Genomic DNA, 230686 nt, shown 5'->3' with positions numbered 1-230686 from the left:
CAAAGTCGCCGTGTTCGAGCAGGTCGGACATGGTGGTATCGCCTTCGTACACGCCGCTTAGCAGGGCACTCATCATCGACGATTGGTAAATGACGCGTTCAGGATGATCATGTTGAAGCTGCATGGCGCTGCGGGTGATATCGGCAACGCAGGAGCAGTCTCCGTGCGCGTCATGGCGGTGGAGGTTGTGATAAGTCATGTTGTCGCTCCGGAAGAAAATGATTAGCATTGTTAACTAAAGGTTGACTCCTTTCAGCAGAGAGTTCCAATATGATGGGGTGTTCACTTTGAGACGTTTTTGATATGGAACTTCGTCATCTGCGTTATTTCGTGGCGGTGGCCGATGCCGGGAATTTCACCCGCGCGGCCGAACAACTGGGCATTTCGCAACCTCCACTAAGCCAGCAAATACAACGACTGGAGCATGAGATCGGTGCGCCTTTGCTACGCCGATTAACGCGCAGTGTTGAACTGACCGACGCGGGAAAAACGCTGTACGGCGATGCGGTGAATATCCTGAAACTGACAGATTCTGCGCTGGAACGTGCGCGCAGCGTGGCACGTGGCGTAAGCGGAACGTTGCGTATCGGCTTTGCCAGTTCGACTGCTTTTAATCCGCAGGTGTTTTCGCTGCTGCACCGCTTTCGCGAGAGTTATCCGGGCATGGAATTATTGCCGCAGGAAAGGGAAATGTCGGGGCTGATGACCGCGCTGGCAGATGGCGCTATCGACGTGGCGTTCATCCGCCTGCCGTGTGAACGCAGTAAGGATTTTGCCTGCCGGGTGATTGATTTTGAGCAGATGGTGGTGGCACTACCGTGTGCGCATCCGCTTGCACAAAAGGAAGAAGTTGCATTGGGCGCACTGAAAGATGAAACGCTGATCACCTTTCCGAGGGACGTCGCGCCAAGCTTGTATGATGCAGTGATCACCGCCTGTAATGATGCGGGGTTTATTCCTAAGCTCGGCCAGCAATCGCCGCAGGTGACCTCAGCCATCAGCATGGTGGCGACCGGTTTTGGTTACGCGGTAGTCCCTGCATCACTGGGGAAAATCGATGATGAAAATGTCACCTGCCTGCCGCTCACCGGTCCGCCGCTCATCACCCAGGTTGCGCTGGCGTGGCGGCGTAATGACAACGGTAAAGCGGCGATGCATCTGCTGAAGTTATTGTAGGGTTGAGAACAGCTAAAATATATACTATTTAATAGATCTAAATGGTTATTCGCTACAGATTCCTATTTACGAACCCAAGGGAAATTAAGCAGGCTAACTTTCGGATAACTATTTATAGGTGAAGAAGGGGAGTGGCGGGGATTATAAATATTTATTCTTTTTGGATGGGTATTGAACTTAAAAATAGCTCATCAATACGATAGCCGAGCTCACTAATAAAGCGGTGTTGTTGAGTAAATCAATTTTTTGACTATTATAGCAGATTGAAGTTAAGTGATAACGCCGCCAGTCCCCCCGCGACTGCGACAAATGAAGGCAGCAGCATGTAGTGACGCAGCGGTTTATGTAACAGCATTACCAGCGTTACAAGCATCGCAACGACTACCAGCGTACGCAGTTGTGCCAGAGACAAATCCGCCCATGCTAAAAAAGGCAACAGTGCACAAGGCAGTAACACCCCCCATACGCTGGTCAGACGCTTGCCAAGAAACCAGCTTACGCCCCACATTCCGCACACTGTTACCATTGCCGCGATCATGATTTTACGCCATTAATGATAATGAGAACTAGTATCATATAGCAATGTTTCTCATGACGCACCTTTTTACCTGTCAACTTTCCCGCAGAGTGACACCCGCTGCGAAAAGTGGTAATTTTAGCCCCGGATTTTTCGCTTTTTAATCTCATACAGATAATAACATAGAGTGACTGTTTGCATTTTTTGCACCCTACCACTTATTTTCTTCTCGGAATAAATAAGACAGGACTGAACTCAGGTTCATAATGCTTACTTATCCGGAAGATTCAGAAGATCAAAGGCTACCAGAGTGAATTTTTAATGATATTTCATTCCTATGATGAGTTGCTTAAAAGCAAACACCAACTTTCAACATTATTATTTTTTTTCTTAAACAGTGCTTCCGCACTCTTTATCATGTTGAATCCGGCGTTAAAAACATTAAAATCCACATTACCTCTGACGATGATCGGCGTGTTCTGCGTGTCAGGATTGATCTTTACTTATTTCAACAAAAAAAATAACCCATCACATTTGAATACCTGTTCAGTCACTGTGGGGATCTTATGGGCATGGCATATTTCCCTGCGCTTTGAACAAATTGGGCAGATGGATAATAATTTCCTGCTGGTCAGCTTACTCAGCGTATTTTTTATCAGTGCCATCGCTTTATCGGATAATTTTCTGAGTTTTTGCCTTCATGCAGCACCATCTTCTGTTACGGTCATTTTTTTAGACGATTTTAATCATACTGGTAGGATCTTTTTCACTATTGCGCTGCCACTGGTTGGGCTTTCTTTGCAACATTTTATGCGCAAGCGCAGCGATGCTTTTACGCGCCGGTTGGTGGGCAATTTATACAGTGAAAGAGAAAAATTTAGCGATCTGAGCATGCTTGACCCACTCACTGGCCTTTACAACCGGCGCGGGTTACAGAACAAACTGGATACGTTGTTAAGCCAGCAGGGTGCCAATCATTACGTAATGTTGCTGGATATCGACCACTTCAAGGCCTATAACGACAATTATGGTCACAGCATGGGCGATCAGGCTCTTGTCCAGGTCTCTGCCGCCATACGCGATGCAGTCCGCTCACGTGATGTCGTGGTGCGTTATGGCGGCGAGGAGTTTCTGGTGCTGATCTCTGACGTCACTCAGGAGTGCGCCATCCGCATGGCCGGGCGTATTCAAAGTCAGGTTCTTGACCTGAATATTCCCCATCATTTCAATGCACAGGTTTCGACAAAGGTAACGGTTAGCGCAGGGTTATCTGCATTAGTGAATGAGGACTTCGCCACAGCGCTATGTGCTGCTGACCAATCCCTTTATCTGGCAAAAAACAGCGGACGTAATAAAATTTCCTATGCATGGGATCAGCCTGCGGTAAAGCCTGATCACTAAATTTCGCTGTAAATGAAAAGAGAGATTACAATCATTAATGCTGGTTCATGTATAAGCCACAGGGTTATCACATACGTCCAAAGATTATATTATTTCATTTGAGGTATTACACACTCCCACTGCATAATCATGCAGGGAAACTCTTATTCCTCCGCTACAATGTTATGAATTCGACACAGCATTGAGCCTGAAATGTTACCAATAGCGCTGTTTTATTCCTGACTTCAATCCATTCGAAATATATTCCCGGCTTTGATACTGATCCTTTCCTATTTCCTATTTCCTATTTCATATTCTGTGAAGTGTCTCACCGTCATCTTCTGATCCATGCCAGATGCCTATTTGCGATGGCAGTCAGTGGAAGGTTACGTCCCATCCCTCTTCCTACACTACGCTCCATGACCGTTCTGCGTGCTGTTCCCTACACGACTCACCCTCAACGGACCATCTATAACCTAATTAAAAACAATCACTTATATATTAAGTGCTCCACTCAGATAAAGGTTAATTGCATGAGCAGCTCTATCATTCTTGGCATTATTTGGCATTTAGTGGGGGCAGCCAGTGCAGCCTGCTTCTACGCTCCACTGAAGAAAGTCAGAAAATGATCGTGGGAAACCATGTGGTCAATCGCGGGTTTATTCTCGTGGATCATCCTGCCCTGGACCGTGAGTTACATCCTGCTGCCTGACTTTTGGGCTTACTACGGCTCTTTTAGTCTCGCAACGTTGTTGCCCATCTTCTTTTTTGGTGCCATGTGGGGCATCGGAAATATCAACTACGGCCTGACCATGCGTTATCTGGGCATGTCCCTCGGGATTGGCATTGCCATTGGTATCACACTGATTATCGGTACGCTGATGACCCCCGTTCTGCAAGGAAAAGCGGCTTTATTGATAGGCACTCCGGGGGGAAGAATGACACTCCTGGGAGTTCTGGTAGCTGTTATCGGCGTTGCCGTGGTCAGCTATGCGGGTTATCTGAAAGAGAAATCCCTCGGGATCAAGGCCGAAGAGTTTAATCTGAAAAAAGGGCTGTTTCTCGCCGTCATGTGCGGGATTTTCTCCGCAGGCATGTCCTTTGCCATGAGTGCCGCAACCCCGATGCATGCCGCCGCCGCCGCCTTAGGGATTGACCCGCTGTATGTCGCCTTACCAAGCTATGTCGTGATCATGGGCGGGGGCGCCATCGTTAACCTAGGCTTCTGCTTTATTCGCCTCGCCTCTCGTCGCGATATCTCCGTCAAGGCAGACTTCAGCGTGGCGAAACCTTTGTTGATCACCAATGCCCTGTTCGCCATTTTGGGTGGGATAATGTGGTATCTGCAATTCTTCTTCTACGCCTGGGGCCACGCCAGTATTCCGCCAGAATATGACTATATGAGCTGGATGTTGCACATGAGTTTCTACGTGCTCTGCGGCGGTATCGTTGGTCTGCTGCTCAAAGAGTGGTTGGGCGTGGGCAAAAAACCGGTGGCCATTCTAGTACTGGGCGGTCTCATCATCATTCTGGCGGCCAATATCGTCGGCATGGGTATGGCAGCATAACCTCGATTCTCATGCCCTGAGGGGCAACGAAGGGGCAATAATATGGCACCGCTGAAGATTGCCCTGTTGGGCATTGGGCTCGACACTTACTGGCCACAATTTGATGGTTTATAAGCGCGTTTAAAAGGCTACCAGCATGACATCGCCGAACGCCTGCAAAATGACGGACATAACGTAACTGACGGAGGCCTGGTTGATAACTTGCAAAAAGCCGATGCCTTGGTCAGCCGTTTTCATCAGGCAGAATGCGACGTTATCTGCCTCTATATTAGTACTTACGCGCTCAGCGCCACGATTCTATCGCGGGTGAAAAAACTCGGATTACCCGTGATCATTCTGGCACTGCAACCGGAAACCGGGTTGCCCTATCAGAAAATCCGCGACATGCAGGATCGCGGTACCCGCACCGGCGAATGGCTGGCGCACTGTCAGCTATGCAGTGCGCCAGAATTAGTCAACGTCTTCAACCGCGCCGGTATCCGCTATCAGTTGCTGGTCGGTGCGCTTAACGGCGATCCTCTGGTTTGTTCACAGTTGAACGAGTGGTTGCTCGCCGCCAGGCTCAAAAAAGCACTGGCCTGCTGCCAGATTGGCGTGCTCGGGCACTATTACGACGGCATGGTAGATGTTTACTCCAACATGACCAACCTGTCGGCCCGGCTTGGTGTGCGCTTTAAACCGCTGGAGATGTGCCAGTTAGTGGCATTACGCCAGCAGGTCACTTCTGCTCAACGGCAAGAAAATGGCAGGAAGTACAAAACACGCTTGATGTCGATGATAGCTGTGAAGTCGAAGAACTTGAGCGCGCCACCCTGACCGACTGCGCGCTGGATGCCTTAGCACATGTTCACCAGTTGGGTGCTTTGGCCTATTTATTAGATATTGGCAATACCAACAGCCGCTACCGTTTCCCGCTTAATGTGCGGGAGTTCTCCGTAAAATGGTCCTGTGGCGGCCCGGCGCATCATTGCGCTATTGGGCTTGGGCATCAGGGAAAAATCATTGAAAATCTGGCCTGGCTGCTGGGCGTTGAAGCCCGCCGTATCGCCTGACCAAACAGGCGTTCAGTACAGCGTTGGAACGGGCAGGTTTCTGTGCAGATCACCGGCGAACCGCTGCCGGTAATCTCGCGGCGAGACACCACAGGCACGGTTGAATACCACCGAGAAATAGTTACTGTCATCAAACCCGCATTTAGCCGCCACCTCGCCAATGGTTTGATGACCATAGCGCAGCAAACTCATGGCGCGACACAGCCGTAGTTGCCGCAGATAGTGCGACACGCTCATTCCGGTGTGTTGCTTAAACAGCGTGCGTAAACCCCGGGAACTGACGCCATGCTGCGCGCAAAAACTGTCGAGATTAAAAGAGTCGCTGATGTTGCCCCGCAATGCCATCAGCAGTAAATCCAGCTGATGGGCATCCGGCAGCACTCCGCTGTTTGGCGGATGGCGATAACGCAGCAGTAACAACGCTAACTGCATCAACAGGGTTTCGCTCAACTGCACCGACAGAGATTCAGATTTCATACACTCTGTCGCCAGTTCATCTACTTTTTCCCTCAGTACTGTCATCCCGAGAGAACTCAACCGCCAGTAACGCTGCTCCTGACTTACAAATTCTTCAGGTAACAACTGTGCCCACTCAGCCGATAAACCAAACCGATCGCGGCAATAGAGGATGTTATCCAGCGCCAGTTCATTGACTGACTCATAGCTGTGGCGATCGGTGGCATTGATATAAAAAAGATCCCCGCAGGTAATGGGGTAGGGGACACCATTCCAGATGTGCAGACCGTTTCCGCGCCACACTATGACCAGTTCGTCAAAATCGTGGTCGTGGCTGGGGAAGTTCGCCTGCGGGTGACGTTCAGCCACCATGACAGAATTTTTATTGGTCAGGAAAAAATCATTCTTCATTAACTTCAGCGACATAGTGGCTATCCCAAACCCGGTCAGACCAAAGAATATAAAAGGTGTCGCAGCTAACGCAGTTGGTTGCGCATTAACTTCGGCGACACCGAGAATTCACGACGAAACTGCGTCGAGAAGTGATTGCTGTCGCTGAAACCGCAGGCGTAGGCGATGTCAGTGATGCTTTGATCGCTGTGATGCAAACGGCGGCGGGCTTCAAGTAGCCGCAACCTGTTTAGATAGCGCTGCGGTGTCATTCCGGTATGCTGCTTGACTTGACGATGCAAGGTGCGCAGCGCCAGAGAAAAACGATCGGCCGCCTCCAGCCAGTTCACCTCTTCACTGTAATGCTCCTGCAACCATTGCAGAAGTTGATTAACTTTATTTTCCGATCCATCCCGCATTTGTGGCTGAAAACAGTCCTGATAAAGCAAAATAAGCAGATGTAGAAACTGGCTTTCGGTGGCAGCAATCTGCTCAGCACCGACCCCCGCTGACTGGCGTTCCAGCACGGTGATACATTGCAGCACCTGCTGTAGAATACTTGGGCTAAGTTGCCAATGGGCCTGCTGCTGATAATGATGCTCTTGTGGCAAAAAACGGCCCACATCATGCAGAAAACGAAAAGCCTGCGGCGAACGGAACAGCACATTGGTCAGGCGCAGGTTATCTACATTTTCAAACAGATGGTTGTCGTTGGCGCGAACAAAACAGACCGTGCCGGTAGTCAGTGTGTAAGGGGCATCGTTAAAGATGTGCACACCGCATCCACTTTCCACCAGCATGATTTCATGGAAGTCATGGTAGTGCTCAGGGAATGCCGATTGTGGAGTGCGCCGTTCAACCGTCACGGTCAACTCAGGCGCTGCAAAATAATCATCACCGATCAGTAACGTCATTCACCACCTCCAGTTCAGAAACAGGATAAGTATACTCAGTGAAATGACCTTATCCTGCTCGGCAGCCAATAACCTTAAAACGGCGGCGCTGAAAGCACGATCAGTTGTCATTTTTCAAAGATTTTATGCCTGTTGAACGGAACTGCGGTAAAGATCACATCTCCCTTCTTATGTCTCTCATCCTGTTGCATTCAAAGCCTGAATATCCCGCTTTTGGCTTGTTTTGTGATCCGCCTCGCATCTACCTTTTTAATGCTGCCAGCCCGCCAAACTCCGTGGCATTCATCGGAAGGTGGCAGTAAAAAATCTCCCTTACACTGCGGTCATATCTGATAAGGAATGGCCACGATGACACTCCACCACATTGCCGCAATTGACCTTGGCGCCTCGAGTGGCCGCGTGATGCTCGCGACATTCAATACCGAACATGTAGGGACACTCCCAACCTTCGAGCTTAAAGAGGTTCACCGTTTTCCTAACTGTTTGAAAACTGTGAATGGGCACGACACCTGGGATCTGGACGCACTGGAACACCATATTCTGACCGGACTGAAACGGCTGGATGCATCGGGGATCCATATCGACAGCATCGGTGTAGACACCTGGGGCGTGGATTTTGTCCTGCTCGATAAACAGGGGAAGCGCGTCGGCCTGCCCGTCGCCTATCGTGATAAACGCACCGACGGCGTGATGGCCAGCACCGTCAACACGCTTGGCCGCGAGGCGATTTACCGTACCACCGGCATTCAGTTCCTCTCTTTCAATACGCTCTACCAGTTAAAAGCCTTTACCAGCCAGCAGCCGGAACTCACCGATCAGGTCGAGCATCTCCTGCTGATGCCAGACTATATTCATTACCGCTTAACGGGCGCACTGAACTGGGAACACACCAACGCCAGCACCACGCAGATGGTCAATTTGAGTACCGGCGACTGGGATGACACCCTGCTCAGGCACATTGGCGTACCGCGCCGCTGGTTGGGGAAACCGTCGCAGCCGGGCAAAAGACTGGGCAACTGGACCACGCCGCGCGGCCATCAGGTGCCGGTGCTCAGCGTCGCCACCCACGATACCGCCAGCGCCGTCGTCGCCGCGCCGATGACCGGCCAATACTCTGCCTATCTCAGCTCAGGTACCTGGTCGCTGATGGGCATCGAAAGTCCGAAAGCCTTCACGCACGCCAGCGCTTTGCAGGCCAATTTCACTAATGAAGGCGGGATCAACGGCAGCGTGCGGGTGTTGAAAAACATCATGGGACTGTGGCTGCTGCAACGCATGTGCGGCGAACTGAACGTCAAAGATTTACCCGCGCTGATCGCTGCCGCCGCCGGCCTGCCGCCGTTTATCAGCCTGATTAATCCCAACGAAGCGCGCTTTATCAATCCACCATCGATGGTGGATGCAATACGTGACGCTTGCCGTGAACACGCTGAACCGGTACCGCAAAGTCCGGCCGAGCTGGCGCGCTGTATCTTCGACAGTCTGGCGATGCTTTACCGCCAGACTGCGTTGCAGCTGGCTGAACTTCAGGGTGCCCCGCTGGATGAAATTCATATCGTCGGCGGCGGCAGTCAGAACGCCTTTCTTAACCAACTCTGCGCTGACACCTGCCAAACATCGGTCACCGCTGGGCCGGTCGAAGCTTCAACCCTCGGCAATATCGGCTGCCAGCTAATGGCCCTGAATCTGGTCGAGAACGTCACGCTTTACCGGCAGATCCTTGCCACCAATTTCAAGCAGCGGCGCTATTTGCCGCAACCCCAACCCGAACTTGCTATCCACTGGCGCCGTTTTCAGGCGCTGAGCCACGCCAATGAGGAGCTCACAGTATGACGTCATCTACTTCTATCGAAAGCGCATGGACACTCGCCAAAGAACGCTTTTCCCAGCTCGGTATTGATGCCGAAGCCGCCATGAAAAAACTCGACACGCTGCCGGTCTCCATTCACTGCTGGCAGGGCGATGACGTTGCGGGATTTGAGAACCCTGAGGGCGCGCTGACCGGTGGGATCCAGGCCACCGGCAACTACCCCGGAAAAGCCAAAAATGCCCGGCAGCTGCGTGCCGACCTGGAACAGGCTATTTCGCTGATCCCTGGCCCTAACCGACTGAACTTGCACGCACTTTATCTCGAATCCGACACACCGGTGGCACGCAACGAAATTGAACCCAAGCACTTCAGCCAGTGGGTCGAATGGGCGAAGAAAAATAAACTGGGGCTGGACTTCAACCCGTCCTGCTTCTCGCATCCGATGAGTGCAGGCGGTTTTACGCTGTCGAGCGCCAATCCGGCGGTCCGCCAGTTTTGGATTGAACACTGTCAGGCCAGCCGCCGCGTTTCCGCGTCCTTCGGTAAAGCACTGAATACGCCTTCGGTAATGAATATCTGGATCCCCGACGGCATGAAAGATCTCACCGTTGACCGGTTAGCGCCGCGTCAGCGCCTGATGAGCGCCCTGGATGAGGTAATTTCAGAGAAGCTTGACGCCCGCCATCATATCGATGCGGTAGAAAGTAAGCTTTTCGGTATTGGATCTGAAAGCTACACCGTCGGATCCAATGAGTTTTATCTCGGTTACGCGGCCAGCCGCCAGACCGCGTTGTGTCTGGATGCGGGGCATTTCCATCCGACAGAGGTTATCTCCGACAAAATCTCCAGCGCTATGCTGTTTGTCCCACGCCTGCTGCTGCACGTCAGTCGCCCGGTGCGCTGGGACAGTGACCACGTGGTGCTGCTGGATGACGAAACTCAGGCGATCGCCAATGAAATTGTGCGTCACGATCTGTTCGACCGCGTACATATCGGCCTGGATTTCTTCGATGCCTCCATCAATCGCATTGCAGCGTGGGTGATTGGTACCCGCAACATGAAAAAAGCCCTGCTGCGCGCCCTGCTGGAACCGACGGACATGCTGAAAAAACTCGAAACCGGCGGTGACTACACCGCGCGTCTGGCACTGCTGGAAGAACAGAAATGCCTGCCGTGGCAGGCCGTGTGGGACATGTACTGCCTGCGCCAGGACGTACCGGTCGGCGGCCAGTGGCTGGACAACGTCCGCCATTACGAAAAAACCGAACTCGCGAAACGCTAAGCCCGTTAACGCTCTTTATTAACAGAACTGTTTTTTAACCCGTTTCTTTTATAGGTAATTCACCATGAAAACTTTACTCAACGCTTGGTTTGTACAGGGCATGATCAAAGCCACGACTGACATGTGGCTGAAGGGCTGGGACGAGCGTAATGGCGGCAACGTCAGCTTGCGCCTGCTGCCAGAGGACATCGCTCCTTATAAAGCAGATTTTTACACTGAACCACGCAACATAGCCCTGACTCAACCGGCACCGGAACTGGCGAATCAATACTTTATCGTTACCGGCTCCGGCAAGTTCTTCCGCAATGTGCAGTTGGCGCCCACCGAATCGCTGGCAATATTGCAACTCAACAACCAAGGCACGGGTTATAGCATTCTATGGGGCCTGACCGCTGGCGGACTGCCGACCTCTGAACTGGCCACGCATCTGCAGTCGCACGCCGTGCGCATCAATGTTACCCAAGGTCAGGATCGGGTGATCATGCATTGCCACGCCACCAACCTGATTGCGCTGACCTACGTGATGGAGCTGGATAACGCGAAATTCACCCGTGAAATCTGGGAGTGCAGTACTGAGTGTTTGGTGGTATTCCCTGACGGTATCGGCATTGTGCCCTGGATGGTACCGGGTACCGATGGCATCGGTGCGGCGACTTCCGATCAGATGCAGCATCACAGCCTGGTGCTATGGGCCTTCCACGGTATCTTCGGCAGCGGTCCGTCACTTGACGATGCCTTTGGCCTGATCGACACCGCCGAGAAATCGGCAGAAATACTGGTGAAAGTGATTTCGATGGGTGGCAAGAAACAGACTATCTCCACCGAAGAACTGATCGCGCTGGCCAAGCGGTTTGAGGTCACGCCTTTTGCGGCAGCACTGAAAGCCTGATTAAAAGGAATTTCACCATGAGCTTTATGTTAGCACTACCCAGAATTAGCCTGCACGGACAGGGCGCAATTGAAGATATGGTTGCCATGTTAGCGCTTAAAATCCCAGGAAAAGCGCTGATCGTGACCGACGGCCAACTGGTTGAACTCGGCCTGCTTGACGGACTGTTTTCGGCCTTGAAGAAGGCAGGTTTACCCTACGCTATGTATAGCGACGTACTGCCTAACCCGACTTCAGAAGTGGTCGACGAGGGTTTTCGCCGGTATCAGCAAAATCAGTGCAATTACCTTATTGCCTTCGGCGGCGGCAGCCCGATTGATACCGCTAAAGGCATCAAAATTCTGACTGCCAATCCGGGGCCGGTGACCGCTTATTCCGGTGTCGGCAAAGTGAAGAAAGCGGGCGCTTTTCTGGTCGCTATCAATACCACAGCCGGAACCGCTGCTGAACTGACGAGTAATGCGGTGATTATCGACAGCCAGCGTGCGGTGAAAGAAGTGATCATCGACACCAACTTGATCCCGGATATCGCCGTGGACGACCCGTCGATCATGGTCGCAATTCCGGCCAGCGTCACGGCTGCAACCGGTATGGATGCCCTGACGCATGCCATCGAGGCTTATGTTTCGGTTGGCGCTCACCCACTGACCGATCCGACTGCACTCGCTGCTATCACGACGATTACCGAATGGTTGCCGAAAGCGGTGGAAAACGGAAAAAACCTTGATGCCCGTGAAAGAATGGCTCAGGGCCAGTATCTGGCTGGTATGGCATTTAACAGCGCCGGTCTTGGGCTGGTACATGCACTGGCGCATCAGCCGGGAGCAACCCACAACCTGCCGCATGGTGTCTGCAATGCCATTCTGTTACCGGTGGTCGAGGCCTTTAATCGCTCTTCCTGCCCGCAACGTTTCGCTGATATTGCCCGCGCGATGGGCGTTAAAATTGAGGATATGAGTGAGGAACAGGCTAGTCATGCCGCCATTGATGCGATCCGAAAATTGTCAGAACGGGTCGGTATTCCGGCGGGTTTCAGGCAATTAAGCATCACAGAAAAGGATATCGAAGGTTGGCTGGATAAAGCCCTTGCTGACCCTTGCGCGCCCTGTAACCCGCGCCGCGCCAGCCGCGAGCAGGTCCGCGAGTTGTATATCAACGCCCTGTAAGCTTTTGCTCCTCCCTCTGACAAAGGGAGGAGCAATTATCGTCCCTTTTCCGGAGAACATGATGATCCGCAAAGCCTTTGTTATGCAGGTAAATCCAGACGCTCACGCTGAATACCAGCGGCGGCACTCGCCTGTCTGGCCGGAGCTGGCCGCGACCCTGAAAAGCCACGGAGCACATAACTACAGCATTTTTCTCGATGAAAAACGCCATCTGCTGTTTGGTGTGGTGGAGATTGAATCAGAAGAGCGCTGGAACGCGGTAGCGCAGACGGAGATCTGCCAGAAGTGGTGGAAGTATATGGCTGACCTCATGCCAGCCAATGTCGATAACAGCCCGCTCAGTGACTCACTTATACCGGTTTTTTACCTCGACTGACCGGCTTTCTTTTCGCTGCGGGTTGAATGACGCCGGGAGCACCGGTAAAGCGTGTAGCCGCAGGGTTGCTGGTGAATTTCGGTCTGTGAGAGGCATAACCTCGTGCCCGGTCGTCGGCGCTTTCAGCCGGGATCAGACAGTCGGCACGGCTGCCAATCAGATGCTTTAGACCCAGCGCATTCAGCCCTTCACGGATCACCGGCCAGTTGAGAGGATCATGATAGCGCAGCAGCGCTTTATGCAGGCGGCGCTGGTGCTCGCCTTTTGGCACCACCACATCCTCACTTTTATAATCAACCTTATTAAGCGGATTCTTGCCACTGTGATACATCGTGGTCGCGCTGGCGAGCGGAGACGGGTAGAAGTTCTGCACTTGGTCCAACCGGAAGCTGTTTTCCTTCAACCACAGCGCCAGATTGACCATATCCTCATCGCGTGTGCCTGGATGTGCTGAAATAAAGTAGGGGATAAGATACTGCTTTTTGCCCGCCAGCTGGGAATAGTGATCAAACAATTTCTTGAAACGATGGTAGCTGCCCATGCCCGGCTTCATCATTTTTGACAGCGGTCCGGCCTCGGTATGTTCCGGCGCGATCTTCAGATAACCTCCCACATGATACTCAGCCAGCTCCTTAATATACAAAGGATCCCGCACCGCGAGGTCATAACGCACACCGGAGGCAATCAGGATTTTCTTGATACCTTTTAGTGCTCGTGTACGGCGATACAGTTTGATGGTGGGTTCATGATTAGTATCCATATGGTTACAGATATCGGGGTAGACACAGGAGGCCCTGCGGCAGGTTTGTTCGGCACGTGGTGACTGGCAGCGCAACATATACATATTAGCGGTCGGACCACCAAGATCGGAGATAACGCCGGTAAAGCCCGGAACCCGGTCGCGGATCTCTTCAATCTCTTTGACTATCGACTCTTCCGAGCGACTCTGAATAATGCGTCCTTCGTGTTCAGTGATGGAACAGAACGAGCAACCCCCGTAACACCCACGCATGATATTGACCGAGAAGCGGATCATCTCATAAGCCGGAATGCGTGCTTTGCCGTAGGATGGATGCGGTACGCGCTGGAAGGGCAGGGCAAAGACCAAATCCATTTCGTCGGTCGCCAGCGGGATCGCTGGCGGGTTGATCCACACATAGCGGTCGCCATGTTTTTGCATTAGCGCCCTTGCACAGCCTGGGTTAGTTTCATGATGTAAAATGCGCGAGGCATGGGCGTACATCACTTTGTCATTTTTTACTTTCTCAAAGGACGGCAGGAGCACGTAGGTTTTCTCCCACGGCTTTGGTTGTGGCGCGCGAACGTTGATTGGCTGAGGGCCGTCGGGTTTAGGCAGTACCCCTTCGGCACACGGCAGATCTTCACCATACGGATTCATTATAGGTTCGATACGGCCAGGATTGTCGAGACGAGTGGAATCAACACCGCTCCAGCCGCTCAGCGCCATTTTGCGCATGATAGCGGTATTACGTACGTCAACGATGTCAGTGATCTTCTCTCCCGCAGCCAGCCGATGTGCGACTTCTATTAACGGTCGTTCGCCATTGCCATAAATCAACATGTCGGCTTTGGAATCCACCAGTACTGAACGGCGAACCGTGTCCGACCAGTAGTCATAATGGGCAATGCGCCGCAAGCTGGCTTCGATGCCGCCAAGCAGCACCGGCACATCGCTGAATGCTTCTTTGCAGCGCTGCGAGTAAGCCACGGTAGCGCGATCCGGACGCATCCCTCCCTTATTATCTGGCGTGTAGGCATCATCATGGCGCAATTTTCGATCCGCCGTATAACGGTTGATCATCGAGTCCATATTGCCTGCCGTTACGCCAAAGAACAGATTGGGCTTGCCGAGTTTCATGAAGTCTTCTTTGCTGGTCCAGTCAGGTTGAGCGATGATCCCGACGCGATAGCCCTGTTTTTCCAGCATCCTTCCCACGATCGCCATACCGAAGCTCGGATGATCGACATAGGCGTCGCCGGTTACTACGATCACATCGCAGCTGTCCCAGCCAAGTTGATCCATCTCCTTTCGCGACATCGGCAGAAAAGGCGCCGTGCCAAAACATTCAGCCCAGTAGAGTGGGTAGGAAAAGAGGTGACGATCGGGTTGGATCAGGCTGATGGACATGAGATCTCTTCGTGCATAAACACAGTTTATTAATAAGCTTTTCTTATGTAAAAGCGCTTGGTAGTCAAAATTTTTGAGGCGGGGGATTATACGGTGAAGCCGCGCGAGACGTGGGCAAGAAGCATGTTAACCTGCGCGATATCAAAGTTTTTTACACCCAAAGGCAGGATAGCGTGAGCAAAATCCCATCACTCTAAGATTATCCTTATGCTGAATTGCCGACTAACATGTTAGAAAGTGTATAAATAAGCTTCAAACCGTAATTAAAGATATCTTATCTTTAGACGTTTATGGCCCCGGCCAAACGGGCTAAAACCTGTTTGTCCCTCAGACCGAGAGAAGCACACCGTGACAATATTGAAACCTCTTCTGGCACGCAACCGCAGCTGGGCGCAGAAACAGCGTCAGAGCGATCCTGACTACTTTCAATTTACTTCCCAACCGCAGCAACCCCATACGCTGTGGATCGGCTGTTCCGATAGCCGTGTTCCGGCCGAAGTCCTGACTGGTGCGCATCCCGGCGAACTGTTTGTGCACCGCAATATCGCCAATATGGTAATTGCTGAAGACGATAATCTGATCAGCGTGCTGCAATATGCGCTGGAGTATCTGAAGGTTTCCGGCATTGTTTTGTGCGGTCACTATGGCTGCGGCGGGGTGCAGGCGGCGGTGCAACTACCTGAGATGCCGCTGGCATCAGAAGACAGCGCATTATCACGCCGCATTCGTCATTTACGTCACACCCTGCAAGCCCCGCTGGAGGATTTCCACCGTACCAAGAGTGATGACAGCGAGCGGCTTAACCAACTGGTTGAAGCCAACGTTTTGACTCAATTCTCCACTCTCATCTCCACTGCTCCGGTTCAGGCTGCCTGGCGACAAAGCACTCCTCTTCACGTTTTTGGCTGCGTCTACGACCTGCACAGCGGTCACCTCAAACCCTTGGTGCAGCAAAGTGCTGCCGGGAGTGCGGACTATGAATAAGTCTTTCGATTTTTCCACCCTGCGTTATGACATTCCCGCCGGTGTTGTGGTGTTTCTGGTGGCCTTACCGCTCAGCCTTGGTATTGCTCAGGCCAGTGGAATGCCGCCTTTTGTTGGCTTGCTAACCGGCGTTATTGGCGGCGTGCTGGTCACGCTGCTCAGTCCGTCGCGCTTTGCCGTCAGCGGTCCGGCAGCAGGTTTGGTCACCATCGTGGTTGGCGCGATGCAAACCCTCGGTTCCTTCTCTACTTTGCTGCTGGCATTAATGCTGGCGGGCGTGCTGCAAATTATCTTCGGTATTATCAAGGCCGGCCGCTTCGTCTCGCTGGTCCCTGGCTCAGTCATTCAGGGCATGTTGGCGGCGATCGGTGTGTTGCTTATCCTGCAACAAATTCCGGTCGCGCTGGGTTATGAAGGGGATGGTGGCCTGAAAGCGTTAATCGCCGATCCGTCCGTCAGCATTTCTCCGGCTTCGCTGCTGGTCGCTGCGGTGGCCTTACTGATTTTATGGGGGTGGACTACGGCTCCGTTCAAACGCATCAAATTGATGACCTATATTCCGGGCCCACTGATTGCCGTGCTGTGGGGGAGTCTGGCGGTGATCTTTGGTGACCGCATTCTGCCGGATGTCATGCAATCGCTACCGCGCATTACTTTGCCTAAATTCGACAGCGTCGATGAAGTCACCGCGCAGTTGGAGACGCCGAACTGGAGTGCATGGAACAACCCGCAGGTTTATATCATCGCCGCCACGCTGGCATTGGTTGCCAGTCTGGAAACGTTGCTCAGCCAGGAAGCGCTGAAAAAGCTTAAAGAGCAAACTCCCGCACCCTCGCCAAACAAGGAGATGCGCGCACAGGGCATTGGTAATCTGGTCAGCGGCTTTCTCGGCGGTCTGCCGATCACCGCCGTGATTGTACGCAGTTCGGTTAACGTCAATACCGGCGCACGCAGCAAGATTTCCATTCTGCTGCACGGCATTCTTTTACTGTTATGTGGCATGTTCTTCAGCGATCTGTTGAATACCATCCCGCTGGCCTGTCTGGCGGCGGTTCTGCTGTATACCGGGTATAAGCTGGCATCGCCCGAGCTGTTCATCGCTCAGTGGCGTCTTGGCCTGCCGCAGTTTTTACCGTTTCTCGCGACGCTTGCGGGGATTTTAGTGTTCGGGATGCTGGCGGGTATCGGTATCGGTTTACTGGCTCAACTGCTGTCGAGTACCTACAAAAGTCATCGCAATGCGTTACAGCTGACGCGTTACGAAAATCATTACGTGGTACGTTTTCAACAGAACCTGACTTTCTTGCACAACCCTCGTTTGCAGAGCTTACTGGCCGAAATACCGGACAATAGCGTGGTTCGTGTCGAACAAGACAACGCCGACTACATTGATCCGGATGTCAAAGCCGTATTGTCCGAATTTGGCGCGAAAGCTTCGGGGCGTGGCATTGTTCTGGACCGCTGGCCGAGTTAGCTCCCTCAGCTTGACCATAAAAAACGGCCTGCCGGGAAACCGGGCAGGCCGTTGGACTTTTTCGCTATCTGCGTTATTTGGCGAGTGCCTCGAAGACTTTTTCTACTGCCACCGCGCCGGGATCTTTTACCCCTTTCAGGCTGCTGCTGTTGAGGTAAGAAGAGCGGCCCGCGTTGGCTTTTTTCATGCTGGCGGTTTCTTTCGCGCCTTTTACTGCCGCTTTGGCGGCGGCTTTCAAGTCATTGTTCTTACCGAGCGCTTCCAGTGCCGGTTGCAGCGCATCAATCAGGGTGCGATCGCCCAGATCTGCACCGCCATAATGTTTCATGCGCTCAAGACCAAACAGCAGCGCATCGGCCACTTTTTTGCCCTCCTGCGCCTTCTGCCCGGCAGCGGTAAAGAAGATCGACATTAGCACGCCGCTGGAGCCTCCCATCACCGTTGCCAGTCGATCACCCACCAATGTCAGTAATGCCGACAGATCGTTGAGTGGCAATTTTTTGCCTTGGTTCTGCTCCTGAATATCACGAGCACCTGACGCAAAGGTGGATCCAGTGTCACCATCGCCCACTTTGGCATCCAGCTTGTTCAGCTCATCCTCCAGTCCTGATAGGGTTTGGGTGATGGTCTCGATAATTTTGCCGACCTCAGCATTGGCCGAGGCCTTCACTTTCACCTTCTGGCTGATTTTTTTGGCTTTCTGCGTCGGTAGTTTTTCCAGTTTAACCATCGGCTGCCAGCCGGAGGCTTCCACTTCTGCCAGCAGGGCTTTCTCAATATCATCCGTCAGGACAATGGCCGACAGTGAAAAACCTTTCATATCCAGCGCACTGACCAGTGCCGCAGGCCCCATCAGATAACGAATGGATTTACCCAGTGCAGAGTGCACAAGCTCTTTGGTCAGTTGGTTCATCTCCAGCGGAGAAACGCCGCCAAGGTTGTTGATAAGAACAGCCAGTTTGTCGCTCTTCTTCAGCTGTTCCTGTAGCTTATCCACCAGCGTAGTGATAACTTTTTCGCTGTTCTGGGTCTTGAGTTTTGATATGCCTGGTTCGCCGTGAATGCCCAGACCGAGCTCGACATGACCGGCTGGAATACGACTCTCTTCATCTTCTTCACCGCTGTCGCCCGGCAGGCTGCAACCTGCCATCGCCACGCCGATGCTTGAAATAGCATCAATAGCTTTTTGCGCCGCCGTCGCCACGGCTTTAAGCGATTTACCGTGTTCGGCCACGTAACCGGCAATTTTATGTACCAGCACCGTTCCGGCAATGCCGCGCGGCTGTTTATTGTCTGGCAACGAAATGTCATCAGACACCATCACCAGATCGACGTTATAACCGAGGTTTTTGGCTTTTTCCGCCGCCAGGCCGAAGTTAAGGCGGTCACCGGTATAGTTTTTAACGATCAGCAAGCAACCTGCTTCGCCAGTGACCGCCACGATGGCGTGGAGTACCGCATCCACGCTTGGTGAGGCAAATACGTCGCCGCACACGGCGGCAGTCAACATGCCTTTGCCGACGAAACCGACGTGTGCCGGTTCATGACCTGAACCCCCTCCGGAAATCAGCGCGACTTTTTTCTTATCCCAGTCGCTGCGTACCACCACGCGGATGGCCGGATCGACATCCAGTTTGGCGAGATTTTTGTAGGGGGAGGTCAGGATTGCGCCTTCAATCACGTCGTTAATCAGATTCTTGCGGTCATTCATGAAAAATTTAGACATGCCGATTCGTCCCTTTAACTGTTTTTAGGTGTTGTGGGTTTCACATAACATCAGATTCAACATAGCACAGAGACGACGGGTAATCAGTTGCAGGCTAAGACCTTAATAGCCAACCCACCGCGTGAAGTCTCGCGGTACTTGGCATTCATGTCTTTGCCTGTTTCGTACATGGTTTCGATCACTTTATCCAGACAGACACGCGGTTCGCTGGTGCGGCGCAGCGCCATACGCGAGGCATTCACGGCTTTTACCGCCGAGATAGCATTACGCTCAATGCAAGGTACCTGCACCTGTCCTGCCAGCGGATCACAAGTCAAACCAAGGTGATGTTCCATGGCGATTTCTGCTGCCATAAACACCTGTGCGGTACTGCCGCCCAGTAGTTCAGTCAGACCGGCAGCCGCCATCGAACAAGCTACGCCGACTTCACCCTGACAACCGACTTCTGCGCCGGAGATAGAGGCGTTCATTTTAAACAGCACGCCTACGGCACCTGCCGCCAGGAAAAAGCGGCTGTAAGAGTCGGGGCTGACCGGGCGAATAAACTGATCATAGTAAGTCAGTACCGCCGGGATAATGCCGCAGGCGCCATTGGTTGGCGCAGTGACTACGCGCCCACCCGCCGCGTTTTCTTCATTGACCGCCATGGCATACATGTTGATCCAGTCAACCACACCCATAGGGTCGACATTGTTCTTGTCCTGAGTGACCAGAATTCGGCGCAGTGCTGCGGCACGGCGGTTGATTTTCATCGGGCCCGGGAGTAAGCCTTCGGTATGGATACCTCGCGTAATGCCTTCGCTCATCACATTCCAGATTGCCGCAAAATGCTCAGCAATTTCAATACGTGAATGCCCGGCTAACTCGTTTTGTAGCATAACGCCCGACAGTGACAGGCCGGAGTCGTTGCAGTGCCGCTGTAAATCTTTCGCACAATGGAATGGAAATGGCATGGTGACGATGCTCTCTTCCTCTATACCAAAACGGCTGGATTCCACAATAAAACCGCCGCCAATAGAGTAATAGGTCTGACTATAGAGCAGGGTCTCATCGTTAAATGCGCTCACCGTCATGCCGTTTTCATGCAGCGGCAGGTTGCCGGAATGGAATATCATCGACAGTTCCAGAGGGAAATCGACTTCTTTGGTGCCATTCGCCAGCATCAGTCTGCCACTGGTTTCCACCGCATGGATAAAAGCCGGAATAGCATCTATGTCAACGGAATCCGGCAGATTCCCGGCCAGCCCCATGATAATGGCCAGATCGGTATGGTGCCCTTTACCGGTTAATGATAGAGAGCCGTAAATATCTACCACGACGCGGGTAGTCTTATTAATAAGGCCGAGAGAGATAAGTTCATCGCTGAATATTTTCCCGGCTTTCATTGGGCCGACAGTATGAGAACTGGAAGGGCCAATACCTATTTTGAAAATATCGAAGATGCTGATCACGTCTGACTCCATAGCTGTAAGTGTCAATATATTCGTCATACTTCAAGTTGTATGTGCGTTGGCTGTGCGCGCTCCACCCTAAAGGGGCCGCGGCAAGCAGCGTTCAAATCTGCTTCCTGCAGATAAGTCCTGCAACTCGAGTTATTTAGAGTATAAAGGGTGGGGCGAAGAATTCGCCGGAGAAACCAAAGATAAGAATTGAAATGGAACGTTAAAATATAAGCAGGTTTTACCCTGCTTATTATTAATTATTTAATTAAAGTTTAGCTCATCAGCGTATAAACAATTGCTGACATGGCAATCAGACCCATTATAACCACGAACACATTGCTAACATGGCCACTGTATTTTTTCATCGCAGGTACTTTATGGATAGCATACATTGGCATCAGAAATAATAGCATTGCTATTATTGGGCCGCCGATATTTTCAATCATCCCTAAAATGCTAGGGTTTAATGTGGCTACTAACCAGGTAGTTAATAACATGAAAATAGCGGTGTAGCGGTTCAGCGTCGGAAGTGCAATATTTTTCCCTTTGCTGCGCAGTGACTTAATTACTATGCCATTAAAACCTTCGCGGGCACCAAGATAATGACCGAGGAAAGATTTAGTGATAGCAATGAAAGCAATAAACGGCGCGACATAGGCAATCATTGGATTAGAAAAGTGGTTTGCCAGGTAAGAGAGGATCGTAATGTTCTGGGTTTTCGCTTCCATCAGGTTTTCCGGAGACAGGCTGAGTACGCAGCTGAATACGAAGAACATGACGGTTAACACCATCATGATGTGGCTATAAGCCAGAATGCGCGAACATTTTTTCTCAGCGCCTTCGCCGTACTCTTTACGCTTGGCAACCGCGAATGAAGAGATGATTGGCGAGTGGTTAAAGGAGAACACCATTACCGGGATCACCAGCCACAGGGTCATCATCAAGCCATTACCCACACCGTTACCGGAAACAGAGATGTTTTGGAATACAGACATATTCCAGTTAGGGATGAGATATAAGGCCAGCGCCATCAGCACGGCAACAAACGGAAACACCAGAATGCTCATCGCTTTAACGATCAGGTCCTGACCGAAATGCACGATACCCATCAGACCCAGAATCAGTACCAGAGAGAGTAATGCACGCGGTGGGGCGGTTAAGTGCATCTGGTGAGTAATAAAGCTTTCAACCGTATTGGTGATGGCGACGCTATATACCAGCAGGATAGGGTAAATAGCAAAGAAATAAAGCAGGGTAATAAGTTTCCCGGCGGAAATACCAAAGTGCTCTTCTACTACTTCGGTAATATCTTCACCAGCATTTTTTCCGGACAATACAAATCGCGTCAGACCGCGGTGCGCAAAGAACGTCATCGGAAAAGCAAGGACGGTCATAATAAGTAAAGGAATTAAACCGCCGATACCGGCATTAATAGGCAGGAAGAGTACGCCTGCACCAATTGCCGTACCATATAGACCCAGCATCCACATGGTGTCCGTTTTACGCCAGCTAGAGGTTGAGCCCCGAACCTGCGTATCAATATGTGTGTTGTCCATAATCCCTCGGTATAGAAAAATAAAATGCTATTTTAAAATCGGTTTTTATTACGTCATTTTCAGCGAGGTTTTATGCGACTCACGCGTTTTAAAAAAACCGTTCAAACGAATAAAACATATCACTAATGCCGGGATGATACCTACCGGTAGCATAAAAATCTGTCATTTCGTGTGGGATTGAGATCAAAGTCACGATTAATGATAGCTTCTCGATAATTCGGCTTGAGAATGGTGTTTTATTAACATAATCCACCTAGTAGAGCGCCCATTATTAATCATTCAGTAACAATTTATATTTGTAGTGATCGACATGTCCTCGGATATTATATGTACGAATTGTTCATAAAATGAACTTGGTGATTTTTATTCGTACAGATCTACTGCGTGGGCTATTTTATCTGGCCTGGTTAATATCTTTCTTAGTGCATATCTAAATATTATTTGTTATCAGGGAATATGCCACTGTGTTTCTGCATCAGCAGAGGGTTAAGTCTGTCAAGATCGAATCAGGTTGACTGATAAAAGCGGGAAAACTGGCGGGCACTGAATTTTAGACATAAAAAAGACGTCCGCAGACGTCTATTACATACTAATGGTGCGGGAGGAGAGGCTGCTCTTTAACATCCAAAGGACTCTGACACTTGAGCTCGCGCGTCTATTTATTATTCCCGCCACCTTCGCACAGGTATATCTTTAACTGCCTGATTTATATCACCGGATTGGTGCGAAGGGAGGGACTCGAACCCTCACATCCAAAGGACACTAACACCTGAAGCTAGCGCGTCTACCAATTCCGCCACCATCGCATACCGTGCCGTGCAATATAAATCTGGTCTTTCTAATTTTACTCTTAGTTGTATTGGTGCGAAGGGAGGGACTCGAACCCTCACATCCAAAGGACACTAACACCTGAAGCTAGCGCGTCTACCAATTCCGCCACCATCGCATTCTCAGCAAAGTATTCATACGAATTTTCTCTGCGAGCCATACAACTACGGGCCGAATTCTAGTGATTTCCTCACGGGCGTCAATACTTATTTCCTGCATTACGGACGTTTGGCGTAAAAAACAGCATATTCGCCATGAATAGAGCAATCCCTCTCAATTGCGCGGTTGAATTGCTCTCTTCATGGCCGCAGTGGGTGAAGGCTACGGCACAGAGATAATGCGCATTGTGATTAACGCTTCTTCTTTTTACCGTCACGTGGTGCACGGCCTAAAGTCGCCTGGTATACCTTGAAGCGGGCATTTTGCGCCAGCACTTCGTGACTGCCAAAGGTGTCGTCCAGCAGTGCGGCATAAGGCAGGAATGAGTTAGCAACAATGCGCAGATGGCCGCCCACATTCAGATGCTTCGCAGCACCGCGGATCAGTTGTTCTGCGGCGTGCAGGCTGGTCTGTAAACCTTCGTGGAACGGAGGGTTGGAGATGATCATGTCAAATCGACCCGCAATGTCAGAATAGACGTTGCTGGCGATCACCTCACCCTGCAGGTCATTCGCGGCAAGCGTGGCGCGGCTGGCTTCAATGGCTGCAGCGCTGACGTCACTGAGGGTGATTTTCATTTTTGGTGAATAGGTGGCCAATACCGCGGCGAGCACGCCTGATCCGCAGGCGATATCGAGCACTTTGCCTTTCACGGGTTGATCGAAACTGTTAATCAGCAGCAGGCTGCCGCTGTCGAGGCCTTCGCGGCTGAATACGCCTGGCAGTGTTTTGATGGTCACTTCTTCAACCATGTAAGTATCCCACCACGCTTCGGCGTTAAACTCAGGTTGTTTCTCCAGACGGCCATGATACAAACCGCAGCGGCGTGCACTGTCGATTTTGCTCACTTCGCAAATCTCTTCAAGCACGGTGTCAGCGCTGCGAACGCCGCAGCGGTTTTCACCGACGACGAATACATCAATGCCGATCGGCAGTTGTGACAACAGGTTGAACAGCTGGAATTTTGCTTCTTGCTTACTCTTCGGCCAGTAGTAGATCAGCAGGTCGCTTGACGCGATAAATTCAGCATCAGGCAGCAGGCTGAATTGCACGTTGTCCTGCAGCGCGCCGCCGAGCATTTGTGCATGGTGGTATTGGTTGGTGTGAACGCGAACCTCTTCGGCGCCGGTTTCTTCAACAAAATTGGTTGGTAGATCATCTTGTAAGTCACCGGCAAACAGCACGCGGCGCCCTGTAAATTCGTCACTGTGGCGCAGTATTACTTCACTTGCCGGGGTTAATGCAGACATCAGGTTGTGGCTCCTCAGGAATATAGCCCGGCATTATAGAGGTTTATTGGCGCACGTTCGATGGGTTTGCTAGCATAGCGCGGCATTATCGTAAATAAGCGGTGTGAATTAACCGGCGCGAATCTTCATAGCAACGGGTCGCCAACAGACAGGAATGGGCATGGCATCAAGACGAGACTGGCTGTTACAACAGATGGGTATTACGCAGTGGACGCTGCGAAAGCCGGCTGTTTTACAAGGTGAAGTGGCGGTCAGCCTGCCTGATAATACGCGGCTGTTGATTGTCGCCGACGTCCCACCTGCTGGCGATGACCCCTTGATCACCGATGTGTTGCGCTCGCTGGCACTGGCGGCTCAGCAGGTTTACCACCTGACGCCGGAACAGGTCACGATGCTGCCAGAAGGCACTCAATGCAATATTTGGCGACTGGGTATCAACGAACCGTTAGCGGTCGAAGGTACGCAGCTATCCAGCCCGGCGTTGTCCGAGCTTTACCAAAACGCCGGCGCCAAACGGGCGCTCTGGCAGCAGATTTGTGAAAATGAACAGCATTTCTATCCTGACACCCGCTGATTTACCCCGTGCTTTCCAAATTGAAAACGCCAGCCATGCTTTCCCATGGACTGAAAAGACCTTTGCCAGCAATCAGGGCGAACGTTATCTCAACCTGAAAATGATGCAGGGCGATGAGATGGCCGGTTTCGCCATCACTCAAGTTGTTCTCGACGAAGCGACGCTATTTAATATCGCCATCGATCCCGCCTTTCAGCGTCATGGGTTGGGCCGCGCTCTGCTTGAAGAGGTGATCCAGCAACTTGAGCTGCGGGACGTTGTCACACTCTGGCTGGAAGTCCGCGCCTCGAATAGCAAAGCCATCACGCTCTATGAAAGTCTCGGTTTCAATGAAGTCTCTGTCCGCCGCAATTACTACCCTTCCGCACAAGGCCGCGAAGACGCCATTATGATGGCGCTGATACTGGGCTGAATATGGCGAAAGAAAAACGTTGGGCAGCTATCGGCTTCTCCACTTTTGATAAATGGGCAAGTCGCATTGGCATCTCCTGGCCCGCGATAGAAGTGCATCTGGATGATGTGCTTACCCTCGCCCGGAGTGAATGGTCAAACCGGCTTGATTCACTTCCTATGGCAAATACCCATAAAGTCATTTTACGACGTCATTGGGCCTCATTGCCTGCCGACTTCAAGCTCTGAGAGTTTGCCGCCTGGAGCACAAAAAAACCATTGATTGCCCATCCAGGCCAAATCAGTGAAAATAGCCAGCTATAACTTATATTACCGCTTTGCCTGACGTCCTACTGACGTGATGAAACTCTGGTGTAATACACAGCAGTGCAGGGCGGCCAACCGAAGAAACGTGAAAACATGTCTCCAAGTGAACTCGCCCTCGAAGTGGCTAAGCGTCGTACCTTCGCCATTATTTCTCACCCCGATGCGGGTAAGACTACCATTACTGAAAAAGTGTTGTTATTCGGCAACGCCATTCAGACCGCCGGTACGGTTAAAGGTCGTGGCTCAAGCCATCACGCCAAATCTGACTGGATGGAAATGGAAAAGCAACGTGGTATTTCTATTACGACCTCGGTGATGCAATTCCCGTATAAAAAGTGTCTGGTCAATCTGCTCGATACCCCGGGACACGAAGACTTCTCCGAAGATACTTACCGTACCCTGACCGCCGTTGACTGCTGTCTGATGGTGATTGATGCCGCGAAAGGCGTCGAGGATCGCACCCGTAAGCTGATGGAAGTGACCCGTCTGCGTGATACGCCGATCCTGACGTTCATGAACAAGCTCGACCGCGACATCCGTGACCCAATGGAAGTGATGGACGAAGTAGAACGCGAGCTGAAAATAGCTTGTTCACCTATCACCTGGCCTGTCGGCTGCGGCAAGTTGTTTAAAGGCGTTTATCACCTTTATAAAGATGAAACCTATCTGTATCAGACCGGTAAAGGCAGCACCATTCAAGAAGTCCGCATCGTTAAGGGGTTAAATAACCCCGATCTCGATATTGCCGTCGGCGAAGACCTCGCCAAACAGCTGCGTGAAGAGCTGGAACTGGTGCAGGGCGCGTCGCACGAATTCGATCACGAAGCTTTCATCAGTGGTGATTTAACCCCGGTCTTCTTCGGAACGGCGTTGGGTAATTTCGGCGTGGATCATATGCTTGACGGTTTGATGGAATGGGCTCCCGCGCCGATGCCGCGTAAAACCGACCTGCGTGAAGTGAAAGCCGATGACGAGAAGTTCACCGGCTTCGTTTTCAAAATTCAAGCCAATATGGATCCAAAGCATCGCGACCGCGTGGCATTCATGCGTGTGGTGTCCGGTAAATATGAAAAAGGCATGAAACTGCGACAGGTCCGTACCGGTAAAGACGTGGTGATCTCTGATGCCTTGACCTTTATGGCTGGCGACCGTTCGCACGTGGAAGAGGCTTTCCCTGGGGACATCATCGGCCTGCATAACCACGGTACTATTCAGATCGGCGATACCTTTACTCAGGGTGAGAACATGAAGTTCACCGGTATTCCGAACTTCGCCCCAGAGATGTTTCGCCGGATCCGCCTGCGCGATCCTCTCAAACAGAAACAGCTGCTCAAAGGGTTGGTGCAGCTCTCCGAAGAGGGTGCGGTTCAGGTTTTCCGCCCCATCTCCAACAACGATTTGATTGTGGGAGCCGTCGGCGTACTGCAGTTTGAAGTGGTGGTGGCGCGTCTGAAAAGTGAATACAACGTTGAAGCCATTTACGAGTCGGTCAACGTCAGCACAGCACGTTGGGTTGAGTGCAGCGACGTGAAGAAATTTGAAGAGTTTAAGCGCAAAAATGAAGTGAACCTGGCACTGGACGGTGGTGACAACCTGACTTACATCGCACCAACCATGGTGAACCTGAACCTGGCTTCTGAGCGATATCCTGAAGTGAAATTCCGTAAAACCCGCGAGCATTAATTCTTTTTCATCGGTTTTTACCTCTAAAGACGGCCTTTGCGCCGTCTTTTTTTATCCTTATTCTTCCTGTTTTTTGATCACTCGTCACATTTACCCTGTTCGCTTTTTCCGCACCTTGACGGAAAAACAGGCAAAATGGCCGACTAATCTTAGGACTTGTCTGTATTCGGGGCTGTTATTAACGATCTTCCTACTGTTTTGCTCATTCTTGACTATATTAAATGTGTGTTTAGGGAAAAGTGGCTTAAAGCACTGCTTTTAGGTCACGATGCAGAGAGTTATATCGAAAGGCGATGAAAAGCCCGAATAAAACGAAGTACTCTGCTACATAGGATGTAAAAACTCAGCAAAACATTTTGTTAGAAGGCGTCACCAAAAATGTGGCGTACCGGGTCCGCGATTAGGGCTTATAAACTGAAAGGAAGAAATCGATGAAAAACTCTAAATTTGCCTATTCCATGATGGCTGTTGTTCTGGGTACCGCACTGATGAGCGGTGGCGCATTCGCTGCAACCACAAGTGATAGCGCAGGTGCAAAAATCGATAGTTCCATGAAGAAAGTTGATAACTACATGGGCGATAGTGCCACCACAGCAAAAGTGAAAAGTGCTCTGGTCGATGAGAAAGCGATCAAAAGCAGCGATATCTCAGTAAAAACAGATAACGGTGTGGTTACGCTGAGCGGTTTTGTGGGTTCGCAGGCAGAAGCTGAACAGGCGGTTGCCGTGGCGACTAAAGTTGAAGGCGTTAAATCCGTCAGCGACAAACTGCATACTAAAGACAGCAAAGACCAGACGGTGAAGGGCTATGCGGGTGACACCGCCACCACCACGTCGGTGAAAGCTAAGCTGCTGGCTGATGACATCATCCCTTCACGCATGGTGAAAGTTGAAACCACCGACGGCGTTGTGCAGCTGTCCGGTTCTGTAAAAGATCGTGCGCAGTCGGCCCGTGCAGAAAGCGTTGCTAAGACCGTTGACGGTGTGAAAAGCGTCAAGAATGACCTGAAAATTGTACCGTAAGCGTTGATGGTTAGTGGTAACAAGTCATTAATGTAATAAAGATTGCCTGTCACGTTGCAGGCAATCTGCTCTTATAAAGTCAGTATCAAAACACTATAAAACAGAACACATGGGGCCATTCGGCCTAAAAAAATTGCCAGTTTTTCTAACACTTTCATTTTTGCAGCTATCTTTAAAAGTAAGCATTTTTATTATCCGGCCAAAACCGGTTTTAAGAAGCCAAGCAGTAAGAAGCCAAATAGAAAGGTTTAACGTTGGGTTTAGGTCCGAAATATTGGACACCATGTGAATTGGGCAAAATTTAAAAATAGGGTAAGGAGAAGCTTATGTTTCGTTGGGGCATTATATTTCTAATCATCGCGTTAATCGCGGCGGCTCTTGGCTTTGGTGGTCTGGCAGGTACAGCAGCCTGGGCTGCAAAAGTCGTGTTCGTAGTGGGTATCATTCTGTTCCTGGTCAGCCTGTTTACCGGTCGTAAACGACTCTGACACCCTCACTGATAGAATAAGCACTGAATAATTCCTGCCGGAGATTGGCTCGTACACTGTTGAACCGAACGGGTTAACAGAAAGTAACGATTTAATCTCCGGTATTTTATTAGATAATTACCGAACTGATAAAGACAAGGTATGCTCTGAGGTGAGGCCCATAGAATTTGCGGCTTGTTCACTGAGGGGAATGCGTTGGGATACAGAATACCTGTTACGCTCGGCAGTATTGAACCGCTGGCGTACCAACCTTACAAACCCGGCAAGATTGCGCTGGTATGTGAAGGCGGCGGGCAACGCGGGATTTTCACCGCAGGCGTGCTGGACGAATTTCAGCGTGCGGGATTTAATCCGTTCGATCTATTTATTGGCACCTCTGCCGGTGCTCAAAATCTCTCGGCCTTTGTTTGCGGCCAGCCGGGATACGCTCGACGCGTCATTACCCGCTACACCACCAGTTCTCACTTTTTTAACCCACTGCGGTTTGTCCGTGGCGGGCATCTCATCGATCTCGATTGGCTGGTGGACGAGACGTCCAAAAATATGCCACTTGCGATGGACTCCGCTGAAAAACTGTTGATCGACGGCCGCGAGTTTCTTATGTGCGCCTGCCGAAGCGATGACTACACTGCCAACTATTTTGCGCCAACGCGCGAAAACTGGCTGCCAGTGATCAAAGCCTCAAGTGCTATTCCGGGTTTTTACCGCATGGGCGTAGATCTCGACGGTATTAGCTACCAGGACGGTGGAATCAGCGATGCCATTCCGGTCGAAGAAGCCTACCGGCGCGGTGCGGATACTATTGTGGTGATCCGCACCGTACCCTCTGCGATGTTCTACACGCCGCAGTGGATGAAGCGTATGGAACAGTGGCTGAGTGAAAGCAGTCTGCAACAACTGGTGCGCATGATGCAGCACCATGAAAGCAGCTATCACCGTATTCAGCAGTTCATCGAAAATCCACCGGGCGATCTGCGAATATTTGAGATTTTCCCACCCAAGCCGCTTGCCAGCCATGCATTAGGCAGCCGCTTACCTGCGCTGAATCAGGATTACCACCTTGGTCGTCGCTGCGCTCGTTACTTCCTTTCGGCCGCATCACACTGGTTTATTCCCCGTGAAAATGAACGCTCGATGCCGTTTATCACGCCGCGTAAAATCCGGCCGAGACCCATGGTGGTGCCGCAGGATAATCCAGATCATGTTATTCCGATTGCCGCTGCCAGCGCCGTCGAACAGATTCTTTTCGATCCCGCCGTGCTTACTGATATGGTGGCCGATGGTGGGATGGTGCGTCCGGCGGTGAGTGCATTTCATGATGAGACTCAACCCGCTGATCGTAACGAAATGCTGCACAGCGAAGAGAGCCGTTATAACGAAGGTGGAAAGTTGTGAGTTTCCACCTGATCGACACGCACTGCCACTTTGACTTCCCGCCGTTTACCGGTGCTGAAACTGAAAGCCTGCAAAAGGCGGAAATCGCCGGTGTGCATCAGTTGATCGTTCCGACCGTTACCGCCGACCGTTTTCAGGGCGTACTCGATCTGGCAAAAAACCATCCGCAAATTTTCGCTGCGCTCGGGCTGCACCCACTTTATATCTCCCGCCACAAGGATGCCGATCTCGAATTACTTGAGGGCTGGTTATCTCACCGTGATGCCAGGCTGGTGGCGATCGGCGAGATAGGTCTGGATCTGTATATGGAGCAGCCGCTGTTTGACCGGCAGCAACAGTTGCTTAAAGCCCAGCTTGTACTTGCGAAACGGGAAAATCTGCCGGTGATCCTGCATTCACGCCGCAGTCACGATCAACTGGCGGTGATGCTGCGTCAGGCCCGGCTTCCGGCCACCGGTGTGGTTCACGGTTTTGCTGGTAGCCTGTCACAGGCGCAGGTATTTGTGAAACTGGGATTTGCTATCGGCGTGGGCGGTACCATCAGTTATTCCCGGGCTCAGAAGACCCGCAATGTGATGGCGCAACTTCCTCTTTCATCGTTGGTACTGGAAACCGATGCACCCGATATGCCACTGCAGGGGTTTCAGGGGCAGCCTAACCGGCCTGAGCGTGCTGCCTCCGTGTTTGATGTCTTGTGTGAACTACGCAGTGAAACGCCGGAGCAGATTGCCACTGCGCTGCTTGATAATACCCGCCGCGTTTTTGCCCTGCCTGCTTGGCCGATCGTGAAGACCACCTCAATAGATCCTTAAAATCATTGTGTTATTTAAATAACATTTCTACGCATCATTCATCAATGTATGACATCTTTAAGGCCTTTTATCGCGTAATTACTTCCTTTTTGAATGTTATTATTATAACATTCACTGCGTAATCACCGGTCGGTAGTTACAGAGTGAGTGCCCCGGCTTCTCTTGTAGTAAAAGGGGTATACACTCTTTATTCAGGCCAAATTCTGAGCATAGAGCTGGCATTGTGTGACCTTGATCTCATTTCGCCAAGTAACGTTGCAGTGGGTTTTCATTTTGTGTGAAATACTGCACATAGCAACCTGATGTGATGTGTTCAAATAGTCACAACGAATTGGCAGATGCCAATCCAAGCGCGGTGAGAAGGATCTCAGTTGCCAGCGGAAATGATTCACCCTATTTCCCGCACGCTATCTTCAAGGAACCAAGTCCGCTCGCCAACCGTGCAGAATTCTGCTGATGCCACACGGCTTACCATGAATTCATGACTGTATGCTCAGTTCTGGCTGGTCGCTGGAATTGATAATTGTTGGAGAGTTTTATGACCGATTTAAACGCCGCAGCACAACGTGCACTGAACCTGATGGATCTCACTACCCTGAACGACGATGACACTGACGAAAAAGTGATCGCTTTGTGTCGTCAGGCAAAAAGTCCTGCCGGCAATACCGCTGCAATCTGCATTTATCCACGCTTCATCCCTGTTGCCCGTAAAGCACTGCGCGAGCAGGGTACGCCGGACATCCGTATCGCCACCGTCACCAACTTCCCACACGGCAACGATGACATTGACATCGCCGTGGCAGAAACCCGTGCTGCTATCGCCTATGGCGCAGACGAAGTGGATGTCGTATTTCCTTACCGTGCGCTGATCGCCGGTAACGAGCAGGTCGGCTTCGAGCTGGTCAAACAGTGTAAAGAAGCCTGCGCTGCCGCGAATGTGCTGCTGAAAGTGATCATCGAAACCGGTGAACTTAAGCAGGATTCGCTGATCCGTAAAGCATCCGAAATTGCTATCAAAGCCGGCGCTGACTTCATCAAAACCTCAACCGGCAAAGTGCCTGAAAACGCCACCTTGCACAGCGCAGAGCTGATGATGGGCGTGATTGCTGAGATGGGTGTTGGCAAAGCTGTTGGTTTTAAACCCGCCGGTGGCGTGAAAACGGCTGAAGATGCCGCGCAATATCTGGCTCTGGCTGACAGTCTGCTGGGCCGCGAATGGGCTGATGCACGCCATTTCCGTTTCGGCGCTTCAAGCCTGTTGGCCAGTCTGCTGACTACGCTTGGCCACGCTGACCAAAAATCGACCAGCAGCTACTGATTGTTATCGTCATTGCGCAGTCTTGAGCTGCGCTTTTGGCGACAGAAAGAACATCGGCTACCCCTACACCTCTATTCATCAAGGAGCACTCCGTGTTTCTCGCACAAGAAATCATTCGTAAAAAACGTGACGGACAGCCTTTAAGCGAAGAAGAAATTCGTTTTTTCATCAATGGTATTCGTGACAGCCAGGTTTCCGAAGGTCAGATTGCTGCATTGGCAATGACCATTTATTTCAATGATATGAACATGAAAGAACGTGTGGCGCTGACCATGGCGATGCGCGATTCCGGTTCGGTGCTTAACTGGAAAAACCTCAACCTCAACGGCCCTATTGTGGATAAACATTCCACCGGCGGCGTCGGGGATGTGACCTCTCTTATGCTTGGCCCCATGGTGGCCGCCTGTGGCGGTTATGTGCCGATGATCTCCGGGCGCGGCCTCGGTCATACCGGCGGTACGTTGGACAAACTGGAAGCTATCCCGGGCTTTGATATCTTCCCGGATGACAACCGTTTTCGCCGTATTATTCAGGATGTGGGCGTAGCCATCATCGGCCAGACCAGCTCGCTGGCACCGGCGGATAAACGCTTTTATGCCACCCGCGACATTACCGCCACCGTTGATTCTATTCCGCTGATCACCGCCTCCATTCTCGCCAAAAAACTGGCTGAAGGTCTGGATGCGCTGGTCATGGACGTTAAAGTCGGCTCCGGTGCATTTATGCCGACCTATCAGTTGTCGCAGGATCTGGCCCAGGCCATCGTTGATGTTGCCAACGGCGCAGGCTGCAAAACGACCGCGCTGCTGACAGACATGAATCAGGTATTGGCTTCCAGCGCCGGTAACGCGGTCGAAGTGCGTGAAGCAGTGCGCTTTCTGACGGGTGAATACCGTAACCCACGACTGCTGGAAGTGACGATGGCGCTGTGCGTTGAAATGTTGCTTTCTGGTGGTCTGGCAAAAGACGCCGCCGATGCCCGCAGCCAATTACAGGCTGTGCTGGATAACGGCAAAGCGGCAGAAATCTTCGGCCGCATGATTGCTGCGCAGAAAGGGCCGATCGACTTTATGGAACGCTACGACAGCTATCTGCCGCAGGCGACGCTAAGCAAACCTATTTACTCCGAGGAAGCCGGTATCGTCAGCGCAATGGATACCCGCGCGCTCGGTATGGCAGTGGTGTCACTGGGGGGCGGTCGACGCCGTGCCACAGATGCTATCGACTACAGCGTAGGACTGACGCATATGGCGCAACTGGGCCAGAAGGTGGATACCCAGCAGCCGCTGGCGATGATCCACGCTAACAGCGAAGAAGCCTGGCAACAGGCCGCCGAGGAAGTGCGCACCGCGATTATCCTTAGTGATAAAGCGCCTGAAAGCACGCCAGTGGTTTATCGCCGTATCAATTAACGCTGCCTCAATAAACAAATGCAAAAGGGATTGAAAAATATTCATGATGCCCCCAAATCAATATGATCAGTGTGTCGACCTTAACCGATGCACGCAACGAATAATCCAGCGCAGGAGTACAAGATGAAACGTACGTTTATCATGGTATTGGACTCATTTGGTATTGGTGCCAGTGAAGATGCTGAAAAATTCGGGGATACAGGTTCTGACACGCTGGGACATATTGCTGCCGCCTGCGCTCGTGGCGAAGCCAACGTGGGCCGTCAGGGCCCGCTGAATCTGCCGAACCTGACTCGTCTCGGACTGGCGAAAGCCGCCGAAGAGTCCACCGGTAAAATCCCTGAAGGGTTGGACGGTAATGCAGAAATTGCCGGCGCCTATGCTTATGCCAGCGAACTCTCCTCCGGTAAAGATACACCGTCCGGCCACTGGGAGATTGCCGGTGTTCCTGTGTTGTTTGACTGGGGTTATTTTAGCGACCTCACCAATAGCTTCCCGCAAGAGCTGCTAGACAAACTGGTAAAACGCGGCAATCTGCCCGGTTATCTCGGCAACTGCCACTCTTCGGGGACGGTGGTACTGGACGAGCTTGGTGAAGAACATATGAAAACCGGCAAGCCGATTTTTTACACCTCAGCTGACTCTGTATTTCAGATCGCCTGTCACGAAGAAACTTTCGGATTGGATCGCCTGTATGCGTTGTGCGAAATCGCCCGTGAAGAACTGACCGAAGGTGGCTACAATATTGGTCGTGTTATTGCCCGCCCGTTTATTGGTGACAAAGTGGGCCACTTCGAACGTACCGGGAACCGTCACGACTTAGCTGTAGAGCCACCAGCACCGACCGTTCTGAAAAAATTGGTCGATGAGAAGCAGGGCCACGTTGTCTCTGTCGGTAAGATCGCGGACATTTATGCGCACGTTGGTATCACCAAAAAAGTGAAAGCTACCGGTCTGGATGCGCTTTTTGACGCGACAATCAAAGAGATGAAAGAAGCCGGTGACAAAACTATCGTCTTCACTAACTTTGTTGACTTCGATTCTTCCTACGGCCACCGCCGCGATGTGCCGGGTTATGCCGCCGCGCTGGAACTGTTCGATCGTCGACTGCCTGAGCTATTGGAATGGGTGAAAGAAGACGACATTATCATCTTCACTGCGGACCACGGTTGCGACCCAACCTGGCGTGGCACAGAACATACCCGTGAGCATATTCCGGTGTTAATCTACGGCCCGAAAGTGAAACCGGGCTCGCTGGGCCACCGTGAAACCTTCGCGGATATCGGTCAGACGGTCGCGAAATACTTCGATCTGACACCGATGGACTACGGCAAATCCATGCTGTAAACCCTGCGTCTTTCGAGTTGTAGCGTTGTTGGCTTCACGCCTAGCTGCACCTCGAAATCCATTGGGTTTAATTTCAGTGATTTTCATACTCGTTTAAGGAAAGAAAATAATGGCAACTCCACACATTAATGCTGAAATGGGCGACTTTGCTGACGTAGTGCTGATGCCAGGAGATCCGCTGCGTGCTAAGCACATCGCGGAAACTTTCCTGCAAGACGTTAAGCAGGTGAACGACGTGCGTGGCATGTTGGGCTTCACCGGCACCTACAAAGGCCGAAAAATTTCCGTTATGGGCCACGGCATGGGTATTCCTTCCTGCTCAATCTATGCCAAAGAACTGATCACTGAGTTCGGCGTGAAAAAAATCATTCGTGTAGGTTCTTGCGGCGCTGTCCGTGCGGACATCAAACTGCGCGACATCGTGATTGGTATGGGCGCCTGTACGGATTCCAAAGTGAACCGTATGCGTTTCAAAGACCACGACTATGCAGCTATTGCAGACTACGACATGGTACGTAACGCCTCTGATGCGGCCAAAGCTAAAGGCATTAATGCCCGCGTAGGTAACATCTTCTCCGCTGATCTGTTCTACACGCCGGACCCACAGATGTTCGACGTAATGGAAAAATACGGCATTCTGGGCGTGGAAATGGAAGCCGCCGGTATCTACGGTGTAGCCGCAGAGTTCGGTGCGAAAGCGCTGACCATTTGCACCGTTTCCGACCACATTCGTACCCACGAACAAACCACTGCTGAAGAACGCCAGACCACCTTCAACGACATGGTTGAAATAGCGCTGGAATCCGTTCTGCTGGGCGATAAAGAGTAAGTTTTTTTCTTTCCGGACGAATGTAAAAATGGGGACTTTAACGTCCCCATTTTATTTAAATTTTTTAAGGTTTCTATTCATAAACTGAAATCTATAGCGCTTTTAAAGTCTCGCCGGGCAGGCAGTCGGGTCATCGGCTGGGGGGAACAGCCCAAGTTCAGTGCTTTTGTTGAACACCCACTGCATCCTGCATCTCATGTATTAATGAAGTTCTCACCACAAAACGTCAACGAAAATACCCAACGTTGGGCCGATCTGCTGCGCTGTGAGGCTTACGCTCTTGAGACGCTGATACAGACCAATATTCCTGCGGCAAGTGCGGAAATTTATACCGGATGGGCAGTCTATTTTTGGAGAAAGGTGCAGGAGGATACGCTGATCAGCCCCGAATTCCGCCAGTTCGCCAGTCAGATGCGGGATCAGGTTGAAGGACTTATCCCTGATATCCAGCGGTTAGCTTAATCCTTTTTCTCCCGGCTACGTTTTAGGCTGCGGTATGCTGCCTGAGCAGCTTGTTTAGTTTGCGCTTCAGTGGCCGGTTTTGCGGGAGCGACCGCGTCGTCAGGCTCGGTCATATTTAGCGTTGGCGGCGGGCCGAACTCATCGATTTCTTCTTCTTCTTCTTCCGGCTCGTCATCTTCTTTTAAAGGCTTGCTGGCGGTCAGCAGGAATGGCGACTGTTGCCAGCGACTACGGCGACCCTGCAACAGTGTGCGTGCCAGAATGATGCCTACGCCAAGGGCAGCCAGCATCATCAGGCGTAGCAGGTTGGTGGTGTTATCCACCTGTTTGGATTCTGTGGCCAGCACGTGGGTATCCAGTGTCAGGCGCAGGAAACCGCTCGGGCCGTCTTTATCTTCAATCGGTTGTACAATCTGGTGATTGAAATAACTGCCCGCGCGCTTGCCGTCGAGCGCCAGCCGGTCACGCACGGGGACCTTCTCACCGGCGTGGGCCACCAGTGAGCCATCCATCTCATAAACGCTGGCGTCAAGAATGCGACTGTTATCGGTAAGTTGATTCAAAATAGTGGAAATTTGTGCGATATCAGCGCCATCATTGTCGCTGTTCATCAACGGAGCCAGCGTAAAGGCCACCTGTTTCGCCAGTGTCTGCGCGAGTTGTTCCACCTGCTGGGATCGTGCAAGCTGATGTCCGAGGCTAAAATAGGATGCGCCTTGCATAAGCACTACCAATAAAGCGAGACAAATCAGTACGATAACCGTTCGGTGCAGGCGAAATTTCAGTTTGGCCTTTGCCATTCCATTTCCTTAAGATTTTCGACGACTTTAATGTTGCCAGAAGCGATACCGATAGGGTAGCTTGATGCGTCATTTATACCCTTCATCCTTCAAGCTGTCTCTGCGTTGGCTGCCTTCCTTCACCCCAGTTATTTACTGGAGTAAGCTCCTGGGGATTAATTCAGTTGCCGCTTTGATGCACCAAAAGCAGGCGCCTTTAGGCGACTCGAATGATTTTGGGTACGACCGTAAAACCCGTGCTTTCCTACTGACTTAACTGCCCGACAGGAGTAATCATGCCAAACAGTCTGACCTATTGCGATCTTCCCGCGGAGATCCATCAATGGCCGGGACTTCCCCTTTCTCTGAGCGGCGATGAAGTTATGCCGCTGGACTACCGCGCCGGGCACACTGGTTGGTTGCTGTATGGCAGGAAACTCGACAAAACAAGTATTACGCACTTTCAGCGTCGCTTAGGTCGCGCATTGGTGATTGTCAGCGCCTGGACCGTTGAAGATTATCAGGTTATCCGCCTGGCGGGGTCATTGACTGACGATGTAGAAGCGCTGGCTGAATCCTTCGAGCTGGATGTGACTCAGCTCGGCAAAGTCCCGTATATGCGCACGCCGGGCCTGCTGGTGATGGACATGGACTCCACTGCGATTGAGATTGAATGCATCGATGAGATCGCCAAATTGGCGGGCGTGGGTGAGCAGGTGGCTGAAGTCACCGAACGGGCGATGCGCGGCGAGCTGGATTTTGCCGCCAGCCTGCGCCAGCGCGTGGCGACGCTGAAAGATGCCGATGCCAGCATTTTGCAGCAGGTGCGTGAAACCTTGCCACTGATGTCGGGGCTAACCCGCATGGTGCAGCGTCTGCAAGAATTGGGTTGGCATGTCGCTATCGCATCCGGCGGCTTCACTTATTACGCGGAATATCTGCGCGATCAGTTGAACCTGATTGACGTGGTGGCCAATGAACTGGAGATTCGCGACGGTAAACTCACTGGTCGGGTGATCGGGCCGATTGTCGATGCGCAATACAAAGCCGATACTTTGCTGAAGCTGGCGGACAAACTGGGCATTGCGAAAGAGCAGACCGTAGCAATTGGCGACGGTGCCAATGATTTGAAAATGATGGCCGTGGCAGGAATGGGCATTGCTTTCCATGCTAAACCGAAAGTCTACGAGCAGGCTGAAGTGTGTATTCGCCACGCTGATTTAATTGGCGTGCTGTGCATTCTCAGTGGAAGTGTGGCATAAGTTTTTAAAATTAAACCAAGAGGTACGTTGTGGCAAAAGCAGCAAAACGGGCATTTGTGTGTAATGAATGCGGTGCAGATTATCCGCGCTGGCAGGGGCAATGCAGTGCCTGTCAGGCCTGGAATTCCATTACCGAAATCCGTTTGTCGGCGTCGCCGACCGTGGCCCGCAACGAACGTCTGACGGGCTATGCAGGTGATACTGGCCTCAGCCGGGTACAGAAGCTGTCGGATATCAGTCTCGATGAGATGCCACGCTTTAGCACCGGTTTTAAAGAGTTTGACCGCGTACTTGGCGGTGGCGTTGTGCCAGGCAGCGCCATTTTGATCGGCGGTAACCCCGGCGCAGGTAAAAGTACGCTGTTGTTGCAGATTTTGTGCAGCCTCGGCGAAAGTATGAAAACCCTGTACGTGACCGGCGAAGAGTCTCTGCAGCAGGTGGCGATGCGTGCTCACCGGCTTGGGCTGCCGACTGCCAATATGAACATGTTGTCTGAAACCAGCATCGAACAAATTTGCCTGATTGCCGATCAGGAAAAGCCGAAGCTGATGGTGATTGACTCCATTCAGGTGATGCACATGTCGGATATCCAGTCCTCGCCTGGCACGGTGGCGCAGGTACGAGAAACCGCAGCCTACCTGACACGCTTCGCAAAAACCCGTGGCGTGGCGATTGTCATGGTCGGTCATGTGACTAAAGATGGTTCTCTCGCTGGACCCAAAGTGCTGGAGCACTGCATCGATTGTTCGGTGATGCTCGACGGTGATGCCGATTCTCGCTTCCGCACGTTGCGCAGCCATAAAAATCGCTTTGGAGCGGTGAACGAATTAGGCGTTTTCGCCATGACCGAACAGGGCCTGCGCGAAGTCAGTAACCCTTCTGCTATTTTCCTCAGTCGTGGTGATGAAATCACTTCAGGCAGTTCAGTGATGGTGCTGTGGGAAGGAACGCGCCCGTTGCTGGTAGAGATTCAGGCGCTGGTGGATCACTCAATGATGGGTAATCCGCGACGCGTGGCCGTTGGCCTGGAACAAAACCGTCTGGCGATCCTCCTGGCCGTGTTGCACCGCCACGGCGGTTTGCAAATGGCCGATCAGGATGTTTTCGTTAACGTGGTCGGTGGCGTGAAGGTCACTGAGACCAGTGCCGACTTAGCCCTGCTGCTGTCGCTGGTCTCCAGCCTGCGCGATCGTCCGTTGCCGCAGGATCTGGTGGTGTTTGGTGAAGTGGGTCTGGCCGGTGAGATACGTCCGGTGCCGAGCGGGCAGGAGCGCATTGCCGAAGCCGCCAAACACGGTTTTAAGCGCGCGATTGTCCCTTATGCCAACGTGCCTAAGAAATTACCTGCCGGAATGCAGGTCTTTGGGGTGAAGAAACTGGCCGATGCGCTGGCGCTCCTTGATGATTTGTAACAACGTCAATATGTTGCTCTTGCCATGAGCTATGCTATTTTTGTTTAGCAAACTAAACATGAGGTGAGGACAAGGTATGTCGCAGTTCGATTATCTAAAAGCGGCCATTAAACAACAGGGACGCACCTTACAGCAGGTAGCCGATGCCAGCGGAATGACCAAGGGGTATCTGAGCCAACTGCTAAACGCCAAAATCAAAAGCCCGAGTGCCCAGAAACTGGAAGCCCTGCACCGCTTTCTGGACCTTGAATTCCCGCGTCGGGAGAAAAAAATCGGCGTTGTGTTTGGTAAGTTTTATCCATTGCACACCGGACACATCTATTTGATCCAGCGTGCCTGCAGTCAGGTAGACGAGTTACACCTTATCATGGGCTATGACGAGCCCCGCGATCTTGCCCTGTTTGAAAACAGTTCGATGTCACAACAGCCGACGGTCAGCGACCGGCTGCGTTGGTTACTGCAAACGTTCAAGTATCAAAAAAATATTCATATCCATTCCTTTAACGAAGAGGGAATGGAGCCGTATCCCCATGGCTGGGATGTGTGGAGCCGCGGCATCACGGAGTTTATGGAGAAAAAAGGCATCAGCCCCAATACCATCTATTCCAGCGAAGAAAATGATGCGCCGCAGTACCGTAAACATCTGGGGATCGACACCGTACTTATCGATCCTAAACGCTCATTTATGAAGATCAGTGGTTCCCAAATTCGTCAGGATCCGTTCCGTTATTGGGATTATATTCCGACTGAAGTGAAGCCTTTTTTTGTTCGCACTGTGGCGGTTCTGGGCGGCGAGTCCAGCGGAAAATCCACACTGGTCAATAAGTTAGCCAATATTTTTAATACGACCAGCGCCTGGGAATATGGCCGCGATTATGTCTTTTCGCATCTGGGCGGCGATGAAATGGCGCTGCAATACTCTGACTATGACAAGATCGCGTTGGGTCAGGCACAGTACATTGATTTTGCAGTAAAATATGCCAACAAGGTTGCTTTTATTGATACGGATTTTCTGACTACGCAGGCATTTTGTAAGAAGTACGAAGGCCGTGAGCATCCGTTTGTTCAGGCACTGATGGATGAATACCGCTTTGATCTGGTGATCCTGCTGGAAAACAATACGCCATGGGTGTCCGACGGTCTGCGCAGTCTCGGCAGCACCACGGACCGCATGACATTCCAGAATTTGTTGATCGACATGCTCAAAAAGAATGCGGTCAATTATGTCCACGTCGAATCTGCGGACTACGATCAGCGCTTCCTTGAATGTGTCGAACTGGTGCAGACCATGCTGGCCGCTGACACCTCCCGGGTACGCCATCCGGCTAAATAAAGCGGTGCACAGTGCATTGTCGTGAGTGCGAAGATGACGAGTCTCTTCGCCACTCTTCGTCAAAATCCTCCGTAATCACCGTTACGTTTTTTTTAGAAAGCGACCACAATCTTGCCCTGCATATGGCCGTCGAGCACTTTGGCATGTGCGGCTTTGATGCTTTCAACGCTCAGACCCTGAAGCGTTTCACTCAGTGTGGTTTGCACTTTGCCTTCATCCACCAGGGCAGCAACTTGTTTTAGGATCTCACCCTGCTCGGCGATATCCGGTGTGTTGAACATGCTGCGGGTGTACATCAGTTCCCAGTGCAGCGCGGCGCTTTTCAGCTTCAGCGTATTCATATCCAGCGGTTTTTCATTTTCGACGATGGTACAGATGTGGCCCATTGGCGCAATCAGATCACTGATGGCGGCCCAGTGACCATCCGTGTCGTTGAGGCAAAGAATGTAATCGACCTGTTTGATGCCATGTTTCGCCAGCTCACCTTTCAGATCCTTGTAGTTCACCGTCAGGTTAGCACCGCGATCCAGACACCACTGGGCTGATTCAGGGCGTGACGCCGTGGCAATAACTTTGACCTTGCTGCGTAGCGAAGCAAAGGGGATCGCCAGCGAACCCACACCGCCTGCGCCGCCGATCACCAGTAGCGTCTTATCTGCTGAAGCATGCTGAATATTCAGATGTTCAAACAGGGCTTCCCAGGCGGTCAGCGCGGTGAGCGGCATGGCGGCAGATTGTGCCCAGTTCAGGGTTTTCGGCTTGACCGAGACAATGCGTGAATCGATAAGCTGCTCGGTGGCGTTGCTACCGGAACGGGTGATGTCTCCGGCGTACCAGACTTCATCACCAGCCTTGAAATTTTTCACCGCGCTGCCGACGGATTTGACGATGCCGCTCGCATCCCAGCCCAGCACTTTTGGCGAATCCAGACCGTTTTTCTGAACGCTTTTATGCACTTTGGTGTCAACCGGATTGACTGATACGGCTTTCACTTCCACCAGTAGATCAAACTCTTTAGCGACCGGCTGAGGGAGTTCAACGGCAATAAAATGGGCCGGATCTTTCGGATTCACTGCAATGGCTTTAAGTGTCATGTTCTTTTCTCCAGTAAGGGTTATAGAGAGTCTAGGCCTCATAGGTTGGCTTGTTCTATTGATTTTATGCTGTGACTCAGGATTGCCGCGAAGTGATGGCGTGCGAAAAAGGGATCGGGAAAGTTTGCTGACCGTGCGAGGTGGGGTGCGGCATCACCGCGCAGAGTTGCCCCGGCTTCATGATTGAGCCGTCGAATGACTCCATTGTCTTGAACGTATGCCCGCAATTGATGTTCTGACACTGGTTATATCGCTCTTTGGTGTTCTCACTCAGGTAACGGCTTGAACGGGTATGCGCGGCATATTTGCAAATCGGACAATGGAACATGGGTATCACCTCAATCACTCGCCTTTGATGTAGAGATCTTATCCACTTTAATCATATAAAACAAATTGTTAAGTGTATCTTTGGTGGTTTATTCATCGGTGTCATACGATACGTCCGTAAGCCTGACCTCAAGCTCCAGGCCCGTCGTGTAACCGTTATTGCTGAGTGAGTGGGTCACTTAGTGATCACCCACGGCTGTTCGTCTATGACGCGCTTAAACCCTCTCACCGCCACCGGCGTCTCAGGGTATAAATCGGCGCGCCCCATGGCCAGAGTGAGGGAGAACTCCGCCACGCCGCGTTGCAGCTTGTCCCATTTGGCCGCCGCTGCGCGGATGGCCTGCGCCTTGCTGGCATAGGTGGTCGTGATGGCAAAAACGTTATCCGCCTCTCCGGCCATATATTCACCTTCTTTTGCCTCGGGCGTTTTCACTGGCGCTTTGGCTTTCGGCGCGGCTTTGGCTTTCGGGTGCTGCAGCGCGCGCAGGTGCTGCACCTTGGGCTTACGCTGGATTTTGACTTTCTGCTTTTTGGGGTTGGGGTCTTTGGTGTGCAACCATTTCGCCGTCACGCCGGTGTAAGCGCCCCGGTCAGCAATGGCGAACTGATGGCGATCCCCGTCCCGGCGTTCGATGGTCATCGCCGGTATCGGTTTGCCGCTGGCTGTGGTGCCGTTTCCGGCTTTCAAAAACAGCAGCTTGCCCGCTTTAATCGACACCTCCGCCCCGTTGCGGGTGGCCAGCCGGGTCAGAAACTTGGCGTCAGACTCCTGCGACTGGTCAATGTGAGCAAGGTTGATCGCGGCCAGTTCACGGGTCACGCTGGCGGTCAGCGTGTTGCGCGTGGCTATCTGCTCGACCACTGTCCCCAGCGTGGTATCGTGGTAAGACACCTCGCGCCGTGCATTGAGGGTGCCGCGAAAATCCGCACTGCGCGCCCGAATGGTCAGGAGGTGATCCGCTTTACGGACTACGCATTATAAACCCAGAATAACGATGACACAGCCGCCTGACAGGGCGGTTTTTTTACGCCTGCGCCATGAGGCCACCAGACGCACGACACGTCGCGAATGTCCCCACGCACATCAATATTGCGCGAAGATTGGAAAACCTCTCCACGGCCCGCTCAGGCGCAGGAATAAAACCCTGCAAAACACGTTTGCGCGCAATGCTATCCCCGCCACGCCTGCCCGCTTTATAGGGCGGTTTTAATGCAGTTGCGTGTTCCATTGAGAACCGCGCCGGTACTGGTGCGGGATGGCAATTAATAATTTTTTGAAAAAACGCGAATTCATGCACCATGAATGCAGTAGTCTTTATTTATTAGCCACTTGAGAGATGGTGATAAGGTGCTAGTAAATGACATTTAGATAATGTTCATGACGTACGTGGTAGATAAATGATGAACTAACACAGAAATAATCTGATTTTTGGTTCCGACATTGGGGTATACATAATTGTCACAGACCGATATTCCATTTTCATTACCCCGCATACCTTGCCAATAGCACTACGGCTTTTTATATCTGCCATCACAAAAAAATCATTATTATTATCATTTGACCCATGAGCTTTTCGCTTTTAAATTACTGGTTGGATATCCAGTTAAATTTTTTTGATTTACAAACAGTATTAATTCTCTCAACAAGTTAAAAAGGGAAAAACTATGCCTGGCTTTAATTATGGTGGTGGGGATGGCGACGGGACGAGCTGGAGTTCCGAGAGTGGAAATGAGCCTGAACCCGGCGGAGGAAATCAGGGGAATGCGGGCAATCAAGATAGTGGTGGTAACTCCAACGCGGCGAACTCAGCGGTTCAGAAGCAAGTTTCGTCTATTCAAAACGACCCCGTCATCAGACAGAAGTTATCCAGCCTGATACAGGCAGCTATCAGTATTAACTATGCGGCAAAATTACGGATTGAGACCATTGACGCCAATGGAAAGATGGGGATTTCTGTCGAAGGTTTAAATGCAGAGCAAGCGGCAAAGATTGGCTTAGGTGGCATTATCATGGGATTTGTTGATGGAACAAACAATCCGGTTGCTATTGGTAATATTGATACTGGGCACCCGTTGGCTTCCGGAAATACGCCCATTTCGGAGAACGGGGATAGCCGTCTGGTGACCTTTAACAACGAGCTGGCTGTGGAGACAGGTTATCAGGCCAACTATCGCTCAATGCTGGAGCGCGCGCATCAGTTGGCGCAGTCGCAGTCGGTGGGGGCGGCAAACACCGAGCAGCTCAGGGCGGACTTTATCCGGGACCGTGCGACCTTCCGACCGGCTGATTTGGCGGCCATCAATGCGGAGCTTGACCGGGCTACGGTAGCTGAAACCGGCTATCAGGCCAACTATCGCTCGATGCTGGAGCGCGCGCGGCAACTGGCAGAGTCGCAGTCGGTGGGGGCGGTGAACACGGAGCAGCTCAGGGCGGACTTTATCCGCGACCGTGCGGGCTTCCGTCCGTCCGACCTCGCTGCCATCAACGCGGAACTCGACCGGGCCACGATAGCGGAGATGGATTATCAGGCCAACTATCGCTCGATGCTGGAGCGCGCGCGTCAGCTAGCAGAATCCCAGTCGGTGGGGGCAGCAAACACGGAGCAACTCAGGGCAGACTTTATTCGTGACCGTGCAAGCTTCCGATCAGTTGACCTTGCTGCCATCAACGCGGAGCTCGACCGGGCCACGATAGCGGAGATAGGTTATCAGGCTAATTATCGCTCGATGTTGGAGCGTGCGCGGCAGTTGGCCCAGTCACAATCGGTTAGGGCGGCGAACACGGAGCAGTTGCGAGCAGACTTTATCCGCGACCGTGCGGGCTTTCGTCCGGCTGACCTCGCGGCCATCAACGCGGAGCTTGACCGTGCCACTCAGCTCGCACAAGCCATGCAGGCACGTCAGATAGCAACTGATACACTGAAATTGATGAGTGTACAGTCCGTACGCGGAATATCCGTTAGTTCCTCAGCGGTGGGGTCACCGCTGAGCTGGGCGGTAGCTGGCGGCGGTGGAATTACGCTGGGTGATGATATCGCTGGCATGGTCTGGGGCAGGATCAGCGCCGCTCTCGCTGAATTACGCGGTATTGCTACCGCCAGTCTGGCCGGGCCGGTGGCTGTGACGATTATGGGGCTGTTGTATTCGAAAGAAGTGGGTGCTGGTAGTGACCTGGTGCCGGGACGGGATATCAGTACGTTGATCTCCGGAGATGTATTATCTCTACCCGATTCTGCAACATTAAATCATGCAGCTGATACACATACATCGGTCACGATACCTGTTCGTGCCCGTATGGTATTGCGGACAGACGATATACTGGAAACCCAGTTGGTGCGAACGCCGGTGGCGGGTAGCGTACCGGTGGTGCGTGCGATACTGGATAAGGACACTGGTTACTGGGGCTATGCGTTGCCAATGATGCCGGGCGTGCCGGCTCAGACCATTCTGGTGAGTCCGGCGGATGCGCCGGGTGTGAACGGCCCGCTGGGGCTGACGGGTCCGGTCCCATTGCCTGAACGTATTGTGCACACAGGTGATCAGGGTGTAGTTTCGCAGGGTGTGACAGTGACAACGACGCCAGTGCTGGGTGACCTGGATTTTCGGGACTTCATTCTTATTTTCCCCACTGAATCAGGGCTAAAACCACTGTACGTGATGCAAAACAGCCCTTACGGTGAGGTGACAGACAAAGGTAAGTATAGTGGTCGACCTTATAATCCTGATAAGGCCGGTGGTGCAGTTCAGGATCTGGACTGGCGTGGTGTGGTGATTGACCAGGTCGGTATTGATCAGGTGAAACTGCATACCGGACGTTTTGGTAAGTCAGATGCCAACAGCGTGATGATTGACCGTCTGGATAAAATTTTGAAGGGCGAATTACAGGCCACGAACATTGACAAACGTTACTACACGCATGAAATTAGGGAACTTGAACGATATCGAGTGCTTGGTGTTCCTGATGGTGTGGAGGACAAAAGTGTCTGGAATGATGCTCATACCGCAAGTCTAGAGGATTATAAAGTTAATGAAAGAATGGAACCTTTATATACACCTGATGCAGAAAAAGCCTACGAAGAACAAGAAATGAGGGGAAATCATGACTGATTTTAAATTAATGATCGAAAACGAAAGTGTGGAAGATGTTTTATTATATTTAGCACCATTTAGAGCATTCCCTGATGTTGATCGAATGTTTGTTCGTTACAAATTTGACGTTATAGAAAATGCTATACTTCCTACGGTATATAGAAAATTATTGGATGAAGGAAAACTAGTCAACGATGCCCAAGGACATACAAAAAAAGGACCTCATTGGAAGGAACCTGCATTTGTGACGCAAAAAAAATATGGCATTTCATAATGATTTACTAAATTCAGCCTCAGACTTGGGGCTGAATTTAAAAACCTAAAATAATAAATATACAGGTTATGTAAGTATCCCAGATTTTTGTTCCACGTACTTATTGAGATTTTCGGTTTCTCAGCCAGCGTTCCGTGTTCTCCCGTGCTTCGTTCAGCGTTCTGAATAGGCAAAAATCCAGCATTTCTGTCCGTTACATTCGGGTAAAATGTTCGATAAACGCGTTCTGGGTTGGCCTGAAAAACCCGGCCATTCATCACCGCCTAGAGGGGCGTGATATCAGCGCTTTGATACCGGGAGATACGTTATCCCTGCCGGATGCTGCTGCCCTAGTTCATGCCGCTGATACGAATACACCTATTAGTTTACCGGTGCGCGGGCGAATGGTGTTGCGGGATGACGGTTCTCTGGAGACCCAGCTTGTACGCAATAGTGTCGCTGGCAGTGTTCCAGTGGTGCGTGCATCACTGGACCCGGTGACGGGGTATTGGGGTTATACGCTACCGGCAATCGCGGGTGTACCATCCCAGACGATTTTAGTGAGCCCGGCAGATGCGCCCGGGGTAAACAGTCCCCTGACGCTGAACGGTCCGGTTCCTTTGCCTGAAACAGTGGTGAACACTGGGGGCCAGTGTCTGTTCCGCAGGGCGTGACGTTGACAGTAACGCCGGTAGCGGAAGATCTGGATTTTTCAGATGTTATTCTGATTTTCCCTGCGGACTCCGGGCTTAAACCCTTGTATGTAATGTTACGCAGCCCTCGAAACATGCCCGGCACCGCGAGCGGTAGCGGTCAACCCGTTGGGGATAACTGGCTTGGTGATGCTGGAGTAGGTGATGGTGCGCCGATCCCTAGTCAGATTGCAGATAAGCTGCGTGGAAAGACGTTCGGGAGTTTTGATTCGTTCCGTCGGGCTGTATGGAGTGAAGTTGGAAAAGAACCAACGTTGTCCAGCCAGTTCAAAGGTAATAACAAGAAGGCCCTTGAGAAAGGATACTCTCCTTTCCCCCCCTGAAGCCGAGCAAGTAGGTGGGCGTACTCGTTATGAACTCCATCACATCACCCGAATTAAAGATGGCGGAGCTGTTTATGATGTTGACAATATTGAAATCTTAACGCCAAAAAGGCACATCGAGCTTCATAAAAATGGTGAATAACATGGACAAAACAAATATTACTGAATATACCGAAGCTGAATTTTTGGCTCTTGTTAAGAAAATCTGCGATGCAGATTATGACTCCGAAAATAAACATACAGAGGCTGTACTGCTGTTTAAGAAATTAACAGAACATCCAGATGGTTCTGATCTTATCTACTACCCAAAACAAGAACACGGTGACAGTCCTAAAGAAATTGTTAAAACCGTCAAAGAATGGCGAGCTGCTAGCGGCAAACCGGGATTTAAGCCTTAATCATTAAGTAAATGCGGCTCTCGTAATAGGAGCCGCATTAAACCCAGCAGTCAGATCAGGTCTGAGCTACTACACGTAAGGCTTACGGTGTCATCACTACCAGTAAGACTGACTTAAATGTCAAGTTTCAGAGAGCCTGTATGTTCGGTTGGTAGCATCAGCTAAATGGTATTCCGGCCAAATTCTAAGGTTGGCCTGAAAAACCCGGCCATTCATCAAGGGTCGGATATGAATATTTATTACCGTCAAACGTCACCGATGCACCGCGCGCCAGCGCTTCCAACTCCCAGCGCTCCGGCGTGATGCCTTGGCTCACTAAATCTCTATAAATCTGCGGTATCTTGACCCGTTCCTGCTTTGTTAAGCGCGCCGATGGGGCAAGCTCGCGAGGTTTTAAAGAATCAAAGCTATGTTGCTGGTTATTTATTGATGGTGATTGCCGCCTTGCTGCGTCTCCCAGCACCTTAGCGACGTCTGGCTCACTCCACCCAACATCCCCGCGCTCTACTAATTTCATCACCGCTGCGGCGTACTCAGAAGGTGTTGCAGGCAATAACTGACCGGCTCCGGCCTCGACCTCCCCACAGTTATTGACAGGACTCCGAGGCGCGCCGAAGGCGCTTTTTAACGTCAAAGGATGAGGGGCAACGGCCACAGACTTAGCGACAATTTGCCATTGAGTCGTGCGTGTCTCATGGACGTGATCAGCGCCGAGGTGTGGCGCAAAAATACCGATGACTTTCTGCACCTCTTCGTCGTACTCGTTGAGTTCATCAATAACGTGACGGGCCGTGCGCACGGTCTGCGTATCGCGGGGAACATTCGCGCCACCTTGTGCCACTATATATGCCGCAAAATCACCGGCATCCGCTGCGGCTCTCACAGCCTCCACAAGCTCGTCAAACTCTGTGGTTAGGCTTACGCCACGGATGCGGCGACATTCGCGGTAAGCGCATCCGGCGTAAGTTCGATCGCAAGCATGAGGCGGTAGCATTCGAGAAGTATGTCGCGGTGAATTATCACGAAAAAGAATGGCTATCAAAACCAGCAGATAAACGGCCGCTATCAGAATTGATAGAATTATGGTGGCTGTATAACGGGCAGAATGCCAAATACGGTCATCAGGATAAGGTTAAGTTGGAGCTCATTAATCAGCATCTTAATGACCCCCTGTACCTTTCAGTTGGATAGAAATGCGATAACTATGTTTAGAGCCAGGCGCTTGGGGCAGGTCACAGCCATGTCGTTTATGTCTAACGATGAGATCACCAGATTGCTGACGCAGTTGAATGGTGATAATCGTCTCGTTGCTCTCATATGTTTAAGTACAGGTGGGCGCTGGGGAGAAGTAGTGAACCTGAAGTCAGAGCATATTGTTAATAACAGAGTGACGTTCGTTGAGACTAAGAGCGGTAAGAAGCGTAGCGTGCCGATCTCGCAAAGTGTTGCGGATGAAACGATGAAACGTGATTCCGGCCCTTTGTTTCCGAAAGCCGATTACTCAGAATTCAGGCTGCTATTAAAGGAAGTAAAACCGGATTTACCCAAAGGTCAGGCCGTGCATGTTCTGCGCCATACGTTCGCAACGCATTTTATGATGAACGGCGGGAACATCATTACTCTGCAAAGGATCCTAGGCCATGCTTCTATACAGCAAACCATGACGTATGCGCATTTTTCGCCGGACTTCCTGCAAGATGCCATAACCTTTAATCCGTTGAAGGGTAATGTAAACCTGTAGCGTCCACATGCTGTCCACACTATAGGCTCTTGAGGTTGTTATTGATTGCTTGTAGTGCGGGTTAGGTTGTTGAAAGTAATCACCGGCCCCGGTATCGAGGCATAAAAAAGGCCCGTCTCCAGGCCTTTGATATTTCTGGAAGATGACTATTTGATCAACTTCTTGTACTTGATACGCTTAGGCTCTAACGCTTCGGCACCTAAAGTACGTTTCTTGTACTCTTCGTATTCAGTGAAGTTACCTTCGAAGAATTCGACTTTACCTTCATCCTGATAATCGAGGATATGGGTTGCGATACGGTCAAGGAACCAACGGTCATGGGAAATGACCATCGCGCAGCCCGGGAACTCCAGCAAGGCGTTTTCCAGTGCGCGCAGCGTTTCGATGTCCAGATCGTTGGTGGGTTCATCGAGCAGCAACATGTTACCGCCAACCTGCAGCAGTTTTGCCAGATGCAGACGACCACGCTCACCACCGGAGAGTTCGCCAACGCGTTTGCCCTGATCGACCCCTTTGAAGTTGAAGCGGCCAACGTAGGCACGGCTTGGCATTTCTGTCGTGCCGACGCGCATAATATCCTGACCGCCGGACACTTCTTCCCATACGGTTTTGCTATTGTCCATGGAGTCACGGAACTGATCGACAGACGCCAGCTTGACGGTATCGCCCAGTTCGATGGTGCCGCCATTGGGATCTTCCTGGCCAGACATCATACGGAACAGCGTTGATTTACCCGCGCCATTCGGCCCGATAATGCCGACAATCGCCCCTTTAGGTACGGTGAAGGAGAGGTCGTCGATCAGAACGCGGTCACCGTAAGACTTGCTCAGGTTCTTCACTTCAACGACTTTATCGCCCAGGCGTGGACCCGGTGGAATAAACAGTTCGTTGGTTTCGTTACGTTTCTGGTATTCGGTATTATTCAGTTCTTCGAAGCGAGCTAAACGTGCCTTGCCTTTAGACTGTTGGCCTTTTGCTCCTTTGCGTACCCACTCAAGCTCTTTCTCGATCGATTTGCGACGAGCAGCTTCGGAAGAGGCTTCCTGCGCCAGACGCTGGTCTTTCTGCTCCAGCCATGAGGAGTAGTTACCTTCCCACGGAATACCTTCACCACGGTCAAGCTCGAGGATCCAACCTGCGACGTTATCGAGAAAATAACGGTCATGGGTGATAGCCACAACGGTACCTTCGAAGTCGTGCAGGAAGCGTTCCAGCCATGCCACGGATTCTGCATCCAGGTGGTTGGTCGGTTCGTCGAGCAGCAGCATGTCAGGTTTTTCCAGCAGCAGGCGGCACAGCGCAACACGGCGACGTTCACCACCGGACAGGGTGGCGATTTTCGCATCCCAATCAGCCAGGCGCAGCGCATCGGCGGCACGTTCCAGTTGGCTGTTCAGGTTATGACCGTCATGTGCCTGAATGATCTCTTCCAGCCTGCCTTGTTTCGCTGCCAGTTTGTCGAAATCAGCATCAGGCTCAGCATACTGCGCATAAACTTCATCAAGGCCTTTTAACGCGTTAACGACTTCGGAAACGGCCTCTTCCACGGACTCACGCACGGTGTGTTCCATGTTCAGTTGTGGTTCCTGCGGCAGATAACCAATCTTCAAGTCTGGCTGCGCGCGTGCTTCACCTTCGATATCGGTATCCACGCCGGCCATGATGCGCAACAGCGTTGATTTACCTGAGCCGTTCAAACCCAGAACGCCAATTTTGGCACCCGGGAAGAAACTGAGAGAAATGTTTTTCAGAATATGACGCTTCGGCGGAACCACTTTGCCGAGGCGATGCATTGAATATACGTATTGAGCCACGTTGTCTTGAGCCTCTGTCTATGCGAGCCGCGCGCTTTCCACGAAGAACAGGCGCTGCGGCGGATGAAAATCAGTCCCGCCTGAAAACGGCATAACTGAGAAGTGTTCTGACTGCGAAGTTTAGCTTGTTTCGCCACGCTTCCCAACCTTCAACCTCACAGGATGTCAATAATATGGCGATCGTTGAGTTTAATCGCGCTCACAAGGAGGTGTTACGCCACCGCCAGGGCGTGAATACTTGACGTTATCGTTTTGCTAAAGGATCGCACACGGCCGACAAACATGCCGGAGGTTAGCGCATCCGTCAGCTTCACCACATGATAGATCGTCTGCTTGTTCTGTGTTTTCACTTTGCGCTTGATGTTGCCTTTGTGCGATGAGACGGTCTTTTCTTTGATATTGAGGTGCTGGGAAATATGCAGGGTGTTGTGGCCTGACATCCACATTTTCAGAATATCGGCTTCGGTACGGCTGAGGCTAATTGGTGTGAGATCCAAAACCTCGGCGTTCGCGCTCGTTTCACCCACTCGCAGGGTATGTTCAATCAGGCGATAAACCAGCCGTGTTTGGATGGATTTTGACAAAATAATAATGTTGTTGCGGATTGGAATATAGTTTTGATAGTTAAGGTTTTCTTTGGAAATGAAAATGAAAAATAGCGTGTCAGGATGATTGTTGATCACTTTCCGTAATACTTCACCCATGGCAGGATCATAGGTGAAACAGTCTTCATTGATGAAGATGATATCCGGAGACGAGTTATGGCATGCTGTTTGCAGTTCGTTAATGTGACTAAGTGAGACAATATCTTTATTTTTTAGCCCGTTAATTTGCAAAAGACTCTGTAATGCCAGCTGCGTGTAGTGACAGTTATCCACAATGAGCGATGACATTTTAATTTACCTATTTTTATGGGCTTTATTTTCTCCCGACTTATTCAGGTCATCCGTGAAGTGAAAGAGAGTGGAGCAAAAGCCTCGTTTGTGAGTAAACCTGGTGCGATGAGGCGGGTTCCGCTAAAAAAATACAGGCCACGTCGGTGCAGATGCTGTGTAAACGTCGTGGTTGCAGGAAATACCTTGGGCAAAGATATAGAGCGCAGAGGTTGGGATGTAAACGGGGAATGAACCTGTTGGGACAGAATGGATGTGATCAGAGACGAAATGCAAGAAGCCTGACGCATAACGGGTCTGCGGATGACAGTTTTAAAACGTTCGTCATCTGGTATCTGCATTAACATTGCACCACACTGTGTAAAGTTTGTGATGCCTTGATTGCATGGCTTCAATTTTAAAAATGAATCGATTAGCGTAGAAGGTGTCTACGCATAGCAGGCTGTCTGTGTATCCCATCGGGGACCGCATCTGTGGTGCAGTATCTGGTAGTGAGCTCTACAATCAACGAGGATAAAGGTAAGTATGGTCAAGGTGGACAAATGGCATTTTCTGGCAGCAGGCATGTTGTTGATAACCGCATCCACTGCGGTAAAAGCTGATTCTTTAGACGGGCAGCGTCAGCGCTATATGCAAATCAAGCAGGCCTGGGACAGTAACCAGATGGATGTGGTTAACCAATTGATGCCAACCCTTGAGGACTATCCGCTTTATCCTTATCTAGAATACCGTCAACTGACACAGAATCTGAGTGTTGCGACATCTGGACAGGTGAATGATTTCGTCAAAACGCATCCCACTCTGCCACCGGCGCGTTCTCTGCCTTCGCGTTTCGTCAATGAGCTGGCAACTCGTCAGGATTGGACCGGTTTGCTCTCCTTCAGTCCGCAGGCACCGAAGCCGGTTGCGGCGCGCTGTAATTATTATTACGCCAAATGGGCGACCGGCCAGCAGAAAGTGGCCATGGATGCTGCAAAAGACATCTGGCTGACGGGTAAATCATTGCCGGGAACCTGTGACAAATTGTTCAATGTGTGGCAGCAGGCGGGTAACCAAACCGCGCTGACGACGCTGCAACGCATCGGTCTGGCGATGAAAGAGGGCAACACCAATTTGGTGAACTTCCTCGCTAAGCAACTGCCGCCAGATTACCAGACGATGCGTGACGCACTGCTGACGTTGCAAAATGATCCCAACAGTATAGAAAGCTTCGCCCGCACCGTAGGGCCGACCGACTTCACCCGTAATGCAGTGAGTATTGCTTTTACCCGCATTGCTCGTGATGACCTTGATAACGCCCGTTCTATGCTGCCGGTGCTTGCCCGGTTACAGAAGATGAGTGACAGCGACCGGCTGGAACTGGAAGAGACCGTGGCATGGCGCCTGATGGGCAGTGATGCTACACCGGAACAGGCGAATTGGCGTGATAACGTGATCCTACGCAGCCACTCCACCGCGCTGGTTGAACGCCGCATCCGTATGGCGCTGGCCGCAGGCGACAGCCATGGGCTGAGCCAGTGGATGGACCGTTTAACGGCTGATGCGCAACAGGAAGATGAATGGCGTTACTGGGAGGCCTCGGTGCTTCTCGATCAGGGCAAGCGTACTCAGGGCGAAGCGATTTTGCGTAAGTTGATGCAGGGACGTGGGTTCTACCCGATGGCAGCGGCGCAAAAACTCGGCGTGGCATATCCGATTCAGGTTTCCGTCGCGACTAAACCGGATGCTGACATGGCGAAACTGCCAGAAATTGCCCGTGTTCGCGAGCTGATGTACTGGCATATGGATAATCTGGCACGCACTGAATGGACTTATCTGGTACTGAGCCGCAGCAAAGAGCAGCAGACGGCGCTGGCTCGTTACGCCTTTAATCAAAAGTGGGCCGATCTCAGCGTGCAGGCCACCATTGCCGGTAAGCTGTGGGATTATCTGGAAGAACGTTTCCCGTTGGCATGGTCGCCGGAATTTCGCCAGGCTACTAACGATAAAGGCATCACCCAGAGCTATGCGATGGCCATTGCTCGTCAGGAAAGTGCCTGGAACCCAGAGGCGCGTTCACCCGTTGGCGCTGCGGGTCTGATGCAGGTAATGCCAGCTACGGCACAACATACTGTGCAGATGTTCGGCATTCCCGGTTACAGTGGCCCGGGGCAGTTGTTGGACCCACAGATGAATATCAACATTGGCACCCACTATCTGGAATACGTTTACCAACAGTTTGGCCGCAACCGTATTCTTTCCAGTGCCGCCTATAACGCCGGCCCTTCCCGGGTAAATACCTGGTTGGGTAACAGCGGTGGGCGTATCGATGCCGTCGCTTTTATCGAAAGTATCCCTTTCTCTGAAACACGCAGATATGTTAAAAATGTGTTGGCGTATGATGCATTTTACCGCTACTTTTTACATCAGCCCGCTAAAGTACTGACCGATGCCGAATGGCAGAGGCGTTACTGATTTTTAGTAGTTATGTTATGCTGCTGTACTAGTTTAATAGTATGGCAGCCATCACATGACTCAAACGTTGTTAACCGACCCTGCTCTTTCCCAACAAGGCAATGAGGACTGGCAGTGCTTTATGGCGCTGTTACAGCAAGCTTTTGCTGAAAATCTGCATCAGGATCTGCTGCAACTGCTGCTGACACCTGATGAGCGTGCAGCATTAGGAACGAGGGTAAGGATCATTGAGGAGTTAATGCGGGGTGAGCTGAGTCAACGCGAGTTGAAAAATCAGCTGGGAGCAGGAATTGCGACCATTACCCGTGGCTCGAATGGATTGAAAACGGCATCTCCCGGACTGAAAGCTTGGCTCGGTACGCAACTTCTTAAGGGTTCAGAGAAACAGGAATGATCCCAGCTTCAATGCGTTTGAGCCCGCGCCTGGTAGATGGCGTTATGGAAGGGTGCCAGGGCTAAAACCAAAGCCTGATGGTAGACGCTGGTACGGCTGAGTTTACCGGCTGTAAATATCCCGATGGCTCCACCTTTCCGCTTCACGTCATTAATTCCGGTCAATTTATCCATTTCATCACCCAATTCGCTGCCTTGATTGATCTCTTGTAATATAGTTTCAGGCAGCATCAGGCTAGCCGAACGTGATTCGCCGCGTTGGTGCATGTTTTCAATTACCATCCAGGCGAAGGTCATATTGTCTTCGATACCGGCCTCTACACCGACCCAAAAGTCTGCTTCAGGGCGAACCTGGCGCGCACCGATAACCCGGTGTCTTGCACCCGTTCTGGTCTCGCTGCTGCCGATAGGCTGGTTGGGAACGCCACTGTCGACGTCAACGCCTTCGATACGGAATGCATCAGCGCCAAAAATGTCCTCAAAAGCCATAGCAATAGCTTTGATTTTTGCCGGGTTAGTGGTTGCAGCAATAACGTGGTACATAGAGTTTTAGCATCTTTTAGCAAATTTCACGCAGTATAACGGAAAACACTCATGTTACAGGTATATCTCGTCCGTCATGGCGAAACCGAATGGAATGCAGCACGTAAGATCCAGGGCCAGTCTGATAGCCCGCTGACGCCAAAAGGCGTTTTTCAGGCACAGCAGGTGGCGGAACGCGTGCGTCATGAAGGTATCACGCATGTGATTGCCAGCGACCTGGGTCGTACACGCGCCACGGCCCAAATCATCGCTGATGTCTGTGGTTGTGAGATGACAGTTGAACCCCGGTTACGTGAGTTGCATATGGGCGTGCTGGAGGAGCACAATCTGGACACGCTGAGCGCTGAAGAAGAAGTCTGGCGCAAGCAGATGGTTGACGGCACCCCTGATGGACGCATTCCTCAGGGTGAAAGCATGACCGAACTGGCTGTGCGCATGCGTTTAGCACTGGACAGTTGCCTTGATTTACCAGCAGGCAGTAAGCCTTTGCTGGTCAGCCACGGCATTGCGTTGGGATGTCTTATCAGCACCATCCTGGGACTGGCTCCTTATGCAGAACGTCGTTTGCGTTTGCGTAACTGCTCTATTTCGCGGGTCGATCATCAGGAAAGCGCGTGGCTGGCATCGGGTTGGATAGTCGAAACAGCGGGCGATATTTCACATCTTGAACAGCCCGCATTAGATGAGCTGCAGCGTTAAACACGGCAGCGTTATGTCGTTTGGTTAATGCCGAATAGGGATAAGGTAATCACATTCTATTTCAGTCGGTGGTGTCGCACTTGGCACCTTGTCTCTGGTATAGAAGCGTTCTATATCTTGTCCCTTTCTGCGCGTCATTTTTAACATTGGCAGGCAGGTTCCGTACAGCGTCAGAATGAATTCTTGTAGCTGTTCCGGCGAACCTTTGTAATGGAACATGGCATATTCCCCTTCCTGCACCACAATGGGCTGACCTTCCACATTTTCTGGCAAGTGGTTGGGCTCAATAGCCGTGGTGTAGAGCACTTCCTGCTCGTCGTCTTTTTCCTGACTTGGGCGGGAGTGATGTAACCCGTACAGCAACGGTGGCAGCGTTTTGGCCTCACCAATATATTGACGCCAAAAGTGCAGGCGCATTTCATTACGGTAGGTGGAAATTTGTTCCAGTGTGCAGGAGTAGCTTTGCGTTATGCCGATCAGATTCTGTTCAGGCAGCGATATAAATTCAGGCTGCGGCAGAATGAAGGCACCAATGCGTATTGGTGGGCAAATCCCGAAGGAGTGCCAGTCTTCAGAGCGACGGTACAAGGCTGGAGTCTGTGCAAACTGTTTTTTGAAGGCTCGTGTGAATGTCTGCTGAGAGTCAAAACGATATTGCAGAGCAATATCTAAAATAGGGCGACTGGTCAGTCTTAAGGCGACGGCGGCCTTCGATAGCCGGCGAGCACGGATATAAGCGCCAATTGCGTTACTCGTGACATCCTTAAACATCCGTTGCAGGTGCCATTTAGAGTAACCGGCTTTGGCTGCGACGTTGTCGAGTGATAACGGCTGGTCCAAATGTGTTTCTAACCAGCTGAGAAGATCACGAATGATTCCTGCTTGATCCATAGATCGTCCTCGTTGAACTAAGATAAATGCACAGAATTATGACGCTGCATAATAGCAACTTTTTAAGCTTAAGACTTCTTAAGAATTTTTGGGTTATCTGTGCTATTTGTGAGTATTACTCAGCATTACATTCTTAATTTGTGAGCGCTGGCGTTCTTTATATCCGATTTTAAATACTATCACCGTCGGTCAGCTGACGCGGAGTAACTTGATGAAAAAATGTTGTATTTTTGTACTTGGCCTGTTTTTTGTTTGGAGTAATGGTGCCCTTGCGGAACAGGTAGGCTCGGTCGATACGGTGTTTAAACTGTTCGGGCCAGACCATAAAATTGTGGTGGAAGCCTTTGATGATCCAGATATTAAAAATGTAACCTGTTATATCAGCCGCGCTAAAACCGGCGGAATAAAAGGTGGGCTAGGTTTGGCGGAGGATACGTCTGATGCAGCCATTTCCTGCCAGCAGGTGGGGCCAATCGAACTGAGTGATAAAATAAAGCAAGGAAAGGATAAAGGAACGGTCGTTTTCCAGAAACGAACCTCTCTGGTATTCAAGAAACTGCAGGTCGTGCGTTTCTATGATGATAAGCGCAATGCACTTATCTATCTCAGTTATTCGGACAAAGTCGTTGATGGCTCGCCAAAAAACGCCCTGAGTGCGGTGCCAATTATTCCGTGGGGTGCGCGTTAATTACCCGACGTTCTGTGAACCACAAATCCCTATTGATTGACAAAGCAAAGGCCAGCAAATGCTGACCTTTCATGTTGATACATCATTGCAGAAGGGTTGGCAACCTGCTGCTTATTCTTCTAAATCACCGCAGAAACGATAACCTTCGCCGTGAATGGTGGCGATAATTTCAGGGGTATCTGGCGTGGATTCAAAGTGTTTACGAATTCGGCGGATAGTTACGTCTACAGTACGGTCATGCGGCTTGAGTTCACGGCCAGTCATCTTCTTGAGCAAATCACCACGGGTTTGAATCTTGCCCGGGTTTTCACAGAAGTGCAGCATGGCGCGGAATTCACTGCGTGGCAATTTGTATTGCTCGCCCGCCGGGCCCACCAGTGAACGGCTGTTAATATCCAGTTCCCAACCGTTGAATTTGTAGCTTTCAACCAAGCGGCGTTCTTCACCGGGGCTGCCCAGATTCATGGTGCGGGACAACAGGTTACGTGCACGGATGGTCAATTCACGCGGGTTAAATGGTTTTGTGATGTAATCATCAGCACCAATTTCCAGACCCAGAATTTTGTCGACTTCATTATCACGGCCGGTCAGGAACATCAGGGCTACACTGGCTTGTTCGCGCAATTCACGTGCCAGCAGCAGGCCATTTTTGCCTGGCAGATTGATGTCCATAATAACCAAGTTGATGTCATTTTCGGACAGAATGTGGTGCATCTCTGCGCCATCATTAGCTTCATGCACCATGTAGCCTTCTGCTTCGAAAATGCTTTTTAACGTATTACGTGTCACTAACTCGTCTTCGACGATCAGAATGTGAGGAGTCTGCATGATTGCTACCTAAGATTGCCAACAAATTGAAAGTAGGAGTACAGAAGTCCTTGTTATTCCGATGAATGTTGATAGCCAACAGGCTATCTCACTCGTTACATGACTAAAGTACGTAAATGCGTTACCGATGCGATTTATCCCAACGCCAACGTCGTCGTTAGCTTGGTAAGGAAGTTCGCTATTTGTCTTCCTGCAAGGGCATCTAATCGGCGTTTATATTAACCCTATTAACAGCAATATAACAGCTAGTGCCGATGTTACTACCCAACAAAACTACGCTTTATTGACATATATCAAATTCAATTGTAGCACGGTAACAGTTTGGTGAAAAACACTTACAAGAATGCACTTTTAAGTCACATTTCATCGTTTTTTGAACACGATTCAGCAGGTCAAAACAGACTACTTCTCGGCAATGAGAATAAGGTTAAATTATTTTTAGTATCAGCATGATTAATAAGATTTATTTTTTTTATAAAGTGTTTGGGGAAGTTTCGCTGTGTTTATGGCAGCTACGGCCCCTTTTTCTATAAATTACTCTAATCAATTACAGTTACTGTTAAGTTAATGTGAATTATTTATCTTTTTGATCCTACGCTTTGGCAAATGAGAAACGTCATTTAAAATCAGCGAAAGGTAAGGGTCAGGTGTATTTCCAGAGGAACGCATGCAACTTCATATTATTTTGGTTTCACCGGCACGCCCCGAGAATGTGGGGGCAGCTGCACGAGCAATGAAAACCATGGGATTTACGTCGCTGCGCATTGTGGATAGTCAGGCACATTTGCAGCCTGAAGCCGGGTGGGTGGCGCATGGCTCCAATGATATCCTGCATACCGCGCTGCACTTCGGGACACTGGAAGAGGCGTTGGCCGATATTGATTTCACCGTCGCCACTACCGCCCGTAGCCGCGCCCGCTTTCATTACTACTGTACGCCGGTGGAACTGCTGGGGCAGTTGGAAGAAAAACGCCAGTGGATCGGCAACGCCGCGCTGGTGTTCGGGCGCGAAGATTCCGGGCTGACCAATGAAGAGCTGTCGCTGGCGGATATTCTCACGGGTGTACCCATGATGGCCGACTATCCTTCGCTTAATCTTGGTCAGGCTGTGATGGTGTTTTGTTACCAGCTCGCCTCACTTAATCAGGTATCCGCTGAATCGCCGATCAATGCGCAAGCAGGGCAACTGGCCGCATTGCGCTCACGAATTGACCGGTTGCTGGTTAACGTAGAGGCGGCCGACGATCAAAAACTGGGCGACTGGTTACATCAAAGGCTGGGACTTTTGCAGCAGCGCGATGCTGCGATGTTGCATACATTGCTGCATGACATCGAAAAAAAACTGGCGAAGTGATGTGAGGTGTTCGATGGATCGAGTGGTTATAAAATTTGCCATGGCCGGTATATTCTGATTTTTTCACTAGATTTAATGGTTTGTGGAGAGAATAATATGCTTGGGTTGATGGGTGCATATCGGCTCAAAAACAGAAAAAAATTGACTTGTCCTGCCTGATGCTTTAGCTAATAGTGTCAGACAGCGTAAAAAACACCACAAAAGACAGAAGAAAAAATGCGAATCATCAGCCTGAACACAACGATTATTACCACCACCGAAACCACAGGTAACGGGGCGGGCTGACGCGTACAGGATAAACAGGAAAAAGCCCGCACCTAACCAGTGCGGGCTTTTTTTTTACCGACATTTTTTACCGAATTGTCATTTACGAAATGAGCTTCAGGAGAGTATCAGAAATGCGAGTGTTGAAATTTGGCGGCACCTCAGTAGCAAACGCGGAGCGCTTCTTGCGCGTCGCGGATATCATGGAAAGTAATGCAGGTCAGGGACAGGTTGCCACGGTGTTATCCGCGCCTGCCAAAATTACCAACCATCTGGTCGCGATGATCGAACGCACGGTTGCCGGTCAGATCATCCAGCCGATCATGAGTGACGCGGAGCGCATTTTCTCCGAACTGCTAATCGGTCTGGCTGAGGCGCAGGCGGGTTTTGATTTGCCTAAGATGAAAACTTTCGTTGAGCAAGAGTTCGCTCAGCTCAAACAATTACTGCACGGCATCAACCTGTTAGGCCAGTGCCCCGACAGCGTGAATGCGTCGATCATCTGCCGTGGCGAAAAACTCTCCATTGCCATTATGGAGGCGGTGTTTGTCGCCAAAGGTTTTGGTGTCAGCGTAATCAATCCGGTTGAGAAGCTGCTGGCGCAGGGCAGTTACCTTGAATCTACCGTTGATATCAACGAATCTACGCTGCGGATTTCCGCCAGCGCCATTCCGGGCGATCATATTATTTTGATGGCTGGTTTCACTGCAGGCAATGATAAAGGTGAACTGGTCGTGTTGGGCCGCAACGGCTCAGACTATTCTGCAGCCGTGCTGGCTGCATGCTTGCGTGCGGATTGCTGTGAAATCTGGACCGATGTCGATGGTGTCTATACTTGTGATCCGCGCACCGTACCGGATGCTCGCCTGCTGAAATCCATGTCTTATCAGGAAGCGATGGAGCTGTCGTATTTCGGTGCCAAAGTGCTACATCCCCGCACCATCCTGCCAATTGCCCAGTTCCAGATCCCATGCCTGATCAAAAACACCACTAATCCGCAGGCTCCCGGCACGCTGATTGGCAGTGAAAGCCTTGATAGCGATACGCCGGTTAAAGGCATCACTAATCTTAACAACATGGCGATGATTAACGTTTCAGGCCCTGGGATGAAGGGGATGATCGGCATGGCTGCCCGCGTGTTTGCGGTGATGTCCCGTTCCGGTATTTCGGTGGTGTTAATCACCCAGTCCTCTTCGGAATACAGCATCAGTTTCTGTGTCCCTCAGGGGGAGCTGGCGCGCGCGCGTAAGGCGCTGGAAGAAGAGTTCTATCTGGAGTTGAAAGACGGTCTGCTTGAGCCGCTGGACGTGATGGAGAAACTGGCCGTCATTTCCGTGGTTGGCGACGGTATGCGCACGCTGCGTGGCATTTCAGCCAAGTTCTTCTCTGCGCTGGCCCGCGCCAATATCAATATTGTGGCCATTGCCCAAGGTTCTTCTGAACGTTCTATCTCTGTCGTCGTGAACAACGATGACGCCACCACCGGCGTTCGCGTCAGCCATCAGATGCTATTCAATACCGATCAGGTTATCGAAGTGTTCCTGATTGGTGTGGGTGGCGTGGGTGGCGCGTTGATTGAACAGATTCGCCGCCAGCAGCAATGGTTGAAAACCAAACATATCGATCTGCGAGTGTGCGGTATTGCCAATTCCCGTGCGATGTTAACCAATACGCATGGCATTCCGCTGGAGAACTGGCGAGATGAGTTGGGCGCAGCGAAAGAGCCGTTCAACCTTGGCCGCCTGATCCGTCTGGTGAAAGAGTATCACTTGCTCAATCCGGTGATTGTTGACTGTACGTCGAGTCAGGAAGTGGCGGACCAATACGCTGATTTTCTGACAGACGGTTTCCACGTCGTGACGCCGAACAAGAAAGCCAATACTTCTTCCATGAATTATTACTATCAGCTGCGTAAAGCCGCCGAAGGCTCGCGTCGTAAATTCCTGTATGACACCAATGTAGGTGCCGGTCTTCCGGTAATAGAAAATCTACAGAACCTGCTGAATGCCGGTGATGAGTTGGTGCGTTTCTCCGGGATCCTCTCTGGTTCACTGTCGTTTATCTTTGGCAAGCTGGACGAAGGATCGTCGCTGTCAGAGGCAACCCTTCAGGCACGTGACATGGGCTACACCGAGCCGGATCCGCGTGATGATCTCTCGGGCATGGACGTAGCGCGCAAGCTGTTGATCCTCGCCCGCGAAGCAGGATATAAACTTGAACTGTCTGATATTGACGTTGAGTCTGTTCTGCCGCCATCCTTCAATTCAGAAGGCAGCGTGGCTGATTTTGTCGCCCGTTTGCCGCAACTGGATAGTGCTTTCAGCCAGCGCGTGGCTGATGCCACGGCGCAGGGTAAAGTATTACGTTATGTTGGTGCCATTCATGAGGGGCGCTGTCAGGTGAAAATCGACGCGGTTGATGGTAATGATCCGTTGTATAAAGTGAAGAACGGTGAGAATGCGCTGGCATTTTATAGCCGCTATTATCAGCCTCTGCCTATGGTCTTGCGCGGCTACGGCGCGGGTAACGATGTCACCGCCGCCGGCGTGTTTGCTGATCTTTTGCGGACGCTGTCATGGAAGTTAGGAGTTTAATATGGTTAAGGTGTATGCCCCGGCTTCAATTGGGAACGTCAGCGTCGGTTTCGACGTTCTGGGCGCAGCGGTTTCTCCGGTAGACGGAACGCTGCTCGGCGACTGTGTGTCGATCGAGGCAGCGACAGAATTCAGCCTGAAATGCGAAGGCCGGTTTGTCTCCAAACTGCCGGATCGCATGGAAGACAATATTGTTTATCAGTGCTGGCAGCGTTTCTGTCAGGAGATCGGCAAAGAAGTACCGGTTGCCATGACACTGGAAAAGAACATGCCGATTGGCTCCGGGCTGGGTTCCAGTGCCTGCTCAGTCGTGGCCGGTCTGATGGCGATGAATGAGTTTTGTGGTAAGCCGCTGGATGAAAATACCCTGCTTGCACTGATGGGAGAGTTGGAAGGGCGTATTTCCGGCAGCGTACATTTTGATAACGTCGCGCCGTGCTATCTCGGTGGCATTCAACTGATGCTGCAAGAACTGGACATTATCAGCCAGAATGTACCGAGCTTCGATGACTGGCTATGGGTGATGGCCTATCCGGGCATTAAAGTGTCGACTGCGGAAGCGCGCGCTATTTTGCCCGCGCAGTATCGTCGTCAGGATTGCATCAGCCACGGGCGTTACCTGGCCGGTTTCATCCATGCCTGCCATACGCAGCAGCCTGCGCTTGCGGCTAAACTGATGAAAGATGTCATCGCCGAGCCTTACCGCACACGTCTGTTACCTGGCTTTGCAGAAGCCCGTAGCGCCGCTGAAGAGATTGGTGCATTGGCCTGTGGCATTTCCGGCTCCGGTCCGACATTGTTTGCTGTATGCAGCGACAGTGCGACCGCTAAACGTATGGCTAATTGGTTGCAGGATCACTATCTGCAAAATGATGAAGGCTTTGTTCATATTTGTCGCCTGGATACAGCAGGCGCGAGACTACTGGGATAAATGATGAAACTGTACAACCTGAAGGATCACAACGAGCAGGTCAGCTTTGCTCAGGCCGTTAAGCAAGGTTTAGGCAAGCAGCAAGGTCTGTTCTTTCCGCTCGAGTTGCCTGAGTTTGCACTGAGTGACATCGATAGCTTGCTGGAGCTGGATTTTGTCACCCGCAGCAGCCGCATTCTCTCCGCGTTTATTGGCGACGAAATTCCTGAAGACCAGCTGTATCAGCGGCTGAAAAGCGCGTTTGCGTTCCCGGCACCGGTCGTGAAAGTTGAAGAAGACATTGCCTGCCTTGAACTGTTCCATGGCCCGACGCTGGCTTTCAAAGACTTCGGTGGCCGCTTTATGGCGCAGATCCTGACTCAGGTTTCAGGCGACCAGCCGGTGACTATTTTGACCGCAACGTCTGGTGATACGGGTGCGGCCGTGGCACACGCCTTCCACGGCATGAAAAATGTGCGTGTGGTGATCCTTTATCCGCGTGGGAAAATCAGTCCACTGCAGGAAAAACTGTTTTGTACGCTGGGCGACAACATCCATACGATTGCTATCGACGGTGACTTCGACCAGTGCCAGGCGCTGGTGAAGCAGGCGTTTGACGATGAGGAACTCAAGCACGAGCTGAAGCTGAACTCGGCAAACTCCATTAACATCAGCCGTCTGCTGGCGCAGATTTGCTACTATTTTGAAGCCGTGGCGCAACTGCCGCAGGAAGCGCGCAATCAGTTGGTGATCTCCGTACCAAGCGGTAACTTTGGTGACCTGACTGCGGGTTTGCTGGCGAAGTCTCTCGGCTTGCCGGTGAAGCGTTTTATCGCTGCGACCAACGCCAACGACACGGTGCCACGTTATTTGCACGACGGTGAGTGGGATCCAAAGAAAACTGTCGCTACACTCTCAAACGCCATGGACGTCAGCCAGCCGAATAACTGGCCGCGCGTAGAAGAGTTGTATCGTCGTAAAACCTGGCAGTTGAAAGATCTGGGCTTTGGCGCAATCAGCGATGACACCACTGAAGATGCCATGCGCGAGCTGGCCGATCTGGGTTACATCTCCGAACCTCATGCTGCGATCGCCTACCGTGTGCTGCGTGACCAGTTGAAACCGGGTGAATTTGGTTTGTTCATCGGTACGGCACATCCGGCTAAGTTCAAAGAAAGCGTCGAAGCGATTCTGGGTCAGGAACTTGACCTGCCGAAAGAATTGGCTGAACGTGCCGATTTGCCTTTGTTGTCGCATAATTTGCCACCCGATTTCAGCGCTATGCGCGCTTTCCTGATGGCGTTGCCAAAATAAGTCTGCCCCTACTTTTACGCAGAAATGAAAAAGCCCTCGCATCCGCCGAGGGCTTTTTTTTGTTCAAACCCCGGGCTACTGTTCGGCGCGGGTAAACACTAGTTCATTGCCCTGCGAACGGGAGGCGTCATACGCATAGCCGTCGACGGAGAAATCCTGCAACTGGCGGGTCTGAGTCAGACGTTCTTTGATAATGAAACGGCTCATAAGGCCGCGCGCTTTTTTGGCATAAAAACTGATGACTTTATAATTGCCGTTCTTCTGATCGAGAAACACAGGTTTGATGATTTCACCGTTGAGTTTCGCCGTTTTCACTGCTTTGAAATACTCATCCGATGCCAGGTTGATCAGCACATTATTGTCTTGCTGGCTCAGCAGGCTATTGAGTTTCTCGGTGAGTAAATCCCCCCAGAAGGCATACAGATTGACGCCTTCGGCGTTTGGCAGGCGGATACCCATCTCCAGCCGGTAAGGCATCATTAAGTCAAGCGGACGCAATAAACCGTACAGTCCGGACAACATGCGCAGATGATTTTGCGCGAAATCAAAATCCTCCGCGCTGAAATCCTCTGCCTGCAAACCGGTATATACATCGCCCTTGAAGGCCAGAATTGCCTGGCGGGCATTGTCCGGCGAAAAATCCGGCTGCCAGTCATTGAAACGTTCAGCATTGAGCAGTGCGAGCTTGTCGCTGATGCCCATCAGGCTTGAGATTTGCGCAGGCGTCAGTTTACGCGCGATATCAATTAACTGGCTGGATTTGTCCAGTAATTCGGGCTGGGTGAAACGCTGGGTCGCCAGCGGGCTTTCGTAATCCAGAGTCTTTGCAGGAGAAATAATGGTCAGCATAGTCGCATCCGTTTGGTCGGCTGTCGGTTTACATTAAGCGGTGAGTATGAGGTTACTGTATCAAATAAATGGCCTAAAACCGGCTAAAAAAGTCACAATGGAGTGTCTGGAAGGGAAATTTCAGCGATAGGTAAAACGTAATGTTCTGACGAATGAGGTTTTTGGCACCCGATAGCTATCCGGCCGATCCGCCGTCCTCTGACCATGGGGCCGGGCCACGGCGAGATCGTTCGTCTGTGGTGTTAGCCGCACGGCCATTTTGGCTAAGATGCATGATTTTTGCTAAGCGTGAACTCTTTTTTAGTCGGGGTTATCTCGCCGCTATATCTGCCTTGCGCCTGGCTTTTTGCATGTTATCATCAGGCAAAGGCAAGGCATGAAAATGCCTCAACGATAATATATAAACGATGAGATATGCCAAATGACCGATAAACTGACCTCCCTACGCCAATTAACCCAAGTTGTTGCAGACACCGGGGATATTGCGGCAATGAAATTGTATCAGCCGCAAGATGCTACGACCAACCCATCTCTGATCCTTAAAGCAGCGCAAATACCTGAATACCGCAAATTGATCGACGAAGCGATTGCCTGGGCGAAAGATCAAAGTAGCGATCGCGATCAGCAGATCATTGATACCGCTGATAAACTGGCAGTAAACATCGGTCTTGAAATCCTCAAACTGGTGCCGGGTCGTATTTCTACCGAAGTTGATGCCCGCCTGTCTTATGACACCAAAGCCAGCGTGGAAAAAGCCCACCGCCTGATCAAATTGTATAACGATGCTGGTATCAGCAATGACCGTATCTTGATCAAACTGGCCTCTACCTGGCAGGGTATCTGCGCGGCAGAGATCCTGGAAAAAGAAGGCATCAACTGTAACCTGACGCTGCTATTCTCCTTCGCGCAGGCCCGTGCTTGTGCTGAAGCCGGTGCTTATCTGATCTCTCCATTTGTTGGCCGTATTCTCGATTGGTACAAAGCCCACGGCGACAAAAAAGAGTTCGCGCCGCATGAAGATCCAGGCGTAGTTTCTGTGACTGAAATCTACGAATACTACAAACAGCATGGTTACGAGACCGTGGTGATGGGCGCAAGCTTCCGTAATATCGAAGAGATCATTGAGCTGGCCGGTTGTGACCGTCTGACTATTGGTCCCGATTTGCTGAAACAGCTGGCTGAAAGTGAGGGTGCGCTGGAGCGTAAACTGTCTTACGCCGGTGAAACTAAAGCGCGTCCAGAGCGTTTGACTGAAGCTCAGTTCTATTGGGATCACAACCAGGATCCAATGGGTATCGACAAATTAGCGGAAGGTATCCGTAATTTTGCGATCGACCAGAATAAACTGGAAAAAATGATTTCTGATCTGCTGTAATTAGCGTCACTCAGCAATCATTCGTGATGTTAAAGGGCAGCCTGGCTGCCTTTTTTTGTGCGCGCGAGTTGGGAAATTTAATCTGCAGATGAAACTCGTGCTGCACTTACCGATATACTGAGTTTTTACTGCACAGCATGATGACTGTGCTGGCTGTTAAAAATGTCGAGGAGAACGGGCATGGATAAATTACGAATTGGTTTGGTATCGGTATCCGATCGCGCCTCAAACGGTATCTATCAGGATAAAGGGATCCCCGCGCTTGAGGCCTGGCTGACGAGTGCGCTTATCACGCCATTTACGCTGGATAAAAAACTCATCCCGGACGAGCAATCGTTAATCGAACAAGCCATCTGTGAGTTGGTAGACGAGAGTGGTTGTCATCTGGTGTTGACGACGGGGGGAACGGGTCCGGCCCGACGCGATGTGACACCCGATGCCACGCTGGCGATAGCCGATCGCGAGATGCCAGGTTTTGGTGAACAGATGCGTCAGATCAGCTTGCATTTTGTGCCTACCGCCATCTTGTCCCGTCAGGTGGGGGTTATCCGTAAGCAGTCGCTGATTTTAAATCTGCCAGGTCAGCCAAAATCGATTCAGGAAACGCTGGAAGGTCTGAAAGACGCCGACGGCAGCGTGATTGTGTCTGGTATTTTTGCCAGCGTGCCTTACTGTATCCAATTGCTCGATGGTCCTTATATTGAAACCCATGAGGCAGTAGTAGCAGCTTTTCGTCCTAAAAATGCTCGTCGCGATATAAAAAACTAAAGTTGAGCTATTTCTGACATAAGATTCAGTCGTTGTGGTGTGAAAATTGTTTGCCGCTATAGTAATGATTACTTTACAAAAAAGCGGCTAAAGCCTTTTTACCTCTACTCTGGTGCTACACGGTATCTTATGCAACACGCGAACAATCGCCGGCTGAACCGGCAGGATTTTAAAACCTTATCCCTCGCTGCTTTAGGCGGCGCCCTCGAATTCTACGATTTCATCATCTTTGTCTTCTTTGCTGCAGTCATTGGCGATCTGTTCTTTCCGGCAGATATTCCTGACTGGTTACGACAGGTGCAAACCTTCGGTATTTTCGCCGCCGGTTATCTGGCTCGCCCGCTAGGTGGTATCATCATGGCGCACTTTGGTGACCTGGTGGGCCGTAAGCGAATGTTCAGTCTGAGTATTTTGCTGATGGCTTTACCCACGCTGGCGATGGGTTTGTTGCCGACTTACGCTTCGATAGGCATTGCCGCGCCGTTATTGCTGCTGTTGATGCGCGTTTTGCAAGGCGCAGCGATTGGAGGGGAAGTGCCGGGTGCCTGGGTGTTCGTGGCTGAGCATGTGCCGCGTAAACGCATCGGTTTTGCCTGCGGCACGCTAACAGCAGGGCTGACGGCCGGTATTCTGCTCGGATCCCTTGTCGCCACACTGCTTAACAGCACGCTCTCTCCCGCAACCATGAGTAATTATGGCTGGCGTATCCCGTTCTTCATCGGCGGAGTATTTGGTTTGTTCGCCATGTATTTACGCCGTTGGTTGCAGGAAACGCCGATTTTCCTGGAGATGAAAGCTCACAAGGCGCTGGCTGCAGAGATGCCGCTGAAGTCAGTGGTGGCGAATCATAAAAAGGAGATCGTTGTTTCTATGATCATGACCTGGCTGCTGTCGGCGGGTATCGTGGTGGTTATTCTGATGACGCCCACCTATCTGCAAAAACAGTTAGGGATCCCGGCAGCTCAGGCATTACAGGCCAACTGTCTGGCGACCATCGCGCTGACCTTTGGGTGCATAGCCGCTGGATGGATTGTTGACCGCCTGGGTGCCAGCAAGACGTTTATCTTTGGTAGCCTGTTTCTTGGCATTTGTACGTGGTCGTTCTACCACGTGGTTGCCGCTGACCCTTCAAAGCTGATGCTGATGTATACCCTGGCCGGTTTTAGCGTGGGCATCGTAGGTGCGGTGCCTTACGTACTGGTCCGGGCTTTCCCTGCGGAAGTGCGCTTCACCGGAATATCTTTCTCTTATAATGTGGCCTATGCCATTTTCGGCGGCCTTACGCCGGTTTTCGTTACCCTGATTATGCGGATTACGCCGATGGCACCGGCTTATTATGTGCTTGTGCTGTCAGTGATTGGTTTACTGACCGGTATTTATCTCAACAGTGATTTAAACAGTGAAACGAAATCTAAACCTGAATTTACCGAACGAGTGACTTCCGGGCAGTAATTGTCTGCGATAAAAAAGCCCCGGCGTAGAAACGCCGGGGCTTTTTCTAAATGACGTAAAGGGTAGCGTTATGCGCTTTTTATCACGCCAATCGGTAATACGGTGCGACCATACTGTTCGTTCAGCACTTCGGCCATTGCCAGATAAATAGCGCTGGCGCCGCAAAAGATGCCTTCAAAACCGGCAACTCGCAGCAGTGCGACATTGCCAGTCATGTTACCCACGGCCAGCAGGGCAAATAAAATGGTCAGGCTGCCGAAAACAACCTGTAATCCGCGATTTGCTTTGAGCGTGCCAAAAAACATAAACAGTGTGAAAACGCCCCACAGCCCAAGATACGCGCCAAGGAAGCTTTCACTGCTGGCATCGGCAAGCCCCATGCGTGGCAGCAGCAGAATACCGACCAGACTCAGCCAGAATGCGCCATAAGAAATAAAGGCTGTGGTACCAAATGTATTGCCCTTTTTGAATTCCATCACGCCCGCCAGGATTTGAGCCAGGCCGCCGTAGAAAATACCCATGCTCACGATCGCCGCGGTCAGCGGGAAGAAGCCGGCATTGTGTAAATTCAATAAGATAGTTGTCATGCCAAAACCCATCAGACCCAAAGGGCCGGGATTAGCCATCATTTTGCTGTGCATATGTCCTCTGAACTATAAGTATTGCGAATAAATAACAGGGCTATAATCGCTTGCGAACGGGCTAAAAAATCCACATATCGTCAGAGGCGCGCGGCATCATAATGAGGTGCGAGAGTATAAACAATGATCTGGCGTAGTCGCAGTTGAAGATTTTTTTTCATTGAACCCCTTGATGCTGGCTCGCATGACCCCATCTTATTCTCAACCGCAGTTGTTACCGCCGGTAAAACAGCGATATCGGACAGTTGAAATCAAATAAAATGTCCGCATATAGAGTAGCAACCTGACCGATTATGAATTTTTAGTGGAGGCGTTTGAAATGGGTAGAATTATTGGGATCGACCTGGGTACCACCAACTCTTGTGTGGCTATTATGGATGGTACTACTGCACGTGTGCTGGAAAACGCCGAAGGCGACCGCACCACTCCTTCCATCATTGCTTATGCAGCAGATGGCGAAATCTTGGTAGGTTCACCGGCTAAACGTCAGGCTGTAACCAACCCGCAGAACACTCTGTTTGCGATCAAGCGCCTGATTGGCCGTCGCTTCCAGGACGAAGAAGTGCAGCGTGATAAAGGCATTATGCCTTACCAGATCGTTGGTGCTGACAATGGCGATGCTTGGATTGACGTCAAGGGCCAGAAAATTGCACCTCCGCAGATCTCTGCTGAAGTGCTGAAGAAAATGAAGAAAACAGCTGAAGATTATCTGGGCGAACCAGTAACTGAAGCCGTTATCACCGTACCTGCATACTTCAACGATGCACAGCGTCAGGCAACTAAAGACGCTGGCCGCATCGCAGGTCTGGAAGTAAAACGTATCATCAACGAACCTACCGCAGCGGCTCTGGCCTACGGTCTGGATCGTGAAATCGGTAACCGTACCATTGCGGTATATGACCTAGGTGGTGGTACTTTCGATATCTCTATTATCGAAATTGATGAAGTTGATGGTGAAAAAACCTTCGAAGTTCTGGCAACCAATGGGGATACCCATCTGGGTGGTGAAGACTTCGATAGCCGCCTGATTAACTACCTGGTTGAAGAGTTCAAGAAAGACCAAGGTATGGATCTGCGTAACGATCCGCTGGCGATGCAACGTCTGAAAGAAGCAGCAGAGAAAGCGAAAATCGAACTCTCTTCTGCGCAACAGACTGACGTCAACCTGCCGTACATCACCGCTGATGCGACAGGTCCAAAGCACATGAACATCAAAGTGACTCGTGCCAAACTTGAGTCATTGGTTGAAGATTTGGTTAACCGTTGTATTGATCCGCTGAAAGTGGCTCTGAAAGATGCTGGCCTGTCTGTTTCCGATATTCAGGACGTGATCCTGGTCGGCGGTCAGACCCGTATGCCAATGGTTCAGAAGAAAGTCGCTGAATTCTTTGGTAAAGAACCACGTAAAGACGTGAACCCGGATGAAGCCGTTGCTATCGGTGCTGCTGTTCAGGGTGGCGTGCTGTCTGGTGATGTTAAAGACGTTCTGTTGTTGGATGTCACTCCACTGTCCCTGGGTATCGAAACCATGGGCGGCGTGATGACGCCACTGATCACCAAGAACACCACCATCCCAACGAAGCACAGCCAGGTGTTCTCTACCGCTGAAGACAATCAGTCTGCGGTAACCATCCACGTTGTGCAGGGTGAGCGTAAACGTTGTGTTGATAACAAGTCGCTGGGTCAGTTCAACCTGGACGGTATTCAGGCAGCACCACGCGGTATGGCGCAGATAGAAGTGACCTTCGATCTGGATGCCGATGGTATCTTGCACGTATCTGCCAAGGACAAGAACACCGGTCGCGAGCAGAAAATTACCATTAAGGCTTCTTCAGGTCTGACCGAAGAAGAAATCCAAAAAATGGTAAGCGATGCAGAAGCCAATGCCGAGTCGGATCGTAAGTTCGAAGAGCTGGTTCAGACTCGCAACCAAGCGGATCATCTGGTGCACAGTACGCGTAAACAACTGGAAGAGGCCGGCGATAAACTGCCTGCTGAAGACAAAACTGCTATCGATGAAGCCCTTAAAGCACTTGAAGCTGTTATTAAAGGTGAAGATAAAGCAGATATCGAAGCTAAACTTCAGGCCCTGGTTCAGGTGTCCGGTAAGTTAGCGGAAATGGCTCAGCAGCAAGGCCAGCCAGAAGGCGGCGACAACAATGCGAAGAAAGATGACGACGTTGTTGACGCTGAGTTCGAAGAAGTCAAAGACAAGAAATAATCGCCCTTAAGCGGGCACAGTAAGTTCTTTTTACTGAAAACTAGCACGGGCGTCGAGGAAACTCTACGCCCGTGCACGCATGTTGAGGGCAGGAAAAAGTATGGCGAAGCAAGATTATTATGAGCTCTTGGGCGTATCTAAAACGGCCGATGAGCGCGAAATCAAAAAGGCGTATAAACGCCTGGCGATGAAGCATCACCCAGACCGCAATCAGGGTGATAAAGACTCCGAAAGTAAATTTAAAGAGATCAAAGAAGCGTACGAAATTCTGACCGATGCACAGAAACGTGCGGCTTACGACCAGTACGGCCATGCTGCTTTTGAACAAGGTGGAATGGGAGGAGGCGGAGGTTACGGCGGTGGCGGCGGTGCAGAGTTCAGCGACATCTTTGGTGACGTCTTTGGCGATATCTTCGGTGGTGGCCGCCGTCAGCGCGCCAGCCGGGGTTCTGATCTGCGCTATAATATGGATCTGACTCTCGAAGAGGCCGTTCGTGGTGTCACCAAAGAGATCCGCATTCCAACGCTTGCTGAATGTGATGTTTGCCACGGCAGCGGTGCGAAAGCAGGAAGCTCTCCGGTTACCTGTTCAACCTGTCACGGCGCAGGTCAGGTACAAATGCGTCAGGGCTTCTTTACTGTGCAGCAGGCTTGTCCAACCTGCCAGGGTCGCGGAAAAGTTATCAAAGATCCGTGTAACAAGTGTCACGGCCATGGTCGCGTAGAACGCTCTAAAACGCTGTCAGTGAAAATTCCTGCCGGTGTAGACACGGGTGACCGTATTCGTCTCGAAGGCGAAGGTGAAGCTGGTGAACATGGTGCCCCGGCCGGTGATCTGTACGTACAGGTTCAGGTCAAGGCGCACAAAATTTTTGAGCGCGAAGGTAATAATCTGTACTGCGAAGTACCTATCAACTTTGCGATGGCAGCGCTCGGGGGGGAAATCGAAGTGCCGACGCTTGATGGCCGCGTAAAACTGAAGGTGCCTGCGGAAACGCAGACCGGCAAACTATTCCGTATGCGTGCGCGCGGTGTTAAATCCGTTCGCGGCGGTGCACAGGGCGACCTGCTTTGCCGCGTTGTGGTAGAGACTCCGGTCAGTCTCAATGACAAGCAGAAGCAGCTGTTGCGTGACCTGGAAGAGAGTTTCGGCGGGGCATCAGGTGAGAAAAACAGCCCGCGATCGAAAAGCTTTTTAGATGGCGTAAAAAAGTTTTTCGATGATTTGACCCGCTAATCTGCATCCTGCCTCAGGCAGAAGCTGAAACCTCTTCAATCCCCGTCTGCTGCTCAGCGACGGGGATTTTTTTTTTTGCCCGGCGTGAAATGATTTCCGCTATGAAAAATAGAGTGCTAAAGATCGGTAATTCCGAGTGGTAATAGAGTAATAATCGATTTTTTCCGAATCGTACTAAGCTGTATTATGTTCTCATCTGTGCAGACTACAGACTGCTCAACATGCATAACAGGAGATTCAGGGTGTCGAATATTATCCGTCAATTTTTACGTATGGAGGCTGCAGGTGGCATTGTATTGATTGTTGCAGCCTTGGTCGCGCTGGTCATGGCAAATACACCATCAGAGACGCTATACCACGCATTTCTAAACGTACCGGTCACGCTGCGTATTTCAGATCTGCTGATTGATAAGCCATTACTGCTGTGGATTAACGATGGCTTGATGGCAATTTTCTTCCTGATGATTGGTCTGGAAGTGAAACGTGAGCTGCGTGAAGGGGCATTATCAAGCCGTGAGCAGGCGCTTTTCCCGGCGATCGCCGCCATCGGTGGTATGGTTGCTCCGGCGTTGATTTATCTTTTATTTAACGGAGCTGATGACGTTGCACGTCAGGGTTGGGCAATCCCGGCGGCTACCGATATCGCGTTTGCGTTGGGTGTCATGGCGCTGCTGGGATCACGTGTTCCGACCAGTCTTAAAGTTTTTTTACTGGCGCTGGCCATCATCGACGATTTGGGCGCAATTGCTATTATCGCGCTGTTCTACAGCCATGATGTTTCAATCACTGCGTTAGGTCTGGCGGCATTGTCTATCGCCGTTCTTGCCTGGCTTAACTGGCGCGGTGTCGCCAAATTAACGCCGTATCTGCTGGTAGGCATTGTGTTGTGGGTTTGTGTGCTGAAGTCGGGTATTCACGCTACGTTGGCTGGCGTTATCCTGGGTTTCTTTATCCCATTAGATACGAAGAAAAAAGTGTCTCCGGCACGTCGGCTCGAGCACGGCATTCACCCGTACGTAGCATGGTTTATCCTGCCGTTGTTTGCCTTTGCTAATGCGGGTGTTTCGTTTCAGGGCGTCTCCGGAGAGCAGATTTTCTCATTATTGCCAGTAGGGATTGCTGCCGGTCTGCTCTTGGGGAAACCTATAGGTATCATGCTTTTCAGCGGTATTGCCGTGAAAATAGGGATTGCCCGTCTGCCTCCTGGCACTAATTTTAAGCAGATCGCTGCAGTGTCAGTGCTGTGTGGTATCGGATTTACGATGTCAATTTTCATCGGTTCGCTGGCCTTTGCTAAGGCAGATCCTGCGCTGATGACCTATGCCAAAATCGGTATTTTGCTGGGTTCGACTCTGTCAGCGGTGATGGGCTATCTTATGCTGCATAAGTTGCTACCGAAAAAGGTACGTCCTCAGGCCGAATAAAAATGGATTGTGCGATCGTGTGTCGGTAGACCCAGCAGGGAAAGGCGGATATGTCACATATTAATTTTAATCATCTGTACTATTTCTGGCAGGTGTGTAAAACCGGTTCGGTGGTGGGTGCGGCGGAAGCATTGTTTCTGACGCCGCAAACCATCACCGGGCAGATTAAATCGCTGGAAAACCGGTTGGGTGGAAAGCTTTTTAAACGACAGGGGCGCGGGCTGGTCCCTTCAGAGCTGGGGCAATTGGTATTCCGCTATGCCGACAAGATGTTTACGCTGAGCCAGGAGATGCTGGACATTGTGAACTATCGTAAGGAGTCCAACCTGCTGTTTGACGTTGGGGTTGCGGATGCGCTCTCCAAAAGGCTGGTCAGTCGTGTGCTCGACGCAGCCGTGGCAGAGAATAAAAGTATTCACCTGCGCTGTTTTGAATCCACGCACGAAATGCTGCTGGAGCAACTCAGTCAGCATAAGCTGGATATGATTTTGTCCGACTGTCCGGTGGACTCAACGCAGCAGGAGGGACTTTTTTCTGTGAAATTGGGGGAAAGCCCCATTAGTTTTTATTGTCGCGAACCTGCTGACGATGGTCCTTTTCCTGCCTGTCTTGAAAAGCGGCCTTTACTTATCCCCGGCAGACGCTCGATGTTAGGGCGTAAACTGCTTAATTGGTTTAACAGTCAGGGGTTGAAAGTACAGATTCTGGGTGAATTTGATGATGCGGCACTGATGAAAGCTTTTGCGAAAAACCACAATGCAATTTTTGTGGCGCCTTCAGCTTACTCGGCTGATGTGTTTGTCGATGAAGGAATTGTCGAAGTGGGGCGTGTCGATGGGCTTTTGGAGGAGTACTACGTGATTTTTGCGGAGAGAATGATCCAACATCCTTCGGTGCAGCGCGTTTGTCACACGGACTTCACTGCGTTATTTGATGTCTGAGGCAAGGCGCGGTACTCAAATTTTAGAGATAAAAAAACCGGCAGAAGCCGGTTTTTTTATCAAGCAGACAACGAAATGCGATTATTGCATTGCGTTGATTGCCGCCGTAAGGTTTGACTTATGACGTGCTGCTTTGTTCTTGTGGATCAGACCCTTACAAGACTGACGGTCCACAATTGGTTGCATTTCGTTAAATGCATTTTGTGCAGCATCTTTATCGCCTGCTGCAATAGCCGTGTGTACCTTTTTGATAAAGGTACGCATCATAGAACGACGGCTCGCGTTATGCTTACGACGTTTTTCTGACTGTACGGCGCGTTTCTTAGCTGATTTGATATTAGCCAAGGCCAACTCCCAAATATTTTTTCTATTGATGAACAATTCAAAGGCCGAGGAATATGCCTTTTCGGTCTTCTTTTGTCAACGGATTTGTGCAAATAAGCGGCGTTTCTCTGTTCAAACGGAGTTCAAACTTCAATCGACGCTTGTTACGTTGTGATGGCGCAGGATTTTAACAGCTTCCCACCTTGGAATACAGTCTTTCGCAAGAAAATTCGACAGGAGAGTGGTAATTCAGCCAACGGGAAGCATTAAGGCTTTGTTTCAGCTAAAAGTCACGTTTTCCCTGCGAAGAATGAAATATTTTCCTCGGTACGCTTCCATTTGTGCCGACGTAACTGTTGTATGACGAAGAGAATGCGGTGATCGGGTGAATCGCTGGTTAACCTCGGAGGCTGTACAAGGTATAATCCGCCGATTTCCACCGTTATGCGTCAGCTATGGATTTGAGCCAGCTATGGAGCTAATTCGCGGGATACACAATATTCGGGCACGCCACCATGGCTGTGTTCTTACGATAGGTAATTTTGACGGCGTTCATCGCGGTCATCAGGCATTGATAGAACAGTTGAAGCTGGAAGGGCAGAGACTGGGTGTACCGGTTATGGTGATGATTTTCGAACCACAACCTCTCGAATTGTTTGCCGGTGATAAAGCACCAGCCCGGCTCACCAGTTTACGGGATAAAGCCAAATACCTGGCGGAATGCGGCGTTGATTATCTGCTCTGCGTGCGTTTCGAACCCCGATTTGCAGCTAATATTGCCCAGGCTTTCGTCTCGCAATTGTTGGTTGAAAAGCTGGGCGTGAAGTTTCTGGCGGTCGGCGATGATTTTCGTTTTGGCGCCGGGCGGTTGGGTGATTTTCCGCTTTTGCAAAAAGCCGGAGCCGAATATGGGTTTGATGTCATCAGCACCCAGACTTTCCGGGAAGGTGAGCATCGCATCAGCAGTACGGGGATTCGTGATGCATTACGCGATGACGATCTGCAACTGGCGGCTCATCTTTTGGGCCATCCGTTCAGTATTTCAGGACGTGTGGTTCACGGCGATAAGCTGGGCCGTACTATCGGCTTCCCAACAGCCAACGTGCCGTTAAAACGGCTCGTGTCGCCTGTTAAAGGGGTCTATGCCGTGGACGTGTTAGGTCTGAGCCCAGAGCCTTTGCCAGGGATTGCCAACATCGGCATACGTCCGACCGTCGGCGGCGTGCGCAAACAGTTAGAAGTACATCTGCTCGACACGACGATGGATTTATATGGGCGCCACATTGACGTGGTGCTGCGCGCGAAATTGCGCAATGAACAGCGTTTTGCCTCGCTTGATGCGTTAAAGCAACAAATTGCGAGCGATGAAGTGACGGCCCGAGAGTTCTTTGGGCTACCTTCACCACGCTATACCCGTCGTACTTGAAGCTGCAACTGCGTTGGCTGCGTTCGCTCACCCCAATCACTTACATGTGTAAGCTCTTGGGGATTTGCTTGCTTGCCGCCTTGCTGCAACTCCAATGACGTTGGGTATAACTTTTTTTCATACAGGTATAACTGGAACTGAGAATCTAATGAGTGACTATAAGAACACCCTGAACTTGCCGGAAACAGGGTTCCCGATGCGTGGCGATTTGGCCAAGCGTGAACCTGACATGCTGAAGAATTGGTATGAACAGGATCTGTACGGGATTATTCGCGCAGCCAAAAAGGGCAAAAAGTCCTTTATTTTGCATGACGGCCCTCCGTATGCGAACGGCAGCATTCATATTGGTCACTCAGTTAACAAAATTCTCAAAGATATTATTATCAAGTCTAAGGGTATGGCTGGCTTCGACTCGCCCTATATCCCGGGCTGGGACTGTCATGGTCTGCCAATCGAACTGAAAGTGGAACAGCTGATTGGTAAGCCGGGTGAGAAAGTGACGGCGGCGGAATTCCGCACAGCCTGCCGCAAATATGCCGCTGAGCAGGTTGAAGGCCAGAAGCAGGACTTCATCCGCTTGGGCGTATTGGGCGACTGGGATCACCCATACCTGACTATGGACTTCAACACGGAAGCCAATATCATCCGTGCGCTCAGCAAAATCATCGGCAACGGCCATCTGCTTAAAGGTGCTAAACCGGTGCACTGGTGTACCGATTGTCGTTCGTCACTGGCTGAAGCTGAAGTCGAATATTATGATAAAACGTCGCCATCTATCGACGTCGCCTTCCATGCAGTAGAGCCTGCTGCGGTGGCCGCAAAGTTTGGTGTTAGCGGGTTTGAAGGTCCTGTGTCTCTGGTTATCTGGACCACCACGCCGTGGACCATGCCGGCCAACCGCGCGATCTCCCTGAACCCGGAGTTTGCTTACCATCTGGTCCAGATTGAAGGCCAATGCCTGATCCTCGCGACCGACCTGGTGGAAAGCGTAATGAAACGCATCGGTATCACAGAATGGACCGTGCTGGGTGAATCTAACGGTGCCGATCTCGAACTGCTGCGTTTCCAACATCCGTTCCTTGATATCGACGTGCCGGCAATTCTGGGCGATCACGTGACGCTGGATGCGGGTACCGGTGCGGTACATACCGCGCCAGGCCACGGTCCTGATGACTTTGTTATTGGCCAGAAATATGGCCTTGAAGTGGCTAACCCGGTCGGTCCGAACGGTTGCTACCTGCCAGGTACTTACCCAACGCTGGATGGTAAATTTGTCTTTAAAGCGAACGATCTGATCGTTGAGCTGCTGCGTGAGAAAGGCGCTTTGCTGCACGTTGAAAAGCTGAACCACAGCTATCCGTGCTGCTGGCGTCATAAAACGCCGATTATCTTCCGTGCAACGCCACAGTGGTTTATCAGCATGGACCAGAAAGGCTTGCGTGCGAAATCACTGGAAGAGATCAAAGGCGTGCAGTGGATCCCTGAATGGGGCCAGGCTCGCATCGAAAATATGGTAGCGAACCGTCCTGACTGGTGTATTTCCCGTCAACGTACCTGGGGCGTGCCAATGTCTCTGTTCGTTCACAAAGACACTGAACAGCTTCATCCGCGCACGCTTGAGCTGATGGAAGAAGTCGCGAAGCGTGTAGAGATTGACGGTATTCAGGCGTGGTGGGACCTAAACCCTGCCGACATTCTGGGCGCTGACGCTGCAGATTACATGAAAGTGCCTGATACGCTGGATGTCTGGTTTGACTCAGGTTCAACCAGCGCCTCGGTGGTCGGTGTTCGCCCTGAATTTAACGGTTATGAAGCGGATCTGTATCTGGAAGGTTCTGACCAGCATCGCGGATGGTTCATGTCATCGCTGATGATCTCCACCGCCATGAAAGGTAAAGCGCCATACAAACAGGTACTGACCCACGGCTTCACCGTGGACGGTCAGGGCCGTAAAATGTCTAAATCCATCGGCAATACCATCGCTCCGCAGGACGTGATGAATAAGCTGGGTGGCGACATTCTGCGTCTGTGGGTGGCTTCGACTGACTACACCGGCGAAATTGCCGTGTCTGATGAGATCCTCAAACGCGCAGCTGACTCTTACCGCCGCATCCGTAACACCGCACGTTTTCTGTTGTCGAACCTTAACGGCTTCGACCCGCTGCAACATTGCGTGAAACCGGAAGAGATGGTGGTACTGGATCGCTGGGCCGTTGGTCGCGCACAGGCTGCTCAGGAAGAGATCATTGCCGCTTACGAGCGTTATGATTTCCACGGTGTGGTACAGCGCCTGATGCAGTTCTGTTCGGTTGAAATGGGTTCGTTCTATCTTGACATCATTAAAGACCGTCAGTACACCGCGAAAAGCGACAGCGTTGCACGTCGCAGCTGCCAGACCGCGCTTTATCATATTTCCGAAGCGTTGGTACGCTGGATGGCACCGATCATGTCCTTCACTGCGGATGAGATCTGGGCCTTCCTGCCGGGCTCCCGTGAGAAGTTTGTCTTTACCGAAGAGTGGTACGACGGCCTGTTTGGTCTGGCGGCTGACGAATCGATGAACGATGCTTTCTGGGACGAACTGCTGAAAGTGCGTGGCGAAGTGAACAAAGTGATTGAACAGGCGCGTGCTGATAAACGCCTGGGTGGCTCACTTGAAGCGGCAGTCACGCTGTTTGCTAATGATGCGCTGGCGGCAGACCTGCGCTCTCTGGGCAACGAACTGCGCTTTGTGCTGCTGACCTCAGGTGCACGCGTCGCGTCGCTGGCGGAAGCTGACGGCAGCGCACAGGCAAGCGAAATGCTTAAAGGCCTGAAGATTGGTCTCGAAAAAGCTGAAGGTGACAAATGTCCGCGCTGCTGGCATTACACCAATGACGTCGGCCAGAACGCGGAACATAGCGAAATCTGCGGCCGTTGTGTGACTAACATTGCCGGCGACGGCGAAGAGCGTAAGTTTGCATAATGACTAAACCTTTTTGTTCTACCGGACTCCGCTGGCTTTGGCTGGCGGTCGTGGTCGTTATTCTGGATCTTGGTAGCAAGTTTCTTGTGATGGGCCATTTTCAACTCGGCGAATCCATGCCGCTGATCCCATTCTTTAATATGACCTATGCGCACAACCCCGGCGCAGCGTTTAGCTTCCTGGCGGATAAAGGCGGCTGGCAGCGCTGGTTCTTTGCTGTGATCGCGCTGGTGATCGTGGTTGCACTCCTGGTGCTGATGTATCGCAGCAGCGGTAAGCAGCGGATGACAAACATCGCTTTCGCGATGATTATCGGCGGTGCTTTGGGTAACCTGTTTGATCGCATGGTGCACGGTTATGTCATCGACTTTATCGATTTCTACGTTAAAAACTGGCATTACCCGATCTTCAATCTGGCTGACAGCTTTATCTGTATCGGCGCGGTGCTGGTCGTGCTGGAAGGCTTTTTAGCTAAGCCGACTTCAGCGGCTAAAAGTAAAGGATAAAACATGTCTGAACAGGTGAAACACGACAGCGCGGTATTGGTGCATTTTACGTTGAAGCTGGAAGACGGATCGACGGCGGAGTCTACCCGTGGAAATGGTAAGCCTGCGCTATTCCGTCTTGGCGATGGCAGCCTTTCGGATGCGCTGGAAAACGAACTCTTGGGCTTAACGGTTGGCGATAAACACGCGTTTACTCTGGCCCCTGAGTCGGCTTTCGGCTCCAAAAGCCCGGACCTGGTGCAGTATTTCTCACAGCGTGATTTTCAGGAAACCGGCATTCCCGATGCGGGTACTATCATGTTATTTACTACCCGTGATGGCAGCGAAATGCCCGGCGTAGTGCGTGATGTGACTGAAGATTCAATCACCGTTGATTTTAACCACCCGCTGGCGGGCCAATATATCGATTTTGATATCGAGGTGCTGGAGATTGATCCTCAACCGGAGGAGAAGCATGCAAATACTGCTGGCTAACCCGCGAGGATTCTGTGCGGGTGTCGATCGCGCGATCAGCATTGTCGAACGCGCGCTGGAGCTTTATGGTGCACCGATCTACGTGCGCCATGAGGTAGTGCATAATCGCTACGTGGTCGACAGCCTGCGACAGCGGGGCGCGATTTTCATTGAGCAAATCAGTGACGTGCCTGATGGTTCGATTCTCATTTTCTCTGCTCATGGCGTCTCTCAGGCTGTTCGTGCTGAAGCGAAAGCGCGTGACCTGACAATGTTATTCGACGCCACCTGCCCGCTGGTCACTAAAGTGCATATGGAAGTGGCGCGTGCCAGCCGTAAAGGCACCGAAGCGATTCTGATCGGTCACGCCGGGCACCCAGAAGTTGAAGGCACCATGGGCCAGTATAGTAATCCTAACGGCGGCATGTATTTGGTCGAGTCGCCTGCGGACGTCTATAAATTGCAGGTTAAAGACGAAAAAAATCTGTGCTTTATGACGCAGACCACGCTGTCCGTTGATGATACCTCCGAGGTGATCGACGCTCTGCGTGACCGCTTCCCGAAAATTATCGGCCCGCGAAAAGATGATATTTGCTATGCGACGACTAACCGTCAGGAAGCTGTGCGTAATCTGGCGGAGGATGCAGATGTCGTGCTGGTGGTCGGTTCGAAAAACTCCTCGAACTCCAACCGCCTGGCAGAATTGGCGCAGCGTGTCGGTGTGCCTTCCTATCTCATCGACTCTGCGGCAGATATTCAGGAAGTTTGGCTGAAAGATGCGAAACGCATCGGCCTTACCGCCGGCGCTTCTGCACCGGATATTTTGGTGCAGGATGTGATCAATAAGCTGAAAATGCTGGGCTGTGCAGATGTGATTAATATGGAAGGACGCGAAGAGAATATCGTGTTCGAAGTACCGAAAGAGCTGCGGGTAGACGTCAAACAGATTGAAAACGACATCGTAAAAAGCGGTCAGTGAAAACTGGCCGCTTTTTACGATGTTCAACGCCAACTAACTAAGATGGAACAGATTTTGTGGCGTACCGACGACAGATGTTTGTACGTGCAGTAACGCACCATCCAGTTCCCCTGGCGAGGAGAGGCCTTTGCGGGCAGAAGTAATAAATAGCTCGGTCATGTCAGGGCCGCCAAATGTGCAGCAACTGGGCTGAGTCACCGGAAGGGGAAGTGTGTCCAGCATGAGCAATTCCCCCTGATTAATTTTCTGGCGTAATAAACATTTCCCCCCCCAGCAAGCTGTGAGCAAGGTGCCATCCTGAGAAACGGCGGAACCGTCAGGTGTTTTATCTCCCGATGAGAAACAGGAGATTTTCAGCGGATTAATGCACCTCGCACTGGCCGAGTAAAAGCGTTTCTTCATGCTGTCTGCAAACCAGACCTTGCCCTCGTGCCATACCAGGGTATTGGTAATACCCACGTTATCCATCATCAATGCCGGTTTTCTATCAGCCAGTTCATAGCGATACCACGCGCCAATCGTCTGCTGTTCATTAAGGTCCATTGTGCCAAACCATAATGAACCATCGGGTGCGATGGCGGCTTCATTGGGCCGCGTGCCTTCTGCGCCTGCATAGTCACACAACTTTTCGGATTTGCTGAGAGTGTGGTCGTAAAGATGTAATCCATCCTGCGAGACCAGCAGAAAGCGATTCAGAGACTGCGTTAACAGCACTGCGCTGGTCAATGCTGGCAATTTACGTATTTCGGTTTTTTGTTGCGAAGGCCAATAGCGCAGTAGCTTCAGGTTAAGAATGTCGACCCAAAGCAGCGACTGTGTCCGCTGGCACCAGACTGGGGTCTCACCTAAATCAGCCCGATAGTCGCCAATGGCGGTGATGGCGGAATGTAAAAATGCGGACATGCTTAACTCTCCTGCAAAGGTTAACGCTGAATCTTTGTCTGATAGTCAGTCTAGTCTGGCTTTGTTCGAAGAGGGTAGGAGAATAGGTGTAAAAATGATGCTAAAAGAAGGCCGTTTTCTATTAATAACCTCGAAAGTTAATGACAGTGAAAACGGCCTTCGAACAAAAGCGCTTAGAAGTCGTATCTCAGACGTACCAGGTTCATGTCGCCACGGTCATCAGTAGTGGAGCTGAACACGTGTTCGTAATCAACGCGGAAGCCGTAGTCCATCTGAACGGACAGACCCAGGCCATTGTCGATACGTTGATAGTTACGACCCGTCACGTAAGTCAGACGGTCGCCCATGAAGTATGGCTGAACTGTTTTCACTGCGTACTGGTTGATTGGGAACGCGTAGCCCAGGAAGTATTCCAGACCGTAGGCGTCACCTGCGAAGTAGTTGTTATCCTTCTTGTTCTTGGTCGTCAGGAAGTTGTTGTAATAACCGCCGCCGAAGGATGCTGTCCAGTTGCCCGGTTTCCAGCTCAGTGCGGTACCTATGATGTTTTGGTCATAATTGGTGGAGCTGCGCTGACCCAGGTTTTTCATTTCTGCGTTGGTATAGTTGTACGCAGTACCCCATGTCAGGTCTTTGGTGATGTGGTAATCGACACCGACAGAGCCGCCGCCTTTACGTTTGTAACGCAGGCCGTCACCGGTCAGCAGATCGTTGTCGGAGAACAGATAAGAGGCGTAGACATCTGCGCTGCCAAAGGCATTTTTATATTTCAGCATCTTACGGGAGCGATAAGACCCATCGTAATCTCCGTTAACCCCGTTGCCTGACGCCTGGCCGAGCATGTCGTAATCCCAGATATCGGTTTTGGCACCGACCACATCGTAATACACACTGTTTTGCTGGCCGTAGGTCAGCTGACCGTAGGTTTTGCTTTTTAGACCGGTGTACAACTGGCGACGCGTGGTGTTGTGAGCGCCGTCTGCATAGTGATCATCCCAACTCATCAGAGCAGGGAAGTTCACGCCCAGTTCGTAGTAGCTGACCCAGCTGATATCATCAAAAAGAGAGTAATCAGCCGAGAAACGGAAACGTGAGCCGCCGTCAAAGCCGTTATTTTTATACGATCCCTTATCTTTATCACCGGTTTCCATATTCCATTGTGGACGAATACTCCCGCCCACTTTGAAATCCAGACGACTGAGCAAATCATAAGGCTGGGGATCTTGCTTAATCAGAGTGATTTCGGCGTGCGCAGCAAAAGATGCACAGCCAAAGAGCAGGCTGGCAGCAGCCCCCTGTGTAAATTTATTGAAGTTGGATTTCATCTATAGTTCTCTATACCAAAACTGCGTTGAACGTTAAAAACCATTGATAGCAATACGTTTTGGTATGTTTTTTTGTTATCCCCTTACATCAAGGTTAGGGGGGCCGACGCGCCCTGGCTTTCGCCATCTGGCGGGCTAAATTAAAATTTCGAAAGTTAAAATTAGCAAGCTACTTATTAACATGTTCATTAATTTAATCAAGATGAATTGTGGGTTAATTATGAAGGTTTACTGATTTAGATTGTGTAGAAGTATGGACTGCTGCTTTTATCAGCGATAGATGCGTAATAAAGGCTATAACGGCAGCGTAGCGGTGCCTGTTAAGAAATACAGCGCTTTACCGGTGCATTTCGCACATATAACTGCATAACTATGTGCGAATGGCACTTTTTTCCAAGTTGGTGTGATGTTAATCGATTGATAGAAATACTGATGAAAAGCAGGAGATATCATAATTTTCTAATCATCAATTGAATCCTCTGGCAGTGCTCAAGAGGAGCAGTTACTCTGACTTAATAGCCAGTCGGCAACATCATCAAATTAACAAGAGAAAGTGATATGAGTAATTCACAGATCCGCATGGCAATTGCGGGCGCGGGTGGTCGCATGGGCCGGCAGCTGATTCAGGCTGTTTCGCAGACTGAGGGAGTCGTACTTGGCGCGGTGCTTCAGCGCAAAGGATCGTCTCTGGTCGGCACCGATGCAGGAGAACTTGCCGGTGTGGGACGTCTCAATGTGAAGGTGAGCGACAGTCTGGATGACGTGGTGGGCGATTTCGACATTCTGATCGACTTTACCCGTCCGGAAGGCACGCTGGAATACCTTGAATTTTGTCAGAAACACCATAAAAGCATTGTTATCGGCACTACGGGCTTTGATGATGCGGGTAAGGCTGCAATCGCGCAGGCTGCAGAAGCGATTCCCGTTGTGTTTGCCGCAAATTTTAGCGTGGGTGTTAATGTTGTGCTCAAATTGCTCGAGAAAGCCGCCAAGGTTATGGGCGACTATGCTGATATCGAAATTGTTGAAGCTCACCATCGCCATAAAGTTGACGCACCTTCCGGCACCGCGCTGGCAATGGGCGAGGTGATCGCAGGTGCGCTGGGGCGTGATCTGAAAGAGTGTGCGGTGTATGCCCGTGAAGGCTATACCGGTGAGCGTGATCCGAAGTCTATTGGTTTTGCCACGATCAGAGCTGGCGACATCGTTGGTGAGCATACCGTGATGTTTGCTGATATTGGCGAGCGGGTTGAGATCACCCATAAGGCCTCCAGTCGGATGACTTTTGCGAATGGTGCAGTAAAAGCGTCTGTTTGGCTTTCATCGCAGAAAAATGGTCTTTATGACATGAAAGATGTGCTTGGATTGGATAATTTATAAGTTTTTTCATACCATTGTGATGTGGTTGTTTTGGTCATAACGTTTTGATAAAAGGGTGGTTCCTTGGCTGCCCTTTTCTTTTCTTTGTTTTTTATGACTATTTTGATTGGATTTTCAATTAAAATAGTCTTTTATGTGGCTTTACCTTCATTTTTCTGACCGTGACGGTGGAAAAATAACCACCAATTCTATCACCGCGATTAACATTTCGAATTTCCCCTCATTTATAAGACAAAGCCCTTCGCAAACGTTTACCATTGAAAGATAGCCTGCTCTTTTATGGCAGTGGACCCCCATTCCCACTGAGTTCAGCAAAATAGAGAGAAATAGTGGTGCTTTTGATGGACAAACCGAACTACCATCATTAGAATGCGCCCAATTTGCCAAAAATTGTCTTCGGGGATGATTTTTGCATTGATTTAGATCGGTTAATCTGAATTAATATGCAAATAATATGATTTATTATTCCTGGAGGATGCTTTGATAAAGTCAGCGCTATTGGTTCTGGAAGACGGAACCCAATTCCACGGTCGGGCCATCGGGGCAGAGGGTACGGCAGTGGGGGAAGTGGTCTTCAATACGTCGATGACCGGCTATCAAGAAATCCTTACTGATCCCTCCTATTCTCGCCAGATCGTCACCCTTACTTATCCCCATATCGGCAATGTCGGCACTAACGCCGCTGATGAAGAATCCCCCGCAGTACACGCTCAGGGCCTGGTTATCCGCGATTTACCCCTTATTGCCAGCAACTACCGCAGTACAGAAAATCTCTCGGATTACCTCAAACGCCACAACATTGTCGCTATCGCCGATATTGATACCCGCAAGCTGACCCGTCTGTTACGTGAAAAAGGCGCACAGAACGGCTGCATCATCGCGGGCGATTCACCGGATGCTGAACTGGCGCTGCAAAAAGCCAAAGCGTTCCCTGGCCTGAAAGGCATGGACCTGGCGAAAGAAGTGACGACGCAGGAAGCCTATAGTTGGCAACAAGGCAGTTGGACACTGGAAGGCGAATTACCGGAAGCGAAAACAGCAGAACAGCTGCCCTTCCACGTGGTGGCCTACGACTACGGCGCTAAGCGCAACATTCTACGCATGCTGGTGGATCGTGGCTGCCGCCTGACGGTGGTCCCGGCGCAGATGCCAGCAGAAGATGTTCTGAAGCTTAACCCGGACGGTATCTTCCTTTCTAACGGGCCGGGCGATCCGGAGCCGTGCGACTACGCTATTGCCGCCATCAAGACTTTCCTCGAAACGGATATCCCGGTGTTTGGTATTTGTCTGGGCCATCAGCTACTGGCACTGGCCAGCGGTGCCAGGACGTTGAAGATGAAACTCGGGCATCATGGCGGCAACCATCCGGTGAAAGATCTCGATAACAACGTGGTGATGATCACCGCGCAGAACCACGGTTTTGCGGTTGATGAACAAAACCTGCCGGGCAATTTACGGGTAACGCACAAGTCGTTGTTCGACCACACGGTTCAGGGTATTCATCGCACCGATAAAGCGGCGTTCAGCTTCCAGGGCCACCCTGAAGCCAGTCCGGGCCCGCACGATGCGGCACCGTTGTTCGATCACTTTATCGAACTGATTGAGCAATACCGTTCTAACGCCACTCTTGTCGGCAAATAATCAGGAGCAATAACGACATGCCAAAACGTACAGACATAAAAAGCATCCTGATCCTCGGCGCTGGCCCGATTGTTATCGGTCAAGCCTGTGAGTTCGACTATTCCGGTGCCCAGGCCTGTAAAGCCCTGCGTGAAGAGGGCTACCGCGTCATTCTGGTCAACTCCAATCCTGCCACCATCATGACTGACCCTGACATGGCTGATGCGACATATATCGAGCCAATCACCTGGGAAGTTGTGCGCAAAATTATCGAAAAAGAGCGCCCGGACGCCGTGCTGCCGACCATGGGCGGCCAGACCGCGCTGAACTGTGCGCTTGAGCTGGAACGTCAGGGTGTATTGGCTGAATTCGGCGTGACCATGATTGGTGCGACGGCAGACGCTATTGATAAAGCCGAAGACCGCCGCCGTTTCGACGTGGCGATGAAAAAAATCGGCCTCGACACTGCGCGCTCTGGTATTGCACATAATATGGAAGAAGCGCTGGCGGTTGCCGCTGACGTCGGCTTCCCATGCATCATTCGACCGTCATTCACTATGGGCGGCACCGGCGGCGGGATTGCGTATAACCGCGAGGAATTTGAAGAGATTTGCGAACGCGGTCTGGATCTTTCGCCAACCAAAGAGCTGCTGATTGATGAGTCGCTGATTGGCTGGAAAGAGTACGAGATGGAAGTGGTGCGTGATAAAAACGACAACTGCATCATCGTCTGCTCAATCGAAAACTTCGACGCCATGGGCATTCACACCGGTGACTCTATCACGGTGGCACCGGCGCAAACTCTGACCGACAAAGAATACCAAATCATGCGTAACGCCTCGATGGCGGTGCTGCGTGAGATCGGCGTAGAAACCGGTGGCTCTAACGTCCAGTTCTCGGTGAACCCGAAAGATGGCCGTCTGATTGTTATCGAAATGAACCCGCGCGTATCACGTTCTTCCGCGCTGGCCTCGAAAGCGACCGGTTTCCCGATTGCCAAAGTGGCAGCCAAACTGGCGGTAGGGTATACCCTCGACGAACTGATGAACGATATCACCGGTGGCAAAACACCGGCGTCGTTCGAACCGTCCATCGACTACGTTGTGACCAAAATTCCTCGCTTCAACTTCGAGAAATTCGCCGGTGCCAATGACCGTTTGACTACGCAGATGAAATCCGTCGGCGAAGTGATGGCAATTGGCCGCACGCAGCAGGAGTCACTGCAAAAAGCGTTACGCGGTCTTGAAGTGGGTGCCAGCGGTTTTGACCCAAAAGTTAGCCTGGATGACCCGGAAGCGCTGACTAAAATTCGTCGCGAGTTGAAAGAAGCCGGGGCCGAGCGTATCTGGTACATCGCCGATGCATTCCGTGCGGGCCTGTCCGTTGACGGTATTTTCAACCTGACCAACGTTGACCGCTGGTTCCTGGTGCAGATTGAAGAGTTGGTGAAACTGGAGAATGAGGTTGCCGAAGGTGGCTTCAAGATCCTCACGCCGGAATACCTGCGCATGCTCAAACGCAAAGGCTTTGCCGACCTGCGTCTGGCAACGCTGGTCGGTGTTTCTGAAAGCGAAGTGCGCAAACTGCGTCACAAATATAATCTTCATCCGGTCTACAAGCGTGTGGATACCTGTGCGGCGGAATTCTCAACTGATACCGCTTACATGTATTCGACCTATGAAGAAGAGTGCGAATCCAACCCCACCAACGACAAGCCAAAAATTATGGTGCTGGGCGGTGGTCCTAACCGTATCGGCCAGGGTATTGAGTTCGACTACTGCTGCGTACACGCCTCACTGGCGCTGCGCGAAGACGGTTACGAAACTATTATGGTCAACTGTAACCCGGAAACCGTGTCTACCGATTACGACACCTCCGACCGTCTGTACTTCGAATCCGTGACGCTGGAAGACGTACTGGAAATCGTGCGCATCGAACAGCCGAAAGGTGTGATCGTGCAGTACGGTGGTCAGACGCCATTGAAACTGGCCCGTGAGCTGGAAGCCGCAGGCGTGCCGATCATCGGTACCAGCCCGGATGCTATTGACCGCGCCGAAGACCGCGAACGTTTCCAGCAGGCGGTTCACCGTCTGGGCCTGAAACAACCGGCTAACGCTACCGTTTCAACCATAGAACAAGCGGTTGAGAAAGCGGCTGGCCTCGGTTACCCGCTGGTAGTGCGACCTTCTTATGTGCTGGGTGGCCGCGCGATGGAAATCGTCTATGACGATATCGACCTGCGCCGTTACTTCCAGAACGCCGTGAGTGTGTCCAACGATGCGCCGGTGCTGCTGGACCGTTTCCTTGACGACGCTATAGAAGTGGACGTCGATGCTATCTGCGACGGTGAACGCGTGCTGATTGGCGGCATTATGGAGCACATCGAGCAGGCTGGCGTTCACTCCGGTGATTCCGCCTGTTCTCTACCGTGCTACACGCTGAGCAAAGAAATCCAGGACGTGATGCGTCAACAGGTTGAGAAACTGGCGTTTGAGCTTTGCGTTCGCGGTCTGATGAACGTGCAGTTCGCGGTGAAGAACAATGAAGTCTACCTGATTGAAGTTAACCCACGTGCCGCACGTACTGTACCCTTCGTCTCTAAGGCTACTGGCGTACCTTTGGCCAAAGTAGCAGCCCGCGTGATGGCAGGTCAGACACTGGCTCAGCAGGGTATTACCGAAGAAGTGATCCCGCCTTACTACTCTGTTAAAGAAGTGGTTCTGCCCTTCAACAAATTCCCTGGCGTTGACCCAATCTTAGGGCCAGAAATGCGCTCTACCGGGGAAGTGATGGGCGTTGGCCGCACCTTCGCAGAAGCCTTCGCCAAAGCGCAGCTGGGTAGTCAGTCAGGCATGAAGAAAACAGGGCGCGCCCTGCTTTCAGTCCGTGATGGCGACAAAGCCCGCGTGGTGGATTTGGCCGCTAAACTGCTGAAACGTGGTTTCGAGCTGGATGCGACTCATGGCACCGCCGTGGTACTGGGCGAGGCAGGGATTAACCCGCGGCTGGTCAATAAAGTGCATGAAGGTCGACCACACATTCAGGACCGTATTAAAAACGGTGAGTATGTGTATATCGTCAACACGACGGCTGGCCGTCAGGCGATTGAAGATTCCAAACTGATTCGCCGCAGCGCCCTGCAGTACAAAGTACATTATGACACCACGCTGAATGGTGGCTTTGCCACCGCGATGGCGCTCTCTTCTGATCCGACTGAACAAGTGACGTCGGTGCAGGAGATGCACGCCAAAATCAAGGGCTGATGGCATAATTGACCGCTCAGGTCAGGACAAAAGGCGTGGCGCAAGCTGCGCCTTTTTCACTTTATGCGTCCCTCGTTACCAGAAAGCAGAAAGTTGCGTATGCTGAAGTGAATGAAATAAAACAAGAGACCTGCATGATCCTAATAATTTACGCCCATCCCTATCCGCGTCACTCGCGCGCTAATCAGGGATTGCTCTCAGCCGTGAAAGATCTGCCCCATGTTGAAGTCCGTTCGCTGTACGATCTCTATCCTGATTTCAATATTGATGTTGATGCCGAACAGAAGGCGGTTGAACGGGCCGATCTGGTGGTGTTCCAGCATCCGATTCAATGGTATGGCTTACCGCCGTTGCTGAAACTCTGGATTGATAAAGTGCTGGAGCACGGCTGGGCTTATGGCCATGAAGGTAATGCGCTCAAGGGAAAACACTGTCTGTGGACCGTCACCACTGGCGGTAATGAGCATCATTTTGAACTGGGCGATCACCCGAATTTCGACGTGCTGGCGCAGCCTTTGCAGGCGACGGCGGTCTACTGCGGTATGCACTGGCAGCCCTATTTTGCGGTACACAACACCTTTATTTGCGATGAAGTTGCTCTGAAAGCGGCGGGTGAGGAGTATTGCCGACGCTTAACCGCCTGCCTGAGTCTGAAAGAAGGTTGTGCGCCGGAGGTCGAAAATGGACAACCATAATCTGATGATTGAAGGGCTGATTTATCTTGGCTCGGCGGCACTATTTGTACCGATCGCGGTCCGTCTCGGTTTAGGTTCCGTGCTGGGATATCTCATCGCCGGCTGCATCATCGGTCCGTGGGGACTTAAGCTGGTTTCTGATGCGGAATCCATTCTGACCTTCGCTGAGATTGGCGTGGTGCTGATGTTATTTATCATCGGCCTGGAGCTGGATCCTAAACGTCTCTGGACGCTGCGTGCTTCGGTCTTTGGCGGCGGCAGTATGCAGATGGCAGGCTGCGGCCTGGTGCTTAGTCTGTTCTGTTATTTACTGGGGCTCGACTGGAAGGTTGCCTTGCTGATTGGCCTGACGCTGGCGCTTTCATCAACCGCTATCGCTATGCAGGCCATGAGCGAACGCAGTTTGACATCATCGCCAATGGGTCGTAGTACGTTTGCCGTGCTGCTGTTTCAGGATATCGCGGCAATTCCGCTGGTGGCGATGATCCCTCTGCTGGCCAGTACCGGTGAAGCCACTACGTTAGCCAGTTTTGGTCTTTCGGCGGCGAAGGTACTCGGTGCGCTGGCGGTGGTGGTGCTCCTCGGGCGGTATGTCACGCGCCCGCTACTGCATTTTGTTGCCCGCTCTGGGATGCGTGAAGTGTTCAGCGCTGTGGCACTGTTTCTGGTATTCGGTTTTGGTATTTTGCTCGAAATAGCGGGCCTTTCGATGGCGATGGGCGCATTTTTGGCCGGCGTGATGCTGGCGAGTTCCGAATATCGTCATGCGCTTGAGAGCGACATTCAGCCGTTTAAGGGGTTGCTGCTCGGTCTGTTCTTTATCGGTGTTGGCATGTCTATCGACTTCGGCACACTGATTCATCAGCCACTGCTGATTGCGATATTATTGGCCGGTTTTATGGCGCTGAAGGCGGCGCTGCTCTGGCTGGTTGCGCCGTGGCTCGGTGTGCCAAAAAAACAGCGCGGGTTGTTCGCGATCTTAATCGGTCAGGGCAGTGAGTTTGCTTTTGTTATTTTCAGCGCTGCGCAAATGGCCGGTGTGTTGCCAGTCGAGTGGGCGAAAGCGCTGACGCTGGCTGTTGCGCTATCAATGGCCGTGACGCCGTTGCTGTTGGTACTGGCAGCGCGTATGGAGCGTAATACGCCGCAGGAAGATCGTCCTCAAGACACTATTGATGACGAAAATGCGCAGGTCATTATTGCCGGTTTTGGTCGCTTCGGTCAGATCGCGGGTCGTTTGCTGCTGGCCAATAATGTGCATACCGTCGTATTGGATCACGATCCGGACCATATCGAAACCTTACGTAAATTCGGCACAAAGGTTTTTTATGGTGATGCCACGCGGGTTGATCTTCTTGAAGCGGCCGGGGCGGCCAATGCCAAAGTGTTGATCAATGCCATTGATGACGTCGAGGCTAACCTGCAACTGACGGCGTTAGCGAAGGAGCATTTCCCCAATCTGAAGATTATCGCCCGCGCTCGCGACGTCGATCATTGGTATCAGTTGCTTCAGTTAGGCGTAGAAGCGCCGGAGCGTGAAACTTTCGAAGGTTCATTGCGCGTCGGGCGTGAGACGCTGGAGCTCCTGGGCCTGGATGCTTATGAGGCGCGTGAAAAAGCCGATCTGTTCCGGCGTTATAACCTGAAGATGCTCGCGGCAACTGCCGGGAACTATCAGGATACTGAATTCCGTATCGCCAGTATGCAGCGTGCGAAAGATATGCTTAGCATGGCTATCGGGCAGGATCAGGAGCGTCATGCTTCGGGCCAGCAGCAAGGCTGGCGCGGTAGTATTGACGGTAAAGCCCCTGAAGAGGAGATTATTGAAGCTAAGGGGTAAGCAACGCAGACGCGGAGAAAACATAGATGGGCGGCAGCGAAAGCACCGCCCGTTTTTATGGAATGAGGCTACGTCAGCCAATCAGCTGAGTGCCACTTTAATCCCTAAACCGATGAGTACACCACCAAGCAGTTTATCGATAATTTTCTGTGCTTTTGCCAGACCGCGACGAACGGGGGCACTTTGGATCAATAAGGCCAGTAGCGGCCACCAGATAGTCGACAGACCGACAATGATCGACGCGTACCACAGTTTCTCACCGAGGCTGGAATTAACCTGTAAAACTTGAGTAAACACCGCCAGGAAAAAAAGCGTTGCTTTCGGGTTCAATAGGTTACAAAGGTAACCCTGTATGAAAGCGGTGCGCAGCTTGACCTGTTTTTGCTCAATCCCATCCAGATTGAGTTTACTGTTGGTGCGCGAAAAGAGTGTCTGAATACCAACCCAAATTAAATAGGCCGCGCCGACATACTTCAGCAGACCAAATAACCAGGGCGTCGTTGTGATAACCACGGCAAGGCCCGCGACGCAGTACGACATGTGGGTGATGACACCAGAAATCACGCCGAGTGCGGTCGTCAGTGCGGCCATACGTGGGTAACGCGCCGCATTTTTGATCACCAGAAAAAAATCCGGGCCGGGGGATAGCATGCCAAGGAAAGCGATACTGGCAATAAACAGGGAAGTTTCAAGCATGAAAGTAACCGTCGTCAATGTTCAGAACGTAATAAGACGGCATCATACGCCAATCTTGATTGTCGCGAACCCACACTTGCCGGATTTTTTACAGGTTGTTCCATTGAGGCTCAGGAAGTTATGCAAGCATCTATCACTGAAAGCCCCGCCGCCAGCTATCAGCGGGAAATAACCCGCCTGTGTATTGAATGCGCGCTACTGCTGCTTCAGCATGGCGCAGAAAGCATGTTGGTGGAACAGTTGCCGGCGCGGCTGGGTGTTGCGCTCGGCATGGACAATGTTGAGAGCTCTATTTCTGCTAACGCCGTTGTACTTAGCACGATCAGTCAGGGACATTGCCTGACGTCGACACGCAAGAATATCGATCGTGGCATCAATATGCATGTGGTAACGGAGGTGCAGCATATTGTGATCATGGCCGAACATCGGCTGCTCGACAGCTCGCTGGTAGCCAAACGTCTGACAAAAATAAAGCCACTGCGTTATCCGCGATGGCTGATGATTCTGATGGTGGCGCTCTCTTGTGCCTGTTTCTGCAAGCTCAACGGTGGCGACTGGGGCGCCTCTTTTGTCACGCTGTTAGCCAGTGGAGTAGCAATGGCGGTACGTCAGACCCTGACGATTCGCCAGACGCATCCGTTGCTCAATTTTTGCTGTACTGCGTTTGTTGCGACCAGCATTTCCGGTTTACTGCTCAAGCTTGCCTGGTTCAGCCAAGCCTCCAGCGTAGCCATGGCCGCCAGTATTCTCCTGCTCGTACCAGGTTTTCCGCTGATTAATGCGGTGGCCGATATGTTTAAAGGCCATGTGAATACCGGTCTGGCACGCTGGGCGATGGCCAGTTTATTGACGCTGGCGACCTGTATCGGTGTCGTCATGGCGATGTCACTGTGGGGGTTGCAGGGATGGGCATGAATCTGATGTGGGCACTGATTCAGGATATGCTGCTGGCGGCGGTTCCTGCGCTCGGTTTTGCTATGGTCTTCAACGTACCACCACGCGCGCTGCGCTACTGCGCATTACTGGGAGCATTGGGACACGGTTCACGCATGCTGATGATGCATGCCGGATTGAATGTCGAGTGGGCTTCTTTACTGGCGGCTATTCTGGTGGGTGTGATTGGCATCCACTGGTCGCGCTGGTTACTGGCACATCCGAAGGTGTTTACCGTTGCGGCCGTTATCCCGATGTTTCCGGGGATTTCGGCGTATACGGCGATGATTTCTGTGGTTGAGATCTCGCACCTTGGCTACAGCGAAGCGCTGATGGCCAGCATGGTCACCAATTTTATGAAGGCCAGCTTTATCGTCGGTGCATTATCGATTGGATTATCTTTACCGGGGCTGTGGTTGTATCGCAAACGTCCCGGGGTGTAAGTCCGGTAAGCGCACTCTCAAATCTTTATAAAGCGCCAGTCTCCCTATCGACGGCTGATGGGGCTTTCCGTATAGTGGCAGCTCTTTTTACGGGTCACGGTTTTATTCCTTATCTACACAGGGCTTCACAATGATTATTAGCCTGATCGCCGCACTGGCGACGGATCGCGTTATTGGCATGGAAAACGCCATGCCTTGGCATTTACCGGCCGATCTGGCTTGGTTTAAGCGCAATACGCTGAACAAACCGGTCATCATGGGACGTAAAACATTTGAATCTATCGGCCGTCCTTTACCTGGCCGCTTAAACATTGTCATGAGTTCAAATCCAGGGACTCATGACAATGTGACCTGGGTGACCTCCGTTGACGCTGCGATCGCTGCGGCAGGTAACGTTGAGGAAGTGATGGTGATGGGAGGGGGGCACGTATATGAACAGTTTTTGGACCGTGCAGACCGTTTATACCTGACCCACATTGATGCCGAAGTGGAAGGGGACACGCAATTCCCGGACTACGAACCAGATCAATGGGAAAGTACATTCAGCGAGTTCCATGACGCCGATGCGCAAAACTCTCACGGTTACTGCTTTGAAATTCTGGATCGAAATCGGGGCTAGTCCCGCAGCCAGTTCCAACAGAAAGGCACCTTTTAAGGTGCCTTTTGTATTTCAGGGGAGCGCAGAACACATTCAGAATGTTTCGGGTGTCTGAACCTGCTCTTTCTCACTGTTCCGGCTGGACGGTTGGGTAAACCAGACTTTATCTTCCCAGCGCACCATGGTCATGACGCCACCCCAGCAACAGCCAGTATCCAGCGCGTAGACACCTTCTGGCGTACCTTTACCTTCCAGAGAAGCCCAATGACCGAAAGCAATACTGTATCCTGCCTGCAGGATGGGGTTTTCAATATCAAACCACGGCTTAAGTGGCCGCGGAGCGTTTTCCGGCATGTCCTTGCAAATCATATCAAGCTGCCCATTCGGGAAGCAGTAACGCATGCGCGTGAGGGCATTGGTGCTAAAACGCAGACGTGCAAGGCCGCTCAGTTCTGGTGACCAGTTATTTGGCATATCACCGTACATGGCATCCAGGAACAGCGGGTAGGTGTCGCTGCTTAATACTGATTCCACTTCACGTGCACATGTCTGTGCCGTTTCCAGGTCCCACTGCGGCGTGATGCCCGCGTGGGCCATAACCAGCTTGAGATCTTCGTCAACCTGCAAAACGGGTTGGCGCCGCAGCCAGTTGATCAGTTCGTCGGCATCTTCGGCTTCGAGCAGTGGTTTCAGGCGGTCTTTAGGTTTGTTAAAGCTGATACCGGCATAGATGGCCAGCAAATGCAGGTCATGATTGCCGAGTACCATGCGCACGGAATTCCCTAAACCGCTGACAAAACGCAGCACTTCAAGTGAGTCCGGGCCTCGTGCGACGAGATCGCCCGTCAGCCATAAACAGTCTTGCCGCGGGTCAAAACTTGCCTGCGCTAATAGCGCTTTGAGTTCATCGATACAGCCATGAACATCACCAATAAGATATGTCGACATGAGGATTAATTTATCAGCGTTGGGATCGCGAGGCGAAAAACAGGGATGGGCACGCTGAACGGTTCACCGTTCTCTGCAACCATGTCGTAATGACCTTCCATTGTACCCAGCGGCGTTTCAAGAACCGCGCCGCTAGTGTAGTGAAATTCATCACCGGGCAAAATGAGGGGTTGTTGACCCACTACACCTTCACCCCGAACTTCAGTCTGTCGCCCGTTACTGTTGGTTATCAGCCAGTAACGGCGGAGCAATTGCACGTTGAAACGCCCAAGGTTGCGAATGGTAATGGTGTAGGCGAAGACAAAACGTTCTTCATCAGGTATCGACTGTGACGCTATGTAGATACTTTGCACCTGAATACTGACGCGGGGTGAATCAAGCATAACGTTACTCCCTATCCCGAAAATTATTATTCCGGCTTCGGTTCAGCATTTTTCGGCCGGGTCGATAGCCAGTTAGCGAGTTTGCAGTATTGCTCAACAGAGATGTTTTCTGCACGCATTTGCAAATCCAGGCCCAGTGCGGTCATCTGTTCTGGAGTAAACAAATGTCCCAGGCTGTTACGAATAGTTTTCCGGCGCTGATTGAAGGCGTCGGTCGTCAGACGGCTCAAAATACGGATATCGTCCACCGGGTAGGGAATGGTCTCATGCGGGATCAAACGCACCACGGCGGAGTTAACTTTTGGCGCTGGCGTAAAGGATTCCGGTGGTACTTCAAGTACCGGAATAATATTGCAGTAATACTGCGCCATGACGGTCAGACGACCAAATGCCTTGCTGTTAGGCCCGGCAACCAGACGGTTAACCACTTCTTTCTGCAACATGAAATGCATGTCGCTGATAGCATTGGTATAGAGAAACAGGTGGAACATCAACGGCGTGGAGATGTTATATGGCAAATTGCCGAACACGCGCAGGGGTTGCCCCAACTCTTTGGAAAGCTCACCGAAATCAACTTTCATGGCATCGGATTGAATCACCCGCAGCTTACCCAGCATCTTCGGGTTGGTTTCCAGACGCGCCGCTAAATCACGGTCAAGTTCGATCACCGTCATGCTGTCTAGGCGTGAAACCACCGGCTCTGTCAATGCTGCCAAACCGGGACCGATCTCAACGACCGCCTGACCCGGCATAGGATGAATGGCCGATACGATGCTGTCGATAACAAACTGATCGGTTAAAAAGTTTTGCCCAAAACGTTTACGAGCAAAGTGGCCCTGATGTACACGATTATTCATTGTGGTTATTTATCATTACTGTTGTTTGCCATGTGAATGGCGAGATTTATTGCTGTCTTGAAACTGCCTGCGTCGGCGTTGCCGGTAGCAGCAAGTTCAAGGGCGGTGCCGTGATCAACGGAAGTCCGGATAAAAGGCAGGCCGAGTGTAATATTCACTGCGCGACCGAATCCCTGATATTTTAGCACCGGAAGGCCCTGATCGTGATACATCGATAGTACGGCGTCAGCGTGTTGTAGGTATTTCGGCTGGAAAAGCGTGTCCGCAGGCAGCGGGCCGATGAGGCTCATGCCTTGCTGACGTAGCTCTTCCAGCGCAGGAATGATGGTATCGATCTCTTCATGTCCCATGTGGCCGCCTTCACCTGCATGCGGATTAAGACCACATATGTAGATTTGCGGATCATGGATGCCAAATTTTGTCTGAAGATCGTGGTGCAAAATGGTGATCACTTCATGCAGGCATTGACGAGTGATCGCCGCTGGCACGGCAGACAACGCCAGATGCGTTGTCGCCAGCGCAACGCGTAACTCTTCGGTTGCCAGCATCATGACCACGCGGTCGCATTGGCTGCGATCGGCAAAAAATTCGGTGTGTCCAATGAACGGAATGCCCGCGTCATTGATAATACTTTTTTGTACCGGACCGGTCACCAGCGCAGCGAACTCGCCGTTAATAGCCCCATCGCAGGCGCGCGCCAGAGTTTCTACTACGTACGCGCTGTTGGCGACAGCCAACTTACCTGGCGTCACTGCCACGACTGTTTTGACCGGCAACACGGTCAGTGTACCGGCAGCCTGAAGCTGCGGCGGCACGCCTGGCTGATAGTCGCGTAGCGTAATGTCCAGTCCTAAAACGCTGGCCCGATCAAGCAATAAAGCCGGGTCGGCACATACCACTAACTCAACAGGCCATGTCTGCTGAGCCAGTGCCAGTACCAAATCCGGCCCAACCCCGGCGGGTTCGCCGGGGGTGATGACCACAGATTTCGTCACGGAAATATTATTTTCCATTACCGTCCATAATTTTCACGTACGCATTGGCACGCTGTTCCTGCATCCAGGTCTGAGCTTCTTCTGAGAATTTACGGTTGAACAACATCCTGTATGCACGCTCTTTCTGCGCCGCATCAGTTTTATCAACCTGACGGGTGTCGAGCACCTCAATCAAGTGCCAGCCAAAGGATGAGTGAACCGGCGCACTGAGCTGACCTTTCTTCAGGTTGAGCAATGCTTCACGGAACGCAGGGTCATACATGTCAGGAGAGGCCCAACCTAAATCGCCGCCCTGATTGGCAGAACCCGGATCCTGAGAAAGCTGTTTCGCTTCGTCAGCAAATGTCGCTTTACCACTGCGGATATCAGCAGCAACTTGCTCCAACTTGGCTTTAGCCTGATCGTCAGTCATCACCACCGAGGGTTTCAGCAGGATGTGGCGTGCGTGAATTTCGGTCACCGAGACGGTTTTATTGTCGCCTCGAATGTCATTCACTTTCAGAATATGGAAGCCGACACCTGAGCGGATAGGACCAATAATCTGGCCTTTCTGCGCAGTGCTCAGCGCCTGAGCAAACAGCGAAGGCAGCTCTTGTAATTTACCCCACCCCATATTGCCGCCTTTGAGCGCCTGGGAATCAGCGGAGTAGGTGATCGCCATTTTGCCAAAGTCGGCGCCATTATTGAGCTCACCCATTACTTTTTTCGCCAGTGCTTCGGTAGTGTCTACCTGATCCTGCGTCGGGTTTTCCGGCAGAGGCAGCAGAATGTGGCTGAGGTTGAATTCAGCACTGCCACCGTTTTGGGCGCCGACTTGTTTCGCCAGAGTATCGACTTCTTGTGGAAGCACCGTGACACGACGGCGTACTTCACTATTACGCACTTCGCTAATCATCATCTCTTTGCGGATCTGCGCGCGGTAAGTGCTGTAGTTCAGGCCGTCATACGCCAGACGACTGCGCAGTTGGTCGACGGTCAGTTTGTTCTGTGCAGCAATGCCGGCAATGGCTTTATCAACGTCTTCATCCGTTAACTTAATGCCCATTTTATTGGCCATCTGCAACTGAATGGTATCCATGATCAGACGATCCAAGATCTGATGGCGCAGCGTGGCGTCATCGGGTAACTGCTGATTCGCCTCTTTCGCCTGCTGTTTAACTGACTGCATCAGGCTTGTGACGTCACTTTCTAAGACTACGCCGTTATCGACCACGGCGGCCACTTTATCAACTTCTTGTGGCGCTGCGAACGCGGTACTGGCACAAAGCGTTACGCCGAGGAGAAGCGTTCTCCAGTTCTTCATACTTTTTCCATTTGTTTAATCCGCAATTGCGGATGCAAGTTCACTGAGTTCAACATATCGTTGGGCTTAGAAAGCACGTTGATAAGGCAGTATGCCGCTGGCCAACATTTCATTGGTTCCGAGGCTATGATTACCACTCAGGCCACGAAGTTCAATGTTGAATGAAATCTTGTTGTCATATTTGCTTTCAGACTTGGTCGAGTCGTAAGTGGTGATTTTACGTTCGTACCCCAGGTTAACCGCCCAACAGCAGGTATTGTATTGCAGCCCCAGTAACTGGTCGGCCGGTTGCTGTGCTTTGGTGTCGTAATAGTAGGCACCGACAATCGCCCAGCGGTCAGCGATGGGCCAGCTGGCAATCCCGCCAACCTGTGATATACCCTGCTGGTAGCCAGGGTTAGTCACCTGAGGCAGCGTAGCCTGAATATATTCCGGGCTGGCATAACGGTAGCTCAACTGCACCATTCTTTCTGAATCAGCGCGGTATTCCAGTACAGCATCACCCAGCGCCAGTGCATCAAGACGTGTGTCATACTGTGCGCCACCACGGATGCCCCAGAAATCATTGATTTTATAGTAGGAATCGCCAGCCCATACCAGACTACCGGTATCGTCGTTTTTATCCAGCGCGCTGTTTTGGTCGCCGGTACGCGGAGGCGTAAAGTAATAAATCTGACCAAGTGAGGCGTTAAAACGCTCCACCAGGCCGTCATCATAAATACGTGTTGTCAGACCGCTGGCTACCTGATTAGCAGAAGCGATACGGTCCAGGCCGCTGTAGCTCTTATCACGGAACAGCCCGGTATAGTCAGATTGCAATAACGTCGAGTCATACGTGTTAATTCCACTCTGATCGCGGTAAGGAATGTAAAGATACTGCGCTCGCGGTTCGAGGGTTTGCGTGAAGCTTTGGTTCCAGTCCATGGTGCGTTCAAACACCATTTTACCGTCGCTTTTGAACTCCGGCATCGTACGGTTAACCGAACTTTTCAGCCTGGAGTTCGGGTTAGCATCGAAGTAGGCATCGGGAATATCCTGTTGATAATGCGTCGTCATCAATTTGACTTCATTATCCAGGCTACCCAGGCTGTTGCTTAACGGCAGGCTCAGCGTTGGTTCTAAGTGCAGCCTTATTGCATCAGGCTGATTCGGGTTTACGTTAGTAAACTTCGCCGCCTGGCTATAGACGTGAAGATCAAATGGCCCGAGATCATTTTTATAATAATTGACGTCAAATTGCGGCATGGCACGATAAACGTTACCGGTGTCATAGCCACTGAAGATCTGGAATTGCTTGCTGGCTAAGGTTGCATCCCAGTTTTCATTGGCGTAGCCGACGCTGAATTTCTGCGCCGCATAGCCATCGGTGGTTGAGCCATATTTGGAGTCAAAATCGGTGAAGTAATACGGGTCACTGACTTTGGTATAGTCGATGTTGAAACGCCAGACCTGATCCACTACGCCTGAGTGGGCCCAATAGTACATCCAGCGTTTGGTTTGATCGCTGGTGCGACCTTGACTCTTGACGTATTCGTCATCAATTTTCTTATCGTCACCGAGATAATCGAATTCCATCATACCTGCACCGGCAACGGTCAGATAACGGAACTCATTCTGCAATTGCAGTCCACGGTTACTCATATAATTCGGTGTGATTGTGGCGTCGTAGTTAGGTGCAATGTTCCAGTAATAGGGAACGGTGACACCAAAGCCATTGTTACTGCTGTAGTTGGCGTTCGGGATCAGGAAGCCGGAGCGACGCCTGTTACCAATCGGTAACTGCATATAGGGGCTGTAAAATACCGGCACCGGGCCGATGTGGAAACGGGCATTCCAAATCTCAGCCACTTCTTCCTGGCGGTCTTCGATGATCTGCGAGCCAACGACGCTCCAGCTGTTGTCACCGGGCAGGCAGGAGGTAAATGTGCCGTTATCAAGAATGGTGTAACGGTTGCTGTCACGCTGCTTCATTTTGTCCGCAACGCCACGACCCTGACGACCGACCATCTGATAATCACCGTTTTCCACGTCGGTATCTTTGGTTGTCAGGTTCGAGAAGGCTTTCGGGCCATTCAGCTTGATCTGATCGCTATTATATTTAACGTTACCGGTCGCCGTCACGGTACGGGTAGGTGTGGTCTGCCCCGGGTTCGCGATCTGATTCAGCTGAACCTGGTCAGCGTCCAGTGTGGCATTACCTTGTTCTACGTTAACTTTTCCGCTGAACAGGGCGTTATCCGGGTAATTCCCCGTGGCATGGTCAGCCTGAATATGAACGGGAAGTTTATTCGGGTCACCGGTAACCAACGGTTTGTCATAAGTCGGAACGCCGAGCATACATTGCGCAGCGAGATCGGCAAAAGCCCCATGGCTGTACAGGGCCGCCCAAATGGTGGTGGCCAGCAGCGTAGGTAAGCGAGTTTTCAGACGTCTGTTTTTCATACGTAAAATGGTGTTCCGTCATCAGAGGCATCATGCCGGCAAACGGTCAGAGACTATATCACTCGTCATCGTTGCGCTAGTGTTAAATCCAACCCGTAATCGCTGTCGCCGTTAGGCACAACGGTAAATGCCGGTTATGATAAAGCAATTTTTCGACGACGCCATGATGAATTGAGGAGTATATGCAGTATTGGGGAAAGCTGCTCGGTCTTCTACTGGGCTTAATGTCCGGTGTGGGGTTCTGGGGAATCGTTTTAGGGTTGCTGATTGGGCATATGTTCGACAAAGCGCGCTCGGTCAAGAGTCGCGGTTATTTTGCCGATCAGCAGACAAGGCAAACACTTTTTTTCCGCACCACCTTTGAGGTGATGGGGCATTTAACCAAATCAAAAGGGAGAGTTACCGAGGCCGACATTCAGATTGCAAGCCTGTATATGGATCGCATGCAACTGCACGGTGAGAACCGTAATGCGGCTCAGCACGCGTTTCAAGTGGGTAAAGAAGCCAGTTATCCGCTACGCGAAAAAATGCGTGAATTACGTGGTATCTGCTTCGGCCGTTTTGATTTAATCCGGACTTTTCTGGAAATTCAGATCCAGGCCGCTTTTGCTGACGGGTCATTGCATCCTAATGAGCGCCAGGTGCTGTATGTCATTGCTGAAGAACTGGGGATTTCCCGCCAGCAGTTTGACCAGTTTTTGAGCATGATGGAGGGCGGTCAGCAATTTGGTGGGGGTCAGCAAGGGCAGTATTCGCAGGGCGGCTATCGTCAGGCGCCACAAGGTCCTACGTTGGCTGATGCCTGTAAAGTGCTGGGCGTTACCCCATCCGATGATGGCATCACCATCAAACGCGCTTACCGTAAATTGATGAGTGAACATCATCCTGACAAACTGGTGGCGAAAGGTTTGCCGCCGGAAATGATGGAAATGGCCAAAGAAAAAGCGCAGTCAATCCAGGCTGCGTATGACCTGATCAAAAAAGAGAAAGGTTTTAAATAGTTCCCCGTCATACTTCAAGCCGCAAATGCGTTGGCTGCGGTCACTCACCCCAGTCACTTAGTTATCTAAGCTCCTGGGGATTTAAGAGCTTGTCGCCTTTCTGCACCAAAAGTAGGCGCCTCCAGGCGACTTGAATTATTTAGGGGATGTTTGAACCAAAAAAGGCGCTGAATTCAGCGCCTTTTTTGGTTCAATTATGTTTTTAAAACCGACGTTAGAAATCCGGCTCGCAGTTAAAAACCTGCGGGGCATCGGTGATCGGGTGATAGAACGACAGCTCCTGCGCGTGGAGTTGCAGCCGTGGAACCATCACCAGCGCGTCATGTGGTGCATAAAACTTATCGCCGAGGATCGGGTAGCCCAGCGCCAGCAGATGCACACGCAGCTGATGCGAACGGCCGGTGATCGGCCGCAGTCTGACTCGGGTGGTGCCATCGTCGTCCCATGAGATCACTTCATATTGCGTCAGCGCTTTTCTGCCAGTTTCGTGACAGACCTTCTGTTTCGGGCGGTTCGGATAGTCGCAAATCAGCGGCAAATCGATGATGCCGTAATCTTCCGCCATATGTCCCCACACCCGCGCGATATAGACTTTTTTGGTTTCACGCTCGCGAAACTGGCGCTTAAGCTCGCGCTCAGCCTCTTTCGTCAGAGCGGCAACCATCACGCCGCTGGTGGACATATCCAGACGATGTACCGATTCGGCCTCAGGGAAATCGCGCTGAATGCGCGTCATCAGACTGTCCTGATGCTCGGCCGCTTTACCCGGAACCGACAACAATCCGCTGGGCTTATTGACCACCATAATGTGTTCATCCTGAAACAATACCTGCAACCAGGGATCGGTCGGTGGATGGTAATCCTCCAGCGGGCGGGTATTGGATGGCTGATACGGTGCGGGTTGATTTTCACTCATAGCGGATTTCACGAGTCTGTTGTCATCTAAGTGAGAAAAGAAAGGCAGGAAAACCCTGCCTCTGCGTTGACATTACTGATGGCTGACTACGACCAGTCGGATAGCGTCCAGACGCCAGCTTGCCTCGTTCAGATTAGCCAGAACCTGAGTACGGTTAGACTCTACCGCTTCCAGCTCGTCATCACGAATGTTTGGGTTGACCGCTTTCAGCGCTTTCAGACGTGCCAGCTCTTGACTGAGCTGAACATCAGCTTCGACTTTGGCCGCTTCAATCAGCGCGCGGGCGGCATCGGCAATCTGGGGTTCAGCCTGTTGCAACATGGTGTGAACCTCCGCCTGCACCGCATTCACCAGCTTGCTGGAGTTATGACGGTTGATGGCATTGAGCTGACGGTTGAAGCTTTCAAACTCGACCTGTGCCGCCAGATTAGTGCCTTTGCTGTCGATCAGCATACGCACCGGCGTCGGTGGCAGGAAGCGGGTCAGTTGCAGATGCTTCGGTGCCTGACACTCCACCACGTAAATCAGTTCCGCCAGCAGCGTGCCAACGGGCAGGGCTTTGTTTTTCAAAATAGAGACTGCACAGCTGCCGGTATCGCCTGAGAGGATCAGATCCAGACCATTACGCACAATCGGATGTTCCCAACTGATGAACTGAGTGTCCTCACGCGACAGTGCTTGTTCGCGATTGAATGTCACGGTGCAGCCATCTTCCGGCAGGCCCGGGAAATCAGGCACCAGCATGTGATCGGATGGCGTCAGGACGATCAGATTATCACTGCGATCTTCCTGATTGATACCGACAATATCGAACAGGTTCAGCGCAAAATTCACCAGATTAACGTCGTTGTCCTGCCCGGCAATCTCTTTCGCTAACTGCTGTGCCGGTTCGCCACCGTTGGAGTGCATCTCCAGCAGGCGATCGCGGCCGTTTTCCAGCTCGATTTTCAATGCATCGTGCTGGCTGCGGCATTGCTGAATAAACGCATCAAGACCTTCCTGCTCATTTGGTGTGGCGAGGAAGGTGAGCAGTTGCTGGTAAGCGCTGTCATAAATGGTCCGCCCAGTCGGGCAGGTGTGCTCGAATGCATCCAGCCCTTCGTTGAACCAGCGAACCAGCACCGCCTGTGCGGTTTGTTCGAGGTAAGGCACCATGATGTCGATGTTGTTCAACTGACCGATACGGTCCAGACGGCCAATACGCTGTTCGAGCAGATCCGGATTGAATGGCAGATCGAACATCACCATTTTACTGGCGAACTGGAAGTTACGGCCTTCGGAGCCTATCTCTGAGCAGAGCAGCACCTGCGCCCCATCTTCCTGCGAGGCAAAATAGGCCGCCGCACGGTCACGTTCAATAATTGATAACCCTTCGTGGAATACAGCGGCTCGGATGGCTTCGCGTTCGCGCAGAACCTGTTCAAGTTGCAGCGCGGTGGCGGCTTTGGCGCAGATCACCAGTACTTTTGCATCGCGGTTGCTGGTCAGGTAATCGAGCAGCCATTCAACGCGTGGATCGAAGTTCCACCAGGTGGCGTTATCACCTTCAAATTCCTGATAAATCTGCTCCGGATAAAGCATATCGTAGGCGCGAGCTTCCATGGTTTTCTTGGCGCTCATGATGCCGGAGACTTTGATTGCCGTCTGATATTGCGTCGGCAGCGGCAGCTTTACCGCATGCAAATGACGGTCCGGGAACCCTTTCACACCGTTACGGGTGTTACGGAACAGCACGCGGCTGGTGCCGTGACGATCCATCAGCATAGCAACCAGCTGTTTGGCTGACGCTTCGTCACCATTGTTGGCTGCTTTCAGCAGCGCGTCAGTATCGGCATTGCCGACGCTCTCGCCCAGCAGCGTCAACGCTTCCTGGGTCAAAGGCTCTTTATTCAGCAGCAATGTTACGGCATCGGCCACTGGCTGATATTGCTGTTGCTCGTGGATGAACTCTTCGTAATCGTGGAAACGATCCGGATCAAGCAAACGCAGACGGGCAAAGTGGCTTTGCTGGCCAAGTTGTTCCGGTGTGGCGGTCAGTAGCAGCACGCTTGGGATCTGCTGAGAAAGTTGCTCGATCACCTGATATTCACGACTTGGCGTTTCTTCGCTCCACACCAGATGGTGCGCTTCATCGACTACCAGCATGTCCCACTCGGCGTCAGAAAGTTGCTCCAGACGCGACTTATTGCGGCGTACAAAGTCCAGCGAACAGATCACCAGTTGCTCGGTTTCGAAGGGATTGGTGGCGTCGTGCAGAGATTCAGCATAGCGGTCATCATCAAACAGGGAGAAGCGCAGGTTGAAACGGCGCAGCATCTCGACCAGCCACTGGTGCTGCAAAGTCTCAGGCACCACAATCAGGACGCGCTCGGCCCGGCCAGACAGCAGTTGCTGATGAATGATCATCCCGGCTTCGATGGTTTTACCCAGACCCACTTCATCGGCTAATAATACGCGCGGTGCATGACGCTGACCGACTTCATAGGCAATATGCAACTGATGCGGGATCAAACTGGCGCGCATGCCGCGCAGGCCACCGAACTCCAGACGGAATTGCTCACGCTGATATTTTCGGGCGCGAAAACGCAGGGCGAAGCGGTCCATGCGGTCAATCTGACCGGCGAACAGACGGTCCTGCGGCTTGCTAAACGTCAGTTTGCTGTCAAGCAGGACTTCGCGCATCGACACGCGGGTTTCTTCGGTGTCGGTACGGGTGCCTACATAGGTCAACAACCCTTTGTCCTCAATGACTTCAGTCACCATTAACTGCCAACCTTCGTGGCAACTGATGGTATCACCGGTATTAAACATCACGCGGGTGATCGGTGAATCATGACGGGCATACAGGCGGTTTTCACCGGTGGCGGGGAAAAGCAGGGTCACCATGCGCGTATCAATCGCGACGACAGTGCCTAAACCTAATTCGCTTTCCGTATCGCTTATCCAGCGTTGACCAAGTGTGAAAGGCATATGTCTTTTATCTCTCTGTTTCTTTTAAAGGGCTACTGTGTAAAAAGCCTGAATTTTTCTAATAGCGCTGCTTTCCTCGCCTGAGGCGCGGAATCATAATTATGTGGGAGTGGTTCAGAATTGGGAAAGGGCACTATGGTAATGGAAGGCGAGGCTTTCGTCACCTGTGAATCACTATGATAGCGCCTTGACCTGCTTAAAATAGTCCCATTTGACCGTTAATAAGCGTAGCGAAATCGTCATGAAGGAAAGGAAGAATACCATCGGCGACCGGTTCGAGCTGGCGTTCGATGTAGTGATCATGATCGATAAGTGAATGCCGGTTCTCCAACGGTTCCGGACCGGCAGTGGTCATCACGTAGCTTATCCAGCCACCGTTTTGATACTGTTTTGCACGACCCTGCTGCACGTTATATTCATCCGCCAGCCTTGCTGCACGTACGTGCGGGGGCACATTACGCTCGTAATCACTGAGCTTGCGGCGCAGGCGTTTGCGGTAAACCAACTGGTTGTCAAATTCGCCAGCCAGCGTTTTCGCCACGTAGTCGCGGACATAATCCTGATAAGGCTGGTTGTGGAATACGCGATGGTAAAGTTCCTGCTGAAACGTTTGCGCCAGCGGTGTCCAGTCGGTGCGCACAGTCTCCAGACCCTTATAAATAATATGTTCGCCGTCCGCGCCGCTAACCAGCCCGGCGTAGCGTTTTTTACTGCCCTGCTCGGAACCGCGAATAGTGGGCATCAGGAAGCGTTTGAAATGGGTTTCAAACTCCAGTTCCAGCGCACTTTCCAGGCCATATTCCTGTTGTAAATGGGTCTTCCACCAGGCGTTAACCTGTTCAACCAGCTTGCGACCAATCGCACTGGCTTCTTCCTCCGACTGCGCTCCGTTCAGCCAGACGAAAGTGGAGTCGGTGTCGCCATAAATTACCTGATAATTTTCAGCTTCAATCAGTTCGCGGGTCTGGCGCATGATGTCGTGACCGCGCAGCGTAATAGACGATGCCAGCCGTGGATCAAAGAACCGGCAGCCGCTGGACCCCAGCACGCCATAAAAAGCATTCATGATGATTTTCAGCGCTTGTGACAGCGGCTTATTCTTGTGTTGTTTGGCATTTTCCCGCCCCTGCCAGATTTGTCGCACGATTTCTGGCAGACAGTGCTTGATGCGGGAAAAGCGTGCCTGGCGATAACCTGGTACTGAATGTTCATCGTCAGGCTGTTGCAGCCCGGCGACTAATCCCACCGGATCAATCAAAAAAGTGCGGATGATTGACGGGTACAGACTTTTGTAATCCAGCACCAGAACTGAATCGTAAAGGCCGGGCCGCGAATCCATCACAAAACCGCCGGGACTCATCTCTTCCGGTCGTTCACCCAGATTGGGTGCGACATACCCTACGCGGTGCATACGCGGTAAATAAAGATGGGTGAACGCAGCCACTGAGCCGCCGCTGCGATCGGCCGCCAGACCGGTCACTGAGGCACGTTCCAGCAGGAAGGGCATCAGCTCTGTCTTGGTGAAGATGCGCGTCACCAGCTCGCAGTCTTTCAGGTTGTAATGGGCCAGCGCGGGCTTATCTTCGCGAAAACGCTGCTCGATCTCCTCCAGCCGCTGATAAGGGCTGTCGCTGGCTTTCCCTTCTCCCAGCAATGTTTGCGAGACCGTTTCCAGACTGAATGATGGAAAGTTCCAAAAGGCTGACTTGAGGGCTTCAATGCCATCAATGATCAGACGCCCGGCGGCGGCGGCAAAAAAATGCCCCTGTTTGAATCCATGTTCGCGCCATTCCAGTTCATTGCCGCCGCGCCCGAAACGTAAGGGGATGTTGTAGCGCTCGGCATGTTTTTGCAGTACCCGCAGATCAAACTGCACCACGTTCCAGCCAATGATGGCGTCGGGGTCGAAGTCGGCCAGCCACTGATTCAGTTTTTGGATCAGCATCGGACGGCTATCGACATACTCAAGAATAAAGTCGCGGGGTTTATCAGGGTCGCCATTGGGCGGCCCAAGCATGTAAACATGGCGCTGGCCGCAGCCTTCAAGGCCGATGCAATACAACTCGCCGTTGCCGCTGGTTTCGATGTCCAGCGAACAGAGTTTCAGCGGCGGTCGATAACCTTCGGCGGGTTTCATTCTGGTTTCGATCAGCAGGTTATTCGGCCCCGGTTTACCGCTGAACCAGACCGGTGCAGTGATATAACGCTCCATCAGAAAGCGTTCAGGTGGGCGGATATCTGCCTCGTACACTGAAACGCCGTCTTCCTTTAGCTGTTTTTCAATCCGCATGAGTTGGCGATGCTGCGGACAGTACAAGCCGAGCACCGGCCGGGAATGGAAATCCTGCATCGGCAATTCGCGCAGGCTAACATTTTTTTCATCGGCCAGAATGCGCATCGCCTGAGCGCGATGTTCTGCCGGAATAAACGCCACGGACTCCTGCAAAGGCAGGCGGACTTTCTGCGCACCCTCGTCAGTTGCCAGCCACAGTTCCACCTCAGTGCCACGCTGAGTGTCGCGCCAGTGGCGGGTCAGCACAAATCCCTGACGCGGCAAAGTGTCAGGGATGGCAGAAGAGGAACGTGCGGTTGCGGAGTTAATAAGCGCCTCGAAACGACAGAGATAAGGAGAGAGAGTCAAAGACAGAGTATGGTTATTTATACAGTCCTTGTCCATTGCTATGGTCTTAGCCAAATACGCATACAATTACGCGGTTGACTGTGAAAGTTCATGCACTGACAATTCAGCGGCTTAATGTTTTTACTACAATGAGAATGCAGAAAACTCACACTTGTCTCATTTATCTACGTAATTCGCGTAACTGAATACTGGGAATCTATGGAAGCCTATTTACAACATCTGGTCGCTCAGTCGGTGGGCTTTGCTCTGATTATTGTCGCCGTGGTGGCTTTCTTCGAATCGCTGGCGCTGGTGGGATTGATTTTACCCGGCACCGTGATGATGGCGACGCTCGGGACGTTGATTGGCAGTGGTCAGGTGGGGTTATATGAGGCCTGGTTGGCGGCCGGGCTCGGGTGTTTCGTCGGCGACTGGGCGTCTTATTTTATCGGACGCGGATTTAAAGAACCGCTGCACCGCTGGCGATTTCTCAAACGTTATCAGTCACTGCTGGATAGAACCGGTTATGCCCTCGAGCGCCACAGTTTTGCGACGGTGATTTTAGGGCGTTTTATCGGCCCGACGCGCCCGCTGGTTCCGCTGGTGGCCGGTATGCTGAATTTACCTCCTTATAAATTTGCACCGCCTAATATTGTCGGCTGCATAACCTGGCCGCCGGTCTATTTCCTGCCGGGTATTTTGGCGGGTGTCGCCATCGACATTCCTGCCAGTCACAATAGCGCTGTTTTTAAATGGATGCTGTTTATCAGCGTGGTGCTGGTCTGGCTCAGTGCATGGCTGGTATGGCGCGGGTTCCGTGCCGGTAAAGGCTCGGCTGATGTGATGAACAAATGGCTGCCATTAGCGCGGCTGCGGATAACCTGCGTGCTGAGTGTTGTGGCGACGGTGGTCAGCATCGTGATGCTCAGCAAGCAGCCGATGATGCCGATTTACGGGCATCTGCTGTGGGAAGTCATGACTCGCTAACCGGTTGTATTCCTAATACTCTGGCCTCCGGCGCGCTACCGTCCACCAGTGCCTGCGTTGGGCCATCGTAGAAAATTCTGCCATCGACAATCAGCAATGTGCGGGGCGCAATCCGCACCGCATCATCCAGATTGTGCGACACCATCAGTAGGGTGAGATTGCGCTGCTCACAGACCTTATCCAGCAGACTCAGCATTTCACTGCGCAGTGCCGGGTCGAGCGCCGAGAAGGGTTCGTCGAGCAACAAAATCGGCTGGCTGCGTAACAGACAGCGCGACAGTGCCACACGCTGACGTTGCCCGCCGGAAAGCTGCGACGGTAATCTGTCCAGACAGTCCGTCAGGCCGACCTGCTGTGCGATATCTTCCAATTCCCGCTTTTGCTGCGGGCTGAGTTTCAGCCCCGGATGTAACCCCAGCCCCATGTTTTGACGCACCGTCAGATGTGAGAACAGATTGTTTTCCTGAAACAGCATCGACACCGGACGCTTCGCCGGTGGCGTAGCGCTGTGGTCGGCGTTATTAAGCCAAATCTGTCCGCTGACCGGCGTCAGAAAACCGGCCACCAGACTCAGTAGCGTGCTTTTCCCTGCGCCGCTCGGCCCGAGAATAGCAACGCGTTCACCGGCATCAATTGCCAGATCAAAGCGCATCGGCAGGTGTTCGTACAAATAAGTCAGTTTATTCAGCGTCAGCATGGCGGCCCGGCAGTTTCTCAATCAGGGTGAATAACAAGAAGCACAGCAGCAGTAATAATAGCGCGGTGACCGCACCATCCTGACTGCGATAGGAACCGATCTGCTGATATAGATAAAATGGCAGCGTGCGGAAATTTTCGTTACCGAACAACGCAATCACGCCGAAATCCCCCAGTGACAGTACGCAGGCAAACGCCAGCGCCTGCGCTATCGGGCGTTTCAGGGCGCTAAGCTCAACCCAACGTAGCCGTTGCCAGCCACGCATATCAAGCGAAAGGCACAGCGGGTTATAGCGTTCAGCCACATCGCGCATTGGGTTATCCAACACTTTTAGCGCGTAAGGCACGGCCATTAGGGCGTTGGTGAGGATCACCAGCGGCCATGGCGATTGCGGTAAACCGACGGTATCGCCGAGCAGCAGGAAAAAGCCGGTTGCCAGCACGATACCCGGCATCGCGAGGATCAGCATTCCGCTGAGATCCATGGCCTGCGCCCAGCCATGCCGCTGGCGTAAACGCAGCTCGCGGCTGCTCCACAGCAGCATCATCGTTAGCAATACGCATAATAATCCGCTACCGAGCGCAATACGTACTGACGTCCACAACGCCTGCCAGAGCGCGGCTTGTTGCAGCACGCTGACGGCTGCGCGGTTAATGCCATCGAAAATCACCGCCAGCAGCGGCGGCAGGATCAGCAACAGCGCCAGACTAATCAGTACGCCGTCGGCAATACGGCGCGGCAGGGAGTCGTCAGGATCACGCCAGCGCTGAGCGTGCGTTTGCCCGACCGGCAGCACCTGACTGAGTTTTTGGCTGAGCAGTACCAGCGCCAGACAGCAAACCAGTTGGATCAGCGCCAGCGTGGCGGCACGGCTTAAGTCGTAGTCATAACTCAGCGCCTGGTAGATCGCCAGTTCGATGGTGGTCGCCTGCGGACCGCCGCCCAGCGACAGCACAGTGGCAAAGCTGGCGAAGCACAACATGAAGATTAGCGCAGCGGCAGGGAAAATCTGACGCCGCAGGGCAGGCCATTCGACAAAGCGGAATTGCTGCCAGGTACTCATACCCAGCTGAGCGGCAAGCTGACGTTGTTCGACGGCGATATTTTCCAGCGCCTGTAAGAGAAGGCGCGTTGCCAGCGGCAGATTAAAGAATATGTGCGCGAGCAAAATGCCTTTCAGACCATAAGGTGAGAAAGAGTAATCAATGCTAAACCAACCGCATAGCTGGGCCAGCCAGCCTTGTCTTCCGTACACGCTGAGAATGCCAAACACGGCAACTAGCACTGGCAACACCAGTGTCATGGCGCACAAGCGTAATAACAGCTGACGCCCGGGGAAGCGGCGGCGGAACAGCGCGCGCGCCAGTAAAATAGCGGGCAGCACCGAGCTGAGAGCCGAAAGCAGCGCCTGCCAGAAGGTAAAGCGGATCACATGCCAGAGATAGGGATCCTGCCACAGCGAAGCACCGCTCATCTGCGGCGCATGACGCCACAGAGAGCCTAATGCCAGCGCGGCGACCAGTAGCATCGCCAGTGAAGCCACCGCGCCCGGCCACAGCCAGCGTGGGATCAACGGCTGACTGCGTTCTGCCATGCCTGGATCCATTGACTGCGGTGAGTAGCAACATCCTGTGCGCTGTACTGCAGCGATTTGGCTGGCACGGTCAGCTGATTAAAGGCGTCAGGCAGTGGTGTATTGACCACCGGATACATCCAGTTACCGGTCGGGATCACTTTCTGGAAAGCTTCGGTGGTGACAAATCTCATAAATTGTGCCGCAAGCTTCGGCTGTTTGCTGTTTGCCAACTGACCCGCGACTTCAACCTGCATATAGTGGCCTTCCGTGAAGTTGGCTGCCGCGTAGTTGTCTTTTTTCTCTTCGATGATGTGATACGCCGGAGAGGTGGTGTAACTCAGCACCAGGTCGCTTTCGCCTTTGAGGAATAAACCGTAGGCTTCGCTCCAGCCTTTGGTGACCGTAACGGTTTTCTTCGCCAGTTTTTGCCACGCTTGCGGTGCTTTATCACCATAGACTTTCTGCATCCACAGCATTAGACCGAGGCCTGGTGTGCTGGTGCGCGGATCTTCATAGATCACTTTCCAGTTTTGATCGCTGTTGATCAGTTCATCGAGGCTTTTCGGTGGATTTTTTAGTTTGTTTTTATCATAGACAAACGCGAAATAGCCGTAGTCGTAAGGCACGAATGTGCTGTCATTCCAGCCGCCCGGCACCGTCAGTTTGGCCTCGGTTTTCGGGGCTTTGGCAAACAGCCCGGTTTGCTCGGCGGCCTGCAGCAGGTTGTTATCCAGCCCGAGCACGACGTCCGCCTTGCTGTTTTTGCCTTCCATCCGCAGACGGTTGAGCAAAGACACGCCGTCTTCCAGTGCGACGTATTTCAGTTCGCAGCCGCATTCCGCTTCAAAAGCTTTTTTGATGGCAGGACCCGGGCCCCAGTCGGCAGAGAAAGAGTCGTAGGTGTAAACCGTCAGGACAGGTTTGGCCGCATTGGCCGTGGCCGCGAAGGCCGGGACAGACAGGAACAGCAGGCAGGGCAGTAATTTTTTCAACTTTGCGCTCCAAAAAATAAAGGGGCAAAGGATTTTGAGTGAGCATCGCGCAGTCTCAAATCCCTCCGCCGGTATCAACCGGATCAGGTTCGACGGGTCTAAATCTCAGCCAAACTTGCTGCGCATGTGTTGATCCGGCGTCGGGCAGTGCTCGAAATGCTCACGTACTTTGTGTACGCTCCGCTTTCTGCGCGCTGGCCTTCACCGGCTGAACACTTGCTCGCGGCGTTTACATCGCTGCGTTAACAAAATTTTTGGCACCCCGTTGAGAACGGATGTCATTCTAGAGATTAACGGAGCGATGCGATAGTGCGATTAACTGTCGGGTGGCGCAAACCAGGCAGATTTAAAGTCGAACCAGCCGAGAGCGTTCATGCGCACGCCTCGCATGCTGCGTTGTCCCTGCAACACTAACCAGTGGTGGAACAGCGGGTGAATGTGATGAGCGGTGATCTGTTTTTGGCTCCATTCGGCCATCGAGAATTTACCCGCATGCCACAATGCTGCGTCTTCGGCCATATCGTGACTGAAACAGTGCGCGGCTAACGGCAGCTCAAAGAAAGTTGCGAACAAGGAAAACTCCAGCGGGAGGGTGAAGTTAGCGCTGCCAAGCCACAAATCGCTTTGTGCGTCGCCCCGTTGCCAGACCGCGTAATCGACCACCTGAATAATCAGCTCAATACCCTCTGTTGTCAGCAGCGGACGCAAGGCATTGCAGATTGCCTGATGCTCCGAGTGCTCGCTGTAAAACGTCAGCGTGATCTGAGTCAGACCTGTTGGCTTCGGTGGACGCGGTTGCGGATTTTTATGATGCCAGCGCGGCAGCAGGCCGTAAGCAGGTGACCAATAGCGCTGATAAATAGGCTCTGCGGCGTTGAGCAAAGCAATCGGACTCAGTAAATCACACAGCCACTGGCGGGTTTCATCCTCTCTTCCGACGGGCGAGCGCTGATCGAACAGCAGGAAATAACAGCCTTCTTCAAGGCGGCTTTCCAGCTCACTTTTGCCGGATTCATCCGCCTGCAACTGTACGCCGGAAGAAACCAACTCTTCGGTCAGTTCGGGTAGCACCCAGATATTCACTTCGTCGATCAGCGCACGAAAACCGAAATAGTCATCAAAGGCGCGGATGCACAGCTGGGTTTTCTGGTTACGCACCACGGCGTATGGGCCGGTGCCGACCGGATGCCGGGCAAAGTCAGGCAGAGATTTCCACTCCTGCGGCAGGATCATGGCGTGAACATTGCCAAACAGCCAAGGCACCCAGCGATCGGGCGTGAGCAGGTTGACGTCGATCACGTTAGGTGTGGGTGACGTGACGGAAGCGAGATTGCTGAACAGCCGGTGTGATTGTTTCAGACGCTTAAAGGTGGCAATGATGTCGGCCATCTCCAGCTCGCGGCCGTGATGAAAATGGATCGCCGGACGCAGATAAAACCGCCAGTGCAATGGCGTTATTTCTTGCCAGTGGTGGGCCAAATCACCTTCTGCTTCCCCTTTTTCCTCATTTATTCGCGTCAGGCCGCTGAATATTTGCCGGGCGACATGGGTTTCTGAGCGACGTAACAGGGTGCCGGGTAGCAGGTTAAACAGCGGGCGATAGTACAGCACGCGCAGGATGTGTTTGCCCTGGCGGAAGCTGCGTCCCAGTTGCGAAAGCAGCATCTGCCGGACCTGCGTTTTATCGCCTACCAGCTGCACCAACTGCTCGATTTTATCCTGCTCAAGAAGTTCTTCAGCGCGCTGCTGCTGCAGTGCCAGCCCGGTATAGAGAAACGTCAGTTTTGAACGTTTACCGCGCCCGGCGGCGGCATCCCACGTTAACCATTCTTGTTTCTGCATGGTATTAAGCAAAGAGCGCATATGCCGCCGCGAGCAGCTCAGTATTTCTGACAGTGCCTGCAGCGTGGTTTCGGTTTCTTCACCGTGGCAGGATTGCCACAGCCGGATGAACTGTTGCTGCAAACGCGATGAGGCCATAAAAGAGGATCTCCATTGCCGATCTTCATCAATTTATCTTTCCTCATATTACGCCGATACTGTTTCTCAACGAAAGCCTGTTGTGAATATCCGGAGGTCATCATGAAACACACTCTGAATGCCCGTTTTTATAGGCGCTATTTCTCTGCAATAAGTAGCGAAGCCATCGAAAAGAACGCGGCCAAAAATCATGCTGACTGGCTGTCATGGGTGCCGGTGGAATATCGGATGGATATTCTGTCCCGGCTCACGCAGTGGGATATGGAGTCGCTGGATGACGAGGAGTATCGTCGCAGGATCTGATAGCGGCAAAATATGCTTAACCGAATTCGATTTTCTGAGTAATGGTGAATTTTCACCAGCCAGTGGGGTAACTCACTGGTTTTTTTATGCCCATTATCCCCTTCACATTTCGAGCCGCAGATGCGTTGGCTGCTCTTACCACCCGAATTACTGACTGATGTCAGCTCATCGGGATTCGCGCGATTGCCGCCTTCCTGCAGCTCGAACTGTTTTGGGTATACACTGTATATTTCATTGTAAGACTTTCATTTCTCAGGGATGACATCATGTCAAAACCTCGTATTAATGCAATTTATGTCACCTTTCTGGTGGTGTCCTTGCTGTGTGGTATAGCGGGCGCGCTACAGGCGCCGACGCTCAGTCTGTTTCTGACTAATGAGGTGAAAGTCCGGCCGCTGTGGGTGGGGTTTTTCTATACCGTCAACGCTATCGCCGGGATTGCGATCAGTTTTCTGCTGGCGAACCGGTCCGATAACAAAGGTGATCGCCGTAAGTTATTGATTTTTTGCTGCATGATGGCCATCGGTAACAGTCTGGTCTTTGCGTTCAGCCGCGACTATCTGGTGCTGATCACGGTGGGTGTCCTGCTGGCCTCGGTGGGTAATGCGTCAATGCCGCAGCTTTTTGCACTGGCGCGAGAGCATGCAGATCGTTCGTCCAGCGAAGTGGTGATGTTCAGCTCGATGATGCGTGCAATGCTGTCGCTGGCTTGGGTGCTCGGCCCGCCGCTGTCTTTCATGCTGGCGCTCAATTACGGCTTTACGCCGATGTATCTGAGTGCGGCGGCGGTATTTGTCGGCAGCATATTCATGATCGTTTTCTTCCTGCCATCGGTGCCGCGTGTCGTGCAGTCGGTAGATGAAAAAGTGGTGCCGGTCAGTGCGTGGCGTAATAAAGATGTGCGCCTGCTGTTCTTCGCCTCATTGCTGATGTGGACCTGTAATGTCATGTATGTTATTGATATGCCACTGTATATCACCAGTGAGCTGGGCTTGCCTGAAGGGCTGGCCGGGTTGTTAATGGGGACGGCTGCGGGGCTGGAAATTCCGGCAATGTTACTGGCAGGTTATCTGGTTAAACGTACTGGAAAACGCAAACTGATGCTGTACGCGGTGGCGAGTGGGGTGATGTTCTACGCGGGGCTGGTGGTGTTTCAATTCAAAGCGGCACTGATGATCCTGCAACTGTTTAACGCGATTTTCATCGGCATCGTTGCAGGTATCGGCATGCTCTATTTTCAGGATCTGATGCCAGGGCGTGCGGGTTCAGCGACCACATTATTCACCAACAGTATCTCTACCGGCGTGATTTGCGCGGGCCTGTTGCAGGGTTTTATCGTGGAAAGCTTCGGGCATTATCCGGTGTACTGGGCGGCGACGGCGCTGGCGGTCATCGCACTGGCACTGATGTATAAAGTGAAAGATGTTTGAACCCTCCTGAAAAGAAAAACCCGCGATTTACGCGGGTTTTTTATGCTTACGGGAAAGCCTCAGTTCATAAATACGGGCTGACTCTTCTCGTAGCTGGAAATATTTTCTTCATGTTGCAGCGTCAGGCCAATGCTGTCCAGACCGTTGATCATGCAGTGGCGGCGGAAACTGTCGATCACAAACGGGTAGCTTTTGCCACCGGCTTTAAGAGTCTGGGCTTCCAGATCCACTTCAAAGGTGATGCCTTCGTTCTCTTTAACCAGTGCGAACAGCTCATCAATTTCTGCATCGCTCAGGGTGATAGGCAGCAGTTGATTGTTGAACGAGTTACCGTAGAAGATATCGGCAAAGCTTGGTGCGATCACTGCGTGAAAACCGTAGTCGGTCAGCGCCCACGGCGCATGTTCACGGGAAGAGCCGCAGCCAAAGTTTTCACGCGCCAGTAAAATGCTCGCGCCTTTGTAGCGCGGCTTGTTCAGCACGAAATCCGGATTAGACACCTGGCCAGCATCATCCAGAAAACGCCAGTCGTTGAACAGGTGTTGACCGAAACCGGTGCGGGTGACTTTCTGCAAAAACTGTTTCGGAATAATGGCATCGGTATCGACATTAGCGGCATCCAGCGGAACCACCAGACCGATGTGTTGGGTAAATTTAGCCATGGTGTTGTCCTCAGTTCAGTTCACGAATATCAGCGAAACGGCCCGTCACCGCCGCCGCCGCCGCCATTGCCGGGCTGACCAGATGCGTGCGTCCTCCACGACCCTGACGGCCTTCGAAGTTACGGTTGCTGGTGGATGCACAACGCTCGCCGGGTTCCAGACGGTCATTGTTCATCGCCAGACACATGGAACAGCCTGGCAGACGCCATTCGAAACCGGCTTCGATGAAGATTTTATCCAGACCTTCTTCTTCCGCCTGCGCTTTTACCGGGCCTGAGCCTGGCACCACAATCGCCTGTACGCCGGCCGCGACTTTACGGCCTTTGGCAACGGCTGCCGCAGCGCGCAAATCTTCGATACGTGAGTTGGTGCACGAACCGATGAACACTTTATCGATCGCCACGTCGGTCAGTTTAATGCCCGGTTGCAGATCCATATACGCCAGCGCTTTTTCAGCGGAAGCACGTTCCACCGGATCGGCAAAGGAAGCCGGACTCGGGATGACCTGATTAACGCCCATCACCTGACCCGGATTAGTACCCCAGGTCACTTGCGGTGCAATTTCAGCCGCGTCCAGCGTGACGATGCTGTCGAATTTCGCCGCATCATCGGTTTTAAGCGTTTTCCAGTACTCAACCGCCGCATCCCAGTCCTGACCTTTCGGTGCAAACTGACGGCCTTTCAGGTAGGCGAACGTGGTTTCATCCGCTGCAACCAGGCCGGCTTTAGCACCCATCTCAATCGCCATATTGCACAAGGTCATACGACCTTCCATGGAGAGCGCTTCGATGGCTTTACCACAGAATTCGACCACGTGACCTGTGCCGCCAGCGCTGCCGGTTTTACCGATGATCGCCAGCACGATGTCTTTCGCGGTGATACCCGCTGGGGCATCGCCGGTCACTTCGATTTTCATGGTTTTGGCACGGCCCTGTTTCAGGGTTTGCGTCGCCAGAACGTGTTCCACTTCCGAGGTGCCGATACCAAATGCCAACGAGCCGAATGCGCCGTGGGTCGCGGTGTGGGAGTCACCGCAGACGATAGTCATGCCCGGTAACGTCATGCCTTGCTCAGGGCCGATCACGTGAACAATACCCTGGAAAGGGTGGTTCAGGTCATACAGCTGCACACCGAATTCCGCACAGTTCTTGATCAGTTCCTGCATTTGAATACGGGCCATCTCGCCGCTGGCATTGATATCTTTGGTTTGCGTGGAGACGTTGTGGTCCATGGTCGCGAAGGTTTTACCCGGCTGACGCACCGTGCGACCCATCGCGCGCAGGCCGTCAAAAGCCTGCGGTGATGTTACTTCATGTACCAAATGACGGTCGATGTACAACAGCGGCGTTTCGTTTTGCGCTTCATACACGAGGTGCGCATCAAACAATTTCTGATATAAGGTCTTCGCCATGTTATGCCCCTTCGGCCACGAAACGGGCAATAATGTCACCCATCTCGCTGGTGCCAATTGCATTGTTACTGTTCGCCAGATCGCCCGTACGGTGGCCGGCTTCTAATGCTTTATTCACCGCGTGTTCGATGGCATTTGCTGCTTCGTCAGCGCCCAGGCTGTAACGCAACAATAAGGCCGCCGAGAGAATTTGTGCAATCGGATTGGCAATGTTTTTGCCAGCGATATCCGGTGCCGAACCGCCTGCTGGCTCGAACAGACCAAACGCCTGCTCGTTCATGCTGGCCGATGGCAACATGCCCATGGAGCCGGTGATCATCGCGCATTCGTCTGAAAGAATATCGCCGAACAGGTTAGAGCACAGCAGCACGTCAAACTGAGACGGGTCTTTAATTAGCTGCATGGTCGCGTTGTCGATGTACATGTGGTTCAGGCTAACGTCCGGATAATCTTTCGCGATTTCGTTAACCACTTCACGCCACATGATGGAAGTCTGCAACACATTGGCTTTATCGATGGACGTCACTTTGCTACGGCGTTTGCGTGCGGACTCAAAGGCAATGCGGGCAATACGTTCGATTTCAAAACGGTAATACACTTCGGTGTCGAAAGCTTTTTCATGCATGCCCTGGCCTTCGCGGCCTTTCGGCTGGCCGAAGTAAATGCCGCCAGTCAGTTCACGTACGCACAGAATATCGAAACCTTTGGCGGCAATGTCAGCGCGCAGCGGGCAGAACTCTTCCAGCCCTTGATACAAGCGAGCAGGGCGCAAATTACTGAACAGTTTGAAATGCTTACGCAGTGGCAATAACGCACCGCGTTCTGGCTGATCGTTTGGCGGTAAGTGTTCCCATTTCGGGCCACCGACCGAACCGAACAAGATCGCGTCAGCTTGTTCACAACCGGCAACGGTAGCCGGTGGCAATGGGCTGCCGTGTTTGTCGATGGCGGCACCGCCGACATCGTATTCGCTGGTTGAGATTTTCAGGCCAAAACGCTGACGCACCGCGTCCAGTACTTTATAAGCCTGCTGCATGACTTCCGGGCCAATGCCGTCGCCGGGTAAGACGGCAATATGATGGGTCTTGCTCATGTTCACACCGTTTCCTGATTGTTTTGTTTTTCGGTTTGCAGGCGCTGTTTTTCGATTTCTACCTGCTTGCTGCGCCAAATGCTGTTCAATACGTGGACCATTGCTTTGGCGGAAGATTCAACAATGTCCGTCGCCAGACCGACACCGTGGAAACGGCGCCCATTGAAGGAGACAACGATATCAACTTGCCCTAATGCATCACGCCCGTGACCTTTGGCGGTCAACTGATATTTGATCAGTTCAATCTGGTAGCCGGTTATGCGGTTAATGGCCTGATAAACGGCATCGACGGGACCATTACCGGTGGCGGCTTCTGTTTTGATTTCATCGCCGCTGGCCAGATTGACTGAAGCCGTGGCCGTAATGTTGGAGCCGGATTGCACGCTGAAATTGTCCAGACGGTAAAACTCTGGCTCTTCCTGTTGCTTATTGATGAATACCAGCGCTTCCAAATCGTAGTCAAAGACCTGACCTTTCTTGTCGGCCAGTTTCAGAAACGCTGCATACAGATGATCCATATTATAGTCGGATTCTTTGTAGCCCATTTCGCCCATGCGGTGCTTCACGGCGGCACGGCCGGAACGGGAAGTCAGGTTCAGTTGAACCTGATTCAGGCCGATAGATTCTGGGGTCATGATTTCGTAGTTTTCGCGATTTTTCAGCACGCCATCCTGATGGATACCGGAGGAGTGAGCGAAAGCATTAGAGCCGACAATCGCTTTGTTGCCCGGGATCGGCATGTTGGTGATCTGGCTGACGATCTGACTGGTGCGGTAGATTTCTTTGTGATTGATGTTGGTGTGTACGTTCATGTATTCCGAACGGGTACGGATTGCCATAATCACTTCTTCCAGCGCCGTGTTTCCGGCGCGTTCACCAATACCGTTCAGCGTCCCTTCAACCTGACGTGCACCGGCCTGAACCGCAGCGATGGAGTTACCGACCGCCATGCCCAAATCATCGTGGCAGTGAACAGAAATAATCGCTTTATCAATGTTCGGTACACGTTCATACAAGTTAGTAATGATACCGCCGAATTGGGTTGGCGTGGTGTAGCCGACGGTGTCAGGAATATTAATGGTGGTTGCACCGGCTTTAATCGCAGCTTCAACGACCCGACACAGGTTGTCCAGCGGCGTACGACCAGCATCTTCACAGGAGAATTCAACATCATCAGTATAGTTGCGGGCGCGTTTCACCGAGTGGATCGCCATGTCCAATACTTGATCAAACGAGCGCTTCAGTTTGGATTCAATGTGCAGGGTAGAAGTGGCCAGGAAAACGTGGATGCGGAAGGCTTCAGCAACGCGCAACGCTTCGGCAGCAGCGTCGATGTCGCCATCAACACAGCGGGCCAGACCGCAAACTCGGCTGTTTTTAATCTGACGCGCAATAGTCTGCACAGATTCAAAATCACCAGGAGAAGAAACCGGGAAACCGACTTCCATAACGTCAACGCCCATTCTTTCCAGCGCTATGGCAATTTGCAGCTTCTCTTTAACGCTCAGGCTGGCTTGTAATGCCTGTTCACCGTCACGCAGCGTAGTATCGAAAATAATGACTTGTTGGCTCATGGGTAGATTCCTTGTCTGCTTTACTTTCACGCCGTGGAGGTAAAAAAAAACCCGCGCATCGGCGCGGGTTTAGTGTCTGTGGAAGAGGAATCAGTTCTGATTTTCTGCCACTGGCTTACCGCGCAAATTTTCTGCGTTTAGTAGTAGGCCTGATAGGAGAGTGATCATGGACATGGGTTTCAGCTTCTCTTGAATAATGGTTATCGGAATTAGGTAAACCGTGGCCTAAATTGATACGTGAATACGTCGTTCGTGTCAACAATTCTCACGGCAGAGGAGGAAGATTAACAGGATGTGAGAGCGAATCTCATTTGGTGGAATGTTCTGGCTGGGTAATCATTTCTGAAGTAATCGACACACCATATAACGTGGCTATGAAAAGTACATTCTACGATAGGATCCTATTTCCAGATTGTTTTCCATCACCGTTATCCGGGGTGTTAAAAAGGCAAATATAAGCTAACGCTACTTGAGCCGGGATGACATATTGTGAGTGCAAGACAATTAAACGCCGGCTATAGCTTGTGGGTGATTATCTCTAATTCTGATGCTCTATATGGTTTTTTATCCTGCACGAGATATTTCACTTTTTTGCTTTTCTCGCGCAGCAGTCTCGTCCCCGGATTGAACTTCTGCCTCTTTTTACCTTTTCGTTCCTCTCATATTTCGGGGCCATAATTTGATTTGCCTGACGTAGCAGTCCCGGTAGACTACGCGAATTGTTAATATTGGTGAGCAAATGCAAATAGATCTTTGGATTTATTGCCGCTGGCTGTTCTTCCTTTCCCTCTCAGGCTCGCAGATTATGAACACGACGTTGAATGACTATCATCTTGTTACCCGTTTTCGGCATCAGCTTTCCACACGACCTGACAATGTCGCTTTTCGCGAATGGTCAGCGGATCGCGAGACCGCACTGACGTGGTGCGAAGCCGGTAAAAAAGTCGATCATTTATCACGCCTGTTATTGCAGTTGGATGTTGGCATTCAAGAGCGTGTCGCGATTTGCGGCAGCAATGCTATGGCATGGACATTGGCCGATATGGCCATTTTGCAACTGCGTGCCATCAGCGTACCGATTTATTCCACCAATACTGCCGCGCAATCTGCCTATGTCATCAATGATGGAGATATCCGCACGTTGTTTATCCTCGGGCAAGCGGAGTTTGACACTGCGATGCAACTGCGTGAACTGTGCCCGCAGTTACAGCATATTTTGGTACTGGATGCCGACATTGATCTACGCGGGGTCCCTATAGCTCGCCATGTGGATTCGCAGACCGTCACCGATCTCTCTCTCGACGAGACGCTACAGGCGAGGACAGGCGATTGCCATTTGGAGGACCTGTTTACCCTGATTTATACCTCGGGCACGACCGGTGAACCCAAGGGTGTCATGCTTGATTACCGCAGCATGGGTACGCAGCTCCAACAACATGAACAACGGCTGGCGCTGTCAGAAAACGACGTATCCTTGTGCTTCTTGCCGCTGGCACATGTTTTCGAGCGAGCATGGAGCTTCTTCGTTATGCATTGCGGCGCGCAGAACGTCTACCTGCGGGAAACCGATCGGGTTCGTGATGCGCTACAAGCGGTCAAACCAACGGTCATGTGTGCAGTGCCGCGTTTTTATGAAAAAGTTTTCAGCGCGATCAAGCAGAAGGTCGCGCATTCCGGGTATATAAAAAAGAAGTTGTTCCACTGGGCTATGGCTTGCGGACGCAGGAAATTCCTCACTGAAAGGCAAGGGGCCGTTGCGACCTGGTGGCAAACTCGCCAGTACGCGCTGGCTGATAAGTTGGTGCTCGGCAAACTGCGCGATCTGTTGGGCGGCAATCTGCGGTTTTTGCCCGCAGCCGGGGCCAGTCTGGATGACAACATCATTCTATTCTTTGAATCCATCGGCCTTAAAATTAAATATGGTTATGGGCTAACGGAAACCTGTGCCACGGTCTCTTGCTGGGAGGAAAAGGATTTTCTGTTTGGCTCAGTCGGAACGTCGTTGCCACTTATTGAGGTGCGTATTGGCGACGAAAATGAAATTCAGGTGCGCGGGCCGACGCTTTTTCGCGGCTATTTTAATAAGCCTGAAGAGACCGCTGCCAGTTATACGGCCGATGGCTGGTTCAAAACGGGTGATGCCGGAAAGCGTGATGAGCAAGGTAATCTGTTCGTCACCGAACGCTTAAAGGATCTGATGAAGACCTCGGGCGGTAAATATATTGCGCCTCAGCGTATCGAAGGCACGTTAGTTCAGGACCGTTATATCGAGCAGGCGGCGGTGATCGCCGATGCCAAGCACTTTGTTTCAGCGCTTATTGTGCCGGATTTTAACGCGCTGATTGACTATGCGCAGGCACACAACATTGATTATCTCAACCGTGACAGTCTGCTGAAAAATGAGCAAATTCTGTCGCTGTTTACCTATCGTATCCGCGAAATTCAGCATGAACTGGCCAGCTATGAGCAGGTGAAAAAATTTGCTTTGCTGACATCACCTTTTACCATGGAAGCCGGAGAGTTGACGCCGACATTAAAGCTGCGGCGCAAAATTATCCTTCAACGATACAAGAAAGAGGTCGATACTTTCTATGCTGAATAAGGCTACATACTCAGCCGGCGTAGTCCTATCGCGCCGGGATTGTGTCACTTTGAATATTTTATCACGCGGTCATCGTTAAAATTGCTGCACAGCTAAGCCATAATTTAATGCTGTAATTTATCCCGCCTTCCTGATAATCCTGAGTAGTTGTCTCTGTTGGGCAGTGTTTTGTCTTGAGAGAGCAGGGCAGAGCAGCGTGACACATTAACCCTGTAGTGACTCCGGCATTTTGCCGTTTGCCTGACCTAAATTCAGGCGTTAAGGTACTGGGTTAAGTTAGCGTAATCCGATAAGAATATCAGGGCTTAGCCCTCTTACCCGGAATGACCGGAAATGATTTCCATCATTCTTTTGAGTTGCTTACTTACCCTGGCAATTCACTTATTAAAATAAGTCACCCTATTTATAGAAGCAAAAAAGCCTGGAGGCAAAACCATGGAGATGTTGTCAGGAGCCGAGATGGTCGTGCGATCGTTGATCGACCAGGGCGTTAAACACGTATTCGGTTATCCCGGCGGAGCGGTGCTGGATATCTACGATGCCCTGCATACGGTCGGCGGGATTGATCATGTGCTGGTGAGACATGAGCAGGGTGCTGTTCATATGGCAGATGGTTATGCCCGCGCCACAGGCGATGTGGGTGTGGTACTGGTGACCTCAGGTCCCGGTGCGACCAATGCTATCACCGGTATTGCTACAGCCTATATGGACTCCATTCCGCTGGTGGTGTTGTCAGGCCAGGTTCACAGTTCACTTATCGGCTACGACGCCTTCCAGGAATGCGATATGGTGGGGATCTCCCGCCCGGTGGTAAAACACAGTTTCCTGGTGAAACGCGCAGAAGACATTCCTACCGTTCTGAAAAAGGCGTTTTATTTGGCATCCACCGGTCGTCCTGGTCCGGTGGTGGTTGACCTGCCAAAAGACGTAGTGAGTCCGCAGATAAAATTGCCTTATGCCTATCCTGAACACGTCAGTCTGCGTTCGTACAACCCGACCGTTCAGGGGCATCGCGGGCAGATTAAGCGCGCACTGCAAACGCTGCTGACAGCGAAAAGACCAGTGCTCTACGTCGGCGGCGGTGCCATCAATTCAGAATGTCATGCTGAGCTTTTACAACTGGCAGAAAAACTCAATTTGCCGGTGACCAGTTCCCTGATGGGGCTGGGTGCGTTCCCTGGGACCCATCGTCAAAGTGTGGGCATGCTAGGTATGCATGGTACTTATGAAGCCAATATGACCATGCACAATGCCGATCTTATTTTCGGCGTAGGCGTACGTTTTGACGACCGTACCACCAACAATTTGGCTAAGTACTGCCCGAATGCCACCATCATGCACATCGATATCGATCCGACCTCAATCTCCAAAACAGTCAGTGCAGATATTCCGATTGTTGGCGATGCCAAACAGACCCTTGAGCAGATGCTTGAGCTGCTGGCACACAGTGAAGAGAAGCAGGAATACGACGCGCTGCGTGACTGGTGGCAGAGCATCGAACAGTGGCGCGCTAAAAAATGTCTCGATTATGACAAGAATAGCGGCACCATTAAGCCTCAGGCGGTCATTGAGACGCTGCACCGTCTGACTAAGGGGGATGCCTATGTCACCTCAGATGTCGGCCAGCATCAGATGTTTGCGGCGCTGTACTACCCATTTGATAAGCCACGTCGCTGGATAAATTCCGGTGGCCTCGGCACCATGGGCTTCGGCTTACCTGCTGCACTGGGCGTAAAACTTGGCTTGCCGGATGAAACGGTCATCTGCGTTACAGGTGACGGTAGTATCCAGATGAATATTCAAGAGTTGTCTACCGCACTGCAGTATGATTTGCCGGTCATCGTGGTTAACCTGAACAACGGTTACCTTGGCATGGTGAAACAGTGGCAGGATATGATTTATTCTGGGCGTCATTCCCAGTCTTACATGCAGTCACTGCCTGATTTCGTCAAGCTGGCGGAAGCTTATGGACACGTAGGTATTGCCATTCGCACCCCGGATGAATTGGAAAGCAAACTGGCGCTGGCGCTGGCACAGAAAAACCGTCTGGTATTTGTGGATATCAGCGTGGATGAAACGGAACACGTTTACCCGATGCACATCCGTGGCGGTGGGATGGACGAAATGTGGTTAAGCAAAACGGAGAGGACCTGATCATGCGCCGGATTTTATCAGTATTGCTGGAGAACGAATCAGGCGCGCTGTCGCGTGTCGTTGGACTCTTTTCGCAACGCGGTTACAACATTGAAAGCCTGACCGTGGCCCCGACCGATGATCCAACCCTGTCACGCATGACCATTCAAACCATGGGTGACGCCAAGGTACTTGAGCAGATCGAAAAGCAACTGCACAAGCTGGTCGATGTGCTTCGCGTCACCGAGCTGGTTCAGGGCGCTCACGTTGAGCGAGAAATCATGCTGGTGAAGGTGCAGGCTTCTGGCTATGGCCGCGAAGAGGTGAAAAGATCCACCGAGATTTTCCGCGGGCAAATCGTTGATGTCACCGCAACGCTTTACACCGTTCAACTGGCGGGTACCAGCGATAAGCTTGACGCATTTCTGGCATCGATTCGTGATGTGGCGGAAATCGTTGAGGTGGCACGTTCCGGTGTTGTGGGTGTTTCGCGTGGCGATAAAGTGATGCGCTAAAAGTGCGCCCTTCCTATTCACAATGTTTTCACCCGTGATGTGACGCATTACTTGCAAAAGCCCAGCCTCAGGTTGGGCTTTTGTTTTTTCGCAAATGCTGAGCAGCTATTGTTCAGACTTCCCTTTCCAGGTGAAACGATTCGGTAAAACACCTTGCTCAGCAAGGTCTTCTGCGGTTAGATAACAGAAGTTTGATTAGTCATTTAATCATTCAGGACGCCTTACGTGCTGCCGGAATGGTTCTAATAGAGCAGGAAGCGCATTTGCTAGTTCAAATGACGGGCAATTCTAAGCTGGCCTGCATTCCATTTTATGAGCAATGAAAGGGGATTTCTGGGTGAAACTGGATGAAATCGCGAGGTTAGCGGGCGTTTCGCGTACCACCGCCAGTTATGTGATTAACGGCAAAGCGAAGCAGTATCGTGTCAGCGATAAGACAGTTGAAAAAGTGATGGCTGTCGTGAAGGAACATAACTACCATCCGAATGCTGTCGCAGCCGGTTTACGCGCCGGCAGAACCCGCTCTATAGGTTTGGTGATCCCAGATCTTGAAAATACCAGCTACACCAAAATTGCCAATTACCTCGAACGTCAGGCCCGACAGCGTGGTTATCAGTTGCTGATTGCCTGCTCAGAAGATCAACCTGATAACGAAATGCGTTGCGTGGAACATCTGCTGCAACGTCAGGTCGATGCGATCATCATTTCAACTTCATTGCCACCGGAACACCCATTTTATCAGCGCTGGAAGGATGATACTTTCCCGATCATTGCGCTGGACCGCGCCCTCGATCCTGAGCATTTCATCAGTGTGGTGGGTGCCGATCAAGAAGATGCCCTGATGCTGGCACAGGAGCTGCGTTCGTTCCCGGCTGAATCGGTTCTCTATCTTGGTGCTTTGCCCGAGCTTTCGGTCAGTTTCTTACGTGAGGCTGGATTCCGTCAGGCATGGGCTGAGGATGCCCGTGAACCGCAGTATCTTTATGCTAATGCCTACGATCGCGAATCCGCAGGCATCGCATTTGCCGAGTGGCTGAAAATCCATCCGATGCCGCAGGCGCTATTTACTACTTCATTCCAGCTCTTGCAGGGCGTTATGGATGTGACGCTTAAACAGCATGGACGTCTGCCGGTTGATTTGGTGATCGCCACTTTCGGTGACAATGAACTGCTCGATTTCCTCGATTGCCCGGTGCTGGCGGTCGCGCAGCGCCATCGCGATGTGGCTGAGAGGGTGCTGGAGTTGGTATTGGGCTGCCTTGATGAGCCGAAGAAACCGAAAGCTGGCCTGACCCGCATTCGCCGTAATCTGTTCCGCCGCGGGCGTTTAAGCCGTAGGTGATGCCAATAAAGAAAAAGAATATGACGGGCTTTCTTAAAGAGAGTCCGTCCCTTTACTTTTACGTTAACCTCTATTAATTTTCTAAAAGATGTCCAAAAAATAGCCCATAACTTTCCAGGGGGTATTTTAGGAGATATCTTAATGCCTGATTTATTAGCAAATGTTTTTCCGTCTTATTTCTCTGATATAAACTCATAAATCAATTTTAAAAATACGTTAATACCGGCTTTAAAAGTGCTGTAGAATTCATGCTGGCATTTAAATCTGGTTTATTAGCGTTCTTTGTCATATTTAGTCATATTAAAACCCGTTTAAAGGCTTGTAGCATGCGGCCTGGCAACCAGAGTCATGTCGTTTTAGCAGTCAGCGTCGAAAATGAAGCCAAAATTTCATTTCTACGAGAAATAGGTTAAGAAATCAGATATCGATGGCAGAAGAATATAAATAGCTAAATAATGTTCAATTTGACTTTTTTTTAATCATCATTATTTTTTCTACGAAATTTCCTCAACTAATCATGATGTTATTTTCTATTCCGCGACTAAAAACTCCTACCTCATTGCAATGCATCTTCCGGATGCTTGGTAAATATTGCCAAACCACCTCCGCTCTGGCTTGACAAGGTTTTAAAACCATCCGTAAACTCTTTCAAGTGGGAATTTGTGGAGGAAAGTGGTGATCATGGTCATAGAGGGGTAGATCGGTCATGTTTCGTGGCGCGACGATGGTTAACCTCGACAGTAAAGGGCGACTTGCAGTGCCCACCCGATATCGGGATTTACTGAGCGAAGAATCGCAAGGTCAAATGGTTTGCACCATAGACCTCCATCACCCGTGCCTCCTTCTTTACACCCTTCCTGAATGGGAAGTTATCGAACAAAAATTGTCCCGTCTGTCGAGTATGAACCCCGTTGAGCGCCGTATTCAGCGCCTACTTTTGGGGCATGCGAGTGAATGTCAGATGGATAACGCTGGGCGACTGCTAATCGCAACGACATTGCGTCAACACGCCGGGCTTGCCAAAGAAGTGATGCTGGTTGGGCAGTTCAATAAGTTTGAACTGTGGGATGAACAGACCTGGTATCAACAAGTTAAGGAAGACATTGACGCTGAACAGTCGTCTCAGGAACCGCTTTCTGCACGATTACAGGACTTGTCACTATAAGCATGGTTGAAAATTATAAGCACACATCCGTATTGCTGGATGAGGCCGTGAATGGGCTGAACATTCATCAGGATGGAATTTACATTGATGGAACTTTTGGCCGTGGCGGCCATTCGCGTCTGATTCTGTCCCAACTTGGGCCGGACGGACGTCTGCTTGCTGTCGATCGCGATCCTCAGGCCATTAAAGCCGCCGAAGCAATAGATGATTCACGCTTTTCCATTATTCATGGTCCATTCTCTGATTTGGCGCAATACGTTAAAGATCGCGGCCTTGAAGGCAAGATTGACGGCGTATTGTTGGATCTTGGTGTCTCCTCGCCGCAGTTAGACGATGCCGAACGCGGCTTTTCGTTTATGCGTGACGGGCCGCTGGATATGCGCATGGACCCCACGCGCGGTTACTCCGCCGCCGAATGGCTGATGAAAGCGGAAGAAGAAGATATTGCCTGGGTGTTAAAAACTTTTGGTGAAGAACGGTTTGCCAAGCGTATTGCACGCGCCATCGTTGAGCGCAATCGCGAGCAACCGATGACCCGCACCAAAGAGCTGGCGGATCTGATCGTCAATGCATCGCCGTTTCGCGAAAAACATAAGCACCCGGCGACCCGCAGTTTTCAGGCGATCCGCATTTACATCAACAGTGAGCTGGAAGAGATCGAACGCGCGCTGGATGGCGCACTTGAGATTCTGGCGACTGACGGACGTCTTTCGGTGATCAGCTTCCACTCGCTGGAAGACCGCATCGTTAAACGCTTTATTCGTCAGCATAGCCGTGGCGCACAAGTGCCCGCAGGCATACCGATGACTGAGGCGCAGATTGCTGAACTAGGCGGTCGTTCCCTTAGGCCTGTCGGGAAAATGAAGCCTTCTGATGCCGAAGTCTCTGAAAACCCGCGTGCACGTAGCTCAGTCTTACGGTTTGCCGAGAGAACGGCATCGTGATTGGTAATGAGCGGCATGGATTGGTTGGTGTTATCGCCAGTGACATTTTACGTAATGGCAAAATCCCGATGATTTTGCTGATTGCGGTTCTGGTGAGCGCCATTTTAGTCGTCACCACTTCTCACCGAACCCGTTTGCTGACGGCGCAAAGAGAACAGTTAGTGCTGGAAAGAGATGCGCTGGATATTGAGTGGCGCAACCTTATCCTTGAAGAGAATGCTCTCGGCGACCACAGCCGCGTAGAACGCATCGCAACGGAGAAATTGCAGATGCAACATGTTGATCCATCGAAAGAAAATATTGTGGTTCAACCCTAAAATGCTCATGGAGAAGATAAGCAACCGATGAAAGCAGCGCGCAAAACGAAGTTAAAACGTCCTGAAGATCAAGCCAGCTTTATCAGCTGGCGTTTTGCGTTGCTGTGCGGTTGTATTCTTCTCGCTCTGGTAGGGTTGATGCTGCGAGTGGCTTATCTGCAAGTTATCAACCCGGATCGTCTGGTCAAAGAGGGCGATCTGCGGTCACTGCGGGTGCAAACCATTGAAACATCACGCGGTATGATCACTGACCGTGCCGGAAGGCCTTTGGCGGTGAGCGTGCCGGTAAATGCTATCTGGGCCGATCCGAAAGAGATCCACGATCGCGGAGGTATCACAGTCGATACCCGCTGGAAAGCCTTATCCGATGCGTTAAATATTCCTCTCGATCAGCTTTCTGCCCGAATTAATGCCAACCCGAAAGGACGCTTTGTTTATTTGGCGCGTCAGGTCAATCCATCGATCGGTGAATATATCCATAAGCTGAAACTTCCCGGCATATCGTTGCGCCAGGAGTCCCGCCGTTATTATCCTGCCGGGCAGGTGACTGCGCATGTTATCGGCGTGACCAACATCGACAGTCAGGGTATTGAAGGAGTAGAGAAGAGTTTTGACCGCTGGCTAACTGGAAAACCGGGTGAACGTACCATCCGTAAAGACCGTTTTGGTCGCGTTATCGAAGATATATCTTCAGTTGATAGCCAGGCTGCGCACAATCTTGCACTCAGTATCGACGAACGTTTACAAGCGCTGGTCTATCGCGAATTGAGCAATGCTGTGGCGTTCAATAAAGCTGAATCAGGTACCGCAGTGCTGGTGGATGTACAGACCGGCGAAGTGCTGGCTATGGCAAACAGCCCTTCTTACAACCCGAACAATTTGCCTGATACGCCTAAAGAAGCCATGCGTAACCGCGCTATTACAGACATTTTCGAGCCAGGTTCCACCGTCAAACCTATGGTGGTCATGACTGCGCTTAAAAACGGAGTGGTGAAAGAGGGTAGCGTACTCAACACTTTGCCGTACTACATTAATGGTCACGAAATCAAAGATGTGGCCCGATACTCGGAGCTTTCAGTGACGGGTGTCTTACAGAAGTCGAGTAACGTCGGTGTATCAAAAATGGCGTTAGCGATGCCGTCCGCAGAGCTGGTAGATACTTACTCGCGATTCGGATTGGGAAAACCGACCAATTTGGGGCTGGTTGGAGAAAGCAGTGGCTTATACCCTAAAAAACAACGGTGGTCTGACATAGAGAGGGCCACCTTCTCTTTCGGCTACGGGCTAATGGTGACTCCTCTTCAGTTAGCGCGTGTCTATGCAACGATCGGCAGTATGGGGATTTATCGCCCATTGTCGATCACCAAGGTTGATCCTCCTGTTTCCGGTGAACGCATCTTCCCGGAACCGCTGGTACGCACCGTGGTTCACATGATGGAGAGCGTAGCCTTACCTGGAGGCGGTGGGGTCAAAGCCGCCATTAAGGGCTACCGTATTGCGATTAAAACCGGTACGGCGAAGAAAGTCGGTCCTGACGGTAAATATGTTAATCGTTACATCGCTTACACCGCTGGCGTAGCCCCAGCCAGCAATCCACGCTTTGCGCTTGTGGTGGTCATCAACGATCCCCAGGGCGGTAAATATTACGGTGGTGCTATTTCAGCACCAGTCTTCGGTGCCATCATGGGCGGCGTGCTGCGCACGATGAACATCGAACCTGATGCACTGACCGCCGGTGAAAATGACTCAATAGTTAACAATCAAAAAGAGGCTTCAGGTGGCAGATCGTAATTTGCGCGACCTATTGGCGCCCTGGGTGAGTGATACCCCGGATGTAGCGCTGAGAGAGTTGATTTTAGACAGCCGTGTTGCGGCTGCCGGAGATCTTTTCGTCGCGATTTCAGGCCATACAAGCGACGGACGTCGTTTTATTCCACAAGCCATTGCACAAGGCGTGGCTGCTGTGGTGGCCGAAGCTAAGGGTGAAAAAGAACATGGGGCGGTATGCCAGGTACACGGTGTGCCGGTTATCTATCTCGATAATCTTAACGTGTTGCTGTCGGAACTGGCAGGACGTTTCTACGCTGAGGCAGGCAAAGTATTACGCCTGGTTGGCGTGACCGGGACCAACGGAAAAACCACCACCACTCAGCTTCTGGCGCAATGGGCGCAATTGCTGGGGGAAACCGGTGCGGTGATGGGGACGGTGGGAAATGGTTTACTTGACCAGGTTATCCCTGCCGAAAATACCACTGGTTCTGCGGTACAAATTCAGCACGTGTTAGCTGACCTGGTACAACAGGGCGCAACCTTTGCCGCGATGGAAGTCTCGTCCCATGGGCTGGTTCAGCACCGCGTTGCGGCATTGCCATTCGCCGCAGCGGCATTTACCAACCTGAGCCGCGATCACCTCGACTACCACGGTGATATGCAAAATTACGAAGCGGCCAAATGGCAGCTTTTTGCCACGCATCAGGTGGGGCAAAAAATTATTAATGCTGATGACGAAGTAGGGCTGCGCTGGCTAGCAACATTGCCTGATGCGGTCGCGGTCAGCATGGAAGATAAAATACCAACCGGCTGGAAAGGGCGCTGGTTGAAAGCGCGCAGTGTGGATTATCACGATAGCGGCGCCAGCGTGGTCATCGAGTCCAACTGGGGCGAAGGTAAGCTTGAAAGCCGTCTTATGGGCGCATTCAACGTGAGTAATCTGCTGGTAGCACTGGCGACATTGCTGTCACTGGATTATCCATTAGCGCAACTGCTGTCAACTGCTTCCCAATTACAACCCGTTTGCGGGCGTATGGAAGTGTTCAACGCATCAGGTAAACCTACCGTGGTCGTCGATTACGCACACACACCGGACGCTTTGGAAAAAGCGCTGGCCGCTGCCCGCTTGCATTGCAAAGGGCAGTTGTGGTGCGTCTTTGGTTGCGGCGGCGATCGCGACAAAGGTAAGCGCCCACTTATGGGCGGTATCGCTGAGCAGTTCGCTGACCGGGTTATCGTCACCGATGACAACCCGCGTAGTGAAGAGCCGCGCGCCATTGTGGCCGACATCCTCTCTGGCTTGCTTGATGCTGGCCGTGCGCTGGAAATACATGGTCGTGCTGAAGCCGTGACCAACGCCATTATGCAGGCTGCTGAAGACGACGTCGTTTTGATCGCCGGTAAAGGGCATGAAGATTATCAACTGGTGGGTAACCAGCGTCTTGACTACTCAGACCGCGTTACCGCCGCCCGCTTGCTGGGGGTAATAGCATGATCCTCGTTTCTCTACAGACACTTGCCAGCGAACTTAATGCTGAGTTAATCGGTTGTGATACGCAGATTGATGTTGTTGTGACGGATACCCGCAAGGTCGAAGCAGGCTGCCTGTTCGTTGCCCTCAAAGGTGAGAAGTTTGACGCCCATGACTTCGCCTCTGATGCCATTACTGCTGGAGCAGGAGCATTGCTGGTAAGTAAGCGCTTACGGGTGGAGGTTCCACAGTTAGTGGTCGCTGATACCCGTATCGCATTAGGTCAACTCGGCGCTTGGGTTCGCCAGCAAGTTCCTGCCCGCATTGTCGGTCTTACCGGTTCATCCGGCAAAACTTCAGTAAAAGAGATGACTGCGGCTATTTTGCGGCAGTGTGGCAACGTGCTGTATACCGCGGGTAATTTCAATAATGACATCGGCGTGCCGTTAACGCTGTTGCGACTGACTGCCGGGCATGACTTTGCTGTGATCGAAATGGGCGCCAATCATCTGGGCGAAATCGCCTACACCACCGATCTGACAAGGCCGGAAACCGCGCTGGTCAATAACCTTTCCGCTGCCCACCTCGAAGGTTTTGGCTCTCTTGCGGGTGTTGCACAGGCCAAGGGTGAAATTTTCGAAGGCTTGCCAGCCGAAGGCGTTGCTATTCTCAATGCTGACAGCAATGACTGGCCTCACTGGCAGACTCACCTGAACAATAAAACCGTCTGGCGTTTCTCGCCGGACGCGGCTGATGGCGTTGATTTCTACGCAACAGATATTCGTCTTAGCCCGCTAAATACTGTATTTACTCTGCAATCACCGCAAGGTTCTGTGGATGTTTCTCTGCCATTACCGGGGCGTCACAACATTGCTAATGCGCTTGCCGCCGCTGCACTGGCGTTATCTGTGGGTGCCAGTCTGGTCGCTGTACGCGACGGTTTAGCTTCACTGCAAGCAGTGCCGGGGCGGTTGTTCCCTGTCTTATTAAGTGAAGGTAAAACCCTGCTTGATGACAGCTATAACGCTAACGTGGGTTCAATGACCGCCGCCGCGCAAACCCTTGCCGAGATGCCGGGCTATCGTGTGATGGCGGTGGGCGACATGGCTGAACTGGGAGCTGAAACTGAAAACTGCCACCGGCAAGTGGGTGAGGCTATTCGCGAAGCAGGGATCGACAAAGTCTTCAGTATTGGCCATGCAAGTCGCCTCATTAGTGGCGTGAGTGGCTGTGGGGAACATCTTCAAGATAAGGCAGCCCTGACAGCCCGCTTAACGCGCTTACTGTCAGAACATGCTGTCATTACCATTTTAATTAAAGGTTCACGTAGTGCCGCCATGGAGCAGGTAGTACGGGCGTTACAGGAGAATGCAACATGTTAGTTTGGCTGGCAGAACATTTGGTCAAATATTATTCCGGCTTCAACGTCTTTTCCTATTTGACGTTTCGCGCCATCGTCAGCCTGCTGACTGCTCTGTTCATCTCTTTGTGGATGGGGCCGCGCATGATTGCGCGTCTGCAGAAAATGTCGTTTGGTCAGGTTGTGCGTACCGATGGTCCTGAATCGCATTTCAGCAAACGCGGAACGCCAACCATGGGCGGTTTGATGATCCTTACCTCCATCACCATTTCGGTGCTGATGTGGGCATATCCATGGAACCCTTATGTATGGTGCGTTCTGTTTGTCCTGATTGGATATGGCATCGTCGGCTTTGTGGATGATTACCGCAAAGTGGTACGTAAAGACACTAAAGGTCTGATTGCCCGCTGGAAATATTTCTGGCAGTCGGTGATTGCGCTGGCGGCAGCTTTCGTTATGTACGCCATTGGGAAAGATACCCCCGCCACTGAGCTGGTGGTGCCGTTTTTCAAGGACATTATGCCGCAGTTGGGTTTGCTTTATATCTTGCTGAGCTATTTCGTGATTGTGGGCACCAGTAATGCCGTCAACCTGACCGATGGTCTGGATGGGCTGGCTATTATGCCTACTGTCTTCGTGGCGGGCGGTTTTGCCCTGGTGGCCTGGGCTACCGGTAATATGAACTTCGCTAGCTATCTACATATTCCTTACCTGCGTCACGCCGGTGAACTGGTGATTGTCTGTACAGCGATAGTGGGGGCAGGGCTGGGCTTCCTTTGGTTCAATACCTATCCGGCTCAGGTTTTTATGGGGGATGTCGGTTCGCTGGCATTGGGTGGCGCACTCGGCACCATTGCTGTGTTACTGCGGCAGGAATTCTTGTTGGTGATCATGGGCGGTGTATTCGTGGTTGAAACGCTCTCGGTCATCTTGCAGGTTGGGTCCTTTAAGTTACGTGGTCAGCGCATTTTCCGTATGGCGCCTATTCACCACCATTACGAACTTAAAGGCTGGCCGGAACCGCGCGTCATCGTGCGTTTCTGGATCATTTCGCTGATGCTGGTGCTGATTGGCCTGGCGACGCTGAAGGTACGGTAATTATGGCTGACTATCTGGGTAAAAAAGTGGTCATTATCGGGTTAGGCCTTACCGGGCTGTCCTGTATTGATTTCTTTGTGGCGCGCGGTGTAATACCGCGCGTTATTGATACCCGCGTCAGCCCGCCGGGTCTGGACAAACTGGCAGACAACATTGAGCGCCATCTAGGTTCGCTGAACGAAGACTGGCTGCTGGACGCTGATCTGATCGTTGCCAGTCCGGGGATGGCGCTGGCGACACCGACGCTGAACGCGGCGGTTGAAGCCGGTGTAGAAGTGCTGGGCGACATCGAACTGTTTTGCCGCGAAGTGCAGACACCTATTGTAGCGATCACTGGCTCAAACGGTAAGAGCACCGTCACCATGCTGGTGGGCGAAATGGCAAAAGCCGCAGGCTGGAAGGTTGGTGTCGGTGGAAATATCGGCTTGCCGGTTCTCAGCATGCTTGATCAAGAATACGAGTTGTATGTACTGGAGCTGTCCAGCTTCCAGCTCGAAACAACACACAGTCTTCGCGCCGCTGCTGCCACTATTCTGAATGTGACTGAAGATCATATGGATCGTTATCCGTTTGGATTGCAGCAGTACCGCGCTGCCAAATTAAAAGTCTATGAGAATGCCAAATTGTGTGTAGTCAACGCAGACGATGCTTTGACTATGCCAGTGCGAGGTGCAGATAAGCGCTGCGTCAGCTTCGGCGTAGACGTGGGGGATTACCACCTGACCCGCCAGCAAAATGATATCTGGTTGCGCGTGCACGGCGAGAAAGTTTTGAATACTAAAGAGATGCAGCTAACCGGCCGCCACAATTATACCAACGCGCTGGCCGCGCTGGCACTAGCCGATGCCGTAGGTATTCCTCAGTCTTCAAGTTTGCAAGCGCTCACTCATTTTAACGGTTTAGCCCACCGCTATCAGATTGCATGGCAGCATAACGGCGTGCGCTGGATTAACGATTCCAAAGCCACCAACGTCGGCAGCACAGAAGCGGCGCTCAATGGGATTCACGTTGAGGGAACGCTACATTTGCTGCTGGGCGGGGATGGGAAATCTGCCGATTTCTCTCCACTGGCGCGTTATCTGCAAGGCGACAATATTCGGATTTACTGTTTTGGCCATGACGGCGGTGAGTTGGCTGAACTGCGGCCTGAAGTTTCATCTACCTTTGAAACGATGGAGCAAGCCATGCGTGATATCAGCGTACACGTCTCTGCTGGCGATCTGGTGTTGTTGTCTCCGGCCTGCGCCAGCCTTGACCAGTTCCGCAATTTTGAGCAGCGTGGTGATGTGTTTAGCGCTCTGGCTAAGGAACTTGGCTGATGCGTATTCCCGGGTTCGGCCTGATAGGCAAATTTAACGATTGGGCGATGGGCATAAAAGATAACGATGCTCCTACGCTGGTGCTGTACGACCGTACATTGCTCTGGCTGACATTTGGGCTGGCCATCGTCGGTTTTGTCATGGTCACCTCGGCATCAATGCCGATTGGGCAACGTCTGGCTGATGATCCTTTCCTGTTCGCCAAGCGTGATGCGATTTACCTCGGACTGGCATTTGGTTTGTCACTGATAACGTTACGCGTCCCAATGAGCATTTGGCAACGTTACAGCAACGTGCTGCTGCTGCTCTCCATTGTGATGCTGCTGGTGGTGCTGGTAGTCGGTAGCTCAGTAAACGGTGCATCTCGTTGGATCGCCTTCGGCCCGCTGCGTATTCAGCCTGCTGAGTTTTCTAAGTTGTCGCTGTTTTGTTATTTGGCCAGTTATCTGGTCCGTAAGGTCGAAGAAGTTCGCAGCAATTTCTGGGGCTTCTGTAAGCCGATGGGTGTGATGGTCATTTTGGCGGTGTTGTTGCTGGCTCAGCCTGACCTAGGTACGGTTGTCGTTCTGTTTATCACGACACTCGCCATGCTGTTTTTAGCCGGTGCGAAAATGTGGCAGTTTTTGGCGATTATCGGCTCCGGTGGTTTCGCGGTTGCCCTGCTTATCGTGGCAGAGCCCTACCGTATGCGCAGGGTTACATCGTTCTGGAATCCGTGGGCGGATCCCTTCGGCAGTGGCTACCAATTAACCCAGTCGCTGATGGCGTTTGGCCGCGGTGAGTTCTGGGGCCAAGGCTTAGGTAACTCGGTGCAAAAGCTCGAGTATTTGCCCGAAGCACACACTGACTTTATCTTCTCTATTTTAGGTGAAGAGTTGGGGTATTTCGGTGTGGTCTTAGCGCTATTAATGGTATTCTTCGTCGCTTTTCGTGCTATGTCCATTGGCCGACGTGCGCTGGAGATTGATCAGCGCTTTTCCGGCTTTTTGGCCTGCTCAATTGGTGTGTGGTTTAGCTTCCAGGCACTGGTAAACGTCGGTGCTGCCGCCGGCATGTTACCGACCAAAGGCCTGACGCTGCCGCTGATCAGTTACGGTGGTTCAAGCCTGATTATTATGTCAACAGCCATCGTGCTGTTGCTGCGAGTTGATTTCGAAACGCGTCTGGCGAAAGCCCAAGCGTTTGTAAGGAGTGCCCGATGAGCGGCAATACCAAGCGTTTAATGGTGATGGCTGGCGGCACCGGCGGGCATGTTTTCCCCGGTCTGGCTGTTGCTCATCATCTTATGGCGCAAGGCTGGGAAGTGCGCTGGTTAGGTACTGCCGACAGAATGGAAGCGGATCTGGTTCCTAAAAATGGCATTGAGATTGATTTTATTCAGATCTCCGGTTTGCGTGGGAAAGGTCTGAAAGCGCAACTCACCGCTCCTCTTCGCATATATCATGCGTGGCGCCAGGCGAAAGTGATTATGCGCCGTTTCCAGCCCGATGTAGTGCTGGGTATGGGAGGGTATGTTTCTGGCCCGGGCGGGCTTGCAGCATGGTCATGTGGAATCCCGGTGGTGTTGCATGAACAGAATGGTATCGCAGGGCTAACTAATCGCTGGCTGTCGCGTATTGCCAAAACCGTTTTACAGGCTTTCCCCGGCGCATTTCCGAATGCGGCAGTGGTGGGAAATCCGGTACGTACTGATGTTTTGGCCTTGCCAGAGCCTGACTTACGTTTTGCCGATCGCCAGGGTGCTATTCGTGTTCTGGTGATTGGGGGCAGCCAAGGTGCCAGGATCTTAAACCAAACTATGCCGGAACTGGCATCTCTAATGGGCGACAAGATCACTCTGTGGCATCAGGTAGGTAAAGGTGCGCTGGAGTCAGTGAATCAGGCTTATCAGAAAGCGGGTCAAACTCAGCATAAAGTCACCGAATTTATTGAAGATATGGCGCAAGCCTATGCGTGGGCCGATGTAGTGGTTTGCCGCTCCGGGGCATTGACAGTCAGTGAGATCGCCGCTGCGGGATTACCCGCGATCTTTGTGCCTTTTCAGCATAAAGACCGGCAGCAATATTGGAATGCGTTGCCACTGGAAAAAGCCGGTGCTGCAAAAATTATTGAACAGGTGAATTTCAGTGCCGCGGCCGTTGCTGATGTGATGGCGGGCTGGGACAGGACTCATCTGCTGGAGATGGCGCTTGCCGCACGTGCGGTGGCCATTCCCGACGCCACTGAGCGAGTGGCTGCTGAAGTGGTTGCAGCCAGTAAAAAATGAATATGAACGGAGCGTCATAATCGCGCTCCGAGCCGTAAGCATCGGATTAATCAGTAACTGAAAATAGTGAATAAAAACGTGAATACACAACAATTGGCGAAACTGCGTACCTTCGTGCCCGAGATGCATCGCGTCCGGCACATTCACTTTGTTGGCATCGGTGGTGCCGGCATGGGTGGTATCGCCGAAGTGTTGGCAAATGAAGGCTATCAGATTAGCGGCTCAGACCTTGCTCCGAATGCAGTAACGCAGCAGCTGACCGCGCTGGGCGCACAGATTTATTTTAATCACCGCCCTGAGAATGTGCTGGATGCCAGTGTGGTGGTAGTGTCGACGGCTATTTCCGCCGATAACCCGGAGATCGTTGCGGCGCGCGAAGCGCGTATTCCGGTTATCCGTCGTGCTGAGATGCTGGCTGAACTCATGCGCTTTCGCCACGGTATTGCTGTAGCCGGAACGCACGGTAAAACCACGACTACTGCCATGGTCACCAGTATTTATGCAGAAGCCGGCCTGGATCCTACTTTTGTTAATGGTGGGTTGGTTAAAGCCGCGGGTACGCATGCACGACTGGGCTCAAGCCGGTTTCTGATTGCTGAAGCAGATGAAAGCGATGCGTCCTTCCTGCATCTGCAACCGATGGTGGCGATTGTGACCAACATTGAAGCGGACCACATGGATACGTATCAGGGTGACTTCGAGATACTGAAGCAGACCTTCATCAACTTCCTGCACAACCTGCCTTTTTATGGCCGTGCGGTGATGTGTATTGATGACCCGGTCATTCGCGAGCTGCTGCCGCGAGTAGGTCGCCATATTACCACCTATGGCTTTAGTGAAGACGCTGATGTGTTTATAGAAAGCTACCGTCAGGATGGTGCACAGGGGCACTTCACCATTCGCCGTCAGGACAAGCCGCTGATCAGCGTCACGTTGAACGCACCGGGCCGCCACAACGCCCTGAATGCGGCAGCCGCTGTTGCGGTCGCGACGGATGCAGGCATTGAAGACGATGCAATTTTAAACGCTCTGGCCGGTTTCCAGGGCACCGGGCGCCGGTTTGATTTCCTCGGCGAATATTCGCTTGAGAACGTGAATGCCAAAAGTGGTAGCGCCATGCTGGTGGATGACTACGGTCACCATCCGACAGAAGTTGATGCCACTATTAAAGCGGCGCGTGCAGGCTGGCCAGACAAACGTCTGGTGATGATTTTTCAACCGCACCGTTACACTCGTACCCGCGATTTATACGATGATTTTGCCAACGTGCTGTCGCAGGTAGACGTGCTGATCATGTTAGATGTTTATCCGGCGGGTGAAGCGCCGATTCCAGGGGCTGATAGCCGTTCGCTCTGCCGAACCATTCGTGCCCGCGGTAAGTTAGATCCGATTTTGGTTTCAGACATTGATGCCGTGCCGGAAAGTCTGGCACAAATCCTGGAAGGTGGCGATCTGGTGATGGTGCAGGGTGCCGGTAACATCGGCAAAGTGGCCCGTAAATTGGCTGATCAGAAATTACAGCCAGTGAAAAAAGGTGAAGAACATCATGTCTGAGAAAGTCGCAGTTTTATTTGGCGGTACTTCCGCAGAGCGCGATGTGTCATTGAACTCTGGTGCTGCCGTCGTCGCAGGCCTGAGAGAATCCGGTATTGACGCTCATGCTGTTGATACCAAAACCTTCGCGGTCACCCGCCTGAAAGAAGAAGGTTTCGAAAAAGTCTTTATTGCTTTGCACGGTCGCGGTGGTGAAGACGGCACGTTACAAGGCACGCTAGAACATCTGGGCCTGCCTTATACCGGCAGCGGCGTGATGGCTTCTGCGCTGGCTATGGATAAATTCCGCACCAAACTGGTGTGGCAAGCGTTGGGTTTACCGATTGCGCCTTTCGTTTTAGTGAATAAAAAACAGCTTGGCGAAGTAGGGCAGGGCGCTTTAGCTGAGAAAATCTTAGCTCTGGGTCTGCCGCTGATTGTTAAGCCAAGCCGCGAAGGCTCCAGCGTCGGCATGAGTAAAGTCACCGTGCAAGAAGAGCTGGTTCCTGCGCTGCTGGAAGGCTTTCTTCATGACGAGAATGTCTTGATTGAGCAGTGGCTGAGTGGCCCAGAGTATGCCGTGGCAGTGGTAGGTGATCAGGTATTACCTTCAATTCGCATTCAGCCAACTGGGTCTTTTTATGACTACCAGGCAAAGTATTTGTCTGATGAAACACAATATTTCTGCCCAAGCGGTTTAAGTGCTGAGCAGGAACAAGCGCTTTCAGAACTGGTAATACAAGCTTATCGTGCGCTGGATTGCAGCGGCTGGGGCCGCATTGATGTGATGCAAGACAGTAACGGCGGCTTCAATCTGCTTGAGGCGAATACGTCGCCTGGTATGACCAGCCACAGTCTGGTACCGATGGCGGCAAAACAGTTTGGGTTAAGTTTTCCACAGCTGGTGGCCCGGATATTGGAACTGGTTGACTGATATGTCTCAAGCGGCCCTGAATGCACGAGAGCGTGAAACGGCGGAGAACACCGGTCGGCGCAGTAACGGCAGCCAATTGGCGGGTGTCATTTTCCTGCTGATGGTACTGGGAACTATTTTATGGAGCGTGTGGGCAGTGATTGGCTGGATGCAGGATGCAAACCGATTGCCATTGTCCCAACTGGTGGTGACAGGTGAACGTCACTACACCACGAACGATGATATTCGTCAGGCTATTCTGGCTTTAGGTTCGCCGGGTACGTTCATGACCCAGGATGTAAACGTCATTCAGCAGCAGATTGAGCGCTTACCCTGGATAAAACAGGTCAGCGTTCGGAAGCAATGGCCGAACGAATTAAAGATCCATCTGGTGGAGTATGTGCCAGTCGCACATTGGAATGATTTGCACATGGTCGATGCTGACGGCAAATCATTCAGCATACCTGCCGAGCGAGTAGTCAAACAGAAAATGCCGTTGCTTTATGGTCCGGAAGGCAGCGAACAGGATGTTTTGCAAGGCTTTCAAACGATGAGCCAGACGCTTTCTGTCGCTAAGTTCACTTTGAAAGCGGTGACAATGAGTGCGCGTCACTCTTGGCAAGTCACTCTGGATAGCGATATCCGGCTGGAACTGGGAAGAGACGATCGAATGGGGCGTTTGCAACGTTTTATCGACCTTTATCCGAAACTCCAGCAACAGGCCGAAACCGATAAAACACGCATCAGTTATGTCGATTTACGTTACGACACCGGTGCGTCAGTAGGCTGGACACCAGAGTTTATCGATCAGCAAAACAGTAATCAGCAACAGAATCAGGCACAGGCTAAACAACAATGATCAAGTCGACGGACAGAAAACTGGTAGTTGGGCTGGAGATCGGTACGGCGAAGGTCGCCGCATTGGTAGGGGAAGTTCTGCCCGATGGCATGGTCAATATTATTGGCGTGGGAAGTTGCCCATCACGTGGTATGGATAAAGGCGGCGTGAATGACCTTGAATCAGTGGTGAAATGCGTACAGCGCGCCATTGATCAGGCAGAATTGATGGCAGATTGCCAAATTTCCTCTGTTTACCTTGCTTTGTCTGGTAAACATATCAGTTGTCAGAATGAAATAGGGATGGTTCCTATTTCAGAAGAGGAAGTAACACAGGAAGATGTAGAGAACGTAGTGCATACCGCTAAATCGGTTCGTGTTCGTGATGAGCACCGTGTACTGCACGTCATTCCTCAGGAATATGCCATTGATTATCAGGAAGGGATCAAAAATCCTGTCGGACTCTCGGGCGTGCGCATGCAGGCCAAGGTCCATTTGATCACCTGCCACAACGATATGGCGAAGAACATTGTTAAAGCCGTTGAACGTTGCGGATTGAAAGTCGACCAGCTTATTTTCGCAGGTCTGGCAGCCAGTTACGCGGTTTTGACTGAAGACGAGCGTGAATTAGGCGTATGTGTCGTCGATATTGGCGGCGGCACCATGGATATCGCTGTTTATACCGGCGGAGCGCTGCGACATACTAAAGTTATTCCTTATGCGGGTAACGTTGTGACCAGTGATATCGCCTATGCATTTGGCACACCACCTACAGATGCCGAAGCGATTAAAGTACGCCACGGTTGTGCGTTGGGTTCAATGGTTGGGAAAGACGAAAACGTCGAAGTGCCAAGTGTGGGAGGACGTCCTCCACGCAGTCTGCAACGTCAGACTTTGGCTGAAGTCATCGAGCCGCGCTACACCGAACTGCTGAATTTAGTTAATGATGAGATTTTGCAATTGCAGGAGCAGTTACGTCAGCAAGGCGTAAAACATCATCTGGCCGCCGGAATAGTATTGACGGGTGGTGCAGCACAAATTGATGGTCTGGCAGCTTGTGCGCAGCGGGTATTCCATACCCAGGTGCGTATAGGACAACCGCTGAACATCACCGGGCTGACAGATTATGCGCAGGAACCTTACTACTCAACTGCTGTAGGGCTACTGCACTATGGAAAAGAGTCTCACCTTAGCGGTGAGGCAGAAGTGGAAAAACGCACCTCAGTGGGCAACTGGTTCAAACGAATCAGCAGCTGGTTGAGAAAAGAGTTTTAATGTTTTAACAACGGGATCCTGCTGTCACTTATTGTGATCCCGAAGCGACAGGCACAAAACGGAGAGAAACTATGTTTGAACCTATGGAACTGACCAACGACGCGGTGATTAAAGTCATCGGCGTCGGCGGTGGCGGTGGTAATGCCGTCGAGCACATGGTGCGCGAACGCATCGAAGGTGTTGAATTCTTTGCCGTTAATACCGACGCGCAGGCGTTACGTAAAACGGCTGTAGGCCAGACTATCCAGATTGGTAGCGGTATTACCAAAGGTTTGGGTGCTGGTGCTAACCCAGAAGTAGGTCGCAATTCTGCTGAAGAAGACCGTGAAGCCCTACGCGCAGCACTCGAAGGCGCTGATATGGTCTTTATCGCAGCAGGTATGGGTGGCGGTACCGGTACCGGTGCAGCGCCTGTAGTGGCTGAAGTAGCAAAAGAGTTGGGTATTCTGACCGTCGCTGTCGTGACTAAGCCTTTCAATTTTGAAGGCAAAAAGCGTATGGCCTTTGCGGAGCAGGGTATTGCTGAGTTGTCCAAACACGTTGACTCCTTGATCACTATTCCTAATGACAAGCTGCTGAAAGTGTTAGGTCGCGGGATTTCTCTCCTTGACGCTTTCGGTGCGGCCAACGACGTCCTTAAAGGCGCAGTACAGGGGATTGCAGAACTGATCACCCGTCCTGGTCTGATGAACGTCGACTTTGCTGACGTGCGTACCGTGATGTCCGAAATGGGTTATGCCATGATGGGCTCTGGTGTGGCATGTGGTGAAGACCGTGCGGAAGAAGCAGCCGAAATGGCTATTTCCAGCCCATTGTTGGAAGACATCGATTTGTCCGGCGCCCGTGGCGTTCTGGTCAACATCACCGCCGGTTTCGATTTGCGTCTGGACGAGTTTGAGACAGTAGGTAACACCATTCGTGCTTTCGCTTCTGATAATGCGACCGTTGTTATCGGTACATCTCTTGACCCGGAAATGAATGACGAACTGCGTGTCACCGTGGTGGCAACGGGTATTGGCATGGACAAGCGTCCAGAGATCACTCTGGTCACTAACAAGCAAGCCAGCCAGCCAGTGATGGATCATCGTTATCAGCAGCACGGGCTGTCGCCTCTGCCGCAGGAAACCAAACCCGCAGCGAAGGTGGTTAATGATCCGAACACGCAATCAAACAAAGAGCCCGACTATCTGGACATCCCAGCCTTCCTGCGTAAGCAGGCAGACTAGTCCGAATTGTAGGGTCTCCGCTCTTTGTGCTAAACTATCCCTCCAACCTTCATGTAGTATTAGGAGGTTGGCAGGATAGATGGATAACATTGCGAGATAAAAACGATGATCAAACAGCGTACATTAAAACGTATCGTTCAGGCGACGGGCGTCGGTTTACATACCGGCAAGAAAGTCACCCTGACTCTGCGCCCTGCACCGGCCAATACCGGGGTCATCTATCGTCGCACTGACTTGAATCCACCGGTCGATTTCCCGGCAGATGCCAAATCCGTGCGTGATACTATGCTCTGTACTTGCCTGGTCAATGAGCATGACGTACGTATTTCTACGGTAGAGCACCTTAATGCGGCTCTGGCAGGTTTAGGCATCGATAACATCGTTATCGAAGTTGATGCGCCAGAAGTGCCGATTATGGACGGTAGCGCAGCACCTTTCGTCTATCTGTTGATGGATGCAGGGATTGAAGAATTGAATTGCGCCAAGAAATTCTTGCGCATCAAGCAAACGGTTCGTGTTGAGGACGGTGACAAGTGGGCCGAGTTTACGCCATTCAATGGCTTCTCTCTGGATTTCACTATCGACTTCAATCACCCGGCGATTGATTCTAGTTCTCAGCGTTACAAGATGAATTTCTCCGCAGAAGCATTTGTTCGTCAAATCAGCCGCGCACGTACTTTCGGCTTTATGCGTGATATCGAGTATCTGCAGTCACGTGGTTTGTGCCTTGGTGGCAGCTTTGATTGCGCGATTGTTGTGGATGATTACCGTGTGCTTAACGAAGATGGCTTGCGTTTTGAAGATGAGTTCGTTCGTCACAAAATGCTTGATGCCATTGGTGATTTGTTCATGTGTGGACATAATATTATTGGTGCGTTTACCGCATTCAAATCTGGTCACGCGCTGAACAACAAGTTACTGCAAGCGGTACTGGCTAAGCAGGAAGCCTGGGAATTAGTTACCTTCCAGGATGAAGCTGAAATGCCTCTGGCATTTAAAGCCCCTTCTACAGTATTGGCATAATCGGTATTGATATCATTATTTATTACGACTGGTTGTTTTGGCACTCTCTCCGGCCAAGCCTGCCAGTCGTTCTAATGCCTTTCTAAGTTTCTCAGGGCTTCGGCTTGCGAGTATCATCAATTCCTTCGCACTTTCTACACTCAGCTGTCTGAACGGTTTCTCACCGGACGTCGCTGTGCTTATCTGATCCTTAAACTGCGATACATTTTCCACTTTCACCATCAGCGAAGGATTAATCCTGATGTCGATTGATGACAATGATGGTAGAATTTGCGCTCGAAGTGCAGAGAGGAGTGCGGGTTGTTCATAGCGTAACCGCATCATCCAACTGGCGTTTGCTATCTCCAGCACTAAAACACCTTGTCGATAATTACCGACGCGACACCATGGTTTCATGGGCGCAGGCAATAAGCTCTTTACGGCGCGGTTAAGCTTTAATAATGCCGCAGCACGTTGCTGAACAAGTCGCAGCGGGCTTTTGTCCGCTGTAGAGGCATCATCGAACAGGACATCTAATAATTGTGGGCGACTATCGCGCATGACCGGCTCCGGCGGATTGTAAACTTGTGATTGGTATTCTAAATCGTTGGCGACAATTTGGCAGAAGGTATTTTTGGCCGCATCTCCTGTTGGGGATGGTCGCGGCTAGCCTCGGCGTGTCCACAAACCTGACGCAAACGGAACTGGCAACCGCACCGAATACGTCCTCAAGTTTAAACCGGCTGAGCATCGGGAGTACAGGGCTGACGAACCTCGCTCTGCTCCAGGCACATCGCAGGCCTGCTTTTGGGGTCGATTACTGGCAACAGCATGCACTTCGCACCGTAATTCGCCACCTTTCTTTTGCTCTGGCACCGCAGGTAGTTTATACCGCTACTCCTGAAATCATCATTCAGGAAGCTGAACCGCTGCATGTGCAGCAACTGGCATTACTGGTAACCCTCAACGCATTATTGACGCATGAGTCAAAACCTCCGGTCATCATCCGCCAGACGCAGCAACCGCAGATCCTTTCTACCCATCAGCACCAACCCGGTCTATGGCTGGCTCAGGTGCAAGGCATTCGTGCCGGCCCATTGTTTTTGAGTTAACACCCTCAGACTTCAAAGTTTTTTAATTTTTGTTCTATCAATAAATCAACAAAACAGTGGCCGATTTACGCGGCCTCAAAGAGATATTAAGCATTATGTTAACTAAATTATTGACCAAGGTTTTTGGTAGTCGTAACGATCGTACCCTGCGCCGTATGCGCAAAGTGGTCGATGTCATTAGCAGTTTGGAACCTGAAATCCAGCAACTGACGGATGAGCAGTTAAGAGCGAAGACGGATGAATTCCGCGCACGTCTGGAACAAGGCGAGATCCTTGAGAACCTTATCCCGGAAGCCTTTGCTGTTGTGCGTGAGTCGAGTAAGCGTGTGTTTGGCATGCGCCACTTTGATGTGCAACTGCTCGGCGGTATGGTGCTCAACGAACGGTGTATCGCAGAAATGCGTACGGGTGAAGGTAAAACTCTGACCGCGACCCTGCCAGCTTACCTCAATGCCCTGAGCGGAAAAGGCGTACACGTTGTGACCGTGAACGACTATCTGGCCCAGCGTGATGCTGAAAACAACCGTGACTTGTTTGAGTTCCTCGGGTTGACCATCGGTATCAACTTGCCAAATATGCCAGCCCCCGCCAAGCGGGCTGCGTATGCAGCGGACATCACTTACGGTACTAACAACGAATACGGTTTTGACTACCTGCGTGACAACATGGCGTTCAGCCCTGAAGAGCGCGTACAGCGTAAACTGCACTATGCACTGGTCGATGAAGTTGACTCCATTCTGATCGATGAAGCGCGAACGCCGCTGATCATCTCTGGTCCGGCTGAAGACAGCTCCGAGATGTATGTTCGCGTTAATAAACTGATCCCGAAACTTATCCGTCAGGAAAAAGAAGATACGGAAACCTTCCAGGGTGAAGGCCACTTCTCCGTGGATGAAAAATCGCGTCAGGTTCACCTTACTGAACGCGGGCTGGTGCTGATTGAAGAGTTGCTGATGGAAGCAGGTATCATGGACGATGGTGAATCACTCTATTCCCCATCAAACATCATGCTTATGCACCATGTTACTGCTGCATTGCGCGCCCATGTTCTGTTCACCCGTGACGTTGACTACATCGTAAAAGAGGGTGAGGTCATTATTGTCGATGAACATACTGGCCGTACTATGCAAGGGCGTCGTTGGTCTGATGGCCTGCATCAGGCGGTGGAAGCCAAAGAGGGCGTTGATATACAGAACGAAAACCAGACGCTGGCTTCTATTACTTTCCAGAACTATTTCCGTTTGTACGAAAAACTGGCCGGTATGACCGGTACCGCCGACACAGAAGCGTTCGAATTCAGCTCCATCTATAAACTCGATACCATCGTTGTTCCAACCAACCGCCCAATGGTGCGTAAAGATTTACCGGATCTGGTCTACATGACTGAAATGGAAAAAATCGGCGCTATCATCGAAGATATCCGCGAGCGGACAGCCAACGGTCAGCCAGTGTTGGTGGGTACTATTTCGATTGAAAAATCTGAAGTCGTTTCGCGTGAACTCGATAAAGCCGGTATTGCACACAGCGTACTGAATGCCAAGTTCCACGCCAAAGAAGCTGAAATCGTTTCTCAGGCAGGTCAGCCAAGTGCGGTGACCATTGCTACCAACATGGCTGGTCGTGGTACCGATATCGTGTTGGGCGGCAGTTGGCAGGTTGAGATTGAAGACCTGGGCGAAGACGTAACTGACGAACAAAAAGCTGAGATTAAAGCTGCCTGGCAGATCCGTCACGATGCCGTTCTTGCCTCGGGTGGTTTACACATCATCGGTACTGAGCGTCATGAATCTCGCCGTATCGATAACCAGCTTCGTGGCCGTGCCGGTCGTCAGGGTGATGCCGGTTCTTCCCGCTTCTACCTGTCAATGGAAGATGCCCTGATGCGTATCTTCGCGTCAGACCGCGTTTCCAGCATGATGCGTAAACTGGGTATGAAACCTGGCGAAGCGATTGAGCATCCTTGGGTGACCAAGGCCATTGCTAATGCGCAGCGCAAAGTTGAAGGCCGTAACTTTGATATTCGTAAACAGTTACTTGAATATGATGACGTTGCGAGCGATCAGCGCCGTGCTATTTATAGTCAACGTAACGAATTGCTCGACGTGTCTGACGTTAGCGAAACGATTCGCAGTATCCGTGAAGATGTGTTCAAAACCGTCATTGATAGCTATATTCCACCGCAGTCCCTAGAAGAAATGTGGGATGTGGAAGGGCTGGAACAGCGTCTTAAAAATGACTTTGAACTGGAGATGCCGATTGCCGAGTGGCTGGATAAAGAGCCAGAACTGCATGAAGAAACCCTGCGCGAGCGTATCCTGCAAAATGCTATGGAATCCTACGCCCGAAAAGAAGAAGTGGTTGGCATTGAAATGATGCGTAACTTTGAAAAAGGCGTGATGTTGCAAACGCTAGATTCATTGTGGAAAGAGCATCTGGCGGCTATGGACTACCTGCGTCAGGGTATTCACTTACGTGGTTATGCGCAGAAAGATCCAAAGCAAGAATACAAGCGCGAATCCTTCGCCATGTTTGCTGCCATGCTCGAGTCACTGAAATATGAAGTGGTCAGCGTACTCAGTAAAGTTCAGGTGCGTATGCCTGAAGAGGTTGAAGCGATGGAGCTTCAGCGTCGTGAGGAAGCTGAACGTCTGGCTAGTCAGCAGTATCTTAGCCACCAGGATCAGACCTCCCTTGAAGTAGAAGAAGCTGAACGTCTGGCCTCCGGCTCACAGGGCGATCGTAAAGTAGGGCGTAATGATCCCTGCCCATGTGGGTCTGGTAAGAAATACAAACAATGCCACGGCCGCTTGCAGAAGTAAGCTGCAGCTTTGGTAAGAGTATGAAATTGAAGGGCGGCTAATCACCGCCCTTTGTTTTTCCAAAACAGTCATATTTTAAGGATGGACATAATGACGCTGAAAAGAATAACTATTTCGGTGGGTATTATTCGTAATTCGCAGAATGAAATCTTTATCACGCAGCGTGACGCTTCATCGCATATGGCGGGTTTTTGGGAGTTTCCGGGCGGCAAGGTTGAAGTGGGTGAGACACCTTGTGAAGCGGTTGTTCGCGAACTGAAAGAAGAGACGGGAATTGTGGCCGAACAGCCGGCGCTGATTAAAAGCCTGGAGCACATTTTTCCTGACCGAGTGATCACTCTACATTTTCATCTGGTCGAGAAATGGCAGGGAGAGCCTTATGGTAAAGAGGGGCAGCCTATGCGCTGGTTATCTCAGTCAGAGCTAAAACCGGAAGAATTCCCGCCAGCCAATGAGTCGATAGTGAAAGCGTTAATCAGTGGCGAAATTTAACGCGATTCACAAGATATCGATATCAGTAAAAAAGGGCCTCAGGCCCTTTTTTACTTGCTGATGACTCACTGGGATTAATGGAGGTCTTCTTCACTCCAGTCATCCAGATCGTTGATCTCCCCTTTACTCGGGATACGTTTTTCTTCATCAGCCCATTCGCCAAGATCAATAAGCTGGCAGCGTTTACAGCAAAAAGGACGATAAGGGCTCTGCGCGCCCCATACCACAGGTTTGGCACAGGTTGGGCACTTAACAACAATAATTTCGGGGTCCATTCTTACTCCTAACAACAGGCAAGTTCAAAAGTCAGTCTGGCAGGTACCTGACCGCGCTCACTGTCCAGCGGTAAAAAGCGGATGGCGTAACGGGTTTTATGACCAGACACTTGCGGATAAATTTTATTTTCCAATGAGATACGCATTCTTAGCAAGTCAGCACCTTCCGCATTTTCCTGGAAAAACCCATTAAGGCTAATCTGATTACGGAATATGCCTGATTGCCTGATTAATACCAGCACCAGAGTTAATGCATTATGCAGCGGAGACAAAGTATCCAGCCAGCCTTGTACCTCATTATCACGTTGATTTTGTAGCAGATGTAGCCATATGTGTAGCGTAGGCAGGTCAAAGCTGCAGCAGCCTCCGGGAATACTTAGCCGCTGGCGAACCAACGCAACCAGACGATCTTCTCGTAGAGCCTGACCAATACGCGGTGCTTTCATTAGCATAGCAGCTGCTTGTTTAAGTTCGCCACGCAGTGAATCGATGCGGGAAGTATCAACCCCCGGAACGTCTTCCCATTGTGAAAGTTTCTGGTGCTGACGCTCGAGTTCTTTCAATAAATCAGTTCGTACTTCACCGCGCTCTAGTACATCGAGCAAGTCAGAAGCATTGCGGAAAAAAATGAGGGCGGAAGAAATTGAAATGATTTGAGTGTTTGCATGCATTTGTTGCAATAAAAACTCAATACGCAGCCAGGTGCGCATTTTTTCATTTAAAGGATGTTCAAAGAGAACGGTAGTTACTACATCATTCATTCTTGTCAATATCCTGTTGGGGCGCTGAAGCCGCTAATTCCAGATAACGGCTATGTAATGAAGCAACGCGTAGTTCGATCGTCTCGGCACCACCGTTGTTATCAATAATGTCATCTGCGCAGGCTAAACGCCGTTGGCGACTTACCTGGGCGCAGAGAATTTTTTCTGCCTGCTGGCGGTCCACGCCGTCGCGCAGCATGGTTCTGGCAAGCTGTGTTTGTTCATCCACATCTACCACCAACACGCGATTTGCCTGTTTTTGCAACCCATTCTCAATCAACAGTGGCACAACCCACAGTACATAAGGCGTTGTGGCTGCGGCGATGAGCTGCCAGGTTTTTGCATGAATTAACGGATGTAAACGCTGATTAACCCACAGTTTAACTGAGGGGTCGCTAAAGATAATGTCTCGCAAAACGGCACGATTTAGCGAACCATCTGGAAGAAGGATGTGTTTCCCCAATCGAACCGCCAAATCATGGAGTGCAGGTTGGCCGGGTTCTACCACTTGGCGTGCAATCACATCAGCATCAACAATGCTGACACCATGACGTGCAAAACTTTCTGCCACTGTACTCTTGCCACTGCCGATACCGCCGGTCAATGCAACGACATAACTCATTGGATTGCTCACTCATAACAGTTGGGTTAAATGATAAAGAGATTATGAGTAAGTGCAAGCCGTGCTCATCGTGCTTTTGACCTGAAATCTCTCCGGCGTGCTGACGAAAGGTGGGGGGGTTAAAGTTATGAAAGCAGTCTTGCCGTTATGGTTTTCATGCGTATGATAAAACCACTGGAAGGGTGCCAAACAACCCCATCTAACACCCAGTGATATATCGCCACGGTCTATTGCAAAAACCAGGATAAGATCTCATGCGCATTGAAGAAGACTTGAAATTAGGTTTCAAAGACGTTTTGATTCGACCAAAGCGTTCGACCCTCAAAAGCCGTTCCGAAGTTGAGCTGGAGCGCACCTTTACCTTCAAACACCCCGGTTTTAAATGGTCTGGTACACCAATCATTGCGGCAAATATGGATACTGTCGGAACGTTTCGCATGGCTGAGGCGCTGGCTTCATTCGACTTACTGACTGCGGTTCACAAACACTACAGCGTTGAACAGTGGAAGGTGTTTGCTGATGCTTCCACCGAGTCTGTTCTGCGTCACGTGATGGTATCAACAGGCACTTCCGAAGCTGATTTCGTCAAAATGAAGCAAATTCTGGCTCTTTCACCGCTGCTTAAATTTGTGTGTCTTGATGTTGCCAATGGCTATTCGGAACACTTTGTGTCTTTTCTGAAACGCGTCCGCGAGGTTTGTCCGGATAAAGTTATTTGTGCCGGAAATGTTGTGACGGGCGAAATGGTTGAAGAACTTATCCTTTCAGGTGCAGATATCGTTAAAGTCGGCATTGGTCCGGGGTCCGTTTGTACTACACGCGTTAAAACCGGCGTAGGGTATCCGCAACTTTCAGCGGTCATAGAATGTGCCGATGCAGCACATGGTCTGGGTGGGCAAATCGTGAGTGATGGCGGTTGTGCAATACCAGGGGATGTGGCAAAAGCCTTTGGCGGTGGTGCCGATTTCGTCATGCTGGGCGGTATGCTCGCTGCACACGATGAATGTGAAGGCACAGTCGTTGAAGAAGATGGCGAGAAATTTATGCTGTTTTACGGTATGAGCTCTGAATCAGCAATGAAGCGCCATGTTGGCGGCGTTGCTGAGTACCGCGCGGCCGAAGGTAAAACTGTCAAGCTGCCCTTACGTGGGCCGGTAGAAAATACCGTGCGTGATATTCTCGGTGGGTTACGTTCGGCCTGCACCTACGTCGGCGCTGAGCGTTTGAAAGAGCTAACTAAACGGACAACATTTATTCGCGTTGCCGAGCAAGAGAACCGGCTATTCGGTTCTAATTAATTCTCTATTGCAGCGGCGGTCTTATACCGCCGCCTATTCTTCCCTGATATGTCATTACCCCATAACAGCTCCCAGCTGGAAGATAGGCAAATACATAGCAATAACCAACCCACCGACCAAAATCCCCATTACAACCATCAATATGGGCTCAATAGATTGCGACATTATCTCGGCGAGTTGATTAGCCTGTTGGTTATGCCAATGCGCCAGTTTTAGTAAGATATCGTCCAGTGAGCCAGACTCTTCACCAATGCGTACTAACTGCTGGCAGAGTGAGGGAAATAAAGGTGATTGGCCAATTGCGGTGTGCAGCGGGATACCCAGCGCCAACTGCTCTTTAATCATCATTACTGCGCGCTGGAAAAGTAAATTCGTTGATGATGTTGCGGCGGCATCAAGTCCTGTAAGCAGTGTCATTCCTGCCTGTTGGGTCATTGCGAGGGTTTGGAATATTTGCCCCAGACAACTGTCTGCAACCAGTTTTCTTATTAGTGGTATGCGTAACAGTATGCTTTGTTCTCTCCAGCGCCACCCTGGCTGCGGGTGGTAGAATCTTATATAAGCCATGGTCAACCCTATATTTAACAGGGTTAACGCTGGACCATAGCTGATCAACGCCTTCGAAGCGATCATCAGCAGTTCAGTGAGCCATGGCAAAGTAGCATCGAATGAAGCATATATTTTGGCGAATTCAGGCAGCACCATCGTCAGCATTAAAACCGTGACTATTATCGCAATGGAACTGACGATCAAGGGATAGCGGAGTGCCTTCTTCACTTTTTTGCGTAATTCTGCCTGTTGCTCTTGCTGGACTGCCAGTTGCAGACAGCACCGGTCAAGCTGGCCCGTTAGTTCTCCGATTGAAATCAGCTGCCGATAAATCACCGGAAACACGTCAGGGAATGTGGTTAACATCGCCGATAAGGGCTTCCCTTCTTTTACGCCACTGGCAATGTCTTGCAATATGCAACGCCAGGGCGCTTTTGAATGCTCTCCTGCTAACAACATCAGACTGTTGACCAAGGGGAGCCCCGCCTGTAGCAGTGTTGCCAATTGCCTTATCAGAGCAATAAGGTCCGAGCTTTTCCAGTATGCTGCCCGCAGTCGCAGTTGTTTTTTTACTGCGATCGGCTGTAATGAAAGAGCAAAGAGTTGATGATGGACCTCGGAAGTGGCACCAGCCAGTAATTCTCCACTTTGTAATTCACCTTTTGTATCAATGGCCTGCCAACGATACAGGACGCAAATATTCCTGTTGGACTGGAGGGCTGAACTCATGCTTCGATACCTTCACCTGCCACCCTGTATAATTCCTCAAGTGTCGTGACTCCCTGTTCTACCAAAATGGTCCCCGCTTCCAGCAGGCTTTTATGACCCTGTTCTTGTGCAATTTGGTTAAGTTCAGACACGCTGGAACCTACAACCAATGCTTGTTGTAAACGAGGAGTAATGATTAGGATTTCATAAATTCCTGTCCGCCCGTAGTAACCCGAAGAACAGTGGCTACAGCCTACGGCTAACCACAGGGGCATTGGCTTTTTTTTAGCGCCTTCGACAAAGGTGACATGTGGTTTTCGGCAGTGAGGGCATAGCTTACGTACCAGTCGCTGTGCGATGACCAGACGTAAACTGGCTGCAATGTGATAGCCTTCAATCCCCATTTGGGCAAGGCGATTGAGGGTTTCGCAGGTCGAGTTAGTGTGTAACGTCGATAATACTAAATGCCCGGTTTGCGCAGCTTTAATCGCAATTTCTGCCGTTTCTTTGTCTCGTATCTCGCCCACCATAATGACATCAGGGTCCTGCCTCAGCAGAGCTCTTAGCACTCGGGCAAAACTCAGTTCGGTTTTAGGATTTACTTGGGTCTGATTTATTCCGATGACAGGGATCTCAACCGGATCTTCAACGCTACAAATATTGCGTTCTACTGCATTCAGATGGCGTAATCCGCTGTAGAGCGTTACCGTTTTCCCACTACCGGTCGGGCCTGTAACAAGGATCAGTCCCTGTGGGTTTTTTAGCGCGTTGACATAATGGCTGAGATCCTCGTGCGTAAACCCGAGCTGGCTCATGCTTAAATCCTGTTGTGTCATACGCAGGATCCGTAGCACGATTTTTTCACCGTGCAAAACTGGCAGAGAAGCGATGCGCATAGAGTAGCGCTGGTTTTGAAAAGTGATCAACAACTGTCCGTCCTGCGGTAGACGGCGTTCAGCGACATTGAGTTGTCCCATAATTTTAAGTCTGGCGCACAGGCTGACGGCCATCGAAAACTCAGGGCCAGGGATCTCCTGCAACACGCCATCAATACGAAGACGAACGCGTAGACTGTGCTCTCCCGGCTCGAAATGAATATCTGAAGCCCTGCGTAGTATCGCCATACGCAGGATTTGATTGAGAAAATTAACCATTGGAGCATCACTGATATCCTCCAGCTCATTGGCATTTGATATTTTCAGCGATCCTGCTTCGGTTGTGACTGAGTTATGCGCCGGTTTTTCCAAAGCTTGCTCAAAGCGTGCCTGAGGCCAGCGTTCGATTTGTACTTTGAGCCCGCTGGCGAATTGCAGCGCCTTACTGAGTGCTTCAGTGTCACCTTCCTCCTCATGGCAAGCGACGTGTAAACGGGATTCGTCCTTATGTAACACAATGGCTTTGTAGCGCTGGCACAGTACATCCAGTGCAGCTTCGGAATTGTGCCGTTCTGCATCGTGGGAGGATGAAGTATTCAAAGGGGCGTCGTTCATTGGGTTGCTCCTGCACCTTCAAAGCGGAATATGCTTTCGCAGGCCTCTTTCATGCCGGCATCTTTCGCACTGGAGCAGTTTCTGCCCCAGACAATGCCGCCTGATGTGGTATCAACCGTTGGTGTCATCACAACGCTCAGGCCATTTAATGCCTGTTGCCCGGTTAGGGTAATGATCCCTGCTGCAACCTGAACCTTGCTAACATAACGGGTGGTTGTTGCGGCAGGAATTCCCTGGCTAGCCGAGTTACAGGAAACAAGCGCGCCCTGATCAATAACGCAGAGCTCGACACCTGTTTTGTAAGGCACCATGGTTTGCAGCATGTCAGTCAGCGCAGCTTTCTGGATATAGCTTTGATAAGCAGGGATGCCTATGGCACTGAGAATAGCGATGATAGCAATGACCACCATCAGTTCGATCAGGGTAAATCCGTCTTGTCTAACGTTGCAGGAGGTTGCGAGCTCATTCATTTTTTGGTCCTTGGTTTTGGCTAAAAGTGGCTTTCGGTCAGCAAACTATCTGCTGAAAAAACCTTGCGCCATCACCAGAGAGATAATCTCCAGGACGTCTCGGGAAATAAAAATGCAAAGGTGTAGTTTGTAGGGATATTTGCGGCATATCTCGCAAGCCGTATAAACGATGTAAAAAGAATCTGGTGGCATGAAGGTGGGTGTGAGAGGTTATTAACAAGGAAACATCGAGGGAAAACAGATAACTCAGCCCTCTGAAGAAACGGACAGAGGGCTGAAAATAGGATGAAAATCAGCTAAAACGCATCGATAAATCCATGGCGCGAACATGCTTGGTCAGTGCGCCGACAGAGATGTAGTCAACGCCGGTCTCTGCAAATTCACGTAAAGTTTGCTCGGTGACATTCCCCGAGACTTCTAGCAATGCTTTGCCAGCCGTGAGAGCGACGCCATCACTCATCATCTGAGCAGTGAAGTTATCCAGCATCACGATATCGGCCCCGGCATCTAATGCTTGTTGCAGCTCGTGAAGGGTTTCCACTTCAACTTCTACAAGGACATCCGCATGAATTTGCTGGGCGCGTTCAACCGCCGCTTTAATCGAACCGCAGGCGATGATGTGATTTTCTTTAATCAGAAATGCATCAGCCAGCCCCAGGCGATGATTACTACCGCCACCACAGAGTACGGCATATTTCAGTGCTGTTCGCAGGCCGGGCAACGTTTTGCGGGTATCAAGCAGGCGAGTTTGCGTGCCTTTTAGCAAGTTTACGTAGTGATTCACTTCAGTTGCTACGCCAGAGAGCGTTTGTACAAAATTAAGCGCGGTTCGTTCGCCTGTCAGAAGCAGGCGCGCCGGACCTGACAATTCACAAAGTGGCTGGTTTTCGACAAGTGTATCGCCGTCTTTTACTCTCCACGTAATGATGACCTTATCGCCACCTAACTGGTGGAAGACTTCATCCAGCCATTTCTGGCCGCAGAAAATTCCCGCTTCACGGGTGATAATGGTGGCTTTAGCCAATGTATTTTCAGGTAATAGTTGCGCAGTGAGATCATTGTTTGCATTGACCTCGCCGCCGAGGTCTTCACCCAATGCCTGAGTCACTGATGCGGGGATATCATTTTGAATACGTTCGAGTAACTGAGTGCGGCGACTTTCAGGATTGTAGCTGCGGGTCGTCATACAAATACTCCAAAATGGCGGGTAAGGGAGAGAAAAAAACATGCTACCCTGTTGCTTTGATAAGTACCACCAAAGCACATCATTGAGGTCTTTGATGCAGTTAGAACATGGCTGGGTTACCGAAGCCAGAAGGGTGATATCACCTCATTGCGATCGCCGTCCTGAAGATGAAACACCGTCGCTGTTGGTTATTCACAGCATCAGCTTACCGCCCGGTCAGTTTGGTGGGCCTTATATCGATCAACTTTTCACCGGTGCATTAAATCCCGAAGAAGATCCGTACTTCGCAGGCATCCATCAACTGCATGTGGCAGCACACTGCCTAATCCGTCGCGATGGCGAGCTCGTGCAGTATGTACCCTTTGATAAACGTGCCTGGCATGCTGGCGTATCGGTTTGGCAGGGAAGGGAGCGCTGCAATGATTTTTCCATCGGTATTGAGATGGAAGGCACTGATTTTGAGCCTTTCACTGAGGCGCAATATCGCAGCCTTGCGGCAGTTACTGATTTGTTAATTAAGCACTATCCGATTAGTCTTGATGCCATTACCGGACACAGTGACATCGCGCCGGGGCGCAAAACGGATCCCGGCCCTGAGTTTAACTGGGCATTTTATCGCAAGCTGTTAACACCCACGGCAGGGCACAATGGTTCTGGTGACTCGTGAATGAACGCGGGTTCTGGTTTTGTTTTTAGCGTGTGATGTGTTGAGAGAGAGTGACAATCGATGACGTTATTTACTTTATTGCTGGTGCTGGCTTGGGAGCGGTTGTTCAAACTGGGTGAACACTGGCAGTTGGATCATCGGTTCGAGGTGATTTTCAGCCGCGGACGACATACTTCTCTGGCGAAAACGCTGGCGATAACCGTGGTCTGGATGGCGGTGATTTGGGTGATCCTGCGAGCAGTACAAGGCCTGTTTTTCGGCGTGCCTTCGCTGATTTTGTGGATTGTTATCTGTCTGTTTTGTATTGGTGCGGGCGTTAAGCGTAAACATTATCGCGCTTATCTGAAATCAGCCCGTCAGGGCGATGTCGACGCCACGAAAGAAATGGCGGAAGAGCTGGCGCTGATCCACGGCCTGCCAACGGATTGCACAGACGAAGTGCGTTTGCGCGAGCTACAAAATGCGCTGCTGTGGATTAACTTCCGCTATTATCTCGGACCGCTGTTCTGGTTTGTGGTTCTGGGTCCTTACGGACCTGTTGCCTTGGGCGGATATGCTGCGCTGCGTGGCTATCAGACATGGCTCGCCCGACATACTACGTCGCTGAAACGCGCGCAGTCCGGTGTCGATAGTCTGCTGCATATTCTTGACTGGATCCCGGTGCGTTTGGCTGGCGTGGCTTATGCTCTGCTCGGGCACGGTGAAAAAGCGCTACCGGCGTGGTTCGCTTCGCTCGGAGATATTCACTCCTCGCAATATCATGTTCTGACCCGTCTGGCGCAGTTCTCACTGGCGCGCGATCCGCATATGGACCCGGTGCAGACACCGCGCGCAGCCGTCGGGCTGGCGCGTAAAGTCACTATGATTATTCTGGTCGTGGTTGCGCTGCTGACGATTTACGGTACGCTGATTTAACGGCGGTACGGTTCCTCTGCCCAAGCATCGTATCGGCACGATAAAAAGCCCGGCATATTCACATGGCCGGGCTTTTTGTTTCTTTATTGAAGCGTTATACCGGCTTCTGCAAGGTCAGTGGGCGGTTGTCGGCAGCGGGTTCGCCAAAGTCAGGCAATCCATGTTCATCCCAACGAATGGTTTTGATACGGGTGTGGCGGTTCGGGTCGTACAGCGGATCGCCTTCAATCTCGGTGTAATTACGCGCGTGGTAAACCAGCACATCGTCACCTTGTTCATTACGGGTAAAGCTGTTGTGGCCGGGGCCAAACTGTTTGTTCTGCGCGTGAGTGGTGAACACCGGATGCGGAGATTTGTGCCACGAAGAGGCATCCAGCAGGTTGCTGTTGAACTCTGCCGTGAGCAAACCGATACAATAATTTTCATCGGTGGCGCTGGCGGAATAGGTAACGAAAATCTTATCGCCGTGAGTGATCACCGCCGGACCTTCGTTCACCCAGAAGCCGATGATTTCCCAGTCTAGTTCGGGTTTGCTGAGCATCACCGGTGGCGATTTCAGCGTCCACGGATTTTCCATTTCGGCAATATACAGATTAGAGTTGCCGCGGATCGCGGGGTCTTTCTGCGCCCACAGGTAATAGCTTTTTCCCTGATGCTCAAAATGTGTGGCATCGAGGGAGAAGCTGTCGACCGGCGTTTGGATCCGGCCTCTTTCCACCCATTTTCCTGCCAGCGGATCCGCTTCTTCACACACCAGCGCATACATGCGGTGCTGGAATAATCCGTCCTTTATCTCCTGCGATGGCGCGGCGGCGTAGTAAATGACCCATTTCCCGTCAATGAAATGCAGCTCCGGTGCCCAGATCAGCGCGCTCATCGGGCCGGTATCGGGTTTGTGCCAGATGGTTTTGGCCGGTGCGTCGGCCAGGCCGGTCAGCGTTTTTGACCGGCGAATCTCCAGCCGGTCATATTCCGGCACCGAGGCGATAAAGTAGTAATGTCCATCGCTGTGAAGCCAGATATGCGGGTCGGCGCGTTGCTCGATCAGCGGATTAGGGTAATTACTCATGTTTCAGCTCCTTGCTGTGAAGCGGGACGGAACCTGCGTCCGGCGCATTTTTCGTGTCGTGATATTCATTCAGCTCGCGGTAATTGCGGCGGCGGATTTCAAGATCTGACTGGATCGTGCGCATCATTTCGCGGTCAACTTTCAGTAAACGCACCACGCCAGCGGTGATCAGATAACCCACGCCCGGGATCACGGTGAATAACAATATGATGCCGTTGATGGCGTGATCGCTCTGGCGTGCAGCGCCTGCGTCGTAGCCATAACCGGAGAGCAGGAAGCCCACCATCGCCCCGGCCACGGCCAGACCGCATTTCAGGAAGAACAGGTTACCGGAGAAGCTGATGCCGGTGATACGTTTGCCGGTTTTCCATTCGCCGTAGTCATCCACGTCGGCCATTAGTGACCAGTGCAGCGGAGAAGGAAGCTGATGCATGATGTTCAGGACGAAGTATGCGACCAGAATCAGCGTCGTGGCGTGCGGGTCGAGGAAATAGAAGCCGCAGGAGAAAATGGTCAAGATGATGTTGGCCCAGAAGAACACTTTCAGTTTGCAGAACTTATCTGTCAGCGGTTTAGCCAATGTGCTGCCAATCATCATCCCGACAACGCCAAGGCTAATAAACATACTGGCGAATGAGGTCGATTGCTCCATTACCCAGGTGACGTAATACATGGTGGCGGCCATACGAATGAAGCCGGGGCAAACGTTGCAGAATGTCAGCAGCAGAATACGAACCCACTGATCGTTTTTCCACACGTCTTTGAGGTCAGATTTCAGCGCATGCTTGGACGGCACAGCTGGCTGAATGCGCTCTTTCACGAAGCTGAAACAGAAAATGAACATGAACAGCGCAATGATGGCCATTACGCCCATCGACATCTGATAGCCTTTGGCTTTATCGGCGCCGCCGAACCAGTCAGCCATCGGTAACAACGTTGAAGAGAGAATAAGTGTAGCGATACCGACCATGAAAAATCGATAGGACTGGCAGGCAACGCGCTCATGTGGGTCAGCGGTGATCACGCCGCCCAGTGAACAGTAAGGAATGTTGATCGCAGTGTAGGTCAGTGACATCAGGAAGTAGGTGACGAACGCATAGATAACCTTGCTGTTATAACTCCAGTCCGGTGTGGTAAACATCAGCACGCTGAACAGCACGTAAGGCACACAGATCCACAACAGATATGGGCGGAAGCGGCCCCAGCGAGTGGTAGTTCTGTCGGCAATCGCACCCATTATCGGGTCGGTGACGGCATCAATGACCCGCACTGACAGCAGCAATACGCCGACCAGCGCCGGTGCCAACCCGAAAACATCGGTATAAAAATAGTTGAGGAACAACATAATGGCGCCGCCAATCATGTTGCAGCCCGCATCCCCCATTCCATAGGCAACCTTCTCTTTAAATGACAGCGTGCCTTCCTTCATGAACATTCTCTCCGGCTATTTATTAAAAAGATAATTGTTAAAAAACTGTTCGATGGGAATGAGTATTGGCTGAGTCGTGGCCGGGGGGTCAGGAAGTAAGAGTCGTGAAGATGGACGATTTAGTCATGCAGGCCAAAGTGTGACGCAAATAACAAAGCGCCCCGGTAAGCATTAGCTTCACCGGGGCGTCTTTAAACAACGAGTAATAAATCCTTAAGCGTTAACGGATTTGCCGCTTTGCTGATTTTTAATCCAGTAACCGAGGCCGAGGATCACCAGCCAGACTGGGATCAACCACACGGAGATCGCCATGCCCGGCGTGATCGCCATAATCACCAGAACCCCCGCCATAAACAGCAGGCAGATATAGTTACCCAGCGGATACAGCAGTGCTTTGAACTTGGTTTCCACACCTGCACGACGCATGGCCTGGCGAAATTTAATGTGCGCAAGGCTGATCATTGCCCAGTTGATGACCAGTGCAGAAACCACCAGTGCCATCAGCAGGCCAAAGGCTTCACTTGGCATTAGGTAGTTAATCAGTACACACAGTGCGGTGGTAGCAGCGGAAACCAGAATAGAAGTCACCGGAACGCCACGCTTGTCGACTTTCATCAATGCTTTAGGCGCATTCCCTTGCTGAGCAAGGCCAAACAGCATGCGGCTATTACAGTAAACACAGCTGTTATAAACCGACAGCGCCGCCGTCAGGATCACCACATTGAGAGCGTTAGCCACCAGTGCATCGCCCAACTCATGGAAGATAAGAACAAATGGACTGGTATCTGCGCCAACGCGTGTCCATGGCATCAGTGACAATAATACTGCCAGCGAGCCCACGTAGAAAATCAGGATGCGGTAGATAACCTGATTAGTCGCTTTAGGAATGCTGACTTCTGGGTTATCCGCTTCTGCGGCAGTAATACCGACCAGTTCAAGACCACCAAAGGAGAACATGATGATAGCCATCATCATCACCAGTCCGGTCATCCCGTGCGGCAGGAAGCCCCCTTGCTCCCAGAGATTGCGTACTGTGGCTTGCGGACCGGCGGTATCGCTGAACAGCAGCCAGCCGCCGAACAGAATCATCGCCACGACGGCGACAACTTTGATGATCGCAAACCAGAACTCCATTTCGCCAAACACTTTAACGTTGGTCAGGTTGATGGCGTTGATCAGTACGAAGAAGACAGCCGCAGAAGCCCAGGTTGGGATTTCTGGATACCAGAACTGAATATATTTACCGACGGCAGTCAGTTCTGCCATCGCGACCAGTACGTACAGAACCCAGTAGTTCCAGCCAGAAGCAAAACCGGCAAATCCACCCCAGTACTTATACGCAAAATGGCTAAAGGAGCCTGCAACCGGCTCTGCAACAACCATCTCACCCAACTGGCGCATAATTAAAAATGCGATAAAGCCAGCGATAGCGTATCCGAGAATAATCCCCGGCCCTGCGGACTGGATAACGGAGGCACTTCCCAGAAACAGGCCTGTTCCGACGGCCCCGCCCAGCGCAATCAGCTGAATATGACGGTTTTTGAGTCCGCGCTTCAGCTCATCGCCATGTTGTTTGTCATCCATTTACGGATCCTCTGTCGTTTGGGTAAACCCCATACAAATCTGCAAGTTAAGCAAGTTGTAAGGCAATGGTTACAGTTTTTGTATCTATTTATTTACGGCTTCCATGCGACAAAAAAACGACATGAGCTACCGCTGTCGAAAGAATAGTGATATGCGGGCAAGTTTGCACCTGCTTTATGCGCAACTGAATAACGAATAATCAAAAGAGGCGAAAAATTGTGCTATATCCGAAAATTGTGATCTAAGGCTGGGAAAAAATTTGGAATGATAAATATTTGTTAAAATGTGCGGGGATTGCTCAATTCCTGGGGGGGCATATGGACACAAGGTGAATACTTTGTTACTTTACTGCCACGTTTTTAAATTGGTATTACCAATTTACTCCGCGCACTCACAGGTACGCTACTCGCAGAGAACAGCTCACATGGCTTACAGCAAAATTCGACAGCCTAAGTTATCCGATGTGATCGAGCAGCAGTTGGAGTTCCTGATCCTTGAAGGGACCCTCCGTCCGGGCGAGAAATTGCCGCCCGAGCGTGAACTGGCGAAACAGTTTGACGTTTCGCGTCCCTCTTTGAGAGAAGCAATCCAAAGTCTTGAGGGCAAAGGCCTGCTCCTTCGCCGCCAGGGGGGGGGCACATTTGTGCAGAGCAATCTCTGGCAAAGCGTGAGTGATCCGCTGGCTGAGTTACTCGCCGACCATCCCGAATCGCAGTTTGATCTCCTTGAAACACGTCACGCTCTTGAGGGCATTGGTGCCTATTATGCCGCGCTCAGGGGAACCGATGATGATTTACAACGTATCCGCGATTGCCACTTACTGATTCAGGTTGCGCAGGAAAGTGGGGATTTGGACGCTGAAGCAGATGCTGTTATGCAATATCAGGTGGCTGTAACAGAAGCCGCGCATAATGTGGTGCTGCTGCATCTGCTCCGCTGTATGGGGCCGATGTTAGAGAAAAATGTCCGACAGAATTTTGAATTGCTTTATTCACGCCGGGAAATGCTGGCGGTAGTGAGCAAGCATCGCGCCGGGATATTCGAGGCGATTGTGGCACGCGAACCAGAAAAAGCGCGTGAAGCATCCCACCGTCACCTGGCGTTTATAGAAGAAGTTATGCTGGATGTTAGCCGTGAGCGCAGTCGTCGCGACCGGTCATTACGTCGTCTCCAGCAACGCAAGGAAGAAAATTAGTCCACCAGGACCGAAGTTGAGGTTCTAATTTCTAGAACTGCGACAACTAAACTGACGGGCCTGCCTTCGTGCGCTTTTGTGGCATGAAGACCCTGCACCAGAGCGCAGGAAGACAGGCTCCAGATAAACCTACGTATTAGATACAGATAAGGAAAAGTACCATGTCAGAACGTGTAAATAATGACGTGGATCCGATCGAAACTCGCGACTGGCTACAAGCGATCGAATCGGTCATCCGTGAAGAAGGTGTTGAGCGCGCACAGTTCCTGATTGACCAGGTACTGAGTGAAGCACGTAAAGGCGGCGTAAGTGTCGCAGCTGGCGCTGCCAGCCGTAACTATATCAACACCATCGCTGTTGAAGACGAACCGGAATATCCGGGCAACCTGGAGTTGGAACGCAACATCCGGACTGCTATCCGCTGGAACGCGATCATGACCGTTCTGCGTGCCTCCAAGAAAGACCTGGATCTGGGCGGCCACATGTCATCCTTCCAGTCTTCAGCGGCTATTTACGAAGTGTGCTTCAACCACTTCTTCCGTGCACGCAATGACAAAGATGGCGGCGATCTGGTGTACTTCCAGGGCCACATCTCTCCTGGCGTGTACGCGCGTGCTTTCCTTGAAGGCCGCCTGACCGAAGACCAGATGAACAATTTCCGCCAGGAAGTTCACGGTAAAGGTCTTTCATCTTACCCGCACCCTAAACTGATGCCTGAATTCTGGCAGTTCCCGACCGTTTCTATGGGGTTGGGTCCAATTGGTGCGATTTATCAGGCTAAGTTCCTGAAATACCTCGAACACCGTGGTCTGAAAGAGACCAACGAGCAGCGCGTTTACGCCTTCCTGGGTGACGGCGAGATGGATGAGCCAGAATCCAAAGGTGCGATCACTATCGCGACCCGTGAGAAGCTGGACAACCTGTGCTTTATCATTAACTGTAACCTGCAACGCCTTGATGGCCCGGTTACCGGTAATGGCAAAATCATCAACGAACTGGAAGGCATTTTTGCAGGCGCCGGCTGGAACGTGATCAAAGTGATTTGGGGCAACCGTTGGGACGAACTGCTGCGTAAAGACACCAGCGGCAAACTGATCCAACTGATGAACGAAACCGTTGACGGCGATTATCAGACCTTCAAGTCCCGCGACGGCAAATATGTGCGCGAGCACTTCTTTGGCCGCTACCCGGAAACCGCAGCGCTGGTCAAAGATATGACCGACGAGCAAATTTGGTCGCTGAACCGTGGTGGTCACGATCCGAAGAAAGTGTTTGCTGCACTGGACAAAGCACAGAATACCAAAGGTCAGCCGACCGTTATCCTTGCGCATACCATCAAAGGTTATGGCATGGGTGAAACGGCTGAAGGCAAGAACATTGCTCACCAGGTGAAAAAAATGAACATGGATGGCGTACGCTATATCCGTGATCGTTTCAGCGTGCCAGTTGCCGATGAAAATCTGGAAAAACTGCCGTACATCACTCTGGAAAAAGAGTCCGCAGAGTACAAATACCTGCATGAGCGTCGTGCTGCGCTGAAAGGCTACCTGCCAACCCGCCTGCCGAAATTCACCCAGAAGCTGGAAATGCCGAAGCTTGAAGACTTCTCTCAACTGCTGGAAGAGCAGAAGAAAGAGATCTCCACGACTATTGCCTTCGTCCGTGCCCTGAACGTAATGCTCAAAAACGACTCCATCAAAGACCGTCTGGTGCCGATCGTCGCTGATGAAGCACGTACTTTCGGTATGGAAGGTCTGTTCCGTCAGATTGGTATCTACAGCCCGAACGGTCAGCAATATACTCCGCAAGACCGTGAGCAGGTTGCTTACTATAAAGAAGACGAGAAAGGCCAGATCCTGCAGGAAGGTATCAACGAACTGGGCGCCGCTTCTTCCTGGCTGGCCGCAGCGACTTCCTACAGCACCAACGATCTGCCGATGATCCCTTTCTACATCTACTACTCCATGTTCGGTTTCCAGCGTATCGGCGACCTGTGCTGGGCTGCGGGTGACCAACAGGCTCGCGGTTTCCTGGTCGGTGGTACTTCCGGTCGTACAACGCTAAACGGTGAAGGTTTGCAGCACGAAGATGGTCACAGCCACATTCAGTCGCTGACCATCCCTAACTGTATTTCTTACGATCCAGCTTATGCTTACGAAGTGGCGGTCATCATGCATGACGGTCTGGTTCGTATGTACGGTGACGCGCAGGAAAATATCTATTACTACATCACTACGCTGAACGAAAACTACCACATGCCAGCCATGCCGGAAGGTGCGGAAGAAGGCATCCGTAAAGGTATCTACAAGCTAGAAACCCTAGAAGGTAGCAAAGGTAAAGTGCAGTTGATGAGCTCCGGTTCAATTCTGCGTCACGTACGTGATGCTGCTCAGATCCTTGCCAAAGACTACGGCGTAGGTTCTGACGTTTATAGCGTAACCTCGTTTACTGAACTGGCCCGTGACGGTCAGGACTGTGAGCGTTGGAACATGCTGCACCCGACTGAAACTCCACGCGTACCTTACGTGGCTCAGGTGATGAACGATGCACCGGTCGTGGCTTCAACCGACTATATGAAACTGTTCGCCGAGCAGATCCGTAGCTTCGTTCCTGCCAGCGATTTCCGCGTACTGGGCACCGACGGCTTCGGTCGTTCTGACAGCCGTGAAAACCTGCGTCACCACTTCGAAATCGACGCTTCCTACGTTGTGGTTGCGGCGCTGGGCGAACTGGCCAAACGTGGCGAAATCGATGTGAAGGTTGTGGCTGAAGCCATTACCAAGTTCGGCATCGATTCTGACAAAGTTAACCCGCGTCTGGCATAAGAGGTAAAGACAGATGGCTATTGAAATTAACGTACCGGATATCGGTGCAGATGCAGTGGAAATCACCGAAATTATGGTGAAGGTGGGCGATAAAGTTGAAGTTGAACAGTCGCTGATCACCGTTGAAGGCGATAAAGCTTCTATGGAAGTGCCTTCTCCACAAGCTGGCGTGGTGAAAGAGATCAAAATTGCAGTCGGCGATACCGTCGAAACCGGCAAACTGATCATGATCTTCGAAGCCGCTGACGGTGCTGCGGATGCAGCACCTGCCAAAGCTGAAGAGAAGGCAGCACCGAAAGCAGAAGCTGTTGTTGAAGAGAAAGCTGCTGCTGCTTCCAGCGAAAGTAAAGAAGTGAACGTGCCAGATATCGGCGGTGACGAAGTCGAAGTTACCGAGATTATGGTGAAAGTTGGCGACAAAGTTGAAGCTGAACAGTCCTTGATCACCGTTGAAGGCGACAAAGCCTCAATGGAAGTTCCTGCGCCGTTTGCGGGAACAGTCAAAGAGATCAAAATTGTTGCGGGCGACAAAATCAGCACCGGTTCTTTGATTATGGTCTTTGACGTTGCGGGTTCCGGCTCTGCCGCACCCGCAAAAGAAGAAACCAAGTCAGAAGCAGCACCGGCTCAGACCGGTAGCAAAGAAGTGAATGTCCCTGATATTGGCGGCGACGAAGTTGAAGTCACTGAAATCATGGTCAAAGTGGGCGACAAAGTCACCGCAGAACAATCAGTGATCACCGTTGAAGGCGACAAGGCTTCAATGGAAGTCCCTGCGCCGTTCGCCGGTACAGTGAAAGAGATCAAAATCGCTGCGGGCGACAAAGTCAGCACCGGCTCTCTGATCATGGTCTTCGAAGTAGAAGGCGCTGCGCCTGCTGCTCCGGCGGCTAAGAAAGAAGAAGCTGCTGCTCCTGCGAAACAGGAACAAAAAGCCGCTGCGCCTGCTGTTAAAGCAGAAAGCAAAGGTGAGTTCGCTGAGAATGATGCTTACGTCCATGCGACTCCGGTTATTCGCCGCCTGGCGCGCGAGTTCGGTGTAAATCTGGCGAAAGTCAAAGGGACGGGTCGTAAAGGCCGCATCCTGCGTGAAGACGTGCAAACTTACGTGAAAGACGCGGTGAAACGTGCTGAAGCTGCTCCGACAACTGCCACTGGCGGTGGGATCCCGGGCATGTTGCCTTGGCCGAAAGTCGACTTCAGCAAGTTTGGTGAAATCGAAGAAGTTGAACTGGGTCGTATCCAGAAAATCTCTGGTGCTAACCTGAGCCGTAACTGGGTGATGATCCCGCACGTTACGCACTTCGACAAAACAGATATCACCGAGTTGGAAGCCTTCCGTAAACAGCAGAATGATGAAGCGGCTAAACGCAAGCTGGACGTGAAGTTCACCCCGGTGGTGTTCATCATGAAAGCAGTAGCAGCGGCGCTTGAGCAGATGCCGCGTTTAAACAGCTCTCTGTCCGAAGATGGCCAGAAACTGACGCTCAAAAAATACATCAACATCGGTGTGGCGGTCGATACGCCTAACGGTCTGGTTGTTCCGGTCTTCAAAGACGTAAATAAGAAAGGCATCGCTGAACTTTCTCGTGAACTGATGGCGATCTCCAAGAAGGCGCGTGACGGTAAGCTGACTGCCGGTGAAATGCAGGGCGGTTGCTTTACCATCTCCAGCTTGGGGGGTATCGGGACGACCCACTTTGCGCCAATCGTGAATGCGCCGGAAGTGGCTATCCTCGGTGTCTCTAAGTCTGCGATGGAGCCTGTCTGGAACGGTAAAGAGTTTGTACCGCGTCTGATGATGCCAATGTCGCTCTCCTTCGACCACCGTGTTATTGACGGTGCCGACGGTGCGCGCTTTATCACCATCATCAACAACGTACTGTCAGACATTCGCCGTCTGGTGATGTAAGCGAAAAGCCGGCCAAACGGCCGGCTTTTTTCTGCTAATCTCATCATGCTGTTTGAGATTGTCAGGTGCAAAAGACAAATCGTATGCCGTTTGTTGTTTCAAATTTGTTAACAATTTTGTAAACTGCGGGCGGATAGAACGACCCGGTGGATGATGGGCGTTACGACACAAAAATGACGTCAGACCGCCGGAACTAAATTAAGAGGTCATGATGAGTACTGAAATTAAAACTCAAGTCGTGGTACTTGGGGCAGGTCCTGCGGGCTACTCTGCTGCTTTCCGTTGCGCTGATTTAGGTCTTGAGACCATTTTGGTTGAGCGTTACTCCACCCTCGGTGGCGTATGCCTGAACGTCGGCTGTATCCCTTCTAAAGCTCTGCTGCACGTGGCAAAAGTCATCTCCGAAGCGAAAGCTCTGGAAGAGCACGGTATTATTTTCGGCGAACCGAAAACCGATATTGACAAAGTCCGCGTCTGGAAAGATAAAGTCATCAACCAGCTGACCGGTGGTCTGGCAGGTATGGCAAAAGGCCGTAAAGTAAAAGTTGTCACCGGTCAGGGCAAATTTACTGGCGCGAATACTATGGTCGTTGAGGGCGAAAATGGTGCTACTACCATTAACTTCGACAATGCCATTATTGCGGCGGGTTCCCGTCCAATCAAATTGCCATTCATTCCTCATGATGACCCACGTGTTTGGGACTCAACCGATGCTCTGGAGCTGAAAAGCGTCCCTGAGCGTCTGCTGGTCATGGGGGGCGGTATCATTGGTCTGGAAATGGGCACCGTTTACCATGCGCTCGGTTCTAAAATCGATGTAGTGGAAATGTTTGACCAGGTTATTCCTGCGGCTGATAAAGACGTGGTGAAAGTCTTCACCAAAAAAATCAGCAAGCAATTCAATCTGATGTTGGAAACCAAAGTCACTGCGGTTGAAGCCAAAGAAGATGGCATCTACGTGACGATGGAAGGCAAAAAAGCGCCGGCTGAACCACAGCGTTATGACGCGGTGCTGGTGGCTATCGGCCGTGTTCCTAACGGTAAATTGCTGGAAGTCGGTGCAGCAGGCGTGGAAGTTGACGACCGTGGTTTCATCCACGTCGACAAACAGATGCGTACCAACGTGCAAAATATCTTTGCTATTGGCGACATCGTCGGTCAGCCAATGCTGGCACACAAAGGTGTGCATGAAGGCCACGTAGCGGCTGAAGTGATTTCAGGTAAGAAGCACTACTTCGACCCGAAAGTCATTCCATCCATTGCCTACACTGAACCAGAAGTTGCCTGGGTTGGTCTGACCGAGAAAGAAGCCAAAGAGAAAGGCATCAGCTATGAAACTGCCACCTTCCCGTGGGCAGCTTCCGGCCGTGCTATCGCTTCCGACTGTGCGGACGGCATGACCAAACTGATCTTCGACAAAGAAACCCATCGTGTTATCGGCGGTGCGATTGTCGGTACTAACGGCGGCGAGCTGTTGGGTGAGATTGGTCTGGCGATTGAAATGGGTTGTGATGCCGAAGATATCGCGCTGACCATCCATGCTCACCCAACTCTGCACGAGTCCGTGGGTCTGGCAGCAGAAATCTACGAAGGCAGCATTACCGACCTGCCAAACCCGAAAGCCAGGAAGAAATAATTCTACCCGGCATCCTTCAGGCCGCCTCGGCGTTGGCTGCGATTGCTCACCCCGGTCACTTACTGATGTAAGCTCCCAGGGATTCGCTCGCTTGCCGCGTTACTCGGCAGAGCCTCGCCCTGGTCGGGCCAGCGCTAGCGCTGTTCAAAAGGCTAAAGCCTTTTGTGATGCAACCAGAATGATTTGGGGATAAAACGTTTTCTTACTATCAGCGGCGCCAAAAGGCGCCGTTTTTTTATGGGTCATCCCCGTCAACTCTGCGTTTAATCCCTTGTTAACCTATGCCTGTTGTGCTGATCTAATAGACTCTATCGCCGCGCGTAGCCGATCCGTCTGTGCTCAACGATTCAGCAAAGATTTAATGTTGCTTTTATGTGAACGAATTAACAAGCAGGTGAAATCCTGCTATGCTGCCAAGGCCGCAAGGGCCACTGTGCTTAGGTTCAGGACGCGCCATGCTGCACATTGAAAAAGCTGGCAAAGAAACAAGCATACCCGCAGTGTCCCGACTCATCAGACCGTTTGAAAACCCTGTCCCTACAGGCGTAATGTCAGTCTGATGATGGAAGCCAGGCATAATAAATGACAATGAGAGCGAGGAGAAAGTCGTGCTAGAAGAATACCGTAAGCACGTAGCCGAGCGTGCTGCAGAGGGCATCGTCCCTAAGCCACTTGATGCTGCACAGATGGCAGCGTTGGTTGAGTCCCTGAAGAACCCGCCAAAAGGCGAAGAAGACACGCTGTTAGACCTGCTGATTAATCGTGTACCGCCGGGCGTTGATGAAGCCGCCTATGTAAAAGCCGGATTCCTGGCTGCCGTCGTCGAAGGTAAAACAACCTCCCCACTGGTTACCCCTGAAAAAGCTGTTGAACTGCTGGGCACCATGCAGGGCGGATACAATATTCATCCGCTGATCGACGCACTGGAGGTTCCACATCTTGCTCCGATCGCAGCGAAAGCGCTGTCTCATACCCTGTTGATGTTCGACAACTTCTACGATGTAGAAGAAAAGGCGCACGCAGGCAACGAATACGCGAAGCAAATTCTACAATCCTGGGCCGATGCCGAATGGTATTTGTCCCGTCCATCGCTGGCCGAAAAAATCACCGTGACCGTTTTCAAGGTGACCGGTGAGACGAACACCGATGATTTGTCGCCTGCTCAGGATGCCTGGTCCCGTCCAGATATTCCTCTGCATGCGTTGGCCATGTTGAAAAATGAACGCGAAGGCATTGTGCCTGACGCGACGGGCACCGTCGGCCCGATCAAACAAATTGATGAATTGAATAAAAAAGGCTTCCCGCTGGCCTATGTTGGTGACGTTGTCGGTACCGGTTCTTCCCGTAAATCTGCTACCAACTCGGTATTGTGGTTCATGGGAGACGACATCCCCTACGTGCCGAACAAGCGCGGCGGTGGTGTGGTTCTGGGTAGCAAAATTGCGCCAATTTTCTTCAACACAATGGAAGATGCCGGTGCATTACCTATCGAAGTGGACGTTTCTGACCTGAATATGGGCGATGTGATCGACATCTTCCCGTACCTTGGCGAAGTCCGCGATCACGAGAGCGGTGCTGTGATCACCACCTTCGCGCTCAAAACCGACGTACTGCTCGATGAAGTCCGTGCGGGTGGCCGTATTCCGCTGATCATTGGCCGTGGTTTAACCACCAAAGCCCGTGAATCGCTGAAGTTGCCTCAGAGCGAAGTGTTCCGCATTGCTAAGCCCGTTGCTAAGAGTAACAAGGGTTTCTCGCTGGCGCAGAAAATGGTTGGCCGCGCTTGTGGCGTTGCGGGTATTCGTCCTAACGAATACTGCGAGCCTAAGATGGCGTCCGTGGGTTCTCAGGACACCACCGGTCCGATGACCCGCGATGAGCTGAAAGATCTGGCTTGTCTGGGCTTCTCCGCCGATCTGGTGATGCAGTCATTCTGCCATACTGCGGCCTATCCGAAGCCGGTTGACGTGACTACTCACCATACGCTGCCGGACTTCATCATGAACCGCGGCGGTGTGTCACTGCGCCCTGGCGACGGTATTATTCACTCGTGGCTGAACCGTATGCTTTTGCCAGACACCGTCGGTACCGGTGGTGATTCCCACACCCGTTTCCCGATTGGTATCTCCTTCCCGGCGGGTTCTGGTCTGGTGGCGTTTGCAGCCGCGACCGGCGTAATGCCGCTCGACATGCCAGAATCCGTGCTGGTACGCTTCAAAGGCAAAATGCAGCCGGGTATTACCCTGCGTGATCTGGTACATGCGATCCCTTACTACGCGATCAAAGAGGGTCACCTGACTGTTGAGAAGAAGGGTAAGAAAAACCTCTTCTCTGGCCGTATTTTGGAAATTGAAGGTCTGCCGGAACTGAAGGTAGAACAGGCATTTGAACTGGCGGATGCCTCTGCTGAACGTTCAGCGGCCGGTTGCACCATCAAACTCGATCAGGCACCGATCAAAGAGTATCTGACCTCTAACATCGTGCTGCTGAAGTGGATGATCTCTGAAGGCTATGGTGATCGCCGTACCATCGAGCGCCGTATCAAAGGCATGGAAGAGTGGCTGGCGAATCCAAGCTTGCTCGAAGCCGATCCTGACGCAGAGTATGCGGCAGTGATCGAAATCGATCTGGCTGACATCAAAGAACCGATCCTTTGTGCGCCAAACGATCCGGATGATGCTCGTCTGCTCTCGTCCGTGCAGAACAGTAAAATCGATGAAGTATTTATCGGTTCATGTATGACCAATATCGGCCACTTCCGTGCTGCCGGTAAGCTACTCGACAGCCATAAAGGCGCGTTGCCAACCCGCTTGTGGGTTGCGCCACCGACCAAAATGGATGCCGCCCAGCTGACCGAAGAGGGTTACTACAGCATCTTCGGCAAGAGCGGTGCGCGGGTTGAAATTCCGGGTTGTTCCCTGTGCATGGGTAACCAGGCGCGCGTGGCTGACGGTGCAACGGTGGTTTCTACCTCAACCCGTAACTTCCCGAACCGTCTGGGTAACGGCGCGAATGTCTATCTGGCTTCTGCGGAGCTGGCAGCCGTGGCTTCTCTGTTGGGCCGTTTACCAACGCCAGCCGAATACCTGAGCTACATGGAGCAGGTCGATAAGACGGCAGTGGATACTTACCGCTACCTGAACTTTGACAAGCTGAGCGAATACACCGACAAAGCTGACGGCGTGATCTTCCAAACCGCCGTGTAAATCGTTATATTTGCGCGACTGACGGAAAGGAGGCTTCGGCCTCCTTTTTTATTTCTTTTTTCAGACCCTTTTGGAGGCGTTCACCATGGACTACGACTTTTTGCGCGACATCACCGGCGAGGTCAAAGTACGTTTTTCAATGGGACATGAAGTGGTCGGTCATTGGATCAACGAGGAAGTGAAGGGCGATTTCAGCGTGCTCGACAAGGTGGAGGCGGCAATAGCTGAGGTCAAAGGCAGCGAGCGTCAGTGGGAACTGGTTGGTCATGAATACAGCCTACTGCTCGGTGATGACGAGGTGATGATCCGCGCCAACCAGCTGGGTTTTGAAGGTGACGAAATGGAAGAGGGGATGAGCTACTACGACGAAGAGAGCCTGGCTTTTTGCGGCGTTGAGGACTTTCTGCAAGTCCTCGCGAAATACCGCACGTTCGTGACAACCTATAAATAACTTTTATTTACCCCGTGAGGCTGTCCAGCACAGCAGCGAGCCTGCAACCACCATGCCTACGCCGGGCCAAAAACTGGCTCCTGGTAAGGTATTGAGCCACAAACCGGCAATAAAAATGGCTGACAGCGGAGTGAAGTACGACAGCGCTGCGACCAGCGTGGCATTGCCTTTCTTCATCGCAATATCCCAGCACTGATATGAAATGGCTGTTATGGCACCCATAGCCAGCAATTCAGTGACGGCCGGCCAGGTCAGATTGATGCGGGTCGACGAATACATAAAGTACAGCACCCACAGGACGGCACCGGTTGCCAGCAGGAACAGCGGCAATACGCCTTTTCCTTTACTTAATATTCGCACCAGATTGGAATAGAGCGCCCACGCAATCGCCGCACCAAAAGCCAGCCCGTAGGCGACTGGATTACTGCGCACATTACGCATCAACTGATGCACATCCACGCCGTGTCCTCCGCTTATCGCCCACATCACGCCGGCAAACGCCAGCACCGCACCCGGCAATATCCACCAGCGCACTTTGAGTTTCAATAACGGCACCGCAAACAACAGCGTCAGACTGGGCCATAAATAGTTGATAAGCCCGAGTTCCAGCGTTTGCTGGCGGCTGTTCGCCAGACCAATTGCCAGTGAAAATGCCACCATATAAAACACGAACAGCAAGCCGCAAATAATAAGATAGGCTGGAGACTGTCCGTGCAGCGTGGGTCTGCCGCTGGCCATCCACACCATAATGCCGCTGACCGTATAAATAGAGGCTGCTGCACCAAACGGCCCGAGCGCTTCTGCCAGACTGCGGGTGAGCGCGACACTCATGCTCCACAGCAAAATAGCGATAACACCAAATAGCGTTGCAAAACGATCCATCGGAAAGATAAGCCTCTAAATAAGGAGGCTTTTAAGATAAGCGATTGTCCCGATAAATTACACCGGAACAATCTCTTTATGGAGAGACATCAGAAATAGAAACCGACTTCCAGACCCAATGTTGAAGTGGTGGTGGCAGGCTGGTAGTAGCCGACGGTGCGTCCGTTCAGGTCACCCTGTTTCTCGTCTGACTTGCCGTATTTCTGGTGCACGTAACTGGCTTTGACGAACACATCCTTGTTGATGTTCCACGTCAGGCTGGTGAACGGCGAAAGCTTTGATTTCGGCTCCAGCCAGACATCACCCTGATTGCTGTGCGTCCAGGTTTTGATCGGATACAGTGCGCCACCTTCGACACTCAGACGTGAGTCGGCGGTCATCTGCCAGTTCGCACCCAGAGAGGCTTTGGCATACGGCTGCAATGACACTTCCAGCGCCCTGTAATCCCGCGTGCGGTTTTCTGATGTGATATATACATCGTCGGAGCGTATATTACGCAACCAAACCTGGCCGCCGAGTGCACCTTTCATGTCGAAAGAGATGCTGTCCGACGCGCGATAACGGTAGCCGCGTGTCACATCGGCGCTGTAACCGGTGTAGTAGGTTTTCCCTTTCAGCGTGCCGTTCGGCACATTGGCCTGATCGTCAAGGGTGCTGCCTTTATAATTGACGATCCCGAACATTACGCTCATGTCCCAGGCTTTTAATAAGCCGCTTAGGGCGTCGAGATAATTATGGATCCGAAATTAACGCGCAGGCGCGGGCCATGTTCAGCAACATATTTACCGTCCATATTATCGACGGATTCGTCCCACTTATAGTATTCAGCACCATAACTCACATAGTGCCGCATCTCTTCAGTATTGCTGCCTAACAAACTTTCCCCGGCCCGGGAAACCCCGGAAACCAATAAAGAACTCGCGACCAGCAGGCTGGATACGGTCTTTAATTTACTCATTGTCATTTTTTATTTCTGCTTGAGGGGGATGGAGCTGGTTGCTTAGTAAGCAATACGGCGATGCTAAAGGCTGGAGAGGCAGAGATAAATGGGTTTGTCTGTTTTTCGGAAAATATAGATCTTTTGATCGCCATTATCTAAAATTAATGAATTTAAATGCGTTTAATTTGTTTTATGGATGATATGTTGCTTTAGAAATTCGGCTTAACGGTAAGATCTTTAATCGAATAATTTAACTTAAAATGGAATTTAATCGGCGGATTTATATTAATTTGTCTTAAGGAGTCTGGCCGGTTTTTAAACCGGCGTGATTATTTTACTTAAGTAATGTTTATCGGGTTTCTATAAAGAAGCGCCGCCGCAAATTATTAATTGCTGACCGGTAATCGCTGCGGCGGAGGGGGAAAGTAAGTAACTGACTAAATCGGCGACTTCCTGTGGCTGGATATAGCGGCCGATGGGCGGTAATTTAGGCGACGAACTTTGTCGCTGCGGATTGTCCAGCATCGGGGTTTGCGTCGCTCCGGGCGCCACAATATTGACCGTGATACCGCGCACCGCCAGCTCCGCCGCCCAGCTTCTGGCCATACCGATCATTGCCGATTTGGTCGCGACGTACTGGCTGCGGCCCGCAACGCCCGACGCTGTGCGGCTGCCGAGCAGCACGATCCGCGCGCCATCGGGCATTTTAGCCACCAGCCGGTCCGCGAGCACTTCCGCCACGCCGATGTGAAGTTTCCATAATGTATCGCTTGCCTGGTAATCCAGCTGGCCCAGCGGTGCTGCTTTCATCATACCCGCCGCGTGAATGAGTGCATCCACGGGCGCTAGGGTGTCCAGTACCGCAATAAGCGCCGGGGTTTCTGTCACATCCAGCGGGATCGGTGTGAAATGAGGATGCGAAAGTCCGGCAGCCCGACGGGCCAGCCCTGTCACCTTCCACCCCTGCGCCAGCAGCGTCTGACAGACTGTTTCACCGATGCCGGAGCTGCATCCGGTGACTAGCGCATGTTTCATGGGCGTTTTATTCATAAGTCACTCCCTGAACGCCGCCGCGGGCACTTTGAACACCGCTTTTCGCACGATCGCCGGATGTTCCGTGCAACACAGCGCACGATGCGGTTCGCCGGGGGCAAACGTCACAAAGTCACCGCGGCGCAGCAGGATCTCGTTCGGCAGGGCGGGGTTTTCGAGGATAAACAGATCGGGTTTGCGCTCGGTCGCAGGCTGTCCGGTCGCATCACGCGTATCAAAACCGATGATCTCTTCGCCCTCCAGCACGAGCTGAATATCCAGCCAGTCTTGATGAAACTCAGTGTGGCGTTCAGCGACGGGTGACGTAGTGGCGACAGCGATATGGCAAAACCAACTGACGTCACCGGGCTGAAAGCGGCCATCTTCCCGTGCAGACAGGGCTTCCAGCGAACAGTCGGGGCGAGTGAGGATCTGGCGAAGCGGCTCAGGCAGCGTCGCCAGTTCCAGCGCGGCTAAATTTCCTGCAATCATCTTGATACTCCTGGTAGAAAAGCCCGCATGCATCGGGCCACGTTAACCTCAGCCTTTTACCCAGGACTCTTCGACGCAGACGTATTTGATCGCCTGCCGGAAGTAGGTGAAGGCGATGTGAAGTTCGCCGTTCAGCCCCTGTTTGATGCTCGGATAAGAGAACTCGCGGTTGAGTTTTTGTTGCGAATTGTTGGTCATGCAATAGCCATCGCCGGTTTCCAGATTACGCTGGAGGGGCCATGTCCGGCCGCCGTCTTCGGAAATGGCCAGCGTCATCGGCGCGCGGGGCGCACCCCAGAACGCGCTGCGCGCTCCGGCTGCGAGGATCGCTTCGGTTCGCGCATCGTCTTCTTCATCTTCGATTTCGTCATACAGCGAGGCACGACGATCGCTGGCATCGGCGGCGCTCATCTTGTTAAACACCAGTGCCAGATGGCCGTTGGCGAGCGTGGTGACCTGAATGGACGAGTTGTTGTTCGGCAGCACCGTCGGCACCGGTGCTGTCCACGTATTGCCACCGTCGGCCGAACGGCTTTGATAGATAAAATCGGCCCAGCGGCTGCGGTACAGCGCCAGCAAACTGCCGTCGTGCAGCGGAGTAATATTCATGTGCACGCAGCCAGTGCTTTCCGGCACGGCGACGTCCCGCCAGGTTTTGCCTTTATCGGCGGAGATCTTCACTGCGCTGTCGTCGTTATTGCCGACCCATTTTTCGCCCGGCTGCGTGCGGCAATAAAACACCGGCAACAGCCAGTCACCATTGGCCAATACCGTGACGGGCTGGCGGATAAAGGTACCGGGCTGGTCGAACAGCGTGTCGATTTCCCCCCAGTTTTTCCCGAGATCCTGTGACTGCCGGAAGCGGACAACGGCGGTGTCCTGATTTCCCGATTTCTGCGCGGTATACATCAGCCACAGCACATTATCCGGGTCGAGAAACAGCACCGGATTCTGTTCTGAGCGGCTGGCATCCTCGGAAAACTTTACCGGCTGGCTCCAGACCTGCGCACCTTTCTCAAGGCGCGACAGATAGATGGCGATGTCCGCGATGCCTTCCTGCGTACCACCAAACCACGCGCACAACAGGCTGCCGTTGGGTAAAGGCAGAATATTAGCTGCATGATTTTGCGGACAATCCGAAGGCAGCATCGCGTCACGGCGCGCGGCGTCATTTTCTGCGGTATGTATGTGGCCGCTGCGTTCGACGGTGAGCGTTTCAGTGGTCATTTTTAAGCTCCAGACTTCTGAATAATGTGTGCATTTTCACTTTTTACCTTGCGCTGCGGGATCAGGCGGTCAATCACCATGATGATTGCCGGGGTGACCAGCGCGATGTACATATTGTTGATCCCAAAAGGATCGCCGAGCACATACCACACCGACGTCACGATGCAGGCACCGATCAGGCCGACGTTGGCACCGCGTGCGCTCTTGAAGAACGGCAGATAGAACGCCATGACGGCGACCACGGAAATTGACAGGCGGATGGCGCGGGTGAAGAAGGAAAGCTTCAGCACTTCCGGCACCAGCAGCACGAAAATTAGCGGCAGGAAACCAATCAGCAGGGATAACCAGCGGGTCATTTTGAATTCCCGTTCTGGCGTCGGGTTGCGGTAGGGCACGTAGAAATCTTTCACAATCAGCGAGGCAATCGCCAGCGCGACGGTGCTGACGCTGACGAAAATCGACGCCACCAGTGAGGTGGTCACCAGCCCCGCCAGCCACGGATTCATGTCCTGAATAAAGATCGGAAGCGCGTACAGGCTGTTCATCTCAGGGTGCAGGAATTTTGCTGCGACGCCGATCATGCCAATCGCCAGCGCAATGGGTATGCAAAAGAAGAAGGCCACCCAGGTAGCGCGCTTGGCGGATTCGGCACTTTTGGTGGAGGAAATCGCCTGGATCACGAATTGTGTGCAGAAGATCGAACCGATAGTGCCGATCAGCCACGCGAAGATGGTGCTGGCACCGATGCTGCCATCCCACGTCCAGTAGAAATCAGGCATTTCTTTAACCATGGGCATGACGCCGCCCGTCATGTGCAGGGCGATCCCTAAAATGATCAGCACGCCGATGTATTTTATGGCGCTGTGCAACATGGTGACCCACGCCATGCCTTTCATGCCGCCGAAGGCAAAGTAGAACGTACTGACGACGGCGGTGATAAACGCCGCGACCGGCAGATTCACTTTCAGCACCGTGGAGATGGCCGCCGCGCCGCTGACGTAGTTACCCACGTTCACCAGCAACAGCGCGTAAATCATGATGATCGAGATGATGTTTTTGGTGGTGTTGCCGTACTTCTCGGCAATCGCCCCGGAAATGGTGATTTTGCCGGTGTTATAAATGCGTTTGACCAGCAGCAGGCCAAAGATGGGGAAGCCGATGGCCGCGCCGAGAATCGACCATGAGGCGGCAAAACCGCCTTCGAAAGCGGCCTGCGCCGTACCGATGGTGGATTTTGCACCGATGTATTCCGACATCAGCAGCACGCCGACGATAAAGGCGGGCATGGCGCGCGAGCCTTCCATGAAGTCGCCGCTGGTTTTACTGCGCAAGCGGTAGGTCAGCCAGGTGGTGAACAGGATGTAGGCCAGAACAATACTGATGATAATTAACGTATCTGATGAGCTAAATTCTTTCATTTTTTCCTCACACAGCGCGTAGGGGAACCCTGCCTGCACATTTTCATGCGCAGGGGTGTAGTGGTTTCAGAAGGTAAGGCGCGTTTAGCCGCGCAAATTAAAAGCGTTAATCACGGACAAAATCTTGTTGTTATCGTCCTCGGTGAAGTCGACCGGATACCGGCTTTCACCCACGTTAAAACCCAGCAGATTCACAGCTTTTTTAACCACGGCCGGTGAGAATGCAATGCTGTAAAGATCGGTGCGTATTTGATTGATTTCCGCCTGCACGGCTTCGGCGGCGGCGGCATTATTTTCCTGAAGATGGCGGTACACGGCGTTCACCTGCGCGGGGATAATATTGGCGATGCCGGAGATGCACCCGGCGCTGCCTTCGGTAAAACCGCGATAAATCAGTGAGTCCGGGCCGGTGAGGACATCAAAATCGGTAAACTGCCGGCTGACGTCATGGAAGCCGTGCAGACTTTCCCATGAACCGGCGCTGTCTTTGATGCCTTTGATATTCGGATGATCCGCCAGCACGCGCACGACATCCGGCGTCAGCGTATTGCCGGTGCGCGCCGGAATGTTGTAGAGATACACCGGCACGCTCAGCGCATCAGCCACCGCGCGAAAATGGGCAATCAGCTCCTGCGGGCGCAGAGCGGCAAACCACGGCGTGATAACCGAAACGGCACGCACGCCAAGTTTTTCAATCTGTTTGCCCAGACGGATCGTATCAGCGGTAGAAATCTCCCCCACGTGTGACATTACGCTCGTGTCATCGCCTGCGGCTTCAAGACAGATTTCGGTCACCTGAATTTTTTCCTGCTCGCTGAGCATGAAAAACTCTCCGTTGGTGCCGTTGCAGAAAATATTATTCCCCGCCTGTTTCTGACGTTTCACCTGCTGACGTAATGCGTCGCCATTCAGTTTTCCGTCAGCGGAAAAGGGCGTCACAATGGCGGTATAAACTCCGGTTATGTTATTCATTTTATTCTCTTCACGTCGTTGTCATCGGATACGAAATAAGGGGTTAACGAATACTGCGGTAAATTTCTTCTATTTGATTTTTCTCTACCGGCATGGGCACATTTTTAATCAGCCGTTGTACCTCGATTGCACCCTGAGACAAATAAGGAATGTCGTCAGGTGTGATATTCAGCTGGCTTAACGTGACCGGTAAATCCAGCCGGTGAACCAGCGCATCGAAATACTCCACCAGCGCATAGGATTTTTCTTCTTCACTTAATGCCAGATTGGCGTCGGGAATTACGTCATACGCGCGGGCAAATTTGTTCACCGTAGAAGGCCGGACAAATGCCATGCAAGGAGCCAGCAGAAGGGCATTCGCCACGCCGTGAGGAATATGGTATTTCCCGCCCAGCGGATAGGACATTGCGTGAACCAGATGCGTGCCTGCATGCGCAATGGCGGCACCTCCGTAGTACGACGCCCACAGCATGTTTAACCGGGCTTCGAGATTGCCCGGCTCTGCCACGGCAGTTTCGAGGCTGGCGAACAGTTTTTTCATGCCGACCAGTGCGAAGTTGTCACTTACCGGATTGGCGATGACCGACGTGAAGCATTCAAACAGATGGCACAGCGCGTCGATGCCGGTCGAGGCGGCAATGCGTGTCGGCATGCTGGTGGTCAGTTCCGGCACCAGTGCCACGTAATCCGGCAGCATCACCGGCGTGATGATCCCCACTTTGGTTTCTTTTTCCGGGATCGCCAGAATCGCATTGGGCGTGGCTTCAGAGCCGGTGCCTGCGGTGGTCGGAATCAGCAAAGAGGAGGTACGGCGCTGCGGTTTTTCACCGGCAAGCAGGCCGTTCAGCGTGACGTTTTCATCGCCCGCACACAGCAGCGACAGCAGTTTGGCGACATCCAGCACGCTGCCGCCGCCCACGCCAATCACCAGATCTGCCGAGGGCTGATTTAACGCATTCAGAATGGCAGAGACATCGTGCTGGCTCGGCTCCGGCGGCACGTTATCAATCACGCTCACCTGACAGCCTGCCTTATCCAACTGAGACATCAGCGATTGTACCGGCGGCAGGCCAATAATGTTCTTATCGCTGACCAGCATCACCTGACGTTTTCCGGCCAGTAAGTACCCGATGTCCTGTAATGACTGATAACCGCTGATGATCGTACTGTTGATATTCATGTCTGTTCCTGCCGTCTAAGCCCTTAGTAAGAGTGAGTTCAATCATCAAAGGTCGATACTCCTCACATCGTCAGGGCAATTTATAGGCGAAATTGAAGTTGAATAATTTGAAGTTGCTCACATATAATCAATCATGATTGAATATAATCATAATCAGCCAATTCACACGACTTATTCATCACGGAGCCACGATGGCCAAAAGAGTGACAACCGCAGACCGGCAGACGTCGCCACAACTTCTGGTGATCGCCGATGATTTCACCGGGGCGAATGACACTGGCGTGGCGCTGATCCGGCAGGGGCTGGCGGCCAGCGTGCAGTTTGACGAACACAGCGGCGTGCAGGCCAGCCGCGAAGGGCGTGCGGTGATTTACAGCACCGACAGCCGTGCGCTGAGCGCGGCAGAAGCGGCAGGCAAAGTCACACGTGTCCTCCGGGCCGGGGCCGCCGCATTCTCCGGTGAGTATCAGGTATTTAAGAAAATTGATTCCACGTTGCGCGGCAACATCGGCGCTGAAACAGAAGCGGCGCTGATCGCACTGAATTGCCCGCTGGCGATTGTCGCACCGGCGGTGCCTGAACTCGGGCGGGTGGTCACCGGCGGGCAGTGCTATGTCAACGGCCATCTGCTGACCGAGACCGAATTCGCCACCGACCCGAAAACGCCGCTGAATACTGCCAGCGTGGCGGCGCGGCTTGCGGAACAAACTTCGCTGCGCGTGCACCATGTCGGGCTCGACGCGCTCAGAGGCGGCGATGTGCAGACAGAGATTTTTGCACTGGTGGCATCGGGCGTACGCATTCTGGTGGCCGACAGCGAAACATCTGAGGATTTGGCGCGTATCGTGCAGGCCGCGCAACGCCTGCCGTTCCGCCCGCTGATGGTCGGCGCGTCGGGTCTTATTCATGCGCTGACAGACGCCAGCCTGCGCGGGAGCGGCGACGCGCCGCTCAGCTCCGCCGTCGAAAAATTGCCGCTGCTGGCGGTGGTCGGTTCAATGAGTGACATCGCCGTACAGCAGATCGCTTTTCTGAGGCAACACCGGGCGGTGGCGCTGGTGGATATCGATGTTTTGGATCTGTTTTCGCCCGGGTCACCGGCGCGGCAGCTGACGCTCGCCGCGCAGATCAGCGGGGCGCTCGGACAGGGAAAACACTGCGTGATCCGTACCCTGCAGGGCGCAGAACAGCGGCAATCCATTGACGTCTTTTGCCAGCGACATCATCTCAGCCGCCCGCAGATGGGAGAGCGTATCGCCGCCTTTCTCGGGCAGTTGATTCACCACGTTTTACAGCAACCGGGAAACCGGCCGGGCGGTATGTATCTGTCCGGCGGGGATATCGCGCTGGCCGTCGCCCGGGCGCTCGGAGCATCAGGGTTTGAGATTAAAGGACAGATTGCAGGCTGCGTTCCCTGGGGATATTTACTCGGCAGCCCGTTCCCACGGCTGCCGGTCATGACCAAGGCGGGCGGATTCGGCACTGAAAACACGCTACTTGACGTTTTACGCAGTATTGAGGAGAAGGTGAGTGACTAAAATTATCGCAGTAACGATGGGTGACCCGGCCGGCATCGGCCCTGAAATCATCATTAAAGCGTTAGCGGAGGGCGAGCTGTCGGGCACCAAAGCCGTGGTGGTGGGCTGCGCTGTGACGCTGCGCCGGATCCTGGCGCTGGGGATCACCCCGGCGGCGGAGCTGCGTATTATCGATGCAGTGGCACAGGCGCATTTCGCGCCGGGCGTCATCAACGTACTCGACGAACCGCTGGCGGATCCTAATGCGCTGGTGCCGGGAAAAGTGCAGAAAGAGGCAGGCGATCTGGCGTATCGCTGTGTGAAACGCGCCACCGAACTGGCGATGGCAGGGCATGTCCACGCTATCGCCACCGCGCCGCTGAATAAAGAAGCGTTGCACTCGGCGGGGCATCTTTATCCCGGGCACACCGAGCTGCTGGCCAAGCTGACCCACAGCCGCGACTACGCGATGGTGCTCTACACCGATAAACTCAAAGTCATCCACGTCAGCACGCACATTGCGCTGCGTAAGTTCCTCGATACGCTCAGTCACGAGCGGGTGGAAACGGTGATCCAAATGGCGGACACCTTCCTGCGCTGCGTGGGATATCAGGATCCGCGCATTGCCGTGGCGGGGGTGAATCCGCACGCCGGTGAAAACGGGCTGTTCGGCGACGAGGAGATTAAGATTGTCGGGCCGTCGGTCGAAAAAATGAAAGCCAAAGGTATCAACGTGACGGGGCCTTGCCCGCCGGACACGGTATTCCTGCAAACTTATGAAGGAATGTATGACATGGTGGTCGCGATGTATCACGATCAGGGACATATCCCGCTGAAACTGATGGGATTTTATGACGGCGTTAACATTACGGCCGGTTTGCCGTTCATCCGCACGTCCGCAGACCACGGCACTGCGTTTGATATTGCGTGGACAGGAAAAGCCAAGTCTGAGAGCATGGCGATCTCTATTCAGTTAGCCGTACAACTGGCGTAGTCACACGCCACTGGCGCAAGGCAAAAAGGAATCACGTTGACCGGACAAAGTCGCCTCGATCAGATTATGGATTATCTGAAAAGTCATAATCTGGTCACCGTTGAACAATTGGTCGCCGCTATTGAGGCCTCTCCGGCAACCATTCGCCGCGACCTGATAAAACTCGACGAACAGGGCGTGATCAGCCGCAGCCACGGCGGCGTTACGCTCAATCGCTTTATCCCCAGCCAGCCGACCACTAACGAAAAGTCACAGCGCAGCCTGCAGGAAAAGCAGGCGATCGCTAAAGTTGCGGCAGCCATGGTAAAGCCGGGGGATGCGGTGGTCTTAGATGCCGGTACCACCATGCTGGAACTGGCACGTAATCTGACGCATTTTCCCTTGCGGGTGATCACCGCCGATTTGCGTATCGCACTGTTTTTATCTGAGTTTAAACAGATTGAAGTGACGATTATCGGTGGCCGGATCGATGACAGCAGCCAATCCTGCGTGGGTGAACATGGCCGTCGTTTGCTACGCAGCGTCTATCCAGATATCGCATTTATCAGCTGCAACTCGTGGAGTTTGGACAAAGGCATCACTACGCCGACGGAGGAAAAAGCTGGGCTGAAACAGGATTTGGCGGTCAATGCGCGGCGTCGGGTATTGCTGGCAGACAGCAGTAAATACGGGGCGTACTCGCTGTTTTGCGTTTCGCAGTTGGCTGAAATGACCGACATCATTACCGATAAAGCGCTGAACACGGAGCTCCAACAGTCACTAGGCAACCAGTCGTTTAATTTGACGCTGGCCTGAATCCTATTGCGTTGATATAAAAACAAAAAAGGCCGGGTATCCGCAGATGTCCGGCCTTTCTTCTTCAGTATTTGTCACACCGAAGGCAGATTGCGACCGTAATATATCTCCTGCATCTCTTTGTAGAGCAAATCAGTAATCTCTTTATGCTCTGCCGCGCTTAACTCATCGGGTTTTGCATTAAAAAGATAGTGCTTAAGATCGAACTCTTTAAGCATCATTTTGGTATGGAATATATTTTCCTGATACACATTCACATCCATCATGTCGTACAGTGCTTTCATATCCTGCGACATAAAATTCTGAATCGAATTAATGGAATGGTCAATGTAATGCTTCACGCCATTGACGTCACGTGTGAAACCGCGAACGCGATAATCAATGGTAACAATGTCTGATTCCAACTGGTGAATTAAATAGTTCAATGCTTTCAAAGGTGAAATCACGCCACAGGTGGAGACTTCAATATCGGCGCGAAAAGTACAAAGTCCGCCTTCCGGGTGACTTTCCGGGTAGGTGTGAACGCAGATGTGGCTCTTATCGAGGTGGGCCACCACCGAATTCGACAACGGACCCGGATGCTCTGTGGTATCCACGTCACGCGGATCGACCGGCTCTTCGCTCACTAAAATCGTGACGCTGGCACCCTGTGGTTCGTAATCCTGCCGTGCCACGTTGAGTACATTCGCGCCGATGATTGAGCAGGTTTCGGTGAGAATTTCCGTTAAACGGTTGGCGTTATATTCTTTGTCAATGTAGGCGATATAGCCGTCACGATCGTCAGCCGTTTTGGCATAACAGATATCGTAGATACAAAAACTCAGGCTTTTGGTCAGGTTATTGAAGCCATGCAGTTTCAGCTTTTGCAATTTAATTCACCCCCTTATGGATACAGTATCAGCGCGAGGCTGACAGGGCATTCAGTAGATATTGTGGCAAGGCAAAGCTGCCGTGATGAATGGCCGGATTGTAATAACGGCAGGTAATGCCTGCGGCGTCAAAGCGCGCTTGCAACGTTCTGCTGTCAATCTGGCGACATTTCGTGCTGTTGGTTGCCCAGGCGAAGGTCATTATACCGCCGTAATAAGTCGGGATTGCCGCCTGATAGAACGTAACGTCACTGAAATAGTGGCTCAGTTTTTGATGGCTGTTTACCGCTTCATCCTGTTGCAGGAAGCAGACGCCGTTCTGTGCGACGAAAATCCCACCCGGTTTCAGGCAGCGCGCACAACCTTCGTAAAATGCCGACGTAAACAAGCTTTCGCCAGGACCGATAGGGTCTGTGCAGTCGGAAATGATCACATCATAGGTTTCAGTGGTCTGGTTAACGAAGTTCACGCCGTCGTCGATCACCAAATTAAAGCGGGCGTCATCAAATGAACCTGCGCTGTGATTGGGTAGATACTGGCGGCAAAACTCCACCACACCTGCATCAATCTCCACCATCGTGACAGCTTCCATCCCTTTATGACGGCATACTTCACGCAGCATCCCGCCGTCGCCGCCGCCAATGATTAACACTTTTTTGGCATTGCCGTGCGACAGTAAAGGCACGTGGGTCAGCATTTCATGATAAATAAATTCGTCACGTTCGGTGGTTTGCACCACACCATCGAGCGCCATTACGCGACCGAGGGCGGCGTTTTCAAAAATCACCAGATCCTGATGCTCGGTTTTATCGCGGTACAACTCTTTTTCGACACTGAAATACTGGCCAAAATTGGCATGCAGTGTCTCAAGCCATATTTCTTTTTGTGAGTGATCCTGGGACATATCGCGGTCTTCTCCTGAGTATTCACTGTATTGAAAAATGGGGGGCGACATAATAGCCAACATTACCTGCGCATGCACGGTTGAATGTTGCTCAGAGAGTCTGGTTTTAAAGGAAAGGATTTAAGTGTAGCTGAAAGGTAGGAATGGTATGGGAAGCGCTGGCGGTTGGTATCATCCCGCCAGCTTAAAGCTAATCAGTTCGAGTAAGTCAGCAGACTCAGGGAGTCGCGCGCCAGCGATTTGCATTTAGTTGTCTTAGCAACAGCAATCCCGCTGAGATCGCGATAACTGTCTTCGCCCATTGCCTGCATATTGAAGCTGTTGTAATTGGCCAAATCCCAGCGGTTCTGCTGTGCAAAGAACACGATGGCGCGTTTAATTTTCGCGTTGGGTAACTGGTCATAACCGCAGTTATTTTTCAGATAAACGAAGACGGCGGTCAGGTCCGCTAAATCTTCGGCTTCAGATTCACTCAATGCCTGGCTTGCAGAGGAGAAACCAAGGAGGGTCAGCAACAGCAAAGTCAGCGTAGTTCTTTTCATCGTATTGTTCTTTTAATAGGAAAAAGGAGACTCTAATTGAATTAAAAGACGTTAACATATTTGCCATGCGCCACACTAAATTTCTTTTGTCCGGCCTGCAGCTTGACCTTAACCTTACTGGAGAGTTTAGGCTGACGTTTTTATACTGCATGCACACCACCAAAAGGATCTGAATATGCATCGCCGCGACTTTATCAAATGGACGACCCTGATGGGCGCAGCCACCACATTACCGTGCTGGAGCCGTCTGGCATTGGCCGACGAGCGCCCGGTGCTGCCGGTTCCCCCGATCCTTAAGGTCGATTTTAAGGGCAACTACACCCTCAATTTACAGCGCGGACAGAGCCAGTTTATACCCGGCGTGAATACCGACACCTGGGGAGTTAACGGCAATTTGCTTGGCCCGGTGCTGCGCCTTAAACGCGGCGAACAGGTAACGGTAACCGTGAATAATCACCTTAGCGTCGCCAGTACCGTTCATTGGCACGGGCTTGAAATTCCTGGTGATATCGATGGTGGTCCACAGGGCGTAATTGCGCCCGGTGCCAGCCGCACGGTGCAGTTTAAGCTCGATCAGCCTGCATCGACCTGCTGGTTCCATCCACACCCGCATCATACCAGTGGTTATCAGGTGGCAATGGGGTTGGCCGGGCTGGTACTGATTGAGGACGATGAAAGTAATAAACTGCAACTTCCTTCACGCTGGGGAGTGGATGATATTCCGCTGGTGTTTCAGGACAAGCGCCTCAACCAAGCGGGACAAATTGATTACCAACTGGATGTGATGACCGCTGCCATTGGCTGGTTCGGCAACCATATGCTGACCAACGGCGTGGTCTACCCGCAGCACGGTGTGTCACGTGGCTGGGTGCGTCTACGCTTGCTGAACGGTTGTAATGCACGTTCGCTTAATATCGCCACCAGTGACGGACGTCCGCTGTACGTGATCGCCAGCGACGGTGGTTTCCTGGCTGAGCCGGTAAAAGTCAGTGAATTGGCGATGCTGACGGGCGAACGCTTTGAAGTGCTGGTGGAGTGTCAAGGCAATCAACCTTTTGATGTCGTCACGCTACCGGTCAAACAGATGGGTATGACGCTGGCACCGTTTGACCAGCCGCTGCCGGTGCTGCGTATTCAGCCAACGCTGACGCTGGGCGCGCAGTCGGTCCCTGACACCTTAGTGAACATGCCTGAGCTGGTTTCTGCCGATGGCCTGCCGACCCGCTGGCTGCAACTCTCGATGGATCCACTGCTTGACCAGCAAGGCATGGCGGCATTAATGGAGCGCTATGGTCATGACGCGATGGCTGGCATGAATATGGACCACGGTGCAGCGGCGAAAAGCAGTGATATGGCTTCCATGCCGGGTATGTCTCAGGATGCGCATGGCGACATGGCAGGAATGGATATGCAAAAAAGCGCTGGTAAGTTTGATGTCATGAGTGCCAATAAAATTAACGGCAAAGCTTACGATATGAACACGCCGGCTTTCGATGTTAAACGCGGCCAGTACGAGAAATGGACCATTTCGGGAGAGGGCGACATGATGCTGCATCCTTTCCATATTCACGGCACGCAGTTCCGAATCCTTTCCGAAAACGGCCAGCCAGTCGCTGCACACCGCACCGGCTGGAAAGATATTGTCCGCGTTGAAGGGGCGCGCAGCGAAGTGCTGGTACGGTTCAGTCATCTCGCTGATAGCCAGCAGGCCTACATGGCGCACTGCCATCTGTTGGAACATGAAGACAGCGGCATGATGCTCGGCTTTACGGTTTCTGCATGATTTACTTTCTTAAGCCTCTTTCCTAAATCCCCTTTTATTAATAACCAAGCCAGAGACGTTCCTCTGGCTGCTTTCTCGTGCCTGATCCTCTCCCCGATGCTGATCTCGTCATATCATTAGCTCTTTAATGTTTTATTTTGAAAGTTAAATCTTTCAAAATGTGATCAATACAGTGTAATTATGTTTTCATAATGATTATATTTTATGCGTGGTGACATAAAAATGAAAGCGTAGCCCCACTTATCCTACAGGAGAGCAAGATGATCGAAATTATCACGCACGGAGCCGAGTGGTTTATCGGCCTGTTTCAGAAAGGGGGGGAGGTCTTTGTCAGCATGGTCACTGGCATTTTACCTCTCTTAATCAGTTTGCTGGTGGTGATGAATGCACTGATCGTATTCGTCGGCCAGAAAAGGATCGAACGTCTGGCGCAGCGCTGTGCCGGAAATCCGGTGTCACGCTACCTGCTGTTGCCGGTGATTGGCACCTTTGTATTTTGCAATCCGATGACACTGAGCCTCGGGCGCTTTATGCCTGAGATCTACAAGCCCAGTTATTACGCGGCCAGCTCTTACAGTTGCCACTCCATGAACGGATTATTCCCGCACATCAACCCCGGCGAACTGTTCGTCTATCTCGGCGTTGCCAGTGGTCTTACGACGCTCGGATTACCACTGGGGCCGCTGGCAGTCAGTTATTTCCTGGTCGGCATGGTGACCAATTTCTTCCGGGGCTGGGTAACCGATCTCACAACACACATCTTCGAACACAAGATGGGTATCCAGCTTGACCGTCAGGTTCAACTTTAAACGCGGAGCAGAAAATGAGCATTATTATTCGAATTAACCGCGGTGAGGGCGGTTGGGGCGGTCCTTTATTGATTGAGGCCGTGCCTGGCAAGAAAGTGGTGTATATCACAGCGGGTACTCGCCCGGCGATCGTCGACAAACTTGCCGCGCTGACCGGCTGGGAAAGCGTGGATGGTTTCAAAGAAGGTGAGCCGCCTGCCGAAGAGATCGGCGTGATGGTCATCGACTGCGGCGGCACGTTGCGTTGCGGCATTTATCCAAAGCGCAGGATCCCCACGATCAATATCCATTCAACCGGCAAATCCGGCCCGCTGTCGCAATATATTACTGAAGACATCTATGTTTCCGGCGTGCGTGAGCACGATATCGTCCTTGAAGCCTCTGCCAGCTGGGAGTCGGTTCCGGCTGCTGCGAAGGCTGCGCCATCAGGTGCCGGGCGTGAATATGACACGACCAAAAAAATCACCGAACAAAGTGACGGGCTGCTGGCGAAAGTCGGTATGGGAATGGGGTCCGGTGTAGCGGTGCTGTTTCAGGCGGGGCGCGACACCATTGATACCGTACTCAAAACAATTCTGCCGTTTATGGCGTTTGTGGCAGCGCTTATCGGCATCATTATGGCCTCCGGGTTGGGCGATCTGGTGGCCCACGGCCTGACACCGCTGGCGAAAAGCCCGGTCGGATTGATGATGCTGGCACTGATCTGCTCCTTCCCGCTGCTTTCTCCTTTCCTCGGCCCTGGCGCGGTCATTGCACAGGTTATTGGCGTGCTTGTTGGCGTACAGATCGGGCTGGGAAATATTCCGCCGCATCTGGCCTTGCCTGCGCTGTTTGCCATCAATGCACAGGCAGCGTGTGACTTTATTCCGGTCGGATTGTCCCTGGCAGAAGCCAAACAGGACACCGTGCGTGTGGGGGTGCCTTCGGTTTTGGTCGGACGTTTCCTCACCGGCGCGCCGACGGTGTTGATCGCCTGGGTCGCTTCAGCCTTCATCTATCAATAAGGAGCCAACATGCAAACCATTTACCAAACCACTATCACGCACATCGGGGACTTTGCACGAGAAGCACTTTCCGACCAGATGCTGATCACCTTTCGTGAAGGTGCGCCGCAGGATATTCAGGATTATTGCTTCATCCATCAGCACGGTCAGACCGAAGGCGAACTGCGCACAGGTGCATATATGGAGCTGGCGGATGTCTGCTATCCGGTCACTGCCGTCGGTGAAGTAGCGATGCAGAATTTACGAGAACTGGGGCATATCACGCTGCGTTTTGACGGCAGTGACCGGGCCGAATTTCCAGGCAGCGTGCATGTGAAAGGCATTACCCCCGACGATATTCCGCTGGGTAGCATATTGAAATTTATCGATTAACATTAGGATCAGGAGTCAATTATGGAACAGGTTGCAGTCGTGATCGGTGGTGGTCAAACGCTGGGCGCATTTCTTTGTCAGGGACTGGCTGAATCCGGTTATCGGGTTGCCGTTGCAGATCTCAATGAGAAGAATGCCGCGCTGGTAGCAGCACAGATCAATCAACAATTCGGAGCAGATCGAGCCTTTGGATTTGGCGTGGATGCCACCAGTGAAAGCAGTGTCGCGCAACTGGCGAAAGCCGTTGATCAGACATTCGGCCAAATGAGTTTACTGGTTTACAGTGCGGGAATGGCGAAGGCTTCGCCGATCATGGATTTTGCTCTGAATGATTTCGATCTCTCATTACAGGTGAATCTGGTGGGCTATTTCCTGTGCGCCCGTGAGTTTTCACGGTTGATGATCCGCGATGGGATCCAAGGGCGCATCATTCAGATCAACTCGAAATCCGGCAAAGTGGGCAGTAAACATAATGCAGGTTACAGCGCAGCGAAGTTTGGCGGGGTGGGCTTGACACAGTCTATGGCGCTGGATTTGGCCGAATATGGTATTACGGTGCATTCGCTGATGTTGGGGAATTTACTAAAATCGCCGATGTTCCAGACATTATTGCCGCAGTACGCCAATAAATTAGGTATCGATGCCGATCAGGTCGAACAGTATTATATCGACAAAGTGCCACTCAAACGCGGCTGTGACTATCAGGATGTGCTCGACATGTTGCTGTTTTACGCCAGCGATAAGGCCTCTTACTGCACCGGCCAGTCGATCAATATCACCGGCGGTCAGGTGATGTTCTGATGCCATCCGCTCCGGTAACCGGGGCGGATTTTCGCTTTTAAGGAGGACTCGATGACATCGACTTCGGCATTAATCTTCTGCGCAGTGCTGGCCTGGCTGGCGCAGATAGCATTGGGCTGGTGGCAGTTACAACGCTTTAATCGGGCATTTGACCGGTTATGTCAGCAGGGCAGTGTTGGTGTCGGGCGTTCAGCCGGACGCTTCAAACCTCGTGTTGTGCTGGCGCTGGCATTCGATAAAGAAGAGAAAGTCTGTGCCGGTTTTTTACTGCGCGGCCTGACGATTTTCGCTAGTCCGCAACCTCTTTGCACGCTCAACGGTATGAGCCGGCAACAGTTGATGATAGGTGTGACCTTTCCGAAAGATCCGAATGTTCAGACTGCACTATTATTAGCGATTGAATCGAAATCATGATATTTTCATTTTAAAAGCTATTATCTTTCAAAAAGAATGATAATGAATGGAATTTATCTGAAAATTTGAGCGTAAATCGTGATGAAACCTAAACAGCGTCAGGCGGCGATACTGGAACATTTGCAACAATTTGGTAAAACGGCAGTAGATGACCTAGCGGCGCATTTTGCTACCACCGGCACGACCATTCGGAAAGATCTCACCCTGCTGGAGGAAGAGGGCGCGGTGATCCGTACCTACGGCGGCGTGGTGTTGAGCAGAGAAGAGGGCGATCAGCCCATTGATCGCAAAACCCACATTAATACCGGCAAAAAATTGCGCATTGCGCGCGCCGCTATTAAAGAAATTCAGGACGGCGATTCTCTGATTTTCGACGCGGGGAGTACGGTCATGCAGATGGTGCCTTTTCTCGGCCAGTTTAATAACATCACGGTGATGACTAACAGTCTGCACATCGTCAATGCGTTGGTCGAGCTGGATAACGACCAGACTATCCTGATGCCCGGTGGCACTTATCGTAAAAAATCCTCCTCTTTTCACGGCAGCCTGGCCGAAGGTGCCTTCAACCAGTTTAATTTCGACAAGCTATTTATCGGTGCCGATGGTGTGGATCTCAACGGCGGCGTGACGACGTTTAATGAAGCCCATGGTGTCAGCCAAGCTATGTGCAAAGCTGCAGAGCGCATCATTCTAATGGTGGACTCCTCAAAATTTGGTCGTAAAAGCCCCAATATTGTATGCGACCTTTCCCGTGTCGATACTCTGATCACTGACAGCGGTATCAGCCAACAGTATCGTGAGGCGATTGAAAAACACGGTATTCGCATCATTCTTGTGGGAGAAGAAGATGAATAAATCGCTGCTGGAATTCGCACGCGAAACGTTGGAAATCGAAATTGAAGAAGCACAGAGGTTGATGACCCGGCTGGATGAGCGCTTTGTCCACGCTTGCCATCTGCTGCTGAACTGCACTGGTAAAGCCGTAGTATCTGGCATGGGAAAATCGGGGCATATCGGAAAAAAAATCGCCGCGTCGCTGGCCAGTACCGGTACGCCAGCCTTCTTTGTCCATCCTGCCGAAGCGCTGCATGGTGATTTAGGTATGATTGGCAGCCAAGACGTGCTGATTTTCATCTCTTATTCAGGCCGTGCCAAAGAGCTGGATATGTTGCTGCCACTGCTGGCAGAAAATAACACCAAGCTTATTGCCATTACCGGCGGTAGAGATTCCCCGCTGGCGCATGCGGCTGACGCCGTGATTGATATCAGCGTTGAGCGTGAAGCCTGCCCAATGGGTCTGGCCCCAACCTCAAGCACGGTCAATACGCTGATGATGGGCGATGCCCTTGCGATGGCGCTGATGCGTCACAGGGGTTTTGGTGCAGAAGATTTTGCCCGCTCACATCCCGGCGGCAGTCTGGGTGCCCGTCTGCTTACCCACGTGCATCATTTGATGCGAACTGGTGACCGTCTGCCGGTGATGGGTAGCGACGACAATGTCATGAATGCGATGCTGGAACTGAGCCGCACCGGCCTCGGGCTGATTGCCGTATGTGATGCGCAGCAGCGCGTCGTTGGTGTTTTCACCGACGGTGACCTGCGCCGATGGCTGGTCAAAGGGCATAGTCTGAATGAGCCTCTGTTCAACGCCATGACACGGCCGGGTTACCGCCTACCGGCACAGTCTCGAGCCGGTGAGGCGCTGGAAGCTCTTCATCAGCAAAACATCAGTGCTGCACCGGTGGTGGACAGCAATGGTGTTCTGGTTGGTGCGATAAATCTGCACGATTTACATCAGGCTGGTATTGGCTGATATTTCGGCGTTAACCCCTCAGCGGGTTCTTTGTTATAATCCCTGCCGCTTTATGGTTGCCATTTTTTGATTGATGGTGATAAATATTAAAAATTTCAGGTGGTTAGGTTTTATGAAACACAGAGTAGACGTCATGATTTCCGAACAAGAAGTCAAAACCCGTATCGCCGAGTTAGGCCGTGAAATCACCGGGCACTACCGCGACAGCGGCAGCGAAATGGTGCTGGTCGGGCTGCTACGCGGCTCGTTTATGTTTATGGCTGATCTGTGTCGTACCATTGACGTATCCCACGAGGTGGATTTCATGACCGCTTCCAGCTACGGCAACGGTATGTCCACCACGCGCGATGTCAAAATTCTCAAAGATCTCGACGAGGATATCCGCGGCAAAGACGTTTTGATTGTCGAAGACATCATTGACTCCGGCAATACGCTGAGCAAAGTGCGTGAACTGCTGCAACTGCGCGGACCTAAATCACTGGCTATTTGTACGCTGCTCGATAAACCTCAGCGCCGTGAAGTTGACGTCAAAGTCGAATACGTCGGTTTCGCCATTCCCGACGAATTCGTGGTCGGCTACGGCATCGACTATGCCCAGCGTTATCGTCATTTGCCGTATGTCGGCAAGGTAGTGATGCTCGACGAGTAACCACTGATCGGCTTCGCCTATCGCATCCGCAGATTGATATGCCTGAAAAAAGGCACAAAAAAAGGCACATAATGTGCCTTTTGCTTTTTAATCTTTTGTACAGTTACTCTGGATTGCCATGCAGCAGGGCGGAGACGCCCTGACGATAACGTTGTTCAAGGGTTTCGCGGCTGGTGGAGGACACTTCGAGATCGCGCAGACGCCCGTCCTGAATGCCATAAACCCAGCCATGCAGGGAGACTTTCTGCCCGCGCTTCCATGCTGACTGCATTACCGTTGAGTGTCCGAGGTTGTAAATCTGCTCAACCACGTTGAGTTCACACAACTTGTTCAGACGCTGGTCCGGCGACAGTTCGCCAAGCAGTGAGCTGTGTTTGTACCAGATATCACGAATGTGCAGCAGCCAGTTGTTGATAAGCCCGAGCTCCGGGTTTTCAACCGCCGCCTGTACGCCGCCGCAGCCGTAGTGACCACAGATGATCACGTGCTCAACTTCCAGCACGTCGATGGCGTATTGCACGACGGAAAGGCAGTTGAGGTCAGTGTGGATCACCAGATTAGCCACGTTACGATGAACAAACAGTTCACCGGGTTCGAGTCCGGTCAGTTGTTCTGCCGGAACGCGGCTGTCGGAACAGCCAATCCACAGGAAGCGTGGTTTTTGCGATTCTGATAGACGTTCGAAGAAGCCTGGGTCTTCTTCCACCATGGTTTTTGACCAAAGGGCGTTATTACTTTTAAGTGTTTCAATCTCATTCATGGAAGTTAATAGCCTGTAACCAACTCGTAGCGATGGGTTAATATAGGGGAACACCTCTTTTTTTTAAACAGATTCAGCATCCCAAATGATGATCAAATCTTAACGTCAGAATTTATAACAAGGTTCTCTACACAAGGTAAGCTCCATTTATGACATATGCATTAGAACTGGAGAAGTTAACCAAGACCTACGCCGGTGGCGTGCAAGCGTTGCGCGGCATCGACCTGAAAGTGGAAGCAGGGGATTTTTACGCCTTGCTTGGCCCGAACGGTGCCGGTAAATCTACCACTATTGGTATCATCAGCTCACTGGTTAATAAAACCGCCGGTAAGGTGCGGGTGTTTGGTTATGACATTGATAAAAATATTGTTAATGCCAAGCGCCAGCTGGGGTTGGTGCCGCAGGAATTCAATTTCAACCCGTTTGAAACCGTGATGCAGGTTGTGGTAAATCAGGCGGGTTATTATGGCGTTCCTCGTCCGCTGGCATTGCAACGCGCCGAGAAATATCTTACCCAGCTTGACCTGTGGGGCAAGCGCAACGAACGCTCCCGCATGCTTTCCGGTGGGATGAAACGTCGCCTGATGATAGCCCGCGCACTGATGCATGAGCCAAAATTGCTCATTCTTGACGAACCGACCGCGGGTGTGGACATCGAACTGCGCCGTTCCATGTGGGGCTTCCTCAAAGAGTTGAATGTGCAGGGCACGACAATCATCCTGACTACGCACTATCTGGAAGAGGCGGAAATGCTGTGCCGCAATATCGGCATCATTCAGGGCGGTCTCTTGGTGGAAAACACCAGCATGAAAGCGCTGCTCTCCAAGCTGAAATCAGAAACCTTTATTCTCGATTTAGGCCCTAAAAGCACCCTGCCGCAGCTGGAAGGCTACCGCAGTCATCTGACAGATACCTCAACGCTGGAGGTGGAAGTGATGCGCGAGCAAGGCCTGAACTCTCTGTTCAGCCAGTTGAGCAATCAGGGTGTGCAGGTTTTGAGTATGCGTAATAAAGCTAACCGTCTGGAAGAGCTGTTTGTCACTCTGGTGAACGGCAGTGGGGAAACGAAATAATGTCGCAACTGTATTGGGTGGCACTGAAAAGTATCTGGCTAAAAGAGATTAACCGGTTTGGACGCATCTGGATCCAAACGCTGGTTCCGCCGGTTATCACCATGGCGCTCTACTTCATCATCTTCGGCAACCTGATTGGCTCACAGATTGGCAGCATGCACGGTTTTACCTACATGCAGTTTATTGTACCGGGTCTTATCATGATGGCGGTGATCACCAACTCGTATGCCAACGTGGCGGCGTCGTTTTTCAGCGCGAAATTCCAGCGCAATATTGAAGAGTTGCTGGTGGCGCCGGTGCCCACTCACGTGGTGATCGCCGGCTTTGTCGGCGGTGGCGTGGCGCGAGGGATCTGTGTCGGAATTCTGGTTACAGCAATTTCGTTGTTCTTCGTACCGCTGGTGATCCACTCCTGGTGGGTGATTGCACTGACGCTGTTGCTGACCGCGATCTTGTTCTCACTGGGCGGCCTGCTGAATGCGGTATTCGCGACAACGTTCGATGATATCAGTCTGATCCCGACCTTTGTGCTGACACCGCTGACTTACCTGGGCGGAGTATTTTACTCGCTCTCCCTGTTGCCGCCCATCTGGCAGGCCGTCTCCAAGCTGAACCCAATCGTCTATATGATTAGCGGTTTCCGTTATGGTTTTCTCGGGATTTCTGACGTGCCTCTGGTGTTCACTATGGGCGTGCTGGTGGCGTTTATCGCGGCATTTTATTTGCTGGCGTGGTATTTGATAGAGCGTGGTCGCGGCCTGCGAAGCTAATTTTTTGCCCCTTCCCCTCTCACGAGGGGAAGGGGCTTAATTACGCCACCTGAACCGGCACGGCTTTCGCGGTGCGTTTCAGAATGTTATCGCCTTCGAAATAGGCTACTTTCGGCTGGTGCTTACGGGCTTCAACATCTGACATCTGCACGTAAGAGCAGATGATCAGCAGGTCGCCGACGCAGGCACAACGGGCTGCCGCGCCGTTGACCGAAATAATACGAGAACCCCGTTCAGCGGCGATGGCGTAAGTAGAAAAACGCTGACCGTTGTCAACGTTATAAATATCGATGGCTTCGTATTCCAAAATACCTGAGGCGTCGAGAAAGTCCTGATCGATGGCGCAGGACCCTTCGTAATGTAAATCTGCCTGAGTAACGTGAACCCGGTGCAGTTTACCCTGGAGCATAGTTCGAATCATTGCAGTGCCCTTCGTATTTATCCGTCGTGTTTCCCACGATCGTGGCGTGAAAGCGAATGGATAAAATCACATGAAATACCGTTCAGTTCGGAAACTAAAAATCTTATATCCGACACATCTTTGCTGATTTAATCCCCGCTGTCTACTGGGTCAGATCAACCTGTTGATTATCAATTAACCGCGCTTTTCCCAACCATGCAGCCATCAGGATCACCGCTGAGGTGCTGTCTACTCCGAGATCTTGCAACGTCCTGGCATCGCGGATAAACAGCTCATCCGGAGTGAAACCGGCTTCACGCAACTGCTGTGCCGTCTCATCCAGTAACTGTTCGATATGGCGTTCGCCTTGCGTTAAGCGTTCGGCCAATTGGTTCATGATTTTTGACAGCTTTGGCGCGGTTTTACGCTCATCATTGGTCAGATAACCGTTGCGCGAACTCAGTGCCAGACCATCTTTAGCACGTACCGTCGGCACGCCGACGATCTCGAGGCCATAGCCCATGTCTTCTGCCATGGCGCGGATCAGTGCCAACTGCTGGAAATCTTTCTGCCCGAAACAGGCCACATCGGGCTGCACCAGATTGAACAATTTGCTGACGATAGTCGACACACCTCGGAAATGGCCGGGGCGGCTGGCACCTTCCAGAATAGTCGAGATAACGGGCACATCAACCTGAGTCTGCGTCGCCAAGCCTTTAGGGTAAATATCGGCAGGTGAGGGAGCGAAGACCAGATCCACGCCGCGCTTGTTCAGTTTCTCGCAATCTTCCTGCAAAGTGCGCGGATAACGTTCGAGATCGTCGGGGCGTTCAAATTGCATTGGGTTAACAAAAATAGTGACCACCACCACGTCGGCGCGCGCTTTGGCCTCTTCTACCAGCTTCATATGGCCTTCGTGCAGATTGCCCATCGTGGGAACCAGCGCGATACGTTTATTGTTCTGATGATAAAAATGAATTTCACGGCGCAGCAGCGGTATGTTTTCGATAATTAGCACGACAACTCCTGATTAGTAACCGGTATTTATTTGAAACTGTGTTCTTCGCCCGGGTAAATTCCCTGAGCAACCTGTTCGACATAAAGACGCACGGCGCTGCGCATATCACCGGCTTCGCTGAGGAAATCTTTGGCGAATTTGGGCGTGTGGCCGCCGGTAATACCAAAGGCATCATGCATCACTAAAATCTGGCCGTCGGTCACATTTCCTGCGCCGATGCCAATGACGGGGATAGACAGCTCCTGCGTTACACGTTGGGCTAATTCAACCGGAACGCACTCCAGTACCAGTAGCTGTGCACCCGCTTCCTCAAGCGCCAGCGCGTCTTTCACCAACAGATTAGCAGCCACTTCATCACGGCCCTGCACTTTATAACCACCGAAAATGTTCACAGACTGTGGCGTCAAACCCAAATGTCCGCATACCGGCACTGCACGTTCAGTCAGCATTTTCACCGTATCGCACAACCAACTTCCCCCTTCCAGCTTCACCATATTGGCCCCCGCACGCATCAGCACGGCGGCGCTGGCGAAGGTTTGCTCGGGCGTGGCGTAACTCATAAAAGGCAGGTCAGCCAGCAGCAAGGCTAGCGGTGCACCACGGCGTACGCAGCGGGTATGATAGGCAATATCTTCAACGGTAACCGGCAGGGTAGAATCATTGCCCTGCACGACCATACCGAGTGAATCGCCGACCAGCATCACCGGGACCCCTTGTTCAGCGAACAGTTGGGCGAAGCTGGCGTCGTATGCGGTGAGGGTCGCAAACTTATGGTTATCCTGTTTCCACTGGCGTAACTGACTCAGGGTGGTGGTTTTCATGGGATCTTCCTGTGGACAATTCATACGGTGAATATCGGGTTGTTATTCTACTGTATGGCCCGATAAGCAGGTAGTGAAGTTACTGACTTCAGTCTGTAGATCTTAAGAACCGCTTAATATGCCTGACGTATACTGGAGGCATGGAGAACCTCTTTATCCTTCAAGCCGCAGATGCGTTGGCCGCCTTTCTGTGACTCGAATGATTTTGGGTTAATTTAACGATGGGAGCGAGGCGCATGCGGATTCTGCTGATAGAAGATGACAAGATGATCGGCGACGGTATTAAAGCCGGACTGGGAAAGTTGGGTTTCACACTCGACTGGTTTACCGACGGTCTGATCGGAAAAGTGGCGCTCGACAGCGCACCTTATGATGCAGTGATCCTCGATCTCAGTCTGCCCGGAATGGACGGTATGCAGCTGCTTAAAGAGTGGCGTCAGGCTGGGAAAGATACGCCAGTCTTGATCCTAACCGCCCGTGATGCGCTTGAACAACGGGTCAGCGGATTGCAGGCCGGTGCCGATGATTATCTGTGTAAGCCGTTTGCATTGGTGGAAGTGGCGGCGCGTTTGCAGGCGCTGATCCGACGTCGCCACGGGCAAATTACGCCAAAAATTACCCATGGTATTCTGGAATTCGACCCAGCGTTACGCAGCGTTGCATTGAACGGCGACCCGGTAATGCTTACACCGCGTGAGATAACGGTGCTGGAGTTATTCCTCAATAACAAAGGTCGTGTTTTACCGCGTCCGTTGATCCAGGAAAAACTCTACAACTGGGATGACGAGGTTAGCAGCAACGCTGTCGAGGTGCATATTCACCATCTGCGTAAAAAATTGGGTAACGGTTTCATCCGTACCGTTCACGGTGTGGGTTATACCCTGGGAGATGCGCTCGCCGATGTAAGGGACTCCATGACCGGAGAAAATGCGTGAAGCAACATTGCAAAAATCTTAGTTTACGTCTGCGTTTGATCCTGCTGTTTGGCATGCTGGCGCTGGTCACTTGGCTGCTGGCCTCTGCTATAGCCTGGTATCAGACCCGCCACAACATCAACGAAGTGCTTGATACTCAACAAATGTTATTTGCCAAACGCCTGGCGGCCACTGGCGTGGGCGATATGTTGTTGCAAAATCATGAAGTTCGTCTGCCTGAGACCAAAAAGCTGGTGCACAAATCCGGGCGCGGACATACCGATGATGACGCTCTGACGTTCGCCATCTTTAATTTGCAGGGCAAGATGCTGCTTAACGACGGTGAAAACGGCAAAAATATCCGCTTTGATAAGAACACACAGGGCTTTATTGATAGTGAAATCAATAACAATGACGACCCATGGCGGCTGCTGTGGCTGACGACTGCGGACGGACGCTTTCGCATCGCCGTTGGTCAGGAATATGATTATCGTCAGGATATGGCCTGGAATCTGGTCTCCGGACAACTGCTGCCGTGGCTGGCCTGCCTGCCAATATTGCTGCTGGCCATGATGGTGATGATGGGTCTGGAGCTGCGCCCACTGCGCCGCGTAGCGGGCGATCTTCACCGGCGTGCTCCTGATGATGCTTCCCCTCTCTCCACCGACCGGGTACCCAGCGAAGTGCTGCCGCTGGTGCTATCCCTCAACGCATTGTTTACCCGTACCGGCGATATGCTAACCCGTGAACGGCGTTTTACCTCAGATGCAGCCCACGAACTGCGTAGTCCGCTTGCCGCGCTGCGGGTGCAAACCGAAGTGGTGCAGTTGTCTGGTGATGACAACGAAATGCGTGAACATGCGTTGCAAAATCTTACCACCAGTATCGACCGCGCCACCCGACTGGTTGATCAGTTGCTGACGCTGTCCAGGCTGGAGTCTTTTAGTGGGCTGGATGAGTTGGAACCGGTAGATTGGGCAGGGCTGATAGCGCAGACCCTGGGTGAGCAGGATGCTGCCGCCCATGCCAAGGGTATCGCTTTGCGCTTTGAAAATACCGGTACACCGCCAGCGATTGAGGGGCAATCTTTGTTGCTGTCGTTGATGTTACGTAATCTGGTGGATAATGCGGTGCGATATTCACCCGCGGGATCGTCGGTGGTTGTCCATCTCAGCCAGCAGGGCATTAACGTCGAGGATCGCGGGCCGGGCATTTCAGATAAACATTTGGCAAGGCTGGGTGAGCGTTTTTATCGTCCGCCGGGTCAGGAACAGACCGGCAGTGGACTGGGGGTCTCGATTGTTAAACGAATCGCCCAGCTGCATGGGCTTCGCGTCGTATACCGCAACCGGGCTGAAGGTGGAACGCGGGTAGAAGTTCGGGCAAGCTGTTCGGGATGATTAATGCTGGGCTACCAGCGGGCCAGACCGTTGCGCGGGACGCGGGTCAGAACCTCCTGCAGGGATTCACCATCGGGGAAAATCAACTCCGGGGCAATCTCCGCCAGCGGGTAGAGCATAAACTCGCGGTTCTTCATATCATAATGCGGGACAATCAACCGGTCGGTATTGATCACTTGGTTGCCGTACAGCAGCATGTCTAAATCCAGCGTACGTGGCCCCCAGCGCTCGGCCTTACGTATGCGTCCCTGATTCTGTTCAATCGCCTGTGTGGCATCCAGAAGCTCCTCAGCAGGCAAGTGGGTATCAAGCGCCACAACAGCGTTGAGGAAATCGGGTTGATTTTGCGGCCCAAGGGGTTTACTGCGGAAAAACGCGGAACACACCACCAGTTTGGTGCGGGGCATATGCGCCAGAGCTTCCAGCGCACAGTTAACCTGGTCTACAGGCTTGGCAAGATTACTGCCGAGCGCAATGTAGACCCGGATCATTGACCGCTTTCCTTACGTGGTGCCCGTTTGCGCGGACGGCGCGTACGGGTGCGGCGTGGTGCGACGTCATCGCCCAGCGTACCCAGCATGTTTTTTTGCGACGCAGGAGTGGCCTCCTGGAATTCATTCCACCATTCGGTCAGGCTTTGCAGTTCGCGATGCTGTTCCACTTCCGCACGCAGTGCCAGTAAATCAAAGGCGGCGCGGAATTTAGGGTGTTCCATCAGCTTGTGTGCACGTTTCCCCTGACGGCGAGAAAGACGCAGTTGCAGCGCCCAGATATCACGCACTAACGTGGTGATACGTTTCGGTATAGCCAGTGAACGGCATTGCTCGTCGAGTACGTCGTTCATCGCCAGTGAGAACGCATCGTAATAAGTCAGGCCGCCTTCCTGCGCCAGCCTCTGCGCATGTTCAATCACCGGATACCACAGCATGGCGGCGAACAGGAATGCCGGATTAACGCGCTGATCGTTTTGCAGGCGGAAGTCAGTATTTTTTAATACCTGATTCAGTATTCGTTCCATCGGGCTGTCGCCCTGTTCGGTGAACTGGCTGGCAATCAGCGGGAACAACGGCTGGAACAATTGGTATTCACACAGCTTCAGGTAAGTTTGATGACCATAACCCGACTGCAATAATTTCAGCGACTCTTCAAACAGCCGCGCTGGCGGGATTTCCTGCAATAGGGTCGCCAGGCGTGGAATGGGTTCGGCCGTTACCGGACAGATTTTCATATCCAGCTTGGCGGCAAAACGGACAGCACGTAGCATCCTTACCGGATCTTCGCGGTAGCGGGTTTCCGGGTCACCAATCAGACGAATAATGCCATTTTCCAGATCGCGCAGACCGCCGGTGTAATCACGCACGGTGAAATCAGCTACGCCGTAATATAGACTATTGATGGTGAAGTCGCGGCGCTGGGCGTCATCTTCGATGGTGCCAAAAATATTGTCACGCAGCAGCATACCGTTCACCGCCTGCTGGGAAGAGTTTTTGTCTTCCGGTTCTTCTTCCAGCTGTTCGTGATGACCGCGGAAGGTAGCAACCTCAATGATTTCCGGTCCGAACATGACATGTGCCAGGCGGAAACGGCGACCCACCAGACGGCAGTTGCGGAACAGTTTACGTACCTGATCCGGCGTGGCGTTGGTGGTGATGTCGAAATCTTTGGGTTTCTTTTCCAGCAGTAAATCACGTACGCCACCGCCGACCAGATAGGCTTCATAGCCAGATTTGTTCAGGCGATAGAGAACTTTCAGTGCGTTTTCGCTGATATCACGACGGGAAATATTGTGCTCGTCGCGCGGAATCACTGTTATTGCACGTGTCTCACCGGCGTAGTCGAAAGATGCACGCGGTTTGGGCGGATGCTCAGTGACATAGCGCTCAATAATGGGCTGACGTTCGCCACGTGTCGACTCGCTGGCCGGGCGGCGGTTGCCGTTGTTTGTGCTTTGGCGCGGGCCCTGACTCTGCGAAGCGCTGTTATTGCGGCGATCACCTCGGTGCGTGTTTTCATCCCGGCGGCCACGGCTATCGCGGCTCCCGCTGCGTTCGCGCCGTGGAGCTGGGGCCGTTTTCACGTTGCCTTCAGCTACAAGCGTTGTCTCGTGATGGGTTTTATCTTCACGAAGAGGGGCTTGCTCTGGCACCGCATTTTCTTCATGAATAACTTTGTCTTCACGAATGACTTTGTCTTCACGAATTAGCACCTTACGGCAGAAATTGGCTACTCGGGTAAAAATGGGACACCTCGATAGTGACTGATAAAAATAACGCGACGCAAAAACAGCGGCTAATCATAGCTCACACTGGCTACTTTGAGAATGCCGAAGTCAAATCTGGTGGTGCTTTCGCATCTTGTCGCGGCATTTGCGCCGGCGTCCAATGTTTTGTCGCCCAGCGTAATAATAAGTCTAATGGCAAATCCTGCCAATTTTCCGGCACATTTTGGCCCAAAAATTGTAACGCTTTCAACAATACCGGGCGGGGATCGCCTTCCGGTAATGCAGGGGCATGATTCTGCTTCGAGAGTTTATCCCCCTGGCCATTCACCGCCAACGGTAAATGCAAATAACCCGGCTGCGGATAGCCTAAATGTTGATAAAGTGAAATCTGCCGTACGGTGGGTTCAATTAAATCTGCACCACGCACAATATGATTCACGCCCTGATAATGGTCATCAACCACCACTGCCAGATTATAAGCGAACAGGCCGTCGCGCCGGCAAACAATGAAATCCTCTTCAGCCAGCGCTGGCTTGGCATGTTGCTGCCCCTGGAAGTCATCCTCAAACCCATAAATCGGGTGGATTTGGCGTAAACGAACGGCGGCATTTTCTGCGCCCAGTGCCAAATCGCGGCAGTGCCTGTCGTAAGTGCCGCCAAGCTGGCTAATCCGCTGGCGGGTACAGGTGCAGTAATAGCTGACTCCCTGATGGCGTAATCTCTCCAGGGCAGCGCGGTAGGCATCATGACGTTTCGACTGCCAGACGACGTCACCATCCCAATGCAATCCGTAGCGGTCCAGCGTAGCCAGAATGCTGTCGGCGGAGCCCGGGATTTCGCGCGGTGGATCGAGATCGTCAATGCGTACCAGCCAGCGGCCCTGTAAAGAACGGGCATGCAGATAGCTGCCGAGGGCGGCTATCAGGGAACCGAAATGGAGAGCGCCGGAAGGCGAAGGGGCAAAACGACCGACATAATGCTGCGCAGAATGGGAATCAGGCATAGGACCGGAACATCTTTTATAAAGGGAACGCGGTGCATGACGCACCGCGTGGGACCCGAGACTTAACCAGCCATCTGCTTTTCGCGGATTTCAGCCAGTGTCTTACAGTCAATGCACAAATCGGCGGTAGGACGTGCTTCGAGGCGGCGGATGCCGATCTCAACGCCACAGGAATCGCAGTAACCGAAATCCTCGTCTTCCACTTTTTTCAGTGTTTTTTCTATTTTTTTAATCAGCTTACGTTCACGGTCGCGGTTACGCAGTTCGAGGCTGAACTCTTCTTCCTGAGCGGCACGGTCGACCGGATCTGGGAAGTTTGCAGCTTCGTCTTGCATATGCGAAACAGTACGATCAACTTCACCCCTGAGCTGGTTACGCCACGCTTCAAGAATTTTCTTGAAATGGGTCAGTTGAGCGACGTTCATGTACTCTTCGCCTGGCTTCTCTTGGTATGGTTCTACCCCAGCGATGGCGAGAATGCTCAAGGACGATGTCTTACGGGGTTGCCCTTCTTGCATGATGCTTCTCCTACATAAAACGCACAATGCTCGTTTTCTATCAAGTCGCTTTGTTGCAACCCGAATGATTGAGAGCATTTCGATCCCCAAAAGGGGAAAAAATCAGGCCGCTATAAATACCAGAAGGTCGCGAGGTAAGCAATTAATCATCGCAGGTACTTGACAGCACTGTGAGGAAAAGCGTATTCGCGTACCCTTAGATGCCCATTCAACTGAATGATTTCGCACATCTGCCTTTATAGCCGCCGATGGTTATAATAACAGGGGGTTATCCGACTAACTGGCGGTTAGCCAGAGGTAAACGCTCTGCCAGGCGGATATTCCCGGCAGAAAGTTTGGCACCATAACAGATCACTTCGACACCGCTTTGTTGTACCTGCGTCAATAATTCTGTGTAACGCGGATCAATATGGTGTGCCGGTGAAACGCTTTCAATACCTGAATGCAATACAGCGAAAAAAAGAACTGCTCGCTGTCCCTGTTCCGCCATCGCTTGTAGTTCGCGTAAATGCTTCTGGCCACGCAGCGTGACCGCGTCAGGGAAGAAGCCGTATCCTTGCTGCAACAAGGTGACAGATTTCACTTCAATATAGCAGTCAGAACGATTATGCGCCTGCAACAGAAGATCAATGCGGCTATTCTCAGCGCCATATTTAACTTCAGCAGTTAACTTACTGTAAGCGGATAATTCTGGGATCGTGTCGGTCTCCAGCGCTTCCCGCACTACCTGGTTCGCCCGCAGCGTATTGACGCAAATCCATTGTCCCTGCTGGGTTTCGGTTAACTCCCAGCTGTGTGCATACTTACGTTTTGGGTTATCTGAGGTGGAATACCACACGGTATCTCCCGGTGTGGCGCATCCGGTCATGGCGCCGGTATTGGCGCAGTGCAGCGTCATTTCCTGGCCATCTGGCGTCACCACATCGGCCAGAAAGCGTTTGTAACGTTTTATTAGCGTCGCAGACTGCAGCGGGGGATCGAAGTGCATGACAGTTCCTGAAAAAAGTTAGTGGGAGGCAGGCAGTGGCCAGCTTTGCAGGCGGGTATAGCGCGTACGGCCCTGGGTAAATACTGACTGATACAGCCCGAAATCTTTGGCTTCCAGGGCCCAATTGGGCGTGGCGGGCGGAATAGCCACCGTCCGGGTAGCAGCGCTTAATATGGAAATATGCGGGTGAAAAGGCAGGGCGCTTTGATAGCAGCCGTTGCGCGCGGCGTGTGAGCGCAGAACCTCCGCCAGTTGCAACAGCGGACGCGGTGCTCGACGGGTGCCCACCCATACTACACCTGCCCCTGGCCAGTGCCCCGCATCGTCAATCTTCAGGCTGAAACCTTGTGCGTCAATTCTTCCTGCCACGCTGCGCAGTGCGGTTTCTTTCTGCTCACTGACTTCGCCCAGAAACGCCAGCGTCAGGTGTAGATTGGCGGCAGCGATAGGTCGCCCGGCATCGACAGGGAAGTTGTCGGCCCGCCACTGTATCATCTGCTTTTGTAATGTTGGTGGCAGTGATAAAGCGAAAAACAGGCGGCGTTGAGCAGACATTTGGGGTTCCTTTTCAGCTGTGCAGGGGCAGATGCTACAATGCTGGCGCTTTAAATCAAATCATATGGGGTTTTTTCATTGTCTTCTTCTTTGCCGGTCAGTGCCGTACTCGAATCGCTATTATCCGCATTGCGAACTGCTCCGCAGGTATTGTTGCTGGCGCCTACCGGTGCCGGTAAATCGACCTGGCTGCCGCTGCAATTGCTGCATGAGGCTAACCTGCCCGGTAAAATCTTGTTGTTGGAGCCGCGCCGTTTAGCCGCAAAAAATGTGGCCTTCCGTCTGGCGCAGCAACTGGGTGAAATGCCCGGCCAGACTGTTGGTTACCGCATGCGTGCTGAGAGTAAAACCAGCGCCGTTACCCGGCTTGAAGTGGTGACTGAGGGGATTCTGACTCGTATGGTGCAGGCTGACCCGGAGCTTACCGGTGTGTCGCTGGTGATCCTCGATGAGTTTCACGAACGCAGTTTACAAGCCGATCTGGCACTGGCTTTGCTGCTCGATGTACAAAGCGGTCTGCGAGATGACCTCAAGTTACTGATCATGTCGGCAACGCTCGATAATGTACGCCTCGCGCCGCTGCTGCCGGATGCGCCGGTGATTATCTCCGAAGGCCGCAGTTTCCCGGTAGACCGTCATTACATTTCCCTCGCCACCCATGAGCGACTGGATGAGAGTATCGCCCGCGTGGTCAGCCGCCTGATGAGTGAGCATGATGGCTCGATGTTGCTGTTCCTCCCCGGCGTTGGGGATATCATCCGTGTACAGAATTTGCTGGCGGGTAAAGTAGCGAATGATGTGGATCTCTGCCCGCTGTATGGCGCGCTGTCGCTTGATCAGCAGCAGAGGGCCATTCAACCCGCCGGCGCCGGCCGCCGTAAAATCGTGCTGGCCACTAACATTGCCGAAACCAGCCTGACTATCGAAGGTATCCGGTTGGTGGTGGACAGCGGTTTGGAACGCAGCGCGCAGTTTGACCCGCGCAGCGGCCTGACCCGGCTAGTCACCCAGCGTATCAGTCAGGCGTCGATGATCCAGCGTGCAGGCCGCGCCGGGCGTCTGGAGCCGGGCCTGTGCTGGCATCTGTTTGCTAAAGAGCAAGCTGAACGCGGCAGTGCCCAGGCTGAAGCAGAAATTCTACAAAGCGATCTCAGTGGCTTCTGGCTGGAATTATTGCAGTGGGGGTGCCAGGATGCCGCGCAGCTTGCATGGTTGGACGCACCACCCGCACCGGCTCTGGTGGCGGCTAAAACGCTGCTTCATTCCTTGGGCGCAACAGATAAACAGGGCAAGCTCACCTCCGCAGGGCAGCGCATGGGCAAGATCGGCTGCGATCCGCGCCTGGCCGCGATGCTGATTGCCGCAGATGCACAAAGTGCTGACGCTCTGGCTACCGCGACACTGCTGGCCGCTATGCTTGAGGAGCCACCGCGCGGTGGCGTTTCGGATATCGATTATTGGCTCAGTCGCCCACAAGGGCATTGGCAGCGGCGTGCCAGTCAGTTAGCACAACGCGTTGGGAATACACAAAATAATAGGAAAGGTCAGGTAGATACCTCGCTGGCCCCTTGGCTGCTGGCCAGCGCTTTCAGCGACCGCATCGCCCAACGTCGTGGTGTTGACGGTCGTTATTTACTGGCCAACGGGCTGGGGGCTTCGCTGCCGCAGGATGACGGCTTAAACCGTGCCGCCTGGCTGGTGGCACCGCAGCTGTTACAGGGTAATAACAGCCCAGATGCCCGCATTTTATTGGCAGTGACGCTGGATGCCAGCCAACTGGCAGAGCGTTTGCCGCAGATTGTGAAAGAGCAAACCGCTGTCGAATGGGACGAAGAGAAAGGCACGCTGCGCGCATGGCGACGCTGGCAAGTCGGGCGGCTGGTACTGAAGGCAAATCCGCAGGCCAAACCCGATGACGCCGAGTTACAACAGGCGTTAATTGAGTGGATACGCAATCAGGGATTGCCAGCGCTGACCTGGTCGGTGGCGGCTGAGCAGTTACGTCTGCGGCTGATTTGTGCGGCGAAATGGCTGCCGGAAGCCAGCTGGCCAGCGATGGATGATCAAAGCCTGCTCGACGCACTGGAGCAGTGGCTGTTGCCTTCGCTGGGCGGCGTCCGCTCGCTGAAATCGCTGCAACAGGTCGATTTGCACGACGCCCTTTCGCGCCTGCTGGACTGGAATCAGCGCCAACGACTCGACAGCGCATTACCGACGCATTATAGCGTTCCTACTGGCAGCCGTTTGGCAATCCGCTATCATGCAGAGCAGCCGCCGGTGTTGTCAGTGCGGATGCAGGAGATGTTTGGCGAAGAGCGCAGCCCGCAGGTAGCCGAAGGGCGTATTGCCGTCGTGCTGGAGTTGCTCTCTCCGGCACAGCGTCCGCTGCAGATCACCGCCGATCTGGCCGCGTTCTGGCAGGGAACTTATCGCGATGTACAAAAAGAGATGAAAGGCCGCTATCCTAAGCATCCCTGGCCGGATAATCCGGCAGATGCACTACCAACGCGCAGAACAAAGAAACATCAATGAATGGCAGGGCTATTTTATTTGTCATTTTGAATCCGGGCAGTGCTCAGAATCCTCACGTACTTCATATACGCTGCGGTTCTTCCACGCTGGCCGTATCCAAACTGGCTGCAACAATAACGCCCCTCAGCATAGGTGCTGAAATCGTTTAACTTTTAAGACCTTTCTTCTGGTCAGCATATGAACCGAGGCAGAGAGTAGGCCGCAATTTATGAATACAGCAGGTTTTATGGAGAACTGTCATGTCTGGCGATGATCGCGAGCCGATTGGCCGTAAAGGCAAAACCGCAGGGCGCAAGCCTTCGCGCTCCCGTCCCGTTCGCGGTCGCCGGGTTGACGATGATGAAGAGATTGATGACGACTATGAAGATGACCACGAAACAGACGATGATGGCTACGACGAAGAAGAGAACCGCCGGGAGTCGCGCATGACACGCAAAGCCGCACCGCGCAAAGCCGCGAAGTCGGGTAAAGGTGGTAAGCCGCGCAGCCGAAAACGCTGGTGGTTCTGGTTGCTGTTCAAGCTGTTTATCATTTTCGCCATTCTGATGGGGATTTACGGTTTCTACCTGAATACTGAGATCCGCGGCCGCATTGATGGAAAAGTCTGGCAACTGCCGGCGGCGGTGTATGGACGTCAGGTTAACCTTGAGCCGGATATGCCGTACGGCAAAAAAGAGATGATTAACCTGCTGGAAGGCACGCAATACCGCCAAGTGACGCGCATTACGCGTCCAGGTGAGTTCACCGTCGCGGCCAACAGCATCGATTTGCTGCGGCGTCCGTTTGATTTCCCGGACGGCAAAGAGGGGCAGATTAACGCCCGACTGATCTTCGCTGATAACCATCTGGATGAAATAAAAAATCTGGATAACAACCGTGACTTCGGGCTGTTCCGCCTCGACCCGCGGTTGATCACCATGTTGCAGTCGCCGAACGGCGAACAGCGCCTGTTCGTGCCGCGCGCCGGTTTCCCGGATCTGTTGGTCGACACCTTGCTGGCAACTGAAGATCGTCATTTCTATGAGCATGATGGTATCAACTTCTGGTCGATTGGCCGTGCGGTTGTCGCTAACGTGACAGCCGGTCACGCGGTGCAGGGCGGCAGTACGCTGACGCAGCAACTGGTAAAAAACCTGTTCCTGACCAATGAGCGTTCCCTTAGCCGTAAAGCGCGTGAAGCCTATATGGCGATTTTAGTCGACGCGAATTACAGCAAAGACCGCATCCTGGAACTGTACCTGAACGAGGTGTATCTCGGTCAGAGCGGGTCCGATCAAATCCGCGGTTTCCCGCTGGCGAGCCTCTATTACTTCGGCCGGCCGGTGAATGAACTGAGTCTGGATCAGCAGGCGCTGCTGGTGGGTATGGTGAAAGGTGCGTCGCTCTATAACCCTTGGCGTAACCCGAAACTGGCACTGGAACGTCGCAATTTAGTGCTGCGGTTGCTGGTGAATCAAAAAGTTATAGATCAAGAACTGTATGACATGCTCAGCGCCCGTCCGCTCGGTGTTCAGCCGAAGGGTGGGGTGATTTCGCCACAGCCTGCATTTATGCAAATGGTACGTAACGAGCTGCAGGCTAAACTCGGTGACAAAGTGCAGGAAATGTCCGGTGTGAAAATCTTCACCACGCTGGATCCGATTTCACAGGACTCTGCTGAAAAAGCGGTGGAAGAGGGCATTCCGTTGCTGCGTAAGAAAAGCGGCCTGAATGACATCGAAACCGCAATGGTGATTGTTGACCGTTATACCGGCGAAGTGCGAGCGATGGTTGGCGGGGCGGAAACGCAGTTCGCCGGTTTCAACCGTGCGATGCAGGCGCGGCGTCAGGTAGGTTCTCTGGCTAAACCGGCAACTTACTTGACTGCGCTGTCGCAGCCGGATAAATATCGCCTGAATACGGTGCTGGCTGACCAGCCGCTTACCATCAAACTGGCCAACGGCCAGACGTGGTCACCGAAAAACGATGACCACCAGTTCCGTGGTCAGGTGTTGCTGGTCGACGCACTGGCGCGTTCCATGAACGTGCCTACCGTGAATCTGGGTATGGCAGTTGGGCTGGATAACATCACCAAACAGCTGATCAACCTTGGCGTGCCGAAAGAGTCTCTCACCCAACTGCCATCGATGCTGCTCGGCGCAATTGCCCTGACGCCGATGGAAGTGGCGCAGGAGTACCAGACTATCGCCAGCGGCGGCAATAAGGCACCCTTGTCGGCAGTACGTTCGGTGATTGCCGAAGACGGGACAGTGCTTTATCAGAGCTTCCCACAGGCGGTACGCGTTATCCCAGCGCAGGCGTCATATCTCACTATGTACGCCATGCAGCAGGTTGTCTCCGAAGGGACCTCGCGCGCGCTGGCGAATAAATTCCCTAACCTGCATCTGGCGGCGAAAACCGGGACCTCGAACGAACTGCGTGACAGCTGGTTTGCGGGTATCGATGGCAGTCAGGTCGCCATCACCTGGGTAGGGCGAGACAATAACGGCCCGTCCAAACTCTGGGGTTCCACCGGTGCTTTGGTGCTTTACAGCCGCTATTTGGATAACGAAATACCGCAGCCGCTGGATCTGCAGGTGCCGGAAGGCATCAGCGTGATGAACATCGACGCCAGCGGAAACTTCGTCTGTAACGGTGGCGGCACCCGCAGCATTCCCGTCTGGACCGACTCACCGGACAGCTTATGTCAGGCCTCGCAGGCGGCAGTGCAACAGCAACAGCAACAGCAACAGCAACAGCAACAGCAACAGCAACAGCAACAGCAACAGCAACAGCAACAGCAATCACAGCAAGAAGATGGCAAAGGTGTGGCTGGCTGGATTAAAGACATGTTTGGTTCCGGCAAGTAAGTTTCAGCCAGGGCGGAGAGTTAAAAACGGGTGCGACAATCAATGTTCGCGCCCTTTTTTTATTTTTATTCGCTCACAACATCTCGGGTTTAAATGGACTTGCGGAAGGTGATGTAATACGCATATCATGCAACGTTCATAATAATAATTATCGTTTGCATTCCCATTCAAATATCTCCAGAGAATAACACATGTCACTTCAGCGCTCTCTTTCACTGATTTCACCCAAGGGAACTTTTCAGCGTGGCACACTGGCGTTTACCATCGCCGCTGCACTGAGTTCTTATGCTTTCCAGGCTAACGCCGCATCTGCAGCAAAAGACGACACCATTGTGGTCTCCGGCAGTTCCACGGCGAACGTGGCACCGGAATCTGCATGGGGCCCATCACCAACTATCGCCGCAAAGCATAGTGCGACCGGTACTAAAACCGACACGCCAATTGTTAAAACACCCCAATCTATTTCGGTGGTGACGCGTGAAGAGATGGACATGAAGCAACCAGCGACGGTGAAGGAAGCACTGGGGTATACGCCTGGCGTGTTCGCCAGCCGTGGTAGTTCAGCGACTTATGATGCCGTGGCTATTCGTGGATTCACCTCGGTGAACACCAACCAATATCTCGACGGCATCAAGCTGCAGGGCGACAACTATTCCGAAGCGTCGATGGATCCTTACTTCCTCGAACGTGTAGAAGTGCTGCGTGGCCCATCTTCTGTGTTATATGGCAAAAGTAATCCGGGTGGCGTGGTGACGATGATCAGCAAGCGTCCGACCACCGAGCCGTTGAAAGAAATACAGTTCAAAATGGGGTCAGACAATCTGTACCAGACCGGGTTTGACTTCAGTGATGCCATCGACGACGCAGGCATATACTCCTACCGTCTGACCGGTGTGGCGCGCAGTCAGGACACTCAGCAGGTTATGTCGAAAGAGCAGCGCTATGCTATCGCACCGTCATTTAGCTGGCGTCCGGACGACAAAACCAACTTCACCTTCCTGAGTAATTTCCAGAACGATCCCAACACCGGTTTCTATGGTTGGTTGCCACGTCAGGGCACGGTGGTGCCTTATACCGATGCCAACGGTAACTCTCACAAACTCTCCACTGACTTCAACGATGGCGAAGCGGACAACAAACTGTCGCGTAACCAGAAAATGGTCGGTTACAGCTTCGATCATGAATTTAACGATACCTGGACGGTACGTCAGAACCTGCGTTACACCATGATCAATAGTGATTACCGTGGTGTGTATGGCAACGGCTATATTGCTCCGGGCCAGATCAGCCGCGCATTCGTGCAGTCTAAAGAAGAGTTGAACAATTTTGACGTGGACACGCAGGCGCAGGCTAAATTTGCTACCGCGCAGGTGGACCATACCTTGCTGATGGGTATTGATTATATGCGCATGCGTAATGATATTGATGCCTATTATGGCAGCGCTAACCCGCTGGATTTGCAAAACCCACAGTACGGTAATGCAGGCGTGGCACTGAACTTCCCGTATCAGATCCTTAACCGTCAGGAACAAACTGGCCTGTATGCGCAGGATCAGGCGGAATGGAATCACTGGATCCTGACCTTAGGTGGCCGTTACGACTTTGCTAAAACCTCGACACTGAGCCGCAGTTCGGGCACGACGGCAGAGATCAATGACGAGCAGTTTACCTGGCGTGGTGGTCTTAATTATTTGTTCGATAATGGCATCAGTCCGTACTTCAGTTACAGCGAATCCTTTGAACCGAATCCGGGTGCGTCTGCTGAAGGCAAACCGTTCGATCCATCGATGGGCGAACAATACGAGGCCGGTATTAAATACATTCCTGATGATCGTCCGATCAGTCTTACCGCTGCGGTCTATCAACTGACCAAAACTAAAAACCTGACCGCTAACCCAGACCCGGCGTTCTCTTCCTTTAGTATACAGTCGGGCGAAATTCGCTCGCGTGGTGTTGAACTGGAAGCCAAAGCCGCCGTGAATGCCAACATCAATGTGACGGCGTCTTACACTTATACCAATGCTAAATACACCGAAGACACGGCTTATCAGGGTAAACGTCCGGCAGAAGTGCCGCGCAACATGGCGTCATTATGGGCTGACTATACTTTCCACGAGACGGCACTTAGCGGCCTGACGGTAGGTTCCGGTGTGCGTTATATCGGGGATAGTTCCAGTTTCTACACCAGTGGCGAGAAAAATAATGAGACTTTCGACGTGGCGTCTTACACGTTAGTTGATGCGACCATTAAGTACGATTTGGGCCGCTTCGGGTTGCCGGGTTCTTCCGTGGGAGTGAACATCAATAACCTGTTGGACCGCGAGTATGTTGCCAGTTGCTACCGCGATTATGCCTGTTACTGGGGTACCGACCGCCAGATAGTCGCTACCGCAACGTTACGCTTCTGATTGTCAGCATTTAACGTTTTAATCCGGGCACGCTGGTCGTGCCCGTTTCCTATTAACCTGCTCCAGACGTAAACGTAGAAAATCTTATGCCTGATAACAACGTACATCCGTCTTCATCGCTGCCAGACAGCGTCTTTAGTTTGCAGGATGTAAGCTTTACCGTGCCGGGACGCACGCTGCTGGCACCGCTTTCACTGACCTTCCCGAAGGGCAAAGTCTGCGGCCTGATTGGTCATAATGGTTCGGGCAAATCGACGTTGTTAAAAATGCTGGGGCGTCATCAACCGGCGTCATCTGGGCAGATCCAGCTCAATGAGACGCCGCTGGAACAGTGGGACAGTAAAGCCTTTGCTCGTCAGGTGGCTTATTTACCCCAACAGTTACCCGCCGCAGAAGGGATGACGGTGCAGGAGCTGGTGGCCATCGGACGTTACCCGTGGCACGGCGCGTTGGGCCGTTTTAAGCACAAAGATAAAGAGAAGGTGGAAGAGGCAATCACGCTGGTGGGGCTAAAGCCTTTTGCGCACCGCCTGGTCGACAGCCTGTCCGGTGGCGAGCGCCAGCGTGCCTGGTTGGCGATGATGGTGGCACAGGACAGCCGCTGCCTGCTGCTCGACGAACCGACCTCCGCGTTGGATATCGCCCATCAGGTCGATGTGCTGGCGCTGATCCATCGCCTTAGCGAGGAGAAAGGGCTGACGGTGATCGCCGTGCTGCATGACGTTAATATGGCGGCCCGCTATTGCGACTACCTGATGGCGCTGCGTGGTGGTGAGATGATTGCTCAGGGTACACCGCAAGAGATGATGCGCGGCGAGGTTCTGGAGCAGATTTACGGTATCCCGATGGGGATCCTCCCGCACCCGGCCGGTGGCGCACCGGTGAGCTTTGTATATTGATATGTGTGAGATTTTTCCTGCACCTGATTTAACCCGTCGTCGCCTGTTGCAGGCGCTGGCGCTCTCTCCATTGCTGGCGGCGTTGCCTTCTTTCGCTGCATCACGTCCTGATTTAAATAAAATTATCGCGCTGGAATGGCTGCCCGCCGAACTGCTGATCGCGCTTGGCGTGATGCCGATGGGGGTGGCTGATATCCACAATTACAACCTGTGGGTCGAGGAACCCCGACTCCCCGCCGGCGTGATTGATGTTGGCCAGCGGACTGAGCCCAATCTGGAATTGCTACAACAGCTTCAGCCTTCGCTGCTGCTGGTTTCACAAGGCTATGGACCGAATGCGAAGCAGCTTGCGCCTATCGCACCGGTGTTCGGCGTAACGGCGAACGACGGCAGTGAGCAGCCTTTGCAGCAGGCTATCCGCTCACTTCACCAACTGGCGGCTTATCTCGATTTACAAGATCGTGCGGCCAGTCATTTAAAGATGTATCACGACATGCTGGCGAGTACGCGTCAGAACCTGCAACCGATCGCGCAGCAGCCGATTTTACTGTTCTCCTTTCTCGATGCCCGCCACGTGTTAGTTTTCGGCAAAGGCAGTTTGTTTCAGGAGGTGATGACAGATCTCGGGCTGACCAACGCGTGGTCCGGCGAAAGCAGTTTCTGGGGCAGCATTAACGTTGGCATCGAACGTCTGGCGTCGATTAAAAACGCTCGTGCACTCTGTTTCAGCCACGGTGATACCGATATTTATTCGCAGGTGTCGCAGACGCCGCTGTGGCAGTCGATGCCCTTCGTACGTCAAAAGCAGCTCAGCATAGTGCCTGCGGTGTGGTTCTACGGCGCGACCTTTAGCGCCATGCGTTTTTGCCGCATCCTTAACGACCAACGGGGGAAGGTGTAATGAACCGTCTCTCACTCAGCCTGTCGTTTATTCTGTTAACCGCAGGGACCCTGGTCAGCACGCTGCTCACCGTCTACAACCTCCATCAGCAACTGCCTTATGCCCTATGGCGTGAAGCGCTGTGGCAACCCAATATCGATGACGTCAACCAGATGCTGTTCCACTACAGCACCTTGCCGCGTGTGGCCGTTGCGCTGCTGGCTGGTGCTGGTCTGGGACTGGTCGGCCTGCTGTTCCAGCAGGTGTTGCGTAACCCGCTGGCGGAACCTGCCACGCTCGGCGTGTCTGCCGGGGCACAACTCGGGCTGACCGTCGCCACGCTGTGGGCGCTACCTGGCGGAGAGATCACCCAGCAGTTTGCCGCGATGATTGGCGCGGTGGTGATTGGCTTGCTGGTTTTTGGCATCGCCTGGGGTAAACGCATGTCGCCGGTGACGCTCATCCTGGCCGGGTTGGTGCTCGGTTTATATTGCGGTGCGGTTAACGGCCTGATAGGTCTGTTTAACTACCAGAGCCTGCAAAGCCTGTATATGTGGAGCACGGGTTCGCTCAATCAGCAGGACTGGCACGTTGCCAACTTCCTGCTTCCTCGAGTGATTATCGTCTGGTTGCTGGCGTTTCTGCTACAACGACCAATGACCCTGATGGGGCTCGACGACGGTGTGGCAAAAAATTTAGGGCTGGGATTGACGGCTGCCCGTCTTACCGTCCTGACGCTGGCTATCCTGATGAGTGCACAGTTGGTCAATGCAGTGGGGATTGTCGGGTTTATCGGCTTGTTTGCGCCGCTGCTGGCAAAAATGCTTGGCGCCCGCCGCCTGCGTGTGCGGTTAATTCTCGCCCCCTTGATTGGCGCACTGTTGTTGTGGCTGACCGACCAGATCATGCAATATTTGACGCAGGCATGGATGGAAATTCCAACCGGTACCGCCACGGCTCTGGTCGGTGCGCCGTTGCTATTATGGCTGTTGCCGCGTTTGCGTAAAAACCTGGCGCCACCGCCGATGGATCAGGGCGATAACGTGCCCAATGAACGTCATCATCTGATCGGCTGGGTGTCATTGGCGTTGCTGCTATTGTTGGCAGGTATTGCCGTGGCGCTCATGGCGGGGAGAGATTCACACGGCTGGAACTGGTCAACGGGCACACAGCTCGATGCCCTGTTGCCGTGGCGAACGCCACGCGTATTGGCCGCGCTGGCGGCTGGCGTGATGCTGGCTTCTGCGGGTGTGCTAATCCAAAAACTAACCGGTAATGCGATGGCGAGCCCTGAGGTGCTGGGCATTAGCTCAGGTGCCGCTTTCGGCGTGGTGCTGATGCTGTTTATTGTGCCGGGCGACGCCTTTATCTGGCTGCTGCCTGCGGGCAGCGCCGGTGCCGCCATCACCTTATTAGTCATTATGGTTTCTTCCGGATTGCGGCGTTTCTCCGCCGAACGCATGTTACTGGCCGGTATTGCGCTAAGTACGGCGTTCACTACGCTGATATCGCTGTTGCTGGCCAGTGGTGATCCGCGAATGGGCGGCCTGTTGACCTGGATTTCTGGCTCGACTTATTCGGTCACTATTGCGCAGGCGTGGCGTACCGCAGCGATTGCCTCGGTACTGCTGATTTTGGTGCCATTGTGCCGCCGCTGGATAAATATTTTGCCTCTGGGAAGCGTGACAGCGCGATCCATTGGCATGGCATTAACACCAAGCCGTATGGCGATTTTACTGCTGGCTGCGGTAATGACGGCTGCCGCTACGCTGACCGTCGGGCCGCTGAGTTTTGTCGGTTTAATGGCACCCCATATGGCACGAATGCTCGGTTTTCGTCGTGCGATACCGCAGTGGATGGTCGCCAGTATTTTGGGGGGAGTGCTGATGGTGTTTGCTGATTGGTGCGGGCGAATGGTGATCTTCCCGGATCAAATTCCAGGCGGACTGCTGGCGACCTTTATCGGCGCACCCTACTTTATTTATTTGCTGAGGAAACAGGCGAAATAAAAACGCTTTCCCCTCAGAGAGGGGAAAGCCCCGATCGAATCGTTATTAAAGCTTAGCGAAACAACGACGTGCGGCGTCAATGGTGCGTTGAATATCTTCCTGCGAATGTGCCAGTGACATGAAACCTGCTTCGAACGCTGACGGTGCCAGGTAAACCCCTTCGCCCAGCATCAGATGGAAGAATTTTTTAAAGCGTTCGACGTTGCACTGCATCACGTCCTGATAGCAGGTCACGGTTGCTGAATCGGTGAAGAACAGGCCGAACATACCGCCAACGTGGTTAACCACAAACGGAATACTCTCCTGCTGCGCCGCATGAACCAGGCCTTCTGCCAGACGGGTCGTCAGTTCAGTCAGGGTCTGATGCACTCCCGGCTGAGCGACCTGAGTCAGACAGGCGATACCCGCAGCCATAGCAATCGGATTACCGGACAGTGTACCAGCCTGATAAACCGGACCGGTTGGTGCCAGCGCTTCCATCACTTCACGGCGTCCACCGAAAGCGCCTACCGGCATACCGCCACCGATAATTTTACCCAGACAGGTCAGGTCTGGCATCACGTCGTAATATTCCTGAGCACCGCCCAGCGCAACGCGGAATCCGGTCATCACTTCATCAATGATCAACAGCGCGCCGAATTCATCACACAAAGTACGCAGGCCCGGCAGGAACTCCGGTAATGGCGGCACACAGTTCATGTTACCCGCAACCGGTTCAACAATGATGCAGGCAATATCGTCAGGGAATTGTTCGAATGCCGCGCGAACGGAATTCAGATCATTATAGGTACAGGTCAAGGTATGTTTGGCGAAATCAGCTGGGACGCCCGGTGAGTTTGGCTGGCCGAGAGTCAGCGCGCCCGAACCTGCTTTTACCAGCAGGCAGTCGGCGTGGCCGTGATAGCAGCCTTCGAACTTGATGATTTTATCGCGATGGGTGAAGCCACGTGCCAGGCGAATAGCGCTCATGGTGGCTTCTGTGCCAGAGTTCACCATGCGTACCATGTCCATGCTGGGTACTAAGTCAGTGACCAGTTTGGCCATGTTAACTTCCATTTCGGTCGGCGCGCCGAAGCTAAGGCCGCGCTGGGCCGCTTCGATCACCGCGTTGCGGATCTCAGGGTTGTTATGGCCCAGCACCATCGGTCCCCACGAACCGACATAATCGATATAGGCTTTGCCATCGACGTCAAATAGGAAAGCGCCATCGGCACGTTCAATAAATAAAGGGACGCCGCCGACGCCGGAGAAGGCACGTACTGGCGAATTCACCCCGCCGGGGATCAGTACTTGCGCCTGCGAAAACAGACTTTCTGACTTACTCATAGTTCGGCTCCTGACGTGACTTTTTTATACTAAATGAGAGTGGTAATCGGCCCATTCTAAAGAAGTTGGCTATGTTATGAAATCGTAACGCGTGCGGCTATCCGCTTTTCATATTTCAGGGATCCCGATTTGTATGATTTAATTGCCACCTCTTTTCGATACTCTTTTCCCTAAAAAGCCAATGAAATGATCAGTGAAAACCAGAGCGATGCGATTGAGCAGGGCAATGCGCCCGGCCCCCGTAAACGTAGTGAAATACTGCGTCAGTTTCTTCGCCGTGATAAAACCCCTGTAGCGATACTTATTGTCGCCGCCATTGTTGGCACGTTAGCGGGTTTACTTGGTGTGGGATTTGAAATGGCAGTGGACTGGGTGCAGCATCTGCGCCTGTCTGGTTTGGGTTTCTTCAGCGCCTATTGGATCCTGCTGTGGCCGTTAACATTTGTGGTGTCAGCGGGGCTGGCGATATTTGGCTACTATCTGGTCCGCCGATTTGCGCCGGAAGCTGGTGGGTCAGGCATCCCGGAAATTGAAGGGGCATTAGAGGAACTGCGGCCGGTACGCTGGTGGCGTGTGATCCCGGTTAAGTTCTTTGGCGGCATGGGAACGTTGGGCGCGGGCATGGTGTTGGGGCGCGAAGGACCGACCGTGCAGATGGGGGCCAACGTTGGACAAATGGTGGCGGATATTTTCCGTCTGCGCAGCGCCGAGGCTCGTCACTCCTTATTGGCTACCGGTGCCGCAGCAGGGCTTTCTGCGGCGTTCAATGCGCCGCTGGCCGGTATTTTATTTATTATCGAAGAGATGCGCCTACAGTTTCGCTACAGCCTGATTTCGATAAAAGCGGTGTTCATCGGCGTGATTATGTCGAGCATTGTGTACCGCATTTTCAACGGTGAAGGCGCAGTCGTTGAAGTTGGCAAACTGGCCAGTGCGCCGATCAATACGCTGTGGCTCTATATGGTTTTGGGCATGGTTTTTGGTGTGGTGGGTGTTTGCTTCAACGCATTAATCTTTCGCGTGCAGGATCTGTTTGCCCGCATTCACGGCGGCAATCTGCGCAAAATATTGCTCATCGGTGGGCTAATCGGGGGGCTTTGCGGCATTCTTGGGCTGATCCAGCCTGAAGCGGCGGGCGGCGGTTTTGCGCTGATCCCACTGGCGGCGGCCGGGAAATTTAGCCTCGGCATGCTGCTGTTTATTTTTATCGTCCGCGTGGTCACTACACTTTTATGTTTTGCCTCAGGCGCGCCGGGCGGGATTTTCGCTCCGATGCTGGCGTTAGGCACCTTACTTGGTACCGCGTTTGGCAGCGCCAGTTTGGCGATGTTCCCGCAATACGGTATCGAACCTGCCACCTTTGCCATTGCGGGAATGGGCGCGCTGTTTGCCAGCAGCGTACGTGCACCGTTGACCGGTATCGTGCTGGTGCTGGAGATGACCGACAACTATCAGCTGATTTTACCGATGATCATTACCTGTCTCGGTGCCACACTGCTGGCGCAGTTTCTCGGCGGGAAACCCCTGTATTCCACCATACTGACGCGTACCTTACAGCGTCAGGAGCGTGAGAATGCAACCAAAGCTGACGGCGAAATGGCAGCCGAGGGCATAAATAGGCAGGACGACAGCGGAAAAACCGCTCATAATTGAACTATTAGTTTATGTACTACATAATCAGTTCATTATTCAGGCAGTCAATCTGGCGGCCTGAACAGAAAACGGGTTGGGAGTAAAAAGATGAGTGAAGCAACAATCAGTGATCCGATGGAAGTAGAAACCAGCGCGCTGCCGCTGCAATTTACCGAAGCCGCTGCCCGCAAAGTGAAGAATCTTATCTCCGATGAAGAAAATCCGGAGCTCAAGCTGCGGGTTTATATTACCGGCGGCGGTTGCAGCGGTTTTCAGTACGGTTTCACCTTCGATGACAAGATCAACGATGGCGACATGACCATTGAAAAATCTGGCGTTGCGTTGGTGGTTGACCCGATGAGCCTCCAATATTTGGTTGGCGGTGCGGTGGATTACACTGAAGGGCTGGAAGGATCGCGCTTTATCGTGACGAATCCGAATGCCAAAACTACCTGTGGGTGTGGTTCGTCATTTAGTATCTGACCTACGCTGACAGCACAAAAAAAACCGTCTGCCTTTCTCTGGTTGACGGTTTTTTTTTGGTTTTTACCCTTCAGCGCAAACTAACCTGGCACCGACTGTAATTCCACTGCGATAAGGTAATAGATTATCGGGAGATCAAGGGTTGTAACTGCGTACAGAGTTGCTCAGCGGCCAGCATAATACGTGGTCCGGCGCGGCTGAACCAGTCGGCATCCACGGTCACTACCGGCACTTTTAACGCCGGTTGCCAGAAGCTAATCACGCTCTCTTGTTGCTGTTTTCCGCCGCTGATGACGATGGCCTGTGGCTGGCGGGCCAAAACCTGCTCGCGGCTGACTTGTGGCCAGGGCGCGCGGCTGTCGGCAAAAATATTTTCTGCGCCACACAGCGACACAATTTCACTTTGCAGCGTCTTTGCCGACGCGGTAAACAGTGGCTGCGTACCAAACTGAATAAACACTGGAAGCGGGTGGGAGCGGTTATAACGTTTTTTCAAACGATCGCGCTGCTGGCGGATCTGTTCGGCGGCCTGTTGGGCCATATGCGGAGTCGGACTATAGGCAGCCAGTTGATCCAGTGCCAGTGCCACTTGTTCAATGCTTTGCGGATCGAGATATAAAACCGGGATCCCCAGTGAGGCAATCTGATCCAGCGGGCGCTGCGGATTACCGCCACGCCATGCCAGGACTAAATCAGGTTTCAGTGCCAGCACGCGCTCGACATTCACGCCCTGCCAACTGGCAACCTGCTGCAGTTGCTTCGCCTGTGGTGGAAAATCCGAATAAGCACTGACCCCCACCAGACGGTTGCCCAACCCGGCCGCATAGGCGAGTTCGGTCAGATTAGGGGCCAGGCTCACCACGCGCTGAGCCGGCTGTGCTATGGCCGACAACGGCAGCCATAGAGAGAACAATATCCCTAAAACTCGAAGGATCACGCGTTGTCGCCGTTTGCCAGAGATTGCAACATGGCGTCGATCATCAGCGTTGACTGCTCGGCAGCGACCACCAGGAACTCGTCGAAGCTCAGGTGCGATTCGCTGTCAGCCACGTCAGAAATGGCGCGCACGACGACGAATGGCGTACCAAATAGATGACATACGTGGCCGATGGCCGCGGCTTCCATTTCTACGGCTGCCACGGTTGGGAAGGTCGCGCGGATGCGGGCCAGCGGGGCCGCACCGTTGATGAACGCATCACCGCTACACACCAAACCACGAACGGCATTCAGGTCCAGCTGGCGAATACAGGTTTCAGCCAGTTCAATCAAAGCAGAGTCGGCAGTGAAGGCCGCCGGGCAACCGGCCATCTGGCCCGGTTCGTACCCGAATGCGGTGACGTCAGCATCGTGGTAACGCACTTCTTCAGAAACGACGATATCACCCACTTTCAATGTCTTCGCCAGACCGCCGGCCGAACCGGTGTTAATCACCACGTCAGGTTTACACAGCTCCAGCAGCAGCGTGGTGCCCATGGCGGCAGAGACTTTACCGATGCCAGATTTCAACAGCGCCACGTCAATACCGTGCCACTGACCGGTATAGATTTCGCAGCCTGCGCGTTCGATAGTTTTACGATTGATGATTTTGTCGCGCAGCAGGGTAACTTCCTGTTCCATTGCGCCAATGATGCCAACTTTCATAGTTTTACTCGCAGATTGAGGAGGGAATTGACTGTTTTATAACAAGTCGGATACACGATAGTCTATCATGGCTATTATACCCGTCATCCTTCAAGCTGCAGGTGTGTTGGCTACGTTCGTTCACCCGAATCACTTACACCAGTAAGCTCATCGGGGTTCTCTTACTTGCCGCTTGCCCGCCACTCGAATGATTTTGGCTATAAACAATTGATAACGTATCGGGTGCTGGCGGGACGCCAGAATGAAGCGCGTGTGACTGAAAAGGGTAGGAACATGTCCGGGGTCGATTTTAAGAACAAATTCAATTTCCAGCGGCCTTTCAGTCCTCCGATTGAGGCGCGTGATGAATATGACGTGGTACGCCAGTTTGAAAGCGATCGCGGGCGCATTATCAATTCGGCGGCTATCCGCCGGTTGCAGCAAAAAACCCAGGTCTTTCCGCTGGAGAAAAACGCAGCAGTGCGCAGCCGGCTGACCCATTCCCTTGAGGTTCAGCAGGTCGGTCGTCATATTGCCAAAGAGATTTTGCATCGTTTACGCAAGCAGGGGAAACTCGACGAACTCGGCTTAAGTGACTTCACCGATCCTTTCGAAAGCGTAGTCGAAATGGCTTGCCTCATGCACGACATCGGCAATCCACCGTTCGGCCATTTTGGCGAATCTGCGATCAACAACTGGTTCGCGAAACGGATGGACATCGCCAGCTGTGGGACGGTGCCGCACAGCGCCGACAGTTGTACTTTTTCCTTTCTGCGTTTACTGCAAGGTGAAGATCAACTGAACCTGTTACGCAGTAAAATTCGCCATGATTTATGCAATTTCGACGGTAATGCGCAGGCTATCCGGCTGGTATTTACGCTGCTCAAACTAAACCTGACTTTCTCGCAAACTGCCTGCATTCTGAAATATACCCGACCGGCGTACTGGGCTGCGCCGATATCTGAAAATCATGCCTATCTGATGAAAAAACCGGGCTTTTATCTGGCGGAAGAACCCTTTGTTGAGCGGTTGCGCGAACAGCTGGATATGGGAGAATTCAGCCGTTTCCCACTGACCTACATTATGGAAGCGGCAGATGATATCTCTTATTGCATCGCCGATTTGGAAGATGCCGTTGAAAAGAATATTTTCAGCGTTGAGCAGTTGTTTGATCACCTGGAGCATGAATGGGGTGAAGGGGTTAAAGGCGACTGGTTCGAAAAAGTGGTGCGTACTGCCTACCAGAAAATGAATAAGGCCAAAACCTTCCGCAATCCGGTGGATTATTTCTTCATGGAATTGCGTGTGCAAACCGTTAATCATATGGTGCCGCACGCTGCTATCCGCTTTATCGATAATCTTCCAGCTATATTTGCAGGTTCCTTTAATCAGGCGTTACTGGAAGATGTCAGTCAGGCTAATAGATTGTTAAAAATATATAAAAGAGTAGCGTTTAAACATGTTTTTAATCATCACGAAGTTGAAGAGCTGGAATTACAGGGTTACCGGGTTATCAGCGGATTATTAGATATTTACAGCCCAATACTTGATATGCCTTTGCAGGAATTTCGCCAACTGGTCGCGGAGGATACTCACCGGCGGTATCCGATTGAAACCCGATTGTTTCACAAGTTATCTGCCAAACACCGCCTGGCCTACAATGAAGCCGTAGCCCGCCTCAGCCAGCAACCAGAAAATCAGCAGCAGATTGGTGAGATTTATTACCGGGCACGCATGATTCAGGATTATATCAGCGGCATGACAGATCTTTATGCTTATGATGAGTACCGACGCCTGATGGCTGCTGAATAATATACCCGTCATACTTCAAGTTGCAGCTTTGTTGGCTGCCTTTATTCACCCCGGTCACATGGTTGGCCATGCTCCCGGGGATTCATGCAGTTGCCGCCGCGCTGCAACTCGAATTATTTAGGGTATCCCACTTGAATATACTTCAAGTTGCAGCTTTGTTGGCTGCCTTTATTCACCCCGGTCACATGGTTGGCCATGCTCCCGGGGATTCATGCAGTTGCCGCCGCGCTGCAACTCGAATTATTTAGGGTATCCCACTTGAAT

Annotated in this window: 199 protein-coding genes, 2 tRNA genes, 4 pseudogenes and 1 other annotated feature (1 of these 206 cut by a window edge); of the genes and pseudogenes, 124 read left to right on the top strand and 81 right to left on the bottom strand. The window is 52.0% G+C overall.

Annotated features, from left to right (window positions below; translation table 11 throughout):
- Positions 1–199, bottom strand: partial view of an acetolactate decarboxylase gene (gene budA / locus ACMV8I_RS12180; RefSeq protein WP_498865477.1) — the beginning only. The gene continues 605 nt to the left of window position 1, outside the view; only the first 199 of its 804 coding nucleotides appear in the window; it begins with the start codon at positions 197–199; its stop codon lies off the left edge, out of view.
- Positions 200–303: 104 nt separating this feature from the next.
- Between budA and ACMV8I_RS12175 the strand changes: the two genes are divergently transcribed.
- Positions 304–1176 (top strand): LysR family transcriptional regulator, encoded by an 873-nt coding sequence (locus ACMV8I_RS12175; protein ID WP_498865476.1) that lies wholly within the window; start codon positions 304–306, stop codon positions 1174–1176.
- A 253-nt stretch (positions 1177–1429) separates the two neighbouring features.
- On the opposite strand, the gene ACMV8I_RS12170 is transcribed toward ACMV8I_RS12175, so the two are convergent.
- On the bottom strand, positions 1430–1714 hold the full coding sequence (locus ACMV8I_RS12170; RefSeq protein ID WP_498865475.1) for a DUF1435 domain-containing protein: 285 nt from the start codon (positions 1712–1714) through the stop codon (positions 1430–1432).
- Positions 1715–2014: 300 nt separating this feature from the next.
- On the opposite strand from ACMV8I_RS12170, the gene ACMV8I_RS12165 reads away from it, so the two are divergent.
- The 3 genes and pseudogenes from ACMV8I_RS12165 (at position 2015) to ACMV8I_RS12155 (ending at position 5457) form a co-directional block, all read left to right on the top strand.
- On the top strand, positions 2015–3094 hold the full coding sequence (locus tag ACMV8I_RS12165; protein WP_498865474.1) for a GGDEF domain-containing protein: 1080 nt from the start codon (positions 2015–2017) through the stop codon (positions 3092–3094).
- Positions 3095–3606: 512 nt separating this feature from the next.
- Positions 3607–4641, top strand: a pseudogene (gene rhaT, locus ACMV8I_RS12160) (L-rhamnose/proton symporter RhaT).
- 201 nt (positions 4642–4842) lie between these two features.
- On the top strand, positions 4843–5457 hold the full coding sequence (locus tag ACMV8I_RS12155; RefSeq protein WP_498865473.1) for a hypothetical protein: 615 nt from the start codon (positions 4843–4845) through the stop codon (positions 5455–5457).
- Positions 5458–5705: 248 nt separating this feature from the next.
- Here ACMV8I_RS12155 and rhaR read toward each other — a convergent pair whose 3' ends face one another.
- The gene (rhaR, locus tag ACMV8I_RS12150) at positions 5706–6575 is read right to left on the bottom strand and encodes an HTH-type transcriptional activator RhaR (RefSeq protein ID WP_498865472.1); all 870 of its coding nucleotides are present in this window, start codon (positions 6573–6575) and stop codon (positions 5706–5708) included.
- 50 nt (positions 6576–6625) lie between these two features.
- On the bottom strand, positions 6626–7453 hold the full coding sequence (rhaS, locus tag ACMV8I_RS12145; protein WP_498865471.1) for an HTH-type transcriptional activator RhaS: 828 nt from the start codon (positions 7451–7453) through the stop codon (positions 6626–6628).
- 348 nt (positions 7454–7801) lie between these two features.
- Here rhaS and rhaB point away from each other — a divergent pair, with 348 nt between their 5' ends.
- The 5 genes from rhaB to rhaM all read left to right on the top strand — a co-directional run bounded on the left by rhaB (position 7802) and on the right by rhaM (position 12976).
- Complete coding sequence (gene rhaB / locus ACMV8I_RS12140) at positions 7802–9286, top strand: rhamnulokinase (protein ID WP_498865470.1); 1485 nt, start codon at positions 7802–7804, stop codon at positions 9284–9286.
- Positions 9283–10545 (top strand): L-rhamnose isomerase, encoded by a 1263-nt coding sequence (locus tag ACMV8I_RS12135; RefSeq protein ID WP_498865469.1) that lies wholly within the window; start codon positions 9283–9285, stop codon positions 10543–10545. The genes rhaB and ACMV8I_RS12135 overlap by 4 nt, the downstream gene beginning before the upstream one ends.
- 64 nt (positions 10546–10609) lie before the next feature.
- On the top strand, positions 10610–11434 hold the full coding sequence (gene rhaD / locus ACMV8I_RS12130; protein ID WP_498865468.1) for a rhamnulose-1-phosphate aldolase: 825 nt from the start codon (positions 10610–10612) through the stop codon (positions 11432–11434).
- Between the two features lie 17 nt (positions 11435–11451).
- Positions 11452–12600: a lactaldehyde reductase gene (gene fucO / locus ACMV8I_RS12125; protein WP_498865467.1), complete on the top strand. Its 1149-nt coding sequence runs from the start codon at positions 11452–11454 to the stop codon at positions 12598–12600.
- Between the two features lie 61 nt (positions 12601–12661).
- Positions 12662–12976, top strand: a complete 315-nt coding sequence (rhaM, locus tag ACMV8I_RS12120; RefSeq protein ID WP_498865518.1) for an L-rhamnose mutarotase — start codon at positions 12662–12664, stop codon at positions 12974–12976.
- Here rhaM and ACMV8I_RS12115 read toward each other — a convergent pair.
- The gene (locus ACMV8I_RS12115; RefSeq protein ID WP_498865466.1) at positions 12951–15125 is read right to left on the bottom strand and encodes a YgiQ family radical SAM protein; all 2175 of its coding nucleotides are present in this window, start codon (positions 15123–15125) and stop codon (positions 12951–12953) included. The two genes, rhaM and ACMV8I_RS12115, sit on opposite strands and share 26 nt — an antisense overlap.
- A gap of 348 nt (positions 15126–15473) precedes the next feature.
- Here ACMV8I_RS12115 and ACMV8I_RS12110 point away from each other — a divergent pair, with 348 nt between their 5' ends.
- Complete coding sequence (locus ACMV8I_RS12110; protein ID WP_498865465.1) at positions 15474–16109, top strand: carbonic anhydrase; 636 nt, start codon at positions 15474–15476, stop codon at positions 16107–16109.
- Positions 16102–17583 carry a SulP family inorganic anion transporter gene (locus ACMV8I_RS12105; RefSeq protein ID WP_498865464.1) on the top strand — a complete coding sequence of 494 codons (1482 nt, stop codon included), beginning with the start codon at positions 16102–16104 and terminating at the stop codon, positions 17581–17583. Before ACMV8I_RS12110 ends, ACMV8I_RS12105 begins: the two co-directional genes overlap by 8 nt.
- 73 nt (positions 17584–17656) lie before the next feature.
- On the opposite strand, the gene ACMV8I_RS12100 is transcribed toward ACMV8I_RS12105, so the two are convergent.
- From ACMV8I_RS12100 to rsmC, 6 genes are all read right to left on the bottom strand, one after another.
- Complete coding sequence (locus ACMV8I_RS12100) at positions 17657–19309, bottom strand: glycerone kinase (protein ID WP_498865463.1); 1653 nt, start codon at positions 19307–19309, stop codon at positions 17657–17659.
- Positions 19310–19392: 83 nt separating this feature from the next.
- Positions 19393–20760, bottom strand: a complete 1368-nt coding sequence (locus tag ACMV8I_RS12095; protein WP_498865462.1) for an L-serine ammonia-lyase — start codon at positions 20758–20760, stop codon at positions 19393–19395.
- 263 nt (positions 20761–21023) lie between these two features.
- Positions 21024–22307, bottom strand: coding sequence for an HAAAP family serine/threonine permease (locus ACMV8I_RS12090; RefSeq protein ID WP_498865461.1), 1284 nt, complete (start codon positions 22305–22307; stop codon positions 21024–21026).
- 720 nt (positions 22308–23027) lie between these two features.
- Positions 23028–23113 (bottom strand) — tRNA-Leu (locus ACMV8I_RS12085).
- 54 nt (positions 23114–23167) lie between these two features.
- Positions 23168–23253, bottom strand: a tRNA-Leu gene (locus ACMV8I_RS12080).
- A gap of 232 nt (positions 23254–23485) precedes the next feature.
- Positions 23486–24544: a 16S rRNA (guanine(1207)-N(2))-methyltransferase RsmC gene (gene rsmC, locus ACMV8I_RS12075; protein WP_498865460.1), complete on the bottom strand. Its 1059-nt coding sequence runs from the start codon at positions 24542–24544 to the stop codon at positions 23486–23488.
- Positions 24545–24704: 160 nt separating this feature from the next.
- On the opposite strand from rsmC, the gene ACMV8I_RS12070 reads away from it, so the two are divergent.
- From ACMV8I_RS12070 to ACMV8I_RS12010, 13 genes are all read left to right on the top strand, one after another.
- Positions 24705–25118 (top strand): DNA polymerase III subunit psi, encoded by a 414-nt coding sequence (locus ACMV8I_RS12070; RefSeq protein ID WP_498865459.1) that lies wholly within the window; start codon positions 24705–24707, stop codon positions 25116–25118.
- Positions 25087–25530: a ribosomal protein S18-alanine N-acetyltransferase gene (gene rimI, locus ACMV8I_RS12065; RefSeq protein WP_498865458.1), complete on the top strand. Its 444-nt coding sequence runs from the start codon at positions 25087–25089 to the stop codon at positions 25528–25530. The genes ACMV8I_RS12070 and rimI overlap by 32 nt, the downstream gene beginning before the upstream one ends.
- 2 nt (positions 25531–25532) lie before the next feature.
- Positions 25533–25757 carry a hypothetical protein gene (locus ACMV8I_RS12060; RefSeq protein WP_498865457.1) on the top strand — a complete coding sequence of 75 codons (225 nt, stop codon included), beginning with the start codon at positions 25533–25535 and terminating at the stop codon, positions 25755–25757.
- Between the two features lie 171 nt (positions 25758–25928).
- Positions 25929–27518: a peptide chain release factor 3 gene (prfC, locus tag ACMV8I_RS12055; protein WP_498865456.1), complete on the top strand. Its 1590-nt coding sequence runs from the start codon at positions 25929–25931 to the stop codon at positions 27516–27518.
- A gap of 431 nt (positions 27519–27949) precedes the next feature.
- Positions 27950–28540, top strand: a complete 591-nt coding sequence (osmY, locus tag ACMV8I_RS12050) for a molecular chaperone OsmY (protein WP_498865455.1) — start codon at positions 27950–27952, stop codon at positions 28538–28540.
- Between the two features lie 326 nt (positions 28541–28866).
- Positions 28867–29028 carry a DUF1328 domain-containing protein gene (locus ACMV8I_RS12045; RefSeq protein ID WP_017493275.1) on the top strand — a complete coding sequence of 54 codons (162 nt, stop codon included), beginning with the start codon at positions 28867–28869 and terminating at the stop codon, positions 29026–29028.
- 195 nt (positions 29029–29223) lie between these two features.
- Positions 29224–30423: a patatin-like phospholipase family protein gene (locus tag ACMV8I_RS12040; RefSeq protein WP_498865454.1), complete on the top strand. Its 1200-nt coding sequence runs from the start codon at positions 29224–29226 to the stop codon at positions 30421–30423.
- Positions 30420–31235, top strand: coding sequence for a TatD family hydrolase (locus ACMV8I_RS12035; protein WP_498865453.1), 816 nt, complete (start codon positions 30420–30422; stop codon positions 31233–31235). Before ACMV8I_RS12040 ends, ACMV8I_RS12035 begins: the two co-directional genes overlap by 4 nt.
- Before the next feature lie 538 nt (positions 31236–31773).
- A complete protein-coding gene (deoC, locus tag ACMV8I_RS12030; RefSeq protein ID WP_498865452.1) occupies positions 31774–32553 on the top strand; it encodes a deoxyribose-phosphate aldolase in 780 nt (259 codons plus the stop codon).
- A 92-nt stretch (positions 32554–32645) separates the two neighbouring features.
- Positions 32646–33965, top strand: coding sequence for a thymidine phosphorylase (deoA, locus tag ACMV8I_RS12025; protein WP_498865451.1), 1320 nt, complete (start codon positions 32646–32648; stop codon positions 33963–33965).
- Between the two features lie 123 nt (positions 33966–34088).
- Positions 34089–35312: a phosphopentomutase gene (gene deoB / locus ACMV8I_RS12020; RefSeq protein WP_498865450.1), complete on the top strand. Its 1224-nt coding sequence runs from the start codon at positions 34089–34091 to the stop codon at positions 35310–35312.
- Between the two features lie 109 nt (positions 35313–35421).
- Positions 35422–36141, top strand: coding sequence for a purine-nucleoside phosphorylase (gene deoD, locus ACMV8I_RS12015; protein ID WP_498865449.1), 720 nt, complete (start codon positions 35422–35424; stop codon positions 36139–36141).
- 204 nt (positions 36142–36345) lie between these two features.
- Positions 36346–36603, top strand: a complete 258-nt coding sequence (locus ACMV8I_RS12010) for a hypothetical protein (RefSeq protein ID WP_498865448.1) — start codon at positions 36346–36348, stop codon at positions 36601–36603.
- Here the strand turns inward: ACMV8I_RS12010 and ACMV8I_RS12005 are convergent.
- Complete coding sequence (locus tag ACMV8I_RS12005) at positions 36600–37403, bottom strand: YtjB family periplasmic protein (protein WP_498865447.1); 804 nt, start codon at positions 37401–37403, stop codon at positions 36600–36602. The two genes, ACMV8I_RS12010 and ACMV8I_RS12005, sit on opposite strands and share 4 nt — an antisense overlap.
- 275 nt (positions 37404–37678) lie before the next feature.
- Between ACMV8I_RS12005 and serB the strand changes: the two genes are divergently transcribed.
- The 3 genes from serB to nadR all read left to right on the top strand — a co-directional run bounded on the left by serB (position 37679) and on the right by nadR (position 41389).
- Positions 37679–38644 (top strand): phosphoserine phosphatase, encoded by a 966-nt coding sequence (gene serB / locus ACMV8I_RS12000; protein WP_498865446.1) that lies wholly within the window; start codon positions 37679–37681, stop codon positions 38642–38644.
- Between the two features lie 29 nt (positions 38645–38673).
- Complete coding sequence (radA, locus tag ACMV8I_RS11995) at positions 38674–40056, top strand: DNA repair protein RadA (RefSeq protein WP_498865445.1); 1383 nt, start codon at positions 38674–38676, stop codon at positions 40054–40056.
- Between the two features lie 76 nt (positions 40057–40132).
- Entirely contained in the window at positions 40133–41389 is a 1257-nt protein-coding gene (gene nadR, locus ACMV8I_RS11990; protein ID WP_498865444.1) for a multifunctional transcriptional regulator/nicotinamide-nucleotide adenylyltransferase/ribosylnicotinamide kinase NadR, read from the top strand.
- A 92-nt stretch (positions 41390–41481) separates the two neighbouring features.
- Here nadR and ACMV8I_RS11985 read toward each other — a convergent pair whose 3' ends face one another.
- The 3 genes and pseudogenes from ACMV8I_RS11985 to ACMV8I_RS11975 form a co-directional block, all read right to left on the bottom strand.
- A complete protein-coding gene (locus tag ACMV8I_RS11985; RefSeq protein WP_498865443.1) occupies positions 41482–42483 on the bottom strand; it encodes a zinc-binding alcohol dehydrogenase family protein in 1002 nt (333 codons plus the stop codon).
- 76 nt (positions 42484–42559) lie between these two features.
- Complete coding sequence (locus ACMV8I_RS11980; protein ID WP_498865442.1) at positions 42560–42811, bottom strand: ogr/Delta-like zinc finger family protein; 252 nt, start codon at positions 42809–42811, stop codon at positions 42560–42562.
- An 88-nt stretch (positions 42812–42899) separates the two neighbouring features.
- A pseudogene (locus ACMV8I_RS11975) lies at positions 42900–43762 on the bottom strand (contractile injection system protein, VgrG/Pvc8 family); the annotation flags it as partial.
- A gap of 713 nt (positions 43763–44475) precedes the next feature.
- Here ACMV8I_RS11975 and ACMV8I_RS11970 point away from each other — a divergent pair.
- Positions 44476–46917: an S-type pyocin domain-containing protein gene (locus ACMV8I_RS11970; protein ID WP_498865441.1), complete on the top strand. Its 2442-nt coding sequence runs from the start codon at positions 44476–44478 to the stop codon at positions 46915–46917.
- The gene (locus ACMV8I_RS11965) at positions 46910–47173 is read left to right on the top strand and encodes an immunity protein (protein WP_498865440.1); all 264 of its coding nucleotides are present in this window, start codon (positions 46910–46912) and stop codon (positions 47171–47173) included. The genes ACMV8I_RS11970 and ACMV8I_RS11965 overlap by 8 nt, the downstream gene beginning before the upstream one ends.
- Positions 47174–47294: 121 nt before the next feature.
- On the opposite strand, the pseudogene ACMV8I_RS11960 reads toward ACMV8I_RS11965, so the two are convergent.
- Positions 47295–47411 (bottom strand): annotated as a pseudogene (locus ACMV8I_RS11960) (integrase core domain-containing protein); the annotation flags it as partial.
- Between the two features lie 49 nt (positions 47412–47460).
- Between ACMV8I_RS11960 and ACMV8I_RS11955 the strand changes: the two are divergent.
- The 4 genes from ACMV8I_RS11955 to ACMV8I_RS11940 are packed head-to-tail and all read left to right on the top strand — an operon-like array spanning position 47461 to position 48586.
- Positions 47461–47826 (top strand): S-type pyocin domain-containing protein, encoded by a 366-nt coding sequence (locus ACMV8I_RS11955; RefSeq protein WP_498865439.1) that lies wholly within the window; start codon positions 47461–47463, stop codon positions 47824–47826.
- Positions 47805–48188 (top strand): pyocin-S2/colicin E7-DNase domain-containing protein, encoded by a 384-nt coding sequence (locus ACMV8I_RS11950; RefSeq protein WP_498865438.1) that lies wholly within the window; start codon positions 47805–47807, stop codon positions 48186–48188. Before ACMV8I_RS11955 ends, ACMV8I_RS11950 begins: the two co-directional genes overlap by 22 nt.
- Positions 48103–48330 carry an HNH endonuclease signature motif containing protein gene (locus ACMV8I_RS11945; RefSeq protein ID WP_498865437.1) on the top strand — a complete coding sequence of 76 codons (228 nt, stop codon included), beginning with the start codon at positions 48103–48105 and terminating at the stop codon, positions 48328–48330. Before ACMV8I_RS11950 ends, ACMV8I_RS11945 begins: the two co-directional genes overlap by 86 nt.
- Before the next feature lies 1 nt (position 48331).
- Complete coding sequence (locus ACMV8I_RS11940) at positions 48332–48586, top strand: bacteriocin immunity protein (protein ID WP_498865436.1); 255 nt, start codon at positions 48332–48334, stop codon at positions 48584–48586.
- 184 nt (positions 48587–48770) lie between these two features.
- Here the strand turns inward: ACMV8I_RS11940 and ACMV8I_RS11935 are convergent, their stop codons facing one another.
- Positions 48771–49478, bottom strand: coding sequence for a hypothetical protein (locus ACMV8I_RS11935; protein ID WP_498865523.1), 708 nt, complete (start codon positions 49476–49478; stop codon positions 48771–48773).
- A 14-nt stretch (positions 49479–49492) separates the two neighbouring features.
- Between ACMV8I_RS11935 and ACMV8I_RS11930 the strand changes: the two are divergent.
- Positions 49493–50327, top strand: a pseudogene (locus ACMV8I_RS11930) (phage integrase).
- Between the two features lie 146 nt (positions 50328–50473).
- On the opposite strand, the gene ettA reads toward ACMV8I_RS11930, so the two are convergent.
- Positions 50474–52141, bottom strand: a complete 1668-nt coding sequence (gene ettA, locus ACMV8I_RS11925) for an energy-dependent translational throttle protein EttA (RefSeq protein ID WP_498865435.1) — start codon at positions 52139–52141, stop codon at positions 50474–50476.
- 212 nt (positions 52142–52353) lie between these two features.
- Positions 52354–53034 (bottom strand): transcriptional regulator RcsA, encoded by a 681-nt coding sequence (rcsA, locus tag ACMV8I_RS11920; protein ID WP_498865434.1) that lies wholly within the window; start codon positions 53032–53034, stop codon positions 52354–52356.
- Between the two features lie 534 nt (positions 53035–53568).
- Between rcsA and sltY the strand changes: the two genes are divergently transcribed.
- Positions 53569–55488 (top strand): murein transglycosylase, encoded by a 1920-nt coding sequence (gene sltY, locus ACMV8I_RS11915; RefSeq protein ID WP_498865517.1) that lies wholly within the window; start codon positions 53569–53571, stop codon positions 55486–55488.
- Between the two features lie 55 nt (positions 55489–55543).
- Entirely contained in the window at positions 55544–55882 is a 339-nt protein-coding gene (trpR, locus tag ACMV8I_RS11910; RefSeq protein WP_498865433.1) for a trp operon repressor, read from the top strand.
- 8 nt (positions 55883–55890) lie between these two features.
- Here the strand turns inward: trpR and yjjX are convergent, their stop codons facing one another.
- Positions 55891–56424, bottom strand: a complete 534-nt coding sequence (gene yjjX / locus ACMV8I_RS11905; protein WP_498865432.1) for an inosine/xanthosine triphosphatase — start codon at positions 56422–56424, stop codon at positions 55891–55893.
- A gap of 51 nt (positions 56425–56475) precedes the next feature.
- On the opposite strand from yjjX, the gene gpmB reads away from it, so the two are divergent.
- Entirely contained in the window at positions 56476–57123 is a 648-nt protein-coding gene (gpmB, locus tag ACMV8I_RS11900; RefSeq protein WP_498865431.1) for a 2,3-diphosphoglycerate-dependent phosphoglycerate mutase GpmB, read from the top strand.
- Between the two features lie 24 nt (positions 57124–57147).
- Here the strand turns inward: gpmB and robA are convergent, their stop codons facing one another.
- Positions 57148–58014, bottom strand: a complete 867-nt coding sequence (robA, locus tag ACMV8I_RS11895) for an MDR efflux pump AcrAB transcriptional activator RobA (protein WP_498865430.1) — start codon at positions 58012–58014, stop codon at positions 57148–57150.
- Between the two features lie 211 nt (positions 58015–58225).
- Between robA and creA the strand changes: the two genes are divergently transcribed.
- Positions 58226–58702 (top strand): protein CreA, encoded by a 477-nt coding sequence (gene creA, locus ACMV8I_RS11890; RefSeq protein ID WP_498865516.1) that lies wholly within the window; start codon positions 58226–58228, stop codon positions 58700–58702.
- Between the two features lie 111 nt (positions 58703–58813).
- On the opposite strand, the gene arcA is transcribed toward creA, so the two are convergent.
- A complete protein-coding gene (gene arcA / locus ACMV8I_RS11885; protein WP_498865429.1) occupies positions 58814–59530 on the bottom strand; it encodes a two-component system response regulator ArcA in 717 nt (238 codons plus the stop codon).
- A 667-nt stretch (positions 59531–60197) separates the two neighbouring features.
- Between arcA and ACMV8I_RS11880 the strand changes: the two genes are divergently transcribed.
- From ACMV8I_RS11880 to thrC, 5 genes are all read left to right on the top strand, one after another.
- Positions 60198–60884 (top strand): tRNA/rRNA methyltransferase, encoded by a 687-nt coding sequence (locus ACMV8I_RS11880; RefSeq protein ID WP_498865428.1) that lies wholly within the window; start codon positions 60198–60200, stop codon positions 60882–60884.
- A gap of 216 nt (positions 60885–61100) precedes the next feature.
- A complete protein-coding gene (gene thrL, locus ACMV8I_RS11875) occupies positions 61101–61169 on the top strand; it encodes a thr operon leader peptide (protein WP_104924803.1) in 69 nt (22 codons plus the stop codon).
- Positions 61108–61225, top strand: a sequence feature (Thr leader region). It overlaps the preceding gene by 62 nt.
- Before the next feature lie 57 nt (positions 61226–61282).
- On the top strand, positions 61283–63742 hold the full coding sequence (thrA, locus tag ACMV8I_RS11870; protein WP_498865427.1) for a bifunctional aspartate kinase/homoserine dehydrogenase I: 2460 nt from the start codon (positions 61283–61285) through the stop codon (positions 63740–63742).
- A 1-nt stretch (position 63743) separates the two neighbouring features.
- Positions 63744–64673, top strand: coding sequence for a homoserine kinase (gene thrB, locus ACMV8I_RS11865; protein WP_498865426.1), 930 nt, complete (start codon positions 63744–63746; stop codon positions 64671–64673).
- Positions 64674–64676: 3 nt separating this feature from the next.
- Complete coding sequence (gene thrC / locus ACMV8I_RS11860; RefSeq protein WP_498865425.1) at positions 64677–65966, top strand: threonine synthase; 1290 nt, start codon at positions 64677–64679, stop codon at positions 65964–65966.
- 75 nt (positions 65967–66041) lie between these two features.
- Here thrC and yaaA read toward each other — a convergent pair whose 3' ends face one another.
- The gene (gene yaaA, locus ACMV8I_RS11855; RefSeq protein ID WP_498865424.1) at positions 66042–66815 is read right to left on the bottom strand and encodes a peroxide stress protein YaaA; all 774 of its coding nucleotides are present in this window, start codon (positions 66813–66815) and stop codon (positions 66042–66044) included.
- A 421-nt stretch (positions 66816–67236) separates the two neighbouring features.
- Between yaaA and tal the strand changes: the two genes are divergently transcribed.
- The 3 genes from tal (at position 67237) to ACMV8I_RS11840 (ending at position 70410) form a co-directional block, all read left to right on the top strand.
- Positions 67237–68190 carry a transaldolase gene (gene tal / locus ACMV8I_RS11850; protein WP_498865423.1) on the top strand — a complete coding sequence of 318 codons (954 nt, stop codon included), beginning with the start codon at positions 67237–67239 and terminating at the stop codon, positions 68188–68190.
- 180 nt (positions 68191–68370) lie between these two features.
- Positions 68371–68958 (top strand): molybdopterin adenylyltransferase, encoded by a 588-nt coding sequence (mog, locus tag ACMV8I_RS11845; RefSeq protein ID WP_498865422.1) that lies wholly within the window; start codon positions 68371–68373, stop codon positions 68956–68958.
- A gap of 129 nt (positions 68959–69087) precedes the next feature.
- Positions 69088–70410 carry an MFS transporter gene (locus ACMV8I_RS11840; protein ID WP_498865421.1) on the top strand — a complete coding sequence of 441 codons (1323 nt, stop codon included), beginning with the start codon at positions 69088–69090 and terminating at the stop codon, positions 70408–70410.
- A 68-nt stretch (positions 70411–70478) separates the two neighbouring features.
- Here ACMV8I_RS11840 and satP read toward each other — a convergent pair whose 3' ends face one another.
- Complete coding sequence (satP, locus tag ACMV8I_RS11835; protein ID WP_498865420.1) at positions 70479–71051, bottom strand: acetate uptake transporter; 573 nt, start codon at positions 71049–71051, stop codon at positions 70479–70481.
- 319 nt (positions 71052–71370) lie between these two features.
- Here satP and dnaK point away from each other — a divergent pair, with 319 nt between their 5' ends.
- The 4 genes from dnaK to nhaR all read left to right on the top strand — a co-directional run bounded on the left by dnaK (position 71371) and on the right by nhaR (position 76874).
- On the top strand, positions 71371–73272 hold the full coding sequence (gene dnaK / locus ACMV8I_RS11830) for a molecular chaperone DnaK (RefSeq protein WP_498865419.1): 1902 nt from the start codon (positions 71371–71373) through the stop codon (positions 73270–73272).
- Between the two features lie 100 nt (positions 73273–73372).
- On the top strand, positions 73373–74509 hold the full coding sequence (gene dnaJ / locus ACMV8I_RS11825) for a molecular chaperone DnaJ (RefSeq protein WP_497230884.1): 1137 nt from the start codon (positions 73373–73375) through the stop codon (positions 74507–74509).
- A 242-nt stretch (positions 74510–74751) separates the two neighbouring features.
- Positions 74752–75933: a Na+/H+ antiporter NhaA gene (nhaA, locus tag ACMV8I_RS11820; protein ID WP_498865418.1), complete on the top strand. Its 1182-nt coding sequence runs from the start codon at positions 74752–74754 to the stop codon at positions 75931–75933.
- A 50-nt stretch (positions 75934–75983) separates the two neighbouring features.
- Positions 75984–76874: a transcriptional activator NhaR gene (gene nhaR / locus ACMV8I_RS11815; protein ID WP_498865417.1), complete on the top strand. Its 891-nt coding sequence runs from the start codon at positions 75984–75986 to the stop codon at positions 76872–76874.
- A gap of 81 nt (positions 76875–76955) precedes the next feature.
- Here nhaR and rpsT read toward each other — a convergent pair whose 3' ends face one another.
- Positions 76956–77219 carry a 30S ribosomal protein S20 gene (rpsT, locus tag ACMV8I_RS11810; RefSeq protein WP_498865416.1) on the bottom strand — a complete coding sequence of 88 codons (264 nt, stop codon included), beginning with the start codon at positions 77217–77219 and terminating at the stop codon, positions 76956–76958.
- A 451-nt stretch (positions 77220–77670) separates the two neighbouring features.
- On the opposite strand from rpsT, the gene ribF reads away from it, so the two are divergent.
- From ribF to ispH, 5 genes are all read left to right on the top strand, one after another.
- Complete coding sequence (gene ribF / locus ACMV8I_RS11805; protein WP_498865415.1) at positions 77671–78624, top strand: bifunctional riboflavin kinase/FAD synthetase; 954 nt, start codon at positions 77671–77673, stop codon at positions 78622–78624.
- Between the two features lie 148 nt (positions 78625–78772).
- Positions 78773–81589, top strand: a complete 2817-nt coding sequence (ileS, locus tag ACMV8I_RS11800) for an isoleucine--tRNA ligase (protein WP_498865414.1) — start codon at positions 78773–78775, stop codon at positions 81587–81589.
- Positions 81589–82095, top strand: a complete 507-nt coding sequence (gene lspA, locus ACMV8I_RS11795) for a signal peptidase II (RefSeq protein WP_498865413.1) — start codon at positions 81589–81591, stop codon at positions 82093–82095. The genes ileS and lspA overlap by 1 nt, the downstream gene beginning before the upstream one ends.
- Positions 82096–82098: 3 nt before the next feature.
- Positions 82099–82569, top strand: coding sequence for an FKBP-type peptidyl-prolyl cis-trans isomerase (gene fkpB, locus ACMV8I_RS11790; protein ID WP_498865412.1), 471 nt, complete (start codon positions 82099–82101; stop codon positions 82567–82569).
- Complete coding sequence (gene ispH / locus ACMV8I_RS11785) at positions 82550–83527, top strand: 4-hydroxy-3-methylbut-2-enyl diphosphate reductase (RefSeq protein WP_498865411.1); 978 nt, start codon at positions 82550–82552, stop codon at positions 83525–83527. The genes fkpB and ispH overlap by 20 nt, the downstream gene beginning before the upstream one ends.
- Before the next feature lie 33 nt (positions 83528–83560).
- Here the strand turns inward: ispH and ACMV8I_RS11780 are convergent, their stop codons facing one another.
- Together ACMV8I_RS11780 and ACMV8I_RS11775 are read right to left on the bottom strand one after the other, a co-directional pair.
- On the bottom strand, positions 83561–84430 hold the full coding sequence (locus ACMV8I_RS11780; RefSeq protein WP_498865410.1) for an SMP-30/gluconolactonase/LRE family protein: 870 nt from the start codon (positions 84428–84430) through the stop codon (positions 83561–83563).
- A gap of 173 nt (positions 84431–84603) precedes the next feature.
- Complete coding sequence (locus tag ACMV8I_RS11775) at positions 84604–85755, bottom strand: porin (RefSeq protein WP_498865409.1); 1152 nt, start codon at positions 85753–85755, stop codon at positions 84604–84606.
- 558 nt (positions 85756–86313) lie between these two features.
- Here ACMV8I_RS11775 and dapB point away from each other — a divergent pair.
- From dapB to kefC, 5 genes are all read left to right on the top strand, one after another.
- Positions 86314–87135 carry a 4-hydroxy-tetrahydrodipicolinate reductase gene (dapB, locus tag ACMV8I_RS11770; protein WP_498865408.1) on the top strand — a complete coding sequence of 274 codons (822 nt, stop codon included), beginning with the start codon at positions 86314–86316 and terminating at the stop codon, positions 87133–87135.
- 480 nt (positions 87136–87615) lie between these two features.
- On the top strand, positions 87616–88776 hold the full coding sequence (carA, locus tag ACMV8I_RS11765) for a glutamine-hydrolyzing carbamoyl-phosphate synthase small subunit (RefSeq protein ID WP_498865407.1): 1161 nt from the start codon (positions 87616–87618) through the stop codon (positions 88774–88776).
- A gap of 17 nt (positions 88777–88793) precedes the next feature.
- A complete protein-coding gene (gene carB / locus ACMV8I_RS11760; protein WP_498865406.1) occupies positions 88794–92018 on the top strand; it encodes a carbamoyl-phosphate synthase large subunit in 3225 nt (1074 codons plus the stop codon).
- 134 nt (positions 92019–92152) lie between these two features.
- The gene (gene kefF / locus ACMV8I_RS11755) at positions 92153–92713 is read left to right on the top strand and encodes a glutathione-regulated potassium-efflux system oxidoreductase KefF (RefSeq protein ID WP_498865405.1); all 561 of its coding nucleotides are present in this window, start codon (positions 92153–92155) and stop codon (positions 92711–92713) included.
- The gene (kefC, locus tag ACMV8I_RS11750; protein WP_498865404.1) at positions 92700–94553 is read left to right on the top strand and encodes a glutathione-regulated potassium-efflux system protein KefC; all 1854 of its coding nucleotides are present in this window, start codon (positions 92700–92702) and stop codon (positions 94551–94553) included. Before kefF ends, kefC begins: the two co-directional genes overlap by 14 nt.
- Before the next feature lie 81 nt (positions 94554–94634).
- Here kefC and ACMV8I_RS11745 read toward each other — a convergent pair whose 3' ends face one another.
- A complete protein-coding gene (locus ACMV8I_RS11745) occupies positions 94635–95249 on the bottom strand; it encodes a LysE family translocator (protein ID WP_498865403.1) in 615 nt (204 codons plus the stop codon).
- 120 nt (positions 95250–95369) lie between these two features.
- On the opposite strand from ACMV8I_RS11745, the gene ACMV8I_RS11740 reads away from it, so the two are divergent.
- The 3 genes from ACMV8I_RS11740 to folA all read left to right on the top strand — a co-directional run bounded on the left by ACMV8I_RS11740 (position 95370) and on the right by folA (position 97244).
- Positions 95370–96164, top strand: coding sequence for a threonine/serine exporter family protein (locus tag ACMV8I_RS11740; protein ID WP_498865402.1), 795 nt, complete (start codon positions 95370–95372; stop codon positions 96162–96164).
- Positions 96161–96625, top strand: a complete 465-nt coding sequence (locus ACMV8I_RS11735; RefSeq protein WP_498865401.1) for a threonine/serine exporter — start codon at positions 96161–96163, stop codon at positions 96623–96625. The genes ACMV8I_RS11740 and ACMV8I_RS11735 overlap by 4 nt, the downstream gene beginning before the upstream one ends.
- A gap of 133 nt (positions 96626–96758) precedes the next feature.
- Positions 96759–97244 carry a type 3 dihydrofolate reductase gene (gene folA, locus ACMV8I_RS11730; protein ID WP_498865515.1) on the top strand — a complete coding sequence of 162 codons (486 nt, stop codon included), beginning with the start codon at positions 96759–96761 and terminating at the stop codon, positions 97242–97244.
- Between the two features lie 72 nt (positions 97245–97316).
- On the opposite strand, the gene apaH is transcribed toward folA, so the two are convergent.
- The 6 genes from apaH to lptD all read right to left on the bottom strand — a co-directional run bounded on the left by apaH (position 97317) and on the right by lptD (position 104151).
- A complete protein-coding gene (apaH, locus tag ACMV8I_RS11725) occupies positions 97317–98171 on the bottom strand; it encodes a bis(5'-nucleosyl)-tetraphosphatase (symmetrical) ApaH (RefSeq protein ID WP_498865400.1) in 855 nt (284 codons plus the stop codon).
- Positions 98172–98176: 5 nt separating this feature from the next.
- On the bottom strand, positions 98177–98554 hold the full coding sequence (gene apaG, locus ACMV8I_RS11720) for a Co2+/Mg2+ efflux facilitator ApaG/CorD (protein WP_498865399.1): 378 nt from the start codon (positions 98552–98554) through the stop codon (positions 98177–98179).
- Positions 98555–98580: 26 nt separating this feature from the next.
- The gene (gene rsmA, locus ACMV8I_RS11715) at positions 98581–99411 is read right to left on the bottom strand and encodes a 16S rRNA (adenine(1518)-N(6)/adenine(1519)-N(6))-dimethyltransferase RsmA (protein ID WP_498865398.1); all 831 of its coding nucleotides are present in this window, start codon (positions 99409–99411) and stop codon (positions 98581–98583) included.
- Positions 99412–99416: 5 nt separating this feature from the next.
- Entirely contained in the window at positions 99417–100424 is a 1008-nt protein-coding gene (gene pdxA / locus ACMV8I_RS11710; protein ID WP_498865397.1) for a 4-hydroxythreonine-4-phosphate dehydrogenase PdxA, read from the bottom strand.
- Entirely contained in the window at positions 100414–101709 is a 1296-nt protein-coding gene (gene surA / locus ACMV8I_RS11705; RefSeq protein WP_498865396.1) for a peptidylprolyl isomerase SurA, read from the bottom strand. Before surA ends, pdxA begins: the two co-directional genes overlap by 11 nt.
- Before the next feature lie 66 nt (positions 101710–101775).
- Complete coding sequence (gene lptD / locus ACMV8I_RS11700) at positions 101776–104151, bottom strand: LPS assembly protein LptD (protein WP_498865395.1); 2376 nt, start codon at positions 104149–104151, stop codon at positions 101776–101778.
- Between the two features lie 182 nt (positions 104152–104333).
- On the opposite strand from lptD, the gene djlA reads away from it, so the two are divergent.
- Positions 104334–105152: a co-chaperone DjlA gene (gene djlA, locus ACMV8I_RS11695; protein WP_498865394.1), complete on the top strand. Its 819-nt coding sequence runs from the start codon at positions 104334–104336 to the stop codon at positions 105150–105152.
- 214 nt (positions 105153–105366) lie between these two features.
- Here djlA and rluA read toward each other — a convergent pair whose 3' ends face one another.
- From rluA to ACMV8I_RS11680, 3 genes are all read right to left on the bottom strand, one after another.
- The gene (rluA, locus tag ACMV8I_RS11690; protein WP_498865514.1) at positions 105367–106020 is read right to left on the bottom strand and encodes a bifunctional tRNA pseudouridine(32) synthase/23S rRNA pseudouridine(746) synthase RluA; all 654 of its coding nucleotides are present in this window, start codon (positions 106018–106020) and stop codon (positions 105367–105369) included.
- Between the two features lie 120 nt (positions 106021–106140).
- Complete coding sequence (gene rapA, locus ACMV8I_RS11685; RefSeq protein WP_498865393.1) at positions 106141–109038, bottom strand: RNA polymerase-associated protein RapA; 2898 nt, start codon at positions 109036–109038, stop codon at positions 106141–106143.
- 196 nt (positions 109039–109234) lie between these two features.
- Positions 109235–111715 carry a DNA polymerase II gene (locus tag ACMV8I_RS11680; protein ID WP_498865392.1) on the bottom strand — a complete coding sequence of 827 codons (2481 nt, stop codon included), beginning with the start codon at positions 111713–111715 and terminating at the stop codon, positions 109235–109237.
- A 162-nt stretch (positions 111716–111877) separates the two neighbouring features.
- Between ACMV8I_RS11680 and ACMV8I_RS11675 the strand changes: the two genes are divergently transcribed.
- Positions 111878–112645: a DedA family protein gene (locus tag ACMV8I_RS11675; RefSeq protein WP_498865391.1), complete on the top strand. Its 768-nt coding sequence runs from the start codon at positions 111878–111880 to the stop codon at positions 112643–112645.
- Here ACMV8I_RS11675 and thiQ read toward each other — a convergent pair.
- From thiQ to sgrR, 4 genes are all read right to left on the bottom strand, one after another.
- Positions 112632–113342 carry a thiamine ABC transporter ATP-binding protein ThiQ gene (thiQ, locus tag ACMV8I_RS11670; RefSeq protein WP_498865390.1) on the bottom strand — a complete coding sequence of 237 codons (711 nt, stop codon included), beginning with the start codon at positions 113340–113342 and terminating at the stop codon, positions 112632–112634. The two genes, ACMV8I_RS11675 and thiQ, sit on opposite strands and share 14 nt — an antisense overlap.
- Positions 113326–114936 (bottom strand): thiamine/thiamine pyrophosphate ABC transporter permease ThiP, encoded by a 1611-nt coding sequence (thiP, locus tag ACMV8I_RS11665; protein WP_498865389.1) that lies wholly within the window; start codon positions 114934–114936, stop codon positions 113326–113328. Before thiP ends, thiQ begins: the two co-directional genes overlap by 17 nt.
- Positions 114912–115910, bottom strand: a complete 999-nt coding sequence (gene thiB, locus ACMV8I_RS11660; protein WP_498865388.1) for a thiamine ABC transporter substrate binding subunit — start codon at positions 115908–115910, stop codon at positions 114912–114914. Before thiB ends, thiP begins: the two co-directional genes overlap by 25 nt.
- Positions 115911–116225: 315 nt before the next feature.
- Positions 116226–117890, bottom strand: coding sequence for an HTH-type transcriptional regulator SgrR (gene sgrR / locus ACMV8I_RS11655; RefSeq protein WP_498865387.1), 1665 nt, complete (start codon positions 117888–117890; stop codon positions 116226–116228).
- A 102-nt stretch (positions 117891–117992) separates the two neighbouring features.
- Here sgrR and sgrT point away from each other — a divergent pair, with 102 nt between their 5' ends.
- Both sgrT and ACMV8I_RS11645 read left to right on the top strand, forming a co-directional pair.
- Positions 117993–118193: a glucose uptake inhibitor SgrT gene (gene sgrT, locus ACMV8I_RS11650; protein WP_498865386.1), complete on the top strand. Its 201-nt coding sequence runs from the start codon at positions 117993–117995 to the stop codon at positions 118191–118193.
- A 266-nt stretch (positions 118194–118459) separates the two neighbouring features.
- Positions 118460–119623, top strand: coding sequence for an MFS transporter (locus tag ACMV8I_RS11645; protein ID WP_498865385.1), 1164 nt, complete (start codon positions 118460–118462; stop codon positions 119621–119623).
- Positions 119624–119682: 59 nt separating this feature from the next.
- Here the strand turns inward: ACMV8I_RS11645 and leuD are convergent, their stop codons facing one another.
- The 4 genes from leuD to leuA are packed head-to-tail and all read right to left on the bottom strand — an operon-like array spanning position 119683 to position 124363.
- Positions 119683–120285, bottom strand: a complete 603-nt coding sequence (leuD, locus tag ACMV8I_RS11640; protein ID WP_498865384.1) for a 3-isopropylmalate dehydratase small subunit — start codon at positions 120283–120285, stop codon at positions 119683–119685.
- A gap of 10 nt (positions 120286–120295) precedes the next feature.
- Positions 120296–121696 (bottom strand): 3-isopropylmalate dehydratase large subunit, encoded by a 1401-nt coding sequence (leuC, locus tag ACMV8I_RS11635; protein WP_498865383.1) that lies wholly within the window; start codon positions 121694–121696, stop codon positions 120296–120298.
- 1 nt (position 121697) lies between these two features.
- Positions 121698–122789: a 3-isopropylmalate dehydrogenase gene (leuB, locus tag ACMV8I_RS11630; protein ID WP_498865382.1), complete on the bottom strand. Its 1092-nt coding sequence runs from the start codon at positions 122787–122789 to the stop codon at positions 121698–121700.
- A gap of 2 nt (positions 122790–122791) precedes the next feature.
- Positions 122792–124363: a 2-isopropylmalate synthase gene (gene leuA / locus ACMV8I_RS11625; protein WP_498865381.1), complete on the bottom strand. Its 1572-nt coding sequence runs from the start codon at positions 124361–124363 to the stop codon at positions 122792–122794.
- A gap of 805 nt (positions 124364–125168) precedes the next feature.
- On the opposite strand from leuA, the gene ACMV8I_RS11620 reads away from it, so the two are divergent.
- The 20 genes from ACMV8I_RS11620 (at position 125169) to lpxC (ending at position 149472) form a co-directional block, all read left to right on the top strand.
- Complete coding sequence (locus tag ACMV8I_RS11620; protein WP_498865513.1) at positions 125169–126965, top strand: AMP-dependent synthetase/ligase; 1797 nt, start codon at positions 125169–125171, stop codon at positions 126963–126965.
- A gap of 435 nt (positions 126966–127400) precedes the next feature.
- Complete coding sequence (ilvI, locus tag ACMV8I_RS11615) at positions 127401–129119, top strand: acetolactate synthase 3 large subunit (protein ID WP_498865380.1); 1719 nt, start codon at positions 127401–127403, stop codon at positions 129117–129119.
- A gap of 2 nt (positions 129120–129121) precedes the next feature.
- Entirely contained in the window at positions 129122–129613 is a 492-nt protein-coding gene (gene ilvN / locus ACMV8I_RS11610; protein ID WP_498865379.1) for an acetolactate synthase small subunit, read from the top strand.
- A gap of 337 nt (positions 129614–129950) precedes the next feature.
- Complete coding sequence (gene cra, locus ACMV8I_RS11605; protein ID WP_498865378.1) at positions 129951–130955, top strand: catabolite repressor/activator; 1005 nt, start codon at positions 129951–129953, stop codon at positions 130953–130955.
- A gap of 706 nt (positions 130956–131661) precedes the next feature.
- The gene (gene mraZ / locus ACMV8I_RS11600; protein ID WP_498865377.1) at positions 131662–132120 is read left to right on the top strand and encodes a division/cell wall cluster transcriptional repressor MraZ; all 459 of its coding nucleotides are present in this window, start codon (positions 131662–131664) and stop codon (positions 132118–132120) included.
- A 2-nt stretch (positions 132121–132122) separates the two neighbouring features.
- Entirely contained in the window at positions 132123–133064 is a 942-nt protein-coding gene (gene rsmH, locus ACMV8I_RS11595; protein ID WP_498865376.1) for a 16S rRNA (cytosine(1402)-N(4))-methyltransferase RsmH, read from the top strand.
- Positions 133061–133381: a cell division protein FtsL gene (ftsL, locus tag ACMV8I_RS11590; RefSeq protein ID WP_498865375.1), complete on the top strand. Its 321-nt coding sequence runs from the start codon at positions 133061–133063 to the stop codon at positions 133379–133381. The genes rsmH and ftsL overlap by 4 nt, the downstream gene beginning before the upstream one ends.
- 27 nt (positions 133382–133408) lie before the next feature.
- Positions 133409–135172, top strand: a complete 1764-nt coding sequence (locus ACMV8I_RS11585; protein WP_498865374.1) for a peptidoglycan glycosyltransferase FtsI — start codon at positions 133409–133411, stop codon at positions 135170–135172.
- A complete protein-coding gene (gene murE, locus ACMV8I_RS11580; RefSeq protein ID WP_498865373.1) occupies positions 135159–136646 on the top strand; it encodes a UDP-N-acetylmuramoyl-L-alanyl-D-glutamate--2,6-diaminopimelate ligase in 1488 nt (495 codons plus the stop codon). The genes ACMV8I_RS11585 and murE overlap by 14 nt, the downstream gene beginning before the upstream one ends.
- Positions 136643–138004: a UDP-N-acetylmuramoyl-tripeptide--D-alanyl-D-alanine ligase gene (murF, locus tag ACMV8I_RS11575; protein WP_498865372.1), complete on the top strand. Its 1362-nt coding sequence runs from the start codon at positions 136643–136645 to the stop codon at positions 138002–138004. Before murE ends, murF begins: the two co-directional genes overlap by 4 nt.
- On the top strand, positions 137998–139080 hold the full coding sequence (gene mraY, locus ACMV8I_RS11570) for a phospho-N-acetylmuramoyl-pentapeptide-transferase (RefSeq protein ID WP_498865371.1): 1083 nt from the start codon (positions 137998–138000) through the stop codon (positions 139078–139080). Before murF ends, mraY begins: the two co-directional genes overlap by 7 nt.
- Before the next feature lie 2 nt (positions 139081–139082).
- Entirely contained in the window at positions 139083–140399 is a 1317-nt protein-coding gene (murD, locus tag ACMV8I_RS11565; RefSeq protein WP_498865370.1) for a UDP-N-acetylmuramoyl-L-alanine--D-glutamate ligase, read from the top strand.
- A complete protein-coding gene (ftsW, locus tag ACMV8I_RS11560) occupies positions 140399–141601 on the top strand; it encodes a cell division protein FtsW (protein ID WP_498865369.1) in 1203 nt (400 codons plus the stop codon). Before murD ends, ftsW begins: the two co-directional genes overlap by 1 nt.
- Positions 141598–142665: an undecaprenyldiphospho-muramoylpentapeptide beta-N-acetylglucosaminyltransferase gene (gene murG / locus ACMV8I_RS11555; protein ID WP_498865368.1), complete on the top strand. Its 1068-nt coding sequence runs from the start codon at positions 141598–141600 to the stop codon at positions 142663–142665. Before ftsW ends, murG begins: the two co-directional genes overlap by 4 nt.
- A gap of 78 nt (positions 142666–142743) precedes the next feature.
- A complete protein-coding gene (murC, locus tag ACMV8I_RS11550; protein ID WP_498865367.1) occupies positions 142744–144219 on the top strand; it encodes a UDP-N-acetylmuramate--L-alanine ligase in 1476 nt (491 codons plus the stop codon).
- A complete protein-coding gene (locus ACMV8I_RS11545) occupies positions 144212–145132 on the top strand; it encodes a D-alanine--D-alanine ligase (protein ID WP_498865366.1) in 921 nt (306 codons plus the stop codon). Before murC ends, ACMV8I_RS11545 begins: the two co-directional genes overlap by 8 nt.
- Position 145133: 1 nt before the next feature.
- Complete coding sequence (gene ftsQ, locus ACMV8I_RS11540) at positions 145134–145970, top strand: cell division protein FtsQ (RefSeq protein WP_498865365.1); 837 nt, start codon at positions 145134–145136, stop codon at positions 145968–145970.
- A complete protein-coding gene (ftsA, locus tag ACMV8I_RS11535) occupies positions 145967–147223 on the top strand; it encodes a cell division protein FtsA (RefSeq protein ID WP_498865364.1) in 1257 nt (418 codons plus the stop codon). Before ftsQ ends, ftsA begins: the two co-directional genes overlap by 4 nt.
- A 71-nt stretch (positions 147224–147294) precedes the next feature.
- Positions 147295–148449, top strand: coding sequence for a cell division protein FtsZ (gene ftsZ, locus ACMV8I_RS11530; protein WP_497230926.1), 1155 nt, complete (start codon positions 147295–147297; stop codon positions 148447–148449).
- A 105-nt stretch (positions 148450–148554) separates the two neighbouring features.
- Positions 148555–149472 (top strand): UDP-3-O-acyl-N-acetylglucosamine deacetylase, encoded by a 918-nt coding sequence (gene lpxC / locus ACMV8I_RS11525; protein ID WP_498865363.1) that lies wholly within the window; start codon positions 148555–148557, stop codon positions 149470–149472.
- 15 nt (positions 149473–149487) lie between these two features.
- Here lpxC and ACMV8I_RS11520 read toward each other — a convergent pair whose 3' ends face one another.
- Positions 149488–150012: a DUF721 domain-containing protein gene (locus ACMV8I_RS11520; RefSeq protein WP_498865362.1), complete on the bottom strand. Its 525-nt coding sequence runs from the start codon at positions 150010–150012 to the stop codon at positions 149488–149490.
- A 26-nt stretch (positions 150013–150038) separates the two neighbouring features.
- Between ACMV8I_RS11520 and secM the strand changes: the two genes are divergently transcribed.
- The 3 genes from secM to mutT all read left to right on the top strand — a co-directional run bounded on the left by secM (position 150039) and on the right by mutT (position 153874).
- Entirely contained in the window at positions 150039–150563 is a 525-nt protein-coding gene (gene secM / locus ACMV8I_RS11515) for a secA translation cis-regulator SecM (protein ID WP_498865361.1), read from the top strand.
- Positions 150564–150658: 95 nt separating this feature from the next.
- Complete coding sequence (secA, locus tag ACMV8I_RS11510; RefSeq protein WP_498865360.1) at positions 150659–153382, top strand: preprotein translocase subunit SecA; 2724 nt, start codon at positions 150659–150661, stop codon at positions 153380–153382.
- Between the two features lie 90 nt (positions 153383–153472).
- Complete coding sequence (gene mutT, locus ACMV8I_RS11505) at positions 153473–153874, top strand: 8-oxo-dGTP diphosphatase MutT (protein ID WP_498865359.1); 402 nt, start codon at positions 153473–153475, stop codon at positions 153872–153874.
- Positions 153875–153948: 74 nt separating this feature from the next.
- Here mutT and yacG read toward each other — a convergent pair whose 3' ends face one another.
- From yacG to coaE, 3 genes are read right to left on the bottom strand one after another with little or no spacing between them, the layout of a single operon-like run.
- Positions 153949–154149 (bottom strand): DNA gyrase inhibitor YacG, encoded by a 201-nt coding sequence (yacG, locus tag ACMV8I_RS11500; protein ID WP_498865358.1) that lies wholly within the window; start codon positions 154147–154149, stop codon positions 153949–153951.
- An 8-nt stretch (positions 154150–154157) separates the two neighbouring features.
- The gene (gene zapD / locus ACMV8I_RS11495; protein WP_498865357.1) at positions 154158–154910 is read right to left on the bottom strand and encodes a cell division protein ZapD; all 753 of its coding nucleotides are present in this window, start codon (positions 154908–154910) and stop codon (positions 154158–154160) included.
- Positions 154903–155532 carry a dephospho-CoA kinase gene (gene coaE / locus ACMV8I_RS11490; protein WP_498865356.1) on the bottom strand — a complete coding sequence of 210 codons (630 nt, stop codon included), beginning with the start codon at positions 155530–155532 and terminating at the stop codon, positions 154903–154905. Before coaE ends, zapD begins: the two co-directional genes overlap by 8 nt.
- Before the next feature lie 254 nt (positions 155533–155786).
- Between coaE and ACMV8I_RS11485 the strand changes: the two genes are divergently transcribed.
- Positions 155787–156830 carry a GMP reductase gene (locus ACMV8I_RS11485; protein WP_498865355.1) on the top strand — a complete coding sequence of 348 codons (1044 nt, stop codon included), beginning with the start codon at positions 155787–155789 and terminating at the stop codon, positions 156828–156830.
- 54 nt (positions 156831–156884) lie between these two features.
- Here ACMV8I_RS11485 and hofC read toward each other — a convergent pair whose 3' ends face one another.
- From hofC to nadC, 4 genes are all read right to left on the bottom strand, one after another.
- Positions 156885–158108, bottom strand: a complete 1224-nt coding sequence (gene hofC, locus ACMV8I_RS11480) for a protein transport protein HofC (RefSeq protein WP_498865354.1) — start codon at positions 158106–158108, stop codon at positions 156885–156887.
- Positions 158105–159577 carry a type II secretion system protein GspE gene (gene gspE / locus ACMV8I_RS11475; RefSeq protein WP_498865353.1) on the bottom strand — a complete coding sequence of 491 codons (1473 nt, stop codon included), beginning with the start codon at positions 159575–159577 and terminating at the stop codon, positions 158105–158107. The genes hofC and gspE overlap by 4 nt, the downstream gene beginning before the upstream one ends.
- Complete coding sequence (ppdD, locus tag ACMV8I_RS11470) at positions 159574–160047, bottom strand: prepilin peptidase-dependent pilin (RefSeq protein WP_498865352.1); 474 nt, start codon at positions 160045–160047, stop codon at positions 159574–159576. The genes gspE and ppdD overlap by 4 nt, the downstream gene beginning before the upstream one ends.
- A gap of 292 nt (positions 160048–160339) precedes the next feature.
- The gene (nadC, locus tag ACMV8I_RS11465) at positions 160340–161233 is read right to left on the bottom strand and encodes a carboxylating nicotinate-nucleotide diphosphorylase (RefSeq protein WP_498865351.1); all 894 of its coding nucleotides are present in this window, start codon (positions 161231–161233) and stop codon (positions 160340–160342) included.
- A gap of 94 nt (positions 161234–161327) precedes the next feature.
- Between nadC and ampD the strand changes: the two genes are divergently transcribed.
- Together ampD and ampE are read left to right on the top strand one after the other, a co-directional pair.
- Positions 161328–161900, top strand: a complete 573-nt coding sequence (gene ampD / locus ACMV8I_RS11460; protein ID WP_498865350.1) for a 1,6-anhydro-N-acetylmuramyl-L-alanine amidase AmpD — start codon at positions 161328–161330, stop codon at positions 161898–161900.
- Between the two features lie 60 nt (positions 161901–161960).
- Entirely contained in the window at positions 161961–162815 is an 855-nt protein-coding gene (ampE, locus tag ACMV8I_RS11455; protein WP_498865349.1) for a beta-lactamase regulator AmpE, read from the top strand.
- Between the two features lie 94 nt (positions 162816–162909).
- Here ampE and ACMV8I_RS11450 read toward each other — a convergent pair whose 3' ends face one another.
- The 3 genes from ACMV8I_RS11450 to aroP form a co-directional block, all read right to left on the bottom strand.
- Entirely contained in the window at positions 162910–163884 is a 975-nt protein-coding gene (locus tag ACMV8I_RS11450; protein WP_498865348.1) for a glycoside hydrolase family 43 protein, read from the bottom strand.
- The gene (locus ACMV8I_RS11445) at positions 163877–165313 is read right to left on the bottom strand and encodes an MFS transporter (RefSeq protein WP_498865347.1); all 1437 of its coding nucleotides are present in this window, start codon (positions 165311–165313) and stop codon (positions 163877–163879) included. Before ACMV8I_RS11445 ends, ACMV8I_RS11450 begins: the two co-directional genes overlap by 8 nt.
- Positions 165314–165526: 213 nt before the next feature.
- On the bottom strand, positions 165527–166897 hold the full coding sequence (aroP, locus tag ACMV8I_RS11440; protein WP_498865346.1) for an aromatic amino acid transporter AroP: 1371 nt from the start codon (positions 166895–166897) through the stop codon (positions 165527–165529).
- A 424-nt stretch (positions 166898–167321) separates the two neighbouring features.
- Here aroP and pdhR point away from each other — a divergent pair, with 424 nt between their 5' ends.
- The 6 genes from pdhR (at position 167322) to yacL (ending at position 178122) form a co-directional block, all read left to right on the top strand.
- Positions 167322–168092, top strand: coding sequence for a pyruvate dehydrogenase complex transcriptional repressor PdhR (gene pdhR, locus ACMV8I_RS11435; protein WP_188473516.1), 771 nt, complete (start codon positions 167322–167324; stop codon positions 168090–168092).
- Positions 168093–168253: 161 nt separating this feature from the next.
- Positions 168254–170917, top strand: a complete 2664-nt coding sequence (gene aceE / locus ACMV8I_RS11430; protein WP_498865345.1) for a pyruvate dehydrogenase (acetyl-transferring), homodimeric type — start codon at positions 168254–168256, stop codon at positions 170915–170917.
- Positions 170918–170930: 13 nt separating this feature from the next.
- Positions 170931–172829, top strand: a complete 1899-nt coding sequence (gene aceF, locus ACMV8I_RS11425) for a pyruvate dehydrogenase complex dihydrolipoyllysine-residue acetyltransferase (protein WP_498865344.1) — start codon at positions 170931–170933, stop codon at positions 172827–172829.
- A gap of 211 nt (positions 172830–173040) precedes the next feature.
- Positions 173041–174465 carry a dihydrolipoyl dehydrogenase gene (lpdA, locus tag ACMV8I_RS11420; RefSeq protein ID WP_498865343.1) on the top strand — a complete coding sequence of 475 codons (1425 nt, stop codon included), beginning with the start codon at positions 173041–173043 and terminating at the stop codon, positions 174463–174465.
- A gap of 608 nt (positions 174466–175073) precedes the next feature.
- Positions 175074–177671 (top strand): bifunctional aconitate hydratase 2/2-methylisocitrate dehydratase, encoded by a 2598-nt coding sequence (gene acnB, locus ACMV8I_RS11415; protein ID WP_498865342.1) that lies wholly within the window; start codon positions 175074–175076, stop codon positions 177669–177671.
- An 85-nt stretch (positions 177672–177756) separates the two neighbouring features.
- Positions 177757–178122, top strand: a complete 366-nt coding sequence (yacL, locus tag ACMV8I_RS11410; RefSeq protein ID WP_498865341.1) for a protein YacL — start codon at positions 177757–177759, stop codon at positions 178120–178122.
- A gap of 3 nt (positions 178123–178125) precedes the next feature.
- Here the strand turns inward: yacL and yddG are convergent, their stop codons facing one another.
- From yddG to ACMV8I_RS11365, 9 genes are all read right to left on the bottom strand, one after another.
- Positions 178126–179004, bottom strand: coding sequence for an aromatic amino acid DMT transporter YddG (gene yddG / locus ACMV8I_RS11405; RefSeq protein WP_498865340.1), 879 nt, complete (start codon positions 179002–179004; stop codon positions 178126–178128).
- Positions 179005–179093: 89 nt separating this feature from the next.
- Positions 179094–179696: a hypothetical protein gene (locus ACMV8I_RS11400; RefSeq protein ID WP_498865339.1), complete on the bottom strand. Its 603-nt coding sequence runs from the start codon at positions 179694–179696 to the stop codon at positions 179094–179096.
- Positions 179697–179719: 23 nt separating this feature from the next.
- A complete protein-coding gene (locus tag ACMV8I_RS11395) occupies positions 179720–179962 on the bottom strand; it encodes a hypothetical protein (protein ID WP_498865338.1) in 243 nt (80 codons plus the stop codon).
- A 342-nt stretch (positions 179963–180304) separates the two neighbouring features.
- Positions 180305–180994, bottom strand: a complete 690-nt coding sequence (locus ACMV8I_RS11390; protein ID WP_498865337.1) for an SDR family NAD(P)-dependent oxidoreductase — start codon at positions 180992–180994, stop codon at positions 180305–180307.
- 3 nt (positions 180995–180997) lie between these two features.
- Positions 180998–181468 carry a NanQ anomerase/TabA/YiaL family protein gene (locus tag ACMV8I_RS11385; RefSeq protein WP_498865336.1) on the bottom strand — a complete coding sequence of 157 codons (471 nt, stop codon included), beginning with the start codon at positions 181466–181468 and terminating at the stop codon, positions 180998–181000.
- Positions 181469–181516: 48 nt separating this feature from the next.
- Positions 181517–182695 carry a sialidase family protein gene (locus ACMV8I_RS11380; RefSeq protein ID WP_498865335.1) on the bottom strand — a complete coding sequence of 393 codons (1179 nt, stop codon included), beginning with the start codon at positions 182693–182695 and terminating at the stop codon, positions 181517–181519.
- A 2-nt stretch (positions 182696–182697) separates the two neighbouring features.
- The gene (locus ACMV8I_RS11375) at positions 182698–184113 is read right to left on the bottom strand and encodes a sodium:solute symporter family protein (RefSeq protein WP_498865334.1); all 1416 of its coding nucleotides are present in this window, start codon (positions 184111–184113) and stop codon (positions 182698–182700) included.
- 84 nt (positions 184114–184197) lie between these two features.
- Complete coding sequence (locus tag ACMV8I_RS11370) at positions 184198–185085, bottom strand: dihydrodipicolinate synthase family protein (protein ID WP_498865333.1); 888 nt, start codon at positions 185083–185085, stop codon at positions 184198–184200.
- A 43-nt stretch (positions 185086–185128) separates the two neighbouring features.
- On the bottom strand, positions 185129–186265 hold the full coding sequence (locus ACMV8I_RS11365; RefSeq protein ID WP_498865332.1) for an iron-containing alcohol dehydrogenase: 1137 nt from the start codon (positions 186263–186265) through the stop codon (positions 185129–185131).
- A 191-nt stretch (positions 186266–186456) separates the two neighbouring features.
- Here ACMV8I_RS11365 and dtnK point away from each other — a divergent pair, with 191 nt between their 5' ends.
- From dtnK to ACMV8I_RS11350, 3 genes are read left to right on the top strand one after another with little or no spacing between them, the layout of a single operon-like run.
- Positions 186457–187803, top strand: coding sequence for a D-threonate kinase (gene dtnK, locus ACMV8I_RS11360; RefSeq protein WP_498865331.1), 1347 nt, complete (start codon positions 186457–186459; stop codon positions 187801–187803).
- A complete protein-coding gene (locus ACMV8I_RS11355; protein WP_498865330.1) occupies positions 187796–188776 on the top strand; it encodes a D-threonate 4-phosphate dehydrogenase in 981 nt (326 codons plus the stop codon). Before dtnK ends, ACMV8I_RS11355 begins: the two co-directional genes overlap by 8 nt.
- Before the next feature lie 36 nt (positions 188777–188812).
- Positions 188813–189571, top strand: a complete 759-nt coding sequence (locus ACMV8I_RS11350) for a DeoR/GlpR family DNA-binding transcription regulator (RefSeq protein ID WP_498865329.1) — start codon at positions 188813–188815, stop codon at positions 189569–189571.
- Positions 189572–189645: 74 nt separating this feature from the next.
- Here ACMV8I_RS11350 and speD read toward each other — a convergent pair whose 3' ends face one another.
- The 3 genes from speD to ACMV8I_RS11335 all read right to left on the bottom strand — a co-directional run bounded on the left by speD (position 189646) and on the right by ACMV8I_RS11335 (position 191886).
- Entirely contained in the window at positions 189646–190440 is a 795-nt protein-coding gene (speD, locus tag ACMV8I_RS11345; RefSeq protein WP_498865328.1) for an adenosylmethionine decarboxylase, read from the bottom strand.
- 28 nt (positions 190441–190468) lie between these two features.
- Positions 190469–191344, bottom strand: coding sequence for a polyamine aminopropyltransferase (gene speE / locus ACMV8I_RS11340; protein ID WP_498865327.1), 876 nt, complete (start codon positions 191342–191344; stop codon positions 190469–190471).
- Positions 191345–191538: 194 nt separating this feature from the next.
- On the bottom strand, positions 191539–191886 hold the full coding sequence (locus ACMV8I_RS11335) for a YacC family pilotin-like protein (protein ID WP_498865326.1): 348 nt from the start codon (positions 191884–191886) through the stop codon (positions 191539–191541).
- Positions 191887–192061: 175 nt separating this feature from the next.
- Here ACMV8I_RS11335 and cueO point away from each other — a divergent pair, with 175 nt between their 5' ends.
- From cueO to hpt, 9 genes are all read left to right on the top strand, one after another.
- Positions 192062–193669 carry a multicopper oxidase CueO gene (gene cueO / locus ACMV8I_RS11330; RefSeq protein ID WP_498865325.1) on the top strand — a complete coding sequence of 536 codons (1608 nt, stop codon included), beginning with the start codon at positions 192062–192064 and terminating at the stop codon, positions 193667–193669.
- 260 nt (positions 193670–193929) lie between these two features.
- Entirely contained in the window at positions 193930–194478 is a 549-nt protein-coding gene (srlA, locus tag ACMV8I_RS11325; RefSeq protein WP_498865324.1) for a PTS glucitol/sorbitol transporter subunit IIC, read from the top strand.
- A 14-nt stretch (positions 194479–194492) separates the two neighbouring features.
- Positions 194493–195482 (top strand): PTS glucitol/sorbitol transporter subunit IIB, encoded by a 990-nt coding sequence (srlE, locus tag ACMV8I_RS11320; RefSeq protein WP_498865323.1) that lies wholly within the window; start codon positions 194493–194495, stop codon positions 195480–195482.
- A gap of 9 nt (positions 195483–195491) precedes the next feature.
- Positions 195492–195854 (top strand): PTS glucitol/sorbitol transporter subunit IIA, encoded by a 363-nt coding sequence (gene srlB, locus ACMV8I_RS11315; protein ID WP_498865322.1) that lies wholly within the window; start codon positions 195492–195494, stop codon positions 195852–195854.
- A gap of 21 nt (positions 195855–195875) precedes the next feature.
- Positions 195876–196655, top strand: coding sequence for a sorbitol-6-phosphate dehydrogenase (gene srlD, locus ACMV8I_RS11310; protein WP_498865321.1), 780 nt, complete (start codon positions 195876–195878; stop codon positions 196653–196655).
- A 51-nt stretch (positions 196656–196706) separates the two neighbouring features.
- Positions 196707–197069 (top strand): transcriptional regulator GutM, encoded by a 363-nt coding sequence (gene gutM / locus ACMV8I_RS11305; protein ID WP_498865320.1) that lies wholly within the window; start codon positions 196707–196709, stop codon positions 197067–197069.
- 81 nt (positions 197070–197150) lie between these two features.
- Positions 197151–197924 (top strand): glucitol operon DNA-binding transcriptional repressor SrlR, encoded by a 774-nt coding sequence (gene srlR, locus ACMV8I_RS11300; protein WP_498865512.1) that lies wholly within the window; start codon positions 197151–197153, stop codon positions 197922–197924.
- Positions 197917–198882 (top strand): arabinose-5-phosphate isomerase GutQ, encoded by a 966-nt coding sequence (gutQ, locus tag ACMV8I_RS11295; protein ID WP_498865319.1) that lies wholly within the window; start codon positions 197917–197919, stop codon positions 198880–198882. The genes srlR and gutQ overlap by 8 nt, the downstream gene beginning before the upstream one ends.
- 112 nt (positions 198883–198994) lie before the next feature.
- Complete coding sequence (hpt, locus tag ACMV8I_RS11290; RefSeq protein WP_498865318.1) at positions 198995–199531, top strand: hypoxanthine phosphoribosyltransferase; 537 nt, start codon at positions 198995–198997, stop codon at positions 199529–199531.
- A 103-nt stretch (positions 199532–199634) separates the two neighbouring features.
- On the opposite strand, the gene can is transcribed toward hpt, so the two are convergent.
- Positions 199635–200291 carry a carbonate dehydratase gene (gene can / locus ACMV8I_RS11285; RefSeq protein ID WP_498865317.1) on the bottom strand — a complete coding sequence of 219 codons (657 nt, stop codon included), beginning with the start codon at positions 200289–200291 and terminating at the stop codon, positions 199635–199637.
- Between the two features lie 149 nt (positions 200292–200440).
- Between can and ACMV8I_RS11280 the strand changes: the two genes are divergently transcribed.
- Complete coding sequence (locus ACMV8I_RS11280) at positions 200441–201364, top strand: ABC transporter ATP-binding protein (protein WP_498865316.1); 924 nt, start codon at positions 200441–200443, stop codon at positions 201362–201364.
- Entirely contained in the window at positions 201364–202134 is a 771-nt protein-coding gene (locus ACMV8I_RS11275; RefSeq protein WP_498865315.1) for an ABC transporter permease, read from the top strand. The genes ACMV8I_RS11280 and ACMV8I_RS11275 overlap by 1 nt, the downstream gene beginning before the upstream one ends.
- Positions 202135–202174: 40 nt before the next feature.
- Here the strand turns inward: ACMV8I_RS11275 and panD are convergent, their stop codons facing one another.
- From panD to panB, 3 genes are all read right to left on the bottom strand, one after another.
- Positions 202175–202555 (bottom strand): aspartate 1-decarboxylase, encoded by a 381-nt coding sequence (panD, locus tag ACMV8I_RS11270; RefSeq protein ID WP_498865314.1) that lies wholly within the window; start codon positions 202553–202555, stop codon positions 202175–202177.
- 142 nt (positions 202556–202697) lie between these two features.
- A complete protein-coding gene (gene panC, locus ACMV8I_RS11265) occupies positions 202698–203552 on the bottom strand; it encodes a pantoate--beta-alanine ligase (RefSeq protein WP_498865313.1) in 855 nt (284 codons plus the stop codon).
- Between the two features lie 26 nt (positions 203553–203578).
- Positions 203579–204373 carry a 3-methyl-2-oxobutanoate hydroxymethyltransferase gene (gene panB / locus ACMV8I_RS11260; protein ID WP_498865312.1) on the bottom strand — a complete coding sequence of 265 codons (795 nt, stop codon included), beginning with the start codon at positions 204371–204373 and terminating at the stop codon, positions 203579–203581.
- Between the two features lie 236 nt (positions 204374–204609).
- Between panB and qseB the strand changes: the two genes are divergently transcribed.
- Positions 204610–205308, top strand: a complete 699-nt coding sequence (gene qseB / locus ACMV8I_RS11255) for a quorum sensing response regulator transcription factor QseB (RefSeq protein WP_498865311.1) — start codon at positions 204610–204612, stop codon at positions 205306–205308.
- The gene (qseC, locus tag ACMV8I_RS11250) at positions 205305–206687 is read left to right on the top strand and encodes a quorum sensing histidine kinase QseC (RefSeq protein WP_498865310.1); all 1383 of its coding nucleotides are present in this window, start codon (positions 205305–205307) and stop codon (positions 206685–206687) included. Before qseB ends, qseC begins: the two co-directional genes overlap by 4 nt.
- 11 nt (positions 206688–206698) lie before the next feature.
- Here the strand turns inward: qseC and folK are convergent, their stop codons facing one another.
- The 6 genes from folK to thpR form a co-directional block, all read right to left on the bottom strand.
- Positions 206699–207178 carry a 2-amino-4-hydroxy-6-hydroxymethyldihydropteridine diphosphokinase gene (gene folK, locus ACMV8I_RS11245; RefSeq protein ID WP_498865309.1) on the bottom strand — a complete coding sequence of 160 codons (480 nt, stop codon included), beginning with the start codon at positions 207176–207178 and terminating at the stop codon, positions 206699–206701.
- Positions 207175–208500, bottom strand: coding sequence for a polynucleotide adenylyltransferase PcnB (gene pcnB, locus ACMV8I_RS11240; RefSeq protein ID WP_498865511.1), 1326 nt, complete (start codon positions 208498–208500; stop codon positions 207175–207177). The genes folK and pcnB overlap by 4 nt, the downstream gene beginning before the upstream one ends.
- Positions 208501–208996: 496 nt before the next feature.
- The gene (gluQRS, locus tag ACMV8I_RS11235) at positions 208997–209911 is read right to left on the bottom strand and encodes a tRNA glutamyl-Q(34) synthetase GluQRS (protein ID WP_498865308.1); all 915 of its coding nucleotides are present in this window, start codon (positions 209909–209911) and stop codon (positions 208997–208999) included.
- A gap of 62 nt (positions 209912–209973) precedes the next feature.
- Positions 209974–210429 (bottom strand): RNA polymerase-binding protein DksA, encoded by a 456-nt coding sequence (gene dksA / locus ACMV8I_RS11230; protein WP_498865307.1) that lies wholly within the window; start codon positions 210427–210429, stop codon positions 209974–209976.
- A gap of 268 nt (positions 210430–210697) precedes the next feature.
- Positions 210698–211417 carry a DNA/RNA nuclease SfsA gene (gene sfsA / locus ACMV8I_RS11225; RefSeq protein ID WP_498865306.1) on the bottom strand — a complete coding sequence of 240 codons (720 nt, stop codon included), beginning with the start codon at positions 211415–211417 and terminating at the stop codon, positions 210698–210700.
- Between the two features lie 18 nt (positions 211418–211435).
- Positions 211436–211972: an RNA 2',3'-cyclic phosphodiesterase gene (thpR, locus tag ACMV8I_RS11220; protein ID WP_498865305.1), complete on the bottom strand. Its 537-nt coding sequence runs from the start codon at positions 211970–211972 to the stop codon at positions 211436–211438.
- Positions 211973–212050: 78 nt separating this feature from the next.
- Between thpR and hrpB the strand changes: the two genes are divergently transcribed.
- The 6 genes from hrpB (at position 212051) to fhuB (ending at position 223549) form a co-directional block, all read left to right on the top strand.
- A complete protein-coding gene (gene hrpB / locus ACMV8I_RS11215) occupies positions 212051–214504 on the top strand; it encodes an ATP-dependent helicase HrpB (protein ID WP_498865304.1) in 2454 nt (817 codons plus the stop codon).
- A gap of 239 nt (positions 214505–214743) precedes the next feature.
- Positions 214744–217353 (top strand): bifunctional glycosyl transferase/transpeptidase, encoded by a 2610-nt coding sequence (mrcB, locus tag ACMV8I_RS11210; RefSeq protein ID WP_498865303.1) that lies wholly within the window; start codon positions 214744–214746, stop codon positions 217351–217353.
- 191 nt (positions 217354–217544) lie between these two features.
- Positions 217545–219761 carry a ferrichrome porin FhuA gene (gene fhuA, locus ACMV8I_RS11205; RefSeq protein WP_498865302.1) on the top strand — a complete coding sequence of 739 codons (2217 nt, stop codon included), beginning with the start codon at positions 217545–217547 and terminating at the stop codon, positions 219759–219761.
- An 86-nt stretch (positions 219762–219847) separates the two neighbouring features.
- Positions 219848–220660, top strand: coding sequence for a Fe3+-hydroxamate ABC transporter ATP-binding protein FhuC (gene fhuC, locus ACMV8I_RS11200; protein WP_498865301.1), 813 nt, complete (start codon positions 219848–219850; stop codon positions 220658–220660).
- Position 220661: 1 nt separating this feature from the next.
- Complete coding sequence (fhuD, locus tag ACMV8I_RS11195) at positions 220662–221561, top strand: Fe(3+)-hydroxamate ABC transporter substrate-binding protein FhuD (RefSeq protein WP_498865300.1); 900 nt, start codon at positions 220662–220664, stop codon at positions 221559–221561.
- Positions 221561–223549 (top strand): Fe(3+)-hydroxamate ABC transporter permease FhuB, encoded by a 1989-nt coding sequence (gene fhuB, locus ACMV8I_RS11190; RefSeq protein WP_498865299.1) that lies wholly within the window; start codon positions 221561–221563, stop codon positions 223547–223549. The genes fhuD and fhuB overlap by 1 nt, the downstream gene beginning before the upstream one ends.
- A gap of 45 nt (positions 223550–223594) precedes the next feature.
- Here the strand turns inward: fhuB and hemL are convergent, their stop codons facing one another.
- A complete protein-coding gene (gene hemL, locus ACMV8I_RS11185; RefSeq protein WP_498865298.1) occupies positions 223595–224875 on the bottom strand; it encodes a glutamate-1-semialdehyde 2,1-aminomutase in 1281 nt (426 codons plus the stop codon).
- 186 nt (positions 224876–225061) lie between these two features.
- Between hemL and clcA the strand changes: the two genes are divergently transcribed.
- Positions 225062–226528 (top strand): H(+)/Cl(-) exchange transporter ClcA, encoded by a 1467-nt coding sequence (clcA, locus tag ACMV8I_RS11180; RefSeq protein WP_498865297.1) that lies wholly within the window; start codon positions 225062–225064, stop codon positions 226526–226528.
- 114 nt (positions 226529–226642) lie between these two features.
- A complete protein-coding gene (gene erpA / locus ACMV8I_RS11175; RefSeq protein ID WP_188473719.1) occupies positions 226643–226990 on the top strand; it encodes an iron-sulfur cluster insertion protein ErpA in 348 nt (115 codons plus the stop codon).
- A gap of 124 nt (positions 226991–227114) precedes the next feature.
- On the opposite strand, the gene btuF is transcribed toward erpA, so the two are convergent.
- Both btuF and mtnN read right to left on the bottom strand, forming a co-directional pair.
- Positions 227115–227924, bottom strand: a complete 810-nt coding sequence (gene btuF / locus ACMV8I_RS11170) for a vitamin B12 ABC transporter substrate-binding protein BtuF (protein ID WP_498865510.1) — start codon at positions 227922–227924, stop codon at positions 227115–227117.
- The gene (gene mtnN, locus ACMV8I_RS11165; protein WP_498865296.1) at positions 227924–228631 is read right to left on the bottom strand and encodes a 5'-methylthioadenosine/S-adenosylhomocysteine nucleosidase; all 708 of its coding nucleotides are present in this window, start codon (positions 228629–228631) and stop codon (positions 227924–227926) included. Before mtnN ends, btuF begins: the two co-directional genes overlap by 1 nt.
- A gap of 273 nt (positions 228632–228904) precedes the next feature.
- Between mtnN and dgt the strand changes: the two genes are divergently transcribed.
- Positions 228905–230422, top strand: coding sequence for a dGTPase (gene dgt, locus ACMV8I_RS11160; RefSeq protein ID WP_498865295.1), 1518 nt, complete (start codon positions 228905–228907; stop codon positions 230420–230422).
- Positions 230423–230686: the final 264 nt, after the last annotated feature.

The sequence above is a fragment of the Ewingella sp. S1.OA.A_B6 genome, assembly GCF_049889095.1.
In the GTDB taxonomy this organism is placed as follows: Bacteria; Pseudomonadota; Gammaproteobacteria; order Enterobacterales; family Enterobacteriaceae; genus Ewingella.
The sequence above is the reverse complement of the archived record's forward strand: the minus strand, read 5'-3'. Positions and strand labels throughout refer to the sequence as shown.

What these genes read in the sequence shown, in the direction of transcription:
- ACMV8I_RS11965 (WP_498865440.1), top strand. Translation starts at nt 46,910, where the DNA reads ATGACTGATTTTAAATTAATGATCGAAAACGAAAGTGTGGAAGATGTT.
- ACMV8I_RS11780 (WP_498865410.1), bottom strand. Translation starts at nt 84,430, where the DNA reads ATGTCCGCATTTTTACATTCCGCCATCACCGCCATTGGCGACTATCGG.
- ACMV8I_RS12115 (WP_498865466.1), bottom strand. Translation starts at nt 15,125, where the DNA reads ATGTCCATCAGCCTGATCCAACCCGATCGTCACCTCTTTTCCTACCCA.
- ACMV8I_RS11380 (WP_498865335.1), bottom strand. Translation starts at nt 182,695, where the DNA reads ATGACCACTGAAACGCTCACCGTCGAACGCAGCGGCCACATACATACC.
- ACMV8I_RS11400 (WP_498865339.1), bottom strand. Translation starts at nt 179,696, where the DNA reads ATGAGCGTAATGTTCGGGATCGTCAATTATAAAGGCAGCACCCTTGAC.
- ampD (WP_498865350.1), top strand. Translation starts at nt 161,328, where the DNA reads ATGCAGTTAGAACATGGCTGGGTTACCGAAGCCAGAAGGGTGATATCA.
- apaH (WP_498865400.1), bottom strand. Translation starts at nt 98,171, where the DNA reads ATGTCGACATATCTTATTGGTGATGTTCATGGCTGTATCGATGAACTC.
- lspA (WP_498865413.1), top strand. Translation starts at nt 81,589, where the DNA reads ATGACTAAACCTTTTTGTTCTACCGGACTCCGCTGGCTTTGGCTGGCG.
- ampE (WP_498865349.1), top strand. Translation starts at nt 161,961, where the DNA reads ATGACGTTATTTACTTTATTGCTGGTGCTGGCTTGGGAGCGGTTGTTC.
- lpxC (WP_498865363.1), top strand. Translation starts at nt 148,555, where the DNA reads ATGATCAAACAGCGTACATTAAAACGTATCGTTCAGGCGACGGGCGTC.
- gutM (WP_498865320.1), top strand. Translation starts at nt 196,707, where the DNA reads ATGACATCGACTTCGGCATTAATCTTCTGCGCAGTGCTGGCCTGGCTG.
- pdxA (WP_498865397.1), bottom strand. Translation starts at nt 100,424, where the DNA reads ATGGAAAATAATATTTCCGTGACGAAATCTGTGGTCATCACCCCCGGC.
- ilvI (WP_498865380.1), top strand. Translation starts at nt 127,401, where the DNA reads ATGGAGATGTTGTCAGGAGCCGAGATGGTCGTGCGATCGTTGATCGAC.
- trpR (WP_498865433.1), top strand. Translation starts at nt 55,544, where the DNA reads ATGACTCAAACGTTGTTAACCGACCCTGCTCTTTCCCAACAAGGCAAT.
- yddG (WP_498865340.1), bottom strand. Translation starts at nt 179,004, where the DNA reads ATGGATCGTTTTGCAACGCTATTTGGTGTTATCGCTATTTTGCTGTGG.
- ACMV8I_RS11880 (WP_498865428.1), top strand. Translation starts at nt 60,198, where the DNA reads ATGCAACTTCATATTATTTTGGTTTCACCGGCACGCCCCGAGAATGTG.
- rhaS (WP_498865471.1), bottom strand. Translation starts at nt 7,453, where the DNA reads ATGACGTTACTGATCGGTGATGATTATTTTGCAGCGCCTGAGTTGACC.
- deoC (WP_498865452.1), top strand. Translation starts at nt 31,774, where the DNA reads ATGACCGATTTAAACGCCGCAGCACAACGTGCACTGAACCTGATGGAT.
- thrB (WP_498865426.1), top strand. Translation starts at nt 63,744, where the DNA reads ATGGTTAAGGTGTATGCCCCGGCTTCAATTGGGAACGTCAGCGTCGGT.
- coaE (WP_498865356.1), bottom strand. Translation starts at nt 155,532, where the DNA reads ATGAGTTATGTCGTTGCATTGACCGGCGGTATCGGCAGTGGCAAGAGT.
- hemL (WP_498865298.1), bottom strand. Translation starts at nt 224,875, where the DNA reads ATGAGTAAGTCAGAAAGTCTGTTTTCGCAGGCGCAAGTACTGATCCCC.
- leuC (WP_498865383.1), bottom strand. Translation starts at nt 121,696, where the DNA reads ATGGCGAAGACCTTATATCAGAAATTGTTTGATGCGCACCTCGTGTAT.
- fucO (WP_498865467.1), top strand. Translation starts at nt 11,452, where the DNA reads ATGAGCTTTATGTTAGCACTACCCAGAATTAGCCTGCACGGACAGGGC.
- mrcB (WP_498865303.1), top strand. Translation starts at nt 214,744, where the DNA reads ATGTCTGGCGATGATCGCGAGCCGATTGGCCGTAAAGGCAAAACCGCA.
- creA (WP_498865516.1), top strand. Translation starts at nt 58,226, where the DNA reads ATGAAAAAATGTTGTATTTTTGTACTTGGCCTGTTTTTTGTTTGGAGT.
- rhaM (WP_498865518.1), top strand. Translation starts at nt 12,662, where the DNA reads ATGATCCGCAAAGCCTTTGTTATGCAGGTAAATCCAGACGCTCACGCT.
- murD (WP_498865370.1), top strand. Translation starts at nt 139,083, where the DNA reads ATGGCTGACTATCTGGGTAAAAAAGTGGTCATTATCGGGTTAGGCCTT.
- ACMV8I_RS11970 (WP_498865441.1), top strand. Translation starts at nt 44,476, where the DNA reads ATGCCTGGCTTTAATTATGGTGGTGGGGATGGCGACGGGACGAGCTGG.
- sfsA (WP_498865306.1), bottom strand. Translation starts at nt 211,417, where the DNA reads ATGCACTTCGATCCCCCGCTGCAGTCTGCGACGCTAATAAAACGTTAC.
- gutQ (WP_498865319.1), top strand. Translation starts at nt 197,917, where the DNA reads ATGAATAAATCGCTGCTGGAATTCGCACGCGAAACGTTGGAAATCGAA.
- nadR (WP_498865444.1), top strand. Translation starts at nt 40,133, where the DNA reads ATGTCGCAGTTCGATTATCTAAAAGCGGCCATTAAACAACAGGGACGC.
- satP (WP_498865420.1), bottom strand. Translation starts at nt 71,051, where the DNA reads ATGCACAGCAAAATGATGGCTAATCCCGGCCCTTTGGGTCTGATGGGT.
- nadC (WP_498865351.1), bottom strand. Translation starts at nt 161,233, where the DNA reads ATGACGACCCGCAGCTACAATCCTGAAAGTCGCCGCACTCAGTTACTC.
- serB (WP_498865446.1), top strand. Translation starts at nt 37,679, where the DNA reads ATGCCAAACAGTCTGACCTATTGCGATCTTCCCGCGGAGATCCATCAA.
- fkpB (WP_498865412.1), top strand. Translation starts at nt 82,099, where the DNA reads ATGTCTGAACAGGTGAAACACGACAGCGCGGTATTGGTGCATTTTACG.
- hofC (WP_498865354.1), bottom strand. Translation starts at nt 158,108, where the DNA reads ATGAGTTCAGCCCTCCAGTCCAACAGGAATATTTGCGTCCTGTATCGT.
- srlA (WP_498865324.1), top strand. Translation starts at nt 193,930, where the DNA reads ATGATCGAAATTATCACGCACGGAGCCGAGTGGTTTATCGGCCTGTTT.
- deoD (WP_498865449.1), top strand. Translation starts at nt 35,422, where the DNA reads ATGGCAACTCCACACATTAATGCTGAAATGGGCGACTTTGCTGACGTA.
- rsmC (WP_498865460.1), bottom strand. Translation starts at nt 24,544, where the DNA reads ATGTCTGCATTAACCCCGGCAAGTGAAGTAATACTGCGCCACAGTGAC.
- ftsA (WP_498865364.1), top strand. Translation starts at nt 145,967, where the DNA reads ATGATCAAGTCGACGGACAGAAAACTGGTAGTTGGGCTGGAGATCGGT.
- tal (WP_498865423.1), top strand. Translation starts at nt 67,237, where the DNA reads ATGACCGATAAACTGACCTCCCTACGCCAATTAACCCAAGTTGTTGCA.
- gluQRS (WP_498865308.1), bottom strand. Translation starts at nt 209,911, where the DNA reads ATGCCTGATTCCCATTCTGCGCAGCATTATGTCGGTCGTTTTGCCCCT.
- ispH (WP_498865411.1), top strand. Translation starts at nt 82,550, where the DNA reads ATGCAAATACTGCTGGCTAACCCGCGAGGATTCTGTGCGGGTGTCGAT.
- fhuA (WP_498865302.1), top strand. Translation starts at nt 217,545, where the DNA reads ATGTCACTTCAGCGCTCTCTTTCACTGATTTCACCCAAGGGAACTTTT.
- rsmA (WP_498865398.1), bottom strand. Translation starts at nt 99,411, where the DNA reads ATGAATAATCGTGTACATCAGGGCCACTTTGCTCGTAAACGTTTTGGG.
- fhuB (WP_498865299.1), top strand. Translation starts at nt 221,561, where the DNA reads ATGAACCGTCTCTCACTCAGCCTGTCGTTTATTCTGTTAACCGCAGGG.
- ilvN (WP_498865379.1), top strand. Translation starts at nt 129,122, where the DNA reads ATGCGCCGGATTTTATCAGTATTGCTGGAGAACGAATCAGGCGCGCTG.
- sgrR (WP_498865387.1), bottom strand. Translation starts at nt 117,890, where the DNA reads ATGGCCTCATCGCGTTTGCAGCAACAGTTCATCCGGCTGTGGCAATCC.
- thiP (WP_498865389.1), bottom strand. Translation starts at nt 114,936, where the DNA reads ATGGCAGAACGCAGTCAGCCGTTGATCCCACGCTGGCTGTGGCCGGGC.
- panD (WP_498865314.1), bottom strand. Translation starts at nt 202,555, where the DNA reads ATGATTCGAACTATGCTCCAGGGTAAACTGCACCGGGTTCACGTTACT.
- sgrT (WP_498865386.1), top strand. Translation starts at nt 117,993, where the DNA reads ATGAAACACACTCTGAATGCCCGTTTTTATAGGCGCTATTTCTCTGCA.
- aceE (WP_498865345.1), top strand. Translation starts at nt 168,254, where the DNA reads ATGTCAGAACGTGTAAATAATGACGTGGATCCGATCGAAACTCGCGAC.
- ACMV8I_RS12135 (WP_498865469.1), top strand. Translation starts at nt 9,283, where the DNA reads ATGACGTCATCTACTTCTATCGAAAGCGCATGGACACTCGCCAAAGAA.
- rhaB (WP_498865470.1), top strand. Translation starts at nt 7,802, where the DNA reads ATGACACTCCACCACATTGCCGCAATTGACCTTGGCGCCTCGAGTGGC.
- carB (WP_498865406.1), top strand. Translation starts at nt 88,794, where the DNA reads ATGCCAAAACGTACAGACATAAAAAGCATCCTGATCCTCGGCGCTGGC.
- kefC (WP_498865404.1), top strand. Translation starts at nt 92,700, where the DNA reads ATGGACAACCATAATCTGATGATTGAAGGGCTGATTTATCTTGGCTCG.
- ileS (WP_498865414.1), top strand. Translation starts at nt 78,773, where the DNA reads ATGAGTGACTATAAGAACACCCTGAACTTGCCGGAAACAGGGTTCCCG.
- panB (WP_498865312.1), bottom strand. Translation starts at nt 204,373, where the DNA reads ATGAAAACCACCACCCTGAGTCAGTTACGCCAGTGGAAACAGGATAAC.
- ACMV8I_RS12105 (WP_498865464.1), top strand. Translation starts at nt 16,102, where the DNA reads ATGAATAAGTCTTTCGATTTTTCCACCCTGCGTTATGACATTCCCGCC.
- qseB (WP_498865311.1), top strand. Translation starts at nt 204,610, where the DNA reads ATGCGGATTCTGCTGATAGAAGATGACAAGATGATCGGCGACGGTATT.
- ACMV8I_RS12170 (WP_498865475.1), bottom strand. Translation starts at nt 1,714, where the DNA reads ATGATCGCGGCAATGGTAACAGTGTGCGGAATGTGGGGCGTAAGCTGG.
- ACMV8I_RS11985 (WP_498865443.1), bottom strand. Translation starts at nt 42,483, where the DNA reads ATGACACTTAAAGCCATTGCAGTGAATCCGAAAGATCCGGCCCATTTT.
- ACMV8I_RS11485 (WP_498865355.1), top strand. Translation starts at nt 155,787, where the DNA reads ATGCGCATTGAAGAAGACTTGAAATTAGGTTTCAAAGACGTTTTGATT.
- cueO (WP_498865325.1), top strand. Translation starts at nt 192,062, where the DNA reads ATGCATCGCCGCGACTTTATCAAATGGACGACCCTGATGGGCGCAGCC.
- ACMV8I_RS11775 (WP_498865409.1), bottom strand. Translation starts at nt 85,755, where the DNA reads ATGAAATCCAACTTCAATAAATTTACACAGGGGGCTGCTGCCAGCCTG.
- ACMV8I_RS11545 (WP_498865366.1), top strand. Translation starts at nt 144,212, where the DNA reads ATGTCTGAGAAAGTCGCAGTTTTATTTGGCGGTACTTCCGCAGAGCGC.
- ppdD (WP_498865352.1), bottom strand. Translation starts at nt 160,047, where the DNA reads ATGAATGAGCTCGCAACCTCCTGCAACGTTAGACAAGACGGATTTACC.
- dapB (WP_498865408.1), top strand. Translation starts at nt 86,314, where the DNA reads ATGAGTAATTCACAGATCCGCATGGCAATTGCGGGCGCGGGTGGTCGC.
- dnaK (WP_498865419.1), top strand. Translation starts at nt 71,371, where the DNA reads ATGGGTAGAATTATTGGGATCGACCTGGGTACCACCAACTCTTGTGTG.
- clcA (WP_498865297.1), top strand. Translation starts at nt 225,062, where the DNA reads ATGATCAGTGAAAACCAGAGCGATGCGATTGAGCAGGGCAATGCGCCC.
- ftsQ (WP_498865365.1), top strand. Translation starts at nt 145,134, where the DNA reads ATGTCTCAAGCGGCCCTGAATGCACGAGAGCGTGAAACGGCGGAGAAC.
- mog (WP_498865422.1), top strand. Translation starts at nt 68,371, where the DNA reads ATGGATAAATTACGAATTGGTTTGGTATCGGTATCCGATCGCGCCTCA.
- ACMV8I_RS12010 (WP_498865448.1), top strand. Translation starts at nt 36,346, where the DNA reads ATGAAGTTCTCACCACAAAACGTCAACGAAAATACCCAACGTTGGGCC.
- rsmH (WP_498865376.1), top strand. Translation starts at nt 132,123, where the DNA reads ATGGTTGAAAATTATAAGCACACATCCGTATTGCTGGATGAGGCCGTG.
- ftsZ (WP_497230926.1), top strand. Translation starts at nt 147,295, where the DNA reads ATGTTTGAACCTATGGAACTGACCAACGACGCGGTGATTAAAGTCATC.
- mutT (WP_498865359.1), top strand. Translation starts at nt 153,473, where the DNA reads ATGACGCTGAAAAGAATAACTATTTCGGTGGGTATTATTCGTAATTCG.
- gspE (WP_498865353.1), bottom strand. Translation starts at nt 159,577, where the DNA reads ATGAACGACGCCCCTTTGAATACTTCATCCTCCCACGATGCAGAACGG.
- robA (WP_498865430.1), bottom strand. Translation starts at nt 58,014, where the DNA reads ATGGATCAAGCAGGAATCATTCGTGATCTTCTCAGCTGGTTAGAAACA.
- ACMV8I_RS11735 (WP_498865401.1), top strand. Translation starts at nt 96,161, where the DNA reads ATGAATCTGATGTGGGCACTGATTCAGGATATGCTGCTGGCGGCGGTT.
- fhuD (WP_498865300.1), top strand. Translation starts at nt 220,662, where the DNA reads ATGTGTGAGATTTTTCCTGCACCTGATTTAACCCGTCGTCGCCTGTTG.
- yjjX (WP_498865432.1), bottom strand. Translation starts at nt 56,424, where the DNA reads ATGTACCACGTTATTGCTGCAACCACTAACCCGGCAAAAATCAAAGCT.
- mraY (WP_498865371.1), top strand. Translation starts at nt 137,998, where the DNA reads ATGTTAGTTTGGCTGGCAGAACATTTGGTCAAATATTATTCCGGCTTC.
- thpR (WP_498865305.1), bottom strand. Translation starts at nt 211,972, where the DNA reads ATGTCTGCTCAACGCCGCCTGTTTTTCGCTTTATCACTGCCACCAACA.
- srlB (WP_498865322.1), top strand. Translation starts at nt 195,492, where the DNA reads ATGCAAACCATTTACCAAACCACTATCACGCACATCGGGGACTTTGCA.
- thrC (WP_498865425.1), top strand. Translation starts at nt 64,677, where the DNA reads ATGAAACTGTACAACCTGAAGGATCACAACGAGCAGGTCAGCTTTGCT.
- ACMV8I_RS12090 (WP_498865461.1), bottom strand. Translation starts at nt 22,307, where the DNA reads ATGGACAACACACATATTGATACGCAGGTTCGGGGCTCAACCTCTAGC.
- dksA (WP_498865307.1), bottom strand. Translation starts at nt 210,429, where the DNA reads ATGCAAGAAGGGCAACCCCGTAAGACATCGTCCTTGAGCATTCTCGCC.
- erpA (WP_188473719.1), top strand. Translation starts at nt 226,643, where the DNA reads ATGGAAGTAGAAACCAGCGCGCTGCCGCTGCAATTTACCGAAGCCGCT.
- ACMV8I_RS11390 (WP_498865337.1), bottom strand. Translation starts at nt 180,994, where the DNA reads ATGAATAAAACGCCCATGAAACATGCGCTAGTCACCGGATGCAGCTCC.
- rimI (WP_498865458.1), top strand. Translation starts at nt 25,087, where the DNA reads ATGAACAGCATTTCTATCCTGACACCCGCTGATTTACCCCGTGCTTTC.
- kefF (WP_498865405.1), top strand. Translation starts at nt 92,153, where the DNA reads ATGATCCTAATAATTTACGCCCATCCCTATCCGCGTCACTCGCGCGCT.
- folK (WP_498865309.1), bottom strand. Translation starts at nt 207,178, where the DNA reads ATGATCCGGGTCTACATTGCGCTCGGCAGTAATCTTGCCAAGCCTGTA.
- ribF (WP_498865415.1), top strand. Translation starts at nt 77,671, where the DNA reads ATGGAGCTAATTCGCGGGATACACAATATTCGGGCACGCCACCATGGC.
- ACMV8I_RS11840 (WP_498865421.1), top strand. Translation starts at nt 69,088, where the DNA reads ATGCAACACGCGAACAATCGCCGGCTGAACCGGCAGGATTTTAAAACC.
- prfC (WP_498865456.1), top strand. Translation starts at nt 25,929, where the DNA reads ATGTCTCCAAGTGAACTCGCCCTCGAAGTGGCTAAGCGTCGTACCTTC.
- ACMV8I_RS11645 (WP_498865385.1), top strand. Translation starts at nt 118,460, where the DNA reads ATGTCAAAACCTCGTATTAATGCAATTTATGTCACCTTTCTGGTGGTG.
- aroP (WP_498865346.1), bottom strand. Translation starts at nt 166,897, where the DNA reads ATGGATGACAAACAACATGGCGATGAGCTGAAGCGCGGACTCAAAAAC.
- rhaD (WP_498865468.1), top strand. Translation starts at nt 10,610, where the DNA reads ATGAAAACTTTACTCAACGCTTGGTTTGTACAGGGCATGATCAAAGCC.
- lptD (WP_498865395.1), bottom strand. Translation starts at nt 104,151, where the DNA reads ATGAAAAACAGACGTCTGAAAACTCGCTTACCTACGCTGCTGGCCACC.
- leuB (WP_498865382.1), bottom strand. Translation starts at nt 122,789, where the DNA reads ATGAGCAAGACCCATCATATTGCCGTCTTACCCGGCGACGGCATTGGC.
- ACMV8I_RS11275 (WP_498865315.1), top strand. Translation starts at nt 201,364, where the DNA reads ATGTCGCAACTGTATTGGGTGGCACTGAAAAGTATCTGGCTAAAAGAG.
- zapD (WP_498865357.1), bottom strand. Translation starts at nt 154,910, where the DNA reads ATGAATGATGTAGTAACTACCGTTCTCTTTGAACATCCTTTAAATGAA.
- aceF (WP_498865344.1), top strand. Translation starts at nt 170,931, where the DNA reads ATGGCTATTGAAATTAACGTACCGGATATCGGTGCAGATGCAGTGGAA.
- ACMV8I_RS11585 (WP_498865374.1), top strand. Translation starts at nt 133,409, where the DNA reads ATGAAAGCAGCGCGCAAAACGAAGTTAAAACGTCCTGAAGATCAAGCC.
- thiQ (WP_498865390.1), bottom strand. Translation starts at nt 113,342, where the DNA reads ATGCTGACGCTGAATAAACTGACTTATTTGTACGAACACCTGCCGATG.
- murG (WP_498865368.1), top strand. Translation starts at nt 141,598, where the DNA reads ATGAGCGGCAATACCAAGCGTTTAATGGTGATGGCTGGCGGCACCGGC.
- ACMV8I_RS11365 (WP_498865332.1), bottom strand. Translation starts at nt 186,265, where the DNA reads ATGAATATCAACAGTACGATCATCAGCGGTTATCAGTCATTACAGGAC.
- dgt (WP_498865295.1), top strand. Translation starts at nt 228,905, where the DNA reads ATGTCCGGGGTCGATTTTAAGAACAAATTCAATTTCCAGCGGCCTTTC.
- thrA (WP_498865427.1), top strand. Translation starts at nt 61,283, where the DNA reads ATGCGAGTGTTGAAATTTGGCGGCACCTCAGTAGCAAACGCGGAGCGC.
- osmY (WP_498865455.1), top strand. Translation starts at nt 27,950, where the DNA reads ATGAAAAACTCTAAATTTGCCTATTCCATGATGGCTGTTGTTCTGGGT.
- srlD (WP_498865321.1), top strand. Translation starts at nt 195,876, where the DNA reads ATGGAACAGGTTGCAGTCGTGATCGGTGGTGGTCAAACGCTGGGCGCA.
- ACMV8I_RS12175 (WP_498865476.1), top strand. Translation starts at nt 304, where the DNA reads ATGGAACTTCGTCATCTGCGTTATTTCGTGGCGGTGGCCGATGCCGGG.
- yaaA (WP_498865424.1), bottom strand. Translation starts at nt 66,815, where the DNA reads ATGCTGACCATTATTTCTCCTGCAAAGACTCTGGATTACGAAAGCCCG.
- ACMV8I_RS11740 (WP_498865402.1), top strand. Translation starts at nt 95,370, where the DNA reads ATGCAAGCATCTATCACTGAAAGCCCCGCCGCCAGCTATCAGCGGGAA.
- srlR (WP_498865512.1), top strand. Translation starts at nt 197,151, where the DNA reads ATGAAACCTAAACAGCGTCAGGCGGCGATACTGGAACATTTGCAACAA.
- mraZ (WP_498865377.1), top strand. Translation starts at nt 131,662, where the DNA reads ATGTTTCGTGGCGCGACGATGGTTAACCTCGACAGTAAAGGGCGACTT.
- ACMV8I_RS11745 (WP_498865403.1), bottom strand. Translation starts at nt 95,249, where the DNA reads ATGCTTGAAACTTCCCTGTTTATTGCCAGTATCGCTTTCCTTGGCATG.
- mtnN (WP_498865296.1), bottom strand. Translation starts at nt 228,631, where the DNA reads ATGAAAGTTGGCATCATTGGCGCAATGGAACAGGAAGTTACCCTGCTG.
- nhaR (WP_498865417.1), top strand. Translation starts at nt 75,984, where the DNA reads ATGTCACATATTAATTTTAATCATCTGTACTATTTCTGGCAGGTGTGT.
- hpt (WP_498865318.1), top strand. Translation starts at nt 198,995, where the DNA reads ATGAAACACAGAGTAGACGTCATGATTTCCGAACAAGAAGTCAAAACC.
- dnaJ (WP_497230884.1), top strand. Translation starts at nt 73,373, where the DNA reads ATGGCGAAGCAAGATTATTATGAGCTCTTGGGCGTATCTAAAACGGCC.
- ACMV8I_RS11445 (WP_498865347.1), bottom strand. Translation starts at nt 165,313, where the DNA reads ATGAAGGAAGGCACGCTGTCATTTAAAGAGAAGGTTGCCTATGGAATG.
- dtnK (WP_498865331.1), top strand. Translation starts at nt 186,457, where the DNA reads ATGGCCAAAAGAGTGACAACCGCAGACCGGCAGACGTCGCCACAACTT.
- ACMV8I_RS11675 (WP_498865391.1), top strand. Translation starts at nt 111,878, where the DNA reads ATGGAAGCCTATTTACAACATCTGGTCGCTCAGTCGGTGGGCTTTGCT.
- gpmB (WP_498865431.1), top strand. Translation starts at nt 56,476, where the DNA reads ATGTTACAGGTATATCTCGTCCGTCATGGCGAAACCGAATGGAATGCA.
- ACMV8I_RS11450 (WP_498865348.1), bottom strand. Translation starts at nt 163,884, where the DNA reads ATGAGTAATTACCCTAATCCGCTGATCGAGCAACGCGCCGACCCGCAT.
- ACMV8I_RS12070 (WP_498865459.1), top strand. Translation starts at nt 24,705, where the DNA reads ATGGCATCAAGACGAGACTGGCTGTTACAACAGATGGGTATTACGCAG.
- djlA (WP_498865394.1), top strand. Translation starts at nt 104,334, where the DNA reads ATGCAGTATTGGGGAAAGCTGCTCGGTCTTCTACTGGGCTTAATGTCC.
- ACMV8I_RS11280 (WP_498865316.1), top strand. Translation starts at nt 200,441, where the DNA reads ATGACATATGCATTAGAACTGGAGAAGTTAACCAAGACCTACGCCGGT.
- ACMV8I_RS12165 (WP_498865474.1), top strand. Translation starts at nt 2,015, where the DNA reads ATGATATTTCATTCCTATGATGAGTTGCTTAAAAGCAAACACCAACTT.
- srlE (WP_498865323.1), top strand. Translation starts at nt 194,493, where the DNA reads ATGAGCATTATTATTCGAATTAACCGCGGTGAGGGCGGTTGGGGCGGT.
- leuA (WP_498865381.1), bottom strand. Translation starts at nt 124,363, where the DNA reads ATGAGCCAACAAGTCATTATTTTCGATACTACGCTGCGTGACGGTGAA.
- ACMV8I_RS12100 (WP_498865463.1), bottom strand. Translation starts at nt 19,309, where the DNA reads ATGTCTAAATTTTTCATGAATGACCGCAAGAATCTGATTAACGACGTG.
- ACMV8I_RS11620 (WP_498865513.1), top strand. Translation starts at nt 125,169, where the DNA reads ATGAACACGACGTTGAATGACTATCATCTTGTTACCCGTTTTCGGCAT.
- arcA (WP_498865429.1), bottom strand. Translation starts at nt 59,530, where the DNA reads ATGCAGACTCCTCACATTCTGATCGTCGAAGACGAGTTAGTGACACGT.
- secA (WP_498865360.1), top strand. Translation starts at nt 150,659, where the DNA reads ATGTTAACTAAATTATTGACCAAGGTTTTTGGTAGTCGTAACGATCGT.
- ACMV8I_RS12060 (WP_498865457.1), top strand. Translation starts at nt 25,533, where the DNA reads ATGGCGAAAGAAAAACGTTGGGCAGCTATCGGCTTCTCCACTTTTGAT.
- ACMV8I_RS12005 (WP_498865447.1), bottom strand. Translation starts at nt 37,403, where the DNA reads ATGGCAAAGGCCAAACTGAAATTTCGCCTGCACCGAACGGTTATCGTA.
- ACMV8I_RS11980 (WP_498865442.1), bottom strand. Translation starts at nt 42,811, where the DNA reads ATGTTCCATTGTCCGATTTGCAAATATGCCGCGCATACCCGTTCAAGC.
- ACMV8I_RS11940 (WP_498865436.1), top strand. Translation starts at nt 48,332, where the DNA reads ATGGACAAAACAAATATTACTGAATATACCGAAGCTGAATTTTTGGCT.
- can (WP_498865317.1), bottom strand. Translation starts at nt 200,291, where the DNA reads ATGAATGAGATTGAAACACTTAAAAGTAATAACGCCCTTTGGTCAAAA.
- rcsA (WP_498865434.1), bottom strand. Translation starts at nt 53,034, where the DNA reads ATGTCATCGCTCATTGTGGATAACTGTCACTACACGCAGCTGGCATTA.
- ACMV8I_RS11395 (WP_498865338.1), bottom strand. Translation starts at nt 179,962, where the DNA reads ATGAGTAAATTAAAGACCGTATCCAGCCTGCTGGTCGCGAGTTCTTTA.
- pdhR (WP_188473516.1), top strand. Translation starts at nt 167,322, where the DNA reads ATGGCTTACAGCAAAATTCGACAGCCTAAGTTATCCGATGTGATCGAG.
- fhuC (WP_498865301.1), top strand. Translation starts at nt 219,848, where the DNA reads ATGCCTGATAACAACGTACATCCGTCTTCATCGCTGCCAGACAGCGTC.
- ACMV8I_RS11520 (WP_498865362.1), bottom strand. Translation starts at nt 150,012, where the DNA reads ATGCGCGATAGTCGCCCACAATTATTAGATGTCCTGTTCGATGATGCC.
- ACMV8I_RS11335 (WP_498865326.1), bottom strand. Translation starts at nt 191,886, where the DNA reads ATGAAAAGAACTACGCTGACTTTGCTGTTGCTGACCCTCCTTGGTTTC.
- ACMV8I_RS11385 (WP_498865336.1), bottom strand. Translation starts at nt 181,468, where the DNA reads ATGATTGCAGGAAATTTAGCCGCGCTGGAACTGGCGACGCTGCCTGAG.
- apaG (WP_498865399.1), bottom strand. Translation starts at nt 98,554, where the DNA reads ATGCTTGATTCACCCCGCGTCAGTATTCAGGTGCAAAGTATCTACATA.
- rhaR (WP_498865472.1), bottom strand. Translation starts at nt 6,575, where the DNA reads ATGTCGCTGAAGTTAATGAAGAATGATTTTTTCCTGACCAATAAAAAT.
- yacG (WP_498865358.1), bottom strand. Translation starts at nt 154,149, where the DNA reads ATGGACCCCGAAATTATTGTTGTTAAGTGCCCAACCTGTGCCAAACCT.
- ACMV8I_RS11680 (WP_498865392.1), bottom strand. Translation starts at nt 111,715, where the DNA reads ATGGACAAGGACTGTATAAATAACCATACTCTGTCTTTGACTCTCTCT.
- ftsW (WP_498865369.1), top strand. Translation starts at nt 140,399, where the DNA reads ATGCGTATTCCCGGGTTCGGCCTGATAGGCAAATTTAACGATTGGGCG.
- lpdA (WP_498865343.1), top strand. Translation starts at nt 173,041, where the DNA reads ATGAGTACTGAAATTAAAACTCAAGTCGTGGTACTTGGGGCAGGTCCT.
- ACMV8I_RS11370 (WP_498865333.1), bottom strand. Translation starts at nt 185,085, where the DNA reads ATGAATAACATAACCGGAGTTTATACCGCCATTGTGACGCCCTTTTCC.
- murF (WP_498865372.1), top strand. Translation starts at nt 136,643, where the DNA reads ATGATCCTCGTTTCTCTACAGACACTTGCCAGCGAACTTAATGCTGAG.
- surA (WP_498865396.1), bottom strand. Translation starts at nt 101,709, where the DNA reads ATGAAGAACTGGAGAACGCTTCTCCTCGGCGTAACGCTTTGTGCCAGT.
- leuD (WP_498865384.1), bottom strand. Translation starts at nt 120,285, where the DNA reads ATGGCTAAATTTACCCAACACATCGGTCTGGTGGTTCCGCTGGATGCC.
- ACMV8I_RS12045 (WP_017493275.1), top strand. Translation starts at nt 28,867, where the DNA reads ATGTTTCGTTGGGGCATTATATTTCTAATCATCGCGTTAATCGCGGCG.
- deoB (WP_498865450.1), top strand. Translation starts at nt 34,089, where the DNA reads ATGAAACGTACGTTTATCATGGTATTGGACTCATTTGGTATTGGTGCC.
- yacL (WP_498865341.1), top strand. Translation starts at nt 177,757, where the DNA reads ATGGACTACGACTTTTTGCGCGACATCACCGGCGAGGTCAAAGTACGT.
- ACMV8I_RS11375 (WP_498865334.1), bottom strand. Translation starts at nt 184,113, where the DNA reads ATGAAAGAATTTAGCTCATCAGATACGTTAATTATCATCAGTATTGTT.
- speE (WP_498865327.1), bottom strand. Translation starts at nt 191,344, where the DNA reads ATGTCCCAGGATCACTCACAAAAAGAAATATGGCTTGAGACACTGCAT.
- rapA (WP_498865393.1), bottom strand. Translation starts at nt 109,038, where the DNA reads ATGCCTTTCACACTTGGTCAACGCTGGATAAGCGATACGGAAAGCGAA.